The sequence below is a fragment of the Micromonospora nigra genome (assembly GCF_900091585.1).
Classification (GTDB): domain Bacteria; phylum Actinomycetota; class Actinomycetes; order Mycobacteriales; family Micromonosporaceae; genus Micromonospora; species Micromonospora nigra.
Window position 1 is genome coordinate 5,477,092 of sequence record NZ_FMHT01000003.1, and the last position, 230,686, is coordinate 5,707,777.

Here is a 230,686-nt window from a genome sequence, read left to right on the forward strand (position 1 = left end):
CGGGCGGCCTCCTCGGCACCGCGGGCGACGTCCGGCCAGTAGTAGTCCAGCGAGGGCACCAGCATGCCGAGGGTGCGCCCGTCGAGCGGGTCGGGGCCCGCGCCGGGTGCCTCGTCGGCGGTCGGGGGGTCGTCCGGCGTGATCAGGGCGACCCCACCGTGGACCCGGCTCACCAGGCCTTCGGCGGCGAGCTGGGCGATATCGCGGCGGATGGTGACCGGCGCGGCGCCGAGCGCGTGGGAGAGGTCGGAGACGCGCATCGCCCCGTCGCGTTGCAGCGCCTCCAGCAGTTGCTGGCGGCGGGCGACCTGGAGCGGCCCGCGGGCCTCCGCCGTGCCGGCGGCGGGAATGTCCTTGGTCATGGGGCACCTCCGAGGAACGCTTCGTGTGGCGGAAGCTCCTCCACGGTGAGGACGAGCTCGCCGGCTGGCCCGAACGCGGTGACGTCGATCTCAAGCCGGTGCAGCCGTGCTCCCCACACGTCGAAGAGCATAGGGTCCTCGATCGGGCGTACCGTCGCGGCGCAGGGGGCGGACGCCGGGCGCCAGCTGAGCCCGACCCGGCCGGCACCGTCGAGCGCGGTGACCTCGGCGCGGCCGGCGCCGAGCCGCACCTGGCCGGCGACGAGCAGGTGGACGTGGGTCGGCGGTGGTTCGACGGCCGGTTCGAGCTCCCAGACGTCGACGACCACGACGCGTCCGCTGTGGCGCTCCAGCCGGGCGGTGCGCCACCAGTGCCGCAGGTCCGGGCGCGGGTACGCGGCGGCGATGTCCATCGTGACCTCGGCCCTGGTGTCGTCGGTGGCGTGGGTGACGTGGCGGGCGGCGAAGCCCCGGCCGGGTGACTGACCGGTGGCGCGTACGCGCGGGACGTTGTGCCAGGTGCTCCGCATCGTCCAGATGCCGTACCGGTCCGGGCCGAACGTCTGCGCCGTGTAGGTGGGGCGACCGGCGTCGACGAGCACCGGCACCGCGTTGAGGGCGACCACGACGCTGCCGACGTCGTTGTGGTTGTGGTTCTCGCCGTTGTGGCCGCCCTTCGCCGCGAGCGTCAGACCCTCGACGCTGCCGGCGGTGCGGCGGGCGAGCATGACCTGTGTGGACGGCAGCCACACGTCACGCGGCAGCGGCGACCCGCCGGCTGCGGCGTGGACCCAGCCGGGGTCGGTCAGCGCCCGCAACAGCCGTCCGAGGTCCTGCTCGGCGCCGGCGACCGGTGCGTCGGGCCGGCGGTGGGCGGCGGCGTGGGCCTGCGCGTCCCGGTCGCCGACCCGGCGGGCGGCGCGGTGCAGGGCGTGCCAGGGCGGGGTGGTGGTCGGCCGGGCGGCGCCGTCCGCGTGGTTGAGGTACCAGGCACCGCCCAGGTGCGTGCGGTGCGGGAAGGCGACGGTGTGGCGCAGCGCGTCGCCGGGTACGCCGTCCAGCGCCCCGCCCGTGGCGTGGGCCAGGATGTCGAGCGCCTCCAGCGCCCGGCAGGCACCGTTCCACCAGTACTCGTAGCCCTCGTCGACGGCACCGTCGGCGGGCAGCACCGCCACGTACCGGTCGAGCCCTTCGACGACCAGGTCGACCAGTTCGGCCCGCCGGGTCTGGTCATCGACCAGGCGCAGCGCGGCGACGAGGACGTTGCCGTGGATCCACGGGTTCCAGTTGTGCACGTCGCCGTCGAGGCCGAGCCAGTGCCAGTCGCGACGGGCGGTGAACGGGGTCAGCACGCGCCGGTCGACCTCGTGGCGGACGCGGGCGCGCAGGCCGGGCGCGTACGCGTCGAGCGGCTCGCCGAGCAGGTGGTCGATCCAGGCCAACTGCGCGGCGACCGCACCGGCACCCAGGTCGAGGTAAGGGTCCGTCACGGTGGGCAGGACCGCGCCGTGCACGGCGCGGGTGTCGTCGTGGGCGGGCCAGCACCAGCTGCTCTGCTCGCACAGCAGGGTCACGCCGTCGACGATCTCGTCGAGCCAGCCTTCGTCGAGGGTGACGGCGGCGACGACGGCGGCCCGGGTGAGTCGTCGCTGCCGGGCGAAGACCTGCCGCTCGTACGTGTCGCGGTCGCCGTCCCGGTGGTACCGGACGTACTGGCTGGCCAGCGGGGTCGGCCACGGGGTGGCCCGGGCACGCTCGGCGGGCGCCCGCAGGTGGGCCAGGGTGGGGCCGTGCAGGTGTGGCTCGGCCCAGACGTCGCGCTGCTGCGCCGGGGGCACCGGAAGGGCCAGCTCGGGGGGCAGGAGCAGCCCTTCGAGCCGGGCGGCACCGACCTCCCGCCAGGCCGAGGCGAGCGGGCCGACGAAGCGGTCAGCGGCCATGACTCCTCGGAGGTAGCGCGAGTGTGATCGACTCTGATCGTATCAGAGCGTTTTGTAGCGACCGGAGACGTCGATGCGGAGAGGGGCGGGGAGCGGGGGTACGTTCGAGTCGCTTCCGTGGTGATGTGTGGCGGTCGAGCGGGAACCTGCCACCGCGGTCGAGGTGCGTGTCTGTGCCTTTCTGATCGTGCGTGGTCGTCCCGGTTCGATACAGGCATTGACTTGTTTCGTTGTGAGCGTTTTACTTCGGAAACCTGGCTGTTGCCTGCGCGTCACGTACGCGGGCAACGCGCCGCTCCGACACGCTCCTGGAGGCGGATCGATGCGACGGGACTGCGGCTGATGGGTGGCGCAGCCGATGAGTCGGCATCCGCACCGGGCGGGGGTGCCGACACCGCCGACACCGCCGGGACCTGGAGCCGGGGTGACTGGTTGGCGCTGGCTGACCGGATGCTCGCTGCCGTCCGGCCCTTCGCGTCGCCCGGCCACGCACTGGTCGTCGTACCTGGCCGGGAAGGCGGCTACGGACGGGCCGTCGACGGCCTGGAGGGGTTCGCCCGGACGTTCCTGCTGGCCGGCTTCCGGATCGCCGGTGCGCGGGGAGCGGGTGTCGAGGAGCTGGCCGACTGGTACGCGGCGGGAGTCGCGGCCGGTACCGACCCGAGGTGTGCCGACCGCTGGGTGCGGCTGGACGAGCACCCCCAGGCGAAGGTCGAGGCCGCCTCCCTCGCGCTCGTCCTCGACCTGACCCGCCCGTGGATCTGGGACCGGCTGCCGTCCGAGGTGCGGGAGCGGGTGGTGGACTACCTGACCCCGGCGGTCGGCGACGCCAGCTACCCGCGGATCAACTGGGTCTGGTTCCGGCTGGTCGTGCAGACGTTCCTGCGCTCGGTGGGCGGGCCGCACTCGATGGACGAGATGGCGGAGGACCTGGCCACCCACGACGGATTCGCCCGCGCGGACGGCTGGATGTCCGATGGGCCGGAGCGCGCCTACGACCACTACGTGGGCTGGGCACTGCACGTCTATCCGACGTTGTGGGCGCGGATGGCCGGCGCGGCGGAGTTGGCCGCCGGGCGCCGGGAGCGGGATCTGGCCGGTCTCGACCGGTACCTGCGTGACGCGGTCGCGCTCGTGGGCGCGGACGGATCGCCGCTGGTGCAGGGGCGCAGCCTGATCTACCGGTTCGCGGCGGCGGCGCCGTTCTGGGTCGGCGCGATCGCGCAGGTGCCGTCGGTCAGCCTCGGCCAGCTGCGCCGCGCCGCCACCGGCGTCGTGCGCCACTTCGTCGACCGTGGCGCCTTCGACGACCGTGGTCTGCTCACCATGGGCTGGCACGGGCCGTGGCCACGCCTGGCCCAGGCCTACTCGGGGCCCGGCTCGCCGTACTGGGCCAGCAAGGGCCTGCTCGGCATCGCCCTGCCCGCCGACCATCCGGTCTGGACGGCGGCGGAGGAGCCGCTGCCGGTCGAGGAGCGGGACACCGTCCGGGCCGTACGCGCGCCGGGCTGGCTGGTCTCGGCCACCCGCGCCGACGGCATCGTCCGGGTGGTCAACCACGGCACCGACCACGCCGTCGAGGACGCCACCGTCGGTGACTCGCCGCTCTACGCCCGGCTCGGCTACTCCACCGCGACCAGCCCCGTCCTCGACGAGAGCGGCTGGGCCACCCCGCTCGACCAGTCCGTCACCCTCGTCGACGAGCGGGGTCGGGCCACCCATCGGGCCGGGATGCGCCTGCTGACGACGCACGTCGGCGGCGATGGTGTGGGGGTGGCCGGGTCACGCACCCTCGCCCACTGGGTGGATCCGGACCCGGGCCACCGTGACCACGGCGGTGGCCGTGCCGGCACCTGCCGACCGGCCGGGCACCTCACCGTGTACTCGCTGGTCCTCGGGCCATGGGAGCTGCGTCTGGTGCGGGTCGACGATCTCGCCGACGGCCTCGACGCCGCCGGGTTGCGGCTGCGGGTCGGTGGCTGGGCCGTTGCCGGTGACGCGGTGGCCACCTTCGGCGGCGGCGCGGTCAGCGTGACCGGAGCGGGCCTGACGAGTTCGCTCGACGGCGTGCACGGCGGTGGCACGGCCGGTGCCACGACCCTTCCCGACGGCGGGCCGCTCGCCGGTGGCCTCGTCGTGCCCTGGGTCGACCACCCGGTCCGGCCCGGTGCGTGGGTCGTCGTCCTCACCGGGCTGTCCGGAGCCCGTGCGGTCACGGCCAGACAGGCGTGCCGGGTCGTGCTGGACGAGGACGCCGGCGGCCTGCGTGTCGCGGCCGTCTGGCCGGGCGGGGCGAGCACGGTGACCCGACTGGACCCCGAGCGGGCCAGAACCGCGGTCCAGCGACCTGGTAGCAGTCCGGGCCGATCCGAGGCCCCTGACCTGAGGAGTAACGGATGAAACGTGCAATATCGGTTGCCGTCAGTGCCGCGACGGCACTGACCCTCGTCCTCGCCGGCTGCGGCGGCGAGGACGAGCCGGTCGACCCGAACGCCCCGGTGACGATCACCCTGGCGGGTTGGAGCCTGGCGTCGACACCGGAGTTCAAGACCCTCGCCGACGGCTTCAAGGCGAGCCACCCCAACGTGACGGTGGAACTCAAGGAGTACGACGCCGCCAACTACGACACCCAGATGACCGCCGACCTGGCCGCCGGCACCGCCCCGGACGTGTACGTACTGAAGAACCTGAAGAACTTCTACACCTACCAGAGCGGCGGCCAACTGCTCGACGTCAGCGATGCCTCCTCGGCTCTTGCCGGAGTGAGTTCGGCCGCCGCCTACCAGGTCGACGGCAAGACGTACGCGGTGCCGTACCGGCAGGACTCCTGGGTGCTGTTCTACAACAGGGACCTGTTCGCCAAGGCGAGGGTGAACCCGCCGGACGGCAGCTGGACCTGGGACGACTACGTCACCGCGGCCAAGGCGCTGACCACCGGCCTGCAGGGTGCCGGCTCCACCGCGACCGGCACCTACCAGCACGTCTTCCAGTCCACGGTGCAGGGGTTCGCCCTCGCCCAGACGCCGGGCGCGGACCTGCTCTCCGGTGACTTCGCCTATCTCAAGCCGTACTACCAGCGCTCCCTGGACCTCCAGGCGGCCGGCGCGCAGCCGACCTACGGCACCGCGAACACCAACAAGCTCACCTACCAGGCGCAGTTCGGCAAGCAACAGTCGGCGATGCTGCTGATGGGCACCTGGTACATCGCGACCCTGCTCAAGCAGCGCTCCACCGGAGACGCCGACACGTTCGAGTGGGGCATCGCCCCGGCACCCCAGTTCGACAGGTCCACCACCGGCACCTCCGCCACGCCGGTCACCTTCGGCGACCCGACCGGGCTCGGCATCAACCCGAGGATCGACAGGTCGAAGGTCGCGGCGGCCAGGGCGTTCCTGCAGTACGTGGCCAGCGAGGAGGCCGGCAAGGCTCTCGCCGCAATCGGCATCACGCCGGCCCGGGTCACCGACGCGGTCAGCCGGACCCTGTTCGGGCTCGACGGCGTGCCGCAGGACGAGCTGTCGACCTTCGCGTACGCCACCCACACGATCAAGCCGGAGAACCCGGTGTCCAAGCACACCGCCGGCCTGCAGAACATTCTCAACGAGACACACTCGGCGATCCTGTCCGACAGCAAGGGCGTCGACGCGGCGTTGAACGAGGCGCAGAGCCGCGCCAAGAACGAGGTCCTCAACCAGTGAGCTCGCCGGCGGGTCCGGCGCGTCGCCCACGCCGCACGCCGGACCAGCTGCCAAGCCGGACGCCCCGGAGAGTGCCCATGGCAACGATGCCGCGAACGCGGCCTGGACGCAGCCTGGTGTGGCGCAACACCTTGGCCGGTTGGTCGTTCATCCTGCCCAACTTCGTCGGCTTCGCCGCGCTCACGCTCGTGCCGGTCGCCGTGCTGTTCTACGTCTCCTTCACCAACTGGAACGTCTTCGGCGTGGCCGAGTGGACCGGCACCGCGAACTTCCGCCGGATGTGGGCCGACGCGAGTTTCTGGACCGCGCTGCGCAACACCGTCTACTACACCGTCTTCCACATCCCACTGACCCTGGTGGCCGCGCTGGGCCTCGCGCTGCTGCTCAACCGCAAGCTCCGTGGCGTGCGGTTCTTCCGCACCGTCGCGTTCTTCCCGTACATCACGTCGATCGTCGCGATCGCGGTCGTCTGGAACCAGTTGTTCAGCCCCGAGTACGGGCCGGTCAACGCCCTCCTCCGCACGGCCGGGGTGGGCGACCCGCCGGGCTGGACGACGTCGGGGGACTGGTCGATGCCGGCGGTCATCATCGTCGGCACCTGGCGGTACATGGGCTACTACATGCTGCTCTTCCTGGCCGGCCTGCAGACCATCCCGGCCCAGCTCCACGAGGCGGCCCAGATCGACGGCGCCAACCCGTGGCAACGGTTCGTGAACGTGACACTTCCGGGGCTGCGGCACACCACGTTCTTCGTCACCGTGATGCTGACCATCGAGAGCTTCAAGGTCTTCGACCTCATCCTGGTGATGACGCAGGGCGGCCCTGGTCAGTCGACCTTGGTGCTGTCGCACTACATCTACCAGAAGGGCTTCGTGGAGAACCAGTTCGGTTACGCCTCGGCGGTCTCCATCGTGCTGTTCGCCATCTGCTTCGGCGTCACGGTCATCCAGTTCCTGATCAACAAGCGGGGGAGCAGCTGATGACGGCGACCGACCTCTCCGCGCCGGCCCCGACCAGCACCCTGCCGGGCGGCAGCACCCCGGCCGGCCGACCCGTGCCGCCCCGGGCCTGGCGGCTGGCCGGCTACGCCGCCCTCGTGCTCGCGGCGGCGCTGCTGCTGCTGCCGTTCTACTGGATGGTGATGTCGTCGTTGAAGACCAACAACGACGTCTTCACCATCCCGATCAAGTGGCTGCCCGACGAGGTGGTGTGGCGCAACTACGTCGACATCTGGCAGCGCTCCGACATGACGACGTGGCTGAGGAACACTCTCCTGCTGTCGGTCATGGTCACCTTCCTGCAGGTGTTCACCGGCAGCTTCGCCGCGTACGGTTTCGCCCGGATCCGCTTTCCCGGCCGCAACCTGCTGTTCCTGGCGTACGTGGGGACGATCGCGGTGCCGTGGCAGTCGTACATGATCCCGCAGTTCATCCTGATGTCGAAGCTGCAGCTGTCGAACACCCTCTGGTCGATCGTCGCGCTACAGGCGTTCGGTGCGTTCGGTGTGTTCCTGATCAAGCAGTTCTACGAGACCATCCCGGAGGAACTGAGCGAGGCGGCCCGGGTCGACGGGCTCAGCGAGTTCGGCATCTACCGGCGGATCATGCTGCCGCTGTCCCGTCCCGCCCTGGCCAGTCTGACGCTCCTCACGTTCGTCACCACCTGGAACGACTACCTCGGCCCGCTGATCTACCTGCGCAGCCCCGACCTGCGCACCATCCAACTGGGGCTGAACACGTTCATCTCGCAGTACAACGCCGAGTACGCGCTCATCATGACCGGCTCGGTGCTGTCCGTGCTCCCGGTGGCCGTCATCTTCCTGCTCGGGCAGCGGTACTTCATCGAAGGTATCGCCACCACCGGACTGAAGGGCTGACCGATGAACCCGCCTTCGCGCCACGACACCATCACCGCCGTCGTCGACGGCGTCTACACGGCACTGGTCAGCAACATGCTGCTGGTGGTCGGCTGCCTGCCGCTGGTGGCCCTCGCGTTCACCACCGACGCCGCGCGGGCCTGGCCGCTGTACGCACTGGCCGCCCCGCTGTGCGCGCCGGGCCTGTGCGGCGTCTTCGCGGTCATGTCCGACTACTCGTCCGGCAGGGCCGGCGGGGTGCTACGCACGTTCGGCCGTGCCTGGCGGGCCACCGCCCGCCCGGCCGTGCTCTGGGCCGCCGCAGCCAGCGCCGTCCTGGTCGTCCTCGGTGTCGACGCGTACGCGCTGTGGGGCCACCGGGCCGGTGCGCTCACGCTGCCGATCCTCGCCGTGCTGGCCGTGCTGACCGCCGCCACCGCACTGCTCGGTCTGGTGACCATCGCCGAGCGGCCCGCCGCGCGGCTGCGGGACGTGGCCCGTGCCTGCGCGTACCTGGCGGTGCGCCGCTGGTACCTCACCGCCGCGTCACTGCTGGTCCTGGCGTTGCTGGCGCAGCTCTTCGTGGCCCGTCCCGCGATCGCACTCGGCGTCGCCGCCGCGCCGCTGTGGTACGTCGTGTGGTCCAACAGCCGGTACAGCCTGCGGGCCGCGCTCGATCCACCGACGATCGCGGCCCCGAGCACCTGAACCGCGCCCCTTCCGGCGATCGAGCCGGGACGCCGACGACACACCTGCCCGGCACGGCCCGTACGAGCGAGGGAGAACAGCATCCATGACGGAGACCGACGTCCGTCCCAGCCCAGACGCCGAAGCGACGGCGGCCGCGGTGACCGCCGCGATTCGCACCATCGAGGCGAACATCGACACGTTCGGCGCGCGGTACCCCGCGGACACCACCGTCGCCAACCGCTACCCGCTGCGACCACCGACCGCCGGCCAACCCGAGGGCGCCAACGTCGGCTGGACGACCAGCTTCTGGCCCGGGATGTTGTGGCTCGCCCACGACCTGACCGGCGACGAACACCTTCGGCGAGCAGCCCTGTCACACGTGGACAGCTTCGTCGACCGGGTGCACGGCGGCATCGACCTGGACACCCACGACCTCGGCTTCCTCTACACCCTCGCCTGCGTCACGGCGGCGCGGCGCACCGGCGACCGGCGGGCCCGGGAGGCAGCCCTGGCCGCCGCCGACCACCTGATGACCCGCTTTCTCGAACCGGCCGGCATCATCCAGGCCTGGGGTGACCTGGCCGACCCCCGCCAACGTGGCCGTACCATCATCGACAGCCTCATGAACACCCCGCTGCTGCACTGGGCCAGCCAGACCACCGGCGACGACCGCTACGCCGCCGCCGCCCGCCGGCACGCCGCCCAGCTGCGCGAGCACATCCTGCGCCCGGACGGCACCACCTTCCACACCTTCTACTGGGACCCGGACACCGGCGTACCGCTGCGCGGCGAGACCGAACAGGGCCACGCCGACCACACCTGTTGGGCCCGCGGGCAGGCCTGGGGCATCTACGGCTTCACCCTGAACCACCGGTACACCGGTGACCCCTCGCTGCTGGTCGCCGCGACGACCTGCGCGGACCACTTCCTCGCCCGGCTGCCGGCCGACCACGTCGCCTACTGGGACCTGGAGTTCGGCGACGGCAGCGGTGAGGAACGCGACAGCTCCGCCGCCGCCATCGCCGCCTGCGGCCTGGCCGAACTCGCCGGCAGCGTCACCGACCCGACGCGTGCGGAGGGCTACCGGGTGCGGGCCGGGCGGATCCTGCGCTCCCTCGTGGACAACTACGCCAGCGCCGGCCCTCAGGTCTCGAACGCGCTCCTCCTGCACGGCGTCTACGACAAGCCCAAGGGCATCGGCGTCGACGAGGGCACCCTCTGGGGTGACTACTTCTATCTGGAGGCCCTCACCCGCGCCACCATCCCCGGCTGGACCAGTCCCTGGTGACCCGCCACCACGACCCGGAACCCGGAAAGGTGACCATGAACCACCGATACCACTGCACCATCCCCGCCGCCGACGGCCGCAACACGCTGCCCTTCAACCCCTGCCGTCTGCTGGACTTCACCCTGCTGAAGCTGTCGGCCGGCCAGTCGTGGACCGGCGAGTCCGGCGATCGGGAGATCCTCGCGGTCATCCTCGGCGGCACCGCGGACCTCACCGTCGCCGACCACCACTTCCCGCAGGTCGGCCGGCGTGCCGACGTCTTCTCCGGCAAGCCGCACTCGGTGTACGTCCCAACCGGGGCCACCGTCACCGTGGAGGCGGTCACCGACGTGGAGATCGCCCTGCCCAGCGCTCCCAGCGACCTGGCCACCGACCCGTACGTCATCACACCGGAACAGGTCGTGGGCGGGCGCTGGGGAGCGGCCAACTTCGGTCGGACCTACCACCAGATCCTCACCGAGATCTCCCAACCCGACCTGCCCGCACGCCGGCTCATCGTCGGCGAGACCTACACGCCGTCCGGGAACTGGAGCACCTACCCACCGCACCGGCACCGGGTCGACGACCTGCCCGCCGAGGCCGCGCACGAGGAGATGTACTACTACCGGGTCAACCCGCCGAACGGGTTCGGCATCAGCCGGGTCTACACCGACGACGGGTACGAGGAGAACGTCACCATCCGCGAGCACGTGATGCAGATGATGCCGGAGGGTTACCACACCGTCGTCAGCGCACCCGGCTACACCACCTACTTCCTGTGGTTCCTGGCCGGCACGCAGCGGACCCAGGGCGCCCGTGAGGACGCCGACCTCGCCTGGGTCGGCCAGACTGTTCCGACACTGCGCAGCCTGGGCCTGTGACCATGGTCCTGGACGCCTTCCGCCTCGACGGGCGGGTCGCCCTCGTCACCGGCGCGAACCGCGGCATCGGTCGCGCCGTCGCGACCGCGCTGGCCCAGGCCGGCGCCGACCTCGCCCTGCTGGGCCGCACCGACCCCGCCGAAACGGTCGCCGTCGTGGAGGCGCTCGGCCGGCGGGCCCTGGTCGTACCCGGCGACCTGGCCACCGCCGGGCCGGACCAGTTCGCCGACGCCGTCGAGTCGGCCGTGGCGGAACTCGGCCGCCTCGACATCCTGGTGAACAACGCGGGCATCATCCGCCGAGCCGCCGCCGTCACCCACCCACCGCAGGACTGGGCGGCCGTGCTGCGCGTCGACCTCGACGCGGTGTTCCACCTGTGCCAGGCGGCCGGTCGGATCATGCTCGACCAGGGGCACGGGAAGATCATCAACATCGCGTCGATGCTGTCGTACCAGGGTGGTGTCCGGGTGCCGTCCTACACCGCCGCCAAACACGCCGTCGTCGGGCTCACCCGGGCGCTGGCCAACGAGTGGGCCGCCCACGGCGTGAACGTCAACGCGATCGCGCCCGGCTACATGGCGACCGACAACACCGCGGCTCTGCGCGCCGACCCGGACCGGGAACGTGCCATCCGCGACCGTATCCCGGCCGGCCGCTGGGGCGATCCCGAGGATCTCATGGGTGCCGCGGTCTTCCTCGCCTCCGACGCCGCCCGTTACGTGCACGGGGCCGTCCTCGCGGTGGACGGAGGCTGGCTCGCCCGATAGGAGTGTGCGCAGCGTGGAAGGCGATCGGCTGTTCAGCGCCCAGCGGCAGGAGCGCCTGCTCGCCGAACTGCGCGGGCAGGGCGCGGTACGGGTCCGCGACCTCGCCCGGGAGTTCGGCGTCAGCGAACTCACCATCCGGCGTGACATCGCCGCACTCGCCGAACGGGGCCTCGTGTCGAAGGTCCACGGCGGTGCCACGCTGCCACCCCACAGCAACACCCTCAGCCAGCCCCGACAGGCGCCGCTCCGCTTCACCATCGGCATGGTCGTGCCCTCGCTCGACTTCTACTGGCCACCCGTCGTGGCCGGCGCGCGCGCCGCCGCGGCGGCGCTCGGCGTCACCATCCAACTGCGCGGCTCGAGCTACGACCCCGACGAGGACCGCCGCCAGATGAGCCGTCTCGTCGAGGCGCAACAGGTCCAGGGTCTGTTGCTGGCGCCGAGCCTCAACGGCGACGACGCCGACGAGATCCTCGAATGGATCGGCCACCTGCCGGTCCCGACCATCCTCGTCGAACGCCAGCCACGTCGGTGGACGCCGACCACCCGGCACATCGAGTGGGTGCGCAGCGATCACTGCCTCGGCCTCGAGATCGCGATCTACCACCTCCGGCAGCAGGGGCACCGACGGATCGGGCTCGTCGTCGCGCAGGGCAGCCCCACCTCGGTCCACCTGCGGCAGGCCTGGCAGACCGCCGCCGCCGATCCCCGAACGTCCGGCGTCCTGGCCATGCAGGAGACCGTCACGGCGCCCGGGCAGCGGGACGTCATCGTCCGCATCCTCCGTGACTGCCGACTATCCAAGATCACCGCATTGATCGTCCACAGCGATCCCCATGCCATCGCGGTCGCCCAGTTCTGCGCCGAGTTGGGCATCACCATCCCCGGTGATTTGGCGATCGTGTCCTACGACGACGAGATCGCCCACCTGGCCGATCCCGCGATCACCGCCGTCCGGCCGCCGAAGAGCCACGTCGGCCGCCTTGCCGTCGAACTCATGGTCTCCCGCCTCCTCGACGGTGACCGTCGGCCACCGCACCGGGTGCTGCTCGCCCCCGACCTCGTCGTCCGCGGTTCCTCGCTGTCTCCCACGCAACGGCACTAGCCGGCAGGAAGCGGTCGCCGACGACGTTCAGAAATGTACGTTCATGGATGAGTTGGTTCGGATTGTGGCGCTGCGGTTCGCGGTCGATTACCAAGGTGTCAACCCGGTGTGAACCGTCATCGGTCGGCCGTGGGTGGCACCAGGTCCGAGTGTGTCGCTCCGCCGCCGTCCGCCCACGGAAGGACGAACGTAGTGAGACGCAACAGACGGCTCCTGTCGCTGGTCGCAGCGCTCGCCCTGGCCGGATCGGCGGTCGTGGCAGTGACCGCCGCTCCGGCACAGGCGGCGCCGGTCACGATCCCGAACGGCACGCAGTTCACCGACACCTACGGCAACGCCCTGCACGCGCATGGCGGTGGTGTGCTCAAGGTCGGCGGCTACTACTACTGGTTCGGTGAGAACCGCAACGCCGACAACACGTTCCGGGCGGTGTCCGTCTACCGCTCCACCAACCTGCGCGACTGGGAGTTCCGTAACAACGTGCTGACCCAGTCGTCGGCGGCGGAGCTGCGGGTGGCCAACATCGAGCGGCCGAAGGTCATCTACAACGCCGGCACGGGCCGGTACGTGATGTGGATGCACAAGGAGAACGGCACCGACTACGGCGAGGCCAGGGCTGCCGTCGCCTCGTCGGCCACGGTGGACGGGGACTACACCTACCATGGCAGCTTCCGGCCGCTGGGCCACATGTCGCGGGACATCACGCTCTACAACGACGGCGGCACCGCCTACATGCTCTCGGCCGCCGACGAGAACCGCGACCTGCACCTCTACCGTCTCACCGCCGACTACCTCCAGGTGGCCACGCTGGTCGGCAACTTCTGGAACGACGCCAGCCGCGAGGCCCCGGCCCTGTTCAAGCGCGGCAGCACCTACTTCCTGCTCACCTCGGGCCTGACGGGCTGGAACCCGAACCAGGCGAGGTATGCCACGGCGCCCAGCATCTCGGGTCCGTGGACCACCATGACCAACGTCGGTGACTCGACCACCTTCCGCTCCCAGTCGACCTTCGTGCTCCCCATCCAGGGCACTTCGACGACGAGCTACCTCTACATGGGCGACCGCTGGGCCGGCGCCTGGGGCGGACCGGTCAACGACTCCCAGTACGTCTGGCTGCCAATCACCTTTCCATCCGCCACGACGATGAGCCTCACCTGGTATCCCACCATCACCGTCGACACGGCCACGGGCACCATCACCGGACAGGCGCCGGCCTACCACCGCATCACCAACCGCAACAGCGGCAAGGTGGTCGACGTGCTGGACATGGCCGTCACCGACAACGCCGAGGTCAAGCAGTGGTCCTGGAACGGCGGTGCGAACCAGAAGTGGGAGTTCCGCGACGCCGGCAGCGGCTACTTCCGGATCGTCAACCAGCACAGCGGGAAGTGTCTCGACGTCGCCGACGCCTCCACCGCCAACCACGCCAACGTCATCCAGTACGGCTGCGGGAGCGGCACCAACCAACAGTGGCAGTGGGTCGCCACCGGCAGTTACCACCAGCTACGCGCCCGGCACAGCGGCAAGTGTCTGGACGTGGTGAGCAGCGGCACCGCCGACGGCACCGACATCACGCAGTACACCTGCGGAAGCGGTACCAACCAGCAATGGACACGCACCCAGTCCTGACACCGCCGTCACCCGTGCCGAGCAGGACCCGGCGAGGACGCCCATCGACGCTCGCGCCCCAGCCCGTACGGGTGGCGGTACCGACGAGCACGTCTGCCTTCCTGGCGGGCAACGGTCGGCTACTCGCGGTCAGCGCACGGGTTGCCATCCGGGCACGATGCGTCTCGGCGCCGGTATCGGCACACTGCGATACCAGCCCAGGTCAGCATCCTCGACTACCGTACCCAGACCGGGAATCTGCACGGCCTCACCGTAGTCGGTGGAGCCGCCGCCCGGCGGTACGCGCGTCGGCCGAACGTGGGATCGCGGCGCGGCGAGGGTCACGACCTGTTGCGCCCGGGTGCGTATGCGGCCAGCACCCGGGCCACGACCCGTTCGGCGAAGGCTCGGTCGACGGTGGCGCCGCCGACGGCACGGCGGTGGAACAGCGGCCCGGCGAGCAGGTCGAGCACATCGAGCGGGTCCGTCCCTTCCGCCAGTTCCCCTCGGGCGATGCCGCGTTCGACGACGCGCAGGATCACCTCGTGCCGGGCCTCGGCCTCCCGTCGGTGCAGTGCCGCGAAATCCCGGTCGCGTTCGGCGGCGTCGATCAGCGCGAACCACAACCCGGCCGCCGGGCCGTCTGACAACGCCGAGGCCAGCCCACCGACCAGTTCGACGAGGTCGCCGTGGAGGCTGCCGGAGTCGGGATCGGTGGGCGGTCGGCGGACGCTGGCGAAGGCGTCGAGCACCAGATCCGCCTGACCGTTCCAGTGCCGGTAGATTGTCGTCTTCGCCACGCCGGATCGCTCCGCGACGGCCTCGACCGTGGTGCCGGCGACGCCCCGTTCGACGAGCAGTCGCAGCGCGGTGGCGATCACGACGGTCCGGGTACGCCGTACCCGAGGGTCCGTCACCCCGCTCACCCGGTCACCGCCTCGCGTTCGCTCACCCTGTCGACGTCCGCCACAGGTCCCGATTGTCGTGCACATACTCTCGCAGGGTGCGAGGCGGGCGACCGAGCAGGCGCGGCAGCGTGGGATCGACCGCTGCTGCCTGCCCCCGTCGCAGCCCGGTGTGCAGGACGGTCTGCACCAGGGCCTGCACCAGGGGAGCCCCGCGCCGACGCAGGTGGCGCAGGTAGCCGGCGACTGTGGCGGGCTGGTAGCGGACCCGTCGGCCGAGAGCCTCGGTGAGCAGCGCCGCGACCTGATCGAAGTCCAGCGCCTCCGGGCCGGTCAACGTGTATCCGGCCCCACGGTGCGCGTCCGGATCTGCGAATACGACGGCCGCGGCATCGCCGAGGTCACGGGTGTCGACGAACGCGGCCCGCCCGTGGCCGGCGGGCAGGTAGATCCGGTCGTCGTCACGGATGTCGCGGCGGTAGGCATCGGCGAGGTTCTGGGCGAAGAAGCCCGGACGCAGGACGGTGTACGGCAGGCCCGACGCGCGCAGGTGTGTCTCCACCCGGTGGTGGGGCAGCACCTTGTTGCGGTCAGCGCCGGTGACGGAGGAGAACACGACATGATCGACGCCGTGCCGGGCCGCCGCATCGACGAGCGCGTTGAGGGTCGGTCCGACCCGGGCGATCTGCGGCGGCCTCAGCAGGAACAGCCCGCCCGCGCCCGCGAGCGCCGCGTCAAAGGTGCTCGCGTCGTTCAGGTCCAGCCGTGCTACCGGTACGCGCGGGAAGGTTTCGCGCAGCCGGTCAGGGTCGATGCCGGCCACCCGCACCGGAATCCCTGCCACCTGCAGCGACCGGGCGACCGCGCCTCCCACGTTGCCTGTCGCGCCGGTCACCAGCACCGGGGCGTTCATCGCACACCACCAGAAACATCGAGGTAGACCAGGGCCAGTCCCTCGCGGCGCGCCGCCTCGGCCAACTCTTCGTGGGTGGGCGTCCTGGGCACGTTGATTCGAATGCCCATGCGCCTGCCGGCGCGCCGGTGCCCGACCGCCTCGATCAGGTGGCGGTAGGCCGTCGCGACGCGATCCGGGTCCTCGACCAACTCGGCGCGAGCGGGGCGCCGCCTGCCCAGCAGCGTCACCGCCACATCTGGACGCCCGCGTAGGTTGACCCGCCATGGCGAGTTCGTCAACACCAGCAGCCGGCCGTCGCCGGCTGGCCGGTAGGCCACCGGAAACACCAGGTCGCGGCCCGTACGTCGCCCCGTGACGTGGAGCAGGAGCAGATGCCGTCCGACGCGCCCCGCTCGGGACGGCTCGGACAACAGCCAGCGGATGACCCGGTTGACGACGCGGTACGGAGCCTTTGGTGGACGAACCCGCTGCACTGCCGGTCGTGAGGTGGTTGCCATACCCCCACCATAACGCTACGGATGCGTAGCGGAAAGCGCGTGAACGGCGGCGACAAGGCTGGTGGCAGCGCATCGGCGGCAAGTACGCCACCTACGTCGCGTACGAGTCAGACGCCGTCGAACTCAGGAACTTCGAGCCGATGCCGGATCCGGTCCGAGGCATCGCTGCGGACGGAGGTCGGCGGCCCGGACATCCTGCGCGAGCAGCTCGACCACCTGGTCACGATCGGCCGGCTGCCCAACGCCGGCACGTTCGCCGGCCACGGCGATGAGCACGAACTGCGCCGCGCCTCGCAGACGACGGGCGCTCGGGCAGCCCGTGACATGATGACGCCCATGGGGAATCAGCAGGACGTCGGCGGACCCGACCGTCACAGTGGGTCAGGTGCCGTCGCGGACGGTGCGACGGGTGGCAGCGTCGATGCGCGGCTCGCCCTCGCGCAGGACCCCACGACACCACAGATGACTCTCATCGATCTGGCGTCCGACCCGTCGGCCGTGGTGCGCAAGGCGGTCGCGACCCGCACCGACGCGCCTGCGCAGGCACTGCGCCCGCTGACCCGGGATCATGATCGCAACGTCCGGGAGGCCGTGGCGAGAAACCCCTCGACCTCGGTCGGTAATCTCCTGCGGCTGGTCAAGGACGCCGACCGGTGGGTCCGCTGGGCGGTCGCCGGCAACCCGGCCTGCGACGAGTCGGTTCGCCGGGTGATGGCGGAGGCGTCCGACAAGGAACTCCGCGGTCTCCTCGCGGAGACGCGCGAGCTGGAGCCCGAGCTGGCCGCGCTGCTGGTCGACGACGCGTCACCGGAGGTACGGGAACGACTCGCCACCCACACCCACGACCCCGACGTGATCACCGCCCTGATGGCCGACCGCACCGCGCGCGTACGCAAGGGGCTGGCCCGTAATCCGCGGACCACCACCGCCCAGCGCAGCGCACTCGCCCAGGATCCCGTGGTGGACGTCCGCGCCGCGCTGGTGCTCGCGGTCGAGTTGGACGAGGCGGATCTGCGACGCCTGGTCGACGACCGGTCGGTGCAGGTGCGGATGGCGATGGCGACGTCGGAACTGGTCCCGCCGCACATCCGGCAGGCGCTCGAACGCGATCCCGACGAGATGGTGGCCGGCGCGGCGCGGGACTTCCGCCCCGGGGGCGGTAGCTCCCCGGTGGTACGGACTCCGCGCATCGGTCACCGCGCCTCCGGGGGCGGCCGGGGTCGACCGGGCGGCGCCCGGCGCTGAGGCCGGCGAAGCGGCCGTCATCCGTTCGCAGTCCCTGCCGTAACACCAGCTCGACGGGGGTGGCGCTGTTCGCGCTGCTGTTGTCGTGCCCGCCGGATCGGCACGCTCGATCCGGCCCCGGCGTTACCCGTGACCGCTTCGTCCCGGGGGCGAACGTGAGCCGGATGGAGATCGGATCCAGCAGGCGCACCCGCTCGCCCTGATAGCTCTCGCGCGCGACGCCGACTACCGTCAGATGTATCGGTTCGATACATCTGACGGTTGGGCGTGATCGGCGAGGTGGCGACGATGAGGCGGGTCGACTACGACAGGGAGCAGTACCAGAACTACCCGCGCGGCCGGGCGCTGACCGAACAGCAGTCGAGGGCGTGGCTGAACGCCTTCGCAGCCGCGCTGCCCGAGCGGCGTCCGCTGGTGGGGTTGGACGTCGGCTCGGGGACCGGCAGGTTCACCCCTGCGTTGGCGCGTGCGTTCGGGCCGGTGACCGGGGTCGAGCCGTCGGTCCGCATGCGCGAGGTGGCGCAGGCGCAGTCCCCACACCCCGGTGTGCGGTACCTGGCGGGCTCCGCCGAGGACATGCCAGTGTCGTCCGGGAGCGCCGACTACGCGCTCATGTTCCTGGCCTGGCACCACGTCCAGGACAAGCCCCGAGCGGTTCGGGAACTGGCCAGGGTGGTCAGGCCGGGCGGGCGGCTGCTGCTGCGCGGAAACTTCAGCGACCATCACCCCGAGCCGTGGTGGCTGGACCACTTCCCGCGTGGCCTCGAGGTGGACACCGCGCTGTTCCCGCCGCTGCACGAGGTCATTGCGATGTTCACGGCGGACGGTTGGCGCGTCGCCAAGTTCGACATGGTGACCCACCCGACCGACGAGACCCGCACCGACATGCTCGAGCGGCTGCGCTTGCGCACTCTCTCGTTCTTCGCCCAGCTCAGCAACGACGAGGTGGAGGCCGGCCTGCGCAGCATCGAGAAGACGGTGGCCGCCGACCCCGACGCCCCGTCGCCCGCGCTGTCCGAGCCGATGCTCACGTTCGAACGACGGCGGTGATGTTATCGATAACACGGAGGCTCTCGAGGGGGCGTTAGTTGCCTTGACTTGGCGGGCCGGCAGCCGGTCCGGTCTCACCGGCTGCGGGTTGTCACTGTTCAGTGGCGGTAAGCGTCTCTGCCCGCTCGCGCTCCTCTGCTGTCGAACCTGACGCCGGGGCGTCCCGCGCCGGGTGCCTTGACACGTATCGATGTTATCGATGACACTCGGGCGGACGATCTGAGTAACACGGCGGAAACGCTGCGGCAACCAGAGGAGCCTCCATGACGCGAACAGCTTTCCGTCGCGTGGCCGCGTACCTGGTCGCGGCATGTGTCGCGGTGACCGCGGCGCTGGTCGCCACCCCCGCCCAGGCGGCCAACCCGATCGTGAACCGCTTCGCCGCCGACCCGTCGATGCTGGTCGCCAACGACCGGATGTACATCTACGCCACCGACGACCAGGGCAACAGCGGCACCTACTGGGACTCCGACGCGTGGCGGGTGTACTCGTCGAGCAACCTGGTCGACTGGACCGACCACGGCGCGCCGTTCGCGGTCGGCGGGTTCTCCTGGGCGAGGCAGTACGCGTGGGCACCGTCCGCGGTGCGCCGCAACGGGTACTACTACCTCTACCTGCCGGTTGACCGGACGAAGATCGGGGTAGCGCGGAGCACCTCACCCACCGGCGGCTTCAGCGATCCCCGCGGCACCCCGTTGATCGAACGCGGACGCGACGCCAACACCGGCGAGGAACCGATCGACCCGGCCGCCTTCGTCGACGACAACGGACAGGCCTACCTGTACTTCGGCGGTGCCCGCGCCCCGAAGGTCGTCCGGCTGAACGCCGACTTGACCTCGACCTCCGGCGCCATCCAGAACATCACCATCAGCGGCACCGGCAGCGGCACCGCCTTCGGCGAAGCCGGCTTCGTACACAAGCGCAACGGCCTGTACTACTACTCCTACTCCACCGGCTGGCCCGGCCGGATCGCCTATGCCACGGCCACCAACCCGCTCGGGCCGTTCACCTACCGCGGCATCGTGCTGGATTACACCAACAACAACACGAACCACCACTCGATCGCGGAGTTCAACGGTCGCTGGTACATCGCCTACCACCGCAACGACCTGCCAGGCAGCAACAACTTCCGCCGCTCGCTGGCCATGGAGTACCTGACCTACAACAGCGACGGCACCATCCGCCCGGTCACCCAGACCAGCGTCGGCGTCGGAACACCCACGTCGCCGGCCAACCGGCTGCAGTCGTACAACTTCACCGACCGGTACGTGCGGCACGTGGACTACGACGCCCGCATCGACGCGAACGTGAGCCCGCTCGCGGACTCGCAGTGGCGGATCGTGCCCGGCCTGGCCAGCTCCGCCGACGGCAACGTGTCGCTGGAGTCGGTGAACTTCCCCGGCTACTACCTGCGTCACGCCAACTACGACTTCGTCCTGGCGCAGAACGACAACAGCGCCACCTTCCGCGCCGACGCGACCTTCAAGCGGGTGCCCGGACTGGCCGACGCCGCCGCGGTGTCGTTCCGGTCCTACAACTTCCCCGACCGCTATTTGCGCCACTCCAACTACCTGCTGCGGCTGGACCCGATCACCGACGCCACCGGCCGCGCCGACGCCACCTTCCGGATCACCAGCTAGGGGAGGGCATCCAACCCATGTCGAAATCACTGCACCGGCTGAGCGCGGTCCTCGCGGCCGTCTGCCTGTTGTTCACCACCTGGGCGGCGGTGACGCCGAAGAAGGCCGCCGCCCAGGACCCGTTCACCGGCTACCTGATGGCGCACTTCACCGGGGAGTCGTCGACAGGCCAACAGATCTACCTCGCCCACAGCACCGACGGCCTGCGATGGACCGACCTGAACAACGGCAGGCTCGTGCTGAACTCCACGGTGGGCACGCGAGGCGTACGCGACCCGGCCCTGGTCCGCTCACCCGCCGGTGACCGCTACTGGATCATCGCCACCGACCTGTGCATCGGCTGCGGCCAGGACTGGTCGTCGGCCATCAACAACGGCAGCCGCAACCTCGTCGTGTGGGAATCCACCGACCTCGTCACCTGGTCGGCGCCGTGGCTGCTCAACGTCGCGGGCCGCATCCCGGACGGACGCAACGCGTGGGCCCCGGAGGCCGTCTGGGATCCCGCGACCAACGACTACGTCCTCTACTGGGCCACCAACGTGCCGCACAACGGCGCCACGAAACACCGCATCTACGCGGCACGGACCACCGACTTCCGCACCATCACCACACCGCAGTCCTACATCAGCCGGCCCGGGACCCAGGAGATCATCGACACGCAGATCATCGAGCTGCCGGCCGGCACCGGCTCCCACCGTTACCTGCGCGCCTCCCGTGACGGTCAGATCACCATCGAGGGCAGCAACACCATCCTCGGCACCTGGACCCACCTGGGCAACCTGTCGGGCATCGGGCTGACCGGCAGCCAGGTCGAGGGCCCGATGTGGACGAAGTTCAACAACCGCAACGAGTGGGCGCTCTACCTCGACCAGTACGCGTCCGGACGCGGATACCTGCCGGTGCTGACGACCAATCCCACGAGCGCGGGTTCCTACCGGCTGCCGGCTTCCGGGTCGTACGGCATGGGCGGCACCCGGAAGCGCCATGGCTCGGTGCTCAACCTGACCGCCGCCGAACAGAGCCGCGTGCTGGGCCGGTGGGGCAGCAACACGCCGGTGAACCGCATCCAGTCCTACAACTACCAGGACCGGTACGTGCGACACGTCGACTTCGACGTGCGTATCGACGCCAACGTCAGCCCCGCGCAGGACGCGCAGTTCCGGCTCGTGCCCGGCCTGGCCGCCAACTCCGGCCACGTGTCGTTCGAGTCGGTCAACTACCCCGGCTACTACCTGCGCCACTACGGCTTCGACTTCCGGCTCGAGGCCAACGACGGCAGCGCGGTGTTCGCCGCGGACGCCACCTTCCGCCAGGTGGCCGGTCTCGCCAACTCCAGTTGGACGTCGTTCCAGTCCTACAGCCACCCCGACCGGTATCTCCGGCACAGCGACTACCTGCTCCGGCTGGACCCGATCACCGACGCGCAGGGCCGTAGCGACGCCACCTTCCGGGTAACTTCGTAGCACTCGCCGCGACTTCTCCGGACGGCCGGTTCCCCGGCTGCTCGGCCGACACGCGGGGGCAGGGCGAGCTCCCACGCCGACGGGCCGGCCGCGCGACCTTCGCGCGGCCGGTCAGCCGGCCCGGCTCGCCGCACCTCGCCCCACGGTGCTCTCGCGTACGACGAGCCGGTGCGGCGCGCGCAGTTCCCTGCCGGGCAGCGGCGTGCGACTGGCGATGCGCAGCAGCACGCGCTCGACAGCGGTCGTCGCGATCATCTCCTTGTCGGGGGAGATCGTGCTCACCGGCGGGTTGGAGTAGGCGCCGTCCTCGATGTCGTCGTAGCCGATCACGGCGACGTCCTCGGGCACCCGCAGGCCGCGTGCGGCGAGGACGTGCATCGCGCCCAGCGCGACGAGGTCGCTGTAGCAGAACACGGCGTCCGGCGGATCCGGCAGGTCGAGCAGGTGCCGCATCGCGCCTGCGCCGTCGACCCGGTTGAAGCGCGGGGTGGCGATGACGAGTTCCTCGTGCACGGTCACACCGCGGCGCTCGTGCGCCTCACAGAACCCGCGCGTGCGCAGTTGCGCCGCCTCTCCGGTGGGGTAGGGCTGGTCGCCGATCGCGGCGAGGCGCCTGCGGCCGAGGTCCAACAGGTGTTCGGTGGCCTGCCGGGACGCCGCGACGTCGTCGATACCGATGTGGTCGAACGTCCCCTGGCTGACGCGCTCGCCGAGAATCACCAGCGGGAGACTGGGGTCGTGGTCGGCCAGGGCCTGCTGGTCGAGGCCGAGCGGACTGAAGATGACGCCGTCGAAGAGCAGCCGGCTGCGACCGTGGCTGATGAGCATCCGCTCGTGGTCGGGGTCGCCGTCGGTCTGGTCGATGAGCACGTTGTACCCCTGCATCCGGGCGGCGCGGATGATGCCCTGGAGCAACTCCGAGAAGTACGGCGTGTCGAGATACGGCACGACGACGGCGATCTGCCCCGAGCGGCCCTGGGCGAGGTTGCGGGCCAGCACGTTGGGCCGGTAGCCGAGCTGCTCGACAGCCCGCATGACCCGGGCACGGGTGGGCTCGGTGACGTTCGCGTAGCCGTTGACCACGTTGGACACCGTCCGGCTGGAGACTCCGGCGAGCTGGGCGACCTCACGTAGGGTGACATCTCGCCGCATATCGGCCTCCTTCTCCGACGCCGAAGGCTGCCGCGAGTTTCCGGCGCGTTTCCTATTGCTGTCCATCGATGGGCCGGGCATGCTGTCTTTGCAGCGCTGCAAAGACGATACCAGGACGTGCCACGGGTGCCCCGGGTGCGGCGCGTGTCGGAGCCGACACGCCGTGCTCCGGCCGGTCGCGGTGTCCGGCACCGCGCCCCGGTCCTCGTGGCCCACCCATCGGCTGCGGAAGTGGCCGATCTCAGATGGAGGATTCACGTGAGGGTCAGAAGTTCCGGTCCAGGACGCAGGCCGCTGGCGGCGGCTCCGGGACGCAGGCCGCTGGCGGCGGCGGTGGCGGTCGTTGTCGCCCTGCTGCTGGCGGCGTGCAGTTCGGACGGCGGTGGCAGGCAGGACGGCCCGGTCACGATCAAAGTGTGGGCGTGGTACCCGGCCTTCCAGGGCGTGGTCGACCTGTTCAACCGCACCCACACCGACATCAGGATCGAGTGGACCAACGCGGGGACCGGCCAGGACCAGTACACCAAACTGCAGACCGCGCTGAAGGCCGGCAAGGGTGCGCCCGACGTGGTGATGCTCGAGTTCCAGGAGCTGCCGACCTTTCAACTCACCAAGCACCTCGTCGACCTGGGTGAGTACGGGGCCAACGACCTCAGAGGCAACTACGTCGACTGGGCCTGGAAGCAGGTCAGCAACGGCGATTCCGTCTATGCGATCCCGGTCGACGCCGGGCCGATGGCGATGCTGTACCGGCAGGACATCTTCGATCGGTTCGGGCTGAGCGTGCCGAAGACCTGGGCGGAGTTCAAGGAGCAGGCGCAGAAGCTGAAGGCCGCCGCCCCCGAGGTGTTCATGACCGACTTCGGGGCGAACGACGGTGGCTTCATGACCGGGCTGATGTGGCAGGCCGGCGCACGGCCGTTCGACTATGACGTGGCGAATCCACAGCTCATTGATGTGAACGTTAACAGTGATCCTGCGAAGAAAGTCATGGCGTATTGGGAAGACCTCGTCGACAGCGGTCTGGCCGACACCACCGCATATGGGACCACCGATTTCTACAACGGGTTGGGCAGCGGGAAGTACGCGACCTACCTGGCCGCGGGGTGGGGCCCCGGCTACCTGGCGAGCGTGGCGAAGACGACGGCCGGCAAGTGGCGCGCGGCACCGCTTCCCCAGTGGACGGCCGGTGAGAACGCCCAGGGTGACTGGGGCGGCTCGTCGTTCGCGGTGACCGACCAGACGAAGCACCCCGAGCAGGCCACCAGGGTCGCCATGGAACTCTTCGGAGCGAACAAGGACGCCTGGAAGATCGGCATCGACGAGGCGTTCCTGTTCCCGACCGCCACGCCGATCCTGGAGTGGGACTACTTCCGCACCAAGGAGTACGAGTTCTTCGGTGGGCAGAAGGTCAACGAGGTGTTCGTGCCGGCCTACAACGGCATCGAGGAGTTCGACTGGAGTCCGTTCAACAGCTACAGCTTCAACCAACTGACCACCGCCGTGGGGCAGGCGGTGGAGAAGCAGGCGTCCTGGCCGGACGCGCTCGACACCGTCCAGCGGAACATCACGGCGTACGCGTCGAACCAGGGCTTCAAGGTCTCCCAGTGACCAGGCCCGGACCTGTGCCCGCGGCTGCCACTGTGGTGGCCGCGGGACCCGTCCCGCCCGCCGGCGACCGGCGGTCCCGACGGCGTCGGTTCGACCAGCAGGCACGCGTCGGCTGGCTGTTCGTCGCGCCGTTCACGGTTCTGCTCGTCGTGTTCCTGCTGCTGCCGATGGCGTACGCGTTCAAGCTCAGCCTGTACCGCTCCACCCTGGTGGAGGGCGAGGTGTTCGCAGCGGCCGACAACTACCGCCAGGCACTCGGCGACCCCGAGTTCCGGTCGGGTGTGCTGCGGGTGCTCCTCTTCGGGCTCGTGCAGACGCCGGTGATGATCGGTGTCGCCCTCGTGCTGGCCCTGCTGGTCGACGGCGTCGGCTCACGCTTCGCGCGAACGCTGCGACTGGCGGCGTTCGTCCCGTACGCCGTGCCGGTCGTCATCGGCACGCTGATGTGGGGCTTCCTCTACAGCCGGAACACCGGGCCGTTCCGATTCGCCGGAATCGACTTCCTGGCCGGAGACACCGTCCTGGTCTCGCTGGGCAACCTCGTCACCTGGCAGTGGGCCGGCTACAACATGATCGTGCTGTACGCCGCGCTCCAGGGCGTGCCGAAGGAGGTGTACGAGTCCGCGAGGATCGACGGTGCGGGGGCGGTGCAGATCGCGCTGCGCATCAAGACACCGATGATCTCGGCGGCGCTGGTGCTGTGCACCGTCTTCACGATCGTCGGCACCCTCCAGTTCTTCACCGAGCCGCTCATCCTGCAACCCCTGAACCCCGGTGCGATCACCAACAGCTACACACCCAACGTCTACGCCTACAACCAGGCGTTCTCGTACCAGCAGTACAACTACTCGGCGGCGATCTCCTTCCTGCTCGGCGCGGTGGTCTTCGTCGGTGCGTACGCCTTCCTGTTCGCCACCCGCAAGAGGAGCGCACTGCGATGAGCAACCGGGCTGTCAGGGCCACCCGGCCGGCGCGGCGCAGCGGCGCCGTCGCCGCACACGCGGTCATGGCGCTGTTCGTCGCCTACTTCCTGCTGCCCTTCTGGTGGCTGCTCGTCGCGGCGACCAAGGACAACGACGGGCTGTTCAACTCGCACCCGCTGTGGTTCGCCGACCCGCACCTGGTCGGCAACCTCCGGCTGCTGTTCACCCAGGACGACGGCCTCTACCTGCGGTGGCTGGGCAACTCGGCCCTGTACGCCGTCGCCAGCGGCATCGGGGCGACCGCGATCGCCGCGCTGGCCGGGTACGCCTTCGCCAAACTGCGCTTTCCCGGCCGCAACGCGCTGTTCGCACTGCTGCTCGGCCTCATCATGGTGCCGGCGACGGCCCTCGTGCTGCCGACGTACCTGCTGATGGCCGAGGCCGGTCTCGTCGACTCGGTTTGGGCGGTGATCCTGCCCTCGTTGCTCAACCCGTTCGGCGTCTACCTGTTGCGGGTCTACGCCCACGACTCGGTGCCCGACGAGATGCTCGAGGCCGCCCGCATCGACGGCGCGGGCGAGTTCCGGGTGTTCCGCAGCGTCGCGCTGCCCGCCATGCGGCCGGCGTTGGTCACCGTCCTGCTGTTCACGATGGTGGCGACCTGGAACAACTTCTTCCTGCCCCTGGTGATGCTCAGCGACCAGAACCTCTACCCGCTCACCGTCGGCCTGCGGTCGTGGTACCTGTCGGCGACCATCGGCAACGGCGGTCCCGCCCTGTTCAACGTCATCGTCGTCGGCTCGCTGGTGGCGATCGTCCCACTGATCGCCGCGTTCCTGCTGCTACAGCGGTACTGGCGCGGCGGGCTGACTATCGGCGCCCTCAAGTGACCCGTCCATCGTGCCTGCGGGACCGCAGCACTCCACCACCGCGATAGGGACAGCAATGCACATCGCTCACGTGACGCTCGACCCCGCGGCCGTCGTGGCTCCGGTCAACCGTCGCACCTTCGGCACCTTCGTCGAGCACATGGGACGGTGCGTCTACACCGGCCTGTACGAGCCCGGCCACCCGTCCGCCGACGAGGACGGATTCCGCACCGACGTGCTGGCCCTGACCCGTGAACTCGGCGTCACGACGGTCCGTTACCCCGGTGGCAACTTCGTCTCCGGATACCGGTGGGAGGACGGCGTCGGCCCGAGGGAACGGCGTCCACGCCGCCGGGACCTCGCCTGGCGCAGCATCGAGACCAACGAGATCGGCATCGACGAGTTCGCGCGGTGGGCCGCCAAGGCCGACGTCGAGATCATGTACGCGGTGAACCTGGGCACCAGGGGCGTGCAGGAGGCCCTCGACGTCCACGAGTACGTCAACCACCCCGCCGGCACCCACCTGGCGGACCTGCGCCGGGCCAACGGCACCGACAAGCCACACGGCATCCGGATGTGGTGCCTGGGCAACGAACTCGACGGCCCGTGGCAGCTCGGGCACAAGAACGCCGACGCGTACGGGCAGCTCGCCGCCGCGACCGCCCGGGCGCTGCGCGCGGCCGAACCGGGCCTGGAACTGGTCGTCTGCGGCAGTTCCAGCTCCGCCATGCCGACGTTCGGCGCCTGGGAGGCCACCGTCCTGGAACACACCTACGACCTGGTGGACCACGTGTCGTGTCACGCCTACTACGAGGAACACGACGGTGACCTCGGCTCCTTCCTCGCCTGCGCCACCGACATGGACCACTTCGTCGACAGCGTGGTCGCCACCGCCGACAGCATCGGCGCCCGGCTGCGGAGCAAGAAGAAGATCCAGTTGTCCTTCGACGAGTGGAATGTCTGGTACCTCTCCCGGTTCCAGAACCAACCGCCCCACGACGAGTGGCGGGTCGCCCCACGGGTCATCGAGGACGAGTACAACGTCGCCGACGCCGTCGTCGTCGGCAACCTGCTCATCTCCCTGCTGCGCCACAGCGACCGGGTCACCGCGGCGTGTCAGGCCCAGTTGGTCAACGTGATCGCCCCGATCCGCACCGAACCGGGTGGGCCCGCCTGGCGGCAGACCATCTTCCATCCGTTCGCCCGTACGGCCGCGCTGGCCCGCGGGGACGTCCTGCGCACGGTGGTCGACGGCCCGGCGTACCGGACGGACCGCTACGGCGAGGCGTCGGTGGTCGACGCGGTCGCCACCCACGATGCGGCGACGGGCGACGTGGCGGTCTTCGTCGTCAACCGCGACCACCACCGACCGGTGGAGCTCACCATCGACCTGAGTCGCTTCGGTGCCGGTGCCGGTGCCCGGAGCGTGGAGGCCTCGACGCTGTACGACGACGACGTCCGCGCCACCAACACCGCGGCGCACCAGGATCGGGTGGTGTTACGACCTCACCGGCAGGTCACGGTGCACGCCGACGGCGCACAGGTGGTGCTGCCGCCGGTGTCGTGGACGGCCGTCCGGCTGTCCGTGGCTTCGGGCGGTCGACCCGAGGCCGGGAGCTGACCGACCGACCGCCGCCCGGCCCCGCCCGGGAACCTCGTCGGCGGCCCCGCCGGTAACAGCGGGGGCGCCGATCACCGCGGCTCCGCCGATCACCGCGGGGGCGACGTCCGGCACGCACCGACGGTGCCGGACTCGCCTTCGCGTCCGTCGACTGGCGCTCGCGGCCCTCGGGGACCTGCGTTGAGTGACTGCGCCGTGCCTCACCGCGCAATTCCGTCTTCACCCGTTCGCGCCCGTGTAGATCGATGTGGGCCTCTTCTTGACAAGCTCCGATGTTAACGCGAACACTTGCTGTTAACGCAGGTGTAACGCCGCTGCCGTGCTTGCCGGCAGGCGTTCGCCCCCGCGTGACGGCGCGACTGTGGCCGGTTCGGGCCACCGGCATGGGCGGCCGCTCGCGGCCCCGTGCATCGCTCGCCGGGGATCACGACTCGGCGCCCCGGCGGGCCGACCAATCAGAGGAGGGTTTCGATGGAGATGGATCGGGTGTCGCGGGTGGGTTCGCGATGGCGTGGGTGGCGGGCGTTGGTGGCGGGTGCGGTGGTGGTGGTGTTGGGGGTGTGGGGGTGGTGTTCGGGTTGCCGTCGGCGTCGGCGGCGACGGTGGACACGTCGGCGTCGTATGTGTTCGTGAATCGGCACAGTGGTAAGGCGATGGATTTGTATGACTGGTCGACGGCGGAGGGTGCGCCGGTGAACCAGTGGTCGCGTAATGATCTTGCGGTGCAGCAGTGGCAGTTTGTGGATGCTGGTGGTGGGTTCTACAAGGTGCGGTCGCGGCACAGTGGGAAGGTGTTGGAGTTGCCGAGTGCGGCCGACGGTACCCAGTTGGTGCAGTCGAGTGATCGGGGGTCGGGGACGCAGCAGTTCCGGTTGGAGGATTCTGCTGGTGGGTTCGTGCGGTTCGTGAACCGGGAGTCGGGCAAGGTCATCGATCTGTGGGAGTGGTCGACGGCTGACGGTGGTCGGTTGGCGGCGTACTCGAATGTCGACGGCGCGAACCAGCAGTGGCAGCTCGTCCGGCTCGGCGGCGGCACCCGCACGTTCACGAACCCGATCAAGCGCAACGGCCCCGACCCGTGGTTGCGGGTCCACAACGGCGTGTACTACCTGGCGACGACGACGTGGAACTCGACGATCACCATGCGTCGGTCCACCACCCTGGCCGGCTTGGCGACCGCCCAGGAGCAGGTGATCTTCAACCTGGCCGGGCGGCCGAACGGCTGCTGCAACATGTGGGCGCCGGAGTTCCACCTGATCGACGGCCCGAACGGACCGCGGTGGTACTTCTACTACACCGCGGGGCAGAACGTGTCCGACTTCAACCCCACCCAGCGACTGCACGTGCTGGAGAGCGCCGGCACCGACCCGATGGGCCCGTACACGTTCAAGGCGGACCTCGGCAACGACTGGCAACTCGACGCGAGCATCCTGACGGTCAACAACCGGCTCTACCTGATGGGTACGTACAACCCGGGTGGCAGCTACGGGCAGAGCCTGTTCATCACGCCGATGAGCAACCCGTGGACGCTCAGCGGCAACCGGGTTCGGTTGAGTTCCCCGACCCTGCCCTGGGAGCGGCAGACCCACCCGGTCAACGAGGGGCCGGAGCCGCTCTACCACAACGGGCGCACGATGATCGTCTACTCGGCGAGCGCCTGCTGGGGCCCGGACTACAAGCTCGGCCTGCTCACCTTCACCGGCAGCAACCCCCTCAACCCGGCGCACTGGACCAAGGCGCCGAACCCGGTCTTCCAGCGCAGTGACGCCAACAGCGTCTACGCACCGGGCCACAACGGGTTCTTCACCTCACCCGACGGCACCGAGGACTGGATCGTCTACCACGCCAACGACTCCGCCGGCGGCGGCTGCGACATGAACCGGTCCACCCGGGCGCAGAAGTTCACCTGGAACGCCGACGGTACCCCCAACTTCGGCACGCCCGCCCGACTCGGGGTGACCCTCACCGCCCCCTCGGGCGAATGAACCAGCCGTACCGCGTGGCCTCCACGCCCCCTCGAACCCACCGCAGACCCGCTGCATCGGGTCGGAAGTGAGTACATCGATGCTCTCTCGACGCACTCTGCTGGCCGGCGGAGCCTCCGCGGCGCTGGCCGCCGGCACCGGCATCCTGTTCCGCGGCACCGCGGCCCGGGCCGCCCCGACGTACGGCGGCTACGTCATGGGCTACTTCACCGAATCACCGTCCTCGGTGGCCGACAACTACGGTCTGCACCTGGCGATCAGCACCGACGGGCTGCACTGGACCCCGCTCAACCAGAACGGGCCGGTCGTCACCCCCACCGGCGGCACCGGCGGCCTGCGCGACCCGTTCATCATGCGCAAGCAGGACAACACCTTCGTCGTGCTCGCCACCGACCTCAAGGGCACCGACTTCACCCGGCAGAACCAGTACATCCACATCTGGGACTCGCCTGACCTGCGTAGCTTCACCGGCTACCGACGGGTGCGGATGCACACGATGCCGACCCACACCTGGGCACCGGAGGCGTTCTGGGACGCCTCGCGGGGCCAGTACGGGATCCTGTACTCCGCCAGGAACAACAACCGGGACGCCTTCTACGTCAACTACACCACCGACTTCCGTACGGTCAGCGCCCCCCAGCTCTACTTCGACCCGGGCTTCGACGTGCTGGACGCCACCATGCACGTCGGGAACGGGACGAACTACCTGTACTACAAGAGCTTCGCCGACGGCCGGCTCTACGGGGCCCGGTCCGGCAGTCTCGCCCCGCGGAGCTTCGACCGCGGCACGTACACCAGTGGCGTGGTCAACGGCGGCATCGAGGCCCCCATCGTGGTCAAGGCCAACGACCGCAACGAATGGTTCCTCTGGGGCGACTCGTTCGCCCCGAACAACGGCGAGCTCTACGTGTGGCGCAGCGGCGACATCAACAGCAACGGCTGGGCGCCACTCGGCAAGGAGCGGTTCACCCAGCCGCTCAACGCCAAGCACCCCACCATCGCACCGATCACCGCCGCCGAGCACGCCGCGATGCTGTCCCGGTGGGGGCACCGGCCTGGAACCGGATCAAGTCCTACAACTTCCCCGACCACCTGATCCGCCACGCCGACAACGCGGCGCGGATCGACCCCTACCCGTTCGATCCGTACGCCGACGCGCAGTGGCGGCTGCGGCCCGGCCTGGCGAGTTCCTCGGGTGTGTCGTTCGAGTCGGTCAACTACCCCGGCCACTACCTGCGCCACAGCAACTACGTGGTCGGCCTGGCCGCCAACGACGGCTCCTCCGGGTTCGCCGCCGACGCCACCTTCCATCGCACCGCCGGCCTCGCCGACGGCGGATGGACCTCGTTCCGCTCGCACAACTTTCCCGACCACTACCTCCGCCACGCCAACTACGTCCTGCGCATCGACCCGCTGAGCGCGTCGTCGAGCGCGGTGGACCGCGCGGACGCCACGTTCCACATCGGTTACTGAGCAGCACGCCGCGGGGCCGGTGATCGCAGCGGCCGACGACGTCGGGCACCGGCCCCGCGGTTCTCCGCTCGCTGCGAAACGACACGGGCCTCACCGCGACAGGTGGGTGAGGTTCGCCGGTGCAACACCGAACTGACGAAGGAGGGTTTCGATGGAGATGGATCGGGTGTCGCGGGTGGGTTCGCGATGGCGTGGGTGGCGGGCGTTGGTGGCGGGTGCGGTGGTGGTGGTGTTGGGGGTGTGGGGGTGGTGTTCGGGTTGCCGTCGGCGTCGGCGGCGACGGTGGACACGTCGGCGTCGTATGTGTTCGTGAATCGGCACAGTGGTAAGGCGATGGATTTGTATGACTGGTCGACGGCGGAGGGTGCGCCGGTGAACCAGTGGTCGCGTAATGATCTTGCGGTGCAGCAGTGGCAGTTTGTGGATGCTGGTGGTGGGTTCTACAAGGTGCGGTCGCGGCACAGTGGGAAGGTGTTGGAGTTGCCGAGTGCGGCCGACGGTACCCAGTTGGTGCAGTCGAGTGATCGGGGGTCGGGGACGCAGCAGTTCCGGTTGGAGGATTCTGCTGGTGGGTTCGTGCGGTTCGTGAACCGGGAGTCGGGCAAGGTCATCGATCTGTGGGAGTGGTCGACGGCTGACGGTGGTCGGTTGGCGGCGTACTCGAATGTCGACGGCGCGAACCAGCAGTGGCAGCTCGTCCGGCTCGGCGGCGGAACACCGACCACCGCCCCGCCGACCACCACCCCACCGACCGGCACCCCGCCGCCGGCCTACCCGCAGCCCGGCAGGGTCTCCGGGGACGTCCGCCTGCACGACCCGACCGTGGTCAAGCGACCCGACGGCACCTACCTCGTCGCGCACACCGGCGACAACGTCGCGTTGAAGACCTCCACCGACCGGATCACCTACCGCAACGCCGGCGCGGTCTTCCCCAACGGGGCGCCGTGGACCACCACGTACACCGACGGCGCGCGCAACCTGTGGGCACCGGACCTGTCCTACCACAACGGTCGCTACTACCTGTACTACTCGGCGTCGACCTTCGGCTCCAACCGCTCGGCGATCTTCCTGGCCACCAGCACCACCGGTGCCTCCGGAAGCTGGACCAACGAGGGTCTCGTCATCGAGTCCCGGACGTCGGACAACTACAACGCGATCGACCCGAACCTCGTCGTTGACGACCAGGGCCGATGGTGGCTGAGCTTCGGCTCCTTCTGGTCGGGGCTCAAGATGATCCAGATCGATCCGGCCACCGGTCGCCGGCTCGGCACGTCGATGCACAGTCTCGCCAACTACGGCCCTGGCATCGAGGCACCCGTCATCGTCAAGCGTGGCGCCTGGTACTACCTGTACGTCTCGTTCGACCGCTGCTGCCAGGGCGCCAGCAGCACGTACCGCATCATGGTGGGCCGGTCGACGAGCCCGACCGGGCCGTTCGTCGACCGCGCCGGCCGGGACATGCTCTCCGGTGGGGGCACGCAGGTCCTCGCCTCGCACGGCAGCATCCACGGCCCCGGTCACCAGGCGTTCCTCGCCGACAGTGACGGTGACCACCTGTTCTACCACTACTACGCCGACAACGGTGTGTCGCTGCTCGGCATCAACCGCATCGGCTACGACGCCGACGCCTGGCCCTACGTGTACTGATGCGGCCCTACGTGTACTGATGCAGATGGTCCCGGTGGGCACCGCAGGTGCCCGCCGGGACCATCGCCGCATGCGGCGGTTCTGGTGCTGGCGGGTCGCGACGCGGCCCTCCGGCCGGTGCCCGGTTCGCCGCGGGCCCCTTCGATCGGGCTGCGTTCGCGGCGAGCACATGCAGAGATGACGTGCCGCAACGCCGACCAGCATGATCGATTTGTCCGGACATGAGCGCGGCGGTGGGTGCCGGAACCGGTGCCCACGGCAGGTTTCGACACGCGCCCCGGACGATCCGATCATGAGGAGAGGGGTAGCGGCGTGTTGAACCCGAACGTGTACACCGACCTGGTCGCGGCCGGCGATGAGGTGGACGCCCTGGTGGCCGGCCTGGACCCGGAGGGCTGGCGCACGCCCACTCCCGCTCCGGGATGGACGGTGGCCCACCAGATCGCCCACCTCGCGGCGACCTTCCGGCTCGCGGCCCTCTCGGCGGCCAACCCGGAGCAGTTCGCGGCGGTGATGTCCCGGCTCGGTCCTGACTTCAACAACAACGTGGACGCCGCGCTGGCGGAGTTCCTGGCCGAGGAGCCGGACGTCCTGTTCAAGCGGTGGCAGGAGGAACGGTCGCGGGCCGAGCGGGCCCTGGCGGCCCACCCGGTCGGCGAGCCGGTGCCGTGGCTGGTGCGACCGCTGCCGGCCGGCATCCTCGCGGCAGCCGGCATGATGGAGTTGTTCGCGCACGGCCAGGACGTGGCCGACGCGCTCGGCGTCCGGAGGGTCCACACCGACCGGGTGGGCCACCTGGTGGCCTTCGCCGTGCGTACCTGGGACTTCGGCTACCTTGCCCGGGGCCTGGACGTGCCGGCGGCGGAGTTCCGGTTCGAGCTGACCGCGCCGTCCGGGCAGCGGTGGGAGTTCGGCCCGGCCGACGGCGAGCAGCGGGTCACCGGCCCGGCGGTGGACCTCTGCCTGCTCGTCACCCGCCGCCGGCACCGGGACGACCTGGCGCTGCGGGCGGAGGGTGACCTCGCGGACCGTTGGCTCGACATCGCCCAGGCGTACCGGGGCCCCGCCGGGCCGGGCCGGAGGCCGGGGCAGTTCGCGGAACGCGACGCCGCCGCCGCGTAGGACGTGCCGAAGTCCGGTGGCCCTGACCCGTGCGGGTCAGGGCCACCGGACTTTCGGTCGGTCATTCGGTCGGGTCCTTGTCGCCCGGCACCGCACCGAGGCGCTGGGTCACGACGTGTTCCTGGGCCATCCGCCGGAGAGCGGCGAACGCCGCGTCGAGCAGGACCGTACGCGCGACGGCCGCTGCGCGGTCGTCAGCGGCCGTCTCGGTGGGGAGCTGGTCCATCTCGTGTGCTGTCAGGCTCTCCGCGGCCTGCGCCAGGGGGAGGAAGAAGTCCACCCCTGAGTCACACCCGAGCCGCTTCATCGCGGCGAGAACCTCGGCGAGCCGGTTCCTGCCCGGTGTGCTCTCCCTGATCTGCCAGTTGAGATCTTCGAAGAACCGGTCGATCTCCGCGTGTGCCCGGGTCATCTCGCCGGTGGTGCGGTCCGCCGCCTCTTCGGGGAACAGCGCCCGGTTGACAACATCGTACAATTCGGGCCACGGCAGGTCGTCCTCGATGGCCTTGAGGAGTTCGCCGACCGCGGAGAGTTCGAGCTGGCCGATGTTGGTGAAGGCTCGGATGAGCCAGAGTTGTCGTCGGTGCGCCTCGCCGTACTGGGCCTGGTTGCGGCCGGTGGGTTCGCCTGGTGGCAGCAGACCCTCGCGCAGGTAGAACTTGATTGTGGCGACGGGTACGCCTGTCTGTCTACATAGGTCTGAGATGCGCATGTTCCCCCCAGGTGAACCGACCTAACCGCTCAAGACTTTCACGCCGGTGCATGACCGACGATCCGGCGACCGGGTGCTGTGGCGGGGCACCGCGGTCGTCCGGCCCTCACGGGGCTGCGTGGTGTGGGGCTGGCGGCGCTGCAGGCGAGGGCTCAGGCCGCCTTCGCGGGCCGGGGCATCCGGTTGACGATCGGCCCGGGCGTGGCGAGGGAATTCGTCGGTACGGGGTGCGACGAATCGGCGGCGACCCGGGCGAGTGCCTGCTGACGGCTGTCGAGCAATGCCAGCAGCACCGGCGGGTCGATCTGTCGGGTCGGCTGGAAGGTGAGGTCGACCCTGAGGTCGGTGTCGTAGCCGAACTCCAGTGGCCCCTCGCTGGCGACCAGGATCTGCCGGTCGGTCTCGCCGAGTTCCGTGGCGGGCCCGTCCGGCTCCGCGGCGGACTGCGACAGCAGGTGCCAGGTGCCCGGCGGCACCGCCTCGAAGCTGTACGGGCCGGGCCCGGTCAGGACGGTGCAGCGCACCGGACGGCCCTCGGGGATCCGGTTGGCGAACAGGCCCAGGAAGACGGCACCAGGGGTGGGGCCCACGGGCATCCGCATCTCCCCGTGCACGCGGGACGTGGACGGCTGTCCCTGCTGAAGCCCGGAGTCGATGGGAATCTGCGCCGCGAAACCCGCGCGGCGGCGGTAGGTCGTCGGCGACATGCCGATGCTCCTGGTGAAGCGGGTGCTGAAGGTGCCGACGCTGTTGTAGCCCACCTGGAGGCTGATGTCGGCGACGTTGAGGGACGTGGAGACCAGCAGGTGCTTGGCCCGTTGCAGGCGGAGGGCCGACAGGAACCGGCCAGGGGAGACCCCGGTGGCACGCTGGAAGATGCGGGTGAAGTGGAACTTGCTGAACATGGCGGCTCGTGCCATGTCGTCCACTGTGAGTTGTTCGTCCAGTTTTTCGCGCATGGTGGCGATCGCTCGGTTGACGGCATGTTCGATCGACTGCTCCATGTTACCTCCCATCGACCCGGATGTCGGACGGGTTGAATTGCGGCGGGGTGGCGACGGGCGTCCTACTGTAAAGGTTATACAAAGGTGTCGTCCGCGGTTATCGGCCCAGCAATCGCAGACATGTGGGCGACAATTCCACTGAGGCTCCCGCTAACTTTCGTCCGAAGGATTGTCTCTGCCTCGGAGTCGAGGTTAGTCGAACGTAGACCCGTTGACAATACTGTGTGAACGGGCTTCCCACGCTTCGCAACTTTGAAGAGGGGAGGACCCCTTGATCAGCGTCTTAACCTTCACTTAAGCGGTATTGCTTACCGACCGTATGCGGATAGCCGTACGATCTACTTTCCACTTCCGAGGTTGAAGCATAGGGGTCAGTCCGCCATGCGGAAGCGTGGTCGAAAGTAGCGATAAGGTGGGCTATTTCCGGCTTAACGCTGTCGGCCTGGCTGTACCGACGTCTTGATCGATCGGGTGGCCCGTCGGGCGTGGGAATGCGGTCGCTTGCGGGTCGCCCGCCGAGGTAGGTTATCGCCTTTAATGGCAGAACTGAAGAGTGCATAGACTATTGACGGCAATAAGATCTTTCGCAGTTATGTCGGAACCTGTTGCCTGTCTGCTGGTATATCGGGGGTCGCGGGACGTGACCGATGCGAGTCATGGCCCCTGCGACGTCGTACGCCGCGGAACGGGCCGCCGCTACGCCCGGTCAACTGCCGGGGCGGGCGAGGTCGGTAGCTTGATTGACCGCGATCGCTGGCAGCAGGAATCCTGCCGTCCGGCCTCTGCCCACCCGTGGAGGCCGCCGGCTGTGCTACCGGCTCGCCTGGTCGCCGGACGGGGTGGTCGGGCCCGGCCCGCTGGTCGCGTCCGCCGACCCCGTGCCGGGACGCGGTGCCGGGCCGGCGGTGGCCCCGGTGCCCACCCGCCGCGCGGCGGTGAGGCTGGCCCAGGCGGTCGCCTCGACCAGCTCGCGGTCGCCGAAGCCGTCGGTGCGGGCCGCGGCCACGACAGCGTCGGTCACGCGGTACGAGGCCACGGCCGTCAGCAGGGCGAGCCGTCCCACCGCGTGGTCGGCGGCGGGCAGGCGGGCCAGGGCCACGTCGACCCACCGGCCGTCCAGCGTGGACTCCGGCGGGCCGGCCACCAGCTCGGTGACCAGAGCCCGGACCGGGGCCGGCACCACCCGACGCCCGGCCGTCTCGATCGAGGCGGTGGCTCGCGCCATCGCCCCGGCGACGTGGGGCGAGCCGGCCGCCCACGCCAGGTCGGCCGGGACCGCCGCGTCCGGCAGCAGCCGCGCCGACCGGCCCGGCAGCAGGGCCCGCCGGGCCAATCGACCCATAGCCCACGCGGCGGCCCCCGTGGCCGTGCTGCGGGCCCGTCCGGTCAACGGCGGCAGCGGCGAGTCCCTTAGGAAGACATTGACCATCCGGTTGATGTAGTGGAAGGTCACGGCCACGCCGGTCAGTTCGGCGGTGTGTGCCGGCGGGAACGGGGGCGCGTGGCCGGGCCCGCCGTCGGGGTGCCCGGCCGGGGCGGTCGCCCATCCGGCGAGCGCCCGCAGCCGTGGTTCGGCGATGTCGGCCAGACGCCCCTCGGCGAGCGCGGTGGCGTCCGTGCCGGGACGCAGGCCACGTAGCGCCGCCCCGTGCACGTCCACGCAGTACGGGCAGGTGTTGATCCGCGACACCGCGGTCGCCACCGCCTCCTTGTCGGCGCGGGGAGCGACCCCGTCGGCGAGGGTCGTCTCCCGCAGCATGCACCACACCGCCGCCAGCACCTCGGGAGCCGGGGCGTGCAGGGCCACCGGCGGGGCGAGCATGCCGAAATCCGCCTCGACCTGTGTGTACACGGCGGCCACCAGGCCGGTCGCCGTTCGTGCGGCGACCGGCGCCAGGTGCCGGACGTGGGTCTGCGAGGGGCGGCGCAGCGCCCGCCTGATCAGGTCCACCGGTGCTCCCGTCCGGGTTCGCAGGGCCGGGCGGCGGTCAGGCCCGGGGCATGACGGCCCGCCGACCCGCCGTCTCCCCGTCGGGCGACGGCGCCCCGTACCGTACATCGACGCCGCGGTCCCGGGCGGCCTGCACGATCCCGGGTATCGCGCGCTCAGCCAGCGCCGCGATGGTCGACGCGGGGTTGACCGTCAGCGCGCCGGGCACGGCGGATCCGTCGGTGACGAAGATGCCCGGGTGCCCACGCAGCTCGTGCCGGTCGTCGAGCGCCGACGTGGCCGGGTCGTCGCCGATGCGGCACGACGCCAGCGGGTGCACCGTGTACGCGCCGACGAGGTCGTTGGTCCAGGGCCGGACCGTCGCGAGGCCGTCGCGTTCCAGGATGTCCTTGATGTCGGCGTCGGCGAGGTCCCAACCGCGCCGGGTGTTCGCGGTGGGCCGGTAGCGCAACGGGCCGTGGCCCAGCATCTGCTGGGAGAACCGGGCGGCGTTGCCGGTCTCCGGCGGAGGACCGAACACGCCCTCGTTGTCGTCCTCGGACATGATGAAGATGGTGAGCCACGACTGCCAGCGGCGCAGCATCTCCTTCTTGCCGACCCCGAACCAGGCGGGGTCGTCGGCGCCGGGCACCTGCGCGAGGATCGTGCCGAGGCCCGGGGGGAAGTACAGCTGCTCCAGCGAGTACCGCTCGTACTCGGGCAGGGTGCCGTCGAGGCGGTCCCAGCTGGCCACGGTCGGTCCCCGCCCGATCTGGTACGCGCCGTAGGCCGACCCGTCGGGCCGGCTGAGGCCGAGCACGTCGCGGACCCGGTCCTCATCGAACACCGCCGTGTTGAGCCGTTCCCCGTTGCCGGAGAAGTAGCGGCCCACGGCGTGCGGCATCGCGCCCAGCGTGGCGGCGGAACGTTGCAGGATCACCGGGGTGGCGCCGGCACCGGCCGCGACGATGACGATCCGGGCGTCGATGGTTCCGCTGTCGTGCAGGATGCGGTAGTCCTCGGCGTCGACGACCCGGTAGTGCACCCGGTAGCCGCCGTCGGCGGTGCGGGAGATGCTCTGCACCTCGTGCAGCGGGCGGATCTCCGCGCCGTGGGCCAGCGCCGCCGGGAGGTAGTTCAACAGCAACGAGCGCTTGGCGTCGAACCGGCAGCCGGCCATCATCCAGTTGCAGTTGGTGCACTGGGCCACGTCGATCGCCGAGGGCGCCGCGTTGGCGGTGCGGCCGGCGTGCCGGCAGGCCGCCGCGAACAGACCCCCGGCGTACGGGACGGTGTCCCAATCGGTGCGGGTGATGGGCAGCGCCTCGGCAACCCGGTCGTACCAGGGTTCCAGGGTGTCCCGGCTGATGGCGGCGGGCCACATCCGCCGACCGATGCTGCCGTGGCGCTCGAAGACGAAGCGTGGGGCGCGGGGCATGGTGGCGAAGTAGACGACGCTGCCGCCGCCGACGCAGTTGCCGCCGAGCACGCTCATGCCGTCACCCACGGTGAAGTCGAAGACCCGGGTGTACGACGAGCCGAGCAGGAAGTTGTGCTCGAACTCGTCGCTGCGCAGCCAGGGCCCCCGTTCCAGGACGGTGACCTTCGCGCCGCCGGCGGCCAGGTGGTAGGCGGGAATGGCACCGCCGAAGCCGCTGCCGATGATCAGGACGTCGGTGGTCTCGGTGGCGCTCATGCCGGGCTCCCGGTGCTCGTGGTGTCGGGGTGCGGCTCGGCCAACTGCCGCCCGTAGGAGTACGGGGCGAAGCGCCAGAGCTGGTCGCTGTCGGGCTGGGCGTAGCCGATGGCCAGCAGTCCGGGGTGCCCGGCGGCCAGGGCGTCGATGGTGTCGAGGTGCGCGGCGCTGTCGTAGGCCATGTTGCTGAACAGCGCGAGCCCCACCCACATGTCCTTCTCCGGGTGCCCGGGGCGGGTCAGCAGGTCGACCAGCGCGGCCCGGTGCGCGAACGGCAGGGCCACGAAGGGCGGCACGTCGTCGGCGAGGCGTACGCCGTGCTCGGCGGCGTATCCCGCGGCATGCTCGTTGAGGGCGACCACCATCGACTCCAGTGCCGGAGCGAGCCCTCCGGCGGGGTGTTCGATGAGCTCGACCGCCCCGGCGGCGACGGCGCCGCCACCGGGGGCGGCCCCGGCGACCGAGCGGTCGCCGGGGAAACGCTTCTCGCCGGGAATGATGGTGTCGGCGAATGCTTCGAGTACGAGCGTGCGCTCAGTTTCCGCCGCATTTCTTTCGGGGTGCACCGCATCGCCTCCTGATAGTGCGGAAAACGGTACGCCGGGCACGGGCTGCACCGCGTCCGGGATCGGGGACCAATGGATGGGGTAAAGCGTTGTCCATCGTGGTCGGGGGGTGTGTTCGGTCGCATCTCCGTCAGTGCCGTCGTCGTCCGGCACCGCCGCCGGGGCCGCTCCGGGCGATATCGAGCACCTTCAGAGGCGTGTCGGACGGATCCGGCTTGGCAGGGTGACCGTGGAGTTACCTCGGACCTCCACCGGACGTCCCGAGGCAGGGCAGAGGAGGACAGATGGATGTCAACGTCTCGCGGCAGGAGCCCGTGGGCCTCGTCGGGCGGCTCAACGGTCGCCACCACCGCACCGGGCTCAACCTGTTCCTGGTGATCGTCGTGGCCCACTGGGCCGAACACCTGACCCAGGCCTACCAGATCTGGGTGTTGGGCTGGCCGGTCAAGCAGTCCCGCGGCGTGCTCGGCCAGTTCTACCCGTGGCTGGTCAGCTCCGAGTGGCTGCACTACGGCTACGCGCTGGTCATGCTGGTCGGCCTGTGGCTGCTGCGATCGGGTTTCACCGGTCGCTCGCGAGCCTGGTGGCTGGTCGCCTTCGGCATCCAGTTCTTCCACCACGTGGAGCACCTGCTGCTGTTCGTGCAGGCCCAGGCGGGGGTCGTGTTCTTCGGCCAGGCGGTGCCGACGAGCCTGGTGCAACTGGTGGCGCCCCGGGTCGAGCTGCACCTGTTCTACAACACGGCGGTCTTCCTGCCGATGATCGTGGCGATGGTGCTGCACCTGCGTCCGAACAGCACCGAGGCGGAGCAGGCGACCTGCACCTGCGCGCCCCGGCCGGTGCTCGCCGTCGCCGGCCGGTCGTGACGGTCGACGCCGGCCCCATCCGGCGTCGGACGGCTTCGAGAGTGATGTCGGCCCTGGTGCTGGCGGTGGGCGTCTCGGTCGTGGTGCTGGCGGCGGTCGTCGACCCGACGCCGGTGCGGCTGACCGCGACGAGCCCGGCCGACGGGGCGGTGCTGTCCGCACCGCCGACCGAGTACGCGCTGCGCTTCAGCGGGGCCGTCGCGCCCCGTGAGGTGCACGTCAGCGTGGGCCCCGCCGACGGTGGACCGGCGACGATGGCCGGCGAACCCCGCCGGGACGGCGACCGGATCGTGGTGCCGCTGACCGTCAGCGCACCCGGTGGCTACCTCGTGGCTTACCACCTGCTGCTGCTCGACGGCACCGAGATCAGCGGCATCGACCGGTTCACCGTCGCGCCACCGGGCGGGGCGACCACCTCCGGGGTCGACGCGCCCGCGCCGCCGTCGGACGACGCCCCGCCGTCGGACGCCGCCGGCGGGCACGCCCACGCGGCCACCGACCCGTTCAGTCTCGTGCTGCTCGGGCTGAACCTGGTCCTGATCGTCGTCGCCATCGCGATCCTGCTCCGGCGTCCCGGCCGGGCCGGCGGGCACCCCCGCCGACCGGGCTGAGTCCCACCGCGTCACCCGGCGATCGCGGCCGGCGGGCCGGTTCCGTCATGGACCGGGCCGCCGGCCGTCGCCGTTGCGGGCCCCGACGATCCCGCACCTCACAGGGCACGGTCAAAGGCGCGACCTGCCGACCCGTCGTACGACGATGGGATTCGACCGGGCCGCGCGGTTCGCGGCACCGCTAGGAGGTACGACCATGCCGACCACCCTCGGATCCCTGCGCCGGCTGCTGCTGACCCCGTCGCTGGTGGAGACGACATTCGCCCGGCGCGGCTTCCCGGTCGTCCCCGACGACCGCACCCGCCGCCTGGAGGCGATCCCGCAGGCGGTGGTCTGCGGGTTCGAGTGGGGCATCGACATGCGCGACCAGTGGGAGCTGGAGCGGCGGCTCGACCTCGTCGAGGAGGAGATGCGCGGCTTCGCGTACGAGGGCGCCGCCATGGCGCTGACCGTGCTCGACGCGATGGCCCCGGGCCGGGGCGGGCGGGCCCGGGCGCTGCTGGCCGGGCCGGGCGTGCCACACACGTTCCTGACCTACATCGGCATCGGCTTCGCCATGGCCAGGTTGCCCCGTCCGCTGTGGCGCAAGGTGCTGCCGGATCTGACCGGCACGCCCTACTACCCGCAGATGAGCTGGCTGGCCGTCGACGGGTACGGCTTCGACCGCGCCTACTTCGACACCCGCAGGGTGGTCCAGCGGCAGGAGCGGCCCGCGGCGTACCCGTGGCGGGGTCGCGCCGACTACTTCCCCCGCGCCGTCGACCAGGGCGTCGGGCGGGCGCTGTGGTTCGTACACGGCGCCCAGGCCGACGACGTCGCCGCAGCCGTCGAGCGGTTCGCCACGGAGCGTCGGGCCGACCTGTGGAGCGGGGTGGGCCTGGCCGCGACGTTCGCCGGTGGCGGGGACGCCGCGAGCCTGGGGAGCCTGGTCCGCCGGGCCGGCGACGACTGGCCGCACCTGGCCCAGGGCGCGGTCTTCGCGGCGCGGGCCCGGGTCCACGCCGGGTTCGCCCCGCCGCACACCGGCACCGCCGTCGAGGCCCTGACCGGGCTGTCGACCGACCAGGCGGCGGCGCTCGCCGACGACGTGGTCGCCGACGGGCTGCCGACCGGGCCGGAGCCGGACTACGAGGTCTGGCGTGCGCTGGTGCGGCGGCACTTCTCGACCGTGGGCCCGCTCGCCGCCCACTGAGAACGTCGCACCGTCCCGCCGCCGGACACCCGGTGGCGTGGTCCGTCGCGGCGTGCCCGGACGTGGTGACCGGAACTGCCTGCTATCCATTATTGGAAACGCTATTCGGTGTGCTCGCAGTTTGGCGCATTGATGCCGCAACGGTGAAGAAGAAATGTTGCTTCCGGGCGCGGAAGAATGGCGGAAACAACAGTCAGTCTGGAGCCTTCGATGAAAGCCTGGCGGACGCTGCGGCGTCGAGTCCTGACCCCCGACATTTCGCAGACCAAGATGTCCGTGCGCGGCTTCCACGTGAAGGACCCGGATGCTCGGGACCGGCTGGAGACCGTCGGCGCGTCGTTCATCGGCGGGTACGCCGCCGCCGCCGAGGCCCGCTCCGCCGCCGAGGCCGAAGCGGCCCTGAGCGCCATGCCGGCCGCCTTCCGGGGCTTCGGCTACGAGGGCGCGGCCATGGGCTTCGCCATGCGCGACGCCCTGCCCGGCGGCGGGCGGCACGTCGCCGAGCTGCTGCGCGGCGGCGGCGATCGGCACGTGTACATGGCGTACGTGGGCGTGGGCTGGGCGATGGCCCGACTGCCCCGGTGGCGGTGGTCCAGGCTGCACGCCCCGGACCCGCTGCTGCGCTGGCTCGTCCTCGACGGCTACGGCTTCCACCAGGCCTACTTCCACACCACGCGCTACGTGTACCTGCAACATCGCGAGGACGCGTTCCCGTGGCCGGCCGACGGCCCCCGCGCCTACCGGGCGCGGGTCATCGACCAGGGCATCGGCCGGGCCACCTGGTTCGTCGCCGGCACCGACCCGCGCCGGGTCGTGGAGATCTTCGGGCGGTTCGCCGCGGACCGCTGGCCGGACCTGTACGCCGGGGCGGGGCTGGCCGCCACGTACGCCGGTGGCGCCTCCCGGGCCGAGCTGGAGTGGTTCCGGGACGCGGCCGGGCCGTACGCGGCGGACCTCGCCCAGGGTTCCGCCTTCGGAGCCGGCGCCCGGGTGCGGGCCGGTCTCGTCGTGCCGCACAACGAGGTGGCGACCGACATCTTCTGCGGGCGGTCCACGGCCGCCGCCGCCGCGGTCACCGACGCCGCGCTCGTCGGGCTGGCCGCCGACGGCGACCGTCCCGCCTACGAGGTGTGGCGGCAGCGGATCAGGAGCACGTTCGTGTCGGCCCGGAGCAACCAGTCACCGCTGGAGTCGTGAGTGCGGCCGGCAGGCCGGCGTCAGACGGCACCGGGTCGCCAGAGGAGGGGCGAACAGACATGACCAGAATCGCTGTGGTCGGCATGGCGTGCCGTTATCCGGACGCCACGTCGCCCAGGGAGTTGTGGGAGAACGCGCTCGCCGGCCGGCGAGCGTTCCGACGGTTGCCGGACGTCCGGATGAACCTCGGGGACTACTGGGACGCCGACCCGGCCACGCCGGACCGGTTCTACGCACGAACCGCGGCGGTCATCGATGGTTACGAGTTCGACCGGGTCGGCTACAAGGTCGCCGGCAGCACCTTCCGCTCGACGGACCTGACGCACTGGCTGGCCCTGGACGTGGCCGCCACGGCACTGGCCGACGCGGGCTTCCCGATGGCGGAGGGGCTGCCGCGCGACCGCACCGGCGTGGTCGTGGGCAACAGCCTCACCGGTGAGTTCTCCCGCGCCAACCAGATGCGCCTGCGCTGGCCGTACGTGCGGCGCACCGTCGCGGCGGCGCTGAAGGAACGCGACTGGGACGACGACCAACTCGCGGAGTTCCTCGAGGGGCTGGAGTCCAGCTACAAGAGCCCCTTCCCCGAGATCGACGAGGACACCCTGGCGGGCGCGCTGTCCAACACCATCGCCGGACGGATCTGCAACCACTTCGACCTCAAGGGCGGCGGCTACACCGTCGACGGGGCCTGCTCCTCGTCGCTGCTGTCGGTGGCCACCGCCTGCAAGGGCCTGCTCGACCGGGACATCGACGTGGCGGTCGCCGGCGGCGTCGACCTGTCCATCGACCCGTTCGAGATCATCGGTTTCGCGAAGACGGGGGCCCTGGCCACCGGTGAGATGCGCGTCTACGACCGCTCCTCGAACGGCTTCTGGCCCGGCGAGGGCTGCGGCATGGTCGTGCTGATGCGGGAGTCCGACGCCGTGCGCGACGGCCGTCGCATCTACGCGTCGGTGGCCGGCTGGGGCATCTCCTCCGACGGCAAGGGCGGCATCACCCGGCCGGAGGTCACCGGCTACCGGCTGGCCCTGAGCCGGGCCTACGAGCGGTGCGGGTTCGGCATCGAGACCGTCGGCCTGTTCGAGGGCCACGGCACCGGCACGAAGGTCGGCGACGCCACCGAGCTGCGGGCGTTGTCCGGTGCCCGGGCCGAGGCCGCCGCGGATGCGCCGCCCGCGGCCATCGGCTCCGTGAAGGGGATGATCGGGCACACCAAGGCGGCCGCCGGCGTGGCCGGTCTGATCAAGGCCGCGATGGCGGTCCACCACGAGGTGCTGCCGCCCACCGTTGGCTGCGTCGACCCGCACGAGGCGCTCACCGACGAGGCGGCCACCCTGCGGACGCTGCGCAAGGCCGAGGCGTGGCCGGCCGACCGGCCGGTCCGGGCGGGCGTGACCGCGATGGGCTTCGGCGGCATCAACACCCACATCGTGCTGGAGAACACCCGCCCGCGCCGCCGTGTCCCGCTGGACACCCGCACCCGGTCGCTGGCCGCGTCGGTGCAGGACGTCGAGTTGCTGGTCGTCGACGCCGCGTCGCAGCAGGACCTGACCGACCGGCTGACCCGGCTGATCGACTTCGTGCCCGCCGTGTCGTACGCGCAGCTGGCCGACCTGGCCGCCGCCCTGCACGGCGAGCTGCGGGAGCTGCCCTTCCGGGCGGCCGTGGTGGTGTCCTCCCCGGAGGACGCCGAACGGCGGCTGCGGCAGGTCCGCGACGCGGTCGAGGCGGGGGAGACGCAGATGTTCTCCGCCGACGGCCGGTGCATGTTGGGCCACGCCAGCGGGCCGGGGCGGATCGGGTTCCTGTTCCCCGGCCAGGGCTCCGGACGCGGCATCAGCGGCGGTGCGCTGCGCCGCCGCTTCACCGAGGTGGAGCAGACGTACCTGCGGGCCGACCTGCCCAGCGGCGGGGACGCGGTGGCCACCGAGGTGGCCCAGCCGCGCATCGTGACCGGGTCGCTGGCCGGGCTGCACGCCCTGCGCACCCTCGGCATCGACGCGGCCGTGGCGGTCGGGCACAGCCTCGGCGAGCTGTCCGCGCTGCACTGGGCGGGCGCGATCGACGAGGAGCAGCTGCTGCGTACGGCCGGGGTGCGCGGTGCCACCATGGCCCGGCACAGCGCCTCGGGCACCATGGCGAGCGTGGGCGCGGCCCCGGACGCCCTGCGGCCGGTGCTGGACGGGCTCCCGGTGGTGATCGCCGCGTACAACGGCCCGGAACACACCGTGGTCGCCGGGCCGGTCGACGCCGTCGCCGAGGCCTGCCGGCGGGCCGGCGACCTGGGTCTCACCGCGACGTCGCTGTCGGTGTCGCACGCCTTCCACTCGCCCCTGGTCGCGCCGGCTGCCGACGCGTTCGGCGCCGAACTGGCGCAGGTGCCGTTCCGTGCGCTCGCCGGGCGGGTGGTGTCCACCGTGACCGGTGACGTCCTGGCACCCGAGACCGACCTGCCGGCGCTGCTGCGCCGCCAGATCACCGACCCGGTGCTGTTCACCCAGGCCGTCGTCCTGGCTGCCAAGAACATCGACCTGTTCGTCGAGGTGGGTCCGGGCCGCGTGCTGAGCACACTGGCGACCCGCGCCACCGACGTGCCGGCGGTGGCCCTGAACACCGACGACGAGTCGCTGGCGAGTCTGCTCACGGTGGTCGGCTCGGCGTACGTGGTGGGCGCCGCGCCGGTGGACGCCGCGTTGTTCCACGGCCGGCTGACCCGCCCGCTGTCGATCGGCGCGCAGTTCGACTTCCTCGCCAGCCCCTGCGAGCAGGCGCCGACGGTGGCGCTGCCGCAGCGTACGGCCGTCGCATCGGCCGCGGACGCCACCGCGGCGGCCTCGGCGGGCGGGATCCCCGCCGACAGTTCGGCGCTGGAGGTGCTGCGTCGGATGGCCGCCGAGCGTGCCGAGCTGCCACTGGAGGCGGTCCGGCCGGACTGCCGCCTCCTGGACGACCTGCACCTGAGTTCGATCACGGTCGGTCAGGTGGTCAACCAGCTCGCCCAGCAGATGAACGTGCCCGCCACGCAGGTGCCGACGAACTTCGCCGTCGCCACCGTGCGGGAGCTGGCCGAAGCGCTGGACACCCTCGCCGAGACGGCGGGGCAGGGCGACACCGCCGTGCCCGAGGTGGCCGGAGCCGCGCCCTGGGCCCGGGCGTGGCGCGTCGACCTGGTCGCGCGTCCCCTGCCGGCGCGGATCGCGCCCGAACGGGACGGCCGCTGGCAGGTCCACGCCGACGACGGGCACCCCATGGCGGGGCGCCTGGCCCAGGCGTTGCAGCGGGCCCACCTCGGTGAAGGGGTGCTGGTGTGGCTGCCGCCGAACTGCCCCGAGGCCGCCCTGGAACTGGCGCTGCGCGGGGCCCGGCAGGCCCTCACGGCCGCCCCGGACTCCCGGTTCGTGCTCGTCGAACACGACCGGGGTGCGGCGGGTCTGGCCAAGACGCTGCGCCTGGAGGCGCCCCACCTGAATGTGACGATCGTGCACGCGCCGGTCGACGGCGACCCCGTCGACCGGGTGGTCGCCGAGGTCGCCGCGACGTCCGGCTTCGCCGAGGTGTTCCTCGACGACCCCGGAGGACGGCGGGTGCCGACGTTGCGGGCGCTGCCCGTGCGGCCGGCCGCCGAGCGGCCCGCCCTGGACACGACGGACGTCCTGCTGGTCACCGGTGGTGGCAAGGGCATCACCGCCGAGTGCGCGCTCGCCATGGCCGTCGACAGCGGTGCCGCGCTGGCCCTGCTCGGCCGTTCCGACCCGGCCGACGACCCGGAACTGGCCGCGAACCTCGCCAGGATGACGGCCGCCGGTGTCATCGTCCGCTACGCGCGGGCCGACGTCACCGACGTCGCGCAGGTCCGCCGGGCCGTCGCCGAACTCACGGCCGACCTCGGTCCCGTCACGGCCGTGCTGCACGGTGCGGGACGCAACGAGCCGGCGGGGCTGACCGCCCTCGACCAGGCCGCGTTCCGGCGGACCTTCGCTCCGAAGCTGGACGGGTTGGCCGCGACGCTGGCGGCGGTGGACCCGCAGCGGTTGCGCCTGCTGGTCACCCTCGGCAGCATCATCGGCCGTACCGGCCTGCGCGGCGAGGCGCACTACGCGACCGCCAACGACTGGCTCGCGGTGGCGACCGCCGAGTTCGGCCGCCAGCATCCGGAATGCCGCGCCCTGTGCCTGGAGTGGTCCGTCTGGTCCGGCGTCGGCATGGGTGAACGGCTGTCGGTGGTGGAGTCGCTGCGCCGCGAGGGCGTCGCGCCACTCACCCCCGACCAGGGGGTGGCGATCCTGCGCCGGCTGCTCGCCGACCCGCAGGCCCCGGACACCGTGGTCATCAGCGGACGCACCCAGGGCATCGACACGCTCCGCCACGACCTGCCGGACCTGCCGCTGGGCCGGTTCCTGGAACGGCCGCTGGTGCGCTACCCACGGGTGGAGCTGGTCACCGAGGTCGAGCTGAACCCGGGCACGGACCTCTACCTGGCCGACCACCTCCTCGACGGCAACCTGTTGTTCCCCGCCGTGTTCGGGATGGAGGCGATGGCCCAGGTGGCCCGGGCCCTCACCGGCCGCGACGAGGTGCCGGCCATCGAGCAGGCCGAGTTCCTGCGGCCGATCATCGTTCCGCCGAACGGGCGCAACCGGATCCGGGTGGCGGCCGTGGCGACCGACGACGACACGGTGGAGCTGGCCATCCGTAGCGAGGACACCGCCTTCGCCGCCGACCACTTCACCGCCCGGCTGCGCTACGGCACGGTCGACGTGCCGCAGGGCCCGCCGGACCAGGTGCCCGACGAGCTGGCACCGGTGCCGCTGTCACCCGCCGACGACCTCTACGGCAGCCTGTTCTTCCAGGGCGACCGGTTCCAGCGGCTGCGCGGCTACCGTCAGGCCGCCGCGCGGCACGTCGACGCGCAGGTGGAGGCGATCGACGGCGTCGACTGGTTCTCGTCCTACGTGCCGGGCGACCTGCTGCTGGGTGACCCCGGCGTGCGGGACGCGCTGATGCACGGCAACCAGGTCTGCGTCCCCGACGCCACGCTGCTGCCCGCGGGTGTGGAGCGGATCAGGCCCGGCGGCGCCGCCGTCACGGGTCGCCGCGACCTGCGGTTCTGCGCCACGGAACGCAGCCGTGACGGCGACACCTACGTGTACGACATCGCCCTGCGCACCGCCGACGGCGAGGTCGTCGAGCGGTGGGACGGGCTGCGGCTGCGGGCCGTACGGAAGCAGGACGGCCGGGGCCCGTGGGTGCCCGCCCTGCTGGGCCCGTACCTGGAACGGTCCCTGGGTGACCTGGTCGGCGCGCAGGTGGCGGTGGCCGTCCGGCCCGACACCGGCGGCGACGCCGGCACCGGCGACCACGTGGCGCGGCGGCGGTCCCGGACCGCGGCGGCCGCCGCCCAGGTGCTCGGTCGGCCCGTCGAGGTCAGCTACCGCCCGGACGGCCGGCCCGAGATGCCGGGCGACGGGACGCTGTCGGCGGCCCACGGCGGCGACCTGACGCTGTGCGTCGCCGGGACGGGTCTGCTCGGCTGCGACGTCGAGCCGGTCGCGGCGCGTCCCGCGGCGGACTGGGCGGCCCTGCTGGGTGGGCACGCCGGCCTGGCCGGTCTGGTCGCCACGGAGACGGGCGAGGGCCCCGACACCGCCGCCACCCGGGTCTGGACGGCCCTGGAGTGCCTGCAGAAGGCGGGCCGGCAGAGCACCGACCCGCTGTCGTTGCAGCCGTCGCCGCGGCCCGGGTGGAGCGTCTTCGCCTCCGGCGACGCGACGGTGGCGACCTTCGTGACGGCGGTACGGGATCGGCCCGCGCCGCTGGTGTTCGCAGTGCTGACGGGACGGTGATAGTGGTGGAGAACTACTTCGAGTACCGGCACACGGTCGGGTTCGAGGAAACGAACATCGTCGGCAACGTGTACTACGTCAACTACCTGCGCTGGCAGGGACGGTGCCGCGAGATGTTCCTCAAGGACCGGGCACCGGAGGTGCTGGCGGACCTGCAGGCCGACCTGAAGCTGTTCACCCTGCGGGTCGACTGCGAGTTCTTCGCCGAGATCACCGCCTTCGACGAGCTGGCGATCCGCATGCGCCTGCTGGAGTTGGCCCAGACCCAGGTCGAGTTCGGCTTCGACTACGTGCGGTTGGCCCCGGACGGCGGGGAACTCCTCGTCGCCCGGGGAATGCAGCGGGTCGCCTGCATGCGGGGCCCGAACACGCGCACCGTCCCGACGCGGGTGCCCGAGGCCCTGACCCGGGCCCTGGCACCGTACGCGGTCGGCGTGGCGGCGTGAGGAACTGACGGCAGGAGGCCATCGTGACCGTCCCACCCGAGCCCGCCGGGCTGTCCGACCACCGGACGCTGCGGCGTGCCCTCGCCACCTTCGCCACCGGGGTCACCGTCGTCACCGTCGGTGGACAGACCCCGCACGGCATGACCGCCAACTCGTTCACCGCCGTGTCCCTGGACCCACCCCTGGTGCTGGTCTGCGTCGACCGGGACGCGCTCATGCACCGGGCGCTGCGCGAGGCCGGCCAGTTCGGGGTGTCCGTGCTCGCCGGCCACCAGGAAGCCGTGGCCCGGCACTTCGCCGACCGGCGTCGCCCGCTCGGCCACGACCAGTTCGACGTGGCCGACTGGCTCGCCGGTGGGCACACCGGCGCCCCGCTGCTGGTGGGCGCTGCCGCGCACTTCGAGTGCGAGCTGTGGCGTGCCTACGACGGTGGGGACCACACCATCTTCCTCGGCCGGCTGATGGGTTTGCAGCGGCACACCGCCGACGGCGCGCTGCTGTTCGTGCACGGCGGCTTCCGGCAGCTCGACCGCGCGCCGAGTGAGGTGGCGACGTGACCGCCACCCGACTGCCCGGCCGGACACCGCCCGGCCCGCCCCGCAGCGCCGCGCTGCGCATGCTGGCGGTGATGAACCGGGATCGGCTCGGCATGATGACCTCGGCGGCGGCCCGCTACGGCGACGCGGTGCGGATTCCGGTCGGCCCGAAGGAGCTGTACTTCTTCAACCACCCCGACCACGCCAAGCACGTGCTCGCCGACAACGCCGGCAACTACCACAAGGGAATCGGCCTGGTGCACGCCCGGCGGGCCCTCGGCGACGGCCTGCTGACCAGCGAGGGTGAGCTGTGGCGCAAGCAGCGACGGGTGATCCAGCCGGCGTTCCAGAGCCGGCGCATCGCCGACCAGGCCGACGCCGTGGCGCAGGAGGCGGCGGCCCTGGTCGAGCGGCTGCGTCGCCGCACCGGGTCCGTGGTCGACGTGCCGCAGGAGATGACGGCGCTGACGCTGGGCGTGCTGGGTCGTACCCTGCTCGACACCGACCTGGGCCGGTTCGCCACCCTCGGCGAGGACTTCGCCGCGGTGCAGGACCAGGCGATGTTCGAGCTGGCGACGCTCAGCGCCGTGCCGACCTGGATTCCGCTGCCCCGGCAGGTGCGGTTCCGGCGGGCCCGGCGCAGCCTGGAACGCGTCGTCGACCGGCTGGTCGCCGAGCGCGGGGTCGTCGGGGACGCCCGGGAGGACGTGCTGTCGCGGCTGATCACCTCGGCCGGTGCCGAGGCCGACCCCCGGGTGGGGCGGATGCGCCTGCGCGACGAGCTGGTGACCCTGCTGCTGGCCGGGCACGAGACCACGGCCAGCACCCTGAGCTGGACGCTGCACCTGCTCGACCGGCATCCCGAGGTGCTGCGTCGGCTGCGTGCGGAGGCGCAGGCGGTGCTCGGCGACCGGCTGCCCACCGTGGCCGACCTCGAACGGCTGCGGTACACCACGATGGTCCTGCAGGAGGCGATGCGGCTGTTCCCGCCGGTGTGGATGCTGCCCCGGCGGGCCCTCGCCGAGGACGAGGTGGGCGGGTACCGGGTGCCCAGGGGCGCCGACGTGGTGGTCTGCACGTACACGTTGCACCGGCACCCGGAGTACTGGCCGGAGCCGGACCGGTTCGATCCGGAACGGTTCGCTCCCGACTCGGCCGAATCGCGGCCCCGTTACGCGTACATTCCGTTCGGGGCGGGGCCGCGTTTCTGCGTCGGCAACCATCTGGGCATGATGGAAGCGGCGTTCGTCATCGCACTGATCGCCCGGGATCTGAAGTTGACCGGGCTGCCCGGTCGGGTGGTGACTCCCGAACCGATGCTCTCCCTGCGGGTGCGCGGCGGCCTGCCGATGCTGGTCAGCCCGGCGGAGTGAATCCGGCCAACAGTTAAAGCATTGATTTTCGACTATTTGTGGAACCGGTAATCGCCGCTATCTACCGGCAATTTTCTCCTCCCGTGCGGCATAGCTGCCGCAGAGCAATTCCCGAGAAGACACCGGCCGCCACGGACGAAAGCATAACGGTGGTCGTACCGTCCGGCGCCGCGCCACCCCCGGTGACACCGGCCCCGGCGCGGACGGCATACCGGCCGTCGCCCCGCGACACCCCGCGCGCCGCAGGAGGCGACGGCCGGTCCGTCGAACGCCGTCAACCTCCGAGGGGGACCGTTGCCATCGCAACCCGTAGGAAGAATCCGCCGGCTCGCCGCTCCGGCACTGGTGCTGGTGCTGGTCGCCGGGCTGTTCCTGATCGCCCGGCTACCATCCGCCTCCGCGGACGACCGGGCCGCGATCGCCAGCCGCTTCGCGTTCACGGAGCTGCCCATCGCGCTGCCGCCGGGCCTGCCTGAACGCACCGTCCGCACCGTCAACCCGGCGTACGAACACATCCGGTCCTGGATCTCGTCGGTCGGCGCGGCCGTGGCCCTCAACGACCTGGACGGCCGGGGTGGGGCCAACGACCTCTGCCTGGTCGACCCCCGCAGCGACGCCGTGATCGTCACGCCCGCGCCGGACAGCGGTGCCACCTACGCACCGTTCGTGCTCGACCCCGAACCGCTGCCGATGGGCCCCGCCATCGCCCCGATGGGCTGCACGCCCGGTGACTTCAACCTCGACGGCCGGATGGACCTGCTGGTCATCTACTGGGGCCGCACCCCGGTGCTGTTCATGCAGCGCGGGAACGCCGGCACCGAACTGAGCCTCGCCAGCTACCACCCGGTGGAGCTGATCCCGCAGCGCGACGGTGGCCGGGCCTACACCGGTCCGCTGTGGAACACCAACGCCGTCGCGGTCGCCGACTTCGACGGCGACGCCCGGCCCGACATCGGGGTGTTCAACTACTTCCCCGACACGCAGGTCCTGGACTCCAACGGACTGCCGAACGTGCAGATGAACGACTCCATGTCGCACGCGCAGAACGCCGGTGGGGCACACATCATGCGCTGGACGGGGGCGACCACCGGCCCGGAGCCGACCGTCACCTACGAGGAGCAGCCGGCCATCGCCCCCCGGTACGCCACCGGCTGGACGCTGGCCGCCGCGTCCGCCGACCTCGACGGGGACCTGCTGCCCGAGCTGTACGTCGCCAACGACTTCGGCCACGACCGGTTCTTCCACAACACCTCGACGCCGGGGCGGATCCGCTTCACCCTCGCCGAGGGCGAACGCGGGCCGTTCGACCCCAAGTCCCTGGTGCTGGGGCACGACTCGTTCAAGGGCATGTCGGTCGACTTCGCTGACCTCTCTGGTCGCGGCAGGTTCGACATGTTCGTCAGCAACATCACCGAGTCGTGGGGTCTGGAGGAGAGCAACTTCGTCTGGCACAACACCGCGACCTCCCCCGAGGACGCCCGGGCGCAGCTCTCCCGGGGCGTGGCCCCCTACGAGAACCGGGCCGCGCGGCGCAACCTCGCCTGGGTGGGCTGGGGCTGGGACGCCAAGATGGCGGACTTCGACAACAGTGGCCAGCTCGCCATCGTGCAGGCCACCGGCTTCGTCAAGGGTGACATCAACCGGTTCAACTGGCTCCAGGAACTGGCCATGGCCAACGATCTGATGCTGCGCGAGCCGAAGATGTGGCCCAACGCCGAGCCCGGCGACGACATCGCCGGCTCCAACCCGCTGGCCTTCTGGGTCCGCGAGGACAACGGCCGCTACGTCAACCTCAACGCGGAGCTGGGGCTCGACGAGGAGATCCCGACCCGGGGCGTGGCGGTGGCCGACACCAACGGCGACGGCGCGCAGGACTTCGCGGTCGCCCGCCAGTGGGGCCCACCGGCCTACTACCGCAACGGCAAGCCCGGCGACGGCAACTTCCTGGGGCTGCGGCTGCACCGGCCCGTCCTCGGCGCCGCCGACGGGACCACCGGCGTGTCGCCGGCCTACGGGGCCCAGGTGCGCGTCACGACCGCCGACGGCAAGGTGCAGGTCGCCCAGCTCGACGGCGGCGGCGGGCACTCCGGCAAGCGCAGCTTCGACGTCTTCTTCGGGCTCGGCGCCGCCGGTGACCGGCCCGTGTCCACCGAGATCTCCTGGCGGGACCTGCAGGGCGGGACCCATCGCCAGACGATCGACCTGACTGCTGGTTGGCACGACTTCCTGCTGACCACCCAAGCCCAGGAGACCACCCGATGACGGACGTCAAGAGGATCGAGGACGCGGTCGGCGTTCCGCCGGTCCCGGCCGATCCGACCCCGAACGGCAGCAACGGGCGTACGGGCACCCGCACCGACCAGCCGGCCGTGCCCCGGGTCGACAAGCGCGACCCCCGCTACCTGGCGCTGCGCAACTTCGCCATCTCCATGACCGTGTTCAACATCCTCGGCTACGCCGTCCTGGGCTTCGAGCAACCCTGGACCTGGCCGATCTTCGCGGCCCTGCTCGGCTACACCGTCGAGATCGTCGTCGAGTGGGTGGCCGCGCGGTCGACGGGTCGCCCGGCGGCCTACAGCGGCAACGGCCTGTGGGGGCTCTACACGTTCCTGCTGCCCGCGCACATCACCGCGCTGGCCGCGAACATGCTGCTGTACGCCAACGACAACTTCTGGCCCATCGCCTTCGCCGTGACGATCGCGGTCGGGCAGAAGGCGATCCTGCAGGCACCCATCAAGGGCCGCATGCGGCACTTCATGAACCCGTCGAACTTCGGCATCACCGCCGCGCTACTGGCCTTCTCCTGGGTCAACGTGGCGCCGCCGTACCACTTCACCGAGAACGTGCCGGACGTGCTCAGCATCCTGATCCCGGTGATCATCGTGACCTCCGGCACCGTGCTCAACGCGATGCTGACGAGGAAGGTCCCGCTGATCCTCGGCTGGCTCGGCGCGTTCGTGATCCAGGCGCTGATCCGGCACTGGGTGTGGGACGTCTCCCTGTGGGGGGCTCTGGTGCCGATGACCGGTGTGGCGTTCGTGCTGTTCACCAACTACATGGTCACCGACCCGGGCACCACGCCCACCGAGGGCCGCTGGCAGTTCATGTTCGGCGCCAGCGTCGGCATGGTGTACGGCGTACTGATGGTGTTCAACATCGTCTACACCATCTTCTTCGCGGTCACGATCGTCTGCGCGATCCGTGGCCTGTACTGGTGGGGCAAGTGGCTGATCGGCCGCAACCGGCCGGCCGGGCCGCTGGAGCCGGCGCCGCCGCCGGCCGCCGTCGCCCTGCCCGTGGCCCGCTGAGGCCACCTCGACCGGGCCACGCCGGCCGGCTCCACGGGGGCCGGCCGGCGGGGCCCCGCCCCCGTACCACCCCGACCGGAAGGTGTGCCATGACCCTGCTCGCCGTCGGCGCGTCGTACCGCAGCGCGCCGGTGTCCGTCCTGGAACGCCTCGCCGTCGACCCGGCCGACCAGCCCCGCATCCTCACGTCCCTGCTCGCCCGCCCCCACGTCGACGAGTCGGTGGTGCTGTCGACCTGCAACCGGGTCGAGGTGTACGCCGTCGTGACCGGGTTCCACGCCGGCCTCGCCGACGTCTGCGAAGTCCTGCGCGACCACTCGGGTGTGGGTCACGAACGGCTGGCCGAGCACCTGTACGTCCATCACGACCACGCCGCGGTGACCCACGCGTTCTCGGTGGCCGCCGGGCTGGACTCCATGGTCGTCGGCGAGGCGCAGATCCTCGGGCAGCTGCGCGCCGCGTACCGCGTCGCCACCGAGACCGACACGGCGGGCCGGCTGCTGCACGAGCTGATGCAGCAGGCCCTACGGGTCGGGAAACGGGCCCGCTCGGAGACCGCCATCGACCGTGCCGGCCGCAGCACCGTCACCGCGGCGCTGGAGGTGGCCGCCGGCCTACTGCCCGGCGGGCTCGCCGGGCGGCCCGCGCTGGTGGTCGGCGCCGGCGCGATGGGGTCTCTGGCGCTGGCCGCCCTGGACCGGGCCGGTGCCGGGCCACTGCGCGTCGCCAACCGGGACGGGGCGCGGGCCGCCCGGCTGGCCGAGGCGTACGCGGCGACCCCGGCGACGCTCGACGCGTTGCCCGAACTGGTGGCGGACGCGGACCTGGTGGTGGCCGCGACAGCCGCCGACACCCCCGTCCTCGACACCGGTCTCGTGGCGTCGGCCCTGGCACGGCGGACCGGACGGGACGGGCCGCTGGTGCTGCTGGACGTCGCGGTGCCCCGCGACGTCGCCCCCGACGTGGGCCGGCTGCCCGGCGTCGTGGTCGTCGACATCGACGGGGTCGGTCGGGCCGCGGCCGGCACCGCCACCGCGGCCGACGAGGCGGCGGTGCGCCGGATCATGGCCGAGGAGGTCGAGAGCTTCCTGACCTGGCAGCGGGGTGCCGAGGTGGGGCCGACCGTGGCGGCGCTGCGGGTCCGCGCCGACCAGGTGGTCACCGCCGAGCTGCGCCGCCTACGCCAGCGCAGCCCCGACCTCAGCGAGCGGCAGCGGGCGGACGTGGTCCAGGCCATGCACCGGGTCGTCCAGCAGCTGCTGCACCCGCCCACCGTCCGAATGCGACAGCTCGCCGCAGCGCCCGGCGGCGACCGGTACGCCACTGTGCTGTCCCACCTGTTCGGCCTCGACGACACCGCCTCGGCGCGGGTCGGCGAGGTGCCCCTGCCCGTGGAATGAGGAGCCCATGACCGCCACCCCGCCCACTCCCGTGCTCGACAACGCGCGGACCGACCGGCCGCCGCGCCGTGCCGCGCTGGTCGCCGGCAGCGTCCTGACCGGCGTGCTGCTGGCCGTCCTCTGGTCGTACGAACTCGTCGACCACGTGATCGGCGACAACGTCGCCAACACGCTGCTCGGCAGGGACGCGAAGGCGACCGCGATCGCCGGCACCGGCGCGGGGCTGCTGTTCGCCTTCGTGTCCGGGCTGGCGGGCACCTTCACCGCCTGCAACATCGCGGTGGCCGCCTCCGTCGGGCCGTTGAGCCACGCCAGTACCGGCACGTCGCCCGGTCCGGCCCGGCGGTACGGCCTGCGCCTGCTGCTGCGCCCGCTGGGCTGGCTGGCCCTGGGCATGGTGGCGGTGTCGGCGACGTACGGCGCGATCGGGGTACTCGTCGGCGACGCGCTGCCGCAGCTGTCGACCGACCGGGTCGGCGACATGCCGGTGCGGATCCTCCAGTCCGTCGTGGTCTTCGGCATCATCGGGCTGGCCTTCGTCTACCTCGGCCTGGCCACCCTCGGCGTGGTCCGGGACCCGTTCGCGAACCGGCCCGCCGCCCGGGTGGTGGTGCTCGGCGCGCTCGTCGGCGGGTTCCTCATCGGCCGCCCGTATCCGCTGTTCAACAAGCTGTTCCACTGGGCCGTCGACACCGGCAACCCGGTGTACGGCGCTGGTGCCTTCGTGCTCCAGTCGCTGGGCAACGTCGTCCTCGTCGCCGCGCTGTTCGTGCTGCTGGCGGTGCTCAGCCGGGGTCGGCTGCTGCGCTGGCTGGCCGCCGACCCGGCGCGCACGGCGGCGGTCAGCGGCGCGCTGCTGCTCGCCCTGGGCGTGTTCACGGTCGTCTACTGGGACCTCCGGGTGCCCAGTCTCTTCGGCGTCGGCTGGTTCCCGTCGATGCCCTACAACTAGCCGTCCCACGACTTGCGAGGAGCGCAGATGGCGGACAAGACAGCACGGCCGGTCGGGCTGCGGGCACTGGCCGACCTGGCGACCCCGATGGCGGTACGCGTGGCCGCCACGTTGCGGGTGGCCGACCACCTCGCGGCGGGACGGTGCACCGCCGTGGAGATGGCGCAGGCGGCCGACGCGCATCCTGACGCCCTGGACCGGCTGTTGCGTCACCTGGTCACGATCGGCCTGCTCACCCGTGACGGCGACGGCCGGTACGCGACCACCGAGGTGGGCGAGCAGTTGCGCGACGACCATCCGGGCGGACGCCGCAAGTGGCTGGACATCTCCGGCGGGGTCGGTCGGGGCGACCTGAGCTTCGTCGACCTGATCCACGCGGTGCGCACCGGTGCGCCGGCCTACCCGCTGCGCTACGGCACCTCGTTCTGGGAGGACCTGGGCGCCGACGGGCAGCTGTCGGCGTCGTTCGACGCCCTGATGGGTCACCACATCGAGATCGACGACGACGGCATCGCCGACGCCTACGACTGGGCGGCGCTCGGGCACGTCGCCGACGTCGGCGGCGGCAGCGGGGCGCTGCTCGGGGTGCTGCTCAGCGCTCATCCCGGGCTGCGTGGCACCCTGGTCGACCTGCCGGGACCCTCGTCCGGGGCACGGCGACACCTGCGCGAGCGGGGGTTGGCCGACCGGGCCGAGGTGGTGACCGGCAGTTTCTTCGATCCGCTGCCGCCCGGGGCGGGGGGCTACATCCTGTCCGCGATCATCCACGACTGGGACGACGAGCCCGCGGTGGCGATCCTGCGGCGCTGCGCCGAGGCCGCCGGCGACACCGGCAGGGTGCTGGTCGTCGAGGCCATCGGTGCCGACGGCGACTCACCCAACACGGCGATGGACCTGCGGATGCTGGTCTACACCGGTGGCCGTGAGCGAGGGCTGCCCGAGCTGCGGGCACTGGCCGCCAAGGCGGGGCTCGTCGTGCGGGGCGTGCACCCGGTCGGTGCCCGGCCGGTCGTGTCCATCGTGGAGCTCGTCACGCGCTGACCCGCCACCCCCGGACGACCCTTCACCACAGGGGTGTCCGGGGCCGGCGACCCTGTGGGGTGTGAAGGTCGGGCACCGCGCGGAAGCGTCCGGCCGGACGACCGCGCGGGGCGACGACCACGCCGGTCCGCGCGGGGCGACGACCATGCCGGTCCGCGCGGCAGGGAGCCGCCCCGACCGTCGTGGCGCGACGGTCGGAGCGGCCCCTGGAGGCGGGCGGTGGTCAGCCCGCGGCGCGCAGGGTACGGAGGAAGGCCCGCAGGTCCGACACGAACAGCTTCGGCTGCTCCATGGCCGCGAAGTGGCCACCCCGCTCCAGCTCCGCCCAGTGCACGATGTTCGGCAAGCCGCGCTCGGCGAACCGGCGGATCGGCTGCGCGGGATCACCCGGGTACACCGCGACGCCGACCGGCGTCGGCAGCGGCGGCGGGGGCGTCGGCGGGGTGGGCGCCGTCGGCATGACGTCAGCGTTGTCGAAGTAGAAGTTGGCGGCCGACCCGGCGGTCGCGGTCAGCCAGTAGACCATCACGTTGGTCAGCATGTGGTCCCGGTCGACGGCGTCCTCGGGGACCTTGTCCGAGTCCGTCCACTCCTTGAACTTCTCCACGATCCAGGCGAGCTGCCCCACCGGGGAGTCCGTCAGGCCGTACGCCAGCGTCTGCGGCCGCGTCGACTGGATCTTCATGTAGCCGGAGCCGTCGACCGCGAAGGCGTTGAGCAGGCCCAGCTTGCGCAGGTCCGCCTCCTCCAGACCGGCCATGTCGGAGGGGTCCGACGGCGGCGTGATCAGGAAGTTCACATGTGCCGCGATGACGTGCTCGTGGTCGATCGCGGCGAGCGCCTGGCTGATCCAGGCCCCCATGTCGCCGCCCTGCACCACGTACCGGTCGTAGCCGAGCCGGCGCATCAGCTCCGCCCAGGCCTGCGCCACCCGGGGGATGGTCCACCCCGGCTCGGAGGTGGGACCGGAGAAGCCGAACCCGGGGATGCTGGGGACGACCAGGTGGAAGGCGTCGGCGGGGTCACCGCCGTGAGCCCGCGGGTTGGTCAGCGGCTCGACGACGTCGAGGAACTCCACGAACGACCCTGGCCAGCCGTGGGTGATCACCAGCGGGGTGGCGTCGGGCTCGGGGGAGCGGACGTGCAGGAAGTGCACGGTGGTTCCGTCGATGACGTCGGTGAACTGGGGGAACGAGTTCAGCCTCGCCTCGGCGGCCCGCCAGTCGTAGCTGGTGCGCCAGTACTCGGTAAGGTCCTTGAGGTACTGCAGGGAGACGCCACGCTCCCAGCCGGCGCCAGGCAGTTCGCCGGGCCAACGGACCGTGTCGAGGCGCCTGCGCAGATCGTCGAGGTCGGACTGCGGAATGTCGATGCGGAAGGGTTCCATAAATCACTCCTTCGCCAAGGGCTCGCGCGGTGCGCAATTCGTCAACGGCGCGCGTGCGGGAATTGCCCGAAGAGGGCGTCCGGGTCATGCTAACGAGGCTGGGAACAGCGCGGAAAGGGTGGCGAAGGCAGTGAGCATGATGGAAGAACGCCTCCTCGCAGCGCACTCGATAGGTTGTACGGCGTACCGACAACTCTGCATCGACCCCGGAGGTTCGCGCGGTGGTTAACTACATAGGCGATCATGCGGTTGTCCTCGGTGGAAGCATCGCCGGCTCCCTCACGGCGCGGATGCTGGCCGACCACTACCGCGAGGTGACGGTCATCGAGCGCGACGAGTTGGCCGGGGTGACCGGCCCTCGTCGCGCCGTTCCCCAGGGGCATCACATTCACGCCCTGTTGGCCAGGGGAAAGCAGATTCTCGACGAGGTCTTTCCGGGATTCACCGAGGAACTCGTTTCCATCGGCGTGCCGGTCGGTGACTTCGGCACCAGCCTCAGTTGGTATTTCAACGGCAAGATGATGAAGAAGGCCGAGACCGGGTTGGTGTGCGTTGCCGCCGGTCGGCCGCTGGTGGAGGACCGGATCCGGCGGCGCGTCCGAGCCCTGGACAACGTGACCATCCGCGAGCGTACGGACGTCGTCGGGCTGGTGGCCACGCCCGACCACCGCCGCATCACCGGGGTGCGGGTGCAGCCGAACACGGGGGAGGGCGCGCCCGTCGAGGTGCTCGACGCGGACCTGGTCGTCGACACCACCGGCCGGGGCTCGCGTACCCCCCGCTGGCTGGCCGAGTTCGGCTACCCCCAGGTGCAGGAGGAGCAGGTCCGGATGGACCTGACCTACACCACCTGCGACTTCCACGGCCCGCTGGAGTTCGACCCCATCGGCGACGACATCGCCCTCATCCCGGTGGCCACGCCGGCCATGCCCCGAGGCGCGATCTTCGCCCGGCTGCCGGACCGCTATGCGATCTCCCTCACCGGGATCCTCGGTGACCGGCCGCCCACCGACCACAAGGGATTCCTCGCTTACGTGGAGTCGCTGCCGGTGCCGGAGATCTACAAGGCGGTCCGTGACGCCGAGCCGATGGGCCCGGCGATGACCTTCCAGTTCCCGGCCAGCATCCGCCGCCACTACGAGCGGCAGTCCCGGCACCCCGACGGACTGCTGGTCACCGGCGACGCCGCCTGCATCTTCAACCCCGTGTACGGCCAGGGCATGACGGTCGCCGCGATGGAGTCCCTCGTCCTGCGTGAGCACCTGGAGCAGGGGCCGCCGCGGCCCGAGCAGTTCTTCCGCGCCCAGTCCAAGGTGATCGACGCGCCGTGGGACATGTCCGCCGGCGCGGATCTCGGCTTTCCCGGGGTGCGTGGTCGCCGGACGGTCAAGACGTTCATGGGCAACGCCTACATCCCGCGGCTGCAGGCCGCTGCGGCCAACGACGGGCGGCTCACCGCCTCGTTCCTGCGCGCGGCCGGGCTGGTCGACCCGCCGCAGGCCCTGATGAAGCCCGCCGTCGCTGCACGGGTGCTGCGGGCCTCCGCCCGCTGACCACCCGCCGGCGCCCCGCACCACCGCGGTGCGGGGCGCCGACGCCTGTCCGTACCCCCGCGTGGCGGTCGGCCCCGTGCCGTCCCGTCGGTCGACCGTAGCTGCGGGCGCGGTCAGCGCCGACCGGCGGCCTCCGACCGGCCGGCGCTGAACGTCCACCGCGACCTGCTGTTGCCGAGGTTCGGTCGCAGGCGCCGGCCGGTGAGCCCGGCCCGGGCCGCCCGCGCCCTCATCTCCGGCTCGTCCAGGCGGAGCAGGCCGTGCCGGCGCCGGGTACGCGCATACGGGGACACGGCAACCCGCGCCAGGTGCCCGAGGGTGTCCCGCAGGAAGCCCTCGCGGGCCGCGAAGCGCAACAGGTCCACCGTGTCGGCCACCACCCCCGCCCCCGGCGGGATGATGTCGCTGACCACGAGCCGCCCGTCGTCGGCGAGCAGCCGGTGGGCCGTCGTGAGCAGCGAGTGCAGCTCGTCCGGGTTGAGGTACTGCACCACCGAGTGCACCACCATGAGGTCGACCGATCCGGGCGGCAGCGCGGCCAGCTCCGCCGGCCCGATCACGGTGATGCGCGGGTGGTCGGCGAAGCGGTCGGCAAGGCGCGTCCGGATGCTGCCTGCCGCCTCGCACAGGACCACCTCGTCGCAGGCGCCCGCGACGCGGTCGGCGAACAGCGCCTCACCGGGGCCGTAGTCGAGCACCCGTCCCCGGCGGCCGTCCAGCAGCCCGACCATGGTGTCGGCCATGGCCCGGTAGTGCCGGTCGCGGTGCCGGTCGCAGACGTAGACGTCCTGGCCACGGTTCCACTCGTCAAGCCACGTCGACACGTGACCACCCCTCCCCGGACACCAGCGGACCGGCCCCCGGCGGCGTCGGCCGCCGCGACGGGGACCGGACGGTCGTCGCCCAGTGTCGCGGGCCCGTCGACGGGCGTCCTCTCCGTGGTTGCGGACAACACCGCCCCGTCGGCACTGGCGCAAGGAGGAGGATGCCGCCGCCCACCTCCTGCGCCGACCCTGGTCGTACACGTTCGGTCGGCCGCTCCCGGTCGAACGAGACCCGAGCGAGAGGCAGGGCCCATGACCGCGACCGCGGAAGAGTCCGTCCAGCTGACCCGGACACTGCTGACCGAGGTCGTGATCCCGGTCTACAACGAGGAGCGGGTCCTCGCCGACAGCGTCCACCGGCTGCACGACTACCTCAGTCGCCACTTTCCGTACCCCTTCCTCATCACCATCGCCGAGAGCGGCAGCGTCGACGCGACCCCGGAGATCGGTGCGGCGCTTGCCCGGGAGCTGCCCAACGTCCGGCTTGTGCGCATCGCCGAGCGCGGCCGGGGCCTGGCCCTTCGGCAGGCGTGGGAGACCAGCGACGCCGACGTGGTCAGCTACATGGACGCCGACCTGTCGATCGACCTCGACGGCTTCCTGCCGCTGATCGCCCCGTTGGCCTCCGGCCACAGCGACCTGTCCATCGGCACCCGGCACCGGCAGGGTTCGAGTGTGCAGCGGTCACTGCTGCGGGCGGTGCTGTCGCGCACGTACAACCTGCTGTTGCGGGTCGTACTCGGGGTGCGGTTCTCCGACGCGCAGTGCGGGTTCAAGGCCGGCCGCCGGGAGGTCGTGCAGGCGCTGCTGCCCGTGGTGCAGGACAACCGGTGGTTCTTCGACACCGAGCTGCTCTGCGTGGCGCAGCGGTACGGCCTGCGTATCCACGAGGTGCCCGTCGACTGTCTCGACGACCCCGACAGCAAGGTACGCATCGCCTCGACGGTGCTGGAGATGCTGCGCGGCATGGTGAAGGTGACCCGGCGTCGGATCACGGGGACGTTCACCGTGCCGCTGCCGGCGCACCTGCAGCGGGCCAAGCTGCCGCCGGGGTTGGCCCAGCAGTTCGTCAGGTTCGCCACCGTCGGCGCCCTCAGCGGGCTCCTGCACGTCGGGTTCTACCTCGCCTTCCGTACGGTGATGTCGCCGTTGGCGGCCAACGCCCTCGGCCTGTTCCTCACCACCGTGCTCAACACCGCGGCCAACCGCCGGGTGACCTTCGGCATCCGGGGCCACCGCGGCGCACTACGCCACCAGTTGGAGGCCGGGGTGGCGTTCCTGCTCAGCCTGGTCTTCTCCAGCGCCGGTCTGCTGGCCGTCGGGTCGGGACTGTCCCGCGCCGCCGAACTCGCCGTGCTGTTCGCCGGTGACGCGCTGGCCACCCTGGTCCGGTTCACCCTGCTCCGCAACTGGGTGTTCGCGCCGCACCGCCAGCGCGGCGACGACGGCGGACCTGCGCAGTGAGCCGGCTGCTCATCGTCACCGCAGACGACTACGGCCTGACCGAGTCGATCTCGCGGGGCATTCTGCGCGCCCACGACGCCGGCGTGGTGACCAGCACCTCGGTGCTGGCCGTCGGCCCGGCCGTGGCCCGCTCGGCGGCCTGGCTGCGGGAGCGGCCCCGGTTGGGGGTGGGCGCACACCTGGCGGCGGTGGGGGAGGATCCGCCGCTGCTGACCGCGCGGGAGATCCCGACCCTGGTCGACCGGCGCGGGGCGTTCCGCCCCGGCTGGCGGTCCTTCATGCGCGCCGCCCTCCTCGGGCGCGTCGATCCGGCGGACCTGCGCCGCGAGTTCGACGCGCAGGCCGAGCGGCTGGTCCGCGATCTCGGCCTGAGCCTGACCCATGTGGACACCCACCAGCACCTGCATCTCTACCCGCCCGTCGCGGAGGTGGTCACGCAGGTCGCGCGGCGGTGGGGGGCCGGCGCGGTGCGGACCCCGACGAGCACGGCGCGGGGGCCGATCGGTTTCGGGGTACGCCGGTGGAGCCGGGCCCTGTCCGGCCGGCTCGCCGCCGCGCACCTGGCCTCGACGGGGGCGTACGGCGGCCTGGACGAGGCGGGCGCATTGACGCTGGAGCGCGCCGAGGAACTGCTGGGCCGGCTGGCCGCCGGTCCGGCCGCCACCATCGAGATCAACTGTCATCCCGGTGAACCCGCCGCCGACGACCGGGGCCGGTACGCCTGGGGCTACCGGTGGGGCGAGGAACTGGCCGGGCTCACCGATCCCCGGTTGCGCGAGACGGTACGCCGGCTCGACCTGCGACTCGGCGGGTTCGCCGAGCTGACCGCCGTCGCCACCGCCGTCGCCACCGCCGCCGCCACCGCCACCGCCACCGCCGACGTCCCCGCAGGCCGGCGAGCATCTTCGAAGAAAAGAGAATGATCGATGAGCTGATAGGTTGTCGACGGGCGCGGCGGGTGCCGCGCCGCAGGTGGCAGGGGCCGCGCCGAACGTCGGCGTGACACCGACGCCACTCCTCACCGGCATGGCGCGCTCTCCTCCCGCCGCCGCCGGAAACCTCTCCCGCATGCCGTCACCGAACCGTGCCCCCGCACGCTCGCGGCGGCTCCCGCACACCCGCCGAAGGAGCGCAGATGGACCTCAGACAGGGCACTGTCCCACAGCTCGACCCGCGTCGTTGGAAGGCGCTGGTGCTGCTGTGCATCGCCAACTTCCTCGTCATTCTCGACGCCCAGGCGGTGATCCTGGCGCTTCCGTCGATCAGCAGGGAACTCGGGATGTCCGCCGCGAGCGCCCAGTGGGTGCTCAGCGCGAACCTGCTGACCTTCGGCGGCCTGCTGCTGCTCGGCGGCCGGGTCGCCGACCTGCTCGGCCGCCGTCGTACCTTCATGATCGGCACTGCCCTGTACCTGGTGGTGTCGCTGCTGTCCGGCCTCGCCTGGAACACCGAGGTGCTGTTGGCCGCCCGTGCCCTGCACGGCGTGGCGGCGGCGCTGGTGGCGCCCACCGCGCTGTCGATCCTGACCACCACCTTCCCGGAGGGCCGGGAGCGCAACAAGGCGCTCGCCGGCTGGGCGGGCATCGCGGGCATCGGCGCCACCATCGGCCTGCTCATCGGAGGCACCCTGACCGAGAGCCTCGGCTGGCAGTGGGTCTTCTACATCAACGTGCCGCTGACGCTGCTGATGCTGGCGCTGAGCCCGGTCCTGCTCGCCGAGAGCCGGGCCGACGGGATGCGCCGCGTCTACGACGTGGCGGGCGCCGTGACCAGCACGGCCGCGCTGGTCCTGCTGGTCTACGCGGTGGTGGAGGCCCCCGCGGTGGGCTGGACGAGTGTGCGCACCGTCGGCCTGTTCCTGGCGGCGGTGGTGCTGACGGTCATCTTCGTGGTCATCGAGAGCAGGTCGGCGGCGCCGCTGGTGCCGTTGCGGATCTTCCGTAACAACGCGTTGGTCGGCGGCAACCTCGTGACGGTGGCCATCGGCATGGTGGCCTTCGGCATGTCGGTCAGCATCTCGCTGTACGCCCAGCAGGTGCTCGGCTACTCGCCCCTGGAGTTCGGGCTGCGCCAGGCCATCATGCCGATCATGGCGTTCGTCGGGGCGTACGTGGCCCAGGCGCTGGTGACCCGGCGGGGCTTCCGGCCGGTGACGATCGTGAGCGTGCTGTTCCTGGCGGTGGGCAGTCTCCTGCTGACCCGGGTGTCACCCGACGGCCAGTACGTTCGGGACGTCGCCGGCGCGCTGTTCGTCTTCGGCCTCGGCCTCGGGGCCGGCACGGTCGCCACCTCGGCGGCGGCGCTGTCGCGCGTCGAGCCGGCCGACGCCGGCCTGGCCTCCGGGTTCAACACCGCGGCCTTCCAGATCGGCGGCGCGGTGGGCGTCGCCATCGTGTCGACGGTGATCGCCGCGCGGACCACCGGACCGGACCCGGCGGCCATGACCGACGCCCTGCGGGCTGGCTTCCTCACCTGTGCGGTGCTCGCGCTGCTGGGGCTGGTGCTGGCGGTCGCGCTGCTGCGCCGCTCCGGGGGGACGTCGGCGGCAGCGCCGTCCCCGCAGCGGGAGATGATCGGCTGAGGCGACCCCGTGCCCGCGCCGGCCGGCGCGGGCACGGGACCGGTCGGGGGGCGGGGCGTCGCCGCGCCGGCCCCGGCCGTCCCACCGGGGCGGTAGGGTTCAGTCGGCGCCGGCGCGGATCCCGGCGATGATGGTGTCGACCACGTGGGCGGCGAGCTTGTCGATCACGTCCCGGTCCTGTCCGTGCAGCGGCCCCCGGGTGACCAGGTCGGCGAAGCCGTGCACCGCCGACCAGCACGCCCACTCGGCGTGCGCGCGTCGCTCGGGGGACAGCACGCCGGCCTCGACGAGCCCGTTGAGCACGTCGAGCAGGAGTTGGTACGGCGGGGGCACCGCGTCGGCGATCCGTACCGAGGCGGCCTCCTCGCCGGGCTCGTCCTTGGTCAGGATCGCCAGCTCGAACCAGCCCGGCTCGGACAGCGCGAAGTGGATGTAGCCCAGCCCCACGGCGCGCAGCCGTTCCAGCGCCTGCTCCCCGGGCTCGGCGTCGGGCTCGATGACGCCGATGCGGTCGAGCATGGCGCGGGCGAGCAGACCCTGTGCCTCGACGGCGACCGCCAGCACCAGGGCCTGCCGGTCGGCGAAGTGACGGTAGGCGGCGTTCGGCGTGACGCCGACGGACCTGGTGACGCCACGCAGGCCCAGAGCGTCCGCGCCGCCGGAGCGGGCCAGCCTGAGCCCGGCCTCGACCAGGGCGGTGCGAAGGTCGCCGTGGTGGTACCGGCGTGTTTCACCGAGCACGGTTGCGGAGCCCCCTCAGCGCGTATACGGTGTGAACATGGCAGATGTGAACAGTGTAGACACCACGCCGACGGCAAACTACCTCGCGCCGGGCTGGTTTGATATCTCCACCCCGGATGCCGAGCGAACGCGAGCTTTCTACAAGGAATTGTTCGGCTGGACGGTACACGTGCTGGACGAGACGTACTCGCTGGTGGGTGGCGCGAACGGGGAGCCCATGGGCGGTATCGGCCAGGCCGGTCCCGATGCTCCGTACACCGGCATCGTGACCTATTTCCCGGTTCCCGACGTCGAGGCCGCGCTCGTGCAGGCGGAGAAGCTCGGCGGCACCCGTCGAATGGATCCGCAGGCCATTCCCGGCCGCGGTCGAATCGCCGCCTTCGCCGACCCCGACGGCAATGTCGTCGGCCTGATGAGTCCGTGACGTGGCCGGCCACCCGACGGTGACCACGCGGCCCGGCGTGACCCACGCCGGGCCGCCGTTCCCGTCGGTCGTTCCGGTGGCGTCTCCGTCCGTGCGGCTGGCCGGTCCGCCGTGCCGCCGCGTGTCACCAACCCTGCTCCGCGCGGCCCCACACGGTGCCGGGCACCGCGCTGCTCGCGTGCCCCGGCCCTGTCCGAGGGTGCTGTCCCTCCCGTCGACCGGCGACGTGTCGTGTCGATCATGTGTAACTGACGATCAAGGAGTTTGAGCGTGTCCACGGTGAACTCGAGTAGGGCCTCGGAGGGTGCCGGGGGCCCTCGGGCGGACGCCCCACGGCCCGAGCCGGATCCCCGGCGTTGGTGGGCCCTCACCCTGCTGTGCGGTCTGCAGTTCATGATCCTGCTGGACATGACCATCGTCAACGTGGCGTTGCCCCGCATCCAGGACTCGCTGGGCTTCTCCGAGTCCGGGCTGGCCTGGGTGGTCAACGGTTACGTGCTGATGGCGGGGGGCCTGCTGCTGCTCGGCGGGCGGCTGGCCGACTTCTTCGGCCGGCGCCGGCTCCTGCTGGCCGGCGTGGTCATCTTCGCGATCTCCTCCGCCGTCTGCGGTGCGGCTGTCAACCAGTCGATGATGGTCGCCGGCCGGTTCGGCCAGGGCATCGCCGAGGCGCTCGCCGCGCCGGCGTCCCTCGGCATGATCGCCCTGCTGTTCACCGACCCGAAGGAGCGCACGAAGGCCCTCGGCATCTGGGGCGGCCTGGTGGCGCTGGGCGGCACCCTCGGCTACGTCATCTCCGGCCTGCTGACCGACCTCGCCTCCTGGCGCTGGATCTTCTACATCAACCTGCCGGTCGCCCTCGTGGTGTTCCTGCTCCTGCCGCGCCTGGTGGCGGAGAGCAAGATGGTCCGGCAGAAGGGCGAGACGCTCGACGTGGCCGGCGCGGTCACCTCCACCTCGGGTCTCGTCGCCATCGTGTACGGCCTCCTGCAGGCCGCCGAGAACCCCTGGGGATCGGCGAGCGTGGTCGTGCCGCTGCTCGTCGGCGTCGCCCTGCTGCTGGCGATGCTCATCATCGAGCGTCGGGCGAAGAACCCGCTCATCCCGCTCAACTTCTTCGCCAACCGCACCCGCTCGGTGATCAACGTCGCCTCGCTGTTCTACATGGCGGCGTTCATCTCGTACACCTTCATGCTGACCCTGTACGAACAGCACGTGCTCGGCTACTCGCCGCTCAAGAGCGGTCTGGCATGGCTTCCCCTCGGGTTCGCCATCGGGGCGGGCATCGGCCTGGGCACCGCGCTGACGCCCAAGCTGGGGGTCAAGCTGGTCGCGGCGCTCGGCTTCATCGGCGCCGGGGTGGGCCTCTTCCTGACCAGCATGATCGACACCGACTCCGCGTACCTGACCGGGCTCCTGCCGGGGATGATCGTGTTCGGCCTGTTCGCCGGCGCCACCATGCCGGCCGCCACCAACGCCGCCCTGCACGGCGTCACCGTCCAGGACTCCGGCCTGGCCTCCGGCGTGCAGACCACGATGCAGCAGGTCGGCAGCGCGCTCGGCCTTGCCGTGCTGGTGACTCTCGCGCTGCGTCATGCCGGCGACGAGATGATGAACGGCGTCGCCCCCGAGGTCGCCGTCACCGCCGGGTACGCCCTGGCCTTCCGGGTCGGCGCCGGCCTGATGCTCTTCGGCGGTGTCCTCATCCTGGCCCTGTTCGAGCGGGTCAGCACGGAGCTGCGGGACCCGACCGCCGAGATGCTCGAGAAGGCGGCGCACTGACCCCTGTCGCCCTCCGAGCGGGCGCCTGCGCAACCATCGATACCCACCCAGACAGAACCAGGAGGGCAATGACATGCCTGCTACCGACAAGCCGGTCCAGGAGATGGACACCACCTTCACGTCACAGATCGAGACGGATGGCGCTTTCGCCACCTTCCTGACGGTGCCGGGCTCCGCGGAGCTCTTCGGCACCCGCCGGCCCGTGAAGGTCGGCGGCACCATCGACGGTCACCCCTTCACCGCCACCCTGATGCCCTCCGGCGAGGGCCCGCACTGGCTGCCGATCAAGGCCGCGCTGAAGAAGGCCGTGGGCAAGGACAAGGGCGACGAGGTGACGGTGCACCTGCAGCAGCGGCTCAGCTGAGGCTGTACGGCAGACGGCGGTCCCACCCCTCGGGGGGCGGGACCGCCGTTTCGTCGTACCGGGGATCACCAGGTCACGGGAAGGCTTCGCAGAGCGTAGACGGTGGTGCCCTGGGTGAACTCCAACTCGGACTCCGGGACCGCGAGGCGCAGCCCCGGGAACCGGCGCAGCAGGGCCGGGAACGCCTCGCGCAGCTCCATCCGGGCCAGGGGCGCCCCGATGCAGAAGTGCACGCCGTGCCCGAAGGCCACGTGGCTCGTCGGGGGGCGGGTGATGTCGAGCCGGTCACCGTCGGGCAGCAGCTGCGGGTCACGGTTCGCGGCGGCCAGCGCGGGCACGACGAGGTCCCCGGCGCGGATCTCGTGTTCGCCGAGGGTCGTGTCCCGGGTGGCGACCCGGATGAACCCTCCGTGCAGCACCCCGACGTAGCGCAGCAGCTCCTCGACGGCCCCCGCCACGACGGTGGGGTCGTCGCGCATCAGGGCCAGCTGGTCGGGATGGCGTAGCAGGGCGAGGGTGCCCAGCGACAGCATCTGGGTGGTGGTCTCGTGCCCCGCGATGAGCAGCGCGTTGGCCAGGCCGACCAGCTCGTCGTCGGTGATGCCGTTGGCATGGCCGTCCGCACCGTGCTCGCGCAGCAGCATGCCGATGATGTCGTCGCTCGGGTTCGCCCGGTGGTGCGCGACAAGCTCGTGCGACACCCAGCCCGCCTCGCCGAGGCGGCGCAGTTCCTCCAGCGGCGTGGAGACCGCCGACGAGGTGGCCGCCCGGGTGGCCCGGCTCCGGAACCGCTCGCGCAGTTCCTCCGGCACCCCGATCAGCTCGCAGATCACCGTGACCGGCACGGTCTTGGCGAACATGGACACGAGGTCGACCGGCGGGCCGTTGCGCTCCATCTCGTCGAGCGCCGCGGTGATGATCTCCACCACGCGAGGGCGCAGACGCTCGACGCGCCGGGTGGTGAACCACGCGGCGACCATCCGGCGCAGCCGCGTGTGGTCGGGCGGATCCAGCATGATCAGATTGCCGACGGTCCGTCGCCTGCGCACGCTCTCGGTGTCGAACCCGCCGTCCACCAGCACCTGCGGCGGCGGGACGCTACCCACGTGGAAGACGTGGGTGTCGGCCAGTTGGGCGCGCACCTCGTCGTACCGGGTGATCAGCATGGCCTCCTGGCCGAACGCGGTCGTCACCCGGCCGAGCCGACCGTCGTCGCGAAGTTGGCTGACCTCGGTGGTGACGTCGAGACCGACCCGGCCCCGGGACAGCGCCATCGGGCAGCCGCCCGCCGGTGCCGTCGGTGCGGCGTCGACGTCGGTGTCGTTCGGGGAATTCATCAGCTACGCACCTGTCCTCCGGATCGTCCCTGCGGGAAGGCATGTCCTGGCGGATGCCGGGCAGAGCCGGCACGGCGGTGACGGCGTCGTCGTCGACGCCGTCACCGCCGTACGTCCGCGCCGCGGCTCAGTTGGCGAAGAACTCCGCCATCAGCGGCGCCCCCACCTTCTGGTTGAACAGGTGCCCCTCGCCCTCCAGGCGGATCAGGCGGGCGTTCGGGATCTCCTGCGAAAGGGTCACGCACGCGGCCTGGATGGCGGCGGAGCTGTCGCAGCCGCTCAGGATGAGGGTGGGTACCTCGACCTTCGGCAGCAGCCCGTGCGGGATCGCGTTGTGGTCCACGCTGATCACCGCGTCGTAGAGGGCCGAGGGCGCCATCGACTTGAACGCCTGCCAGGCCGGGTGCTGCTTGAAGTTCTCCAGGGTCTCCTCCGTGATGAAGCGGACCATGTCCCTGGCGAACAGCGTCACCGCCTCCTCGCGCCGGTCCTCCTCGATGAACTGCTTCAGCTGCGCGATCTGCGCCGGGGTGGCCTTCGGCGAGTTGTAGGGCGGCTCGTAGAGGCCGAGCTTCGACATCGGCACGCCGTGCGCGGCGGCGTAGATGGCGATCATGCCGCCGGTGCAGTTGGCGAACACGGCGGTCGGCTCACCCGTGACCGCGATGACGGCGGCCAGGTCCTCGACCTCGCGGTCCATGGTGAACCGCTCCGGGTCGCCGTACTCGCTGTCGCCGCGCCCCCGCCGGTCGTAGTTGTAGACGGTGAAGTGCTCGGACATGAGCTGCGCGAATGGCGTGAACATGGCGCGGTCGTTCAGGCCGCCGCCGATGACCACGACGGGCGGCCCGCTGCCCGACTTCTCGTACGCGATGACGGTCCCGTCCGCCGAGACCACGGTCTCGACGGGCAGGTCGCGCGGGCCGGCGTAGTCGTCGGTGAGCGGCAGGCCGTCGGGTGCGACTCCGTGGTCCTCCGCCGCTGCGGTGTCTACCATGACGTGTCTCCTTCGCTTCGGTGGTGGCCCGGTGCCTGCCGTGCGGCGGGGCCCCGCCGGCGCGACCCCCGCAGGGGCCGGTCACCGACGGGAGCCGCGCCGACTGCCCGGGCCTGCCGTCAGGCGGCGGCCGGGACCTTGTTGTAGAGGCGGACGGGCAGCTGGGCGTGCCCGTTGACCACGAAGCTGCCCTGGCCCACCAGCTCGTCGCGGCGCACCGCGAGCTGCATCTCCGGGTAGCGGGCGAACAGCGCGGGGATACCGATCATCCACGCGTGCTTGGCCAGCCGGGCACCCAGGCAGTAGTGGACGCCGTGCCCGAACGACAGGTGGGTCTTGTCCTCGCGCAGCGGGTCGAAGTCGTCGGCGGTGTCTCCGTGGATCGCCGGGTCCCGACCGATGCCGGCGAAGTCGACCAGGATCGCGTCGCCCTTGGCGATGTGCACCCCACCGATGTCGAAGTCCTCGGTGGCGTACCGGAAGGGCAGGTGCGCCACGGGCGACTCGACCCGCAGCGTCTCCTCCCAGATGTTCTCCCAGGGGATCTCACCGCTGATCACCTTCGCCCGCAGCTCCGGGTCGTTGAGCAGGAACAGCGAGGAGTGGGCGAGGGCGTTGACCAGCGTCTCCGAGCCCGCGCCCAGCAGCAGGTGCAGGGTGCCGATCATCTCGGAGTCGCTCAGCCGGGAGCCGTCCTCGTCCTTGGCGGCGATCATGCCGGTGGTGAGGTCGTCGCCCGGGTTGTTGCGCTTGTACTCCACCAGCCCGGAGATGGCCCCCTGCCACTGGTGCAGGTTGGCCTCGGCCACCTCGGCGGAGATCCGGGTGTCGATGTTCTTGTGCCCGCCCTCCAGCACGTCGCCGCGCATGGAGTCCGGCACGCCGAACAGGTCGCACATCAGCCGGGTCGGCAGCTCCGCGTGGAACCAGCCCTTGAGGTCGATGACCCCGTCGGGAGCGGCGGCCGCCGCCTCCGCCATCCGGTCGAGCAGTTCGGTGACGGTCTTCTCGATGTGCGGCTTCATGGCCTCGACCCGGCGCTCGGTGAACGCCTTGAGCAGCAGCTTGCGCAGCCGGGCGTGGTCGACACCGTCCTGGGTGGCCATCGTGTCCATGGCGACCCAGGTGATCAGCGGCCAGCCGTTCGAGATCTCGCCGTTGATGTAGGCCGGCCAGTTGCGGCGCGGGTTCTTCGAGAAACGCTCGTCGCCCATCATCTGCTTGGCGACCGCGTAGTCGTGCACCGACCAGGCGAGGACACCGTCCTGCAGTTCGACGCGGGCGATGGGGCCCTGCTCACGCAGGCGCTTCGTTTCCCCGTGGGTGTCGGCGCCCTCGGGATCGAGACGGTACGGGCAGACTCCGTTTGTCATGGGACATGACCTCCAACAGGGGTCCGTTAGGATTGGCCTGAAAATCGAGCAGAAAACGTCGGCGTCCGCCAATTCAGCGTCGTTCGGAATATGTCGGCACCGCGCCGGACGGCTCGATCGTTCCCCACGCTAAGCGCCTAGTACGCGCTTCGACATCTTCTTGATTGCGGCTCAGGGACATCCCTGCCGGACGACTGCCCGGCCCGCGACAGCCGCGAATCCCGCACGCCGCAAGAAGCCCCACGACGTCCTCGCGTGGCACCGTATGGGCACCGCGACCCGCGGCGTGGCCCCTGGGCGCGCCGCGCGACACCACGGAGGGGCGATGGCGGAGCTCGTAGCGGTCACCGGGGCCGAAGGCTTCATCGGCTCCCACCTCGTCGAGGAGCTGGTCCGACGGGGACACCCGGTCCGGGCGATGGTGCAGTACAACTCGTTCGGCGCGGCCGGCTGGCTCGACCACCTCGACGCCGAGGTGACCGCCCGGGTCCAGGTCCACCCGGGCGACATCCGGGACCAGCAGTCGGTGCAGGCCCTGGTGGACGGGGCGGAGGTCGTCTACCACCTGGCGGCGCTCATCGCGATCCCGTACTCCTACCAGGCACCCCGGTCCTACCTGGACACCAACGTGATCGGCACGGCGAACGTCCTCGACGCCGTCCGCGCGGCCGGCAGCGCCAGACTGGTGCACACCTCGACGAGCGAGACCTACGGCACGGCCCGCAGCGTGCCCATCGCCGAGTCGCACCCGTTGCAGGCGCAGTCGCCGTACGCGGCCACCAAGGTGGCCGCCGACAAGCTCGTCGAGGCGTACCACCTCAGTTTCGCGCTGCCCGCGGTGACGCTGCGGCCCTTCAACACGTACGGCCCGCGGCAGTCGGCCCGGGCCGTCATCCCGACCATCGTCACCCAGCTCGCCGCAGGCGCCCGCGAGATCAGCCTCGGCGCGCTCGACCCGACGCGGGACTTCACCTTCGTCACCGACACGGTCGAGGCGTTCCTGTCCGTGGGGACCGCGCCTGCGTCGGCCGTCGTGGGGGAGGTCTTCAACGCCGGCACGGGCGACGAGGTGTCGATCGGACAGCTCGCCACCGACCTGGTACGCCTGACCGGCGTCGACGCGACGGTGGTGGGCGACCCGCGCCGCATCCGGCCGAAGGACTCCGAGGTGATGCGCCTGGTGTGCGACGCCACGAAGCTGCGCGACCGCACCGGCTGGCGGCCCCGGGTGGACCGGGAGGCCGGGCTGCGGCGCACCGTCGACTGGTTCCGTGACCCCGCGAACCTGGCCGGATACCGGCCCGGACGCTACGACCGGTAGGGGGTGAGGGTCATGCACGCGGTGATCCTGGCCGGCGGCAAGGGCATCCGGCTGCGGCCATACACCAGTCGGCTGCCCAAGCCGCTGGTGCCGATCGGCGACGAGTTCTCCATCCTGGAGATCGTGCTGAGCCAGCTCGCCCAGCAGGGCTTCTCCGGCGTGACGCTGGCCATCGGCTACCTGGGGCATCTCATCCGCGCCTTCGTCGGCGACGGCAGCCGCTGGAACCTGACGATCGAGTACGTGACCGAGGAGGAACCGCTGGGCACCATGGGCCCGGTGCGTGGCACGCTCGACCGGCTGCCCGAGCACTTCCTGGTGATGAACGGCGACGTCCTCACCGACATCGACTACGCCGACGTGCTGCGCCGCCACAGCGGCAACGGTGCCCCGCTGACCGTGGCCACCTACCGCCGCGAGGTCCGCATCGACTTCGGTGTGCTGTCCACCGCCGAGAGCAGGATCGTGCACTTCGTCGAGAAGCCCACCATCGACTACCAGGTCAGCATGGGCATCTACGGCCTGAGCCGGTCCACGTTGCAGCCGTACACCGTGGGTGTGCCCTTCGGCTTCGACGACCTGGTGCTGGACCTGCTGGCCCGCGGCACGCCGCCCGTCGAGTACGCCTTCGACGGCTACTGGCTCGACATCGGCCGCCCCGACGACTACGACCGCGCCAACGCCGAGTTCGACTCGATCAAGGGCCACCTGCTGAAGGGGGCATGATGCGCGTCGTCCTCACCGGCGCGGGCGGTTTCATCGGCCGGCACGTGTGGCGGGCGCTGACCGACGCGGGGGCCCGGGTCACCACGGTCGGACGGCGTGCCCTGCCCGACTCCGACCGGCACGCGTGCCTCGACGTGAAGCCGTCCACCGGTGCCGACCTGACCGCGTTGCTCGCCGCCGAACGCACCCCGGTGGTGCTCGTCAACTGCGCCGGCACCACCGGGGCCGACGTTGCGGCCCTGGCGGCCGGTAACGTCGCACTGCCGGCGACCCTGGTCGCGGCGGCGGCCCGTGCCGGCGTACCCGCTCGGCTGGTGCACCTCGGCTCCGCCGCCGAGTACGGGCCGGTGGAGCCGGGCAGCTCGGCCCGGGAGGGCGACCCGGTGCGCCCTGTGGGCTGCTACGCGCGCAGCAAGCTCGCCGGTACCCGCATCGTCGGCGCGGCGGCCCGCTTCGGGCTCGACGCGGTGGTGCTGCGGGTGACCAACCCGGTCGGCCCCGGAGCCCCCACGGACAGCCTGTCGGGGACGCTGGTCGCCCAGATCAGGCGTGCCCGCGACCACGGTGGACCCGTACGCATCGGTGGGGTCACCGCCGTGCGGGACTTCGTCGACGTGCGCGACGTGGCGGCGGCGGTGGTCGCGGCCACACGGGCGCCCGCACTGGTCGAGCCCGTGCTCAATGTGGGCAGCGGCCGGGCCACGACCGTCCGGGAGTTGGTCGACACCATGCTCGACGTGAGCGGCTACCGCGGCGAGGTGCGCCACGACGGCGGCGGATCGGCCCGGTCGGCGGCGGTGCCGTGGCTGCGGGCCGACATCGGCGCGGCGGTCCGGGTGCTGGGCTGGCGGCCCGCCACCGACCTGCGGACCACCCTCACCGACCTGTGGCGGCACGCGACGTGACGGCCGCCCCCGACCCGCCGCCTGAGCACCGACGACCCCGCGGCGGGGCGTACCCCGACACCGATGGAGAGGACCACCCATGACTTCCGTGACGCACGACCCGCCACTGGCCGCCGCGCCAGCCGGGGAACCGACACCGGCACCCCCGCAGCGGGGCGGGTGGCCGGCCCGGCTCGCGCTCGCCGGCGTCTGCCTGCTGGCCGGTCTGCTGTACGTGTGGGACATCGGGGTCAGCGACTACGGCAACTCGTACTACTCCGCCGCGGTCAAGTCCATGACCACCAGCCCGACCAACTTCCTGTTTGGCGCGTTCGACCCGTACGGCGTGGTGTCCACCGACAAACCGCCGATGAGCCTGTGGCCCCAGGCCCTGTCCGTGCTGGTGTTCGGCTTCCACAGTTGGGCCCTGCTGCTGCCGCAGGTGATCGAGGGGGTGCTCGCGGTCTTCCTGCTGCACCGCGCGGTGCGGATCTGGGCGGGGGAGCGGGTGGCGCTGCTCGCGGCGTTGATCCTGGCCGTCACCCCGATCACCGTCGCCATCAACCGGGACAACAACACCGACGCGCTGCTGGTGCTGCTGCTGGTCGCGGCCGCGTACACGTTCACCCGCGCGGTGCACGTCGACGTGGACCGCAGCCGCACGTGGTGGCTGATGTCGACGGCGTTCCTGATCGGCTGCGGCTTCCTGACCAAGTGGATGGAGGCGTGGCTCGTGGTGCCGGGCTTCGCGTTGGCGTACCTGCTGGGCAGCACCACCCCGGTGCGGCGGCGGATCACCGACCTGCTGGCCGCGGGCGGGGTGCTGACGGTCTCCTCGTTCTGGTGGCCGGCGCTGCACGACCTGTGGCCGGGCGAACGCCCCTACATGGGCGCGAGCACCAACGGCCTGGCCATGCAGGTGATCTTCGGCTACAACGGCTTCGGCAAGATCTTCGACTTCGGTCAGGAGTACAACGGCTCGGGCATCAACGTGGCCCTCAGCATGGTCGGCATGGGCGGCGGCATCCCCCACCTCAACCGGATGTTCATCCCCGAGGTGGGCGGCCAGATCTCCTGGCTGCTGCCGTTCAGCCTGCTCGTGCTGGCCGCCGTGGGCGCGGCCGGGTACCGCCGGCTGTGGCACCGACTGCCCGGCGACCGGCTGGAGCGCAACGGCTGGCTGGTGTGGGGCTCCTGGATGCTCGTCACGATCCTCGTCTTCAGCTTCGTGCAGGGCATCTGGCACCCGTACTACACGACGCTGCTGGGCCCGGCGGTCGCCGCGGTGTCGGCGGCCGGCCTCGCCGTGCTGTGGCGGTGGTACCGGCAGGCCCCCGACCTGCGGTGGACGCTGCTGCCGCTGGCGATCGTCCTCACCGCCGCCTGGGCCGTCGAGCTGTCCTCCCGGGACGCCTCGTGGCACGGCTGGACCCGCTGGGTGGTGCTGCCCGCGGCGGCCGTGGCGGTGGTGGGTCTCGCGCTGGCCCGCCGGGGCGGGCAGGGAGGTGCCCTGGCCCGTCCGGCGCTGGCACTCGGGGTGGCGGCGATGCTGTTGACCCCGACGGTGTGGTCGGTGGGCACCGCCGTCGAGCACGGCACCAACGGTGGTTTCCCCTCGGCCGGCCCGCCGAACGACGCCTTCAACGCGCTGCTGCGCGGTGAACTCGCGCCGGACGCGTCGTTCCCCGCCATGCCGCCGGGCATGGCGATGCCGCCCGGCGCGCCCCTGCCCCCCGGGATGGAGGCACCGCCGGAGATGCCGTTCCCGCCGGGCATGGAGCTGCCCGACCTGGACGACCTGCCGAAGGGCCCGCCGCGGGTGGGCGGCCTCGGCGGCCCCGACCTCACCGACGAGAAGCGGGCCATCCTCGACTACGCGGTACGCAACTCCGGCGACGCGGACATCGCCCTGGCCGTCGAGGGCGGCGGGCTGGCTGCCGCGGCGTTCATCATCAACAGCGAGGCCACGGTGATCGGCATGGGTGGCTACCTGGGCGCCGACGACGCGCCGTCGGTCGACCAGCTCCAGCGCTGGGTGGCGCAGGGCAAGCTCAGGTACGTGCTGTCGGCCGCGCCGGGCGATCGCCGGCTGGGTGGGATCGCCGGGATGGGAGGCGAGGTGCAGCAGCAGCGGGTGCCGTGGGTGCAACGCAACTGCCAGGTCGTCGACCCGGCGGAGTACGGCGGCACCTCCTACGAACCGGGCACGCCGTTGCTGATCCCCAGCTTCGCCGACGCCGCCCTCTACCGGTGCGGGCAGTGACATGCGGTCCACGGAGATCCGCCGGCTGACCGACGTCGAGGACCGCCACTGGTGGTTCCGGGAGAAGCGCAGCATCCTCGCCCGGGAGCTGCGTCGCCTCGGCGCGCCGGGGCGGGCCCTCGACATCGGGGCTGCCGGCGGTGGCAACAGCCGCGTCCTGCGCGACCATGGCTGGCGGGCGGTGGCCGCGGACCTCAACGAGACCGCCGTGACGATCGCCCGTGAGCGGGGCCTGGATGCCGTCCACGCCGACGCCCGGGACCTGCCCTGGGAGGACGGCACCTTCGACCTGGTGACCGCCTTCGAGGTGCTGGAGCACATCAAGGAGGACGACGTCGCAGCGGCGGAGATCCACCGGGTGCTCCGCCCCGGCGGCGTCGCCCTGGTCACCGTCCCCGCCGACATGCGGCTGTGGTCCGCCCACGACGAGGCGGTGCACCACGTCCGCCGCTACGACCGGGCCGGCCTGACCCGGGTCGTCGCCGGGTCGGGCCTGGTCGTCGACCGGGTGTGGAGCTGGAACGTGCTGCTGCGGCCGCTGATCGCCGCGTACCGGCGGCGGTCCACCGGCAGCGACATCGACGACCCGCCGCCCGCCCTGGTCAACGCGGCGCTGCGGGGGATCCTGGTCGCCGAGCGGCACCTGCCGTTGGGTTCGCTGCCCGGCGTCTCCCTGATCCTGCGGGCCCACCGGCCCGCCACCGGGCCCCCTGCGTCGCCGGGGCCAGGGCTCTGACGCGACGGTGCCCGGCCCCCGCTCGGGGGGCCGGGCACCGTCGTCGCCCGGACCGGACGTCAGGCAGCCGCCGCCGTCGCGGCGACGTACGCGCGCAGCGCCTTCTTGTCGACCTTGCCCAGCGGCGTGACCGGCAGCTCGTCGACCTCCACCAGCCGCTCGGGCAGCTTGAACCGGGCCATCCCGGCAGCCAGCATCGCCGACCGCACGTCGGCGAGCGCCACGGCGCCACCCGGCCGGAGCACCACGACCAGGCACACCCGCTCGCCGAGCTCAGGGTCGGGCATCGCCACGGCCGCGGCCTGCTCGACGTCGTCGAGCCCTCGCGCGACGTTCTCGATCTCCTCGGCGTGGATCTTCTCGCCGCCCCGGTTCACCACGTCCTTCTCCCGGCCGACCACCACGAGGTTGCCCTCCGGCGTACGGCGGACCACGTCCCCGGTGCGGTACCAGCCGTCGACGAACACGTGCCGGTCGTGTTCCGGGGTGTCGTAGTAGCCGCGCAGGGTGTAGGGGCCCTGGGTGAGCAGCACGCCCGGCTGCCCCACCGGAACCGGCACGCCGCGCTCGTCGACGATGCGGATCTCGTCGTCCGGGCAGACGGGCCGCCCCTGGGTGTGGTGCACCACCTCGGGCGGATCGTCGAGTCGGGTCATGCAGAGCAGCCCCTCGGCCATCCCGAAGACCTGCTGCAGGGTGCAGCCGAAGGCCGGCCCGATCAGACCTGCCACGGCCGGGTCGAGCCGGGCCGCGCCCACCTGGAGCAGCCGCAGCGAACCGACGTCCGTGCCCGGGTACTCCTCCAGGTGCCGCAGCCAGCGTTGCACGATCGCGGGAACCACCGATGTGGCGGTGACCTCCTCCCGCTCGATCAGGCCCAGGGCCACCTCCGGCGTGGTCGACGGGGCGACCACCACCCGGCCGCCGGCGAGCAGGGTGCCCAGCACCCCGGGGCCGGTGTTGGGGAAGCCGTGACCCAGGGGAAGGACCGCCAGGTACCTGCTGTCGGGCCCGAACCGGCACAGCTGCACGGCCCGCTTGACCATGTACGTCAGGTCGTTGTGGGTGCGGGGGATGAGCTTCGGCACCCCCGTCGTCCCGCCGGAGAGGATCAGCATGGCGACGGCGTCACCGCTGGGCGCGGCGGCGTCCAGCTCGGCCGCCGAGGTGCCCGGATCAGCCGCGGGCGCGCACAGCTCCGCCAGGCTCAGGCTGCCCGGCCGTACGTCGTCCCCGGCCACCACGACGTGCGCGGCGTACGGGCTCTCGGCGACGATCCGGTGGGCCATCGCCTGGTGGTCGAAGTCCCGGTACACGTCGGGCACCACGACGGCGCGGGCCTGCGTGTGCGCGACCAGGCCGCTGAGTTCGCGCTCCCGGTGCTGGGGCAGCGCCCAGACGGGCAGGACGCCGAGGCGCAGGCACGCCACCGTCGTCACCACGTGCTCCCACCGGTTCGGCAGCTGCACCACGACCCGGTCGTCGGGGCGCAGCCCCAGCGCGGCCAGCCGGGTGGCCGCGCCGTCGGCGCGGGCCAGCAACTCCCGGTACGTCATGCGGGTCGACCCGTCGACGAGGCACACCGCGTCGGGGGTCCGGCGGGCGGCGTCGGCGAGGTGCTGGCCCAGTGAGCGCCCCTCCCAGTAGCCGCGAGCCACGTACCGGGCGGCGAGTTCGCCCGGCCACGCGACGGTCCCGCGTCGACTCGGCTTCACCGCTGTCTCTGCCATCGGTCGCTCCTTGCGGCGCTGGTTCTGGCGACCCCCGCGAGGGTCGTTCTTCCCGGCAGCCTATGGACACTTCCCACGCCGGTCGTCTCGCCGATTGCGCACTGCTCAGCGCCATCCGGGCACGCCGCACGCCAAGAGTTGAGGCGACCTCCCACGCGGACAGAAACTGTCGCTTAATGGTCGACCCGCTTCGGGTGAGCTTCTCGCCGAATCCGCCGAAAGGCGCGAGCGACACCGTGGCCAGAGACCGTATTCGTGTCCGTTCCGTGAATCGAAGAGGGTGCGGGGACTTGAGTGAGAACGCAGCATCCGAAGACGCCGTAGCCATCATTGGGATGAGTTGCAGATTCGCCCCAGACCTCGACTCTCCACAGAAGTTCTGGGAATTTCTGCTCGCCGGTCGAACGGCCGTCGGGGAGATGCCGGAGAAGCGCTGGAAGCCGTACGCCGCGAGTAGCCCGCAGGCCACGGCCATCATGCGGGAGACGACCCTTCGCGGCGCGTTCCTCGATGACATCGAGGGATTCGACGCGGACTTCTTCGGCATATCGCCCCGTGAGGCGGACTTCCTGGATCCGCAGCAGCGGTTCATGCTGGAGCTGGCCTGGGAGGCACTGACCGACGCGGGGATCCCGCCGATGTCGCTGGGCGGCACCGACGCCGGTGTCTACGTGGCGGCCAACTCCAACGACTATGGTCGCCGCCTCCTGGAGGACATCCCGCGTACTGGGGCGTACGCGGTCAACGGCACCACCTACTACGGCATCGCCAACCGGGTGTCGTACTTCCTGGACCTGCGTGGGCCCAGCATGGCGGTGGACACCGCCTGCGCCGGCTCGCTGACCGCGCTGCACCTGGCCAGCCAGGCACTGCGTACCGGGGAGACACCGCTGGCCATCGTCGGTGGCCTCAACATCATGGCCACGCCCGCCCTCAACGTCGCCCTCGACGCCGCGGGCGCGATGTCCCCCGACGGCCGCAGCAAGGCCTTCGACAAGGACGCCGACGGCTACGGCCGGGGCGAGGGCGCGGGCGTGGTGGTGCTGAAGCTCCTCGCCGACGCCCGCCGCGACGGCGACCCGGTGCTCGCCGTGATCCTCGGCAGCGTCGTCTCCCAGGACGGCCGATCCGACGGCATGATGGCGCCCAACGCCGAGGCCCAGGAGCACATGCTGCGCCAGGCGTACGGCCGCATCGGCGTGGCGCCGGGCACGGTCGACTACGTGGAGGCCCACGGTACGGGCACCCCGACGGGTGACGGCAAGGAACTCGAAGCCCTGATCAAGGTCTTCGGCCCCGGCCGGCCCGCCGAGCAACCCTGCCTGGTCGGGTCCGTCAAGCCGAACGTCGGCCACGTCGAGGGCGGCTCGGGCATCACCGGCCTGATCAAGACGGTGCTGGCCCTGCGGCACGAGCAGATCCCGCCGAGCCTGCACAGCGAACCGAACCCGGACTTCGACTGGGACGGCTCCGGCCTGCGACTGGTCGACCGGCCGACGCCCTGGCCGGTCAACGGCCGGGCCCGGCGTGCCGGCATCTCCAGCTACGGCGTCGGTGGGACCATCGCCCACCTCGTCATCGAGGAGAGCCCCGAGCGGGCGGCGGAGAAGCCGGCCGCCGCGACGGCGGCGGGCACCCGCGCGGTGTTCCCCGTCTCGGCGATGTCGGAGGCGGGGCTGCGCGGGATGGCCGGCGCGGTGGCCGACTGGCTGGACGCCCACCCCGACGCCGACCTCGGCTCGGTCGGGCACACCCTGGCCCGACGTCGTTCGCACCTGACCCAGCGGGCCGCCGTGGTCGCGGACTCGACCGCCCAGCTCGCCGAGCGGCTGCGCACCCTGGCCGACGGCCGGACCGGGCCGGGGATCGCCTCGGCGCGGGTCGTGGCCGGGCACCAGGGTGGGGTGGTGTGGGTGTTCTCCGGGCACGGCGCCCAGTGGCCCGGCATGGGGCGCGGCCTGCTGGCCGAGGATGCCGCGTTCGCCGCGACGATCGACGAGCTGGCCGACGTGTTCCGCGAGGAACTCGGCTGGACCCCCCGGGAGGCGATCCTGGCGGGCGGCCCGTGGACCGCGGCGCACGTGCAGGCGCTGACCTTCGCGGTGCAGGTGGCCCTGGCCGCGTCGTGGCGCAGCCGGGGCGTCGAACCGGCCGCGGTCGTCGGACACTCGGTGGGTGAGATCGCCGCCGCGGTGGCGGCGGGCTCCCTGGACCTGCTGGCGGCGGCGCGGTTCGCCTGCCGGCGGGCCGCCGCCCTGCAGCGGCTGGAGGGACGCGGCGGCATGGCCATGGCGTCCGTGCCGTTCGAGGAGGCACACCGGCGGCTGGCCGGGCGGACGGGCGTCGAGGCGGCGATCTCCGCCAGCCCGCACTCCACGGTGATCTCCGGCGACCGGGAGGCGCTCGACGAGGTCGTCGCCGCGTGGCGTGCCGACGGCCTGGACCTGCGGCCCGTCGACACCGAGATCGCGTTCCACAGCTGGCACGTCGACGAGGTCGTCGACGAGGTGGCCGAGGCCGCCCGCGCGCTGGCACCGCGACCGCCGTCGGTGCCGCTGTACAGCACGGCCCTGGACGACCCGCGGTCGTCGGCACCGCGCGACAGCGACTACTGGGCGGCGAACCTGCGTCGACCGGTGCGCTTCGCCGAGGCGGTGCAGGCTGCCGTCGAGGACGGTCACCGGCTGTTCATCGAGGTGTCCTCCCACCCCGTGGTGACGCACTCCGTCGGCGAGACCCTGGACCACCTCGACATCGAGGACGCCAAGGCCGTCGGCACGCTGCGGCGCGGGACCGACGAGGTCGACACCCTGCTGGGCAACCTGGCGGTCGGGTACTGCCACGGCGCGACCGTCGACTGGTCGCGCGGCAACCCCGACGGTGCGCTGGTGGCCCTGCCGGGTGCGGCCTGGCAGCACCGGCCGTACTGGATCTTCCCCGAGGACGCGCCCGAGGCGGGCCTCGGTGGGGGTCACGACCCCAGCCGGCACAGCCTGCTGGGCGGCCGGCGCACCGTCAGCGGCACTCCCGCCCGCGAGGTGTGGCAGACCCGCCTCGACATGGACACCCGCCCCTACCCGCAGAGCCACGGCCTGGTCGGGGTGGAGGTCACCCCGGCGGCGTCCATCATCAACACCTTCGTCGAGGCGGCCGGTGGGCAGGAACAGCGTCCGGCGCTGACCGACATCGTGCTGCGCACGCCGCTGGCCGTGCAGCCGCCCCGGGTGGTGCAGATCGTCCGCGAGGACCGGCTGCTCTCCCTGGCGACCCGGGTCACCGACACCTCCACCTCCGACGACGCCGACGAGTGGATCACCCACACCACCGCCGGGATCGAGCTGGGCGTGCCGCAGCCGACCGGGCGGGTCGACGTCGAGGCCCTGCGGGCCCGCCTGGGCGAGGGTTCCTGGAGCTGGGTGGACGAGCTGTTCCGGGGCATGGGCGTGGAGGGCTACGCCTTCCCGTGGGACCTCGACGAGTTCCGCCGTGACGACGACGAGCAACTCGCCGTCCTGACCATCGAGCCCGCCCCCGCGACCCGGGCGAGCAGCTGGGCGCACGTCATCGACGGTGCCCTGACCATCAGCGCCGTGGTGGTGGCCCCGCCCGACGCCTCCGTGCTGTGGATGTCGAAGTCCATCGACCGGGTGGCCTTCCACGGGGAGCCGCCGGCCCGCATCTACGTGCACAGCCGGCGTTCGCCGCGATCCCCGTCGGACTCGGTGGACGTGCAGGTGGCCGGTGAGGACGGCCGGATCGTCTGCGAGGTCACCGGTTTGCGCTTCGCGGCCGTCGACCACCTGGGCACCGCCGTGCTGCCGCGCGACCTGGTGCACGAGGTCGCCTGGCGTCCGCTCGCGCCGACCACCGCCGGTGCCGAACTCGGCCAGGTCGTTCTCGTCGGTGACCCGGAGGCCACGGGCCTGCTGGCGGCGCAGTTCGACGAGGCCGGGGTGCGCTGCCTGCGGGTCGCCTCGGAGCCGTCCGGGGACGACTGGAGCCCGGCGCTGCCGCCGGAGGCGCTCGGCCGGGCCGGCACCGTCCTCGTGGTGCCGTCCGCCCCGCGTGACGGCGAGCCGCTGGAGCGGGCCACGGAACGGGCGGCGTGGATGTTGGTGCGTACCGTGCAGCGGCTCATCGAGGAGGCGGCACAGGCTCCCGGTGGGGGCGCCGCGCAGCGGGTGTGGTGCCTGACCCGCGGGGTACGCGCCGCCGGCCGCGAGGAGTCGCTGGCGTTCGCGCCGCTGTGGGGCATCGCCCGCATCGTGGCCGGTGAGCATCCGGAGCTGTGGGGTGGCCTGGTCGACACCGACGTCGTCGAGGCCGACCTCGCCGCCCGGCTGCTGCCCGTGCTGACCGGCCCGGCCGGGGCCGAGGACGTCGTGTCGCTGACCGCGCACGGCGCTGAGGTGGCCCGGCTGACCCCGATCGAGCGCAGCGCCGACGGGACCCCGTTGCAGTGCTCGCCGTCCGGCACCGTGCTCGTCACCGGTGGTCTCGGCGCGCTCGGCCTCGAGGTCGCCCGGTGGCTGGTCGACCGGGGTGCGCGGCGGCTGCTGCTCACCGGCCGGCGAGGGCTGCCGCCCCGCGCGGAGTGGGACTCCGTGGGCGATCCGAAGGTGCGCCGCCAGATCGACAGCGTGCTCGCCATCGAGGCGCTCGGGGTGACCGTCAGCGTCGTCGCGCTGGACATCACCGACCCCGAGGCGGTCGCCGCGACGCTGGCGCCGGGCGCGGTCGGGCTGCCGCCGATCCGGGGCATCGTGCACGCCGCCGGTGTGGTCAACGACGACCTGGTGGACAAGGTGGACCTGGCGGGGCTGCGCGAGGTGCTGGCTCCGAAGGTCACCGGGGCGCTGGTGCTGCACCGCCTGTTCCCGCCCGGCAGCCTGGACTTCTTCGTGCTGTTCTCCTCGTGTGGCCAGTTCGCCCGGCTGTCCGGGCAGACCAGCTACGCGGCGGCCAACTCGTTCCTCGACGCCCTGGCGGCGCACCGCAACGTCGGTGGCCACACCGACACCGTCAGCCTCGGCTGGACGTCCTGGCGGGGCCTGGGTCTGTCGGAGAACATCTCGACGACGATGGTGGAGGCCAACTCCCGCGGCCTGGAGGCGGTCTCCGTGGCGGAGGCGTTCCGGGCCTGGGCGTTCGGCGACCGTTTCAAGGCGAGCTACCAGGCCATCCTGCGGGTGCTGCCGACGCCGCCGCAGATCCCGCGGCTGCCGATGTTCCGCGAGCTCACCGCACCCGACGAGGCCACCACGGCCGGTGTCGGGCAGGGCTTCACGCTCGACGTCGACGGGCTCGACGAGGAGGCCGCGCGGGAGGCGGTCACCGCCGACGTCCGCGAACAGGTGGCCACCGAGCTGAACCTCGACCCGACGGACGTGGAACTGAAGCGTCCGCTGGTGGAACTCGGCGTGGACTCGGTCATGACGGTCGCGCTGCGGGTGCGCCTGCAGCGACGCTACGGCCTGGACCTGCCCCCGACGATCCTCTGGGCCCGACCGACCGTGGCCGCGCTCTCCGAGCACGTCCACGACAGCCTGCGGCCGCGCGTCGAGGCCGCATGACACACCGCGAGACCGCACCCCGACCGCCGGGGGCGGACAGGACGGAAGGACCGAACCGATGACCATGACCGAGCAGACCGAGCCGGCGGTGACCGACGCGGACAAGGCCGCGGTCGCCGGGCTGACGCAGCGCATCGTCACGGCGTGGGCCGGACAAGACGCCGATGCCTTCGCCCGCGTCTTCACCGAGGACGGCACGATGATCCTGCCGGGTGTGTACTGCCGGGGCCGCCAGGAGATCCAGGCCTTCATGACCGGTGCCTTCGCCGGCCCCTACCAGGGCACCCGGGTCACCGGGCAGCCGTTCGACGTCCGCTTTCTCGGCGCGGACATCGCGTTGCTGCTCACCCAGGGCGGCGTCATGGCACCGGGGGAGACCGAGGTGGCGCCGGAGCGCGGCGTGCGGGCGTCCTGGCTGGCCGTCAAGCGGCAGGGCGAGTGGCAGCTGGCTGCGTACCAGAACAGTCCGCTGAACTGACGACGGCGGGGGTCGCCGCCCTGCGGCGGCGACCCCCACGGACGTCGGTGTGCCATCCTCGCGGTGACCCCTCGATCCCGGGGCGTAGTCAACCGTCCTTTCAGGAGGCAGAGATGAGCAAGGCTTTCGTGGTCCGCTACGAGATGCGGCCGGACACCGCCGACACCAACCAGGCGCTGGTGGAGAACGTCTTCCGCGAGCTGGCGGAGAAGGCACCCGAGGGCATCCGGTACGCCTCGTTCCGGCTCGCCGACGGCGTGACCTTCGTCCACGTCGGAGTGATGGACGACGACGCGGCCGCATTGACCGACTTCGCCGCCTTCGCCGAGTTCGGGAAGGGCTTCGGTGATCGGGCCGCCGGTCAGCCCGTGGCCAGCGGCGCGACATTGGTGGGCTCGTACGGGTTCATTCCATGACAGGCCCCGGCCCGACGACCTGGCCGGCCACGGCGCGCGACGGCGCCGTGGCCGTCCCGGCCCTCGACGATGCCGGGGCCGGCCCGCCCATCGAGGGTGACCTCAGCGTGGCCGAGGCCGACCTGGCCCGCGCGGCGCGGGACTTCGGCAACCAGGAGGTCCGCCGCCCCCGGGCCGTGCTGCGGCCGGCCGGCGCGGCCGACGTGGCGGCCGTCGTCCGCCACGGCCGGCGGCGCGGCGTGCCGGTGGTGCCACGCGGCGGCGGGCACTCCGTCGACGGGCAGACCCTGGTACGGGACGGCATCGTCGTCGACACGAGCAGCCTCGTCACCGTCGGCGTCGCCCGTGGCGACCGGATCGACGTGGCCGCCGGGGCGCGCTGGCGTGACGTGCTCGCCGCGACCCTGCCGGTGGGGCTGGTGCCGCCGGTGCTGCCCGACCATCTCGACCTGACCGTCGGCGGAACCCTGTCCGTCGGCGGGATCGGCGGCACCAGCCACCGGTACGGCTGCGTGGCCGACCACGTCCACGACCTCGACGTCGTCACCGCCGACGGCGACCTGGTCGACTGCTCGCCCCGGCGGCACGCCGCGCTCTTCGACGCCGTGCGGGGAGCCCAGGGACGGCACGGGGTGATCACCCGGGCGACCCTCGCCCTGGTGCCCGCCCCCGGCACCGTGCGCGGATACGAGCTCAGCTACGACGACCTCGGGCCGTTCCTCGCCGACCAGCGTCGGCTCGTCGACGGCGGAGAAGTCGACCACGTCCTCGGTCACGCCCGACACGTCGACGGCGTGGGCTGGCGGTACCAGCTGGAGGTGGCCGTCTTCGATCCCGGCGGGCCGGACGACACGGTCCTGCCCGACGGGCTGCGCGACGACCGGTCCCGGCGGCACGCGCGGACGGTGGCGCCCGGCGACTTCCTCGACCGGTTCGCTCCCGTCGCCGCGCGACTGCGCGAGGACGGGTCCTGGTGGCATCCCCACCCAAGGTGCACGCTCCTGCTTCCGGGGCGGCACGCGGAGGAGTTCGTCGCCGGTACGCTGCGCGACCTCGGCCCGCGCGACGTCGGCCCTGACGGTGGGGTGCTGCTCTATCCGATCCCGACGGTCCGGCTGCGGGCCCCGAACGTGCCCACCGCACGCGACGAGGTCACCGTGGTGTTCGGACTGCTGCGTACCGCCCCGTCCGGCGACGCCGAGGCACTGGCGCGGATGCGCCGGCACAACGAGGAGCTGCTCGGCGAGGTCCGGCGTCTCGGTGGGGCCGCCTACGCGTACCGCCGGCCCGCGTCGCCCCCGCGAGGGGCCTGACCACCAACACGATCCGAGAGGGCAGACGCGTGACAGACCAGCAGGAAAGCACCGCCGAGCCGTCCGTGCCGACCGACCGGCCGGGGGAGGTGACGACCGGATCTCCCCGGCTGGACGAACTGGCGGCCGTGGCCCTGGACCCGGACCCGCTGCCGTTCGCCCGGCTGGTGAAGCGGACTCCCGCGGGCGAACTGCGGGAGCTGATGCACAGCGTGCAACGCCGCCGGGTGCTCGACGACCTCCTCGGCCGGATGCCCGACGTGTTCCGGGCGGACCGGGCGGGCAGCCTGGCGGCGGTGATCCACTGGCGCATCGGCGACCGGCCGGACGGCGCGGTCGACACGTACCAGATGGTCATCTCCGGCGGTGCCTGCGTGCTGTCGCCGGCCGTCGACCGTGACCCGACGCTGACCCTGACCCTCGGCGCGGTCGACTTTCTCAGCATGGTCACCGGCAACGCCCACGCGGTCATGTTGGTGATGCGCGGCAGGTTGAAGACCCGCGGCGATCTTGCCCTGACCGCCAAGTTCCCGACCCTGTTCGATCCGCCGAAGGCCTGAGCGCCTGCCCGGACCCCGCGGTCCGTCCCACCGCAGCGGGAGCGGAGGGGCGGACCGCGGTCCGCTCAGCCCTTGGACACGCCCGGGCCGTCGGCGGGCGACGGCCCGCTGGCGGGGCGACGCATCATCAGGTGCACCAGCAGGGCGAGGAGAATCGCACACCAGGCCATCGACAGGCCGGAGTAGCCGAAGGCGGCGACCATCAGCCCCGCCGACAGCGCGCCGAGCGCGGCGGCGAGCTGAACGAGGAAGTCGGAGGCACCCTGCGCCATCGTCCGTAGCTGTCCCTCGGCGGCCGAGGTGATCAGGACGGAGCCGGCGAGGTAGCCGGCCGACCAGCCGATCCCGAGCAGCACCAGCCCGATCCCGACCATCACGATGTCGCCCTCCGGCGACAGGGCCAGCACGACGGCGGAGGAGACCAGGATGCCGAGGCTCGTCACCAGCAGTGGGAAGGTGCCGAGCCGGTCGGCCAGGTAGCCGACCAGGGGACCCGGGATGTACATGGCGGCGGTGTGCGCGCCGATCACCAGCCCGATCGCGGTGAGGGTGGTGGTGCCGTGGCTCATGTGGATCGGGGCCATGTTCATCAGCGAGATCATCGTGGCGTGTACGGTGACCACCACCGCGATGCCCTGGCGGATGCGCGGGCCCCGCAGGCTCTCGACCAGCGCGCGGCGGGTGTCGAGCTTCTCCCGGACCTTCTCCCGGCCCAGCGAACGCGCCAGCAGCAGCGGATCGGGGCGCAGGGTCACCAGCACGAGGGTGCCGGCCACGGCCAACCCGACGCCCACGGCGGCGAACGGCGCGGTGAACTCGGCGAGCCGGTCGCCGCCGAGCTGCTCCACCCCGCCCGAGAGCGGGGGCCCGATCACCGAACCGGCGATGGCACTCCAGGACAGCAGCCCCATGGTGCGCCCGATGCGGTCGGCGTCGGCCAGGTCGGTCACGCCGAAGCGGGCCTGGAACCCCGCCGCCAGCGCCGCGCCGACGGCGACCGCCCCGACGAGCAGCAGCGGGTAACTGGACAGTGAGGCGCTGATGACCACCAGGGCCGAGCCGGCTGCCCCGGTCAGGTAGCCGGTGGCGATGCCCGCACGGCGGCCCCGGGTGGCGGACAGCGCGGCCAGCGGGATGCTGAACAGCACCCCGCCGCAGAACAGCAGCGCCTGCGCGAAGCCGGCCTGCCCGGCCGACCCGGTCATCCGCTCGGCGATCAGGGAGATGAGCGGGCCGGTCATGGCGAAGACCAGCGCGAACACCGTCTGCACGACGAGCAGGGACGCGACGACCCGGCGCTGCACGCGCCGCAGGTCGACGCCGGCGTCAGGCGCCTCGACGCCCCGGACGAGATCAGAAGTCATGAGCGCTCCTGGTGGTGCGTCGCCGCACCACCGTGGCCGGTGGCGGTCAGGCTGGCTCCTGCAGGGTACGGCTCAGCAGGGCGTCCGGGGCGTCGGCGACGGGGTGCCCGTCGACGCGTCGGGCGGGCACGCCCGCGGCGAGGGCGTAGACGGCGGTCTCGGCGATGCCGTCGACCCCGAGGGTCTCCTCCAGCTCGGAGTCGCGGAAGGCGTCGGTCTGGCAGGGGCCGAGGCCGACGGCCGTGGCGCACAGGGCGAACGTCTGCGCGAGGTGGCCGGTGTTCAGCAGCACCGTGCGCAACATCCGGGCACTGCGGTACTTGAACATCGCGCGCCGCAGGTCGAGGGTGAGGAAGCAGACGAAACCCGCCTCGGTGACCATGCGCTGGCCGAAGGTGAGCCGTTCGAGGTGGGCCTGGTCCAGGTCCCGCGAGATGACTTCGAGGCTGTGGTCGGCGGGCGAGTAGCGGTAGATGCCGGGCGGCACCGACTCGACGTTGCGGACGACGACGTAGCACTCGCTCTCGTGGCGGGCTCCGCCGCAGGGGCTGGTACGGAGCATGAGCCGGCCGAGCAGGCCCGCGTCGAAGAAGTGCATGGGCCCGAAGGCGTAGTGCAGGACGGTGGAGAAGCTGCGCAGCGGCACGGCCTCGCCGGTGTAGTGCCGGTGGGTGCGGCGGGACAGCAGCACGTCGCCGAAGTCGCGGTCCAGGGGCAGGAAGGCGCGGGTGAGCATGATCCGCTCGGCGTCGGGGTTGACCCGGAACGTCGCGGGTGCCGCCCCGCTGGCCCGGATCTGCTCGACGACCGCCGCCCGGTCGGCGGCGACGCCCGGGTCCGACTGGGACTCCTCGAAGCTGATGTACGCCGTGTCCTTCGTGTCGAAGTGGAAGTACGTGGCGGACTGTCCCCACGCCTCCCACTGTCCGAGGACCCGGTCCTCGGTGCCGGTGGCCGCGTCCTCGCGGGTGCGCAGCAGACCCGCCGCCGCGAGTGCGTCGACGGCCTCCTGCACGGATTCCGGGTCGTACCCGTCGAAGCGGGTGGCGACGGTCTGCGGGTCGGTCCAGTCGTCGAACTGGTTCAGGATGTCGAGGGCGGCGCCGTCGACGGCGATGCCGCTCTTCTCGCCGTCGTCCGTACGGTTCAGATAGTCATCGAGCACAAGTTCGCCGTTGACCCAGTACGCCACGAGCGAGCGGGCGCGCCGCAGTTCCATCGCCAATTCCCTTTCGACAGACCGAAGAATGGACAGAGAGAAAGGGGGACGGATGCCCGCCCCCCTTTCTCCCGGAGGACGTCGAGGCGGCGCCTGTTCCGCTCAGGTGGAGCAGTGCTCGGAAAGGCTGGCCAAGACGGTCCGATGCTTGTGCCGGCCCGTGGACCGGCACGCCCTGACTAGGATCAGGTGGCCTTGCAGCCCAGCATCTTCTTGTCGCTGAGGACGGTCTTCTTCACCTTGACCGAAACCTTCTTCATGTTCGCCACCTCCCTCCTCGGAATGACTTGGTGAATATCCTTCACAGGGCGATAAAGCCGAATCAACTTCCAGAATGCTCTGGGTGTGTTCCGGCACACGGCGGCGGGTGTGGCGGGCGTGGTAAGGGCAGGTGTCGCGGCCTGGCGGGGCGGGTCGCCGGCGCGGGGATCAGCCCCGGCTGTGCAGCCGGGCGTCGAGCGCGTCGAGGTCGGGCACGAACCAGACATGACCGCCCTGGTTGGACTCCCGCACCAGGTCACGCAGCGCGGAACTGGCCGCCAGCGGGCCGGAGATGTCCCCGACGACGACCAGCAGGAGCCGGTAGTTGACGAACTTCTGCATGACCTCGCCCGCGAAGCGGGTGCCGAGGGTGAAGAACCGGGCGTCGAGCCGGTGCGCCGGCACGGCCACGGCCTCGGCGCCGAGGAAGGCCGCCCCGATCAGGTCGATCGCGTCCTGTTCGGAGGTGATCGACGGCCCGGCGGGGTCGCACACGAGCACCGGTACGCCGCCCCGCTGCTGGATCTCGTCAGGCATCGCGCGCCTCTCCGTGGCGCAGCCCGTTGCCGGGTTCGAGCACGGCGTCGATCAGGCGTAGCAGTTCGGCGGTGGTGCCGGCGTCACCCAGGACGACGATCTTCATTCGGCCTCGTTCCTCGTCGTGCGCGGTCTGTACGCGCAGGGGGCGGGCAGGGTCGCTGCCCGTGTTCGCTGCGGCGAGCACCACCGTGGCGAGCCGGTCGGCGCCGGCCCGGTCGATGCCGTCGACCTGCACGATGCTGGTCACCTCGGCCGACGTGGTCCGTCGGGCCGGGGGGCGTCCGGTCAGCGCGGCGAGGTCGGCGCGGGCGATGCGGTACTGCTTGCCGATCCGCACGGCGCGCAGCCGGCCGGAGCGGATGTAGCCGCGCACCGTGCGCACGTGCAGCCCTAGCCGCTCGGCCACCTGCTCGACCGAGAACATTTCTTCACTCATCACTCCCTAAACTACTCCACCGATCCAGATATAGGGAAGTATGCGGAGTGCAGCAGATGTCGACGTCGGCCCCGGTCAGGCCGTCGGGCGCACCGCCAGGGCGACCGTCAGGTCGAGCACCGTGCGCGGGTCGGTGAGGCGGTCGCCGTACAGGTCGCGGAGCTGACCCATCCGGTACCGCACGGTCTGCGGGTGGACGAACAGGTCCGCGGCGACGTCGTCGCGCCGGCCCTGGTGCAGCAGCCAGGAACGCAGGGTCTCGGCGAGCCGGTCGGCGGTGGCCGGCGGCAGCGCGGCCAGCGGCGCGAGCACCCGGGCGCGCAGGTCCGCGAGAGCCTCCGGGTCGGCCCCCAGCAGCAGCTCGGCGAGGTGGTGGTCGGTGTCGAGGGGCTCCCCGTCGGGAGGGTGCGCGATGCCCAGCGTGACCGCCCGCAGCACCCGTTGCCAGGAGGCTGCCGCCCGCACCCAGGGCCGGACGGGGCCGAGCACCGCACGCCGGCCGTGCAGCAGGCGGGCCAGCTGCCGCCGCCGGTCACCGTGCATGTCGGGGACGAGCAGCACGGCCGGCTCCCCGCCCGGCTCGGTCACGGGCAGGTCCTCGCCGCTCTCCAGGGTGTGCGGGTCGAGCAGGGCCAGGGCGGCGCGCAGGTTGGCCCGGGGCAGCAGCACCACGGTCAGCGTCTGCGGCACCGGCCAGTCCGCCCGCTCCGCGCTGGTCAGCAGGGACTCCTCGGGGTCACCCGCGAGCAGCCGCTGGGTGAGGCGCTCCAGGTTGCGCCGCCGGGCCCGGCCCACGCTGGCCAGCTCGTCGGCGTGCCCGGCGACACTCGCGGCGGACAGTTCGTCGATGTAGGCGAACATCAGCTCGGCGAACTCGGCGACGGTGGCGGCCGGCAGCCCGCTCGCCACCGTGGTCGCGGCCATCTCCCGCCAGGACACCCGGGCCCCGACCCGGTACGCGGCCAGCAGCGCGTCCATGCTGCGGCCCGAGCGGGCCTCGCCGCTGCCGAGGGCGTACGCGGCCTCCAGGGCGGGCACCAGCGGCGTGCTGGGATCGGTGGCCTGGGAACGTTCGAGCAGTTGCAGGAAGGTGCCGAGCGCGATCTGCACCGCGGTTTCGATCTTGTCGCGCATCTGGCCGGTGAGGGTGCCGGAGTAGCTGGGCACCTCGGCGGTGATCGCGGTGACCGTCCGCCCGGCCAGCAGCGGGAGCCGGTCGCGCAACTCGCCGGCCACCCGGTCGTCGAGTTCGAGGCGGGCCGCCCGATGGGTGGTCCCGGAGGGTTCCGCCACGTTTGTACTCCCCGAACAAGAAGCAGCCTCGTCTTCACCTTCACCGGTCAAGATTTTATGCCAGTGTGCCGCGAGGATTGTCGTATGACCACAACTGTCCCGCGCACCTCCGCGAAGACGTCCCTCCGGGACAGGCTGCTGCGGCTCGCCGAGACGGTGACCACCCCGGTCCTTCCCGACGACTACCTCGACCTCGTCGCGCCGCTGCGCGCCGGTGCCGACCTGCGCGGTCGGGTTCTCGCCGTGCGCCCGGAGACCCCCGACGCGGCGACGCTGGTGATCCGTCCCGGCCGCGACTGGCGGGGCCACCGGCCGGGCCAGTACGTGCGGCTCGGCGTGGACGTCGACGGAGTGCGCCAGTGGCGCGCCTACTCGGTCACCTCCCCGCCGGGCCGCCGGTCGGACCCGATCACCGTGACCGTGAAGGCCATCCCCGACGGAGTGGTGAGCAACCATCTGGTACGCCGGCTCCGGCCGGGCACGATCGTGCAGCTCGACCAGGCACAGGGCGACTTCGTGCTGCCCGACCCGGCGCCGGGGCGGGTGCTGTTCCTCACCGCCGGCAGCGGCATCACCCCGGTGGCCGGCATGCTGCGCTCGGGGGCGCTGACCGGCGCCGACGTGGTGCTGGTGCACTCCGCGCCGACCGCCGCCGACGTGGTCTTCGGCGACGAGCTGCGGCAGCGCGCGGCCCGGGGCGAACTGCGCCTGGTGGAGCGGCACACCGACGTCGACGGGCTGCTCGACGTGGCCGAGCTCGACGAGCTGGTGCCCGACCACCTCGACCGGGTGACCTGGGCCTGCGGCCCGCTGGGCCTGCTCGACGCCGCCGAGGCGCACTGGGCGGCCCGGGGCCGCGCCGACCTGCTGCACACCGAGCGGTTCCGGCCCGTCGTGATCGCCGCCGGGGAGGGCGGCACGGTCACCTTCACCCGCGCCGGCAGGACGGTCGAGGCCGACGGCGCGACCCCGATCCTGCAGGCTGGCGAGCAGGCCGGGGTGCTGATGCCCTCGGGCTGCCGGATGGGGATCTGCTTCGGCTGCGTGCTGCCGCTGCGCCAGGGCGCCGTGCGGGACCTGCGCGACGGCCGGCTCACCACCGCCGTTCCCGGCGACGGCGTCCATGTCCAGACCTGCGTGTCGGCCGCGGCCGGCCCCTGCGACCTTGAGATCTGATCGGAGACCGGACGTGACAGTCATCCAGAAGAAGCCCGACAACCCGATCGCCCACCTCACCGCCGAGGACATCGAGACCATCGGCAGGGAACTCGACGCGATCCGCGACCGGGTCCTCGCCGACCGCGGCGAGCGCGACGCCGCGTACATCCGCAAGGTGATCTCCACCCAGCGCAAACTGGAGCTGAGCAGCCGGGCCGTGCTGCTGTTCTCCCTCTTCCCGCCCGCCTGGGTCGTCGGCACCGTCGGCCTGTCGGTGGCGAAGATCCTGGAGAACATGGAGATCGGGCACAACGTCATGCACGGCCAGTGGGACTGGATGCAGGATCCGAAGATCCACTCCACGAAGTGGGAGTGGGACAACGTCTCCCCGTCCGAGCAGTGGAAGCACTCGCACAACGAACTGCACCACACCTACACCAACGTGATCGGCAAGGACAACGACCTCGGCTACGGCATCATGCGTGTCGACGAGGACCAGCGCTGGCACCCGATCTACCTGGGCCAGCCGCTGTGGAACTTCGTCAACGCCTGCTTCTTCGAGTACGGCATCGCCGCGTACGACCTGGAACTGGGCCGCAACCTGCGCAAGGGCCGGCACCGCAACCCCGCGTTCCGGGCCCGCGCCAAGCAGGTGCTGCGCAAGATCCGCCGGCAGGTGCTCAAGGACTACGTCGTGCACCCGCTGCTGTCCGGGCCGTCGTTCCTGAGCACCCTCGCCGCCACCTTCACCGCCAACCTGGTCCGCAACCTGTGGACCCACTCGGTGATCATGTGTGGTCACTTCCCGGAGGGCGTGGAGACCTTCGAGCGGCGCTCCATCGTCGGCGAGACCCGCGGCGAGTGGTACGTGCGGCAGATGCTCGGCTCCGCCAACATCAGCGGCAGCAAGGCCCTGCACGTCATGACCGGCAACCTGTCGTACCAGATCGAGCACCACCTGTTCCCCGACCTGCCGAGCAACCGCTACCAGGAGATCGCGCCCGACGTGCGGGCCATCTTCGACCGGTACGGGCTGAAGTACACCACCGGCTCCCTGCCCCGGCAGGTGGCCTCGGCCTGGTGGAAGGTCATCCGGCTCTCCCTGCCGAACCGGGAGACGGCCCGCCCGGCCAGCGACCGGCCGGCCCGCAGCCTCGCCTCCGCCGGCGTCTGACCCGCGCCGATCGGTCAGGCATCGCCCGGTGCCCGGGGGGAGGCGGGACGGGACGAGCGACGTGGGGCGGGCCGGTCAGCCGCCCGCCCGGTCGCGTAGCCACTCCAGGGCCTCCTGCGCCCCGCCCAGCACCGAGATGTGCCCGTCGTCGGGGGTCAGCCGCAGGGTGGTGGCCGGGCAGCGGGTCGCCAGCCACCGGCTGTGCGCGGCGGGCACCACCCGGTCCCGGTCGCCGTGCAGCAGCAGCACCGGGGCCGTCACCGACACCGGATCGAAGCCCCACGGCGACACGTACGCGATGTCGTCGTCGACCAGGCCGCCCGGCCCGCCCGCCACGGCCGGCCCCACCACGCTGCCCAACCAGACCCAGGGCCCGGCCAGGGCGGCCTCGTCAGCGGCCGTGAACTCCGGGTCGTACGCCGCGCCGAACTCCGCCTCGTGGCGTTCCTTGGCCGCCCGGCCCCGTTCGGCGGCGCGCAGTGACGCCACGCCGCTCGGCGTCATGCCCGCGAACCAGTCCAGCCCGTCAGCGTCGGGCGGCGCCAGCCCGGCCACGCTCACCACCGCCGTGACCCGCCCCGGCAGCAGCGCGCCACAGGCCAGGGCGTGCGGGCCGCCGCCGGAGTGGCCCAGCACCGCGAACCGGCGCAGGCCCAGCGCGTCGGCGACCAGGGCGGTGTGCCGGGCCGCCGAGGCGACGTCCCGCCCGGGACTGCGGGTCGAACCGCCGTAGCCGGGGCGGTCGTAGGAGATCCACCGTAGGCCGAGCCGGTCGGCGGCGGCGAACAGTGGCACCGGCGGCGCGCCGACGTTCGGGGTGCCGTGATGCCAGAACACGGGCAGCCGGTCGTCGCCGCCGGTGTCGTACGCGTGCAGCACCCGACCGTCGCTCAGGTCGAGATCGAGTTCCACCAGCATCGGGCGAGGGTAGCCGTCGGGTACGACAGCCCTGGGCCTGGTCGTCGGGGTGACCCGCGCCCCCGCGCCGACGGTGCCGGGCCGGCGGGCGGGAGAGCCCGGTCTGCCCGGCGCCACGGTGGTCTCGGTCAGTGGCGGCCCGAGGAGGCGTTCATCGCCCGCCGGCCCTTCACGAAGGCCAGGACGATCACCGCGAGCAGCGCCACCGCGCCGATGATGATCAGCCAGCGGACCGCCTCCAGCAGCAGTCCGAGCAGCACCAGCACCCCGGCGACCACAGCGACGACCCACACCATGTTCCGCATCCCGCACCTCCGTCGACAGGGCCGTCCACGCGGCGTCCCCGGTGTCCTCCTTCCCGCAACCACGCCCGGTATGCGCCTGCGTCGGGCCGGTCAGGTCGTCGCGACGTAGACCGTGTTGGCGGAGTCGCCGCCGGTCAGTGGGTTGGCGAACGGCACGACATGGGCCCGGGCGGTGGCGAACACCCCGGCCAGCGTCTGCGTGAAGTCCGCGTCCGGCGGGTCGTCCGACCACAGCGCGAACACCCCGCCCGGGTGCAGCAGCCGGGCGAGTCGCCGCAACCCGTCGGCGGTGTAGAAGGGGGCGTGACCCGGGTGCAGCACGTGCCGGGGGGAGTGGTCCACGTCCAGCAGAACGGCGTGGAAGCGTCGGCCGGGGGTGTCGGGGTCGAGGCCGGCGTCGCCGGCGACCGACGCGAAGAAGTCGGCGTGCACGAACCGGGTCCGCGGGTCCTCGGCCAGCCCCGCCGCGAACGGCAGCAGCCCGCGCCGGTGCCAGTCGATGACGTCCTCGACCGTCTCCACCACCAGCAGCTCCGACACCCGGTCGTCGTCCAGCGCGGTGCGGGCCGTGTACCCGAGGCCCAGACCGCCGACCACCACCTCCAGGCGCGGGTCGGGCAGCGCGGCGAGCCCCAGCCGCGCCAGCTCGATCTCCGCGACGGGGAACAGGCTGGACATCAGGTACTCGTCGTCGAGCTTGACCTCGTACACCTCGACGCCGAGCGACGGGTCGCGGCGCCGCCGCAGGCTGATCTCCCCCAGCGGGGTCGCCCGCCAGGCCAGTTCCTCGAAACGCGGGCTCATCGGCGGAATGTTACCGGCCCCGCCGCACGGCCGTGGCCGCGCGACGCGGGGACCTCGGAGCATCGACGCACCGCTTATCCTGTGCCCGACCGAATCGTGGGAAGGGATCCCATGCCGTCGCGGCAGGACCAACTGCACTCCTACCAGTTCACCATCCAGCGGGCGGTCGCCGCCCTGGTCATGCGCGAGACCGATCCGGCGCAGTCGCCGTTTCGTCGGCTGGCCGGCGCCGCCCTGGCCAGCGTCCTGGTCGCCGCCATCAGCCTGGGTGGGTTCGCCCTCTACGGGCTGTTCACCGGCGTCGGCACGAAGTGGCGGGACACCGGCGCGGTGATCGTGGAGAAGGAGTCGGGGGCCCGGTTCGTCTACCGGGAGGAGAAGCTGCACCCCGTGCTGAACTACGCCTCGGCGCTGCTCATCATCGGTGCCGAGCGACCCAAGACCGTGCTGGTGTCCCGGCGGTCCATCGACGGGGTGCCCCGGGGGCTGCCCCTGGGCATCGCCGACGCCCCCGACTCCCTGCCCGCGCCGGGCCGGCTGTCCACCGCCGGGTGGACGGTCTGTTCGACCACCGGCGCGGGCCGCACGCCACGCTCGGTGCTGCTGGTCGGCGTGGCCGCCGACGGCGGCCGGGCGCTGGGCGACGACGGGCTGCTGGTGCGCGACCCCCACGGCGCCCTGCATCTGCTCTGGCAGCAGCGCCGCCATCTCGTCCGGGACGTCAACCGGGTGCTGGCCGTGCTGGCGGCCACCCGCGCCCGCGCGGTCCCGGTGGCCCCCGCGCTGCTCAACACCGTGGCGGCCGGAGCGGACCTGGTGCCGCCGGCGCTGCCGGGCCTGGGCGGTCGGTCGGCCGCCGTGCCGGGGGCGCGCGTCGGTGACGTGTACGTCGTCAGCAACTCCGGCGGCGGCCGGCAGTACGCGGCGGTGCTGCGCCACGGCCTGGCCGGCATCACCGAGTTGCAGGCCGGCCTGCTGCTGGCCCGCACCGGCCAGCGGGAGGCCGAGCGGGTCACGCTGGGTCGGTTCGCCGCGCTGCCGAAGGTGCCCGACCTCGTCCCCACCGGGCCGAGCGCGCCCCCGCCCGCGCCTCCCCGGCTGGCCGCCAGCGACACCGCCGGCCTGTGCACCCGCACCGCCGACGACGGTGGCGCGGCCGAGGTACGCCTCGGCGTGCCCCTGCCGGACCTCGCGACCGTGCCCCGGACGGCGATGGCCACAGCCGGTGGGGTGCTGGCCGACCACATCGTCGTCGAGCCGGGTCGCGGGGTGGTCGTCGAGGCCGTCGCCGCTCCCGGAGCCACCGGCGGCGCGGTCTCCGTCGTCACCGACCTGGGCCGGCGCTACGTGCTCGCCGACGGTGCCGTGCTGGGCATGCTCGGCTACCGGGAGGTTCGGCCGGTACGCCTGCCGGCGGGGCTGGTCAGCCTGATCCCGGCGGGGGCGACGCTGGATCCCGCGGCGGCCCGGGTGGTCGCCGCCCCCGCCTGAACGACCGGGGTGCGCGGCGATCCGGTCCGGCCCGGGGCGTGGCCGACCCGCCGGCCCGGTGCGCTCGGCCGGGTCGGTGTCGGTGCCGGTGTCGAGTGCCGGTGTCGGCCGGGCGGGACGGTGCCGGTGACGCTCAGGCGGGGCGGCGCAGGAGGCTGACGGCGAAGTCGCTGTCGTCGCGCCACGGGCGCAGGTCCCAGGTGGCGAAGCGCTGCTCGGGGCGCAGACCGGCGGTGACCACGTCGGCGTCGAAGTCGGCGAGGCGGTAGCCCCGGTCGGTGCCGAAACCCACCGCCACCACCCCGTCGGGGCGCAGGTGCGCGGCGACCCGGCGAAGCACCTGCGCCTCGGTGCCGGCGGCGACGAAGGCCATCACGTTGCCGGCCAGCACCGCCGCGTCGAACGGCTCCGGCTCGCCGGCCGCCGCGAGGTCCAGCTCCGCGAGATCGGCGACGAGCCAGCGCGGGCCGGGATGGTCGGCTCGTGCGGCCTCGACCAGCGCCGGATCGGCGTCCACGCCGACCACGTGGTGGCCCCGCGCGGCCAGTGCCGCGCCCACCCGGCCGGTGCCGCAACCGGCGTCGAGGATCCGCGATCCGGGTGACACCAGCGCGTCGACCAGCCGGGCCTCACCGGCCAGGTCGACCCCCTCGGCCGCGAGTTGGCGGAACCGGTCGATGTACCACTGCGAGTGTTCGGGGCCGGTGTCGGTCACCCAGCGGGTCGGATTGGCCATGCCTCCCACCGTAGCCAGGCCGGCGGAACTCAGGGGACCCGGGCGACGGTGATGAACTCGTTGTAGGTGAACAACCGGCCGAACGCGCGGGGGAACGGGAACGAGTACTGCCGTACGACCGTCAGGCCCAGTTCCCGGCATGACTCGGCGGCCTCGGCGAAGCCGACGAAGCGCACGTGGGAGGCGTCGCTGCGGTATCCGCGCTCCTGCGGGGTGATGAACACGACCCGGCCAGCGGAGCGGACGAACGGCAGGTAGGACGAGATCACCTCGTGGGCCTGCCCGGCCGGCATGTGCTCCAGCAGGTGCGCGGCCAGCAGCGCGTCGAAGGCGTCCGGCGTGGCGTGCGGCGAGGTGAAGAACTCCTCGGTCGTGTAAGCCTCCAGGCCCATCGCCCGGGTGTGCTCCACCGACGTCGGGTTGTGGTCGACCCCGACGGCCCCCGCCCCCAGATTGACCAGGTTGCGGCCGAGGCCGGAGCCGACATCCAGGGTGCGGCCGAGCCGCAGGCGGCGCAGGTTCCACCGGTAGGGCGCCTGCACGTCGAGGACCTGCTTCCAGCGGGCACCGCTGAGCTGCTGCAACCGCCGCGTGTAGTCCTCACCCGCAGTGCCCGTGGGGCCGCTCTGCCCTGCCTGCCTCATCGGGATCCTCTGTCTTCCTGTGCGGGGCGACGATGACGAGTCTGACGCACGCCCGGCCGGCACGGCGGGGTACGCCGGGCCCGCCAGTGGCGGGCCGGCACCGATGCTACGACCTGACCGGCCCGCCGTCAGTCCCCGGCGCGTCCGTTCCGGTGGGTGGTCGCCACACCACCGGTGTGTCACCGTTTGCCGGCCATCCCCACCACCCGGGCGCGCAGGGCCACGCGGGCGAGCCCCGACGGGCTGTCGTCGGTGACCCAGCCGAGGTTGTCCACGACCTCCACCACCCCGCTGACCTGCGTCGTGAGGCGTCGGGCAAGGCGGGCCCGGGAGCGGCGGTCCACCTGACCGGTCAGCGTCACCACGCCGTCGTGGACGGTCACGTCCACCACGCCGTCACGTAGGCCGAGGGTGCGGTGCAGCACCTCGGTCACCACGTCGCGCCGGATGTCGTCGTCCGGCCGCAGGTGCACGGCGAGCAGGTCACCCCGACTGACGACACCGACCAACCGGCCCAGGTGGTCGACCACGGGCAGCCGCTTGACGTTCCGTTCGGCCATCAGCCGGGCCGCCTCCACCACGGTCACGTCGGCCAGCACCGTCACGGCGGGAGCGGTCATCAGGTCGGCGGCCAGCGCGGCGCCGGCCTTGAGCCGGTCGGCCCGGTGCCGGCGGTCGGCGAAGACCCGCCGCTCGTGCGGCTGCCCCGCCAGCTCGACCTTGTGCAGCAGGTCGGCCTCGCTGACCACGCCCAGCACCCGCCGGCCGCCGTCCACCACCGGCACCGCGGTCACGTGCCGGCCGGTCAGCACGTCCACGACCTCCCGGTACGCCGTGCCCTCCCGCACCGTCACCACGTCGGTGGTCATCACGTCCCGCACCTGCCATGTCCGCATGGCGACCTCCCTCGGTTCCCGCTCGACGGTAGGCCGGGGAGCAGCCGGTGTGGCAGGGCCGCAGGGCCGTGCGGGCGGGACCTACGGCCCGGTGCGGGCCCGTTTGCCGACCACGGTCGGGGGTAACCGGCGCCGTGCGGTTTCCCCTGTTCGTCGAGGCGGTGTCCCGACGCTCCGGCATCCCGCCCGAGCAAGCCGCCGTGGTCACCCGGGCCGTGCTGCAGACGATGGTCGAGCGGATGACCGGCGGCGACGCCACCGACCTCGCCGGCCACCTTCCCGACGACCTGGGCGGCTACCTGGCCCCGCCCGCGCCGCCGCCCGGCATCCGGTCGCCCGCGTCGCCGCCGGTTACTCCAGCGCCCGCGCCGCCGCCCGGCATCCGGTCGCCCGCGCCGCGGCCCGTGACCCCACCGGCCGGGCCGGCGGACTTCCTGCGTCGGGTCGGGCAACGTGCCGGCGTGGACGACCGGACCGCACGGGCCGGTGCCGGCGCGGTCTTCGCGACGCTGCGCGACGCGGTCACCGTCGCGGAGTTCCGGGACATGGTGGCGCGGCTGCCCCGCGACTTCGACGGGATGGTGGACCCGGTCCCGCGGCCCGACGAGCCCTGACCGGCCCGAACGAGCGCTGACCGGTTCGCCGGGCAGCTGTCCCGCGGAGGAGCGCCGTCCCGGCCCGCCGGTCAGGTGCTCGGCCGGAAGGAGCGCCGTCCCGGCCCGCCGGTCAGGTGCTCGGGCACCGTGGCGCTGGCCCGTCGACACCGACCACCTCGGCGACATCGGCCGGCAGCGGGTAGGGGTGTTCGACGGGGGTGAGCGCGTCCGCCGCCGCGTGGTCGCCGGCCCGGCGCAGCGTGTGCAGGTGGCGGACGAGGGGGGTGAGATCGGTGAGCGTGACGGTCCACTCGTCGACGTACCGGCGTACCGCCTCACCCGACAGGCCCACCTGCAACGACCGGTACGGCAACGGGGCCAGTCGGGGCGAGCGCTCCGGATCCCACTGCACGCGTACGGGGCTGGCGCGCAGGCGCCGCGCCCAGCTCGCCCGGTCGGCGTACCGGTCAGGGTCGTGGCTGCTGAGGCAGGCGCGGGCGAGTGCCCACTCGAACCCGCAGCGGGTGATCTCGACGGCCAGAACCCGCTCCTGCCCCGGCTTGGTGGCCCAGCCGCTGCGGTACATCATCCAGTGGAACGAAGGCTTGATCCAGGTCATCCGCTCCCGCTTGAACGGGGCCACGAACCGGCCGGCGACCAGCGCGGCGTCGGCGATCGCGGACGGGTACGCCTGGTAGACGGTGATCGTGTCGCCGCCGAAGGTGGCCCGGATCTGGTGGGTGGGAACCGACATGGCGACGATGATCTCCGACCGCGCGGATCTCCTCCACCCGATTGCGGCGGTCCCACCGGCGGCGGGCCCGGTTAGGCTGCCGGCGTGGCAGGTCTGTTGAAGAGTGTGGCCGCGCGGGTCGGTGCCGTCCTTCCCGGTCCCCGGCGTTCGGGCCCGACTCCCGCTCAGGTGGCCCGGCGTCGCCAGCTCGCCGCGTTGCGACGCCGGGAGCTGTCGTACGCCCCGGAGCCGGACGGGCACGCCGACCCGGGGGAGATCGTGTGGACCTGGGTGGCCTACGAGGACGACCCGGGCCAGGGCAAGGACCGGCCGGTGCTGGTGGTGGGCCGGCGCAGCCGGACGCTGTTCGGCCTCATGCTGTCCAGTCAGGGTGAGCGCGACGGCCAGCGACACTGGCTCGCCCTGGGACCCGGCTCGTGGGACCGCGACAGCCGACCGAGTTGGGTGCGACTCGACCGGGTGCTGACCATGCGGGAGGACAGCATCCGGCGCGAGGGCGCGGTGCTGGACCGGGGTCGCTTCGACCGGGTCGCGCGGGCGTTGCGCGCCGGCTACGGCTGGCACTGAGCCACGCGCACCGGCACCGGGTCCCGCGCACCGGCCCGGCACCGGCCACGGGCACGCGCACCGGGCCGGCACCGGGCCTCGCGCACCGGCGGGCCCGGTCAGGCGCCTTGCGCTGCCCCCGTGGTGTCCGGCGGCGGGTACGGCTGGTCGGCCAGCAGGCGGGCGAGGTGGGCGCTGTTGAGCGCGAGAGCCTTCGTGCTGCGTCCGGTGGTGTCCGGCTTCGGGCGGGCGTCGACGTAGTCGGTCGTGTGCAGGGCCTCGCCGACCCAGTACGTCGCGCCGGCCGCCGGGCAGGTGAACCCGACCTCGTTGAGGGCCTGCTGCACCTGGCCGATGGTGTGGTGGGCACCGTCCTCGTTGCCGACGACCGCCACCCCGGCGACCTTGCCGTAGGTGAGCATCCGCCCTTCGTCGTCGGTCTCGGACAGCTCGGCGTCGAGGCGTTCGAGGACCATCTTGCACACCGACGAGGGCTGCCCCAGCCAGATCGGGGTGGCGATGACGAGGATCTGCGCGGCGAGCAGCTTCTCCCGGATGGCCGGCCAGCCGTCCCCGTCACCCTCGTCGGTGGAGACCCCGAACCGGACGTCGTGGTCGACGACCCGCAGCATCTCGCCGTCGACTCCCTGCCGGTCGAGCGCGTCGAGAACCTCCTGACCGAGGACCTCCGAGCTGGACGTGGCGGGGGATCGCTTGAGGGTGCAGTTGAGCACCAGGGCCCGGATGGTTGGCACGGTCGGTTCCTCTCAGCGGCTCTGCGGTGTCGACACCGCCCTACGACACTGGGGTGTCGACACCGCCCTACGGCACTGCGGTGACCCCGTCGCCTTACCCCGCGTCGGCCGGGAAACACGTCCGGCCGGCCTGCGGAACGACTGGTTCGCCGGGAGCGGGACCGCCGGCTGTGTGGTGCCGGAACCTCTCCGCCGGGCTCAGCACTCGGCCAGACGGGGGGCGTCGGCGATCTCTCGCGTCGGCCGTCGGGCCGTGAGGCCCTTCGCCTGGTACATCGCCGCGTCGGCCCGGTCGAGCGCTTCGGTGAGCTGGGCCGGGCCGTGCACGGGGGCGAGCCCGACGGAGGCGGTCACCCGGAGGGTGAGGGTGCCCAGCGGGATGGGGGCCGCCAGCGTCTCGCACAGCCGCCGGGTGGCGTGGTCGATCCACCGCCGGTCGACGGTGGGGGTGGCCAGCAGCCCGGCGAACTCGTCACCGCCGAGGCGGGCCACGAGGTTGTCACCCGCGAAGGCGGCCAGCCGCTCGGCGACGCTGATCAGCACCTGGTCGCCGGCGGCGTGCCCGTAGCGGTCGTTGATCTGTTTGAAGTCGTCGAGGTCGGCGACCACGGCGACCAGTGGCCGGCCGGCGGCATCGGTGAGCAGCGTGGCGGCCAGCCGGTAGAAGGCGCGGCGGTTGGGTAGGCCGGTGAGCGGGTCGTGGCTGGCGGCGTGCCGTTCGGCGGCGAGCGCGGCCTGCAGATGGGCGATCTCCGCCTCGGCGCGGACGGCGCGACGCCCCATCTGCCAGGAGGAGAACAGGGCCCCGACGGCGCAGATGCCGGACGCGACGGTCAACGGATCCGGCACGAACCCTCCTTTCACCACAGTGGCCACGGGTGGTGGCCCCGTGGTCGCCCACGCGCTGCCGGACCCCTCGTTTCCCCTGGTAGCGACCCACATTATGTGACTGAGCGTGAACGGATGAGTACCGCGCACGTGCGTTATCATGCTCGCTGTCCAATGCAGATGCAATAGCAGATGCACGTGCAGAATGCTCCCCAGTGGACATCGACCCTCCCGCCAGCACCGTTCCTCCCACGGGCACCGGCGCCTACCGGAGAGATGAAAGACGCTCATGCAGCTACCCCCCAACGGCGTACCCGGCGCCCAACTGCCACCGCTCACCTGGCAGAAGAGCCGCCGGAGCAATCCCAGCGGCAACTGTGTCGAGTTGGCCGAGTTGCCGGACGGCGCCGGGATCGCGGTGCGCAACTCCCGGCATCCCGAGGGGCCCGCGCTGATCTATACCGCGGACGAGATTGCGGCCTTCGTGCTCGGCGCCCGAGACGGCGACTTCGACCACCTCATCCGCTGATACCGCGTCCCGTGCACAGGACTTCCACAACGTCACGGAGGGAGTTCACCTGACCGACGGTCCGTGGCATGCTTACACGTCGGTCGGGGTCCGAACCCGACCCGATCGAGCCATGCGGAGGGCGGCACGTGACCATGGTTTCCGCCGAGGAGGGGTCGGCCACCGGCCCCACCGTGCTGCGCATGATGCTGGGCGCCCAACTGCGCCGGCTCCGCGAGTCCAGCGGCGTGAGCCGCGAGGGCGCCGGCTGGGAGATCCGCGCCTCCGAGTCGAAGATCAGTCGGATGGAACTGGGGCGGGTCGGGTTCAAGGAGCGGGACGTCGCCGACCTGCTGACCCTCTACGGCGTCACCGCCGCCCACGAGCGGGCGGCGTTGCTCAAGCTCGCCCGCGATGCGAACAGCCCCGGCTGGTGGCACCGGTACGGCGACATCCTGCCGTCGTGGTTCCAGTCCTACCTGGGCCTGGAGGCCGCCGCCGCGCTCATCCGCACCTACGAGGTGCAGTTCGTCCCCGGCCTGCTCCAGACACCCGAGTACGCCCGCGCGGTCGTCCTGCTCGGGCACGGCCGGGCCAGCCAGGAGCAGGTCGACCGCCGCGTCGACCTGCGGATGCGCCGCCAGGACCTGTTGCGTCGCCCGCAACCGCCGCAGCTGTGGGCGGTGGTCGACGAGGCGGCGCTGCGCCGGCCGATGGGCGGCCCCGAGGTGATGCGGGGGCAGTTGGAGGCCCTGATCGAGGCGACCCGCGCGCCGACCGTGCGACTCCAGATCATCCCGTTCGCCGCGGGCGGACACGCCGCCGCCGGCGGTGCCTTCACCATTCTGCGCTTCGGCGACCGGGACCTGCCCGACATCGTCTACATCGAGCAGTTGACCAGCGCCATCTATCTCGACAAGCGCGACGACCTCGACTTCTACGCGGTGGCGATGGAGCGGCTGTGCGTCGAGGCCGAGCCGCCCGAGCGTACCCCGGAGATCCTCGAACGGATCATCGCCGACCTCTACCCACGGTGACGGCGGTCCCCGGGCCCGCCCGAGGTGCCGCTACGATGATCGTCGACCGACGACAGTGGACGGACACCCGATCGCGGGTGCGGAAGTCGTGGAGGCAGTTGTGACCACCGATGCGCACGGGGCGATGACCGGTTCCGCGCACCCCAGCGACCGGATCGACACCTCGGTGGCGCACCCCGCCCGCCGCTACAACTACTGGCTGGGGGGCAAGGACAACTTCCAGGCCGACCGGGATTCGGGTGACGCGATGGCCGAGGCCTTCCCGACCATCCGCACCGCCGCCCTGGAGAACCGGCGGTTCCTCCAGCGCGCGGTCCGCTACCTCGCCCGCGAGGCCGGCATCCGCCAGTTCCTCGACATCGGCACGGGCATCCCCACGGCCGACAACACCCACGAGGTGGCCCAGAGGATCGCGCCGGAGTCCCGGGTCGTCTACGTCGACAACGACCCGATCGTGCTCGCGCACGCCCGCGCCCTGCTGACCAGTTCCCCGCAGGGGGCGACGGCCTACATCGACGCCGACCTGCGCGAGCCGGAGAAGATCCTCACCCATCCGGAGCTCCTGCGCACCATCGACCTGTCCCGGCCGGTGGCGCTGATGCTGGTGGCGATCCTGCACTTCCTGCCGGACGACGACGACCCGAAGGCCCTGCTGACCCGGCTGGTCGACGCCCTGCCGCCGGGCAGCTACCTGGCCGCGTCCCACGCCACCCACGACTACCTGCCCCCGCACATCGCCGAGCAGGCGAAGGCGGCGGCCAAGGGGGGTGGGCCGCACGGGCTGGTCAACCTGCGCAGCCTCGCCGAGTTCACCGCGTACTTCGAGGGTCTGGAGGTGGTCGAACCCGGCATCACCTCGGTAGCCGAGTGGCACGCCGACGACGCGCCGCAGCCCCGGCCGTCGGTGGCCGAGGTCAGCATGTACGGCGCGGTGGCCTGCAAGGCCTGACTCCGGGGCGACCGTCGGATCCGGCCGGTCGACCAGGCCGTAGTGGGACCCGACGAGCAGCGAGTCGCTGAGCTGGAGCGCGTGGCCGACGTGAACGACGACGGGCGGGGATCGACTCCGGCGAACCGGCGAGGCCGACTCCGGTGACTCTCAGCGCGCCGCCTCGACCTCCGACCGCCCGTCGGTGTCGCGTTCGCGGCTGAGGAAGAACGCCCCGAGCGCACCGGCGAGCGTGCCGAACACCGCCACGGAGTACGCGGCCAGGACCAGCTCGAGAACCTGCGAGAACCCGTCCGTGGCGGAGAGGGGTTCGCCGGTGATCGTGGTGAGCGTGACGTCGTGCAACGCCTGCCCGTACGTGGGGTAGGAGTCGGTGACCAGCAGCAGCTGACCGGCGGCGAGGATGATCGTCGCGGTGGTGACGGCGAGCCAGGCCAGCCGGTCGGTGAGCAGCCGGCCGGCGGAGCGTGACCCGCGCACCGCGGCGGCCACCACGCCGGTGCCGCGCGCGGCCCGCAGGGCGGTCGCGGCCCGGGCGAAGCGCAGGAACGGTACGGCGAGGAAGATCACCTGCCACCAGTTGCGCTTCCAGAACTCGCGGGCGCAGTGGCGGGCGAGCCACGCCCGCAGGGTGAACTCGGCGACGAACACCGCCCACAGCACCCAGCTGGCCACGGTGAGCGCCGTGCCGACCGACGCGTCGCGGCTCACCGCCTGACCGAGTACCAGCAGCAGGAACAGCACGCCGAGCACGCCCATCGGCTTGTCCAGCCGGCGGGCGAGCCCGTTGAGCCGGGCGTCCTCCTCAGGGGGCGTCCGGGTGGCCGGGGCGGGGGTGCGATCGGTCACGAGACCGGACGGGGGCGGGGTGCGCGGTTGACCATTCGTGCGCGGTACCCGCTGCGGCCTGAGTCATGCCGACGCGGTCCGGCACGGATGACCCGGATATCGACGGGACCTCCCGGGTATCTCCGTCGGTATGGTGTTGGACAACCCTATCGATCTGCTGCGTCTCCTCGTCGTCGCCATGGTGGTCTATCCGGCCCTGGTGCTGGTCCTGCGGCTGTCCGGCAAGCGGACCCTGTCGAAGCTCAACGCGTTCGACTTCGTGGTCACGGTGGCACTGGGTTCCACCCTGGCGACGATCCTGCTCTCCCGGGACGTCTCGCTGGTGGAGGGGATCCTCGCGCTGGTCCTGCTGGTGTCTCTGCAGTACCTCGCCGCCCTGATCGCCGTCCGGTGGCCACGGTCGCAGGGGCTGCTCAAGTCCCAACCGACGCTGCTGCTGCGCGACGGTCAGCTGCGGCACGACTCCCTACGCCGAGCCCGGGTCACCGAGAGCGAGATCCGGCAGGCCGCCCGCAGCGACGGGAGCGGTGACCTCGGCGGCCTCGCGGCGGTGGTGCTGGAGACCGACGGCAGCCTCAGCGTCATCACCAGCGACAAGCTGGGGAACGGCAGCACCCTCGCCGACGTGGTGGACCACGGCCGGTAGGGCCGCCCGAGCGCCGTCCGTCCCTGACGTTCACACGGCCTGCTGCCGGGTATCGACACGGCATGGCGCGTTACACGAAGCCGGAACTCAGAGAGCAGATCAAGGCGGAGATCAAGGCTGCCGACCGGGGCGGCCGGCCGGGGCAGTGGTCGGCGCGCAAGTCGCAGCTGCTCACCCGGGAGTACGAGAAGCGCGGCGGGGGCTACGAGGGGCCGAAGGACGAGCGGCAGCGCTCCCTGCAACGGTGGGGTGCCGAGGACTGGCAGACCAAGGAGGGTGCCACCCGGGCGCGCGGCGACGGTGAGACTCGCCGGTACCTGCCCAGGCGGGCCTGGAAAGAGCTCTCCGAGCAGGAGCGGCGCGCGACCGACACCCGCAAGCGCCGGGCGTCCCGGACCGGTCGACAGTACGTCGCCAACACGGGCCCGGCGAAGCGGGCCCGCCGGGACGCGTCGGCGCAGCAGCTGTCCGACCTGCCGGTCGCCGAGGCGGCCAAGCTCGTCCGTGGCCTCGACACCCGCCAGCTCAGGGCGGCGTTGCGGCGCGAGCACGCCGGCAAGGCCCGCAAGACCCTCATCCGGCGAATGGAGTCGGAACTCGCCCGGCGCTGACCCGCCAGGTCGCTGCCGGCCCGGCGCGGCCCGGCTGAGCCCGACGGGGCCCGGCGCGGGCGCCCGACGGGGCGCGGCCCGGCAGGGGCACGGCAGCGGTTCGTCGCGGACCGCGTATAGCGTGGGACCGTGATCCGACTTTCGCACGCCCTTCCCGGCTCGGCCACCGTGACCGCCGCGGCGGAGCCGCCCCAGGACGGTCTGGTCGGCTACGTCACCGATCTGGTCGAACGCCTCGGTGGGCCGGGTGCGGGGTTGGCCGTGGCGCTGGAGAACCTGTTCCCGCCGATTCCCAGCGAGGTGATCCTGCCGCTCGCCGGGTTCGTCGCGGCGCAGGGGCGGATGAGCGTCGTCGGTGCCATCTTCTGGACGACACTCGGGTCGCTGCTCGGCGCCCTTGCCCTCTACTGGGTCGGCGCCGCGTTGGGCCGGGAGCGGACGCGGGCCATCGCGGCGAGGCTGCCGCTGGTGAAGCTCAGCGACATCGACCGAACGGAGGAGTGGTTCCTGCGGCACGGCGTCAAGGCCGTCTTCTTCGGACGGATGATCCCGATCTTCCGGAGCATGATCTCGATCCCGGCCGGAGTGGAACGCATGCCGGTGCTCACCTTCGCGGTCTACACCACGCTGGGCAGCCTGATCTGGAACACCACCTTCGTGATGGCCGGCTACCTGCTGGGTGACAACTGGCATCTGGTCGAGGGGTACGCCGGCATCCTCCAGAACCTCGTCATCGCCGCCTGCGCGCTGGGGCTCGTCTGGTTCGTCGTCACCCGGTGGCGCCGTTCCCGCCGAGCCGGTGGCCTGCGCCCCAATGACAGCGGCGCGGGCCTGGCCGAGTCGACGCCGGCCGGGGTGCCCGATCCGGACGGGCGCGGCACCATCTACCGCAGCGCCTGGGCCGACGACTGGCAACACCCCGACCAGAACCCGCCCCGGTGACGGCCGGGCCGCAATGGGCGGACGACGTCGGTGTGGTCGAACTACCTGGCGGGATACGGGTGCGGGGGCGGCGGATCGCCGACCTGGCCGCACCGGCGGACTTCAGCCTGCTGCTGGCGCCGGGACCAGCACCCGACTGGGCGTACCGGCGAGTCCGGTGGCCGGACTTCTGGATCCCGACGGACCGGGCGGACACCCTGGACGCGTTGCGTGAGGCACTGGGCCGGGGGTACGCGGGCCAGCGGGTGGAGGTGGCCTGCCGGGGCGGTACGGGCCGGACCGGCACCGCGTTGGCGGCGCTGGCGATTCTCGACGGACTGCCGGTCGAGCAGGCGGTCGACTGGGTGCGCGCCGCCTACCGGCCGGGTGCGGTGGAAACCCCCTGGCAGCGTCGCTGGCTGCGTCGGTTGCCCTGATCGCGCCGCCGGGGCCGGCGGCGGTGTGCGCGTACCGGCCCGGCGGCGGTGTCGCCCTGCCCTCGAAGCGGGACGGGTTGGTGGTCAGGGCGTGACGTAGTCGCGCAGGTGGCGGGCGGTGAGGGTGGTGCCGTGCGCCACCAGGTCGGCCGGGGTGCCGGTGAACACGATCCGACCGCCGTCGTGACCGGCACCCGGGCCGAGGTCGATCAGCCAGTCCGCGTGGGCCATCACCGCCTGGTGGTGTTCGATCACGATGACCGTGTTGCCGGCGTCCACGAGCCGGTCGAGCAGCGCGAGCAACTGGTCGACGTCGGCCAGGTGCAACCCGGTGGTCGGCTCGTCCAGCACGTAGGTGCCGGCCTTCTCGGCCATGTGGATGGCCAGCTTGAGTCGTTGCCGCTCGCCACCGGAGAGCGTGGTGAGCGGCTGGCCGAGGGTGAGGTAGCCCAGCCCGACGTCGGCCATCCGGTTCAGGATGACCCGGGCCTGGCCACCGGGGAAGAAGTCCCTGGCCTCGGCCACCGACATGGCGAGCACCTCGCTGATGTTCTTTCCGCGCAGCCGGTAGGTGAGCACCTCGTCGGTGAACCGGCGGCCCTCGCACCGTTCGCAGACCGAGGCGACGCCGGCCATCATGGCCAGGTCGGTGTAGACCAGGCCGATGCCCTTGCAGGTGGGGCAGGCACCCTCGGAGTTGGCGCTGAACAGGGCGGCCTTCACGCCGTTGGCCTTGGCGAACGCCGTGCGGATCGGGTCCAGCAGGCCGGTGTAGGTGGCCGGGTTGCTGCGCCGGGAGCCACGGATGGGGGACTGGTCGACGACGACCACCCCGTCGCGGCGGCGCAACGAGCCGTGGATCAGGGAACTCTTGCCGGAGCCGGCCACCCCGGTCACCACCGTCAGCACGCCGAGCGGCACGTCGACGCTGACGTCGCGCAGGTTGTGCAGGTCGGCGTTGCGGATGGCAAGCTGCCCCGTGGGGGTGCGGGTCCGCCCGCGCAGGCGTACCCGGTGGTCGAGGTGGCGGCCGGTGAGGGTGTCGGAGCGGCGCAGGCCCGGCACGTCCCCGGTGAAGCAGATCCGCCCGCCGGCCGCGCCCGCGCCGGGGCCCAGGTCGACCACGTGGTCGGCCACGGCGATGGTCTCCGGCTTGTGTTCGACCACCAGCACCGTGTTGCCCTTGTCCCGCAGGCGCACCAGCAGGTCGTTCATCCGGGCGATGTCGTGCGGGTGCAGGCCGGTGGTCGGCTCGTCGAAGACGTACGTGACGTCGGTGAGCGGGGAGCCGAGGTGGCGGACCATCTTCACCCGCTGTGCCTCCCCGCCGGAGAGCGTGGCGGACTCGCGGTCGAGGCTGAGGTAGCCCAGGCCGATCTCCACCAGCGACTCCAGCAGGTCACGCAGGTTGCCGGTCAGCGGCGCGACGGACGGGTCGTCGATGCCCCGGACGAACTCGGCGAGGTCGCTGATCTGCATCGCGGCACAGTCGGCGATGTTGCGCCCGGCGATGCGTGACGACAGGGCCGCGGCGTTGAGCCGGGTGCCGCCGCAGTCGGCGCAGGTGGTGAAGGTGACCGCGCGGTCGACGAAGGCGCGGATGTGCGGTTGCATCGACTCGCGGTCCTTCGCGAGGTAGAGCCGCCGCACCTTGACGGCCAGCCCCTCGTAGGTGAGGTTGGTGCCGCCCACCTTGATCTTCGTGGCCGGCCTGTGCAGGAAGTCGTGCCACTGCTCGGGCGTGAAATCCTGGAGTTTGGTGTCGGGGTCGAACAGGCCGCAGCCGGCGAATGCCTGCCAGTACCACGAGTCGACCGCGAAGTTCGGCACGGTGATCGCCCCGTCGTTGATCGACCTCTCCACGTCGACCAGTTCGTGGACGTCCAGGTCGGACACCCGGCCCAGACCCTCACAGGTCGGGCACATGCCCTCGGCCAGGTTGAAGCTGTACGCTCCCGCGCCGCCGACCTGCGGAACGCCGAGCCGGCTGAACACGATCCGCAGCATCGCGTACGCGTCGGTGGCGGTGCCCACCGTCGAGCGGGAGTTCGCGCCCATGCGCTCCTGGTCGACGACGATGGCCGGGGTGAGGTTGCGCAGCGAGTCGACGTCGGGCCGGGACAGGTTCGGCATGAACGACTGGAGGAACGCGCTGTAGGTCTCGTTGATCAGCCGCTGGGACTCGGCGGCGATCGTCCCGAACACCAGGGACGACTTGCCCGAGCCGGACACGCCGGTGAAGACGGTCAGCCGGCGTTTCGGGATGTCGACCGAGATGCCGGCGAGGTTGTTCTCCCGTGCCCCGCGTACCTCGATGACGTCGTGGCTGTCGGCGGCGGACCGTGCTGGCTGCTGCATGGCATTCCTTCGCGAGGTCGGGTGCGGAGACGGCGGGGAAGACCACTGGCGCCCCGGCCACCTTCAATTGTCCCATTCGGTCGGTAGTGGAGACTTTTCTCCATCGGTCCACGCCAGCATGGCCGACCCCTGCGACAAAGTCTCCAACGGGCGGTGAGCGTTAGGGTGGTCGGTGTGATGGCGCGACGGCAGCGGTCGGGGCGGCTGCGCACGGTCGACGTGGCGGCCTCCGCCGGCATCTCGGTGCAGCAGGTCCGCAACTACCTCGACCTCGGGGTGCTACCGCGCGTGGCGCGCACCGAGCACGGGTACCGGATCTTCACCGAGAAGCACGTCCGCGCGCTCGCGGTGGTCCGCCTCATGGCCGAGGGGCACGGTTGGGCGCGTACCCGGAAGGTGATGGCGGCCGTGCACGACGGGGACCTGCCGGCGGCGCTGGCGGCGCTCGACGGCGGCCACGCGGAGCTGGACCGGGAACGCGCCGAGATCCGGGGGGTCCTCGGGGCGTTCGAGACGGTGGTGACCGCCCCCCGCGCGGCGGTGCCCGTGCCCCGGCGGGGCATGCGGGTCGGCGCGGTCGCCGCCGTGGTCGGGGAGCGCGCCTGGCAGTTGCGCGGCTGGGAGGCGCGCGGGCTGCTGCGCCCGGTGCGCGAGCCGGACACCGGCTACCGGGTGTACGACGAGGCTGAGGTGCGGGCCGCCCGGGTGGTGGCGCTGCTGCGCCGGGCCGGCTACCCCTTCGACATCGTCGCGGCGGTGCTGACGGAGATGCGCACCACCGGCAGCCCGGAACGGGTCCACGCCGAACTGGCCCGCCGGGAACAGGATCTGCACCGGCGCAGCGTCCGGCGGTTGCGCGCCTCCGCGGCGTTGCACGCCTACCTGCAGGAGGTGGGCCTGCTGTAGGCGGGTCGGCTCAGCGCAGGACCAGCAGGTCCAGGTGGTCGACCACCGGGCCGGAGGGTCGCCGGGCCGCGACCCGCAGCCGGGCCAGGCCCGTCTCGTACTCCTCGTCGGTGATGAGGTGCAGTGGGGTGTGTGCCCGCCGGGAGAGCTTCGCGGCGTACTCGGCGAGGGAGGCGGCGGTGGTCTGCGCGACGGGCTCGACGGTGCTGACCGGGAACCCGGCCGCGGTGAAGGCCGCGCGGACCCGGGCCACCCCGGGGTACGTGTCGAGGACGCGGACCGCCTCCGGGAACCAGTCGAACAGGGCGATGCGCTGGTGCCGGCCGGGGAAGGGGGAGCGGATCAGCACGGGCGCCCCCGGGCGCAGCACCCGCCGCAGTTCCCGGGCGAGCACGTCCAGGTCTGGCACGTGGTGGATCATCGTCGACAGCCAGGCGGCGTCCAGGCTGGTGTCGCGCAGCGGCAGGGCGGTGCCGTCCCCGCCGACCAGCGGGCGGTGCGGGCAGCGGGTGCGCATCGCCGCGGCCGGTTCCAGCGCCAGTATCCGGACGCCGAACCAGTCCGTGAAGGCGTTCGCCCAGGCTCCGGTGCCGGCGCCCAGATCCAGCACGGTGTGACCGGAGCGCGGGCGCAGGTGCTGCTGGACGGCGTAGCGCCAGCGCTCCAGCCCGGCGCGGGGCAGTTCCCGGGTGGCGGCGAACGCCGCCGCGTCGGTGTCGTCGAAGGGGATCAGAGCCACGGCCATCACCTCGCCACCGTCGCCGGGAGGTCCGGGCGATCGTTCCTGCGGTTCTAGCCGCGGGGTGACGCCCGAGGCAACGGCTTGTGATCAAGTACGCAACCCGGGCCGGCGCAGCCCGTCACGTCGTCCGCCCACCCGGGGTGGGTCAGCGCACCGCGCAGGGAGCGAGGTTGACCAGCTCGGCCGGGCGGTTGCCGTCGACCCGACCGATCGCGGTGGCGATGCGGTTGAGGGCGGCGATGCGCTTGTCCTCGAGCGGACCGACGATCGCGTTCTGCACGAAGTTCGGACCGCCCTCGGGGCGGACGGCGAGCCGGGCGAGCCGGGCGTCCGCCTCGGCGATCTGCCGGTCCAGGTTGGCCAGCTCGCGCGTCACCTCGGCCTGGGCCCGGACGGGAACGGCGGGCAGCCGGCCGGCGACGTCCGGGCAGTTCACCTTCCGGGCGACGCCGACACCGTCGTCGCCCACATCGCCGTCGTCGCCGGCTCCGCCGATGTCGTCCGCGCCGATGGTGCCGTTGCCGGTCCCACCGTTGCCAGCCCTGCCGTTGACCGCGCTGGCGATGCCGGGGGCGTTGAGGCCGCAGGTGGCGAGGCTGGCGAGGTCGGGCCGCTGACCGCCGGCACGGTTGATGTTGATCTCGATACGGTCGAGGACGGCGACGCGCTTGCTGCGCAGTGGGCCGAGAATGGCGTTCTGGACGACGTTCGGGCCGCCCTGGGGGTTGGCGGCCTGCCTGGCCAGCCGGGCGTTGGCGTTGGCGATCTCGTTGTCCAGGTTGGCCAGTTCCTGCTCGACGCCGGCCACGGCGGCGGCCGGCACCGCGGAGAGCCTGTCGCGGACGGTCGGGCAGTTCACCGTCCGTGCGTCGCTGGCGGCGGCGCCCGCGTCGGTGCCGGCGTTGGCCAGGGTCAGGCCGCCAGCGAGGAGCAGTACCGCGAGGGCGCCGACTCCACCGAGCTTGAGGGCGGCGTGCTTCTTCGTGCGCGTGGCCATGTACCTCTCCTTGACTGGACCGCCGTCGAGCCCGACGAACCGTGGTTCGCCGGTCGGCGGTGCATCGTGAACGCCGGGAGGGTGACGCGCCGTCGGGCGACGGCGAGCCCCGGCAGGGGCCTGCCCGGAAGCGCCGGGCCAGCTCCGGGAGCGCTCCCGAGGATGGTCCGGTCGTGTTCGTTCTCGGTCTGGGGTACGGAGGGCGGCGGTCAAAGGTTCAGCACTGGACAAACGAAGGTGTCTTCGTGAATACTGGATCGTAGTTCGAGGGGGAGTACCCGCCACCGGACGCGCCGTACGTCATTACGGGCCTCAGGGCCCCGGCGGCGCGGGCCGCCACGACGACGGCGGCTCGGGGAGACCTTCGACCCGTACGCCGGCGACCCGCGCCGGCCGGTCGAGGGGAGAACCGCAATGTCGTTCGCCGTGCCGTGGTGGGCCTGGGTGGCGCTCACCGTCGCGATCGCCGTGATGCTCGCGATCGACCTGTTCATGCACCGCGACAACCACGTGATCGGTTTCCGCGAGGCCGCCGTCTGGTCGGCGGTCTGGATCGTCGCCGGCCTGGCCTTCGGCGGCGTGCTGTGGGTCTGGCAGGGCGACGAGGCCGCCGGCGCCTACTACGCCGGCTACCTCATCGAGAAGGCGCTGTCGGTCGACAACGTCTTCGTCTTCGCGCTGATCTTCACCTACTTCGCGGTGCCCGCCGCATATCAGCACAAGGTCCTCTTCTGGGGCGTCGTCGGCGCGCTCGCCTTCCGCCTGGTGTTCATCTTCGTCGGCGTGGAGCTGCTGGAGACCTTCTTCTGGACCGCCTACCTGTTCGGCGCCTTCCTGATCTGGACCGGCTGGAAGATGGCCTTCCAGCACAACGAGGAGGTCCACCCCGACCGCAACCCCGTGGTTCGCCTGGTCCGCCGGATCATCCCCACCGACGCGCGGTACCACGGCGACCGCTTCTTCGTCCGGCTCGACGGCCGGCGGGTCGCCACCCTGCTCTTCGTGGTGCTCATCGCCGTCGAGGCCACCGACCTGATCTTCGCCGTCGACTCCGTCGCCGCGGTCCTCGCGATCACCACCAGCACCTTCATCGTCTGGACCGCCAACGCGTTCGCCGTCCTCGGCCTGCGCAGCCTCTACTTCTGCCTGGCCGGGCTGCTGCGTCGGTTCACCAAGCTGCACTACGGGCTCGCCGTGCTGCTGGCCTTCGCCGGCGTCAAGCTGATCCTGTCCGAGACCCCCGTGGGCAAGCTGCCCATCCCGCTCACCCTCGGCGTCATCGTGGTCGTGCTCACCGCCTCGATCGTCTGGAGCCTGCGCGCCACCCGGGGCGCGCAGCCGGCCGGGGAGGAGCCCCGTACGCCGGTCGGCGGCTGAGAGTCGGCCCCGGCCCGCCGCAACGTTGCGGCGGGCCGGGGCCGCGTCGGTCGCACCGACCGTGGCGGCGCCGCACCCGCGCACGATGGCATCTCGGACGATCTGCGGGAAAGGTGCGGATGATCCGATAGTGTTCGGTGGAGTGGAAGGTTCGATCGCGGTCACGGACCAGGCGGCGGCGAGCCGTCGGCCGGGCCGGTGGGCGCTGACGGCCCTGGCGGTCTGCGCGGTCGCCGCCGGATGCCAGCGCCCGCCGTCGCCGTACCCACCGTCGCCGTCGGCATCTCCACCGTCCGTGTCGCCTCCGCCGTCGGGTGCCACCGTCCGGCCCGGCCTCGTCGACCTGGCCGACGTCGACCCGCGAATCCTGACCGACTTCCGTTACGCCACGGCCCACAACTTCGTCGGTCGGCCGATCGCCGGCTACGAGGAGCCGCTGTGCCTGTTGACCCGGCCGGCCGCCGAGGCGCTGCGCCGCGTGCAGGACGTTGCCCTCGAACAGGGGCGCAGCCTCAAGGTCTACGACTGCTACCGGCCACAGCGGGCGGTCGACGAGTTCGTCGCCTGGGGCGCACAGCCCGGCGCGCAGGAGATGAAGGCCGAGTTCTACCCCCGCGTCGCCAAGTCGGATCTGTTCGCCGAGGGGTACCTCGGCGCACCCTCCGCCCACAGCCGGGGCAGCACCGTCGACCTGACCCTGGTCGACGTCCCGGCCGCCCCGCAGCCGACGTACTCGCCCGGTCAGTCGTTGCGGCCGTGCACCGCCCCCGCGCAGCAGCGGTTTCCCGACAACAGCGTCGACATGGGTACCGGCTTCGACTGCTTCGACCCGCTCTCCGCCACCGACAACCCGCGCGTCGACGCCACCGCCCGCGCCAACCGGCGGCTGCTGGAAGGGCTGATGACCGACGCCGGATTCGTCAACTACGACCGGGAATGGTGGCACTACCGCTACCGGGACGAGCCGTGGCCCGACACGTACTTCGACCTGCCGGTGGCCCGGTCGTCGACCGGCCATCGCGGTGGATCATGACCTTGGTCCCGGCTCACCCCGAATGTCGGCAACAACGCCATGATCGACGGGGCTGGACGACCACGCCCACGGTGGGGGGATATTCGTTGCGGGGGATCACCGGGGCCCTTAGCGTCATGGGCGTAGATCGAGCCCTCTGAGGAGCTTGCCGTGTCGCAGCGCAACCGCACCGAGGCCCCGCGGCCCACGCCGCGCGGCGGTGCCCGGCTGCACAGCGGCGAACGCGCCGGGGGGCGGCGCCGGTCGCAACGGGGCCGGTGGCGGGGGTGGTGGCGCGACTAGCGCCGGCGCGTGACGCGCAGCCGCCCACCCCGCCGGGGCCGGGGCGGCTTCTTCGTGCCCGGCCGCGGGCGCGCCGTCGGAGCGACAGCTCGCCCGGCCCTCATCCGATGGCCGCCGCTTCGAACGGCTGCGGCCTCGAACTCGCTCGGCCCACGATCACTGTCGGCCACCGCCGCGCGGCACCACACCACGACACGAGGAGACGACGATGGCACACAGCACCCTGGCCGGCACCCGCGCGCCGGTACGGGTCTGGACCGACCCGTACGGCATCGAGCCGCAGGCCGCACGGCAACTGCGCAACATCGGCGCGCTCCCGTGGGTGGCGGGCGTCGCGGTCATGCCGGACGTGCACTTCGGCAAGGGCGCCACCGTCGGGTCGGTGATCGCGATGCGTCACGCCGTCTCCCCGGCCGCCGTCGGTGTGGACATCGGCTGCGGCATGTCGGCGGTACGCACCTCGCTGACGGCCGCCGACCTGCCCGACGACCTCGCCGCCCTGCGCCGGGCCATCGAGGACGCGGTGCCGGTCGGCTTCGCCCAGCGCGACGACGCGATCGACCCGCGCCGGGTGCGGGGCCTGGAGCAGCGTGGTTGGGACGACTTCTGGCGGCGCTTCGGTGACCTCGACCGGCGGGTGGCGCAGCTGGAGACCCGGGCCCGGCGGCAGCTGGGCACGCTCGGCGGCGGCAACCACTTCATCGAGGTCTGCCTGGAGCAGGGCGGCGCGGACGCCGGGCGGGTGTGGTTGATGCTGCACTCCGGCTCCCGCAACATCGGCAAGGAGCTGGCCGAACGGCACATCGCGGTGGCCCGCGGGCTGCCGCACAACGCCGACCTGCCCGACCGGGACCTGGCGGTGTTCCTCACCGGCACGCCGGAGATGGACGCCTACCGCCGGGACCTGTGGTGGGCGCAGGAGTACGCGCGACGCAACCGGGCCGTGATGCTGGCGGTGCTGACCAACGTGGTGCGGGAGCAGTTCCCGCACGTGGGCTACGACGAGCCGATCTCCTGTCACCACAACTACGTGGCGGAGGAGCGGTACGACGGGGTCGACGTCCTGGTCACCCGCAAGGGGGCGATCCGGGCCGGTCGGGGGACCTGGGCATCATCCCCGGGTCGATGGGCACCGGGTCGTACATCGTGCGGGGCAGGGGCAACGAGGCGGCGTACTGCTCGGCGTCGCACGGGGCCGGGCGGCGGATGTCACGGGCGCAGGCGAAGCGGACCTTCAGCACGGCCGACCTGGCGGCCCAGACGTCGGGGGTGGAGTGCCGCAAGGACGCCGGGGTCGTCGACGAGATCCCCGGCGCGTACAAGGACATCACCGAGGTGATGGCCCAGCAGGAGGACCTCGTCGAGGTGGTCGCCCACCTCAAGCAGGTGGTCTGCGTCAAGGGGTGAGCAGGTGACGGCCGGTGCTGGTGCGCCGGCCGTCGCCGGCTCAGCCGGTCGGGGTGGGTGTCGCCGGCACTGCGACCGGTGTGGTGCGGGCGGTCGGTGTGCCACCGGAGCCCCGCCGTCGGGCAACCCTCACGTAACAGGCGACGGGGTCGTATGACGCGTTCGTGATGACCCGCGCAGAGCGATGCTGATTAATATCTACGGACATCGATAAGCGGCGCGCGGTGCGCCGCCGAACCGCAGGGAGTGCGTGATGATCCGACGACAACTGCTGCGTACGGCCGGTGCCGTACTGGCGGCGGTGCTCGCCGCGACCGGGGTGCAGGTTGCCACCGGCAGCCCCGCCTCGGCAGCCCGGACCGTCTACTACGACGCCAGCCGGGCCGGCGAGTTCCGGAGCACCTTCGACCAGGCCGCGCAGATCTGGAACGGCCGGGTCAGCAACGTGCGACTGGTGCCCCGGTCCCCGGGCAACATCACCATCTACGTCGACAGTGGCTGGCCCCGGGCGCAGGTCTACTCCCTCGGTTCCGGCCGCATCTGGATGGGCATGACCGCCGTCAACCAGGGCTACAACCGCACCCGCATCGCCACCCACGAGTTCGGCCACATCCTCGGCCTGCCCGACCGGCGCACCGGCCTGTGCTCCGACCTGATGTCCGGCAGCAGCGCCCCGGTCTCCTGCACCAACGCCAACCCCAGCGACGCCGAGGCCAGCCGGGTGAACCAGCTCTTCGCCGGCAGCGCCGCCGCCGCCGACGTGGCCGGGACGTACGAGGAGGTCACCCCGTTCGTGGTCGGTGGCCGGCCGGCCACCGAGAACTACCCGTGGATGGTCTACACCTCCGGCTGCACCGGCACCCTGATCAAGGCGAACTGGGTGGTCACCGCCAAGCACTGCCCGACCCCGAGCTCGGTGCGGGTCGGCAGCGTCAACCGCACCAGCGGCGGCACGGTCGTCCGGGTGATCCGCGCGGTCAACAACCCCACCATCGACGTCAAGCTGATGCAGCTGGCCAGCTCGGTCAGCTACGCCCCGGCCTCCATCCCCACCACCTCCGGTGCGGTCGGCACCGCCACCCGCATCATCGGCTGGGGTCAGACCTGTGCTCCCCGGGGCTGCGGCTCCGCCCCGACCGTGGCGCACGAACTGGACACCTCGATCGTGTCGGACACCCGGTGCCTCGGCATCAACGGCCGGTACGAGATCTGCACCAACAACACCAACGGCAACTCGGGCGCCTGCTACGGCGACTCGGGCGGCCCGCAGGTGCGCCGGATCAACGGCGTGTGGCACCTGATCGGCGCGACCAGCCGCGCCGGCAACAACAACTCCACCTGCGCCACCGGCCCGTCCATCTACGGTGACCTGCCGTCGATCCGTACCTGGATCAACAGCCAGGTCGGCGGTCTGCCGGCAGCGGCAGTCTGACCCCGGTCCACGGATGCCCCCGGCCCCGGGCCGGGGGCATCCCCGCGTCCGGACCACTCCGGCCAACCGTGGCGACGGTCCGGCCGGGCCGGGCGGGAACCACGTGGAATACTGGCCCGATCATGAGCCGATTCGGACTGCTGGTCCTGCCCGCCACCAACCGGGTGTACGCCCACTCCGCCGTCGACCTCACCCGCGCCGAGCTGGAGATCTTCAGCGGCGCGGTGCTCGGCGGCCGGATCGGGGAACTGGACACCGCCACCGTCGGGGGTGCCCGCTACGTCACCTTCACCGCCGACGGCGGGCTGGACGAGCGGGACGCCGCGCTGCTCGGCAACGTCTCCGCCGCGTACGCCCTGTTCGAGTTCGTCGGTGACCTGCTGCGGCCGGTGCCGCTGACCCGGCTCGACCGCTACGACGACGACCTGGTGACCATCCAGAAGTACGTCGGCAAGACCAACGAGCAGTTCACCAAGCTGCTGCTCAACGTGACCCTGCTGGCCACCGAGTGGGCCGGTGACCTGCTGACCCGCCGGTTCCGGGTGCTCGACCCGCTGTGCGGGCGCGGCACCACCCTCAACCAGGCCGTGATGTACGGCTTCGACGCGGCCGGGGTGGACCGCGACCAGAAGGACTTCGAGGCGTACCAGGCGTTCCTCACCACCTGGCTCAAGCGCAAGCGGGTCAAGCACCGGGTGCTGGAGTCCGGCCCCGTCCGCCGGGAACGCAAGGTCGTCGGGAAGCGGCTGCGGGTCGAGCTGGCCGCCTCCAAGGAGGCGCACAAAGCCGGTGACGTGCAGACCGTCGACGTGGTCAGCGCCGACACCACCCGGGTCGGGGAGTTCTTCCGCCCCGAGTCCGTCGACCTGGTCGTGGCCGACGCGCCGTACGGCGTGCAGCACGGCAGCCGGACGGCCGAGACCGGCCTGGCCCGCGACCCGCTGGCGCTGCTCACGGCGGCCGTGCCCAAGTGGGTGCGGCTGCTGCGGCCCGGTGGCGCGCTCGGCATCTCGTGGAACACGAACGTGGCCCGCCGCGACGACGCCGCCGCCGTGCTGACCGACGCGGGACTCGACGTCTGCGACGACGGCCCGTGGCGGGGCCTGGCCCACCGGGTGGACCAGGCGATCGTGCGCGACGTCCTGGTCGCCCGCCGGCCCGGCTGAGCCGGGCCGACCCGCAACGGACCGTTCAGCGGCGAGCCCGCACGGCCGCGACGGTGGGGCTGAACGCGGTCAGAACCGGTCCCGGAAGGCGATCACCAGCCCGATCAGCGGTCCGGTTCGAACTGTGCCGACCGTTCCTCCGTGCTTATGATCGACGACCCCTGACAGCAACGACGGAAAGTACGACGGATCGGTTCGGTCCGGACGCAGGTGAGGAGCTTCGGTTGCCGCGAACCGCCCACGCCTTCTGGCTGCGCGCCCCCGGCGAGGGCGAGATCCGGCCGGTGACCCTGCCCGCTCCCGGCCCCGACGAGGTCCTCGTCCGGGCCCGCTTCTCCGGCGTCAGCCGGGGCACCGAGACGCTCGTGTTCACCGGCGGCGTTCCCGAGAGCCAGTACGCCGCCATGCGCGCCCCGTACCAGGAAGGCGACTTCCCCGCCCCGGTCAAGTACGGCTACCTCAGTGTCGGCGACGTCGAGGCCGGGCCCGACCACCTGCGCGGTCGGACGGTGTTCTGCCTGCACCCGCACCAGAGCGCGTACGTGGTGCCGGTCGACGCCGTCGTCGTCGTACCGGACGGGGTGCCGGCGGCCCGCGCGGTGCTCGCCGGCACGGTGGAGACGGCCGTGAACGCACTGTGGGACGCCGCTCCACTGGTCGGTGACCGGGTCAGCGTGGTCGGCGGCGGGATGGTCGGCTGCGCGGTGGCGGCCCTGCTGGCCCGTTTTCCCGGGGTGCGGGTCGAACTGGTCGACCCGGACGAGACCCGCGCCGGGGTGGCCGCGGCGCTCGGCGTCGACTTCGCCGCGCCCGCGGCGGCCACCGGCGGGCGGGACCTGGTGGTGCACGCCAGCGCCACCGCCGCCGGCCTGCAACGGTCACTGGAGCTGCTGCGGCCGGAGGGCACCGTGGTCGAGCTGAGCTGGTACGGCGACCGGCCGGTGCAGCTGAGCCTCGGCGGGGTGTTCCACTCTGGACGCCTCACCGTGCGTAGCAGCCAGGTCGGCGCGGTCGCGCCGGCGCGGCGGGGCAGCCGCAGCTACGCCGACCGGCTCGCCCTCGCCCTCGACCTGCTCGCCGACCCGGCCTTCGACGTCCTGCTCAGCGGGGAGTCCCGCTTCGCGGAGCTGCCCGACGTGCTTGCCCGACTCAGCGCGGGTGACCTGCCCGCGCTGTGCCACCTGATCCGCTACGACGGGGAGTGAACCGTGTTCAGCGTGACCGTCCGTGACCACATCATGGTCGCCCACAGTTTCTCCGGTGCCGTGTTCGGGCCCGCCCAGCGGCTGCACGGCGCGACGTTCGTCGTCGACGCCACCTTCCGCCGTCCCGATCTCGACGACGACGGAGTCGTCGTCGACATCGGGCTCGCCACCGAGCAGCTCAAGGCCGTCCTCGGCGAACTCAACTACCGCAACCTCGACGACGAGCCGGCGTTCGCCGGCACCAACACCACCACCGAGGTGCTGGCCCGCACCGTCGCCGACCGGCTCGCCGCCCGGGTGGCCGCCGGCGACCTGGGCGTCGGCGCGCACGGCCTCACCGGCCTCACCGTCACCCTGCACGAGTCGCACGTGGCCTGGGCCGCCTACGAACGGTCCCTCCCGTGACCGCCCACCCCACCGACCTGGACGGCAGCGGGCGCTGACCGTGCCGACCCTGCACGTCGTGCTGCCCGGCGACATCGACGATCCGGCGGAACCCAGCGGCGGTAACGGCTACGACCGGCGGATCTGCGCCGGCCTGGCCGCCGTCGGCTGGGCGGTGCGCGAGCACGCCGTGCCCGGCTCCTGGCCCCGGCCCGGCGACGCGGACCGTGCCGCCCTGGCCGCCGTGCTCGCCGGGCTGCCCGACGACGCCCCCGTCCTGCTCGACGGGCTGGTCGCCTCGACGGTGCCGGAGCTGCTCACCGCGCAGTCCGCCCGGCTGCGCCTGGTGGTGCTGGTGCACCTGCCGCTGGAGGACGAGGCGGAGGAACGGGCCCTCGCGGCGGCCCGGGCGGTGGTGGCCACCAGCGACTGGACCGGCCGCCGGCTGTGCCAGCGGTACGCGTTGCCCGCCGGGCGGGTGCACGTCGCCGCTCCCGGTGTGGAGCCCGCGCCGCCCGCGACCGGCTCGCCGGCCGGCACGGCGCTGCTCTGCGTCGCCACGGTCGCCCCCCACAAGGGACACGACGTGCTGGTCGAGGCGCTGGCCACGCTCACCGACCGGCGGTGGACGCTGACCTGCGTGGGACCGCTGACCCGTGACCCGGGCTTCGTCGACCGGCTGCGCGGGCGCGTCGACGCGTACGGCCTCGGCGGCCGGGTCCGGCTGGTCGGCCCGCTGACCGGCGACGGGCTCGCCGCCGCGTACGATGCCGCCGACCTGCTGGTGCTGGCCACCCGCGGCGAGACGTACGGGATGGTCGTCACCGAAGCCCTCGCGCGCGGCATCCCCGTGCTGGCCAGCGAGGTGGGGGGCATGCCCGACGCCCTCGGGTGGGCCCCCGACGGCACCCGGCCCGGTGTGCTGGTGCCCCCGGACGACCCGGCGGCCCTGGGCGGAGCGCTGCGCCGCTGGCTCGATGAGCCGGCCCTGCGCGAAGGGCTGCGCCGCGCCGCCCACGACCGGCGGGGGACCCTGCCCGGGTGGCCGGTCACCACGATCCGGATCGACCAGGTGCTCAAGGAGGCGATGGCGGCATGAGCGAGTGGAGCGTTGACCTGCCCCCCGATTTCGCGCACTGGCTGGCCCTGCGGGAGCCCGCCGACGTGGCCGCCCGCTCGGTCGACCTGGTCGACGCGGTACGGCGGCGACTGGCCGGGCCGGTCGTCGTGCACGACCTGGGCTCCGGCACCGGCTCGCTGGGCCGCTGGCTGGCCCCGCTGCTGCCCGGCCCGCAGCGCTGGGTCATGTACGACCAGGATGACGACCTGCTCGCCCGCGCCCGCGCCGACATGGTCGACACCGCCGCCGACGGCAACCCGGTGACGGTGCGGACCCGGCGCGGCGATCTCACCCGGCTGACCGCCGCCGACCTGGCCGGCGCGTCCCTGGTGACCGCCTCGGCGCTGCTGGACATGCTCACCGCCGAGGAGATCGACCGGCTGGTCGACGCCTGCGTGGGGGCCGACTGCCCCGCCCTGTTCCTGATCTCGGTGACCGGTGCCGTGCGGCTGGACCCGGTGGACCCCCTCGATGTCGAGGTGGCCGAGGCGTTCAACGACCACCAGCGGCGTACCGTGGGCGGGCGAACCCTGCTCGGCCCGGACGCGGCGCACGCCTGCGCGGCGGCCTTCGCCCGGCACGGGGTGCCCGTGACGACCCGCCCCAGCCCCTGGCGGCTCGGACCCTCGGACGCCGCGCTGACGGCGCAGTGGTTCACCGGCTGGTTCGACGCCGCCTGCGAGCAGCGTCCCGACCTGGCCGGCCGGGCCCGCGGGTACGCCCGTCGTCGGCTGGCCGAAGCCGCAGCCGGCCGGCTCGACGTCACGGTGGAGCACGTGGACCTGCTCGCCGGGGTCGGTTGAACCGGCGGCCCGCCGGTTCCGTGGTTACAGTCGGAAAAGATCGTTACTGCCGGGGAGGGCGGGCGTGGTGGCAGCTGGCGCGCGTGGACGACGGTCGCTCTGGGGCTGGGTACGCCTGCTCGGCGGTGTCGCCGTGCTCGCCGGCCTGCTCGGCTGGTTCGGCACCGGCCCGTTCCTGGCCGGTCTGCGCCTGATCGACGCGCCGGCCCTCGCCGCCGCTCTCGGCATCGGGGTGCTCACCACGGTCTGCTGCGCCTGGCGGTGGAGCCTGGTCGCCGCCGGGTTGGGCGTACGCCTGCCGCTGGGGGAGGCGGTGGCGCACTGCTACCGGGCCGTGTTCCTCAACGCCACCCTGCCCGGCGGGGTGCTCGGCGACGTGCACCGGGCGGTGCGCCACGGCCGTGACGTCGGCGACGTCGGGCGGGGCATCCGCGCGGTGGTGTGGGAGCGCACCGCCGGCCAGGTCGTGCTGGTGGCCGTGGCGGTGGTCGTGCTGGCCGCCTTCCCGTCGCCGGTCCGCCCCCACCTGCCGGCGGCGATCGCCGGGCTCGCCGCGGTGGTGCTCGTCGCCGGGTTGGCAGCCCGGCTGCTGCCCCGCAGCGGGGCGTCCCGGTGGGCGCGTGGTCTGCGCACCGCCGTGGCCGACGTGCGTTCGGGTCTGTTGGGTCGGCGCACCTGGCTGGGTGTGCTGGTGGCCTCCACGCTGGCGGTCGTCGGCCACCTCGCGACGTTCGTCGTCGCGGCCCGCACCGCCGGGTCCACCGCCCCGCTGTCCCTGCTGGTTCCGTTGACCCTGCTCGCCCTGCTGGCGATGGGGGTGCCGGCGAACGTCGCCGGCTTCGGCCCCCGCGAGGGCGTGGCCGCGTGGGGCTTCGCCGCCGCCGGTCTCACCGCCGCCGAGGGCGTGGCCACCGCCACCGTGTACGGAGCCCTGGTGCTCGTCGCGAGCCTGCCCGGAGCCGCCGTCCTGGTGGCGGCCCGGCGTGTCCGAGTGCCTGCCCCCGCCTGACGAGGAGTCCCATGTCCGAAACACTGCCTGTCGCCACGGTCCGGACGCGGGTGACGGTCCCGCTGCGGTTCCCCGACGGCTACGTGACCACCGCCCGGGTGCACACCTTCGACGGCCTGGTCGACGGCCGGGAACACCTCGCCTTCGCCCTCGGTGACCGGGTCGGCGGGCCGGACGACGGGGCCGGCGGCGGCGTGCCGCTGGTCCGCCCGCACAGCGAGTGCCTGACCGGCGACGTGTTCGGCAGCCAGCGCTGTGACTGCGGCCCGCAACTGCGCGAGGCGGTCGAACGCATCGCCGAGACCGGCGGTTACCTGCTCTACCTGCGGCAGGAGGGCCGGGGCATCGGCCTGTACGCCAAGCTCGACGCGTACGCCCTGCAGGACGCCGGGCTGGACACCTTCGAGGCCAACCTGGCCCTGGGGCACGCCGAGGACGAGCGGGACTACACCGTCGCCGCGCAGATGCTCGCCGCGCTGGGGGTCGAGAAGATCGCGGTGCTGAGCAACAACCCGGAGAAGACCGTCCAACTCGGCCGGCTCGGGCTGACCGTCACCGAACAGGTGCCCACCGGGATCTTCCTGTCCCCGGCCAACGCCGACTACCTGGCGGCGAAGGCCAGCCGGGCCGCCCGCGCGGTCGACCTGCCCGGCGTCCGGTGACCGGCCCGACCCGGCGGCCGTACGTGCTGCTGAGCTGCGCCACCTCGATCGACGGGTACCTCGACGACACCTCCGACGAGCGGCTGCTGCTGTCCAACGAGGCCGACCTGGACCGGATCGACGCGGTGCGGGCCGGGTGCGACGCGATCCTGGTCGGGGCGGGCACGGTGCGCTGCGACGACCCGAGGCTGCTGGTGCGCTCGGCGCGGCTGCGGGCGCAGCGGGTCGCCCGGGGCCTGCCCGAGTCGCCGATGAAGGTGACCCTGACCGGCTGCGGCGACCTGGACCCGACGGGCCGGTTCTTCACCCTCGGCGACAGCGAACGGATCGTCTACTGTGCCAGCCCGGCGGTGGAGAAGACCCGGCACCGGCTCGGTGGGTTGGCCACGGTGGTGGACGCGGGCGACCCGGTCGACCCGGCCTGGACGCTGGCGGACCTCGCCGGGCGCGGGGTGGGCCGGCTCATGGTGGAGGGCGGGGCGGAGGTGCACCGGCAGTTCCTCACCGCCGGGCTCGCCGACGAGCTGCACCTGGTGGTGGCCCCGTTCTTCGTCGGCGACCGGCGGGCGCCCCGCTTCGGCGGCGACGGCTTCTTCCCGTGGCACCCCGGCCGGCGGGCCCGGGTGGTGGAGGCCCGCCAGATCGGCGACGTGGTGCTGACCCGGTACGCCCTGTCGGAGCGCTGCCCGCAGGGGTGACCCTCGCCCACCGGGTGCCGGGCCGCCCCCGTCGCGGCCGGGCCGGTGTGCGGGCCGTCCCAGCGTGGCCGGGCCGGTGTGCGGGCCGCCCCGGCGTGGCCGGTCAGCCCTCGAACGTGGCCCGGTCGAGGAACAGCAACCGGGCCCACTTGTCCGGCAGGTCGACCAGGGGACCGTCGACGAATCCGGTGCGCCGCAGCCGGGCGAGCACCCGGTCGTTGCGCGCGTCCGGCTCCATCACGATCCGCCGCCGGCCCGGGTCGCGGAACACGAAGGCGAGGAACTCGCGCAGCAGGGTGCCGGTGAACCCGGGCTCGGGCCGGTCGGTGGGGCCGATCAGCAGGTGGACGCCGTGATCGCCGGGCCGCACGGGGTAGACCTGGCCGACCGGGTCGTGTTCCGGCTCGTACGACTGGAACAGGGCGACCGGCGACCCGTCCCGCAACGCCAGGTAGGCGTGGTGTGTGGGCAGCGAGTCGACGTACCGGTAGATCTCGGCCACCCGGTCCCGGTCGGCGTCGGTCATGCCCCAGAACCGGGCGCGGTCCTGGCTCACCCAGGAGTGGATCACGTCGGCGTCGGTGTCCGGGGCGACCGGCCGGAAGACCACCCGCCCGAAGCCCGGCACGTCCCGCTCGTGGTGGTGTTCACTCATCGCGTTCCTCGATCAGCTTCGCCCAGTCGCAGGTGACGGGGGTCAGGTCGCCGCGCAGCCAGAGCGGCTGCTGGTCGTCGCGGTGCGCACCGCCACCGGTCGCGCCGTGCGGCACCACCCACCGGCTGTGCTCCCGGTCGGCCAGGTCCCACACGTAGCGGGCGGCCGGACCGCGCAGGCACAGGTCGGTGACCCCCGGGACGCTGGAGGTGGCCAGGACGCAGTCGTGGTCACCGGACAGCTCCGGCCCGGGGCCGGCCGCCGGGTCGGGCAGCGCCCGCCACGCGGCCAGCCGGTGCCGTTCCCCCCACCGCCCCGCCGCGCCGGTTGCGGCGACCTCCTCCACCGCCGCGCGTACCAGCGCCGCGCCGTCGACGTCGAGCAGGTCGCTGCGCAGCAGTGAGTTCAGCGCGTGACCGACCCGGGGGAGCAGGGCCAGCCAGGGGGCGAACACCTGCGGGTACGCCGGCGGTTCGGCCAGGTCGGCCAGGGCCGGGTGGGCGGCGAGCCGGCGTACCACGGCCGCCCGCAGGTCGGCGTACGCGGCGGCGTCGGCGCTGTCGGCGGCCATCCGCCGGTCCCAGCGCAGCAGCCGGTCGCGCAGGGCGGCGGCGGCCGGGGTGAGCCCGTCCAACCCGGCGAGCAGGCCCAGCAGCGGCCCGGACGCGGCGTGGTGGGTGTCCATGTGGACGGTCGACATCTGCTCGGGCCGCCACCCCGTGGACGTGTCGAGCAGTTCCCGGATCCGGTCGGCCCGGTACGGCGGCGCGAACTCGACCCCCAGGGGCGCGGACAGTCCCCGCTCGTTGGCCATCACCGCGACCCCGTCCACCCGGGCACGCGGAGTGGGCTGCCAACCCCGCCAGGCGTACGCGGCGTCCCAGGCGGGCACCACCCGCAGCCGGTTGTCGTCGTGCCGCTGCGGCACCCGGCCGGCGACCCGGTGCAGCAGCCCGCCCGTGGTGTCGGCGGCCAGCACGACGTTGACCGGCTCGACCCAGCCGTCGAGGGCCGCGTCGACGTCGTCGACGGTGCGGGCGCGCAGCAGGGCCGGCAGCACGGCGAAGCCGAGGTCGCCGGTGACCCGGGGCGGGTGGCGCAGGGCGACCGCTCCCGTCGGATCGTCGGGGCCGCCCGCGACGACCGGGCCCCGCTCGGTCTCGATCACCTCCACCTCGACGGGTGCGCCGCCGGCCACCTCGACCGTCTCCACGTGCCGGTGCGCGGGCCGCCAGCCGTCCGGCCCGTACGCCTCGACCGCGTCGCCGCGGCGACGCAGCCGCTCCGCGTACAGGTCCTGGTAGTCGGCCATCGCGTTGGTGATCGCCCAGGCCACCGGCCCGGCGTGCCCGAAGTGGGCGATGCCGGGGACGCCGGGCACCGCCAGCCCGGCCACGTCGTACTCCGGGCAGGCCAGGCGGATCTGCTGGTAGATGCCCGGGGCCTCGATGAACCGGTGCGGGTCGCCGGCGATCAGTGGCGCACCGGTGGCGGTGCGGTCGCCGGCCAGCAGCCAGCCGTTGCTGCCGGAGGTGGCCGGTCCGTCGGCGGCGAACAGGGTGGCGGCGGCGTCGCCGAGCCGGCGGGCGACGTGCTCGCGCCACAGCTTCGTGGGGAAACCGGCGAACAGCACGTGGTGACCGAGCCACAGCGCCAGCGGCGTCCACGGCTGCCACACCCCGGGGGTGAGCCCGCAGGTGGCGAACTCGGGCGCCCGCGCCGCACCCGTGGCGAGCCCGGCGTTGACGCCGTCGACGAAGCGGCCCACCCAGGCGGCCGTGGCCGGGTCGAGGGCGGCGTGACAGCGCCGGGCGGTGTCGGCGAGGCGGACCCGGCGGGCGAAGACGTCCCAGGCGAGGGCGTCGGGGCCGAGGAACGCGGCGCTGGTGCCCTGGGCGCGGTGCCGCTCCACCTCCAGCTGCCAGGCCCGGTCGACGGCGGTGACCCGGCCCTGCGCGTAGGCCAGCCCGCCCGGCTCGGGGGCGCGCAGGTGCGGGACGCCCCACGGGTCGCGGAACAGGCGGTGACCGTCGGCGTCGTCCGGTGCGGGGGGCGGCGGCGTCACCGGGTCACCGTACCGGCTCGGCGGCGGGCGGCAGGAACCACGAGCGGGGTGCCGGTCTCCGGGTCGTCGATGACCCGGCAGGGCAGCCCGAAGACCTCCTCGACCAGGGCGGCGGTGACGATGCGGCCCGGCTCGCCCTCCGCGACGACCCGGCCGTCGCGCATCGCGATCAGATGGGTCGCGTAGCGGGCGGCGTGGTTGAGGTCGTGCAGCACCGCCACCAGGGTGCGGCCCTGCTCCTCGTGCAACCGGGCGCACAGGTCGAGCACCTCGATCTGGTGGGCGATGTCGAGGTAGGTGGTCGGTTCGTCGAGCAGCAGCAGCGGGGTCTGCTGGGCCAGCGCCATGGCCAACCAGACGCGTTGGCGTTGGCCGCCGGACAGCTCGTCGACGTGTCGGTCGGCGAGGTCGGCGACGCCGGTGGCGGCCATCGACCCGGTGACGATCCGCTCGTCCTCGCGGGACCACTGGCGCAGCAACCCCTGGTGCGGGTACCGGCCGCGGGCCACCAGTTCGGCGACGCCGATGCCGTCGGGCGCGGTCGACGACTGCGGCAGCAGGCCGAGGGTGCGCGCGACGGCGCGGGCGGGTCGGCGCTGGATGTCCTCGCCGTCGAGCAGCACCGCGCCGGTGGCCGGCTTCAGCAGCCGGGACAGCGCCCGCAGCAGCGTCGACTTGCCGCAGGCGTTGGGACCGATGATGACGGTGAAGGACCGGTCCGGCACGTCGACGGTGAGGTCGGTGGCGACGGTGCGTCGGTCGTAGGCGAGCGTCAACCCGCGTCCGCCCAGCCGGGAGGTGGGCACGATGGTGGCTCCGTTCTCGTCGGTGGTCACAGTCGGCCGGCCCGCCGCTGCGCGGTGAGCAGCCAGAGCAGGTATCCACCGCCCAGCACCCCGGTCACCACGCCGACGGGCAGCGCGGCGGGGAAGGCCCGCTGGGCGAGCTGGTCGGCGGCGACCAGCAGCACCGCGCCGACCGCCGCCGAGGGCAGCAGGTTCGGTCCCGGCGCGCGGGTCAGCCGCCGGGCCAGGTGGGGGGCGGTGAGCGCGACGAACGACACCGGGCCGGCGGCAGCCGCCGCGAGGGAGACCAGCACCACCGCCGCGGCGAGCAGCGTCGTACGCAGCCGGTGCACGGGTACGCCGAGGGCGCTGGCCGCGTCGTCGCCGAGTTCGGTGGTGCGCAGCGCCGGCCCGCAGGCCAGCAGCAGCGGCACGGCCCCGGCGAGGGCGGCCAGCACCGGCAGTGCGTCTGACCAGCCCCGACCGTCGAGGCTGCCGGTGAGCCACAGCACGGCTCGGGCCGCGTCCATCAGTTGGGCGCGGGTCAGCAGGTAGCCGTTGACGCCGGTGAGGATCGCCGCCACGCCGATGCCGACGAGCACCAGGCGGTGCCCGTGCACCCCCCGCCGCCAGGCGACGAGGTGGATGAGCAGGCCGGTGGCCAGTCCGCCGGTGGTCGCGGCGGCGGCCAGGGCGGCACTGCCACCGCCGGCGACCACCACCAGCAGCGCGCCGGTCGAGGCCCCCTGGGTGAAGCCCAGCACGTCCGGGCTGCCCAGCGGATTGCGGACCAGGGACTGGAACACCGCGCCGGCCAGCCCCAGCGCCGTGCCGACGCCGAGCGCGGTGGCGAGCCGGGGCAGGCGCAGTTCGATGACGATGAACTCCTCGGCCGGTGTGCCGCCGCCGGTCAGGGTGCGCAGCACGTCGGCGGGGCCCATCGGGTGGTCGCCGTGGCCGATGGCGAGCACGCCCAGGGCGAGGGCCAGCAGGACGCAGCCGACGCCCACGCCGACGGTACGGGGATGCAGGCGGGCGGAGAGGCCGCCCGGGGCGCGTACGACGATCACGGGCGGGCCACCCGGGTGCGGGTCACCAGGAACAGGAACAGCGGCCCGCCCAGCACCGCGGTCACGATGCCGACCTGGAGTTCGCCCGGCCGGCCGAGGACCCGCCCGACGACGTCGGAGCCGAGCAGCAGCACCGGCCCGAGCAACGCGCAGTAGGGCAGCAGCCAGCGCAGGTCGGGTCCGGTGACGGCGCGGACCAGGTGCGGCACGAGCAGCCCGACGAAGACGATCGGCCCACAGGCGGCGGTGGCGGCCCCGCAGAGCAGGGTGATCGCGGTGATCACCGCGACCCGGACGAGCGCGGGGCGGGCGCCCAGCGCCCGGGCGGCGTCGTCGCCGAGGGCGAGCGCGTTGAGGGCGCGCGCGGCGGCCAGGGCGATCAGCAGTCCGGCCCCGATGAACGGCAGCACCCGCCGGACGGTGTCCAGGTCGGCGGAGGCGAGGGAGCCGACGGTCCAGAACCGCAGCCGTTCCAGGGAGGCGGCGTCGAGCAGCATCACCGCGCTGACGTAGGAGTAGAGGGCGGCGTTGAGGGCCGCGCCGGCCAGGGCCAGGCGGGCGGGAGTGGCGGCGCGTCCACCGCCGACGGCGTAGACGGCGGCGGTGACGACGGCCGCGCCGAGCAGCGCGAACCAGACCTGCGCCGGGCCGCCGCCGAGGCCGAAGAGGACGGCGGCGGTGGCGATGGCGGCGGAGGCGCCCGCGTTGATGCCGAGCAGGCCGGGGTCGGCGAGCGGGTTGCGGGTCAGCGCCTGCATGGCCGCGCCGGCCACCCCGAGGGCGAGGCCGGCGAGCAGGCCGAGCAGCGTACGGGGCAGCCGCATCTGGCGTACCACGGCGTACTCGGCGGAGTCGGGGTTGGTCAGCCCCTGCCACACCTCGGTGAGCGGGAGCGGTTTCGCGCCGACGGTGACGCTGGCCACCACCACGGTGGCGAGCGCCACCGTGGCGACGGCCAGCCCGCCGGCACGCAGGGCGACGCGGCGTGGCGGGGCCGGGGTGGTCGGCGCGGCACCGGGTGGTGCCTCGATGACGGACAGTGTGACTCCCGTGTGGTGCGAAACGCCGGACAGGGCTTGACAGTCACTTAGGTTAGGTTAACCTAACCGCGACTGTCCATCGTCCTCCCGACCCTGATCGAAAGACGACACCATGCCTGAACCCGTCTCCGCCCGCCGCCTCTCCCGCCGCGGGTTGCTCGCCGCCGGCGGCGCCGCCACCCTGGCCGCACTGCTGGCCGGCTGCGGCCGGGACGAGCCCGCGCAGACCGGCACCGGCAACGGCTCCGGCACCTGGTCGTTCACCGACGACCGCGGCGACACGGTGACCGCCCCCGCCCGCCCGACCCGGGTGGTCGCCTTCACCGGCTCCGCCGCCGCGCTGGTCGACTTCGGCCTCAGCAGCCAGATCGTGGGTGTCTTCGGCGAGACCAGACGCGCCGACGGCAGCACCGATCCGCAGGCCGGCGACCTCGACGTCGAGTCCGTGGAGATCCTCGGCAACGTCTGGGGCGAGTTCAGCGTCGAGAAGTACGCCACCCTGAACCCCGAACTGCTCGTCACCCACATGTACGACCCCGGTGCCCACTGGTACGTCCCCGACGAGAGCAAGGACAAGATCCTGCCGCTCGCCCCGGTCGTGACGGTCACCACCGCCCGGGTGCCGATGACCACGCCGATCGAGGGCTACGCCACCCTCGCCGAAGCCCTCGGCGCCGACCTGTCGGCGGCGAAGGTCACCGAGGCGAAGGCCCGCTTCGAGGCCGCCGCGGAGGCGGTGCGCCAGGCGGTCAAGGCCAACCCCGGCATCAAGGTGATGGCGGCGTCCGGCAGCGCCGACCTGTTCTACGTGTCCAACCCGAAGGTCAGCACCGACCTGATGTACTTCGCCGAACTCGGCGTCGACATCGTGGTGCCCACCAAGCTGGAGGCCGGCGACTACTTCGAGGCGCTGAGCTGGGAGAACGCGGGCAAGTTCCCGGCCGACCTGATCCTGCTCGACAACCGCAGCACCGCCCTGCAACCCGCCGACCTCGCCGCCAAGCCCACCTGGGCGCAACTGCCCGCCGTCCGGGCCGGCCAGGTCACCGGCTGGGACGCGGTGCCCCGCTTCTCGTACGCCGGTGCCGCCCCGCTGCTGGAGAACCTGGCCAGGGCCATCCAGGGCGCGAAGAAGCTCACCTGACGCCTACGGGTCCGCCCCCGGCACCCGCCTTTCCCGCCCCGCAGCACGGACCCGCGGCGCACCGCGCCGACGGGCGGTACCCGGCTGCCCGCACACCGATCCGCCAAGCGTGGAGGAGCCGTCCATGACCCTGCCGGTGCACGCCGCCGAACCGACGCCGACCCGGGTGGGCGCCGACGCCACACCCGCCCGGGCGCACCTGCTGCACGACGGCACCGTCGAGGACTACCGCCGCGCCGTCGCCGCCGGCGTCGACCGGGTGGCCCGCCGGGTGGCCGAGGTGGACGGGCCGTTCACCGGCGTACGCCCCGCCGACCTGGCCCCCGTGGTCGACGCCATCGACCTGGACCGGCCGCTGGGGGACACCACCGCCGCCCTCGACGAACTGGAGGACGTCTACCTGCGCGACGCGGTCTGGTTCCACCACCCCCGCTACCTGGCCCACCTGAACTGTCCGGTGGTCATCCCGGCGCTGCTCGGCGAGGCGGTGCTCAGCGCCGTCAACTCCTCCCTGGACACCTGGGACCAGAGCGCCGGCGGCACGCTCATCGAACGGCGGCTCGTCGACTGGACGGCCGCGCGCATCGGTCTCGGCCCGGCCGCCGACGGCGTCTTCACCAGCGGTGGCACCCAGTCCAACCTGCACGCCCTGCTGCTCGCCCGGGAGGAGGCCCTCGCCGGCGCGGACCCCGCCGACCGTCGGATGCTGCTGCCCCAGCTGCGGATCATCGCCTCGGCGGCCGGCCACTTCAGCGTGCAGAAGGCCGCCAAACTGCTCGGTCTCGCCCCCGACGCGGTCGTCACCGTGGAGACCGGCCCCGACCGGCGGATGCGCCCCGGCGCGGTCCGCCACGAGATCACCCGCTGCCGGCGCGCCGGGCTGCGGGTGATGGCGGTGGTCGCCACCGCCGGCACCACCGACTTCGGCACCATCGACCCGCTCGACGGCATCGGCGAGGTGTGCGCCGACACCGGCGTCTGGCTGCACGTCGACGCCGCGTACGGCTGCGGACTGCTGGTGTCGCCGACCCGCCGGCACCTGCTCGACGGCATCGAGCGGGCCGACTCGGTCACCGTCGACTTCCACAAGTCCTTCTTCCAGCCCGTCAGCTCCAGCGCGCTGGTCGTGCGCGACCGCCGGGTGCTGCGGCACGCCACCTGGCACGCCGACTACCTCAACCCGGCCCGCGCCGTCGCCGAGCGCATCCCCAACCAGGTCGACAAGAGCCTCCAGACCACCCGGCGCTTCGACGCCCTCAAGCTGTGGCTCACGCTGCGGATCATGGGCCCCGACGCGGTCGGCGCGCTGTTCGACGAGGTCTGTGACCGGGCCGACGAGGCATGGGACCTGGTCGCCGCCGATCCCCGCTTCGAGGTGGCGACCCGCTCGCCGCTGAGCACGGTGGTGTTCCGCTGGGTGCCCGCCGGAGCCGGCCGGGAACTGGCCGACCAGGCGAACCTGCACGCCCGCGCGGCGCTGGCCGCCTCCGGGCTCGCGGTGGTCGCCGGCACCCGGGTCGACGGTCGGCAGCACCTCAAGTTCACCCTGCTCAACCCCGCCACCACCCGGGACGACGTCGCCGCGGTGCTGGACCTGATCGCCGAGCACGCCGGCCGGTACGTGCACGACCACGCCGCCGCGCTGCCGGTGCCGGCCTCAGCCGCCGGCCTGACCTGCCCGGTCGGCTGACCGTGTCACCCGTCAACGCCAGCCTGGAGGGCCGGATGTCCACGTACGACTACATCGGGATCGGCCTCGGGCCGTACAACCTCGGCCTGGCCTGCCTGACCGCGCCGATCGCCGACCTCGACGGGCTGTTCCTGGAGGCCCGCGCCGACGTCAGCTGGCATCCCGGCATGCTGCTGGAATCCGCCCGCCTCCAGACGCCGTTCCTCGCCGACCTGGTCACCCTCGCCGATCCGACCTCGCCGTTCTCCTTCCTCAGCTACCTCAAGGAGACCGGCCGCCTCTACCCGTTCTACATCCGGGAGAACTTCTTCCCGCTGCGCCTGGAGTACGACGCATACTGCCGCTGGGCCGCGGCGAAGCTACCCCACCTGCGCTTCGGCCACACGGTGACCTCCGTCGGGTACGACGAGACCGACGCGCTTTACACGGTCACCGCGACCACCGACGGCGGCACCGTCACCCACCGGGCCCGACACCTGGTGCTCGGCACCGGCACCCCGCCGCACGTCCCCGCCTCCTGCGCGGGCCTGGCCGGCGACGTGGTGCACAACTCCCGCTACCTCGAGCGGCGGGCGGCGTTGACGGCCAAGCGCAGCATCACCGTGATCGGCAGTGGACAGAGCGCCGCCGAGATCTACCACGACCTGCTCGGCGCGATCGACAGCCACGACTACCAGCTGAACTGGGTGACCCGGTCGCCGCGCTTCTTCCCGCTGGAATACACCAAGCTGACGCTGGAGATGACCTCGCCGGACTACGTGGACTACTTCCACGCCCTGCCGGAGGACACCCGCTACCGCCTGGAGGCCGAGCAGAAGGCCCTGTTCAAGGGCATCAGCGCCGAGCTGGTCAACGACATCTTCGACCTGCTCTACGCCCGCAGCGTGCCCGGCCCGGTGCGGACCCGCCTGATGACCAACACCGAGCTGACCTCCGCCCGGTACGACGCGGCCACCGGCAGCTACACCCTCGGCCTGCGGCACGTCGAGCAGGGTCGCGACTTCACCCTCGACACCGAGGGGCTGGTGCTGGCCACCGGCTACCAGCAGCGGACCCCGGCGTTCCTGGAACCGGTGCGCGACCGGCTGCGCTTCGACGGTCACGGCCGCCTCGACGTGGCCCGCAACTACAGCGTCGACCGCACCGGCCGGGAGGTCTTCCTCCAGAACGGCGGCACCCACACCCACAGCGTCACCTCGCCCGACCTGGGCATGGGCCCGTACCGCAACTCCTGGATCATCCGGGAGATCACCGGCCGGGAGCACTACCCGATCGAGAAGTCCATCGCCTTCCAGGAGTTCGGCGCCCCCGCCGGGGTCGCCTCGTGACCGAGGTCGTCTACACCCGCGTCGACGACCGGCTCGGCGGGTTCGCCCTGCGCACCCTCGACCCGGACGCCGACGCCGTGTTGCTGCACCGCTGGGTCACCCACCCGCGGGCGAGGTTCTGGCTGATGCAGGACGCCGACGTGGCGGGCGTGGCCGCCGAGTACCGCCGCATCGCCGGGCACCCGCACCACGATGCTTTCGTCGGCCTGTGGCGCGGCGAACCCGCGTTCCTCGCCGAACGGTACGACCCGGCACGTGTCGAACTGACCGGCCTGTACGACGCGCGGCCCGGCGACGTCGGCATGCACTTCCTCTGCGCACCCGCCGACATTCCCGTGCACGGCTTCAGCCGCGCGGTGATCACCACCGTGCTGGCGTGGCTGTTCGCCGACGGGGCCACCCGCCGGGTGGTCGTCGAACCGGACGTGCGCAACACCGCCGTGCACGCCCTCAACGCCGCCGTCGGCTTCGAGGTGGTCGGGCCCGTCGCCAAGCCCGAGAAGACCGCCCTGCTCAGCATCTGCACCCGCGAGCGGTTCCACACCGCCACCGGCAGCACCGAAGGAGTACCGGCATGAACCCCCGCGACGTGGTCGGCCACCTGCGCCCGCAGACCTGGGAGCGGGCCAACCGGATGCTGGTCCGCAAGGCCCTGGCCGAGTTCGCCCACGAGCGCCTCGTCGTGCCCGAACCGGCCGGTGCCGGCGAGGGGCGCCTCTGGTACGCCGTCCGCAGCGACGACGGCACGGTCGAGTACCGCTTCGCCGCCCGCCTGTACGCCCTGGAGCACTGGCAGATCGACCCGGACAGCATCACCCGTCACCGCGACGGTGCGGACCTGCCGCTCGACGCCGTGGACCTGGTGCTGGAGCTGCGCGCCTCGCTCGGGCTCGGCGACCGCGTCCTGCCCGTCTACCTCGAGGAGATCAGCTCCACCCTGGCCGGTGCGGCGTTCAAGCTGGACCGTCCGCAGCCGACGTCGGCGCAGCTGGCGACGGCGGACTTCCAGACGGTCGAGACCTCCATGACCGAGGGGCATCCCTGCTTCGTGGCCAACAACGGCCGGCTCGGCTTCGGGGTCGACGAGTACCGGGCGTACGCCCCGGAGGCCGGCCGGCCGGTACGGCTGATCTGGCTCGCCGCGCACCGCGACCACGCCGCGTTCACCAGCTCCGCCGGCCTCGACGAGGACGCCCTGCTGCGGGCCGAGCTGGGGGAGCGGACCCTGGCCGGGTTCGCCGCCGTGCTCGCCGAGCTGGGTCTCGACCTGGCCGACCACCACCTCATCCCCGTGCACCCGTGGCAGTGGTGGAACAAGCTGTCCGTCACGTTCGCCGGCGAGGTGGCCCGCCGGCACCTGGTCTGCCTGGGCGAGGGGCCCGACGAGTACCTGGCCCAGCAGTCCATCCGCACCTTCTTCAACACCAGCCACCCCGAGCGCGACTACGTCAAGACCGCCCTGTCCGTGCTGAACATGGGCTTCATGCGGGGGCTGTCGGCGGCGTACATGGCGGCCACCCCCGCCATCAACGACTGGCTGGCCGCGCTGATCGACGGCGACGAGGTGTTCGCGGGCACCGGGCTGACCATCCTGCGGGAGCGGGCCGCCGTCGGTTACCGGCACCGGCAGTACGAGCGGGCCACCGACCGGTACTCCCCGTACCGCAAGATGCTGGCCGCCCTGTGGCGGGAGAGTCCGGTGCCGCGCCTGGCGCCCGGCGAGCGGCTGGCCACCATGGCCTCGCTGCTGCACACCGACGGGGAGGGGCGGTCGCTGGCCGCCGCGCTGGTCGCCGACTCGGGGCTGCCCGCTGCCGAGTGGCTGCGCCGCTACCTGCACGCCTACCTCACCCCGCTGCTGCACGCCTTCTACGCCTACGACCTCGCCTTCATGCCGCACGGGGAGAACGTCATCCTGGTGCTGCGCGACGGGGCGGTGCAGCGGGCGATCTTCAAGGACATCGCCGAGGAGATCGTGGTGATGAGCGCCGACGCGCCGCTGCCGGCGGCCGTCGAGCGGATCCGCGCCGACGTGCCGGAGGACATCAAGCTGTTGAGCATCTTCACCGACGTGTTCGACTGCTTCTTCCGCTTCCTCGGCCCGCTGCTGGCCGCCGACGGCGTGTGCGACGAGGAGACGTTCTGGCGGGCCGTCGCCGACTGTGCCACCGACTACGCCGACCGGGTGCCGCACCTGGCCGACCGGCTGGCCCGCTACGACCTGTTCGCCCCCCGGTTCGCGCTGTCCTGCCTCAACCGCCTCCAGTTGCGCGACAACCAGCAGATGGTCGACCTGGCCGACCCGTCGGCGGCCCTGCAACTCGTCGGCGACCTGCCCAACCCGATCGCCGCGTACGCCCCCGACCGGCCGTCGCCGGCCGTCAGGGCCTGATGCGACGGCCGGCCGTCGGACAGCGGTCGTATCAGGCGACGTGCGCGGCGGCGCTGCGGCCGGCGGTGCGACCGGAGAACAGGCAGCCGCCGAGGAAGGTTCCCTCCAGGGCGTTGTAGCCGTGCATGCCGCCGCCGCCGAACCCGGCGACCTCGCCGGCGGCGTACAGGCCGGGCACGGGCCCGCCGTCGGCGGACAGCACCCGGCCGTCGAGGTCGGTGTGCAGGCCGCCGAGGGTCTTGCGGGTGAGCACGTTCAGCCGCACGGCGATCAGCGGGCCGGCCGCCGGGTCGAGCAGCCGGTGCGGGCCGGCGACCCGGATCAACCTGTCGCCCCGGTACGCGCGGGCCCCCCGTAGCGCGGTGACCTGGGCGTCCTTGCCGAACGGGTTCGTCATCTCCCGGTCCCGCCGTTCGATCAGCTCGCGCAGCGCGACCTCGTCGACGGCGGGCACCCCGGGGTCGCCGATCGCGTTCATGCCGCGTACCAGTTCGCCGAGGTCGTCGGCGACGACGAAGTCCTCGCCGTTTCGCTTGAACGCCTCGACCGGGCCGGGCGCGCCCCTGCCGATCCGCTTCAGCAGCAGCCGCAGGTCCTTGCCCGTCAGGTCGGGGTTCTGCTCCGAGCCCGACAGGGCGAACTCCTTCTCGATGATCCGCTGGGTCAGCACGAACCACGAGTAGTCGTAGCCGGTGCTGCGCAGGTGTCCCAGCGTGCCGAGGGTGTCGAAGCCGGGGAAGTAGGGGGCGGGCAGCCGTCGGCCGGTGGCGTCGAGCCACAGCGAGGACGGGCCCGGCAGGATGCGGATGCCGTGGTTGTCCCAGATCGGAGCCCAGTTGCGCAGGCCCTCGGTGTAGTGCCACATCCGGTCCGGGTTGATGATCGCGCCGCCGGCCGCAGCGGTGATCTCCAGCATCCGCCCGTCCACGTGGGCGGGTACGCCCGACACCATCCGCTTCGGCGGCTCGCCCAGCCGCGCCGGCCACGCCCGGCGGACGAGGTCGTGGTTGCCGCCGATGCCGCCGGAGGTGACCAGCACGGCCTGCGCGGCGTACGCGAACTCGCCCACCTCGACCCGCGACGACGGCCGGCCCCGCTCGACCGGCGACGGCTCCAGCACGGCGCCGCGTACCCCGGTCACCGCGCCCTCGTGGGTCAGCAGCGAGTCGACGCGGTGTCGGAAGCGGAACACGATGCGGCCGGCCGCCGCGTGGGCGCGGACCCGGCGCTCGAACGGCGCGAGCACCCCGGGACCGGTGCCCCAGGTGAGGTGGAACCGGGGTACGGAGTTGCCGTGGCCGTCGGCCCGGCCGTCGCCGCGCTCGGCCCAGCCGACGACGGGGAAGATGCGGTGGCCCATCTCGCGCAGCCAGGCCCGCTTCTCCCCGGCGGCGAAGTGCACGTACGCCTCGGCCCAGCGGCGCGGCCAGTGGTCCTCGGGCCGGTCGAACTGCGCCGAGCCGAACCAGTCCTGCAGGGCCAGGTCGACGGAGTCCCGGACGCCCATCCGGCGCTGCTCCGGGCTGTCGACCATGAACAGCCCGCCCAGCGACCAGAACGCCTGCCCGCCCAGGGACTGTTCGCCCTCCTGGTCGAGCAGCAGCACCCGCCTCCCGGCGTCGGCCAGCTCGGCGGCGGCGACCAGCCCGGCCAGCCCGGCTCCCACGACGAGGGCGTCGGCGTCCATCAGGCGCTCCCTTCCCGCGCGGCGTGCGCGGCGACACGGATGATCCGCCCCAGGCTCCCTGCTGCTGACAACCATGGCAACGCCGCTGCGCAGGCGGCGCGCACTAGGCTTGTCAGCAGGTGACAACGGGAGGTGGCGGGCGTGGCCACGGTGGCGGGCGGGTCGACGCGACGCGTGGTGCGTCGGGCGGTCGTCGCCGACATGCCGGCCACCGTCGACCGGGTCCTCGCTGCGGTGACCGGGCAGATCCCGGCGTACCGGGCGCTCGACCCCACGCAGCTCGCGGAGGTCGCCGCCATCGCCCGCTGGGCCGTCGCCCGGATCCTCGACCTGTGGGTGCACGACGAGGCCCTCGACGCCGCCGACCTCGAACGGTTCTCCGGAATCGGTGCCGCCCGGGCCGTGGACGGTCGGCCCCTGCCGGTGGTCCTGCGCGCCTACCGGGTGGCCGCCGCCGACGTCATCGACCTGGTGGTGGAACACGGGCGCGGCCGGCTCACCGTGACCGACGTGCTGGCGCTGACCAGGCTCTGGCTGGCCAGCGTCGACGCGTTGTCCGAGGCCCTCCACACCGGCTACACGGCCGCCACCCGGCGCCTGACCGGCGATCACCGGCGAGCCCTGGCCGACCTGCTCGACGACCTGCTCGACGGGCGGCAGACGTCGCCGGCCGCGCTCGCCGAACGGTGCCGGGCCCTGGTGGTGACGCTGCCGGCCCGCCCGGCCCTGCTGGTGATCGAGGCGACCTCGCCCCTGACCGCCCTCACTCCGGCCGGTCTGGCGCAGGTGGCCGTGGCCGTCGTCGGCCCCGAACCGCCGGAGACGGTACTGACCGGGCTGCGGGGTGCCCGCGGGGTGGTCGTGGCTGCGGCGGTCTGCGCTGATCGGGCCGCGGCGGCCCTGGCCGAACGCCGGTGGCGGGGCTGCCTGGTCCTGCCGCGTACGCCCGCCGACACCGCACGGGCGTACCGGCTGGCGAGCGGCGCCCTGGCGTCGGCACCCGAGCGGGCCTTCGCCGACCGGGTGCTGCTGCGGGAGGGCGACGCCCAGGTGCTCGCGCTGCTGACCGGCCGGCCCGGTGCCGACCCGGAGCTGACCGGACGCGCCGTGCTGGGCCCGGTCGCCGGGTCGGACCACCCGCACCTGGTCGACGGCCTCGACGCCTACCTGCGCACCGGCTCGGCCGCCGAGGCCGCGCAGGAACTGGGCGTACACCCGCAGACCATGCGCTACCGGCTGCGCCGGCTGGCCGAGCTGACCGGTCGGGACCCGCGTCGCCCGTGGGACCGCTTCGTGCTGGAGGTCGCGCAGACCGCCACCCGTGGTTCGCGATCCTGACGGCCGGGCGGGTGCGACCCTGACGCCGGGTGAGCGCGATCCTGACCGCCGCGCGGGCGCGATGCCGACCCCGGGTGAGCGCGATCCTGCCCGGGCGGCCGGCGCTGTCGGCCTCGGTGCCGGCCGGTGCGGGGTCCGCCGTCGCCGGCCGCGCACCTCCTCCACGCCGGACGTTGCCGCTGCGGCGGCGGCTGCCTACACTGGCGCGGGCAAGCGCTTTCCCGGCGATGGGTCACCCGCCGGGTCCGTCGACAGCAGGGTGGTGGGATGCGGGTCGTGATCGCGCCGGATTCCTTCAAGGGCAGCCTGTCCGCCGAGCGGGTCGCCGAGGCCCTGGCGGTGGGCTGGGGAAGGGAGCGACCGACCGACGACGTCCGCACCGTCCCCCTCGCCGACGGGGGAGAGGGCACCTGTGCGGTCCTCGCCGCCGCGCACCCGGACGCACTGTCGTGCCCGGTCACCGTCACCGGCCCCGACGGTCGTCCCGTGCGCGCCGCCTGGCTGCTGCTCCCCGACGGCACCGCCGTGGTGGAACTCGCCGCCGCCAGTGGGCTGCCGCTCATGGCCCGGCCCGACGCGCTCGCCGCCACCACCCGTGGCACCGGCGAGTTGATCGCCGCCGCACTCGCCCACCCCGACACCCGGAGACTCCTGGTCGCCCTCGGCGGGTCGGCCAGCACCGACGGCGGCGCGGGCGCGTTGCAGGCGCTCGGCGTGCGCCTGCGCGACGCCGACGGGCGTGATCTGCCGCCCGGTGGCGGTCACCTGCGCCGGCTGGCCGAGGTGGACCTCGCCGGCCTGCCGCCGCTCCCACCCGACGGCGCGGCCTGCCTGGTCGACGTGACCGCGCCGTTGCTCGGCCCGAGCGGGGCCGCCAGCCAGTTCGGGCCGCAGAAGGGCGCCACCCCCGACCAGGTCGGGCAGTTGGACACCGGGCTGCGGCGCCTCGCCGAGGTGCTGGGCGCGTCGCCCGACCGGCCGGGCGCGGGTGCGGCCGGCGGTACCGGCTACGGCCTCGCCGCCGCCTGGGGCGCCACCCTCGTCCCCGGTGCACCCACCGTCGCCGACGCCGCCGGGCTCCCGGCGGCCCTGTCGGCGGCCGACCTGGTGGTCACCGGCGAGGGACGGTTCGACGCCCAGTCCGGTCAGGGGAAGATCGTCGGGTACGTGCTCCGCGCGGCGGCCGACCACGGCGTCGACGCCCACCTGGTGGCCGGGCAGGTCGCGGCGCGGCTGCCGGTGCCGGTGGTCGAGTCGGTCGACCTGTCGGTGCTGGCCGGCAGCACCGAGGCGGCCATCGGGCGGGCCGGGCACTGGCTGACCGAGGCCGGCCGGCGCCTGGCCGGGCAGGTGCGGTGGCCGCTCGACGCGACCCCGGCACGCTAGGTCTCCGCTACGCCGGTGGTGGGCCGGTGCTGTCGCGGCGCACGAGGCTGGCGGCGAGGGCCTCGACCCGGGGGGCGGCGGCGCCCGCGTCCAGTGCGAGGGCCATCGCCCGGGCCCCCATCTCCACCAGCGACAACCGCACGGTGGTGAGCGGGGGCGTCACGTCCCGTGCGATCGGCATGTCGTCGAAGCCGACCACCGAGATCCGGCCCGGCACGTCGATGCCCCGGCCGCGCAGCATGCCCAGCGCCCCGATGGCCATGGAGTCGTTGAGGGCCACGAGGGCGGTCAGCCCCGGCTCGGCGTCCACCAGCGCGGCGGCGGCCTCGGCTCCGGAGTCGCGGTCGAAGCCGGCGTAGCGGATGCGGTCGTCGGGCAACAGCCGCCCGGTGGCACGGAGTCCCTCGCGGAGCCCGGCCAGCCGGTCGGTGGTCGTGGTCAGCACTTTCGGACCCGCGACCACCCCGATCTCCCGGTGACCGAGCGCACCCAGTTCCGCCCCGACGAGCCGGCCGCCGCCCCGGTTGTCGGGCATGACCGCGTCGCCGGAGTGCTCGTGTCGGCCGATCACCGCGACACGCCCGCCGGTGGCCTCGTAGGCGGCGAGCTTGTCGTTGAGCAGCGCGGTGAAGGTGGGGTCGTGGTAACCGGAGCCGGCCATGATGATCGCGGCGACCTGGTGACCGCGCAGCAGCTCGACGTACTCCAGCTCGCGGTCCGGGTCGCGGTAGCTGTTGCAGATCATCAGCAGCCGGCCCTGGTCGCTGGCGACCCGTTGCAGCCCCCGGGTGACCTCCGAGAAGTACGGGTCGGAGACGTCGTGGACGATGACGCCGACGGCGGTGCGGTGCGAACGGGCGAGCAGTTGCGCGTGGGCGTTGGGCACGTACTTCAACTCGGCGACGGCGCGCAGCACGCGTTCGCGGAGCTGGTCGGTGACCGGCTTGCTGCTGCCGTTGATCACGCGTGACGCCGTCGCGGGGGAGACCCCCGCCCGTCGCGCCACATCGGACAGGGTTGCCACAGCCTGCCGTCCCCTCGCACGTTCCGCCGGCCCGCCGCCGTGCCTGCCGGCGACGGTACGACCCGCCGTCGTACCGGCCAGCGACACCGTACCGCAGCGGAACGTGATTCCCGGGCCCGTGCCGGGGTGCTGCCGCAGGGTGGTGAATCACGCTCGGGCAAGCCCTTGCCCGACGTGGGGCCGGACGCCTACGCTGCCAGGAAAGCGCTTACCTAGCGGTGGCGGACAACGGAAGGATCCCCATGACCCGCAGGTCGATCGGCATCATCGTCAACGGCGTCACCGGCCGGATGGGCTACTGGCAGCACCTGGTGCGTTCGCTGCTGGCCATCCGTGAAGCCGGTGGCGTACCGCTGGCCGACGGCACCACCATCTGGCCGCACCTCGTCCTCGTCGGCCGGAGCGAGCCGAAGCTCCGTCAGATCGCCGAACGCCACGGCCTCGACGACTGGACCACCGACCTGACCGCGGCCCTGGCCCGCGACGACGTGCAGGTCTACTTCGACGCCCAGGTCACCCAGCAGCGGGAGAAGGCGATCCGCCAGGCCATCGACGCCGGCAAGCACATCTACACGGAGAAGCCGCTCGCCGAGGACACCGAGGCCGCCCTCGACCTCGCGCGGGCCGCCCGCGCCGCCGGCGTCCGCACCGGCGTGGTGCAGGACAAGCTGTTCCTGCCGGGGCTGCGCAAGCTCAAGCGGCTGCTCGACGGTGGCTTCTTCGGCCGGGTGCTGTCCGTGCGCGGCGAGTTCGGCTACTGGGTCTTCGAGGGTGACTGGCAGCCCGCCCAGCGTCCCTCATGGAACTACCGGGCCGAGGACGGCGGCGGCATCGTGGTCGACATGTTCCCGCACTGGCACTACGTGCTGGAGGAGCTGTTCGGCGCGGTGCGCTCCGTGTCCTGCGTGACCGCCACCCACGTGCCCCGGCGGGTCGACGAGTCCGGCCGGCCCTACCCCGCCACCGCCGACGACGCCGCCTACGGCGTGTTCGAGCTGGAGGGCGGGGTGATCGCCCAGCTCAACTCCTCCTGGTGCGTACGCGTGCACCGCGACGAACTGGTCGAGTTCCAGGTCGACGGCACCGAGGGCAGCGCCGTCGCCGGCCTGCGCCGCTGCCGCGTGCAGCACCGCGCGGTCACGCCCAAGCCGGTGTGGAACCCCGACCTGCCGGCCACGGAGGACTTCCGCGCCCAGTGGACCGACGTGCCCGACAACGAGGAGTTCGACAACGGGTTCAAGGTGCAGTGGGAGGCGTTCCTGCGGCACGTCGTGGCCGGCGAGCCCTTCCCGTGGGACTTCCTGGCCGGCGCCCGGGGCGTGCAGCTCGCCGAGCTGGGGCTCGTGTCGGCCCGGGAGGGTCGCCGGGTCGAGGTGCCGGAGCTGTCGCTGTGAGCGCCGAGGTCACCCTGCCCGGCGGGCGGCGGCTGCGGCTGGCCGGGGGCGTCGGCCACCCACGCCCCGCCGCGCCGGCCACCGGCCGCATCGCGTACGCCGCTGCGCACGTCGTCGCCGACCCGACCGCCGAGAACGTGCCGGGGGCCCCGGCCGTGCTCGACTGGGACCGTACCCTCGCCTTCCGGCACCACCTGTGGTCGTACGGCCTCGGAGTGGCCGAGGCGATGGACACCGCGCAGCGCGGCATGGGCCTGGACCACCGCGCCACCCGCGAGCTGATCCGCCGCAGCGCGGCCGAGGCCCGCGCGGTGGGCGGGCGGATCGTCGCCGGAGTGGCCACCGACCAGCTGCCCGCCGGCCCGGCGACGCTGGCGCAGGTCACCGCCGCCTACCGCGAGCAGTTCGACGACACCGTCGCGGCGGGGGCCCGGCCGGTGCTGATGTGCAGCCGCCACCTGGCCGCCGCCGCCCGCGGCCCGGAGGACTACCTGCGGGTGTACGACGAGCTGCTGTCCGCCTCGGACACGCCCGTGGTGCTGCACTGGCTCGGGCCGATGTTCGACCCGGCGCTGTCGGGCTACTGGGGTTCGACCGACCTCGACCTGGCCGCCGACACCGTGGTCGAGCTGCTCAAGCTCCACGCCGGCAAGGTCGACGGGATCAAGGTGTCCCTGCTCGACGCCGGCCGGGAGATCGCGCTGCGCCGCCGACTGCCCGCCGGGGTGCGCCTCTACACCGGCGACGACTTCCACTATCCGGAGCTGATCCGGGGCGACGAGCAGGGCCACTCCGATGCGCTGCTCGGCGTGTTCGCGGCGATCGCCCCGGCCGCCGCCGCCGCGCTGGCCGCCCTCGACGGGGGCGACCTGGCCGCCTACGACGCGATCTTCGCGCCCACCGTCCCGCTGGCCCGGCACCTGTTCGCCGCGCCCACCTGGAACTACAAGACCGGCATCGTGTTCCTGGCCTGGCTGACCGGCCACCAGGACCACTTCACCATGGTCGGCGGCCTGCAGTCCGGGCGGTCGCCCGCCCACCTGGCCACGCTGCTGACCCTCGCCGAGGCGGCCGGTCTGCTGCCCGACGCCGAGCTGGCCGCCGCCCGCGCCCGGGCGTTGTTCACCGTAGCCGGGGTGCCGCAGTGACCGCCCCGGCCGCCGCCGGTGGGCTGGCGGCGGTCAACGTTCCGGCGGCCCGCCCGCCGGCGGAGGCCCGGACCGCGCTGCGGCGGTTCTCGTTCAACCAGGCCACCGCGAAGCACTGGCCGCTGGCCGAGGTGGTCGCCGGCTGCGTCGCCGCCGGCGTCCCGGGCATCGGGCTGTGGCGGGAGCCGGTCGCCGAGTACGGTCTGGCCCGGTCCGCGGCGCTGGTCCGCGACGCCGGTCTCACGGTCACCTCGCTGTGCCGGGGCGGGTTCTTCACCGCCGACGACTGGCGCGACGAGAACCTGCGGGCGATCGACGAGGCCGCCGCCCTCGGCACCACCGAACTGGTGCTGGTCTCCGGCGGCCTGCCCGCGGGCAGCCGCGACATCGACGGGGCCCGCGCCCGGGTCGCCGACGCGATCGCCGAGCTTGCCCCGCACGCCCGGGCGGCCGGGGTGCGGCTGGCCATCGAGCCGCTGCACCCGATGTTCAGCGCCGACCGCTGCGTGATCGCCACCCTCGGGCAGGCCCTCGACATCGCCGAGCGGTTCGATCCGGGCGTGGTCGGGGTGGTGGTCGACGCGTACCACGTGTGGTGGGACGACACGGTGTACGCGCAGATCGCCCGCGCGGGCGACCGGATCGCCGCGTTCCAGGTCTGCGACTGGGTGACCCCGTTGCCGGAGGGCGTGCTGCTCGGCCGGGCGCTGCCCGGCGAGGGCTGCATCGAGTTGCGTCGGCTGCGGGAGGCCGTCGACGCGGCCGGCTACTCCGGGCCGGTGGAGGTGGAGGTGTTCAACGCCGAGGCGTGGGCGAGACCGGGCCACGAGGTGCTGGCCGCCTCGGTCGACGGCTACCTGCGGCACGTCGTCTGACGGCCGGGCCCCGCACCGGCCCCCCCGCCGGTGCGGGGCCCGGCCAGGCTCCCTGGGGCCGGACCTGCCGGCCCCGCCGTGCGGCCGGACCTGCCGGCCAGGCCCTGGGATCGGCCCCGCCGGGCGCAGGGCGTGGCCGATCGGCCGGTGCCCGCCCGCGCGCGGTGTCGACGGTCGTTGCCGGCCGATCTGGCCGTCCCGGCCCGGCGGAGCCGTCCGCCAGGGACAATCGGAGAACATCGGTCATCACGGGGGGTCGGGTGGAGTCCTATCCGCCGGTTGAGGCGCACGGTTTCATCGGGGACCTGCAGACCGCGGCGCTCATCAGCAAGGACGGCGTCCTCGACTGGTTCTGCGCCCCCCGCTTCGACTCACCCAGCATCTTCGCCGCGCTGCTCGACCGGCGGGGCGGCGGCCACTTCCGGATCGCCCCCGACGGCACCGAGTACGTGAGCAAGCAGCTCTACCTTCCCGGCACGCCGATCCTCATCACCCGCTTCCTCAGCGTCGACGGCGTGGGTGAGCTGATCGACTTCATGCCCCTGGCCGGCACGGAGCCGACCGGCCGGCACCGGGTGATCAGGATGCTCAAGGTGGTCCGGGGCACGATGCGGTTCCGGGTGGAGTGCCGGCCCCGGTTCAACTACGGGCGTGACGAGCACGTCCTGGAGCGACGGCCCGAGGGTCATCTCTTCCGGGCCCCCGGCATGACGATGTCCCTGAGCCCCGTGCAGCCCGGTGACCGGCAGGTCCGGGAGGAGAAGCTGGATCTCGACGGCAACGCCGTCCACGCGCTGATCACCCTGTCCGTTGGCGACACCGGCGGGCTGGTGCTGGAGACCGAGCCCGAAGGGGAGCCGCGGGTGTTCCGGCCGGCGGAGATCGAGCTGGAGTTCGACCGGACGCGCGAGTTCTGGCGGCAGTGGCTCGACAGGTCCCGGTACACCGGTCGGTGGCGGGAGATGGTGGAACGCTCCGCCATCACCCTGAAGTTGATGACCTACGCGCCCACCGGTGCCCTGATCGCCGCGCCCACCGCGGGGCTGCCCGAACTCATCGGCGGGGAACGGAACTGGGACTACCGCTACACCTGGCTGCGGGACGCGTCGTTCTCGGTCCACGCGCTGCTCTACCTGGGCTACACGGAGGAGGCCGCCCACTACCTCGAATGGGTCGGCGACCGGATCCGGGAGGCGACCGAGGGGCACGTCCCCCTGCAACTGCTCTACCGGGTCGACGGCTCGCCGCACGTGGGCGAGGAGATCCTGCCCCACTTCGAGGGCTACCGGGGGTCCTACCCCGTGCGGATCGGCAACCACGCCGCCTCCCAGTTGCAACTGGACGTGTACGGCGAGGCCCTCGAGGCCCTCTTCCTGGCCGATGCCGCCGGCCTCGGCGTGTCGCGGGACGTGTGGCGGGACATCGCGCGCCTGATGAACTGGCTCTGCCGCAACTGGGACACCCCCGACGACGGGATCTGGGAGACCCGTGGCGGGCGCCGGCGGTTCACGTACAGCCGCCTCATGTCGTGGGTGGCGCTCGACCGGGCGTTGCGCGTCGCCGCCCACGAGGGCAAGCCCGCCGACCTGCTGCGCTGGACCACCGCGCGGGACGCGATCTACGAGCAGGTGATGGACAGGGGGTACAACCGCCACCGGCACGCGTTCGTCCAGCACTACGACACCGAGGTGCTGGACGCGTCGCTGCTGAGCATGCCGTCGTTCGGCTTCATCGCGGCGTCCGACCCGATGTGGCAGTCGACGATGCGGGCGATCCAGGACGAGCTGGTGTCCGACAGCCTCGTCTACCGGTACGACCCGGCGGCCTCCCCCGACGGCCTCCCCGGTGCCGAGGGCACCTTCACCATGTGTTCCTTCTGGTATGTCGAGGCGCTCGCCCAGGTCGGCCGGGTCGACGAGGCCAGGTTGGTCTTCGAGAAGCTGTTCACCTACAGCACGAGCCTCGGTCTGTTCTCGGAGGAGATCGCGCCCACCGGGGAGCAGATCGGTAACTTTCCCCAGGCGTTCAGCCACCTGTCGTTGATCAGCACGGCCATCCGCCTGGACGGGCTGCTGAACAACCCGCGCTCGGCCGCGCCACCTCCCGGCCGGCGGTGACGGGTCGCGACACGCGAGAAAGTGTCGTACCCCGTGGCGAGCATGTATTCATGGCCGTTCCCGCCCTCACCCCGCAGAACGTTCAGCCGCGCTCGCTGCCCCTGCGCGAGGCGCGCACCCGCCTGACCCAGCTCGTCGCCATGGCCGAGCTGACCGACACGGTCACCCTGCTCACCCGCGACGGTGACCCCCGGCCGGTCGCGGCCATCGTGCCGGCGCCGGCCGCCCGCAGCACGGCCCAGGCCAGGGCGGACGCCGACCGGCTGGCCGCCGTGACCGCCGGCTGGGCCCGCCGCCTCGACACGCTCCACGAGCAGAGCACCCGCCAGCACGCGGCCGAGGTGCGTGCCCTCACCGACGCCCTGGCGCAGGTGTGGGCTGAGCTGGACCACCGGGTGACCCCCGGCAGCGATCCCGCACTGGCGCGGTTGCGCGCCGCCCACGCCCACCTCCTGGCCGACCGACCGACCGTCGGCCGGGGTGCGAACCCGACCCATCCCGACTGACCGACCGCTGTTCGGGGCGAACCCGACCCACCCCGGTGCCGACCGCCCGCGCCCGGCGGTGGTGTGCAATCAGTCGCCCACCGGGTAGGCGCGCGTCTCCGCCGCCTTCACCGCCGCCCAGACCCGCTGCCCCGGCACGAGCCGCAGTTGGGCGACGGCGGCCGGTGTCACGTCGGCGGCGACGCCGATCGGCCCGTCGAGCTGCACCCGCAGGTTGTCGCCGTGCCGCTGCACGCCGGCCACGACGGCCGGCCAGGTGTTGCGCGGGCTGCCCTCGGGGCGGTGCGGATGCAGGGCCACCGCCGCCGGTGGGAAGGCCACGAACGCGGCACCGTGCAGCCGGTCGGCCACGGTGAGCGCGAGCCCGTCGCCCACCAGGACGGTGTGGCCGTCGGCCCGGCCCCGGTGCAGGTTCAGCCCGACGAGCCGGGCGACGTAGTCGGTGCGGGGGGTGGCGGTGATCGCGGCGGCGTCGCCCTCCTGCACCACCCGTCCGGCCTCGACGATGACCAGCCGGTCGGCGAGCACCAACGCGTCGAGGGGGTCGTGGGTCACCAGTAGCGTCGCGCCGGGATGGGCGCTCAGGTGCCGGTGCAGTTCGGCGCGGGTGTCCAGCCGGGTCCGGGCGTCCAGCGCGGCGAGCGGTTCGTCGAGCAGCAGCAGCGCCGGCTCCACGGCGAGGGCGCGGGCGAGCGCGACCCGTTGGGCCTGACCGCCGGAGAGCTGCCGGGGCCGGTGGTCGGCGTACGCCGCCAACCCGACCCGGTCCAGCCACTCCTGGGCGGCGCGGCGGGCGGCGTGCCGCCCGGCGCCGTGCCGGCGGGGCCCGAACGCCACGTTGTCGCGCGCGTTCAGGTGGGGGAACAACAGGTAGTCCTGGAAGACCACCCCGACCGGGCGCCGCTCCGTGGGCAGGAACACCCCGGCGGCGGGCCGGTCGAGGTCCGCGCCGGCGAGGGTGACGTGGCCGGCGGTGAGCGGGTGCAGGCCGGCGAGGGTCCGCAGCGCGGTGGTCTTGCCGGCGCCGTTCGGGCCGAGCAGCGCCACCACCTCCCCGGCGTCGACCCGCAGCGGCACGTCGAGGCGGAAGTCGCCCCGACCGGTGACCAGGTGGGCGTCGAGCCCCGCCGCGGTCACGGTGCCGCCAGCCATCGGTCGCGCAGCGCCACCAGGATGCCCACCGAGACGACGAGCAGGACGAGGCTGAGCACGATCGCCGCCTCCAGATCGGTCTCCAGCGCCAGGTAGACGGCCAGCGGCATGGTCTGGGTGCGGCCCGGGAAGTTGCCGGCGAAGGTGATGGTCGCGCCGAACTCGCCCAGCGCCCGCGCCCAACACAGCACCGCCCCGGCGGCCAGGCCGGGCGCGACCAGGGGAAGCGTGACCCGGGTGAAGGTCACCCACCGGCCCGCCCCGAGGGTGGCGGCGGCCTCCTCGTACCGCTGGTCGGCGCCGCGCAGCGCCCCCTCGACGGCGATGACGAGGAACGGCATCGCCACGAACGCCTCGGCGAGGACCACGCCCGTGGTGGTGAACGGCAGCGTCACGCCGAACGTGGCGTCCAGCCACTCCCCGACGAGGCCGCGCCGCCCGAAGACCAGCAGCAGCGCCACCCCGCCCACCACCGGCGGCAGCACCAGCGGCACGGTGACCAGGGCGCGGACGAGTCGCCGGCCGGGGAACGACACCCGGGCCAGCAGCCAGGCCAGCGGCACCCCGAGCAGCAGGCACAGCACCGTGGCCAGGGTGGCGGTGCGTAGCGACAGCCACAGCGCGGCGAGCAGGCCCGGCTCGGCCAGCCGCTGCGGCAGGGTGGACCACGGGGCGCGGCCGAGCAGCCCGGCCAGCGGCAGCACCAGCAGGGCCAGCCCGAGCAGCGCCGGCACCAGCAGCACCAGTGGCACCCGCTGGCGCGGCCGGACGGGGCGGAATGGCCGGACAGGGCGGGACGGCCGGGTGGTGGGGCCGCCCTCGACGGGTCGGCCGGTCGGCGCCGTCACGGCTGCCCGAAACCGGCCTCGGCGAGCACCGCGGCCGCCGACGGGGAACGGACGTGGTCCACGAACGCCCGCGCGCCGGCGGGGTTCGGCGCGTCGGCGAGGACGACCAGCGAACAGTCGTTGACCGCAGCGGTGGCCTCGGCGAACTCCACCGCGTCGACCGTCGCGTCGGCGGCGTTCACGTCGGTGCGGTAGACGAGCGCGGCGTCGACCTCCCCGAGCGTCAGCTTCGACAACGCACCCTTGACGTCCTGTTCGAGGCTGACGGGGGTGAGGGCGACGCCGGCGGTGTCGAGCGCGGTGCGCGCGGCGGCTCCACAGGGCACCTGCGCGGCGCAGACGGCGACCTTCGTGCCCGGCCGGGTCAGGTCGGCCAGGCTCCCCACCCGATGCGGGTTCCCCGGTGGCACGGCGATCACGAGCCGGTTGCGGGCGAACGTGACGGGGGCACCGGCGGCGTTGCCGGCGTCGGTGACGGCGGCCATGTTCGCCGGCGCGGCCGAGGCGAACACGTCGGCGGGGGCACCCTGGTTGATCTGGGCGGCCAGGGTCGCGCTGCCGGCGAAGGTGAACACCACCGCCGTGCCGGGGTGGGCGGCCTCGAAGTCCCGGCCGATCCGGGTGAACGACTCGGTCAGCGAGGCGGCGGCGAACACGACGACCGGGTCGCCGGACCCCGAGCCGGATCGGTCGTCCGGGCCACCGCAGGCCGCCAGGGCGACCGTGAGCGCCACCGCCACCGCCACCGCCACCGGCCCGCGTACGCCGCGTCGCACCCGGGCAGCCATCAGGCGTGCCGTCCCCGGGTCGTCGCCTGCTCGACGACCACGGTGGTGGACTTGATGACCGCGACCGCCACCGAGCCGACCCGCAGCCCCAACTCGTCGACCGCCTCGCGGCTCATCAGGGACACCACCCGGAACGGGCCGGCCTGGATGTCGACCTGCGCCATCACGGTGTCCTTCACGACGCCGACGACGATGCCGCGCAGCCGGTTGCGGGCCGAGGACAACTCGGCACGGTCGTCGGGCTCGGCGGCCCGCCGGCGCGCGTACGCCGCCAGGTCAGCGCCCTCGACCAGGCGGTGACCGTGGTCGTCGCGGCTCGCGGCGAGGCGGCCGGTGTCGATCCACCGGCGGACGGTGTCGGCGCTGACCCCGAGCAGTTCGGCGGCCTCCCCGATACGGAACGACGTCACCCGGCCACCCTAGCCGACGCATCCGCGAGGGCCCGGCCGGGTTGAGCCTAGCGAACTCGGCCGGAAGGGACGTCAAGCCTCGCAGCTGCGGGATGAGCTTGCCGCCGTCTGTCACGCTCTGGTCACGAGACGTCGCGACCGCGCCGTCGTCGGCCACAATGGAGCACCCGCGTACGGGACCGGGAGGTCGGCATGACCCAGCACAGCCCACACGAACCCGGCCCGATGCCGCCGGCCACCACGTCCGTGCGGGCGGGCCGGCTGCGGCGGCTGCGGTTGGCGGCGCTGCTGGTCCTGCTCGTCGTGGTGGTCGCCGCCGCCGTGCGGGTGGTCGTCGCCGCCGGGCCGCCCACCCGCGAGCACCTGCTGGAACAGGCCCGGCTCACCGGAAAGCAGACCCTGCTCATCGGCGTCAAGGACGACCAGCCGGGGGTGTCCCAGCAACTGGAGAACGGCGCCTTCGAGGGCTTCGACATCGACATCGCGTACATGATCGCCGAGGACCTGGGGTTCGACGCGCCGCGCGTGAGGTTCCTGCCCATCGAGAGCGAGGACCGGGCCCGCCGTCAGGCACGCGGCCCGGACGGGCGGTTCGTCACCGTCGACCTCGTCGTCGCCTCCTACAGCATCACCGACCCGCGCCGTGAACAGGGCGTCATCTTCTCCGCGCCCTACCTGGAGACCGAACAGTCGGTGGTGACGCTGGCCTCCGACAAGCGCCAGGTCACCAGCCTGCGTGACCTCGCCGGGCGCACCGTGTGCACGATCGCCACGTCCACCTCCGAACGGACGCTGGACGGGCTCGGCGCCGACGCGCGCAGCCGCAACCGGGTCAGCGACTGCATCCAGGAGCTGTACGACGGGGTCGTCGACGCGGTCACCACCGACGCCGCGATCCTGGCCGGGTTCGTCGGGCCGCGCCCGCCCGGCGAACTGCCGCCGAAGACGAAACTGACCAACCCCCAGCCGCTGCGCCACTGGGACATCGGCGTGGAGGACTCGGAGCTGTGGGGCGTCAACCCGGGCCCCAACTCCGCGATGCGGGACCTGGTCAACCTCTCCCTCCAGGAATCGGCGTTCGGCCCCGACGGCGACCGGTGGCGCGCGGCCTTCGACCGCCACCTGGGCGAGGAGCAGCGCTACAGCTATCCGCAGCAGGTGGCGGTCGACCGGCAACCGGAACCCGGGCCGGGGGACAGGGTGGAGGTGCGGCGGTGGCCGTGGGAGAGGTTCGCGATGGCGTACCCGCACCGGCCGCGACCGGCCGCGCGGACCGCCGCCGGGCGGGGCCCCGGCAGGCGCAGCAGTGGCTGCTGACGGTCGCGCCGGCGTTCCCCGTCCTGCTGCTGGTGCTGCGGTTGTGGCGGCTCAGCCGGCAGGACATGCCGACCATGCTGCTGCTCGTGCAGTACGTCAGCCCGCTGGGGCTGCTCAGCGCGCTGCTCATCGCCCTGGTCTGGGCCGTTCCGCTGGTGGTGCTGGTGCCCGCCGTGCTCGGGAGACTGTTGCAGGTCAGCGCCCCGCACCGGTTCGACCCGGAGCGGTCGCTGCTCGCCTACGGCACCGTGCGCATCCCGGACTGGGTGCTGGTCTCGGCGGCCGCGCTGGCGGCGGTCACCTGGCAGCTACGGTTCCTTCCGGCCCTGCTGATGCTCCTGCTGTGGTGGGTCGCCCTGCGCACCCGGCAGCGCCATCCCGGGCGGCCGGGGTTGGTGTTCGCCGCCACCGTCGGCCTGCCGGTGCTCGCGGCGACGGCCTGCTATGCCTGGTTCGGTCCGGCCGTCGTGGCCGCCCTGCGCCAGGGTGAGGTCGCCACCGCCGTCCTGCTGGCCCTGCCACCGGCCGGGGCCGTGGTGCTCACCGGGCCGGTGCCTCATCGGGTCGCTCCGGCGCTCGCCCGAACCCTGACCTACGCCGTCGCCGGCCTGGTGCCGTTGGCGATGGGAGTGTTGTTCCTGCGGGTGCCGCTGCTGCCCGCCGTCGCCGTCGAGGTGGGCGACGAGCACACCCGGGAGGTGGTCCGGGGTGAGGCGGTCACGGTGACCGACCGGATGACCATCGTGCTGGACGGGGGCGGCGAGGTGCGTTTCCTGCCCAACAACCGGGTCCTTGCGCAGACCCTCTGCCCGGATCCGGGCCGCGTGCCGATCAGTCGGGTCCAGGTGTACGGGTGGCCGGTGGAGGACACCGCACTCGACTGGATGATGCCCCGCCGGCCGGTCGTCGACCCGGATCCCCGGTGCGTCGGGCGGATCCCCGCCGGTGCGCCCCCGGCGGCTCCCGGGCAGAGTCCGGCCGCCCCGCCGTCGAGCCCGGCCGGGCCCGCGTCGAGTCCGGCCGGGCCCGCGTCGAGTCCGGCCGGGCCCGCGTCGAGTCCGGCCGGGCGGGCGTCCCCGCCGGCGTGAGACGGGCCACGCCGACGGGTCGCGGCTGGGCGAGTCGCGGTTGAGGGGGCTAGCGTCGCCTCCGCGTCGGTGACCCCGACGGCACAGCCGCCCACCGGCCGACGCCAACCCGCGTCGGCCGGAGGGATGGCGTCCGTCAGCCGCGCCGGGTGCGGCCCTTGAGGTGGCGGCCCAGTTCGCGGGCGATCTCCCGGTTGGCGTCCCGCTCGGCGAGGGCCTGCCGCTTGTCGTACGACTTCTTGCCCCTGGCCAGGGCCAACTCCACCTTGGCCCACCCACCCGAGAAGTACATCGACAGCGGCACCAGCGCGTACCCGCCCGCGCGGACCTTCTCCAGGATCCGGGCGATCTCGACCCGGTGCAGCAGCAGCTTGCGGGTTCGCCGGGGGGCGTGGTTGGTCCACGTGCCGTAGCCGTACTCGGCGATGTGCAGCCCGTACAGCAGGAGTTCGCCGTCGCGCTCCTGGGCGAAGGCGTCGACCAGCGACGCCCGCCCCTCGCGCAGCGACTTGACCTCGGTACCGGCCAGCACGAGGCCCGCCTCGTAGGTCTTGAGGATCGTGTAGTCGTGTCGCGCCTTCTTGTTCGACGCGATCAGGGTGCGCTCGCTTCGCCCGGCGGTGCTCACCCCGTGCAGGGTAACGCCGTCGTCGGGGTGGACGGGAACCGGCCGCACCGAATCGCCCGGGCGGGCCACCGGCGGCGACGTCCAGGACCGCGCATCTCGGGACGATCCACTGGCCGACCGCTCGGACGGACGACACCACCGATGTGGATCACCGGTCACTGGTCAGGCTGAGCAGACGGATGTCGCCGGCCCTGCGACACGAACCCGCCCGGCTCGGCCCACCCCCGACCGGGCCGGCCGGGTTCCGTTGACGCGCTGCTGACCGCCATGAGGAACCGACCGGGGTGGGCCGGGCGTTCCGGCGCGACCCACCCCGCTCGGCCGCCGTCACGGCGCCGGGTACCGCGTCACGTAGACGGGGGCGCCGACCCGGTCCATGTCGGCCGGTTCGCCCACCCCGTTCACGACGTGGTCGATCGTGCCGGCGCTCAGGTTCACCGTCATGATGTGGTGCAGCCTCACGCCCGGCGTCACGGGCACCTCGAAGCCGTTCTCCGTACGGATCGACGGGTTGTTCTGGTTGAACACGTACACGCCGCCGCCGTGCAGCGTGTGGTGCCGTACCCGGTCGCCGACCTTGTAGCCGGCCCAACCCGCGACGTCGCCGTTCATCCAGTCGGCCTGCGTCGGCGGGTCGTACGGCAGTTCGTTCTGGTAGAGCACGGTCGTGCCGTGTTCACCGTTCCAGACGGTGTTGTGCCGCTGGAAGTGCTCGACGAACAGGCCGGTGGCCGTCACGTGGTCGCCGTTGATGACGGCCCCGTAGCGACCGGTGTTGGTCCGCCAGCGGTCGGTGTCGCCGTTGACGCCCTCGGTGAATCCCTCGACGCCGTGGTCGCCGCGCCACACCCAGGTGTGGTCGATGAGGACGTGGTCGCTGTTGACCTCCAGGGCGGTGTCGGTCCGGCCGATGTGGGGGCCGCCGACCCGGAAGTACACGTCGGACAGGGTGATGGGGTTGCGTGAGGTGCTCGCGTTGATCCCGTGCCGGCGGCCGACCCGCAGCAGCGCCGGTGATTCGGTGCGGCCGGCGTCGATGGTGACGCCGGCGACGACGACACCGGGGACGCCCGCGACGTCCAGCGGCACGGAGCCACCCACGGCGGTCAGGGTGGCGTGCCCGATGCCGAGGACCACCGTGTTCGGGCGCTTGACCCGGATGCTGCGGGCGATGTCGTACACCCCCGGGGTGAGCAGCAGGTGCTGGCCCCGGGCGAGGGCGCGGTTGATGACGTGCACCGGGTCGGAGGGCTTGGCCACGAAGAAGTCCCGGATCGGGATGGTGCGGCCCGGGGTCGTTCCCCCGGCCCAGGTGACGCCTCGGCTGTTGCGCTGCGCGGCGGGCACCCGGACCTGGTACCGGCCCTTGCCGTCGACGAACAGGTAGGGCTTCTCCCGGCTCAGCGGGGTCGTGTCCAGCGTCGTGTAGGGCGGGTCGGGGAACCCGGCGTCGTCGGGGGCGCCGACGACGCCCGCGAAGACCTGGTTCCACACCCCGTTGGACCAGCTTTCGACCTCGCTGTTGCGGGTCAGCCACTGCTGCTGGGAGCCGTTGGTGGTGGCGGGCAGCCGGGAGTCGGCGATGAAGCCGCCGCTGGCGTACTGCGGGCCGGCGGTGCAGTAGTCCATCAGGGACAGCCCGCCGCCGCTGATGTCCAGGCGTCGCATCGACACGGCCTGGGACACGGCCCAGAAGTTCGCGGAGGCCCGGCAGTCGTCCTGCCCGGCCGCGTTGATCCTGATCGACAGGTTGGACAGGGTGCGCCAGAAGTTGACCAGGGCGATGCAGTTGCCCGTGCCGCCTTCGGTGAGGCACCGGTTGTACGCCTCGACCTTGCCGTTGATCACGACATCGGTGGGTGAGGCGCCCAGACCGGAGATCTCGGTGTAGTAGCCGACCTTCACCTGGAGGGGTCGTTCGTCCGTGCCGTAGGTGCCGGGCTTGAACAGGTAGGCGTACCGTCCGGTGCCCATCTCGTCGTCGACCTGGGCGGCGTGCCTCGCGTCGAGCGTCGCCTGGATCTCGCTGATCGGCATGCTCGGGTCGAAGATCGTGACGTGCGGTCCGAAGTCCGGAGTGGAGGTCCGTGGCGGGCCGGCACTGGCGGCGGTGGTCGTCGTGGTGACGACAGTCGCCAGCGCCAGGCCGAGGGTGAGGGTCCGGCCGAGTCGTCGGCGGTGACCGGGGGTGTGGGTGATCATGCGAGTTCGTCCTTCCCGCGCGCGTGCCGCAGCGAGGCTCCGACACCCGGTGGTGGTGGCTGTGAGAGCGCTCTCTCAGCTTGCCGGACGCCGGCCGCGCTGGGAAGACGGATCGTCAGGAATCTTGACCGGCGGCCCGCCCCGGCTGTCGGGACGGCCTGTCCTGCTCCCGGCTGGTCGGGCGGGCTGCTCAGGGCCGCCGGCGCGCGAGAAAGTCCGCCAGCACCTGCGTGTGCGTGGAGAAGGCCAGCTCGACCGGCTCGGTGAGCACGAGCCACTCCGTCGCCTCCTCGGTGGCGACCGACGGCGGCAGCTCGTCCGCCCGCCGGACGGGCAGTACGCCGAAGATCATGAGCGTCCCGCCGGCGGGCGCGCTGTGCACCGCGAACAGGTCCGCGTCGGCCGCGTCGGCCGCCAGGGTGGTCTCTTCGCGAAGCTCCCGCACCAGCGCGTCACGCCAGTCCTCACCGTGCTCGATGAAGCCGCCGGGCAACGCGAGCTGGCCGCGCGCCGGCTCGATGTCCCGCCGCACCGCGACCACCCCCACCCCCGTGGCCGTGCGGACCGGCAGCACGGCCACGGCCACGGGCAGCGGATTGCGCCAGACCAGCCGACCGCAGGCGGCGCAGTCGCGCGGCCAGCCGGCGTCCGCCGGGTAGGCCACGCCGCAGAACGAGCAGTGCGAGTACGCGACGCCGGTCATGCCGCAGCACGTTACCCGCGCCGTGCGCAGCGTGCGGCGCGCCGCCAGGGCCCGCGCCGCGTCCGCCGGGCCGAGCGGATCGCCACGACCCGGCGGACGGTGACGATCACTGCCCCGGAGCGCCGGTGTACGCGGCCGTGGTGCGGTCGGCGGCGGCCCGTGCCCGGGCGGGATCCTCGCCGGCGGCGACGGCCACCTCGTACCACCGTTCGCTGCTGTCTGCCATGAACTGCCGGCCCGGCGCGGAGGCGGCCCACGCGGCGCCCTCCTCGGCGGTGATCCCGCTGCCGTCGGCGGCGAGGTGCGACGACAGGCCGAGCAGTGCCGAGTCCCAGCCGACACCCGCCGCGCCCGGGCCGAACTGCGCCCAGAGCTCGTCGCCGACGTGTGCCACGTGCTCCAGCTGGAACCGGGTGTGGCCGTCGTCGGTGGGGTCGAGGGTGACCTCGATCCAGCTCACCTCGTCGCCGTACTCCCAGGTCGCGGCGAAGCTCCTGGGCGGGGCGCAGCGCTCGACCACCCCGCCGGCGTTGCCCTCGAGCTGGTAGCGACCGTGCAGCCGCAGGTCACCCGAGACGGGCAGGAACCAGCGGGCGATGCGGTCGGCGTTGGTGCAGGCGTCCCACACGTCCTCCAGGGACGCGTCGTACGTCTGGCTGATCGTCATCACCCGGGCCTCGCCGGCGGCCAGGGTGCGCCGGCCGAGCTGACGCCGCACGGCGCTGATCTGGGCGGTGGCGTCGATCATGGTTTCCTCCTGTCGTCGGGGTCGTCGCCCCGGGTACGTCGTTCGCGGCGGCCCCGGGCCAGTTCGGTGGCCAGGGCGTGCAGCGGCGGGGTCCAGAACCGGCGGAACGTGTCGAGCCACCGGTCCACCTCCCGCAGCGGCCCGGGATCCACGGCGTAGAGCCGCCTGGTGCCCTGCGGGCGCACGGTCGCGAAGCCGCTGTCCCGCAGCACCCTGAGGTGTTGGGAGACGGCCGGTTGGGAGATGCCGAACTCGTCGCGGATCGCGTCGCTCAGTGCGCCGGCGGTCATCTCACCTGTCGCGAGCAGTTCGAGGATCCGGCGTCGCACCGGGTCACCGAGCACATCGAAGGCGTGCACGGCGCCTTTATATCAGGTCCCACTTATATAAGCAACGGGCGGCATTCGGGCGTGAGTTCGGTGTGCGGTGCGACCGTTGTCGTACCCGTGGTTCATGATCCTTGTCGTCACCGCGACGCCGGACCGTACGGATGCGGTTGATTCGTCATGCTTCTACGCCCTTTCCGGGGAGGAACGAGTGGTGGACGTGGACCTGACCGCGGGGCAGCGGCGCAGCGTGGTGCGGGTGGTGCCGCCCGCCCGGCCGCGCAAGCTGGCCAAGGTGCCCTTCGTGGAGCTGGCCGACGGGCGGTTGCAGGGGGTGGTGTCCAGCGGGTCCGACATCGAGCGGGTCTACGTCTCCTCGATCACCTCCGGGAGCCACGCCTACCACTGCAGCACCAACAACAACCGTCCCTGCGGCGGCCTGCGCGGCGCCCCGTGCAAACACCTGCACGCCCTGGTCGACGAGGCGGTGCTCCAGTACGGCGTGCCCCGGGTGGCCCGCTACCTGCGGGTGGACGCCGACGACGTGCAGATCGGCGTGGAGCTGATCTGGCGGCTGAACGGTCGGCCTGAACCGACGCCGGCCGCCGTGGTGTTCAGTCGCTTCCTGCGCCACCTGGCCTACCTGGAACTGCCCGGCAGCGCGACGGCCCTGCCCGAGCTGCACTGGTTCCCGGCCACGGGGGCGGGGCACTGATGCGGGGCGCACACCTGACCACCCTGGGCGGCGAGCCCCCGACGGGGATTCCCGACGCGCTGCGGGTGGTGACCGGCGTCGACGAGGTGTTGACCGGCGGCCTGGCCCGTCCGGGGGAGGCCGACGCCGCCGCCCTGGGCGCGCTCGCCAGCGCCCTGGCGGGCACCCCGCTGGGCGGGCCGACGGCGGAGGCGGTGGCGAATGTGGTCGCCGGGGCGGTCTCCGAGGAACACGTGGCGGTCCTGGCCGGGGCCCGGTCGGCGCTGCTCGGAGCGGTGCACGACGCCCTGCTCGGGCAGCTCGACGCCGCCCTCAACCGGAACCGGCCCGCGTCGCCCGGCGGGCAACGGGCGGCGGAGTCCGGGGCGCAGCCGGTGACGGCGGCGCGGGCCTGGTTGCACGAGGTGGCCGTCACCGGCTGGCGGGGCGTCGACCACGAACTGGTCGCCGCCGCCGGTGCGCCCGTCGAGGCTGCCTGGGCGACGCCCGGGCTGCGGCGGCTGGCGGTGCTGCTCGACGGGTTCGCCGCCGAACTGCGTGCCGCGGTGCCGGTCGCCACCATGCCGCAGGCGCCGGTGCGGCGCTGGGCCGACCTGTGGGCGCGGGGGATGCTGCTGACCCACGGCGTCGCCGACGCCGACGCCGCTCCGGTCACCGGGCGGCTGCTGCTGCTCGGCGTCGACGTGCACGAACACGACACGGCGGTGCAGGTGCAGGCCCACGCGGTGCTGGAGCCCGCCGACGGCGGCCCGCCGAGGCTGGTCCGCACGGCGGTGGGCGCGGCGAAGGTCGACACCATCGGCGGGCCGGCGCTGTGGCGGCTGCTGGACGCGTACCCGGTGCTGCTGGCCGCCCTCGCCCAGCGGCGCACCCTGGAGGTGACCGACGTGCCGTTGCGCGGCGGCGACCTGACCTGGCACGACGACCGGGCGCAGCTCGGTGGGCCGGCCGACCCGTTCGCCACCGCGCGGGTGCTGCTGCCCTCGGCGGTGGCGACGGCCGCCGCACCGCTGGACCGGCACCCGGTCGGCATCGCCGAGCCGGTGCTCGTCGAGGGCTACGCGGTGCGCGACGACGACGGCACGCTGACGCTGGAGGTGGACGGCGCGCCGCTGGTGGTGGACGCTGAGCGGCTGCCGTCCTGCGGGCCGCTGACCCGTGACCTGGTGGCGGCCTCGTCGGCGTGCCTCGGGCTGATGCGCTGGGATGCCGGCAGGTGGTCGGTGCAACCCCTTGCCGTGCAGGCGACGGTGAAGCGGAAGCCGGTGACCGTCCACACGGGGGACTGGGCGGGCGGGGTGACCGACCCCAAGGTGGCGAAGGCCGAGGCCCGTGCCGGTGACGCGGTCGCGGTGCTGCGCGAGCGGGCGGGACGGTTGCTGCGCTCATGACCGAGCAGACTCCTGACCTCGTCCACGCCAACCGCCGCCAGGTGCTCTACTGGCGACTGCTGGCCCGGCTGTTCGACCCCGAGGAGCAGCCCGCCCTGGAGTCGGCGAGCATGGCCGTCGTCGGCGACCTCGACCTGCCCGCCGCCCTGCTGGACCCGTCGGTGTCGGTGGACACCGTCGTGCAGCGGTTCCCCGAGCTGGCCGACGAACTGCGCGGCCTGCTCGCGCCTCCGACGACCACCCCGTCGACCGGCGAGGCGGCCCCGTCCGCCGACGACGCGCGACCGCCCGCTGCGGCCGGTGCCGACGAGGTGCGCCGCGCGGCCCTGGTGTCGAAGCTGCTGCTCAACGTGTTCGGCACCGGCAGCGGCTCGGTCACCGCCACCCAGCTCGCCTCCTGGCAGGCCGACGCCGGCTGGTTCGAGCAGGCGCTCGGTGCGCAGCCGGGCGAACTGCGCCGCCAGGGGACCGGGCTGGGGGCCACCCTCGCCGGCCTCGAGGGCGACCTGGTGCGCCGGATGCGCCTGCGCGAGGTGCTGGCCGACCCGGCCCTGGCCCGGCAACTCACCCCGAGCATGTCGCTGGTCGAGCAACTGCTGCGCGACAAGCACAACCTGTCCGGGTTGGCGCTGGCCAACGCCAAGGCGTTGATCCGCCGCTTCGTCGACGAGGTCGCCGAGGTGTTGCGCACGCAGGTGGAGAAGGCCAGCGTCGGTGCGGTCGACCGGTCCGTGCCGCCGAAGCGCGTCTACCGCAACCTCGACCTCGACCGCACCATCTGGCAGAACCTGACCAACTGGAGCCCCGACGACGAACGCCTCTACGTCGACCGGCTCTACTACCGGCAGACCGCGCGACGCACCACGCCGGCCCGGCTGATCGTGGTGGTCGACCAGTCCGGATCGATGGTCGACTCGATGGTCAACTGCACCATCCTGGCGTCGATCTTCGCCGGGCTGCCCAAGGTGGACGTGCATCTGGTCGCGTACGACACCCGGGCGCTGGACCTGACCCCGTGGGTGCACGACCCGTTCGAGGTGCTGCTGCGCACCCAGCTCGGTGGCGGCACCGACGGCACGGCCGCGCTCGCCCTGGCCCGGCCGAAGATCGCCGAGCCGCGCAACACGGTGCTCGTCTGGATCTCCGACTTCTACGAGTGGAACTCGCCGGCCGTGTTCCAGGGCCTGGAGGCGGTGCACCGGTCGGGTGTGCGGCTGATTCCCGTCGGCTCGGTCACCAGTTCCGGTGGGCAGAGCGTCAACCCCTGGTTCCGGCAGCGCCTGAAGGATCTGGGCGCCCCCGTCATCTCCGGCCACATCCGCAAGCTCGTCGTCGAACTCAAGAACTTTCTCACCTAGGAGACGGAAACCCCTCATGTCCGACATGCTGCGTGCCCCCGCCGAGGTCAAGTACGCCGACGAACTCGACTACCTGGAGTCGGTCGACACCGATCCGAAGCCGTTCACCTGGCGGCTGAGCCCTCGCATGATCCGGCTGTTCGTGCTCGGCTCCGAGCGTGCCGACGGCCTCGACCGGGACATCCCGCAGAAGTGGTTCGGCGACCGCAGCTTCGTCGAGCGGAGCATCGTCACCCTCGCCTCCGACCGGGGACTGCTGCTCATCGGTGACCCCGGCACCGGCAAGAGCTGGCTGGCCGAGCTGCTCTCGGCCGCCATCTGCCGCAACTCCACCCTGGTCGTGCAGGGCACCGCCGGCACCACGGAGGACCACATCAAGTACTCGTGGAACGTCTCCATGGTCATCGCCAAGGGGCAGTCCCGCGAGTCCATGATCCCCTCGCCGATCATGACCGCGATGGAACAGGGGGTGATCGGCCGGTTCGAGGAGCTGACCCGCTCCACCAGCGACGTGCAGGACGCCCTGATCTCCATCCTGTCGGAGAAGTACGTCTCCATCCCCGAACTCAACGACGACAACATCGTCTTCGCCCGACCCGGCTTCTCCATCATCGCCACGGCGAACAGCCGCGACCGTGGCGTCAACGACCTGTCCTCAGCTCTCAAGCGCCGGTTCAACTTCGTCCGGATCCCCGTGGTGACGAACAAGCGCAGCGAGGCGGAGATCGTCCGGTTCCGTACGGAGGAGCTGCTGCGCCGCCACCGCATCGAGCTGGACGTGCCACCGACCCTGCTGGACATCCTCCTGCAGAGCTTCGCCGACCTGCGGGCCGCCGCCTCGTCGGCCACCAGCGACGACGAGAAGCTGGAGTCCGCGCTGTCCACCGCCGAGCAGATCGGGGTGCTGGAGGACGCCATCCTGCACAGCCAGTTCTTCGGCGACCGGACCCTGCGCGTCGAGACCCTGGCCGGGTCACTGATGGGATCGCTGGCCCGGCGCAGCCCGGAGGACCTGGCGATCCTCAACAAGTACCTGCACGGGGTGGTGGAGCCCCGCGCCAAGGCCGACGGCGGCGGGTGGGAGGCCTTCCTCGACGGTGGCCGCCAGGCGATCGCGTCCCTGTCGTGACCGCGACCCCCGTCACCTCCACCGCCCCGGCTGACCCCGGCACCTCCAGTGGCCCGTTCGCGGCGCTGCGTCAGCAGCTCACCGACGCCGCCGCCACCTTCGCCGGCTCCGCCGACGCGCTCGGCGGCATCCTCGCCGGCATCGTCGACGACGTCGACCGGGCGCTCGGCGAGCCGTTGGAGATCTTCCCCGTTTGCCACCACTCACCGGCGTCCGCGCTGGCCATGGTCCGGCGGCTGCGCGTCAAGCAACCCAGGGTCATCTACCTGGAGCTGTGTGAGGATCTGCAACCCCTGCTGACGGAGCTGCGCAACTGTCGGCTGCCCGTGGCGGTGCAGGCGTTCGCGTCCGAACTGGACGGCTTCCCCGCGCAGTGGGCACCGCTGAGCGTCGTCGCGCCCATCACCGAAGCGTCGGCGGAATACCAGGCCATCGCGTACGCGCTGGGCACGCTGGGCGTGGAACTGGTGCTGGTGGACCGCTCGACCGACCACGTCTTCCAGTGGCAGCCGCGCGACGACGGGGACGCCGCTCCCGACGGGACCCCCGACGGGGCCACCGACGACGCGCTGCACGGCGACGCCGTCGGCGTCGAGATCGGCGACCTGCGGCCCCGGTTCGCCGAACTGGAGGCGTACCTGCTGCACCACGGGAAGGTGCGACACTGGTCGGAGTGGTGGGACCAGTACGTCGAGCAGCCGCTCGTCGACGCCGACCACGACACGTACCGGCAGGTGATGGTCCTCATCGGCAGCCTGTTCCGGCGGCTGCGCCCGGCCGACGCCAACCGGCTCGACCGCGACGAGGACCGGGAACGGTACATGTGGACCAGGATCCGGCAGCACCTCGCCACGTCCGGCGCCGATCCGGCGGACTGCCTGTACGTCTGCGGTGCCTTCCACGCCGCCAGCCGGGTCGAACAGTTCGGCCTGGCCGCCGACGCCCCCGACTTCGAGATCACCGCGCGGACGGCCACCCGGTGGCGGTACGGGCTGATCCCGTCCAGCCACTCGGCCATCGAGGCGCAGTTCGGGCTGGCCCCCGGCTCGGTGTCCGTGGCCGCGGCCACCTGGACGAAGGCGGTGGCCGGCCGCCGGGTCACCCCGTACCGGCTCGACGGCCGGGCCGGTAAGGCGTCGGGGCGTGGTGCGGGTCGTCGGGGAGCCACCGCCGGTCCGGCCCCGGGCGAGGTGGTCACCGACCGGCTCAGCGGGTTCCTCGCCGCGCCGCCGGCACCGGGTGCCCTCGACGAGGCGGAACTGCGCGGCTGGTGCGTCGACATCGTCCGGCTCGCCCGGCGCAACGGCTACCTCGCCAGCACCGCCGACGCGATCGCCGTGTTCGAGACGTCCGTCCTGCTGGCCGGGCTGCGGGGGCGGGCCCGCCCCACCCCGTACGACTTCGCCGACGCCGCCGTCACCTGCATCGAGAAGGACGTCGTGCCGGGCCGCCGCGACGTTCGCCGGCTGTGCGAGATCCTGCTCGGCGGGGACCGGGTCGGCCAGGTCGGCTACGACGCGCTGCCGCCGCTGGCCCGCGACGTGCTGGACCGGCTCGCCCCGCTGGGTCTGGACCTGGAGAAGCGCACGGTGCAGCGGGCCCTGCTGGATCTGCACGCCCAACCCCACCTCGCGCCCTGCTCCGACCTGCTGTGGATGCTGCGGCACCTGCTGCCCGGCGACGCGGCCCGACCGATCATGGGGGAGCGGGGGCTGGGTCACCGGTCGGTGCAGGAGAGCTGGGACCTGGCCCTCGGTCGCCACCAGCGCGCCCTGATCGAGCTGGGCTACGAGGGCGTCACCGTCGAGCAGGTGCTCGAACAGCGGCTGCGTCGGGCCGTCCGCGCGCCCGACGCCACGGCCTCGGTGGCGCTGGCGGCCGTGGAGGACGCGCTGCGCCTGCTGGGCAGTCCCCGGCTGGTCGACGAGTTGGGGGCGCGGGCGGTGGAGCTGCTCACCGCCGAACGCACCGCCGACGACGCCCCCGAGGTGCTGCGCCGCATCCGCCGCCTGCTGGCCCACCACCGCACGACCGGCCCGCTGCCGCACTGGTGCGCCGCCTTCGTACGGGCCGGGTACGCCCACTACTGCACGCTGCTGCCGACGGCCGTCGCCGACGAGCAGACGGGGGTGCGTCAGGTGGGCGCCATGCTGGGATTCCTGTTCGGCATGGAGGGTCTGGCCCTGTCCCTGGGCTGCGATCGCTCCCAGCTCGAACTCGCGGTGGCACAGGCCCATCCGGAGGCGCCGGCCAAGGTGGCGCTGCTCTGGGCGGCCCGCCACCAGCTGGGCCTGCTGCCGTTGGCCCGGCTGCGGGAACACTGCGTCGAACTGCTGGCCAACCCGCTGGTGGTGCCCGCCTTCCCGCAGTACCTGTCGGGGTTCGTGCAGGCGCTGGAGCCGGTGCCGGGGCTCGCGCCGTTCGTGGTCGAGTTGATGTCCACCGCCTTCGCCCGGCTGCCCGATCCGCTCCTGCTGCCGTGGCTGCCCACGCTGATCACGGCCCTGCGGGAGCACGGGTCGGAGCTGGTGCCGCTGCTGGTGCGCGAGGCGGGGCGCACCTTCCCCGGCAGTCTGCCGGCGCTGGACCGTTTCGTGCCGCCCTGGCAGAGCCCCGCCCGGCCCGGTACGCCCGCACCCGGTGCCACGCCCGGTGGTGCCGCCCCCGCCGCCGGCCCGCTCGTCGCGTTGCTCGCCGCCCACCCGGACCCGGTCGACGCGGTGGCGACCCTGCTCGGCTGCGCGGACGCCTGGGCGGCACCCGGCCAGGGCGAAGCGGGCCGGGGCGGCGAGGCGTCCGCCGCCCTCGTCGCGCTGCTCGCGGCGTACCCCGAACCGGCGGTCGCGACCGCCGCGCTGCTGGAGGGTGCGCCGGCCCCCGCACCGCGTCCCGGCCGGTGAGGACGCGCCAGGACCGGGGACACCGCGCCATGACCGGTGAGTACGTGCCAGGACCGGTGCGGGACGGCGGTGTCCCCGCCGGGCGGCGATGACGGCGGCCACCGCACGCCTAACCGGTCGCGGCTGCTGACCCCCGTCGGGCGGGCGGCACGGTTTGCCCGGTCCACTTGCCGGGAACCCGGAGCGCGACGGCCAGTGCGGCGCCCGGGGGCGTCGCCCGAGGAACGGACGCCGACCGCGTATGACGGACCGACCGGCAGTCGCCACCACCGTGCCCGACCTGACGACCCTCACCCTCGGCGTCGAGGAGGAGTACCTGCTGCTGGACGCCACCACGGGGGAGAGCCTGCCCGTCGCCGACCGGGTGCTGGGCGGGCTGTCCGGAACCGCCCGGAACCAGAGTCGGCAGGAGTTCCGGCACAGCATGGTGGAAATGGTCACCCCGGTCTGCGCCGACCTGGCCGAGGTGCGCGAGCAGTTGGTGGCGCTGCGTCGCGCCGCCGCCGGGGCGGCCGAGGCGGCCGGCGCGCGGCTGGTGGCGGTGGGTGCCACCCCCGTTGTCGAGCCGCACCGGACGGTGCCGGACGAGCCTCGCTACCAGGCGATGTCGCGCCGGTTCGGCCCGGTCGCACACGACCCCGCCGTGTGCGGCTGCCACGTGCACATCGGGATTCCGGACCGCGAACTGGCCGTGCAGGTCTGCAACCACCTGCGGCCGTGGCTGCCGGTGGTGCAGGCCGTCACCGCGAACTCGCCACTGTACGACGGTCGCGACACCGGGCACGCCAGCTGGCGGTCGATGCAGCTGGAGCGTTGGCCCAGCATCGGGCCGACGCCGTACTTCGAGTCCGTCGCCGACTACGACCGCACCGTGGAGGAGCTGATCACCGCCGGCGTCATGCTCGACGCGGCGATGGTCTACTGGTACGCCCGCCCGTCGGCGGCGTACCCGACGGTGGAGATCCGCGTCGGTGACGTCTGCCCCACCGTGGACGACGCGGTGGCGGTCGCGGGGCTGGTGCGGGCGTTGGTCGCCACCATGGTCGACGACGTGCGCGCCGGGGTGCTGGCTCCCCGGTTCCGGGACTGCCTGCTCTCCGCCGCGCACTGGCGGGCCGCCCACGACGGCCTGGACGGCACTCTGATCGATCTGCGGTCCGGCAGGGCGCGCCCGGCGTGGGACGTGGTCGACGAGCTGTTCGCCACGGTGGCTCCCGCCCTGGTCCGCCACGGCGACCTGGACTACGTGCTGGGCCAGCTGACCCGGCTGCGCCACGAAGGCAACGGGGCGGCCCGGCAGCGCCGGGTGATGGCCCGCACCGACGGCGACGTCCGGGCGGTCCTGGACCACCTGGCCGCGCAGACCGTCGCGACCTGACCCTCTTCACGCGTCGGCCGGGTCCACCTCGGCCGCGCGGGCCACGGCGGCGGCGATGTCGTCCACCGTGTCCAACCCGACCGCGCCGTACAGGTCGATCTCGACGCCGTACGTCTGCTCGATCGCGTCGACCAGGCGCAGCAGGCCCAGCGAGTCGACGCCGAGCACCACGAGGGACTCCCCGGCGAGGGCGTCCTCGACCCCGACGACGCCCTCGGTCGCCTGGCTGACCAGTTCGGCGATGTGCCGCCGGTGCGTCGGCATGTCAGGACTCCTTCCCGGCCCGGCGGACGAGCTCGGCGATCTCGGCGATGGTGGGGGTGTCGAAGAACGCGTCCAGCGGCACCTCGACGCCGAGCCGCTGCTGGATCCGGCCGCTGATCCGGGTGACGGTCAGGGAGTGGCCGCCGAGGTCGAACAGGTCCTCGTGCACGCCGATGTCGGGAACCTTCAGCACCTCCTGCCAGATGAGGCGCAACTGTTCGACGAGGGGATCGGGCTCGGTGGCGGCGGGCTCCAGCGGCTGGTCCGCGTGGGGCGGCGGCTGGTCCGCGTGGAGCGGCGGCTGGTCCGCGCGGGGCGGCGGCTGGTCGGCGCGGGGTGCGGGCGGTGGCAGCGCCGACCGGTCCACCTTGCCGTTCGGGCCGATCGGCAGCCGGTCGAGGAACACCCAGTCGGCTGGGACCATGACCGGTGGCAGGGTCAGCGACAGGTGCTGGCGCAGCTCCGCCGGCGTGGCGGCCGCCCGGGCGGCCACCCAGGCCACCAGGCGCGTCCCGTCGGCGTCGCCGTCGTCGACGCCCGCGACGAGGGCGTCCGCGACCGCCGGGTGTTCCAGCAGCCGCGCGGCCACCTCTCCCGGCTCGATGCGGTGACCGCGGATCTTGACCTGGTCGTCGCTGCGGCCGAGGAACTCGATCCGGCCGTCCGGCAGCCACCGGGCCCGGTCGCCGGTGCGGTAGATCCGTCCGGCCGCCCGGCCGGACGGGTCGGGCAGGAACCGCTCGTCGGTCAGCTCGGGCGTGTTCAGGTATCCGGTCGCCAGACCGGCCCCGGCCAGGCACAGCTCCCCGGGTACGCCCACCGGCACCGGCCGCAGCCGGTTGTCGAGCACGTTGGCCCGCACGTTGGCCAGTGGCCGTCCGATGCTCACCTCGTCCGGATCGGGCGGGATCTCCGCCATGGTGGCGTAGATCGTCGCCTCGGTCGGGCCGTACCCGTTGAGCAGCCGGCCGACGCGGGCCCGCAGCTCGCGGGCCAGGGCGACGGGCAGCGCCTCTCCGCCGGTCACCGCGACCAGCGGCGCGGGGCCCGACGGCCCGGCGCCGAGCCCGGCCTCCAGCAGCACCCGCCACCCCGACGGGGTGGCCTGCGCGTGGGTCACGCCGGTGTCGCGGACCAGCCGCAGGATCCCGGCGCCGTCCAGCGCGCTCACCCCCGAGGCGACGACCACCCGGCCACCGGTGACCAGCGGCAGCCACAGCTCCACGCCGGAGATGTCGAACGCCAGGGAGGTCAGGTGCAGCCACCGGTGCCCGGGGTGGGAGTCCAGCAGGTCGCGCAGCGCGCACAGCAGGTTCACCAGCGAGTCGTGGCGTACCGCGACGCCCTTGGGTCGCCCGGTCGACCCGGAGGTGTAGAGCACGTAGGCGACGTCGCCCGGCGCGGCGGGCGGTGTGTCGGCGGACGAGCCGGCCGCGTCGACGGGCGACCCCGGACCGGTGCGGTCGGACAGGTCGGTGGGGCCGGGTACGTCCGTGCGGCCGGGCACGTCGGTGCGGTCGGCCAGATCGGTCGGGTCGAGCACGGGCCAGGTCCCGCCGAGCCGGGCGGCGACGGCCGGGGTGGCCACGACCAGCGCCGGATCGGCGTCGGCCAGCACCAGATCCTGCCGGGCCGCCGGGTGCTGCGGGTCGACCGGCACGTAAGCGGCCCGGCACCGCAGCACCGCCAGCAGCGTCACCACCGCCTGCCAGGACCGGTCGAGGGCGACCGCGACCCGGGCGCCCGGGGCGACACCGCGCTCACGCAGCAGGTCGGCCAGCCGCGCCCCGGCCGCGTCGAGGTCGGCGTAGGTCAGCGTCCGGTCGCCGTCGACCACGGCCACGGCCGCCGGATCGGCGCGCACGCGGGCGGTGATCAGCCCCGGCACGCCGCCGTCGAACGGGTACGTCCGCTCGGGACCGTGCCCCGCCCGCCGCACCCGGTCCTGCTCGTCGGCCGGCAGCACCGGCAGATCCACCACGTCCGCGTCCGGGTCGGCGACCGCGGCGGCCAGCAGGGTGCACAGGTGGCTGCCGATCCGGGCCACCGAGTCGGCGTCGAGGGCACGGGGGCTGTGCTGGAGGCTCACGGTGAGCCCGGTGGGGGCATCGACCACCTGGACGTGCAGCGCGTTGCGGGCCGCGCCGCAGAACACCGTCCAGTCGACCTCGCTGGACACTCCGGCGAAGGTGGGTTCCGCGCCGCGCCGGCGGTAGCCGACGGAGACGGGGGCGATCGCGGGTGCCGGGCGCAGCCCCGACACGGCGTGGCTCAGCGGCACCGACCGGAACCGGTTGAGCGCCCGCAGTTCCCGCCGGGCCGCGTGGGCGTACTCGCGGAGCGTGCCGGTGGGCGGCGCGACCCGGACGGGCAGTTCGTTGACGAACAGCCCGACGAGGTCGCCCTGGTCGGGGGTGCGGGTGGACAGCGTCACCCCCACCGCCGCGTCCCGGTTGCCGTACCGGTGCAGCAGCGCGTGCACCGCGCACAGCAGCAGTTCGAACCGGGTCACCCCGAGCTCCCGTGCCGCCCGGTCGACGCCGGCCACGAGGTCGGCGGGCAGGTCCAGGTCGACGCTCAGCCCCGGCTCGGCCCGCGTGGGCGTCTCGTGCAGCCCCGGCAGCACCACGTCGGCGGGGGCCGGTGGCCGGGCCCGCCAGTGGGCCCGGGCGGCCGGCAGTTCCCCGGCGACCCGGTCCCGTTCGGCGGCGGCGTGCCCCGGTTCGGGCAGCGGTGGCAGGTCCGCCGGCAGCCCGGCGACCGCCTGCCCGTAGGCCGCGGCGAGGTCGCGCACGAGCACGTCCTTGGACATGCCGTCGAAGACGAGGTGGTGGGCGGTGGCCAGCAGCAGGTGCCGGTCGTCGGCGGCGCTGAGCAGGACGAACCGTGCCAGCGGGCCGTCGTGCAGGTCGTGGGGGCGGGCCATCTCGGCGGCGACCCGCTCGTCGGTCAGCGCGCCGGAGGTCAGGGCCGGCCGTTGCGCCGCCGGGGCCAGCCGGGGCGTGCCGTCGTCGTCGGTGACCACCCGGGCACCGAGGAGGCGGTGCCGGGCGACCACCGCCGTGCAGGCCGCGGCCAGGGCGCGCCGGTCCAGTCCGGCGCCGAACCGGATGCCGACCGCCATGTGGTACGCGGTGCCGGCGGCCCCGGCCTGCTCGGTGAACCAGACGGCGTGCTGCGCGTAGGTGGCCTCGGCGGTGCCCACATGGTCTCCCTGGTGGTGTGTGGCGGTGGGGGCTGGTGGTGTGCGGTGGTGGGTCAGGTGTCGAACAGGCCGGTGAGCTGCCGCTTGAGGACCTTGCCGCCCGGATTGCGGGGTAGCCGGTCCAGCACCAGCAGCCGGGCCGGCAGTTGGTGGTCGGCGAGCCGGTCGACGAGGAAGCTGCGTAACGCCGGCAGGGTCAGCGCGTCCGCCGGCGCGGCGGATCTGGGTACCACCGCGGCGGCGACCGCCGAGCCGAGCACCGGGTGCGGCACACCGACCACCGCGGCCTGGGCGACGTACGGGTGCTCGTGCAGCGCAGCCTCGACCTCGAGGCTGGAGATCTTGAACGCCCCGGACTTGATGACGTCCTGGTGCCGGTCGGACAGGTAGAGGTAGCCGTCGGCGTCGAGCCGACCGATGTCGCCCATCCGCACCCAGCCGGCGCGGAAGGTGGCCCGGTTCGCGGTGTCGTCGCGGTAGTAGGCGCGGGCGTGCGGCGCGCGCAACCACACCTCGCCGGTCGTTCCGGCGGGCAGCGCCCGGCCCTCGGGATCGGCGACCATGAGCTGGCCGGCGACCGGCCTGCCGAGAGCGTCGGGCCGCTCCGGGTCGAAGATCATCGTGGTCTGGGCGGGGGCGGCCTCGGTCGAGGTGTAGTAGTTGACCACCGCCGCGGCCGGGAACGCCGCCGCCAGGCGGGACGCGACCGCCGGGGGCAGCGGCGCGGCGGTCGACCCGACCAGGTGCACCCCGGAGGTGTCCAGGCCCGCCAGTGCCCCCGAGTCGAGCAGTTCGATCGCGATCGCCGGGACGAGGAACACCGTGCCGGTGCCCGGTGCGCAGACCAGCCGGGCGAACCGGGCCGGTGTGAAGCGCGGCAGGGTCAGCGCCGTCGGCGCGGAGGTCAGGGCGTTGACCAGCATCGTCTGCCCGGCGTTGGTGCCGATCGGGAAGGCGTGCAGGAACCGCCGCGAGTGGGCCAGCGGTAGCCGGCGCGGGTGCCGGGGCGCGCCGGCGGTGAGGTTGGCGTGGCTGGCGGCCACCCCCTTCGGACGGCCGGTGGTGCCCGAGGTGTAGAGGATCTGGGCGAGGTCGCCGGGACGCCCCGGATGGTCGGCCGGCTCGGCGTTGCCGGCGCGCAGCTCGGGCAGGCCCCACGCGGCCGTGCCGGCCGGCAGCACCGGGACGTCACCCGCGTGCACGACGGCGGTCGCCTCGCAGTGCGCCAACGCGTACGCGAGCTGGCCCGGGGCCGCCCGGTCCGACAGCGGTACGGCGACCCCGCCGGCGCGCAGCACCCCGCAGTACGCCACGGCGTAGCCCGCCCAGTCCCGGCTGGCGAACACCAGTCCCACCCGGTCACCCGGTCGCACCCCCCGCTGTCGCAGGGCTCCCGCCACGGTGCCGGCGTCGGCCTGCCAGGCGGCGAAGGTGAGCGCGTCGACGCCGTGCACTTCGACCGCCACCCGGTCCGGGTGCAGGGCGGCCCGCCAGGCCAGCAGCTGCGGGACCGTACCGCCGACGGGCGGGCGGTGCGCCTCGGGTGGGCTCACGGCCGGTCACCGCCGGCGGTCGCGCGGGCCCGTCGGGTCTCGATGCCGACCAGGTCGTCCGGTGGCGCGTCGGGCACCTCGTCGTCGAAGCGGGCCAGCACCCGCGTCCGCAACGACACCAGGGCGGTCAGCCCGATGCACACGCCGAACACCACGTACAGCAGGCCGGTGCCCCGGCCCGGGCCGACGCCGATCACCGCGCCGACGGTGGGAGCCAGCGCGCCGCCGGGCTGCAGCAGCGGCTCCGCGTACCGGGCGGCCAGCGGCGCGATGACGCCCCAGCCCACCGGGAGGGTCGACCAGGCGACCATCTGGTTGAGCGCGAACACCCGGCCGTGGAACCGGGCCGGCACCTTGGTCTGGACGATGGTGTTGTAGACCCCGTTGACCACGCCCAACGCGAGGTACATCCCGAAGGCGCCCGCGCCGACCACCAGCAGGCTCGGGCGTAGCCCGGTGACCACGCAGGCGAGGGCGATGCCGAGGGTGCCGAGCAGCACCGCGCGCATCCGGTAGCGCCGGGGCCCACCCCAGACGAGCATGACCAGCCCGCCCACGGCGGCGCCCACGCCCCCGGTCAGCGCGATCCGGGCCACCTCGGCCAGGCCGGCGAAGCCGAGCACCAGCGGGGAGAGCAGGAACAGCGCCGGAAACAGGAACAGGTTCAGCGCCGCGAAGAAGCCCAGCATGGCCCGGAACTCCCGCCGTCGCAGCGCGTACCGCAGCCCGTTGACGATCTCCGCGCCGATGCCCTCGCGGCGACGCAGCGCCAGGGTCGCCGGGAACCGTACGGCCAGCAGCACGCCGATCGCGAACAGGTAGCTGACCACGTCGATGACCAGGATGCCGGCCAGTCCGACGGCGTCCAGCAGCGCCACCGCGATCAGCGGCACCATGAACTGGGTGAGTCCCGTCGCCGTCTGGGCCAGCCCGTTGGCGTGGCCGAGGAAGCGTTTGGGCACCAGCTGTGGCACCGCCGAGACGAACGCGATGCGCTGGAACGCCAGGGCGATCGACAGCCAGCCCACCAGCACGTAGAGGTGCCAGACCTGGGCCCGGTCGGTGAGCACCAGCCCCGCCGCGACCGCGATGGCGCTGCCGGCCGCCGTGCCGGCCAGCAGCAGCACCCGACGCCGGCTGGTGCGGTCGATCAACGCCCCCGCCAGCGGGGCCACCAGCAGCCCCGGCAGGAGTCCGACCACGGCGAACAGCGCGAAGCGCACCAGCGACCCGGTCTGCAGGTAGATCCACAGGGGGATCGCGAAGTTGGTCAGCGCCGTCCCCGTACCGGAGGTGATCTGGCCGGCCGCGACCAGGCCGAAGCGGCGCATGCTCGGCTGCGGGGCGCGGCGCGCGGGCCCGGCGACCCCGGGGTCCGCAGCCGCGAGGGATCCGCCGCTGCGGTCGGAGACGGCGGTGAGCTGCCACGCCGGGTCGGCGGACCCGGCGACGTCCGTGTCGGCGGGGGCATCGAGTCGCAGGTGTACGCGGGTGACGATCTCCGCCAGCTCGGCGGCCCGGTACTTGAGGAAGTAGTGCCCGCCCTCGTCGACCACGGCCAGCGCGGTCCGCGTGGAAAGGAAGTGCCACTCCCGGAACCGTTCCTCGTGGTATTCAGTGCTGCGGTCGGCCTCGCCGACGACCGAGATCACCGGTGCGCGCAGTGGGGTCACCCGCCGGCGCATCAGCTCGGTGAAGTACTCCTCGGAGACCTGCGCGTCGTGGCGCATCGCGCGGATCAGGAACGACATCTCCGACGTGGACAGGCTGCCCACGTTCGTGCCCTGCGCCTGCAACCAGGTCCGGTAGATCCGGTCGCTGCGGATGCGTTCGGCCAGCCGAAGCCGCAGCAGCGGGCCGAGCAGACCGCCGGCCGGGCGGCCGAACGGGAAGACGGCGCCCAGGTAGATCGCGTCGATGTCGCGGCCGGCCGCCTCCAGCCGGCGGGCCACCTCGACCGCCAGCGCGCCGCCGGGCCCGCAGTGGCCGTAGAGGATCAGCGGGCCGTCGACCCCGTCGAGGATCTCGGCGGCGACGCCGGTCGCCACCTCCTCGATCGGGGCCGGCTCGTCGGCCAGGCCGATGTCATGGCCCGGCATCGCCACCGACAGCAGCCGGTATCCGGCCGGCAGGGCGTCGGCGAGGGGCTGGTAGACTACCGCGCTGCCGCCGCCGTAGGGCACGCAGACCAGCGTGGCGGTCCGGGCACCCGGCGGTACGGGCGGCGTCAGCTCGTGCAGCAGCCCGCCCGGCCGGTCACCGGGCGCGGCCACCAGGGCGGCCAGGGCGCGGACGGTGCGGTGCCGGAACACGTCCATCACGCTGACCGTGGCGTCGGCACCGACGACGGCGGGGAGTTCCCGGCGCAGCCGGGCCACCACCTGCGTCGCCAGCAGCGAGTGCCCGCCGATGTCGAAGAAGTCGTCGGTGGCGCCCACCCGGGCCAGCCCGAGGACCTCCCGCCACACCCCGGCGACGAGTGTCTCCACCGGCCCGGTCGGCTCGACGTACCCGCCGGTGACCGGTTCGTCGGTGGGCTCGGGCAGTGCCCGCCTGTCGACCTTGCCGTGTTCCTGCAGCGGCAGCGCGTCCAGCCAGACGAACCGTTGCGGGACCATGTGCTCGGGCAGCCGCTCGGCGAGCACCCGGCGCAGCTCGGCGGGCGGTGGCGGGTCCGCGTCGGGGTGCCGTTCCAGCCAGGCGACGAGGCGGTCCGCGCGCAGGGCCGCCACGGCCTGCCGCACCGGGGGGCAGGCGCGCAGGGCGGCCTCCACCTCGCCCAGTTCCACCCGGTAACCCCGGATCTTCACCTGGTGGTCGCGGCGGCCGAGGAACATCAGCTGGCCGTCGGCATTCCATCGGCCCAGGTCGCCGGTGCGGTAGAGGCGGGCCCCGGGTGGCCCGTACGGGTCGGGCACGAACCGTTCGGCGGTGGCGCCGGGCCGGTGCAGGTAGCCCCGGGCGAGCCGGTCCCCGCCGATCATGATCTCGCCGGGCACCCCGACCGGCACGGGGCGCATCCGCTCGTCGAGCACGAGCACGCGGGCGTGCGGCAGGGGACGCCCGAGCGGCACCGGCCCCCGCGTCGGCCCGTCCGGTCGCACCCCGTACGTGGTGACGCCGACGGTCGCCTCGGTGGGTCCGTAGTGGTTGACCACCCGGCCCCGCCCCGCCGCCGCGAGGGCGGCCACGGAGTCCAGGTCGGACGCCTCCCCGCCGAGCAGCAGGGTGCGTCGGGGCACCAGCTCGCCGGGGGGCACCTCGGCGGCCAGGGCCGCCAGGTGCGACGGGGTGATCTTCAGGTAGTCGATGTGCTGGCGGCGCAGCTGGTCCGCCAGTTCCGCCCCGGTGCCCCGCCGGGGCAGCAGGTGCACCGTGCCGCCGGTCGCCAACGCCAGGTAGAAGATCGTGACGCTGAAGTCGAAGGCCATCGACTGGAGCAGCGCGTACCGGGCGGCGGGCACCACGCCGAGACGCTCGGCGACCCCGTCGAGGTAGCGCAGCACCGGCCGGTGCGGCACCGCCACCCCCTTGGGCGCGCCGGTGGAGCCGGAGGTGTAGATGACGTAGGCCAGGTGTTCGCCGGTGACATCGGTGTCCGGCGGGCTCGCCGGCAGCCCGGCGATGGCCCCGGCGTCGACGTCGAGCAGCGTCGGGGCCGGCCCGTCGGCGGGCAGCAGACCCCGCAGCGCCGCGGTGGTGACCACGTGCGCGGGCCGGGCGTCGGCGAGCACGAGGGCGAGTCGCCGGGTCGGCTGCTCCGGGTCCAGCGGCAGGTACGCCGCCCCGGACCGCAGCACGCCCAGCAGCGTCACCGCCAGCTCGGCCGACTGTTCCAGCAGCACCGCGACCACCCGGTCCGGGCCGGCACCCCGGGCGCGCAGGTGGTGGGCGAGGCGGTTGGCCCGCTCGTCGAGGTCCCGGTAGCTGACCGTGTCCGCGCCGCAGACCACCGCCGGCACGTCCGGCGTGGCGGCGACGTGCGGCACGATCAGGTCCGCGAGACTGCCCGCCCCCCGCGTCACGGGCTCGTCGGTGACCGGCGGGTCGGCGTCGGGGGTGCCGAGGGCCAGCATCCGGGCCCGCCCGGCGGTGTCGAGCAGCGCCAGGTCCACCACCGGTGTCCGCGGCCGGGCCACCGCGTCGCGCAGCAGGACACGGAGGCTGTCGGTCAGCCGCGCTACGGTGTCCGCGTCGAACAGGTCGGTGTTGTGCACGACCATGCCGCGCAGCCCGTCGTCGGTCTCACTGAGGTAGAACGCCAGGTCGAACCGGGCCACGGTGGTGTCGGCCCGCACTCCCTCGGCGGTCAGCCCCGCCGGCCACCGGCCTGCCGTGCGTTCGTAGTTCTGGAGGGTGAACAGCACCCCGAACACGGGCGTGCGGCTCACGTCGCGCGGCACGTTGAGGTCCTTCACCAGCCGCTCGAACGGGATCTCCTGGTGTGCCAGGGCCCGCACGACCGTGCCCCGGGTGCGCCGCAGCAGCGTGGCGAAGTCGGGCTCCCCGTCAGCCGCGGACAGGTCGGCCCGCAATGCCAGGGTGTTGAGGAACAGGCCGACCAGCCGCTCGGTGTCGGGCTCCACGCGACCGGCCACCGGAGACCCGATGGCGAAGTCGCGCTGCCCGCTGTGACGGAACAGCACCGCCTGCAGGCCGGCCAGCAGGGTCATGTAGAGCGTGGCACGGTGGGTGCGGCCGAGCCGGCGCAGGCCGTCGGTCAGTTCGGCGTCGAGGGCGAACCGGTGGGTGCCACCGGCGTACGACTGCACGGCCGGCCGGGGCCGGTCGGTGGGCAGGTCCAGCGCCGGCACTCCGGCCAACTCCCGCGTCCAGTACGCGAGTCCGGTGTCAGCGGCCGGGGCGGCCAGGCGCGCACGTTGACGCGCCGCGTACGCGAGGTAGCTGCCCACGGGCGACGCCGGTGCCTGGCCGCCGTCACGCAACGCGCCGTAGCCGGCGGCGAGTTCCGTCAGCAGGAGGTCCATCGACCAGCCGTCGCTGACGATGTGGTGCATGCCGAGGTGCAGCACGTGGTCGTCGTCGGCCAGCCGCACCACGAGGGCCCGCAGCAGCGGTGCCGTCCCCAGGTCGAAGGGGGTGCCGACGGCCTCGGCGACCAGCGCGTGCGCCCCGGTCATGTCCGCCGCGGCGGTGACCGTGAACGGCACCCGCACCGATTCGCGCACCCGTACGACGGGTTCGCCGCGCTCGTCCTCGGTGAACGCCATGCGCAGGCTGTCGTGCCGGGCGGCGACGGCGTCGAGGGCGGCGCGCAGCAGCACCGGATCGAGCGCGCCGCGCAGCCGCGAGGTGGCGTGTACGACGTATCCGGCAGTTCCGGGATTCAGTTGCTCGGTGAACCAGATCCGTTCCTGCCCGAACGACAATTCGGGCGTTGGTACGCTACGGGCAATACCGTCCTTCGGTGTAGTTTTGGGGGCGTCCCGGGTCGGTACGTCAACATTGGTCACACCGTTGGCCTTTTCCCCTCGTGGGCGGGCGGGCCCCGTATTCTGTCGGGTGTGGACGACGCAACGGAATGGCCTGAACGGCGCACCGGCAAGAGGCCAAACGATCGATTCACGTCGTAAACCGGCGTCGTACGGTCAGGAATGCGATTCGCCGACGCCGTCGTGCCCACCGAGTGGGCCACCGAAAAGCTCATCAATGCCGAGTTCCGGGGCGGGCGGACGCGGACCGCACCGCTGACCTGGGCCCAGCAGGTCATGTGGCGGGCCAGGGCGCGCAACCCGAACAACCACGTGTTCATGAACCTGCGGCGCACGGTGCCCGTCTCGCCCCGGGTGGCCGCCGGTCCGGACGCCGTCGCCCGGGCCGTCGGTGCCCTGGTCGGCCGCCACTCGTCCCTGCGGACCCGGGTCCGTGCCAGCGCCGACGGCCCGGTCCAGGAGGCCGCCGCCGCCGGGGTCCTGCCCCTGCTGGTGCTGCCGGGTGTCGACGACGGTGCGGCGGCGGCGCGGGCCGCGGCCACCCGGCTCGGCGACGTGGCCTTCGACCACGCCGACGAATGGCCGCTGCGGGTGGCACTGGTGCTGGTCGACGGGCGCGTCCGGCAGATCGTCGTGGTGTTCAGCCACTCCACCGTGGATGCCCACGCGGCGGAGGTCGTGCTGCGTGACCTGCGCCTGATCCTGCTGCGCGGCACCGTGCCCCACCCTGCGGGCCCACAGTCGGTGGACGTCGCCCTCGACCAGCAGGGCCCCGGGCGGCAGCGCTCCGACCGGGCCGTGGCGTACTGGCTGCGGCAGTTCGCCCGGCTGCCGTCCACACCGCTGACCCCCGTCGGACCGGGCCTCACCCCGCTCCTGCGCCGCGGCGTGCTGGTCTCCCCGGCCGCCGAGCGGGCCGCCCGCATCGTGGCCGCCCGGCACCGGGTCAGCTCGTCGGCGGTGCTGTTGGCGGCGATGACCGCCCTGGCCCGACGGGACCACCCGCCGGCGCTGTGCGGCATGTTCCCGATGGCACACAATCGCTTCCGGGTCGAGTACGCCCAGGCGGTGGCCAACCTGGGTCAGATCGGATTCTGTGTGGTCGATCTGGCTGACCGTCCGACATTCGCCGACATGTTGCCCCGGGTGTGGCGCGGTGCGCTCGACGGCTATCGGCACGCCGGCTATGAACCAGCCGCCCTGCGCGGGCGATTCGAGGCGGTGGGCCACGACTTCGACACTCTTTTCCTGCCCTACCACTACTTCAACGACGTACGCCTTTCCGGTGAGGTTGTCGAGAAAAAGACCGACGCGACGGAAAAGGAGTTGAGGGCTGAGTTGGACAAGAGCGAATTCTCCTGGACGAGGGGGCTGGAACGGGCGTCCTGGCACCTGCTGGCCCATGTGGTCGACGAGCCGGGCGCACTCGGGATCACCCTCACCGTGGACACCCGGTTCGTCGAGCCGGAAGCTGTGGAACCTTTCCTGCGGGACCTGGAGCGGCTGCTGGTCGAGGCGGCCCTGCGGGACGTGCCGTGGCCGTGGTCGCCGTCCCGCCCGGCCGGAACGGCGACCGCACCGCCGCGGCGCGTCGTCGACGAGGTGACCCCCGCCCACTTCGACGGCGGACGGGACCGCACCGGCCCGCTCACCTGGGGACAGCAGGCCATGTGGCGGGCCGTGGTGGAGTTCGAGTCCGCCCACAACAGCTTCCTCAACCTCCGTCGTACGTTGCCGCTGTCCCGCCGCGCCGACGTCGACGTGCCGCGTGCCGTACGGGCGTTGGGCACGCTCGTGGCCCGGCACGAGTCGCTGCGCACCCGGGTGCGCGTCGTCGACGGCCAACTGACCCAGGTCGCCTTCGGGCGGGGGGACCTGCCGGTGGCGGTGCACCACGTCGACGGCGACGGCGACCCGGACGGCCGTTCCGCCTCGGCGGCGCTCGCGGAGCGCCTGGGCGGCCCCCGGTTCGACCACGCCGCGCACTGGCCCCTGCGCGCCGGGCTGGTGGTGGTCGACGGCCGGGTCCGGCAGGTGGTGGTCGTGTTCAGCCACTCGACGGTGGACTTCCACGCCACCGAGACCCTCCTGCGGGAGCTGCGGCTGATCCTGCTGCGCGGTGCCGCGCCCGGTGAACCGGGACTCCAGTCGCTCGACGTCGCCCTGCGCGAGCAGGGGGTCGAGCAGCGTCGCTCCGACCGCTCGGTCGCCTCCTGGACTGAACGTTTCGCCCTCCTGCCGGCCGGTACGTTCACCACCCCGGGCACTCCCGCCGACCCGCGCTACCAGCGGGGTTCCCTGGTCTCACCGGCCCTCGACGCCGCCCTGCGGATCCTCGCGGCCCGACACCGGGTCAGCACCGCCACGGCCCTGCTGGCCGGTGCCGTCGCCGTGCTCGGTGACGGGCAGGACAGCTGCGGCGTGTTCACCATGGCCCACAACCGGTTCCCCCCGGGGTACGCCGACGCGATCAGCAAGCTCAACCAGATCGGGCTGTGCCGGGTCGACCTGACCGGGCGTCCGGACCTGGCCGACCTGCTCACCCGGACGCACCGCGCCGGCCTGGAGGCGTACCGGCACGCCTACTACGACCCGGCGGCCATGACCCGGGCGTTCGCCGAGGCCGGTCACGACTACGCCACCGCGCTGGCCCCGTACTGCTTCTTCAACGACATCCGGCTGCCCGACGGTCGGGGGGCCCCGGCGCCGGTGCCGCCCGTCGCCGGTCCGCTCGCCGCCCCGGTCGGGTCGCGGGTGACCGGAGCCGGGCCCGGCTCCGCCGGGGTGGTCGCTGTCCGGGCGCTCGCTGACGGGTCGCGGGCCGCCGCGACCGGCAGCACGTTCACCTGGTTGCCGCCGCTGGAACGGTTCGCCTGGCGCTGCCGGATCCAGGTGGTCGACGCGCCGGGGGCGGTGGAGTTGGTGGTCACCGCCGACACCGCGTACCTGCCCGCCGCGCGGGCCGAGCGGTTGCTGCACGCGATCGAGGCAATGGTGGTCGGAGCCGCCGGCAGCGGGCGGGCTGACCCGGTCCGGGTCTGGTAGCGGGCGGGCTGACCCGAACCGGGTCCGGCGGCGGGTCCGGTGGGCCACAATCGGGGCGCGTCGGTCGTCGCGCGAGCGGCGACTGTTCCGAGTGCGGAAGGTGGTCCCCGACCCGTGGCCCCAGGCGTCGAGCGGTCGTCCCGGTCGGCGTCCCTGCGGGTGGCGCGGATCGTGACGGAGGTGTTCGCCCCGGCGGTGCTGGCGGCCGTCATGTCCCTGGTGGTGGCGTTGCACAGCACCGCGCCGGCCGTCGGGGCCGGCCTCGGCTGGGGGCTGCTGGCGGTGCTGTTCTGCTCGGCGGTGCCGTACGTGGTGATCTGGTGGGGCGTACGACGGGGCCGGCTGACCGACCACCACATCGGCGTGCGGGAGCAGCGCCGCGGCCCCCTGGCCTGGGGGATGGTGTCGGTGCTCGCCGGGCTGGCCACCCTGGTCGCGCTGGGTGCGCCCCGGCCACTGGTGGCGATGGTGGTCGTGATGTCCGCCGTGCTGCTGGTCGTCAGCGCGGTCAACCAGACGTGGAAGCTCAGCGCCCACGCGGCGGTGGCGGCCGGCTCGGCGGCGGTGCTGGTCGTGGTGTTCGGGCCGGCGCTGCTGGCCCTGGTGGGGCTGGTCGGGCTGGTGGGCTGGTCGCGGGTGCGGCTGGCCGACCACACCCCGGCGCAGGTGTTGGCCGGCGCGGTGGCGGGAGCGGCGGTCGCGACGCCGGCGTTCGTCCTGCTGGCCTGACCGGCGACCCGTCAGCGCGGGTGACGGCGGCGGCTCAGCCACTCCCGCGACGGGCGGGTGTTGAGGGCCCACAGCACCCAGGCCAGCAGCGCGAGACCGACGACGGTGATCGCGCCGAACAGGCCGAGCGACGCCGCGGCCAGCAGACCCGCCAGGGCGTACGCGGGGAAGGGTGCCCAGGCGCGACGGGCGGCCAGCGCTCCCGCGACCACCGCGCACGCCACGGCGAGGACGGCGAAGAACGCGGTCGCGCCGAGCGACCCGTCGGCGAGCAGCCGGTGCGCGAACGCCAGGGCGAACAGCAGGGCCAGCACGGCGAAGGTGAGCACGGTGATCCGGAGGGTGCCGGGCATCGGGCGTCCGTACCCGCCCCGGGACCAGCGCACGGCCATGGCGACAACGATGGTCCTCGATCGGCTGGGCGGGGCGCCCTGTGTCGGGAACCCGACAGTGACGGTCGGGGGTCACCGGATGCCGTGGGTCTGGAGCCACAGTTCCAGCAGGCCGAGCTGCCACAGCTTGTTGCTCCCGGCCGCCGCCTGCGCCTGCTCCGGTTCGGCGAGCAGACGCGCGACGTACTCCGGCCGGAACAGCCCGCGCTGCCGCGCGGCCGACGCGCGCAGGGCCTCGGTGACGAGGTGCCGCACCGGGCCGTCGACGTTACGCAGGGCCGGCACCGGGAAGTAGCCCTTCGGGCGGTCGACGACCTCCGGGGGCAGCACCTCCCGGGCGACCCGCTTGAGGATCCCCTTGCCGCCCGCGTCGACCTTGTGCGCGGGCGGGCAGGCCGCGGCGAGGGCGACCAGGTCCTGGTCGAGGAACGGCGTGCGCACCTCCAACCCCCAGGCCATGCTCATGCTGTCGACCCGCTTGACCGGGTCGTCGGGCAGCATGAGGTGGGTGTCCAGACGCAGCACGGCGTCCAGCGCGGTGTCCGCGCCGGGTGCGGCCAGGTGTGCGGCCACCAGCTCGGTGCTGACGTCGGTGTCGGCGGCGTACGCGGGGTGGACCACCCGCAGCAGCTCGGCGTGGTCCCGGTCGAAGAACGCCCCGGCGAAGGTGTCCCCGGTCCGCTCGCGCGGCACCGTGGCCAGCGGCTGGTGGTAGCCGTACCCGGCGAAGACCTCGTCGGCGCCCTGCCCGGACTGCGCGACCTTGACGTGCCGCGACACCTGCTCGGAGAGCAGGTGGAAGGCGACCACGTCGTGGCTGCCCATCGGCTCGGTCATCGCGGCCACGGTGGCCCGTACCGCCGGGACCAGGTCGTCGTCGGCGAGCCGGATCCGGTGGTGGTCGGTGGCGAACGCGCGGGCCACCCGGTCGGAGTAGTGGAACTCGTCGCCGGTCTCGCCGGTGCGACTGTCGAAGCCGATGCTGAAGGTCTGCAGGTGATGCTGGCCCGCCTCGGCGAGCAGCGCCACGATCAGGCTGGAGTCGAGACCGCCGGAGAGCAGGACGCCCACCGGCACGTCGGCCACGAGCCGCCGGCGTACCGCGGTGCGCAGCGCGTCGCCGATCAGCGCCTGCCAGTCCCGGACGCCCAGCTGTTCCCGGCCCCGATCGCGGACGTAGTCGGGCCGCCAGTAGACGCGTTCGCGGCTGCGCCCGTCGGCCTCCACCACCCGTACGGTCGCCGGTGGCAGTTTGCGCACTCCGCGCAGGATGGTGCGGGGGGCCGGCACGATCGAGTGCCAGGACAGGTAGTGGTGCAGCGCCACCGGGTCGATGGTGGTGTCCACGTCCCCGCCGCGCAGCAGGGCGGGCAGGGTGGAGGCGAAGCGCAGCCGGCCCGGTGTCTCGGCGAGGTAGAGCGGTTTGACGCCGAGCCGGTCGCGTGCCAGCACCAGCCGCCGCCGGGCCCGGTCGACGATCGCCACGGCGAACATGCCGACCAGTCGGTCGACGAAGTCCTCACCCCACTGCGCGTAGGCCATCAGGATGACCTCGGTGTCGCTGGTGGAGCGGAAGGTGTGCCCGGCGGCCCGCAACTGATCGCGCAGCTGCGGATAGTTGTAGACGCAGCCGTTGAAGACCAGCGCCAGCCCGAGGTCCTCGCGGACCATCGGCTGGGCCCCCGCGTCGGACAGGTCGATGACGGTCAGCCGGCGGTGGCCGAGGGTCACCCACTCGTCGCTCCACAGGCCGCCGCCGTCGGGGCCACGGGAGCGCATGGCCTCGGCGATGCGGGCGACCGCGTCGGTGTCGGGTGGCACGCCGTCGAAGCGCGCCTCCCCGCCGATGCCGCACACGCTCAGCGCCCACCGGGCTCGCGGGACACCGGACCCACCGACACCACTCCTGTCGTCGACCGTCGCGGACCGCCCGGCTCGGCGGTCGGAGTCCCGTCGCAGGACGGGCCGCTGGGCTACCCGCCCACCCCAGCGACAAACCCCCACCCGGGCCCCGTCCGGGACGCGGGCCGCGCCGACCGACCCGGTCGTCTCGAAACCGTCTCGTAATCGTCTCAGAATCAGCGGATCAGGACAGGGTGGTCTGGTTCAGGTGGCGGTAGACGGTCGCGCGGGACACGCCCAGGGCCGAGGCGATCTCGTCAGCCGAGTGGGTGCCCGCCGCGTGCATCCGCCGGGCGGCCTCGACCTGCTCCGGTTCCAGCGTCCTGGGGCGCCCCGGCCGTCGCCGCCCGGTGCCCCCGGGCACGGGAGCCCGCGACGGCGGGTCGGCGAGGAGGCGGCGGGCGCCGTCGAGCATGTCGGCGCGCAGTGCCTCCGGCGGAATGTCGAGGAAGAACACCACCGGATCGCTGCACATGGCGATCGCCTGCACCGCGCGGACGCGTTCCCGGCGCCCGGCGTCCGGCCCGGCGGCGATCTCGTTGGCCCGCAGCGCCACCCGCATCAACCGCTGGTACGTGGCGCCCCGGCCGATCAGCGTGATGTCGTGGAAGAGGGTGCCCAGTGGTCGACGGTGCGCCAGGAGCGTGTCGACCCAGCCCTCCAGCAGCGCCCACCGGGCCCGCTGCGGCGGCAGTGTCCCGACCTCGTCCAGCAGCCTTTCCAGGTCACCGAGCAGCGGTTCCACCAGGGCGGCGACGAGCTGTTCCTTGCTGGGGAAGTGGTAGAGGATCGCCGCCTTCGTCAGCCGTAGCCGCTCGGCGATCTGGCGCAGCGAGGTGCGCTGGTAGCCCTGTGCGGCGAACAGGTCCAGGGCGGCCCGCAGGATCCTGCTGCGGGTGTCGTCGGGGGCCTCGCCGGTCATGCGTGCAGCGTATCCCGTCCTGACCGACGGTATTGAACTGACTGACCGATGGTCAGTACGATGCGGGGGTCCGCACCGGCCGCGGCAGGAGGACCCATGCCCGTCATCGCCATCGAGAACCTCGTGAAGACCTTCGGCGCGTTCCGCGCGCTGGACGGCCTCGCGCTCCGGGTCGAGCCGGGGGAGGTGCACGGGTTCCTCGGGCCGAACGGCTCCGGCAAGTCCACCACCATCCGGATCCTGCTCGGACTGCTGCGTCGCGACTCCGGTCGGGTGAGTCTGTTCGACGCCGACCCCTGGCGGGACGCGGTCGCGCTGCACCGCCGCCTGGCGTACGTGCCCGGCGACGTGAACCTGTGGCCCAACCTCTCCGGGGGCGAGGCCATCGACCTGCTCGGCGCGCTGCGCGGCGGGCTCGACCCGCGCCGCCGGGACGAGCTGCTGGACCGCTTCGACCTCGATCCGACGAAGAAGTGTCGCGCCTACTCCAAGGGCAACCGCCAGAAGGTCGCCATCGTCGCCGCCTTCGCCTCCGACGTCGAGCTGTACGTGCTCGACGAGCCGACGTCGGGCCTGGACCCGCTGATGGAGGCCGTCTTCCAGGAGGAGGTCCGCCGGTCGACCCGCGACGGCGCCACGGTGCTGCTGTCCAGCCACGTGCTCGCCGAGGTGGAGGCGCTGTGCGACCGGGTCAGCATCATCCGGGAGGGCCGCACCGTCGAGTCGGGCAGCCTGACCGAGCTGCGTCACCTCGCCCGCACGACGGTGACCGTGGCCACGGCCAGGCCACTGACGGGCCTGGACGCCCTGCCCGGGGTGCACGAGGTCCGCGAGGTCGACGGACGCATCCGGCTGGAGGTCGAACCCGCCCACCTCGACGCGCTGCTCGGCCACCTCGTCGGCTTCGGCGTGCGGGCCCTCACCAGCGCCCCACCCACCCTCGAGGAGCTGTTCCTGCGCCACTACGGCCCGAACGGCACCGACGACACCACGGCCGACGGGGGCGCCGCGCGGTCCGGAGGAACCACCGCACGCGACGGTGGCCCGGCGGCCCGGAAGCAGGGGCGATGAACACGTTCGCCGGCACCGGCCGGCTCGCCCGACTCGCGCTGCGTCGCGACCGCGTCCGGCTGGCGGTGTGGGTGCTCGGCACGCCGCTGCTCGGCTACGCCCTGGCCGAGAGCGTCGCGGGCGTCTACCCCGACGAGCGGACCCGCGTCGGGTACGCCGAGACGGCGGCCAGCAGTCTCGTCGCCCGCGCGTTCAACGGGCCGGTCGCCGGCACGGATCCCGGTGCGGTGGTGGTGGCCGAGACCTACGTCACCCTGGCCCTGCTCGCCGCCCTGCTGAGCACGTTCGCCGTGGTGCGGCACACCCGGCAGAACGAGGAGACCGGTCGTGCCGAACTGCTCGGCGCGGCGGTCGTCGGCCGGTACGCCCTGCTGACGGCCGCGTTGACGGTCGTGGTCGGCGCGAACGTGCTCACCGCCGCACTGCTCGCGGTCGCCCTGGCCGGCACCGGCCTGCCGCTGGCCGGCGCGGTGGCCGCGGCGGCGGCGGTCGGCGGTGTCGGCGTCGCCTTCACCGGCCTCGCCGCGGTGACCGCCCAGCTGTCGGTCACCGCGCGGGGGGCCAACGCCCTCGCCGCCGCCACGGTCGGGCTCGCCTTCGTGCTGCGGGCGGCCGGCGACGTGCTCGGCGAGCGCAGTGCCGACGGTCTGCGGGTAACCAGCGCCTGGCCGTCCTGGTTGTCACCGCTGGGCTGGGGCAACCAGGTCCGCCCGTTCGGCGGCGAACGCTGGTGGGTGCTCGCCCTGCCGGTGGCGCTGCTGGCGGCCGGTGTCGCCGTGGCCTACCTGCTCGCCCGGCGGCGCGATCTCGGGGCGGGGCTGCTGGCCGCCCGCCAGGGTCCGGCCCGCGCCGAACCCGGGCTGCTCGGCCCGGCCGGGCTGACGTGGCGGCTGCACCGGGGTGCGCTGGCCGGATGGGCGGTCGCGGTGGCGCTGCTCGGGTTCTCCATGGGGCTGGCCGGCGACGAGGTGGACGACATGATCGCCGAGAATCCCGCGGCGGCTGAGGCGATCGCCCAGCTCGGCGGGGGCGCGGACCTCGTCGACGCCTACCTGGCGGCCATCCTGGGGCTGTTCGCGCTGGCCATCGGGGCGTACGTCGTGCAGGCGCTGCTGCGCACGCGCGGCGACGAGGCCGACGGGATCCTGGAGGTGGCGCTGGCCACGGCGGTGAGCCGCACCCGTTGGCTCACCACCCAGGTGTCGGGTGCGGTGCTGGGCGCGTTCGCGCTGGTGCTGCTGGCCGGCCTGACCACCGGGCTCGGGTACGGGCTGCTCGCCGGTGACCCGCTCGGCCGGGCCGTCGCGCTCGGCGCGGCGGCGCTGGTGCGGCTGCCCGCGCTGCTGGTGGTCGCCGGTGTGGTGACGGCGTTGTTCGGGCTGGCGCCACGCTGGTCGGCGGTGGCGAGTTGGGCGGCGCTGATCGGGTTTCTGCTGCTGGGGCAGCTCGGCGCGGTGCTCGAACTGCCCCAGGTGGCGCTGAACCTGTCGCCCTACACCCACGTGCCGTCCGTGCCCTCGGTCGACCCGGCGGCGCTGCCGATGGTGGTGCTCACCACGGTGGCTGTCCTGCTGCTCGCCGTGGGGGTGGTGGGCTTCCGTCGTCGCGACGTGTCGGCCTGAACCGGACCGCCTCCGCGCTCACCCGTGCCGGCCGGCCCACCCGGCCGGGCCGAACGGATCAGGAGCGGCGGCGTCGGGGGCTGGCGACATGCAACGCGTTGCAGACGTCGACCACCCCCGGCACGTCCCACGCCAGCTCGCCGGCCGCCCGGCGGGACTCCGGCCCGCCGACCTGTCCGCTGAGGATGACGACCTGGTTCTGCACCAGGACCGTGATCTGTTGACGCCGGGTCGACCAGTCGGCCGCCAGCCGTTGCGCGACCAGGGCGGCGAGCCGGACGTCCTCGTCGTGGTGCTCGGGCTGGTCCCACACCGCGCGGAACGAGTTGTCGTCGGGGTAGGGCCAGGGCCAGGGCAGCACCACGGTGGGGGTCTCCTTCTGGTCGGGGTCGACCTCGCCGACGCCCAACGTCCGCGGCCATCCGCCGGCGCCGGTCGCCTGGCCCCCCACCCTGGGCAACGACCGTGGAGTCGACCGCACGGTTGCGTGACAGTTGAGTGACAGATGCCGGCGCGCGGACTCAGCGTGGGCCGGTGTCGCCCCCGCCCGCACCGGTCGGTAGGCGGGCGGTCACGGTGGCGGTGACGCCGCCGGGGCGGCTGGTGAGGCTCAGCGCGCCGGTCAGCCGGTGCGCCAGCCAGAGCCCGCGCCCGCCGGGAACGTTGGTGGCGGGCAGGTCGACGGTGAGGTCGTCGTCGCCGGGGCCGTCGTCGCTGACCTCGCACACCAGCAGGTCACCCCGCCGGACGAGCAGGAGGCGGCCCGCGCCGCCGCCGTGCCGTACGGCGTTGGTGACCAGTTCGTGCACGGCCAGGACGAAGTCGTCACCCGGGTCGTCGGTCAGCCCGGCGGCCGCGACGTGGCTGGCGAGCTGATGCCGCAGTTCGGTCACCGTCGCGGCGGTGAACGCGCGGGACAGCAGCGGCGCCGACGTGACCATGGGGACGCCGTGCCCCGTCGGCCCCTCGTCGCTCATGCTCGCAGGCTACGCGGTGACGAATTATTCGCGACCTTTGCGTTACGGCAACGATCGCCTTCGGCCGGCGGCGTGGCTGGTCGAGGCCGGTGGTGGCACGCAATAACCTCCGGTTCGTCATGCAACCGTCATATGACCGCGTGTTTCCCGCCGATTTCCGACGGCAGGCTTGCGCTGATCTGACGTCGACCGGGAGAAGGCGAAAATGACGGTCGTAGCGTACGAGCAGCTGGTGACTCTGGTCTGTGACACCTGCGCAGACACCGCGGACGTGGCCTGCGCGCTGCCCGACGCCCAGGTCGTGTGGCCGTTGGTGTCGGAGCAGGGGTGGAGCGGGTCGCCGTTCGCGGCGGGGCCGCACCGGTGCCCGCACTGCAGCGCCCTCGGCCCGTCCACCGGGGGTGCGGCGGTCTGCGAGGGGCACGGGCCCAGCGGGATCCTGGGTATCGACCACGTGGACGGCGTCACGGTCGTGGTCGCCGCCGGCGACGTCGACCTCGACACCGGGGACACCCTGCGGTCGGCGCTGGCGCACGCGAAGGAGATGGGCGGCCACGTGCTGGTCGACCTCACCCGGGTGCACCTGATCGACTCCACCGGCCTGGGCCTGCTGGTGCGCGCTCACCGGGACGCCGTCGAGCGGGGGTCCGTACTCTGTCTCGCCGCTCCGGCGGAGTTTGTCCGTACGGTCCTCTACACCATGCGGCTGGACCAGGTCTTCCCGATCTTCGACAGCCACGCCGAGGCGCTGGCGCACCTGTCGTCCCTCGCGCCGACCCGGCCCCGCTGAGCGCGGCCGTGGACGCCGCCGGGTGCCGCGCGAGGCGCCGGCGGTTCGCCGACGGTCACCAATCCGCCCGGCCCGGGCGGCCCGGAACACTACCGTCGAAGAGGGGCGGCAGACGGTGGGGTGGCCATGCGAGGCGGACGGGGCGGGGCGCGGCGGCCGGAGCCGGTGCCGCCGCGCCCGCCGGCGGCGCAGGAGCGCCCCTGGCGGCGGTTCGCCGTCACCTGCGCGGTGGCGGTGGTCGCGGCGTTCGGCGCGACGGCGGTCACCCTGGTCGTCGACGACGAGCGGATCCGCCGGGAGCGGGTCACCGGCGGCAACGCCCGCCAGGTCGGCGAGGTCGTGTCCGCGCCGGACGCGCGGGTCCGCACCCGGACCATGCAGGGTGGCGCGGCGGCGACGGTGGTGGTGTCGCCTGCCCGTGACCGGGCGGTGGTGCTGCTGCGCGACCTGCGGGCGCCGGGGGAGGGGCGGGCGTACCAGTTGTGGCTGATCGGCGTCGTGGGGCCGGCCCGTCCGGTGCGGCTGCTGCCGGTGGGCGCGACGGCGGCGACCACCGTGGTGGGCCCGGTGGGCGACGCCGCGACGCTGGGGCTGTCCACCGAGCCGGCCGGTGGCTCCTCGACTCCGACCCGGCTCGTGGTCCTGATGTCGTTGGCCTGAAGCGCGGCACCCGTTCCGTGTCGGTCGGTAATCCGATCCGGTGACCGGCGACGGGCGAGTCGCCGGACCAGCCCGGTGATCATCGCCACCGGGAACCATATTGCCAATGACTGGCAACTACATCAGGATGGCAGCAGCGGCGGAACGACCGTCGTCGGGTGCCGTGGTGGTGGCTCCCGCACGCCGTTGCCCGAGGAGCATCCGATGCCCCGAACCGGCCCCGTCCGGCTGGCCGCCGCGACCCTGGCCCTCGCCGCGCTGGCCGCCTGCTCGACCCCCGCCGGTCCACCGGGGGCGGCGACGGCCGACACCATCGTCGTGGCCACCGCCGGGGAGCCGGACACGCTCAACCCGGTGCTCAACTACGGTGTCGACGGCGCCTCGCTGATCTTCGACGGGCTCGTCGCCCGGGACCAGCGCAACCAGCTCGTCCCGGCCCTGGCGCGCGAGTTGCCCACCGTCGCCCCCGACGGCCGGACGGTCACCGCCCGGCTCCGCGAGGGCGTGCTGTTCCACGACGGCACCCCGCTCACCGCCCGCGACGTCGTCTTCACCTACCAGGCCGTCCTGGACCCGAAGGTCGACTCGACGCTGCGCTCCGACCTCGACATGCTCGCCTCCGTCACCGCCCCGGACGACGCCACCGTCGTGTTCACGCTGAGCCACCCGTACGCGCCGTTCCTCCAGCGGCTCACCCTCGGCGTCGTGCCGGCGGCGGAGTTCGCCGGGCAGGACGTCAACCGGGCCCGGTTCAACCGCGCCCCGGTGGGCACCGGTCCGTACCGGGTCACCTCCTGGACCCCCGGCGACCGGCTGGTGCTCGCGGCCAACGACCGGTACTGGGGCGGCCGACCCGCCAACGACGGGGTGGTGGTGGCCTTCGTTGCCGACGACAACGTCCGTGCCCAGCGGGCCCGGGCCGGCGAGTTCGACGCCGTGGAGCTCGCCCCCAAGCTCGCCGCCGGATTCGAGGGCCAGCCCGGCTACCGGCTGGAGACGGTGCCCACGGCCGACTACCGGGGCGTCATGCTGCCCATGGGGAACCCGGTGACCGGTGACCTCGCCGTCCGCCGGGCACTCAGTGCCGCCGTGGACCGGGCCGCGATGGTCACCGGCGTGCTCGGCGGGGCGGGCGAGCCGGCGTTCGGACCGGTGCCACCCACCTCGGAGTACGCCGACCCCTCGGTCGCCGGATCACCCTCCGCCGACCCGGCGGCCGCCACCGCCGCCCTCGACGCGGCCGGGTGGCGACCCGGCCCGGACGGCATCCGGGTCAAGGACGGCAGGCAGGCCGCCTTCGCGCTGATGTACCCGGCCGCCGACAGCCTGCGCAAGGAGCTTGCCCTCGCCGTCACCGCCGACGCCCGGAAGGTCGGCATCCGGATCACCCCCGAGGGGCTGACCTGGGACGCGATCACCCCACGCATGGGCGACGACGCCCTGCTCATGGGCTTCGGCACCCCGTACGACCCGGACTTCGTGTCCTACAAGCTGTTCCACTCGCGGTTCGCCGCCCAGGGCTTCTTCAACCCCGGCTCGTACTCCTCGCCCGTCACCGACAAGGCGCTCGACCAGGGGCGGGCCCAGACCGACCCGGGTGCCCGCAGGGCGGCCTACGTGACCTTCCAACAGCAGCTCGCGACCGACGTGCCGTGGGTGTTCCTCACCTACCTCCAGCACACCTACGTCGTGTCGGAGGCCGTCTCCGGCGTCGCCCCGCGGGTCGAGCCGCACGAGCACGACGTGGCCAACAGCCTCTGGTGGAACGTGCACACCTGGACCAAGCGGTCGTGACGCCGCCGACCCGCCCGCGACGGCTCGCCGGAGCCCGAGCCGTCGTCGGGCGCCGACTGCTGGTCGCCGTCCCGGTGCTCGCCGCCACCAGCGCGGGCATGTTCCTGCTCGGTGCGGCCTCGCCGGTCGACCCGGCCCAGCAGTACGCGGGCGCGGCGGCGTTCACCACCAGCGAGGAGAACCTCGCCCAGATCCGCGCGAACTGGGGTGTCGACGACCCGCTGTACGTGCAGTACCTCCGCTGGGTCGGCAACCTGCTCCGGGGCGACCTGGGCTGGTCGACCAGCCGGCACGAACCGGTCGTCGACGTGCTCGCCGCCCGGGCGGGCTGGACCCTGCTGCTGGTCGGTGCGGCACTCGCCCTCGTGCTGGTCGCCAGCCTGCTGCTGGGCACCCTGGCCGCGTACCGCCGCGGCGGCTGGTTCGACCGGGCGCTGCGCGCCGTGGCGTACGCGGTCCAGTCGGTCCCGGTGTTCTGGGTCGGCCTGGCCGCGATCGCCGTGTTCGCGCTCGGCCTCGGCTGGCTGCCCGCCGGCGGGCTCACCGACGTGACCGCCACCGGCACCGGCGTCGCCGACGTGGCCCGTCACCTGGTGCTGCCCGTCGGCGTCCTCGCCCTGTCCCAGGCGCCCTGGTTCGTGCTGTTCGTCCGCGACGCCGTCGCCGAGAGCCTGCGCGACGACCACGTGCTGGCGGCGCGGGCCCGTGGCCTGCCCGGCCGCACCGTCCTGTTCGGACACGCCCTGCGCACCGCGCTGCTGCCGTTCCTCACCCTGGTGGGCACCCACCTGCCCGAGATCGTCGGCGGGGCGGTGCTGGTCGAGACCGTGTTCTCCCTGCCCGGGCTCGGCGCGGTCACCGTGCAGGCCGCACTCGGCAGCGACTTCCCCCTGCTCGCCGCCACCACCCTGGCCACCGCCGTCGTGGTGCTGGCCGCGAACCTCGCCGCCGACCTCGGCTACGCCGCCGCCGATCCCCGGGTACGCCTCGAATGACCGCCCTCGCTCCCGCCCGTAGTCTCCGCCTGCCCCGGCTGCGCCCCGGCCGCGTCGGTGGCCTCGTCGCCGCCGCCGTGCTGGCCGTGGTGGTGACCGCCTGCCTGCTCGCGCCGGTGCTCTGGCCGCTGGACCAGAGCGCGGTCGACCTGGCCCGCACCCGGCAGGCCCCCTCGTTCGCGCATCCGGCCGGCACCGACGACCTCGGTCGCGACGTCGCCCTGCGCAGCCTCTACGGCCTACGGGTCTCGTTGCTCGTCGGGGTCGTCGCCGCGCTGGTGGCCGCCGTGATCGGCGGCCTGGTCGGGGCGGTGGCCGGCACCGTGGGCGGCATCGTCGACCGGATCCTCATGCGGGTCGTCGACACCGTCGCCGCCCTGCCGCACCTGCTGCTCGGCATCTTCGTGGTGGCCATGCTGCGCCCTGGCCTGGGCGCGGTCGTGCTGTCCATCGGGCTGACCCACTGGCTGGCCACCGCCCGGATCGTCCGCTCCGAGCTGCTCAGCCTGCGGACCCGGCCGTTCATCGACGCGGCCGTGTCCGGCGGGGCGAGCCGAGCCCGGGTGCTCACCCGACACCTGCTGCCGCACGTGCTGCCCCGCCTCGCGCTGGCGGTGACGCTGATGGTCCCGCACGCGGTCTGGCACGAGACGGCCCTGTCGTTCCTCGGTCTCGGCCTGCCGCCGCACCTCGCCTCTCTGGGCAACATGATCAACGACGGGCAGCGGTCCCTGCTGACCGGCGCCTGGTGGGCCAGCCTCACCCCCGGGCTGGCGCTCATCGTGGTCACCCTCGCCCTCGCGGTGCTCACCGGCCGGTGGCGGGACCGGCTCGACCCCCGGGTCCGATCGGAGTTGCAGCTGTGAGCACCGCCGACACCCTGCCGACCGTCGCCGGTGCCGTGCCCGTCGCCCCGGGCCCGTTGCTGGCGGTCGAGGGGCTGACCGTCCGCTTCCGGCTGCCCGACGCCGTCGTGCACGCCGTTTCCGACCTGTGTCTGGAGATCCGCCCCGGTGAGCTGCTGGCCGTGGTCGGTGAGTCCGGCTGCGGCAAGTCGGTGCTCGCCCACGCGCTCCTCGGCCTCCTTCCCGGTAATGCCACCGTCACCGGAAGCGCACTGCTGCGCCCCACGATGCCGGCTGCCGGACGCGCGCCGGCCCCTGCCTCCGTCGGCCCGCCCACCCGAACGGGCCCGACCACCGCCGGCCCCGTCGATCTGTTCACCTGCGGTGAGCGGCGGCTGGCCCGGCAGGTTCGGGGACGGGCCGTCGGGCTGGTCCCGCAGAGCCCCGCCACCGCGCTGACCCCGGTGCGTACCGGCCGGCGGCTGCTCGTGGAGACGCTGCGCGCCCACGGTCACCCCCGCGACCGTGCCCCGGCCGCAGCCGACCGGCTCGCCACCGAGGTCGGGCTGGACCCGGCCGACCTCGACCACCATCCGCACGAACTGTCCGGTGGGATGGCGCAACGGCTGGCGCTGGCGCTGGCACTGGCCCCGGACCCACCGTTGCTGCTCGCCGACGAGCCCACCACGGGGCTCGACCGGCCACTGGTCGACCACACCCTCGACCTGCTGCGTCGTCGCTGCGACGACGGGGCGGCCGTCCTGCTGATCACCCATGACCTGGCCGCCGCCCGCCGCGTCGCCGACACGGTGGCGGTCATGTACGCCAGCCGGATCGTCGAGCACCGCCCCGCGGGGGAGCTGTTCGACGGGCCCGCCCACCCGTACTCGGCGGCGCTGCTCGACGCGCTGCCCGAGCGGGCCTTCCGCCCCGTACCCGGGCATCCGCCGATGCTGACCGACCTGCCCACCGGCTGCGTGTTCGCGGCGCGCTGCCCGGCGGTCACCGACGCCTGCCGGCTCCGGCCGGAGCCGGTCCCGGTCGGCGGGCAGGGCGGTGTGGCCGCCTGCCACCACCCGATCGGAGTGCCGGCATGAGCGAGGCCGGGCTGCGCGCCCACGCCGTGAGCGTCCGCTACGGCCGGCACCTCGTCCTCGACCGGGTGGACCTGCACGTGGCACCCGGCGAGACGGTCGGCCTGCGCGGCCCGTCCGGCAGCGGAAAGTCCACCCTGGCCCGGGTGCTCGCCCTGCTGCACACCCCCGACGTCGGCCGGGTGAGCGTGGACGGTGTGCCGGTCACCGGCAGTCGGCACCGGGTGCCCGTCGCGGTGCGGACCCGGGTGGCGATCCTGTTCCAGAGCCCCCGTGCGGCCACCGATCCCCGGCTCAGTCTTGCCGACATCGTCGCCGAGCCGCTGCGGGCCACCGGTGTGCCGGAGTCGAGTGCCCGGACCCGGGCGCGGGAGTTGGCCGACCTGGTCGGACTCACCCCGGACCTGCTGACCCGCCGCCCGCACGCCGTCAGCGACGGACAGCTGCAACGGGCCTGCCTGGCCCGGGCGCTGGCACACGAGCCCCGGTACCTGCTGTGCGACGAGGCGACCGCCATGCTGGACGCCTCCACCCAGGCACACGTCGCGCAGGTCGTCGGCGAGCACCAGCGACGTACCGGGGCCGGGGTGCTGGTGGTCAGCCACGACGACGCGCTGCTGGCCCGCCTGGCCAGCCGGGTCGTAGACCTGGCCGCCACCGTCCCGGCGTGACCGGTCGCCCGGCTCCGCGGTCGGGACGGCGCGGGCCACACGTCGGGCCGTACGTGGGGCTGTACGTCGGGCCGGAGACGGGCCGGGGGCCCCGCCGATCGGCGGGGCCCCCGGTCACGGTGGTGGTCAGCTGGTCGGGAAGTTGTCCGGGGTGCGGATGCGCTCGCGCATGAACGCGCCGGACTGGGTCAGCACGCCGGTGCCGGCGTACGTGCCGCCGTAGCAGGTGCCGGGCCGGAACGCGGCGCTACCCTCGGCCTTGTCGGAGTACGTCCAGTTCGCGTAGCCGATCTTCAGGCGGTCCAGCAGGTCGAGCCAGGTGGTGCTGCTGGCCAGGTCGGCCGCCCCGTCCCCGGTGTAGTCCACGGTGCCGAACTCGGTGACGAACAGCGGCAGCCGGGCGGCGGCCCGCTCGACCTCGGCGCGGTAGTTGTCCTTGTGCGACGCGGCGTAGAAGTGGAACGCGTACATGATGTTGCTCGCGTTCACCGGGTTGTTGATGATCTCGGTGGAGTTGGCGCCCTCCGAGACGCCCAGCGAGGACCAGGCGCGGGTGCCCACGATGACCACCGCGTCGGGGTCGTTGGCGCGGATCACCGGGATGACCTGCTCGGCGTAGTTCTTGATGGTCGACCAGCTGACCCCGTTGGGCTCGTTGGCGATCTCGTAGATCACGTTGTTCTTGTCGGCGTGCCGCGCGGAGACGGCCCGGAAGAAGGTCTTGGCCCGCTCCAGGTTGAACATCGGGTCGCCGGGCGTCAGGGTGTGGAAGTCGATCATCGCGTACATGCCGCGCTCGGTGGCCTCTTCGACCAGGTTGTTGACCCGGTTGGTGAACCCGGCCGGGTCGGTCTCGTAGCCGTCCTCCTGCACGTACATGGCGACCCGGAACAGGTCGGCGCGCCAGTCCGTGGCCAGGGCGTCGAGCGAGGCGTCGTTGTAGCAGTGGCCGAACCACTGGATGCCGTGCGTGCTCATGCCGCGCAGCTGGATCGGCTTGCCGTACTGGTTGCACAGGTTGACGCCGCAGACCCGCAGCTGTCCGTTGATCGCCACCGGCGTGGTACCGGTCGGCGGCGGGGTGGTCGGCGGGGGCGTGGTGGGCGGCGGGGTGGTGGGCGGTGGGGTGGTCGGCGGGGGCGTGGTGGGCGTCGTTGAACCCGTGCAGGTCGTGCCGTTGAGGGTGAACGAGGTCGGGGACGGGTTGCTGCCGCTCCACGAGCCGTTGAAGCCGATGCTGGTGCTCGCGCCGGTGGCCAGCGAACCGTTCCAGCCCAGGCTGCGGGCCGTGACGTCGCTGCCGCTCTGGCTCCACGTCGCCGACCAGCCCTGGGTGACGCGCTGGGCGGCGTCGGGGAAGGTGAAACCGAGGGTCCAACCGTTGACCGGGTCACCGAGGTTCTTGATGGTGACGGTGCCGGTGAACCCGCCTTGCCAGCTGTTTGCCGAGTAGGTGACGGCGCAGCCGGTTGCTGCCGAGGCGTTGGCGGCGGGCAGGGCCACCGACGCGCCCAGGGTCAGCGCGCCGACGGCGCCGGCCACGACCAACTGGCGCCGGGACGGGCGCGGAGGATGCTTCATGGGGGACCGTCGCAATCTGGTGGGTGGTGGGTGGAGGTGCGGCCACGGGCCCCGGCGGGGGGTCCGGGAGCGCTCCCACAGCACCTTACGACCGTTCGTAACCGACATGCAATATTTCGATCCGTCGAAGTCGCTCCGGCCCTGCCCGCCCCCGCCCGGCCCGGCTGACCCGGCTCCCGGCCTCGATCCCGTCCCTGCGACGCGCCGCCCCGACGGGTGGGCCCCCGGGGCGGCGCGGTGCAGGTGCGCCGGGGCGGTGGGCACCCGCGCCGGAGCGGATCAGCGCGCCGTCAGGCCCGCGACCACTTCTGGTTGGCGCCGCCCGTGCAGTCCCACAGGTGGAGCCTGCCGCCGTTGTTCGGGTTCCACTCGCGGACGTCGACGCACCGGTTGGCGCTGAGGTTCACCAGGTCACCGGCGCCGGTGAGGGTGAACCGCTGGGCCGGGTTGCCGTTGCAGGTGACGAGGTTGACCTCGGTGCCGTTGGCGGTGCCGGCCCAGGCCGGGTCCATGCACTTGCCCATCGCCCGGACCGTGCCGTCGGCGGCGAACGTCCAGGACTGCGCGGCGGTGTCGTTGCAGTCCCAGATCTGCAGCCCGGCCCCGTCGACCGGGTTGGCGTTGGGGATGTCGATGCAGCGGCCGCTGTGCGCTCCCCGCAGGCGGGTGCCACCACCGTCCGACACGTGGGCGGAGACCCGGACGTAGTCGACCAGCATCTGCTGGGGGAACTGCGTCGTGGCGTCCGGGTAGCCGGGCCAGTTGCCCCCGACGGCGACGTTGAGGATCATGAAGAACGGGTGGTCGAAGACCCAACGGTTGCCGCCCAGGCGACTGGGGTCGACGCGGTGGTACTCGACGCCGTCGAGGTACCAGACGATGGAGTTGGGTTCCCAGTCCACCCGGTAGGTGTGGAAGTCGTCGGCGAGCGGGCGGGCGAGGGTGCGGCTGCCGGTGATGCCCGCGCCGCCGGAGTAGCCCGGCCCGTGGATGGTGCCGTAGACGGTGTTCGGCTCCTTTCCGACGTTCTCCATGATGTCGATCTCGCCGGCGGCGGGCCAGCCGACGCTGCCCATGTCGTTGCCGAGCATCCAGAACGCCGGCCAGATGCCCTGCCCTCGCGGGATCTTGATGCGGGCCTCGAACCGGCCGTACGCCTGGGTGAAGGTCGCGGCCGTGAGGAGCCGGGCCGAGGTGTACTCGCACCGGCCGTAGTGGCACTGGTAGTTCGCCGGGTTCTCCCGCCGGGCGGTGATGACCAGGTTGCCCTGGCCGTCGTGCACGGCGTTGGCGGTGCTGGATGTGTAGTACTGCCGCTCGTTGTTGCCCCAGCCGCCGCCACCGATGTCGAACCGCCACCGGCCCTGATCGACGGGCGTGCCCGCGGGCGCGTTGAACTCGTCCTGCCAGGTGATCCCGCCGATCGCCGCGGCGGCAGGCTCCGGCACGCCCTGGGGGAGCAGCGTGGCGCCGAGCGCCACCACCACGGCGGCGGCGAGGGTACGGATTCTGGCCATGGCAGCCTCCTGGGCGTCTGGGCGTCTGGGCGTCTGATGCAGTGGATGCGTCGGATGCGGTGGACGGGGAGAGCGCGGGCTGAGGCGACTGCGCTCCGCCCGGTCCAGAGAGCGCTCTCGCTTGCAAGTCTGTCGATGGGTCGGATTTCTGTCAACAATCCTTACTGTCGAGAGCGACGTCCACTACCCTGCGGTGCAGAAGCCCTCGGGCGGCGCCGTGTCCGACCTCGTGCCGGTTCCCGGTGCCCTCACGGCCGGCGAGGCGCCGTGGCCATCCGGTCCAGGGCCTGCGTGAGAAGCTCCGGTGACGTGGCGAAGTTCAGCCGGGCGTGCCCCGCGCCGCCCGTGCCGAACGCGGGCCCGGGCACCAGCGCCACCCGGGCCCGGTCGAGGAACACCGCGGCGGGATCGTCCCCGAGGCCCAGCGCCCGACAGTCCAGCCAGGCGAGGTACGTGCCCTGCGGCATCCGGTACGTCACCCCCGGCAGTCGCTCGGCCAGCAGGTCGGCCAGCAGCCGCCGGTTCTCGTCGAGCCCCGACAGGAGGTCGTCGAGCCACCCGACACCGTCGGTCAGGGCGGCGGCGTGCGCGATGATCCCCAGGTGGCTCGGCCCGTGGGAGACCTCCTCGGGCAACCGGGCCAGGTCGGCCGCCGCAGCGGGACCGGCCACCGCCAGGGCGGCCTTCAACCCGGCCAGGTTCCACGCCTTCGACGCCGACAGCACCGCCAGGCCGTCCTCCCCGCCCGGCACCGTCAGGTACGGCACGAACCGCGCGCCGGGACACACCAGCGGCGCGTGGATCTCGTCGACGACCACCCGTACGCCGTAGTGGGCCGCCAGCGCCGCCACCTCCGTCAACTCGGCGCGGGTGTGCACGACCCCGGTCGGATTGTGCGGGCTGCACAGCAGGTACGCCGCCCGGCGACCGCCAGCCGTCGCCGAGGCGAACGCGCGGCGCAGGGTGGCCGGGTCGAGTCGCCCGTCCGCGCCCAACGGCGCCTCCACGATCCGCCGGTCCAGGCTGGACACGAACATGAAGAACGGCGGGTAGACCGGCGGGTTGACCACGACGGCGTCCCCGGTGCCGGTCACGAGCCGGAGCATCTCGACGATCCCCAGCATGACGTCCGGCACGATCGCCGTGTGCGCCACGTCCAGCCGCCAGCCCCACCGCTGGTCGGCGAACCCGGCCAGCGCCTCGGCGTAGACCGGCCCGGACAGGTAGCCGGTGTCGCCGAGCGCGACGGCGTCGGTCAACGCCCGAGCCACCGGCCCGGCGAGCGGCACGTCCATCTCGGCGACGAACAGGGGCAGCACGTCCGGCGGGTACCGCCGCCACTTCTCGCTGGTGCGACGGCGCAACTGCGGTAGCGACAGCTCGGTCAGCGGGTTACCCACACCCGCACGCTACGCGCCGGTCGGTGGCAGGCCGGGGTGGGCCCCGGTGGGGCGCGGTGTCCGGGCGGACGGGCATGCTGACCGGTGCCGCGGCTTGCGGTGCGGGCCGCACCGGCCCGCTCGCGGGTTGCTGGCGTCACCGTCGAGCAGAGGAGGAGACCATGGGCAGTGCTGCGGACGGGGTGCGGGGACGCGGGCGTGACCAGGAGATGGTCGACACCGTCCGCGCCTTCGCCGACCGGATGACGACGCGTCGGTCGATCCGGCACTTCTCGGCGGAGCCGGTGCCGAGGGAGGTCGTCGAAGAGGCGGTCCGTGCCGCTTCCACCGCTCCGAGCGGCGCCAACCTGCAACCGTGGCGCTTCGTCGTGATCAGTGACCCGGAGCGCAAGCGCCGGCTGCGCGAGGCGGCCGAGGCGGAGGAGCGCGAGTTCTACAGCCGCCGGGCATCGGACGAGTGGCTGCGGGCGCTCGCGCCGCTGGGCACCGACTGGCAGAAGCCGTTCCTCGAGGTGGCCCCGGTGGTGATCGTCGTGTTCGAGGTGCACCAGGGGCCGAACACGCCGAAGCCGTACTACGTCAAGGAGTCCGTCGGGATCGCCGTCGGGCTGCTGATCACCGCCCTGCACCACGCCGGTCTGGCGACGCTCACCCACACCCCCAGCCCGATGCGCTTTCTCAACTCGGTCTGTGGCCGACCGGCGGAGGAACGCCCGTACGTGGTGATCCCGGTCGGCTTCCCGGCTCCCGACGCCACCGTGCCCGACCTGACCCGCAAGCCACTGGAGGAGGTGCTCGTGTGGCAGTGAGGGCGCTGCCGTCAGGTGCGCGTGGCCGGACCGGGGGAGGTGGGCGGGACGGGTCGTCGACGGTAGCGACGTCAGCGGACCGGGTCGTGGGTGCCGCGCGGGACACCCGGGCGGCAGCGGCGTAGCCGCTGCGCGGCCATCCGCCCACCGGTGGCGAGCCCGTGCCGCTCCACCGCCGCCAGCCCGTACACGCCGCAGGTCGGGGTGAACCGGCACTGCCCGGGCCAGTGCGGGGACAGCCACCGACGGTAACCGCGGATGGCGGCCAGGCCCGCCCGGTCAAGCGCCAGGGCCCGGGTCGCGGCGGCGGCGACCGACCCCACGGTCAGCAGGGTCGAGAACAACCCGAAGTTGCAGCCGTCGCAGCCGTCGCAGCCGTCGCAGCAGCCGTCGGGGTGGTAGGCGGACCGTCCCCGCCGCTTGCGTGTACGGTCGCGCTGCCGACGGTTGTCCCGCGCCCGGCTCCGGTTGTGCCCGATCATGGGCCCATCCTCGGGTACGGCGTCAACGGCGGTACGGGTGGCTGGCCGGGACGGCGGTGCCTGCCGGGCGCATGAGTACCCGTACTCAGAGTCACCACCCTCCGGGGGAGATCCAGTCCTCGGGACCACGCATCGTAGTCTCAACCCCGGATTTGCACTGCTTACTACCCTGACTTCTGATCGCGTGCCTACGCACCCCTCGACAGCGACAAGGGCCTGAGATGAGTGAGAGTCACCCTCCGTACGGAGGGCAGCAGCCGGATCCGAATGTTGCCCCGTGGGGCACCCCGCCCGGCTCCCCGGTGGGGCAGCCGGCCTACGGTCAGCCGCAGCAGGGCTTCCCGGGCCAGCCCGGTTATCCGCCGCAGTTCGGCGCGCCCCTCCCCCCGCCCCCGCCCCCGAAGTCGAACAAGGGGCTGATGATCGGCCTGGGCATCGGCGCCGCCGTCATGGCCGTGCTCGTCGTCTGCGGAGGCACCATCGGCTACTTCGCTCTCAGCGGCGACGACGACGACCCGGCCCCGATCGCGTCGTCCTCCAGCGGCGTGCCGGCCCCCACCGGCGATGCCCAGAACTCCTCCGCGCCCCAGCCGGTCGATCCCCAGCCGAACAACAACAACGCGGTCACCGCCCGGAACTCCAGCGACATGTCTGCCGTCTGCGAGGGCAGCCCGATCCTGAACGCCGCGCCGTACACCAGCGCGAAGGGCGCCAAGATCTACACCTTCTCGAACTCCCCGGACCGGCCGTCGTCGTGGGTGACCAAGTCGGTCGGCTACAACAAGCCGTACTACGCCCGCAGCACGGACTGGGACGAGGTCTCCGTCGTCGGCTGCCTGCAGTACGTCGAGGGCAGCGAGGGTGCGGGCAAGAAGTGCGACTACAAGGGCAGCGACGACAAGAAGGTCACCATCGACTACGTCTCGTCGCGCTACACCCTGACCTTCCACAACGCCAGGACCGGTGAGAAGATCGCCGACGGCGGCACCATCAACGCCCCGGCAGTGCGGTGCCCGAGCTTCGTGTCCTACAACAAGCTCACCTTGAAGTCGTACGCCAGGCCCGACGACGGCGCGCTGGAGTTGGCCTTGGAGAAGTTCACCGGCTGACCGTGCCGCCCGCGCGGACACCGGGGGGAGCGGCGCCCAGCGCTGCTCCCCCCGGTCGTGTCGTAGGTGGCCTGACGTCCGTCCGCGGGTCGGCACGGGTGGCGCTCAGGCGGGCGCGACGTAGTAGAACCGCCGGTAGCCGAGCAGCATTCCCTCGTCGGTGAGCGTGAACATGTCGACGAAGTCGACCTCCGTGCCGCTCTGCCCGCGCCGGCCCGCGTGGGTGTACCGGCCGGTCACCGCCACCGCGTCGCCGTCGGCCACGACCTTGTAGATCCGGTGCCGGGTGGGTGGCCCGGCGATCTGGGCGTGGGTACGCAGCACCTCCGCGCGGCCACGGCCCTGTGCCAGGTCCGGGCGGCGTACCTGGGCGTCCTCGTCGAGCAGGGAACCGTACCCGTCGATGTCGCCGGTGTCGAGATAGTGGTACGACAGTCGAACGTGGTCGACGCCCGCCGCCGTCGCTGCCGTGCTGCGTGTCCGCAGGCTCCCGTCGCCGATCATCGGGATCTCCTCTGCCTGTTCCCCGTTGGTCCACCCGCTGGTGGTTCGTGGAGACACTGTCGGCGAGGCAGCCATCTCCGGCCTATCACGGCGCTTTCCCGCGCGGCGCGCGCCCTTCGGCGGACACGACCGCATGCCACGGCGGACGCTGCCGGACCGGTCCACACGATCATCGATGGTCCGGATCGCGCAACCATACCAACGGGTAGAACTCATGGTCAGCGGCGCTGATTTACAGAAGTCGCTGCGATGGGGTGAGCTGTGTCGGCGAACGCTGCTCCTGCAACAGCTGGCTCTGGAGATCCATGCCCGACTCGACCGTCGCCAGTCCAGTACTCCCCACCGGAGTCGTCTTCCGGATCCTGGGCCCCCTACAGGTCGACGGGCCGGACGGGCCGGTACGCGTGCCTCCCGGGCGCCAGGAGATCATCCTGGCCTGCCTGCTCACCGAGGCCGGCCGGGTCGTGGGCACGGATCGGCTGCTCGACCTCATCTGGCCGGACGAACCCCCGGACACCGCCCGCACCCAGATCCAGATCTGCATCTCCCGGCTGCGCAAGAGCTTCACCGAGGCCGGCGTCGCCGCCACGGTGGTGTCCCGCGCGCCCGGGTACCTGCTGCAAACCGGTGAGGACGCGGTCGACCTGCACCTGTTCCACCGTCAGGTGGCCGCGTCCCGGGTGCTGGTGAAGGAGGGCCGCGCCGCCGAGGCCGCCGAGACCCTGCGCGGTGCCGTCGCCCTGTGGCGGGGCCCGTGCCTGGACGGCATCCCCAGCGACGTGCTGCGGATCCGGGGGCAACGCCTCGACGAGGACCGGTTGACCGCGGTCGAGACGTACCTGGAACTGGAGCTGAGCCTGGGACGCAGCCACGACCTGGTCGGGGAGGTCCGCCGGCTGGTCGACGAGTATCCACTGCGGGAGCGGCTGCGCGGCCAGCTCATGCTCGCCCTGCACCGTTCGGGGCGGCAGGCCGAGGCGCTGGAGGTGTACCGCGCCGGCCGCCGGCTGCTCGCCGACGAGCTGGGCCTGACGCCGGGGGAGGAACTGCGGCAACTGGAGAACGCCATCCTCGCCGGGGACCCGGCCCTGCTGAGCGTCGCACCGGCCGCCCACCCCGCCCACCCCGCCGAACGTGCCGCCCCACCGTCGGCGGCGCCCCTGCCGGCGTACGGGGACGAGAAGCCCCACCAGCTGCCGGCCGACACCGCCGACTTCGTCGCCGACGAGCAGGTGCTGCGTACGGCGCGGGCCGCGCTGCTGGGCGGCGACGACCAGCGGGCGCTCGGCCTGGTGGTCATCGTCGGCAAGCCCGGGATCGGCAAGAGCGCGATGGCCACCCACATCGCCCACCGCCTCGGCGAGCGGTTCCCCGACGGGCAGCTCTACGGGGACCTGCGGGGAGCCGGGCCCGAACCGGTCAGCGCCAGGGACATGCTCGGCCGGTTCCTGCGGGCCCTGGGCATCCCCGGTCCGGTGATCCCCGACGACACCGACGAACGCGCCGAGATGTACCGGACGCTGCTGGCCGCCCGGCGGATGCTGGTGGTCCTCGACGACGCGGCCAGCGAACGGCAGATCGCCCCGCTGCTGCCCGGCAGCAGCAGCTGCGCCGTGGTGGTGACCAGCCGGTCCCGGTTGGCCGCCCTGCCCGGAGCGCAGCGCGTCGAGCTGGACGTGTTCGACGAGGCCCAGTCGCTGGACCTGCTGGCCCGGGTGGCCGGCGTCGAACGGGTGGCCCGGGAGCCGGAGGCCGCCGCCGCCCTGGTCCGGACGGTCGGCGGGTTGCCGCTGGCGCTGCGGATCGTGGCCGCCCGGCTGGCCGCCCGTCCGCACTGGACGCTGGCGTCCATGGTGCACCGGCTGGCCAACGAACGGCACCGGCTCGACGAGTTGGCGCACGGCGAGATGACCATCCGGGCCAGCCTGTCGCTGACCCACGACGGCCTCAACCGCGCCGACCGTCGCCTGCTGCGCCTGTTCAGCCTCGCCGAGGGGCCGGCGGTGCCCGGCTGGGTCGCGGGCGCGCTGCTCGACGACCACCGGCCCTTCCCGTCCGACCTGGTGGAGCCGCTGGTCGACGTGCAGATGCTCGACGCGGTCGCGGTGGAGCGCACCGGCGAGTTCCGGTACCGCTTCCACGAGGTGATCCGGCTGTTCGCCCGGGAACAGCTGACCCTGCACGACAGTCCCGCCGTGCAGCTCGCCGCGACCGAACGGATGCTCGGCGGCTGGCTGGCGGTCGCCGAGCAGGCCCACGCGCGGATCTACGGGGGTGACTACACGGTGCTGCGCGGCTCGGGCCGCCGCTGGCAGCCGCCCGCCGGGTACGTCGACGCTCTGCTGACCGATCCGGTCGAGTGGTTGGACATGGAGCACGCCAACCTGTGCCTGGCCGTCGAGCAGGCCGCCCAGGCGGGGCTCGACGAGCTGTGCTGGGACCTGACCACCACCCTGGTGACGCTGTTCGAGGCGCGCGGCTACTTCGACCTGTGGGAACGCACCCACCAGCGGGCACTGGAGGCCACCCGCGCAGCCGGCAACCGGCGCGGTGTCGCCGCCGTGCTCGCGTCCCTGGGCACCATGCATCTGAGCCGGCAGCACCCGGAGGAGGCGCGCCGGGCGCTGGCCGAGTCGCTGGAGATCTTCGACGAGCTGGGGGAGGTGCACGGGCTCGCCCTGTGCCGCCGCGACCTGGCCCTGCTCGACCGGCAGGCCGGCGAGGACGACCGGGCGCTGCTGCGCTACGAGCAGGCCGCCCGCGACTTCGACCGGGTCGGCGACGTGGTGGGCCGGGCGACGGTGCTCACCCAGAGCGCGCACATCTGGATGCGGCGGGGGCACAGCGCCGTCGCCCGGGCCCAGCTGGAGGAGGCGCTGGACGTCTTCCGCTCCGTCGGCTACGCCCACGGCGAGGCCCATGCCCTGCGGCGGGCCGGCCAGGTGCAGTTACAGATGGGCGAACACGCCGAGGCGGAACGGACCCTGACCGGGGTGCTGGAGATGGTGCGGCACGGCCGGGACATCATCGGCGAGGGGCATCTGCTGCGTAACCTCGGCGAGGTGCACGCCGCCATGGGGCGCTACGCGCAGGCCCGGGACGCCTTCGAGCGCGCCCTGACCGTACGCGAGCAGATCATGGACCACGGCGGAGCGGCGCTGGTGCGGCTGGACCTGGCCCGGCTGCTGGCCCGGGCCGGCGACCCGGTGCCGGCCCGGCAGTTGCTCGACCAGGCCACGCAGACCTTCCGGGCGCGGGGGATGCGGCACGAGACGCGGGAGGCGGAGGGCCTGGCCGAGGAACTCGCCGTCCTGGGCTCCGCCGCCTCCTGAGCCTGCCGTCAGTCCCAGGGGTTGTTGCCGTCGGTCGACGTGGTCGGCGTGGGGGTGGCCACGGTGCCGGTCGGCGCGGGAGCGGAACCGTCGGAGGCCTGCGCGGCCGTCGCGCCGAGGGCGATGAGGCCGGCGGTGGCGGCGGCGAGAGCGAAGACCTTCACGGCGGAGATGCGGCCCATGTCGACTCCTTGTCAGCGTTTCCCTGGGGTGTTGACGGAACGCTAACCACGGGCGGAATCCCGGCCTTATCTCAGCGTTTATCCCGGCGCTATCACCATTGTGGAGAGCACCTATTCCGGTGATAGCGATTCACGTCGCGGCACCCCTGAAGATGGGCCTGAACTGCTGATACGCCGACGATAGGGCGCGCGATGCCTCGCCGATAGCGGCGCCCGGACCATTGGCGGGGACGAGCGGTGATCCCGGTGACGGGATTGGTGCGCCACACCAACGGGACAGCGTGGCACCGGCTCGTCCACTGCCGCCGGAGAAGTGGAGACCGCAACATGAGCATCGACGTGGGCACTGGCGAGGACGTTCCGCAGTTCGGGCTGCTGGTCCGTCAGCACCGTTTGCGCATCGGGCTGACCCAGCGGGAACTGGCGGACTTCTCCACGGTCAGCGTCCGGGCCATCCGCGACCTGGAACAGGGTCGGGCACGGCGGCCCCGGCAGGACACCGTACGGCTGATCGCCGACGGACTGCGGCTGGGCCTGCGGGCCCGCGCGGACCTGGAGACCGCCGCCAACCAGGGCCGCACCAGTTGGGCGGTCAAGGCCGCCTACGAGGCCGATCCTCCCGCCCCACCGTTCGCCCTGGACGTGCTGGTAGGCCGGGAGACCGAAACCTCGACCCTGACCGGCGAGCTGGCCTCCGGTGCCGAACGGTTGGTCACCGTGACCGGGGTGGACGGGGTCGGGCGCACCCGCCTCGCCCTGGAGGTGGCGACCCGGTTGCACACCGCCGAACGCACCCCGGTGCTCTGGTGCGCGGCCGACGCCGCCCCCGCCGGCGGAGACCGCCTCGCCGCCCTGGTGCGGGCCTGCGTCCACCAGCTGCTCAATGCCGGCGACGCCACCGACGACATCGCCGCGTTCGTCGACACCGTCGCAGACCGGCCACCCCTGCTGGTCGTCGACGGCGTGACCGGTCCCGTCGTCCGCGCCGACCGGGTCGCCGCGCTGCTGCGCGACTGCCCCGGTCTGCGCATCCTCGTCACCGCGGCCCAACCCCTGCACCTGCCCGGGGAACGGACGTTCCTGCTCACCCCGCTGGCCGTGCCCGAGGACGACGACCCGCTCACCATCGGGCAGAGCCCCGCCGTGCGGGTGTTCGTGGAACGGGCCCGCCGGGTCCGCCCCGACTTCACCCCCGCCCCCGCCGACAGCGGGCTCGTCGCCGACATCTGCCGCCGCGTCGACGGGCTGCCGCTGGCGTTGCAGGCCGCCGCGTCCTGGCTGGTCGTCTACGACGTGCCGACCCTGCACCAGTGCCTGCACGCGGACCCGGCGAACCTGCTGCACCACCTCGCGGGAGCCGACGGCGACATCCGGCTGCGGGACGCCCTCGACCACCGGCTGGCCGCCCTGCCCACCGCCGACCGGGACCTGCTCGCCGACCTGTGCCGCCGCGGCGACCGCTTCGGCCTGGCGGACGTCACCGCGCTGACCGGGAGCAGCCTGCCCGACAGCGGCCGGGCCGTCCGTGACCTGGTGCTGCGCGGCCTGGTGCAGCCCAGCTACGAGGCCGGGCAGTCCCGGTTCCGGATCCTGCACCTGGTCCGGGCCACCCAGCTCGAATCCGCGGCCCGCCCCGCAGCCGGCGTCCCGGCCCACGTCGGGGCCTGACCAGCGGCGCAACTGCTGCGCGGGTGCCGGAACAACTGCCGCCCGGCACCGCGCGGCGCCGGTTCAATGACTGCACCACCGAGCAGAAGCGGCCGGCGCGGCGCCGGGCCGCCCGACCACGACACGAGGGAGGACGAACTGTGTCGGCGAACGTCGAATACAGGAAGCACACCCGCACGGCCGTCATCGCCGGCCTCGGCGCCTACGTCCCCGAGCGGGCGGTGAAGAACGACGAGATCGCCGAGCAGCTCGGCGTCACCACCGACTGGATCCGCGACCGGACGGGCATCGAGCAACGGTTCTTCCTCGAACCCGAGGGCGCCACCTCCGACCTGGCCGTGGAGGCGGGTCGGCGGGCGCTGCAGTCCTGCGGCAACCCGGACATCGATTTCCTGGTCCTGGCCACGTGCTCCCCCGACCACCCGTTCCCCGCCACCGCCCCGGCCGTCGCCGCCCGCCTCGGCCTCCGGGGCATCGCGGCCTTCGACCTCAACGCCGCCTGCTCCGGCTTCGTCTACGCGCTCTCGGTCAGCGCCGGACTGCTGGCCACCGGCGCGTACCGCACCGGGCTGGTGATCGGCGCCGACGCCATCTCGACGATCCTCGACAGGTCGGACCAGATCACCGCCCCGATCTTCGGCGACGGCGCTGGCGCGGTGGTCGTACGGGCCGGCGGCCACGACGAGCAGGGCAGCATCACCGCCCAGATGATGGGCAGTGACGGCGACCTGCTGGACATCATGAAGACTCCCGCCGGCGGGTCCCGGCAACGCTCGTTCGGCGTGCCCACCGACATCGACCACAGCTACTTCACCATGGCCGGCCGGTCCGTCTACAAACACGCCATCGCCCGGATGACCGGCGCCGCCACGACCGTGCTGAACGAGATGGGCTGGAGCGTCGATGACGTCGACTGGCTCGTCGCCCACCAGGCCAACCGCCGCATCCTCACCGCCACCGCCGAGGCCATCGGCATCCCCGCCGAGAAGGCCGTCATCAACGTCGACAGGGTGGCCAACACCTCCGCCGCGTCCATTCCGCTGGCCTTCGTCGACGCGGTCACCGCCGGCACCTTCACCCCCGGCGACAAGGTGCTGCTGGCTGCCTTCGGTGGTGGCGCCACCTGGGCTGCCGCCGCACTCACCTGGCCCGAGCTGAGCCTCACCGGCCCGGCCGCCTGACCTCCGCGACGTCCCGGTGGCACACGCCGGGAGACCCGAACCGACCGTACCGAGGCACGTCGAGTGCCACCGCCACGATGGGAGACAACCGTGCTCAACACCCTGGAGAGAGTCAACGAGATCGTCCTGGAGCAGGTGCCGGACCTGGAGATGGAGCTGATCGGCCCCACCCACCTGCTCAACGAGGACCTGGGCATCGACTCCCTGACCTTCGTCGACATCCTCGTCAAGGTCGAGAAGATCTTCGACATCGAGTTCACCGACGACGAGCTGACCACCGTGCAGAGCGTCCAGGACATCCTGGACCTCATCCAGCGGAAGCAGTGACCCTCCGCCCGGTCCGTTTCGTCGCCCGTAGTCCCGCCGCCGGCCCACCGCGCGCCTCTTCACACACCTGAAGACGTCGCGGTGGGCCGTCGCCGCCTGTCCGACCGCACCGCAACCGCGCCCAGATGGGGGTTTCACCATGTCCGACCCGACGACCGGCACCCGGCCGCTGAACGCCGCGCAGCTCGGCGTCTGGTACGCCCAGCGGATCGATCCCACCAACCCCGTGCACAACATGGGCGGCTACCTGGAGATCCGGGGACCGTTGGACCCGGACGCCCTGTTGGCGACCGTGCGGACGCTGGTCGCCGAGGACGAGACCCTGCGGCTGCGCTTCACCGAGGTCGACGGGGTGCCCGCCCAGTACCTCGGACCGGCACCGGACTTCACCCCCCGGCTGCGGGACCTCAGCGCCGAACCGGATCCCCACGCGGCGGCGCTGCGGCTGATGCGCGAGGACATGGACGCCGCCCCCGACCTCGAACGTGACCGGCTGTTCCACCACGAGATCATCCGACTTGGTCCGGACCATCACCTCTGGTACAACCGGGCCCACCACCTGATCCACGACGGCTACACCTCCACCGTGCTGCGCCGACGCGGCGCGGAACTGTACACCGCCCTGGTCGGTGGCCACCCCGCCGGTGCACCGCTGGGTTCCTTCACCGCCCTGCTCGACGAGCAGGCCCGTTACACCGGCTCCCGGGCGCAGCAGCGCGACGCCGCGTACTGGCGGCAGATGATGGCCGACGCCCCCCAGCCGCCGGGGCCGCCGTCGCCGGCGCGGCCCACCAACCGGGTCACCCGCCAGGTCTGCCGCGTCGACGTCGAGGGCGTCGCGCGGCTGCGCGGCTTCGCCGAACGAGCGGGCGTGACGTGGCAGCAGGCGCTGCTCACCGCGGCCGCCGTGCACCGGCACCTGTGGACCGGGGAGGACGACGTGCTGCTCAGCCTCCCGGTGCCCGGCCGGCTCGGTCCGGCCGCCATCGGCGTGCCCGGCATGATGGCGAACGTCCTGCCGCTGCGCTGCCGCGTCGACCCGGCCGAGACCGCCGAGGCGTTGGCCGCCAAGGTCGCCCGACAGGCGTTGCGGGCGCAGTGGCACCAGCGGTACGACTCCGCCGACCTGCTGCGCGACCTCGGCTGGTCCACCGACGGGCGGCGTGAGTTCGGTCCGGTCGTCAACTTCGTGGCCGGGGACGAGCAGAACACCTTCGCCGGGCTGCCCGCCGTGCACCACCTGTTCTCCACCGGTGGCACCGTCGAGGACCTGGCCCTCACCGTCACCCACCATCCCGAGGGCGGCCTGCGCATCGACGTCAGTGTCGACAGTGCCCACCGCGACGCCGTGGACCTGGACGCCTACCAGCGCACCTTCCGCCGGGTGCTGGCCGCCATGACCGCCCGCCCCGACACGCCGGTCGGCGACATCGACCTGCTCGACGCCGTGGAGCGTGACGCGGTGTTGCGTGGGTGGAATGAGACGGGTGTGTCGGTGGTGGATGGTTCGTTGGGTGGTTTGTTTGCGGGGCGGGTGGGTGTGGATGCGGGTGCGTTGGCGGTGGTGTGTGGGGGGTGGGTTTGTCGTATGGGGAGTTGGATGTTCGGTCGTCTCGTTTGGCGTGGCATTTGTTGTCGGTGGGGGTTGGTCGGGGTGATGTGGTGGGGGTGTTGTTGGAGCGGGGGGTGGAGTTTGCGGTTGCGGTGTTGGGGGTGGTGAAGGCGGGGGCTGGTTATGTGTTGTTGGATCCGGAGTTTCCTGATGAGCGGTTGGGGTGGTTGTTGGGGGAGTCGGGTGCGGTGGTGTTGGTGACTCGGGATGGTTTGGTGTCTCGGGTGGGGGGTGTTGGTGGTTGTTCGGTGGTTCGGGTTGATTCGGATGCGGGGGTTATTGGTTCGTGTGGTTCGGTGGCGCCTTTGGTGGGGGTGGGTGGTTCGGATGTGGCGTGTGTGATGTTCACGTCGGGGTCGACGGGGGTGCCGAAGGGTGTGGTGGCGTCGCATCGGGCTTTGGTGGGGAGTCTGGTGGGGCAGGGTTATGCGGTGTTTGGGCCGGGTGAGGTGTTCTTGCAGTGTTCTCCGGTGTCGTGGGATGCGTTTTCGTTGGAGTTCTGGGGGGCGTTGCTGTTTGGTGGGGTGTGTGTTCTGCAGGAGGGGCAGCGGCCTGAGCCGTCGGTGATTGCGTCGTTGGTGGCGGAGCATCGGGTGTCGATGTTGCAGTTGTCGTCGGGGTTGTTCAATTTGTTGGTGGAGGAGTATCCGGAGGCGTTTGACGGGGTGCGGGTGGCGTTTACGGGGGGTGAGGCGGCTTCGGGTGCGCATGTGGCGCGGATTGTGGCGCGGTGTCCGGGGTTGCGGGTGGCTAATGGTTATGGGCCGGCGGAGTCGATGGGCTTTTCGACGACGTTTGAGGTGCCGGTTGGTTTTGTTGGTTCGTCGGTGCCGGTGGGTCGGGCGGTGGCGAACAAGCGGGCGTTTGTGTTGGATGGTTGTTTGCGGCCGGTGCCGGTGGGGGTTGTTGGTGAGGTGTATTTGGCGGGTGTGGGTGTGGCGGTTGGTTATTTGAATCGGTCGGGTTTGACGGCGCAGCGGTTTGTGGCTGATCCGTTTGGTGGGCCGGGTGAGCGGTTGTATCGGACGGGTGATCTGGCGAGGTGGACTGCGGCTGGGGTGTTGGAGTTCGTGGGGCGGGCTGATGGGCAGGTGAAGATTCGGGGGTTCCGGGTCGAGCCTGGTGAGGTCGAGGCGGTGTTGTCGGGTCATGAGCGGGTGGGTCAGGCCGCGGTGGTCGCTGTCCCGGACCCGACCGGCACCCTCCGCCTCGTCGCCTACCTCGTTCCGGACACGCGACCGGGCACCGCCGACTCCGCTTCCGCGCCCCCCGCCTCGACCTCCGCCGACTCCGCTTCCGCGTCCCCCGCCAGCCTGGCCGAGGACGTGCGGCAGTGGGTGCGGGGTCGGTTGCCGGAGCACATGGTGCCGTCGGTGGTGGTGGTGCTGGACCGGATGCCGTTGACCGCGAACGGCAAGCTCGACCGCAGGGCCCTGCCCGCACCGGACCTGAGCGCCGGTCGGGCAGCCGGTCGTGGCCCCCGTGACCCGCGGGAGGAGATCCTGTGCGGCCTGTACGCCGAGGTCCTCGGCGTGCCGTCGGTCAGTATCGACGACGACTTCTTCGACCTGGGCGGCCACTCCCTGCTCGCCGCGAGACTCGCCGCCCGCGCCCGCACCGTCCTCGGCGTCGACCTGACCATCCGCGACATCTTCACCGCACCCACCATCGCCACCCTCACCGACCACCTCGCCACCACCGGCCGCGCCCGCTCGCGGCCCGCCGTCACCGCCGGGCCGCGCCCCGACCGGGTCCCGCTGTCGTACGCGCAGCGCCGGCTCTGGCTCATCGACTCCCTGGAGGGAAGCGGCGCCACCTACAACGTGCCACTCGCCGTGCGGCTCACCGGTGACCTCGACGTCGACGCCCTGCGGGCCGCCCTGACCGATCTGGCCGACCGCCACGAGGTGCTGCGCACCGTCGTCGAGACCGTCGACGGCGAGCCGTACCAGCGCGTCGTCGACACCGCGTCGGTTCCCGTGGTGCTACGCCGGGCCGCCCCCGACGACGTGGACGCGCTGCTGGCCGAGGAGGCCCGGCACGCCTTCGACCTCACCGCCGCCCCGCCGATCCGGGTCACCCTGGTCGACTGCGGCGAGCAGGAGTGGGTGCTGCTCGTGCTGCTGCACCACATCGCCACGGACGGGCAGTCGCTGCGTCCCCTCCTCGCCGACCTGACCACCGCGTACGCGGCCCGGCGCGTGGGCCGCGCCCCCGACTGGCCGCCGCTGCCCGTCCAGTACGCCGACTACGCCCTCTGGCACCGGGTCATGCTCGGCGACCGTGACGACCCCACCAGCGTGCACGCCACCGACCTCGCCCACTGGCGGACCGCCCTGGACGGATTGCCCGAGGAGATCGCGCTGCCCCTGGACCGGCCCCGCCCGGCGGTCGCCGACCACCGCGGCGGTGCCGTGCCCGTCCGGCTGGACCCCGACCTCACCGAGCGCATCCGTCAGCTCGCCCGCGACCAGCGGTGCACCCCGTTCATGGTGCTCCAGGCGGCACTCGCGCTCACCCTGACCCGGTTCGGTGCCGGCACCGACGTGCCCATCGGCACCCCGGTCGCCGGCCGCTGCGACGACACGCTGGACGCGCTGGTCGGCTTCTTCGTCAACACCGTGGTGCTGCGCACCGACACCTCCGGCGACCCGTCCTTCACCGACCTGCTGGCCCGGGTACGCGCCACCGATCTCGACGCCCTCGCCCACGCCGAACTGCCCTTCGACCTGCTCCTGGAGGCACTCAACCCGGTCCGCTCCCTTGCCCGCCACCCCCTGTTCCAGGTCTGCCTGGCCCTCGACGACGCGACCGACGGCGACCTGCGGCTGCCCGGCCTGCGCTGCGGCCGGGGCGGCGTGGTCGACACCGCCGCCGCGAAGTTCGACCTGGAGTTCCTGCTGCGCGACGAGGGCGACGCCGGCATCGGCGGCGCGCTGATCTACAGCGCGGCCCTGTTCGACCCGTCGACCGTCGAACGGCTCGTCGCCGCCCTGCGCCGCGTGCTGACCCAGGTGCTCGCCGACCCGACCCTGCCGGTGGACGCCGTCGACGTCCTCGATCCCGACGAGCGCCATGCCGTTCTGCGTGGGTGGAATGAGACGGGTGTGTCGGTGGTGGATGGTTCGTTGGGTGGTTTGTTTGCGGGGCGGGTGGGTGTGGATGCGGGTGCGTTGGCGGTGGTGTGTGGGGGGGTGGGTTTGTCGTATGGGGAGTTGGATGTTCGGTCGTCTCGTTTGGCGTGGCATTTGTTGTCGGTGGGGGTTGGTCGGGGTGATGTGGTGGGGGTGTTGTTGGAGCGGGGGGTGGAGTTTGCGGTTGCGGTGTTGGGGGTGGTGAAGGCGGGGGCTGGTTATGTGTTGTTGGATCCGGAGTTTCCTGATGAGCGGTTGGGGTGGTTGTTGGGGGAGTCGGGTGCGGTGGTGTTGGTGACTCGGGATGGTTTGGTGTCTCGGGTGGGGGGTGTTGGTGGTTGTTCGGTGGTTCGGGTTGATTCGGATGCGGGGGTTATTGGTTCGTGTGGTTCGGTGGCGCCTTTGGTGGGGGTGGGTGGTTCGGATGTGGCGTGTGTGATGTTCACGTCGGGGTCGACGGGGGTGCCGAAGGGTGTGGTGGCGTCGCATCGGGCTTTGGTGGGGAGTCTGGTGGGGCAGGGTTATGCGGTGTTTGGGCCGGGTGAGGTGTTCTTGCAGTGTTCTCCGGTGTCGTGGGATGCGTTTTCGTTGGAGTTCTGGGGGGCGTTGCTGTTTGGTGGGGTGTGTGTTCTGCAGGAGGGGCAGCGGCCTGAGCCGTCGGTGATTGCGTCGTTGGTGGCGGAGCATCGGGTGTCGATGTTGCAGTTGTCGTCGGGGTTGTTCAATTTGTTGGTGGAGGAGTATCCGGAGGCGTTTGACGGGGTGCGGGTGGCGTTTACGGGGGGTGAGGCGGCTTCGGGTGCGCATGTGGCGCGGATTGTGGCGCGGTGTCCGGGGTTGCGGGTGGCTAATGGTTATGGGCCGGCGGAGTCGATGGGCTTTTCGACGACGTTTGAGGTGCCGGTTGGTTTTGTTGGTTCGTCGGTGCCGGTGGGTCGGGCGGTGGCGAACAAGCGGGCGTTTGTGTTGGATGGTTGTTTGCGGCCGGTGCCGGTGGGGGTTGTTGGTGAGGTGTATTTGGCGGGTGTGGGTGTGGCGGTTGGTTATTTGAATCGGTCGGGTTTGACGGCGCAGCGGTTTGTGGCTGATCCGTTTGGTGGGCCGGGTGAGCGGTTGTATCGGACGGGTGATCTGGCGAGGTGGACTGCGGCTGGGGTGTTGGAGTTCGTGGGGCGGGCTGATGGGCAGGTGAAGATTCGGGGGTTCCGGGTCGAGCCTGGTGAGGTCGAGGCGGTGTTGTCGGGTCATGAGCGGGTGGGTCAGGCCGCGGTGGTCGCTGTCCCGGACCCGACCGGCACCCTCCGCCTCGTCGCCTACCTCGTTCCGGACACGCGACCGGGCACCGCCGACTCCGCTTCCGCGCCCCCCGCCTCGACCTCCGCCGACTCCGCTTCCGCGTCCCCCGCCAGCCTGGCCGAGGACGTGCGGCAGTGGGTGCGGGGTCGGTTGCCGGAGCACATGGTGCCGTCGGTGGTGGTGGTGCTGGACCGGATGCCGTTGACCGCGAACGGCAAGCTCGACCGCAGGGCCCTTCCCGCACCGGACCTGAGCGCCGGACGGGCAGCCGGTCGCGGCCCCCGTGACCCGCGGGAGGAGATCCTGTGCGGCCTGTACGCCGAGGTCCTCGGCGTGCCGTCGGTCAGTATCGACGACGACTTCTTCGACCTGGGCGGCCACTCCCTGCTCGCCGCGAGACTCGCCGCCCGCGCCCGCACCGTCCTCGGCGTCGACCTGACCATCCGCGACATCTTCACCGCACCCACCATCGCCACCCTCACCGAGCAACTGCCCGCCGCGCCGGCCCGTGCCCGGCCGGCGCTGCGCCGGCGGACCCAGGCCGGCACCGCCCTGCCCGGCGGGCCGGTGGGCGGCTAGCCGCACCCAACCTGCCCCGCGGACTGCCGCTGGTCGGCCCACCGCCCCGATAGGCTCAGCCCGAATGGGATCACACGTGCGAATGCCTCTATCAATCGCACACCACTCATTCCTGATTATTCATCCGATGTCATCTCACGCGCGTCGACGAATGGAGCGCATCGTGAACCCTGCCCGACACCCGACCGGCGGCACGCCGGCCAGCCACCCGTCGCCCGAGGACGTCGTCTGGGTGCTCCCCGGCGACGACGGCGAGGCCCACCGCACCTCACTGCTCGTGCTTCCGCACGCCGGAGGCAACGCCCACGCGTACGCGCCGTGGCGGGAGCGCCTGCCCGCCGGCGTACGGCTGCTCGTCGGTCAGTACCCCGGGCGCGGTGCCCGGTTCACCGAGCCGCTGCCCGAGCGGATGGCCGACCTCGTCGAGGACATCGTGGCCTGTCTGCCGCCCGACACCGACGACCTGGTCGTGCTCGGGCACAGCATGGGCTCCCTGGTGGCGTACGAGGTCACCCGCGCACTGACCGCGGCCGGTCGCCCCCCGCGCGCCCTGATCGCCTCCGCCTGCCGGGCCCCGTTCCTGCCCAACCCCAGCCCCGTGCACCCGGACACGCTCGACGACGACCAGCTCGTCGCCGCCATCAAGGAACGCGGTGGCACCGACGACGGCATCCTCGACGAGCCCGAGCTGCGGGAACTGGTGCTGCCGTCGATCCGGGCCGACTTCGCCATCGACGACGCCTACCGGTGCGCCGACACGACGCCGCTGGACTGCCCCGTCGCCGTGATCGGGGGCGACGTCGATCCCGTCGTGCCGGCCGACGCCCTCGGCCGCTGGGCCGACGTCACCCGCGCGGCCGTCACCACGCACGTGCTGCCCGGCGGCCACTTCTACTTCCAGGACCAGGTGGACGACTTCCTGTCCCTGGTCACCACGGTCGTCGACGGCGTCACCGTCCGGCCCGAGTACGCCTGACCACCCACCCATCCCCAGGAGGATCCCCGATGTCACCCACAGCGCAGGTGGTGCCCGCCGCCCACCTCGACGTGCGCCGCGAGCCGGGCAAGCCGGCCGTCATCGTCACCCCGCCGATCGACGGGATCGACGCCGCCGTGGCGTGGGTCACCGCCCACCGGCAGGCCGTCCGTGCCGAGCTGCTGCGCTCCGGTGCCGTCATGGTCCGCGGCCTGCCGGTGGCCGACACCACCGACTTCGCCCGGGTCCGCGACGTGCTGATGCCGCAGCGCACCGGGTACCGGGAGAAGGCCACCCCGCGTACCGACTTCGGCGAGGGCGTCTTCTCCTCCACCGACCTGCCCGCCGTGCAGCCCATCCGGCTGCACAACGAGAACAGCTACACCCTCGACTTCCCGGGCACCCTGCTGTTCGCCTGCCTCACCGCCCCCGAGACCGGCGGCGCCACCACCGTCGGCGACATGCGCGAGGCGCTGCGGCTGATGCCGGCGCACCTGCGCGACCGGTTCGCCGCCGCCGGCTGGCTGCTGGTGCGCAACTTCTCCGAGCTGGCCGGTCTGCCGTGGCACAAGAGCTTCGCCACCGACGACCCGGCCGGCGTCGAGGAGTACTGCCGGGAGAACGTCATCGGCCACGAGTGGCTGCCCGACGGCGAACTGCGTACCCGCCAGCGCCGCGCCGCGATCATCACCCACCCGGTCACCGGCGAACAGTCCTGGTTCAACCACTACGCCTTCTGGAACCGGTGGACCCTCGACCCGGACGTGCGCGAGGTCCTGCTGGAGACCTACGGCGAGGACGGCCTGCCCTTCGACACGTACGTCGGCGACGGCTCGGCGCTCACCGCGCAGGAGGTCTCCGCCATCAACGACGTCTACGACCGGGTCACCGTGCGCGAGACCTGGCAGCGAGGCGACCTGCTGATGGTCGACAACATCCTGTGCGCCCACGGCCGGGAGGCGTTCACCGGCGCCCGCAAGATCGTCGTGGCGATGGGTGACGAGGTGTCGTTGGCCGACTGCCAGCCCAGCCCCGCCCCGGCGACCACCCCGTTCGGGAAGTGAGCCGGCCATGACCAGTGCAGTGATCGACTTCGCCGCCACCGTACCGCCGGCCGCCAGCCGGGACCTGCTCGACCGCCTCGCCGACGCGCCGCCCGACCGGCCCGCCGTCGTGGCCGGTGACGTCACCGTCACCTTCGCCGAACTGCGCGACCGGGCGGCCCGCATCGCCCACCGGCTCACCGCGCGGGGCGTCGGACCGGAGACCGTCGTCGCGTTGTGCCTGCCCCGGGGCGTGGACCTGGTGGCCGCCCTGCTGGGCACGCTCACCGCCGGCGCGGCCTACCTGCCGGTGGACCCGCGCCTGCCCGCCGACCGGCGTCGCTACCTCGTCGAGGACTCCGGCGCCGACCTGCTGGTCGTCGACGACACGGACGCCGGGACCCCCGTCGGGGACGTGCCCCGGGTGCCGGTGGCCGACCTGGCCGCACCCGGCGGGACGCCGACCGGCTACCGGCCCGTGCCGGTGTTCCCGGACACGCTGGCCTACGTCATCTACACCTCCGGTTCCACCGGCCGCCCCAAGGGCGTCGAGGTCAGTCGGGGCGCGGTCAGCGCCCTGCTCGCCGAACTGGAGGCCACCGGCGTCGTGGTCGGGGAGGCGGGCCGGGTCGCCTGGAACGCCTCGCCGTCGTTCGACGCCTCCGTGCAGCAGTGGGTACGCCTGTGCCGGGGCGACACCGTCGTCATGCTCGACGAGCAGACCCGCACCGACCCGGCGCTGCTCGGCGCGCTGGTCGAGGACGCCGCGCTGACCGACCTGGACATCACCCCGTCGCACGCCGACCCGCTGCTGGAACACCTCACCGGCTCGGCGCGTGCCGCGCAGGGCCGCCCGCTGACCCTGCTCGTCGGCGGCGAGGCGATCAGCGCCGGCCTGTGGGATCGGCTGGCCCACCTGGTCGACGCGGGGGTGCTGCGCGCGGTCAACCTGTACGGGCCGACCGAGTGCACCGTGGACGCCACCGCCGGGTGGATCACCGGCGAGGTGCCGCCGCACATCGGCAGCGTGCTGCCGGGGCTGCGCCTGCGGCTGCTCGACGACACCCTCGCCCCCGTCCCCGCCGGGCAGATCGGCGAGTTGTACCTGGCCGGCTCCCGGGTGGCGCGCGGCTACCGGCGGCGGCCCGGTCTGACCGCCGAGCGGTTCGTCGCCGACCCGGCCGGCGACGGTGGACGCATGTACCGCACCGGCGACCGGTGCCGCCAGCTGCCCGACGGGCGGCTGGAGTTCCACGGCCGCGTCGACGGCCAGGTCAAGGTGCGCGGCCACCGTATCGAGCTGGGCGAGATCGAGGCGGTGCTCGCCGGGCACCCGGCTGTCGCCGAGGTGGCCGTGGTGGTCCGCGCCGACGACGGGCAGGAGCCGGCGCTGGTCGCCTACCACCGGTCCACCGGGCCGGTCGACCCGGCCACGCTGCGCGAGCGGGCCGCGGAGAGCCTGCCCGGGTACATGGTGCCGGACTCGTTCGTCGCCCTGGACCGTTTCCCCCTGACCAACAGCGGCAAGCTCGACCGGGCCGCACTGCCCGCACCGACGCCGCAGTCGGTGCCCGACACCCCCGTCGGGCAGCGGCCGGCCGGTCGGGTCGAGGAGCTGATCGCCGCCGTCTGGTCGCACGTGCTGGGCGCGCCGTCGATCAGCGCCGACGACAACTTCTTCAAACTGGGCGGCCACTCGCTGCTGGCGATCAAGCTGGTCTCCCGGGTCCGCGCCGAGCTGGGGCTGAGCCTGCCGGTGCGCACCGTCTACGAGAACCCGAAGCTGCGCGACCTGGCCGGGGCCATCGAGGCCCGGCTGGAGGCGGCGTCGGCCTGACCCCCCGGCGTGCGGGCCGTCCCTGCGGGCGGCCCGCACGCCGTACGAACCCCCACGGCGCGACGGACGGTCCGGTCGTGGTCGAGCAGGAGGAGTGCCCGTGATCCCCTTGTCGTACGCGCAGCGCCGGCTGTGGTTCCTGCACAGTCTGGAGGGCCCGTCGGCGACGTACCACGTGCCGGTGGTGCTGGCCCTGTCGGGCGTGCCCGAGCGGGCGGCGCTCGGCGCGGCCGTGGCCGACGTGGTGGCCCGGCACGAGGTGCTGCGCACGGTGTTCCCGTCCGTGGACGGCGAACCGGTGCAGCGGGTCCTCGACGGCCGCGACGTCGTCCTGTCCGTGGTGGAGTGCCCGGCCGCCGAGGTGGCCGCCCGGGTCGCCGAGTTCACCGCCGGCACCTTCGACATCACCGCCGAGCCACCCCTGCGGGTGCGGCTGTTCGTCACCGGCGCGGAGTCGACGCTGGTGCTGCTGCTGCACCACGTCGCCACCGACGGCGCGTCCACCGGCCCGCTGCTGCGGGACCTGTCGACCGCGTACGCGGCCCGCGTCGCCGGGCACGCCCCGGACTGGGAACCGCTGCCGGTGCAGTACGCCGACTACACCCTGTGGCAGCGGGAGCTGCTGGGGGAGGAGTCCGACCCGGACAGCGTGCTGGCCACCCAGCTCGCCTGGTGGAAGCAGACCCTGGCCGGCGCGCCCGCCGTGCTGGACCTGCCCACCGACCGGCCCCGCCCCGCCGAACCCACCCGGCGCGGCGGCGTCGTCACCGGCTGGCTCGACGCCGGCAGCCACCGCCTCCTCGCCGACCTCGCCCGCACCCGACGGGCCAGCATGTTCATGGCCATGCAGGCCGGTCTGGCCGCCACCCTGACCCAGCTCGGCGTCGGGGAGGACGTGCCGATCGGCGCGCCGGTCGCCGGCCGGCCCGACGAGGCGCTGCACGACCTGGTGGGCTTCTTCGTCAACACCGTGGTGCTGCGCACCGACACCTCCGGCGACCCGGGCTTCGCCGACCTGCTGACCCGGGTGCGTGCGGCGGACCTCGCCGCGTACGCGCACGAGGAGGTGCCGTTCGACCTGGTGGTGGAACGTCTCAACCCGGCCCGCTCCCTGGCGTACCACCCGTTCTTCCAGGTCATGCTCACCGTCGACACCACCCCGCCGGCCGGGCTGCGCGTCGGCGACCTGCCCGCCGCCGTCCGCCCGGCCACCCTGGACGCCGCGAAGTTCGACCTGACGGTCTTCTGCACCGAGGTGCGCGACGACGCCGGCGCGCCCGCCGGTGTCGAGGTGCAGGTCCAGTACGCCACCGACCTGTTCGACGCCGACACGGCGCAGCTGCTGCTGGCGGCGTACCTGCGGCTGCTGCGCGCCGTCGCCGCCGACCCGGCCGCCGCCCTGGGCACCCTCGACGTGCTCACCGACGCCGACCGCGCCGGCCTCGACGCCCGCCGCGCCGCCCTGCGCACCGCCACCGACACCCCGGCCACCGGCGGACCCGGCGGCACCGCCACCCCCGACGGGCCGTTGACGGCGCGGGAGGAGATCCTCTGCGACATGTTCGCCGCCGCCCTCGGCGTCGACCGGGTCGGGCCGCACGACAACTTCTTCCGCCACGGCGGACACTCCCTGCTCGCCACCAAGCTCGTCAACCGGATCCGGGGCGTGCTCGGCGTCGAGGTCGGACTGCGCGACTTCTTCCGCACCCCCACCGTCGCCGGCCTCGACCGGCGCATCGGGGAGCTGACCGGCGTAGGCACCCGCCCGCCGCTGACCCCGACGACCCGCCCCGACCAGGTGCCCCTGTCGTACGCGCAGCGCCGGTTGTGGTTCCTCACCGAGATGGGTGGGGCGAACCGGATGTACAACGTCCCGGTGGTGTTGCGCCTGGACCGTCCGCTCGACCCGACCGTCCTGACCGCCGCAGTCGGCGACGTCGTCGCCCGGCACGAGGTGCTGCGCACCGTGTACGCCGCCGTCGACGGCGAGCCGTTCCAGGTGGTCCTCGACCGGGTGGAGCCGGAGGTGACCGTCCTGGACGTCACCGCCGCCGAGGTGCCCGGCGTGGTCGAGGCCACCACCGGCCACGTGTTCGACCTCGGCGCGCAGATTCCGCTGAAGGTGTGGCTCGTCCGGGTCGACGACGACAGCCAACTGCTGGTGGTGCTGGTGCACCACATCGCCTCCGACGGCTGGTCCACCGGCCCGCTGCTGCGCGACCTCGCCGAGGCGTACGCGGCCCGTGCCGCCGGGCGGACCCCCGAGCGGGCGCCCCTGCCCGTCCAGTACGCCGACTACACCCTGTGGCAGCGGGACCTGTTCGGCGTCGCCGACGATCCGGACAGCCTGCTCGGGCGGCAGCTGGCCTGGTGGCGGCGCACGCTCGACGGCGTACCGCAGGTGTTGGAGCTGCCCACCGACCGGCCCCGCCCGGCCGTGTCCAGCCACCGCGGCGACGTGGTGCCCTTCGCCCTCGACGCGCGCACCCACGCCGCGGTGCTGCGGCTGGCCCGCGACACCGGGGCGACGGTGTTCATGGTGCTCCAGGCCGGCCTCGCGACCCTGCTGTCGCGGCTCGGCGCGGGCACCGACATCCCCGTCGGCACCGCCGTCGCCGGTCGCGGCGACGAGGCCCTGGACGACCTGGTGGGCTTCTTCGTCAACACGCTGGTGCTGCGCACCGACGTCTCCGGTGACCCCACGTTCGCCGACCTGGTGGCCCGGGTCCGCGACGCCGACCTGGCCGCCTACGACCACCAGGACGTACCCTTCGAACGTCTCGTCGAGGAGATCAACCCGACCCGCTCCACCGCCCACCACCCCCTCGTCCAGGTCACGCTGGTGCTCCAGGACAGCACCGGGCCCCGGCCGGGCGGCGAGGTACTCGCCGGGTCGCCGCTGCCGTTCGACACCGGCACCGCGAAGTTCGACCTCACCCTCGCCGTGCGCGAGGACCGCGACGGGGCCACGCCGAACGGCATCACCGGCGTGCTGGAGTACGCCACCGACCTGTTCGACCGGTCCACCGCCGACCGGCTCGCCGAGCGGCTGGCCCGGCTGCTGCGCGAGGCCGTCGCCGCCCCGGACACCACCGTCGGTGCGCTGGAGGTGCTCACCGCCGACGAGCGTCGCCGACTCACCGCCACCCACCCGAACTCTCCGGCCGGCCCCGGCATCGGTGACCTGGTCGCCGCCCGCGCCGCCGCCTCGCCCGACGCGGTCGCCCTGGTCACCACGCGCGGCCCCGTGTCGTACGCCGGCCTGGTCGCCGACGCCGACCGGCTCGCCCGGCACCTGGCCACCCTCGGTGTCGGCCGGGGCGACGTCGTCGGTGTGCTGCTGGCCCCTGGCGCGGACCTGCCGCTGGCCGCCCTCGCCGCCCTGCGGGCCGGAGCGGCCTACCTGCCCCTGGACCCGGACCAGCCGGCCGCCCACGCCGCCACCGTCACCCTCGCCGCCCTGGTCACCACCGGCGCGCTGGCCGCCCGGCTGCTGCCGGGGTTGCCACCCGGGCGCACCGTGCGGCTCGACGCCGACGACTGGCGGCAGCACCCCGACGTGCCCGCCGGGCCGACCGTCGCCCCCGGTGACACCGCCGTCGTCCTCGTCACCGGCACCCCGCCCCGCCCGGTGGCACTGCCGCACCGGGCGCTGGTCGGGCGGCTACCCGACACCGGCCCCGGGCAGGTGTGGCTGCCCTGGCAGGCGCCCGTGACGGCGGAGTTCACCGCCGCGCTGTGGGCCGGGCTCAGCTCCGGCGCGACCTGCGTCCTGCCGGCTCCCGTCCCATCCGCCCCGGAACGGGTGGCCGAGCTGGTCACCACGCACGGCGTGACCTCGCTGGCGCTGCCGGCCGACCTGCTCGCGCTGCTCGCCGACGAACACCCCACGGCCCTCGGCCGGCTGCGGCAGGTCGTCACCACCGGCAACCCACCGGGTGCGCACCTGGACGCCGTGCGCCGCCGGCATCCGGGCCTGCGCCTGCTGACCGCCCTCGGATCCACCGAGGCCGGCCCCTGGGCTCTGCTCCACCCGGTCGCCCCGTCGCCCGCCCCGGACGGTTCGTCGCCTGTCGCGGCCGGGACCGGCCCGTCGTCCACCCCGGCCGGGACCGGCCCGTCGTCCACCCCGGCCGGAACCCGGCCGGCGGTGGCCCGGATCGGGGACCACTGTCACGTCCTCGACGAACGACTGCGCCCCGTGCCCGTCGGGGTTCGCGGCGAGCTGTACCTGTGCGGCCCCGCCGTCGCCAGCGGGTATCCGCACCGGCCCGGCGCCACCGCCGCCCGGTTCGTGGCCGCCCCGTGCGATCCGGTGGGCGGGCGGATGGTGCGCACCGGCACCGTGGCGAGCTGGGCCGCCGACGGCAGCCTTCGGGTCCACCGCCGGCTCACCGTGGGCACGACCCCCGTCGACCCGGACCGGGTCGTCGCCGCCCTGGCCGGGCACCCCGCGGTACGGCGGGCCGCCGTCGCTGTCCACACCGACCCCGCCGACGGGCCGCGCCTGGTGGCGTACGTGGTCGCGGCCGGCCCTGGCGTCGTCGCCGCGGACCTGCGCCGGCACGCCGCCCGGACCCTGCCCGAGGCGCTGGTGCCGGTGGACGTCGTGGTCGTGCCGACGCTGCAGCTGACCCCCGACGGGTGCCTCGACGTCGCCGCCCTGCCCGCCCCCGGTGCCACGGCCGACACCGCCACGCCCCCCGACCCACGGCGGGAGACGCTGCGGACGCTGTTCTCCGAGGCGCTCGACGGGCGACCGGTCGGCGACACCGACAACTTCTTCCGGGTCGGCGGGCACTCGTTGCTCGCCGTGCGGCTGGTCAACCGGATCCGCACCGCGCTGTCGGTGGAGGTCAGCATCCGGGACGTGTTCCAGGCACCCACGGTGGCCGCGCTGGCCGAACGGCTCGCCGCGGGCGCGGCCTCGTCCGCCCCCGCGCGACCCGCGCTGCGCCGACGGACGGGGGCGGGCGCCCGGTAGAACCCGCCGCCGGGCGGACCCCATCCTGCCTCGCCGACTGCCGCTGCCCCGGCGGTGCGCTGACTAGCCTCAGGTCAACGCGCCGCCGGGGCCTTTTCCGTTCCTCCGGCCACCCGCGACCGGGGCCCGCCGCCGGGCCCGCCCGGCCCTTCCGCGCCACCCACCCGACCCCAGGAGGAAGTTCGATGCCCTCGATCGACCACGCCGGGCCCGCGCCCACCTCCGCCGCCGGCCCCCGACCGACGGTGATCCTCGACGGGGGGCCACTGGCCGGGCCGGCCGTCGAGGTCGACGAGGCGTTCACGGCCCGGGTCCACGCCGACCCGGACCACCCGGCCGTCGTCGCCGGTGTGACCCGCCTCAGCTACGCCGAGC

At 72.9% G+C, this 230,686-nt stretch carries 187 protein-coding genes and 2 pseudogenes (2 of these 189 running past the window's edge); 122 read left to right on the plus strand and 67 right to left on the minus strand.

Going from position 1 to position 230,686, the window contains the following annotated elements; genetic code table 11:
* Both GA0070616_RS24125 and GA0070616_RS24130 read right to left on the minus strand, forming a co-directional pair.
* On the minus strand, positions 1–362 hold the start of the coding sequence (locus tag GA0070616_RS24125) for a substrate-binding domain-containing protein (protein ID WP_091087729.1). The gene continues 814 nt to the left of window position 1, outside the view; the window shows 362 of its 1,176 coding nt (coding positions 1–362); it begins with the start codon at positions 360–362; its stop codon lies beyond the left edge, outside the window.
* Positions 359–2,302, minus strand: coding sequence for a heparinase II/III family protein (locus GA0070616_RS24130; RefSeq protein ID WP_091087733.1), 1,944 nt, complete (start codon positions 2,300–2,302; stop codon positions 359–361). Before GA0070616_RS24130 ends, GA0070616_RS24125 begins: the two co-directional genes overlap by 4 nt.
* Positions 2,303–2,644: 342 nt before the next feature.
* Here GA0070616_RS24130 and GA0070616_RS24135 point away from each other — a divergent pair, with 342 nt between their 5' ends.
* From GA0070616_RS24135 to GA0070616_RS24180, 10 genes are all read left to right on the plus strand, one after another.
* Positions 2,645–4,702, plus strand: coding sequence for a DUF2264 domain-containing protein (locus tag GA0070616_RS24135; RefSeq protein ID WP_091087736.1), 2,058 nt, complete (start codon positions 2,645–2,647; stop codon positions 4,700–4,702).
* Complete coding sequence (locus GA0070616_RS24140; protein ID WP_091087740.1) at positions 4,699–6,000, plus strand: ABC transporter substrate-binding protein; 1,302 nt, start codon at positions 4,699–4,701, stop codon at positions 5,998–6,000. Before GA0070616_RS24135 ends, GA0070616_RS24140 begins: the two co-directional genes overlap by 4 nt.
* Before the next feature lie 86 nt (positions 6,001–6,086).
* Positions 6,087–6,980, plus strand: a complete 894-nt coding sequence (locus GA0070616_RS24145) for a carbohydrate ABC transporter permease (protein ID WP_245712874.1) — start codon at positions 6,087–6,089, stop codon at positions 6,978–6,980.
* Entirely contained in the window at positions 6,980–7,876 is an 897-nt protein-coding gene (locus tag GA0070616_RS24150; protein ID WP_091087746.1) for a carbohydrate ABC transporter permease, read from the plus strand. The genes GA0070616_RS24145 and GA0070616_RS24150 overlap by 1 nt, the downstream gene beginning before the upstream one ends.
* A 3-nt stretch (positions 7,877–7,879) precedes the next feature.
* On the plus strand, positions 7,880–8,563 hold the full coding sequence (locus GA0070616_RS24155; protein ID WP_091087747.1) for a hypothetical protein: 684 nt from the start codon (positions 7,880–7,882) through the stop codon (positions 8,561–8,563).
* Positions 8,564–8,648: 85 nt separating this feature from the next.
* On the plus strand, positions 8,649–9,833 hold the full coding sequence (locus GA0070616_RS24160; RefSeq protein WP_091087752.1) for a glycoside hydrolase family 88 protein: 1,185 nt from the start codon (positions 8,649–8,651) through the stop codon (positions 9,831–9,833).
* Between the two features lie 35 nt (positions 9,834–9,868).
* A complete protein-coding gene (iolB, locus tag GA0070616_RS24165) occupies positions 9,869–10,693 on the plus strand; it encodes a 5-deoxy-glucuronate isomerase (RefSeq protein WP_175440191.1) in 825 nt (274 codons plus the stop codon).
* 2 nt (positions 10,694–10,695) lie between these two features.
* Entirely contained in the window at positions 10,696–11,460 is a 765-nt protein-coding gene (gene kduD / locus GA0070616_RS24170) for a 2-dehydro-3-deoxy-D-gluconate 5-dehydrogenase KduD (protein ID WP_175440299.1), read from the plus strand.
* Positions 11,461–11,473: 13 nt separating this feature from the next.
* Positions 11,474–12,565: a substrate-binding domain-containing protein gene (locus tag GA0070616_RS24175; RefSeq protein ID WP_091091512.1), complete on the plus strand. Its 1,092-nt coding sequence runs from the start codon at positions 11,474–11,476 to the stop codon at positions 12,563–12,565.
* Between the two features lie 192 nt (positions 12,566–12,757).
* Positions 12,758–14,194, plus strand: coding sequence for an RICIN domain-containing protein (locus GA0070616_RS24180; protein ID WP_091087756.1), 1,437 nt, complete (start codon positions 12,758–12,760; stop codon positions 14,192–14,194).
* Positions 14,195–14,514: 320 nt separating this feature from the next.
* Here the strand turns inward: GA0070616_RS24180 and GA0070616_RS24185 are convergent, their stop codons facing one another.
* Genes GA0070616_RS24185 through GA0070616_RS24195 form a run of 3 tightly spaced genes read right to left on the minus strand, consistent with a single transcriptional unit; the run spans position 14,515 to position 16,491 of the window.
* Positions 14,515–15,099 (minus strand): TetR/AcrR family transcriptional regulator, encoded by a 585-nt coding sequence (locus tag GA0070616_RS24185; protein WP_245712875.1) that lies wholly within the window; start codon positions 15,097–15,099, stop codon positions 14,515–14,517.
* A 22-nt stretch (positions 15,100–15,121) separates the two neighbouring features.
* The gene (locus GA0070616_RS24190) at positions 15,122–15,991 is read right to left on the minus strand and encodes an SDR family oxidoreductase (protein WP_091087763.1); all 870 of its coding nucleotides are present in this window, start codon (positions 15,989–15,991) and stop codon (positions 15,122–15,124) included.
* The gene (locus GA0070616_RS24195; protein WP_091087766.1) at positions 15,988–16,491 is read right to left on the minus strand and encodes a nitroreductase/quinone reductase family protein; all 504 of its coding nucleotides are present in this window, start codon (positions 16,489–16,491) and stop codon (positions 15,988–15,990) included. Before GA0070616_RS24195 ends, GA0070616_RS24190 begins: the two co-directional genes overlap by 4 nt.
* Positions 16,492–16,953: 462 nt before the next feature.
* Between GA0070616_RS24195 and GA0070616_RS24200 the strand changes: the two genes are divergently transcribed.
* The 4 genes from GA0070616_RS24200 to GA0070616_RS24215 all read left to right on the plus strand — a co-directional run bounded on the left by GA0070616_RS24200 (position 16,954) and on the right by GA0070616_RS24215 (position 21,889).
* On the plus strand, positions 16,954–17,736 hold the full coding sequence (locus tag GA0070616_RS24200; RefSeq protein WP_091087770.1) for a hypothetical protein: 783 nt from the start codon (positions 16,954–16,956) through the stop codon (positions 17,734–17,736).
* Between the two features lie 288 nt (positions 17,737–18,024).
* A complete protein-coding gene (locus GA0070616_RS24205) occupies positions 18,025–18,786 on the plus strand; it encodes a class I SAM-dependent methyltransferase (protein ID WP_091091514.1) in 762 nt (253 codons plus the stop codon).
* Positions 18,787–19,049: 263 nt separating this feature from the next.
* A complete protein-coding gene (locus GA0070616_RS24210) occupies positions 19,050–20,426 on the plus strand; it encodes an AbfB domain-containing protein (RefSeq protein ID WP_217628230.1) in 1,377 nt (458 codons plus the stop codon).
* Between the two features lie 17 nt (positions 20,427–20,443).
* Positions 20,444–21,889 carry a glycoside hydrolase family 43 protein gene (locus tag GA0070616_RS24215; protein ID WP_091087774.1) on the plus strand — a complete coding sequence of 482 codons (1,446 nt, stop codon included), beginning with the start codon at positions 20,444–20,446 and terminating at the stop codon, positions 21,887–21,889.
* Positions 21,890–22,000: 111 nt separating this feature from the next.
* Here the strand turns inward: GA0070616_RS24215 and GA0070616_RS24220 are convergent, their stop codons facing one another.
* The gene (locus tag GA0070616_RS24220) at positions 22,001–23,041 is read right to left on the minus strand and encodes a LacI family DNA-binding transcriptional regulator (protein WP_091087778.1); all 1,041 of its coding nucleotides are present in this window, start codon (positions 23,039–23,041) and stop codon (positions 22,001–22,003) included.
* Positions 23,042–23,299: 258 nt separating this feature from the next.
* Between GA0070616_RS24220 and GA0070616_RS24225 the strand changes: the two genes are divergently transcribed.
* The 9 genes from GA0070616_RS24225 (at position 23,300) to GA0070616_RS24260 (ending at position 34,292) form a co-directional block, all read left to right on the plus strand.
* Positions 23,300–24,652, plus strand: coding sequence for an ABC transporter substrate-binding protein (locus GA0070616_RS24225; protein WP_175440192.1), 1,353 nt, complete (start codon positions 23,300–23,302; stop codon positions 24,650–24,652).
* A gap of 35 nt (positions 24,653–24,687) precedes the next feature.
* Positions 24,688–25,593, plus strand: coding sequence for a carbohydrate ABC transporter permease (locus GA0070616_RS24230; RefSeq protein WP_245712876.1), 906 nt, complete (start codon positions 24,688–24,690; stop codon positions 25,591–25,593).
* Positions 25,590–26,465: a carbohydrate ABC transporter permease gene (locus GA0070616_RS24235; RefSeq protein WP_091087786.1), complete on the plus strand. Its 876-nt coding sequence runs from the start codon at positions 25,590–25,592 to the stop codon at positions 26,463–26,465. Before GA0070616_RS24230 ends, GA0070616_RS24235 begins: the two co-directional genes overlap by 4 nt.
* A gap of 55 nt (positions 26,466–26,520) precedes the next feature.
* Positions 26,521–28,065: an arabinosylfuranosidase ArfA gene (arfA, locus tag GA0070616_RS24240; RefSeq protein ID WP_091087788.1), complete on the plus strand. Its 1,545-nt coding sequence runs from the start codon at positions 26,521–26,523 to the stop codon at positions 28,063–28,065.
* 653 nt (positions 28,066–28,718) lie between these two features.
* Positions 28,719–30,050 carry a family 43 glycosylhydrolase gene (locus tag GA0070616_RS24245; protein WP_425412970.1) on the plus strand — a complete coding sequence of 444 codons (1,332 nt, stop codon included), beginning with the start codon at positions 28,719–28,721 and terminating at the stop codon, positions 30,048–30,050.
* A gap of 79 nt (positions 30,051–30,129) precedes the next feature.
* Positions 30,130–31,146 carry a glycoside hydrolase family 43 protein gene (locus GA0070616_RS24250; RefSeq protein ID WP_245712877.1) on the plus strand — a complete coding sequence of 339 codons (1,017 nt, stop codon included), beginning with the start codon at positions 30,130–30,132 and terminating at the stop codon, positions 31,144–31,146.
* Positions 31,092–31,523, plus strand: a complete 432-nt coding sequence (locus tag GA0070616_RS29020; RefSeq protein ID WP_245712878.1) for an AbfB domain-containing protein — start codon at positions 31,092–31,094, stop codon at positions 31,521–31,523. The genes GA0070616_RS24250 and GA0070616_RS29020 overlap by 55 nt, the downstream gene beginning before the upstream one ends.
* A 333-nt stretch (positions 31,524–31,856) precedes the next feature.
* Entirely contained in the window at positions 31,857–33,170 is a 1,314-nt protein-coding gene (locus tag GA0070616_RS24255) for a family 43 glycosylhydrolase (protein WP_245712879.1), read from the plus strand.
* Positions 33,171–33,482: 312 nt separating this feature from the next.
* A complete protein-coding gene (locus GA0070616_RS24260) occupies positions 33,483–34,292 on the plus strand; it encodes a TIGR03084 family metal-binding protein (protein WP_091087796.1) in 810 nt (269 codons plus the stop codon).
* Between the two features lie 61 nt (positions 34,293–34,353).
* Here GA0070616_RS24260 and GA0070616_RS24265 read toward each other — a convergent pair whose 3' ends face one another.
* The 5 genes from GA0070616_RS24265 to GA0070616_RS24285 form a co-directional block, all read right to left on the minus strand.
* Positions 34,354–35,004 carry a MerR family transcriptional regulator gene (locus GA0070616_RS24265; protein ID WP_091087798.1) on the minus strand — a complete coding sequence of 217 codons (651 nt, stop codon included), beginning with the start codon at positions 35,002–35,004 and terminating at the stop codon, positions 34,354–34,356.
* 152 nt (positions 35,005–35,156) lie between these two features.
* Complete coding sequence (locus GA0070616_RS24270; protein ID WP_091087801.1) at positions 35,157–36,008, minus strand: helix-turn-helix domain-containing protein; 852 nt, start codon at positions 36,006–36,008, stop codon at positions 35,157–35,159.
* 811 nt (positions 36,009–36,819) lie between these two features.
* Positions 36,820–37,959 carry a carboxymuconolactone decarboxylase family protein gene (locus GA0070616_RS24275; protein ID WP_245712880.1) on the minus strand — a complete coding sequence of 380 codons (1,140 nt, stop codon included), beginning with the start codon at positions 37,957–37,959 and terminating at the stop codon, positions 36,820–36,822.
* A gap of 37 nt (positions 37,960–37,996) precedes the next feature.
* Positions 37,997–39,634 (minus strand): GMC family oxidoreductase N-terminal domain-containing protein, encoded by a 1,638-nt coding sequence (locus GA0070616_RS24280; protein WP_091087810.1) that lies wholly within the window; start codon positions 39,632–39,634, stop codon positions 37,997–37,999.
* On the minus strand, positions 39,631–40,200 hold the full coding sequence (locus tag GA0070616_RS24285) for a DUF5987 family protein (protein WP_091087814.1): 570 nt from the start codon (positions 40,198–40,200) through the stop codon (positions 39,631–39,633). The genes GA0070616_RS24280 and GA0070616_RS24285 overlap by 4 nt, the downstream gene beginning before the upstream one ends.
* Before the next feature lie 284 nt (positions 40,201–40,484).
* Here GA0070616_RS24285 and GA0070616_RS24290 point away from each other — a divergent pair, with 284 nt between their 5' ends.
* From GA0070616_RS24290 to GA0070616_RS24350, 13 genes are all read left to right on the plus strand, one after another.
* On the plus strand, positions 40,485–41,066 hold the full coding sequence (locus GA0070616_RS24290) for a hypothetical protein (protein WP_091087817.1): 582 nt from the start codon (positions 40,485–40,487) through the stop codon (positions 41,064–41,066).
* Between the two features lie 44 nt (positions 41,067–41,110).
* Positions 41,111–41,677, plus strand: coding sequence for a copper resistance CopC family protein (locus tag GA0070616_RS24295; protein ID WP_245713026.1), 567 nt, complete (start codon positions 41,111–41,113; stop codon positions 41,675–41,677).
* Positions 41,678–41,873: 196 nt separating this feature from the next.
* Entirely contained in the window at positions 41,874–42,869 is a 996-nt protein-coding gene (locus GA0070616_RS24300) for a DUF1702 family protein (protein ID WP_091087823.1), read from the plus strand.
* Between the two features lie 210 nt (positions 42,870–43,079).
* Entirely contained in the window at positions 43,080–44,066 is a 987-nt protein-coding gene (locus GA0070616_RS24305) for a DUF1702 family protein (RefSeq protein ID WP_091087827.1), read from the plus strand.
* 59 nt (positions 44,067–44,125) lie between these two features.
* A complete protein-coding gene (locus GA0070616_RS24310) occupies positions 44,126–49,909 on the plus strand; it encodes a type I polyketide synthase (RefSeq protein ID WP_091087830.1) in 5,784 nt (1,927 codons plus the stop codon).
* Between the two features lie 5 nt (positions 49,910–49,914).
* A complete protein-coding gene (locus tag GA0070616_RS24315; protein WP_091091521.1) occupies positions 49,915–50,355 on the plus strand; it encodes an acyl-CoA thioesterase in 441 nt (146 codons plus the stop codon).
* A gap of 23 nt (positions 50,356–50,378) precedes the next feature.
* A complete protein-coding gene (locus GA0070616_RS24320; RefSeq protein WP_091087834.1) occupies positions 50,379–50,912 on the plus strand; it encodes a flavin reductase family protein in 534 nt (177 codons plus the stop codon).
* A complete protein-coding gene (locus GA0070616_RS24325; RefSeq protein ID WP_091087839.1) occupies positions 50,909–52,264 on the plus strand; it encodes a cytochrome P450 in 1,356 nt (451 codons plus the stop codon). The genes GA0070616_RS24320 and GA0070616_RS24325 overlap by 4 nt, the downstream gene beginning before the upstream one ends.
* Before the next feature lie 294 nt (positions 52,265–52,558).
* The gene (locus GA0070616_RS24330) at positions 52,559–54,526 is read left to right on the plus strand and encodes a CRTAC1 family protein (protein ID WP_245712881.1); all 1,968 of its coding nucleotides are present in this window, start codon (positions 52,559–52,561) and stop codon (positions 54,524–54,526) included.
* The gene (locus GA0070616_RS24335; RefSeq protein WP_245712882.1) at positions 54,523–55,572 is read left to right on the plus strand and encodes an enediyne biosynthesis protein; all 1,050 of its coding nucleotides are present in this window, start codon (positions 54,523–54,525) and stop codon (positions 55,570–55,572) included. The genes GA0070616_RS24330 and GA0070616_RS24335 overlap by 4 nt, the downstream gene beginning before the upstream one ends.
* An 89-nt stretch (positions 55,573–55,661) precedes the next feature.
* A complete protein-coding gene (locus tag GA0070616_RS24340; RefSeq protein WP_091087847.1) occupies positions 55,662–56,972 on the plus strand; it encodes a glutamyl-tRNA reductase in 1,311 nt (436 codons plus the stop codon).
* A gap of 7 nt (positions 56,973–56,979) precedes the next feature.
* Positions 56,980–57,924 carry a hypothetical protein gene (locus GA0070616_RS24345; RefSeq protein WP_091087850.1) on the plus strand — a complete coding sequence of 315 codons (945 nt, stop codon included), beginning with the start codon at positions 56,980–56,982 and terminating at the stop codon, positions 57,922–57,924.
* A gap of 27 nt (positions 57,925–57,951) precedes the next feature.
* The gene (locus GA0070616_RS24350; protein ID WP_091087855.1) at positions 57,952–58,965 is read left to right on the plus strand and encodes a methyltransferase; all 1,014 of its coding nucleotides are present in this window, start codon (positions 57,952–57,954) and stop codon (positions 58,963–58,965) included.
* A gap of 223 nt (positions 58,966–59,188) precedes the next feature.
* On the opposite strand, the gene GA0070616_RS24355 is transcribed toward GA0070616_RS24350, so the two are convergent.
* On the minus strand, positions 59,189–60,352 hold the full coding sequence (locus tag GA0070616_RS24355; RefSeq protein ID WP_091087857.1) for an epoxide hydrolase family protein: 1,164 nt from the start codon (positions 60,350–60,352) through the stop codon (positions 59,189–59,191).
* A 221-nt stretch (positions 60,353–60,573) separates the two neighbouring features.
* Here GA0070616_RS24355 and GA0070616_RS24360 point away from each other — a divergent pair, with 221 nt between their 5' ends.
* A complete protein-coding gene (locus tag GA0070616_RS24360; RefSeq protein WP_091087861.1) occupies positions 60,574–61,905 on the plus strand; it encodes an FAD-dependent oxidoreductase in 1,332 nt (443 codons plus the stop codon).
* Positions 61,906–62,018: 113 nt separating this feature from the next.
* On the opposite strand, the gene GA0070616_RS24365 is transcribed toward GA0070616_RS24360, so the two are convergent.
* A complete protein-coding gene (locus tag GA0070616_RS24365; RefSeq protein ID WP_091087865.1) occupies positions 62,019–62,729 on the minus strand; it encodes a class I SAM-dependent methyltransferase in 711 nt (236 codons plus the stop codon).
* A 252-nt stretch (positions 62,730–62,981) separates the two neighbouring features.
* On the opposite strand from GA0070616_RS24365, the gene GA0070616_RS24370 reads away from it, so the two are divergent.
* The 3 genes from GA0070616_RS24370 to GA0070616_RS24380 all read left to right on the plus strand — a co-directional run bounded on the left by GA0070616_RS24370 (position 62,982) and on the right by GA0070616_RS24380 (position 66,774).
* Complete coding sequence (locus GA0070616_RS24370; protein WP_091087870.1) at positions 62,982–64,193, plus strand: bifunctional glycosyltransferase family 2/GtrA family protein; 1,212 nt, start codon at positions 62,982–62,984, stop codon at positions 64,191–64,193.
* On the plus strand, positions 64,190–65,116 hold the full coding sequence (locus GA0070616_RS24375) for a ChbG/HpnK family deacetylase (protein ID WP_175440193.1): 927 nt from the start codon (positions 64,190–64,192) through the stop codon (positions 65,114–65,116). Before GA0070616_RS24370 ends, GA0070616_RS24375 begins: the two co-directional genes overlap by 4 nt.
* A 212-nt stretch (positions 65,117–65,328) precedes the next feature.
* Positions 65,329–66,774, plus strand: a complete 1,446-nt coding sequence (locus GA0070616_RS24380) for an MFS transporter (RefSeq protein WP_091087877.1) — start codon at positions 65,329–65,331, stop codon at positions 66,772–66,774.
* Between the two features lie 99 nt (positions 66,775–66,873).
* Here the strand turns inward: GA0070616_RS24380 and GA0070616_RS24385 are convergent, their stop codons facing one another.
* Positions 66,874–67,515: a TetR/AcrR family transcriptional regulator gene (locus tag GA0070616_RS24385; RefSeq protein WP_091087881.1), complete on the minus strand. Its 642-nt coding sequence runs from the start codon at positions 67,513–67,515 to the stop codon at positions 66,874–66,876.
* Positions 67,516–67,552: 37 nt separating this feature from the next.
* Here GA0070616_RS24385 and GA0070616_RS24390 point away from each other — a divergent pair, with 37 nt between their 5' ends.
* The 3 genes from GA0070616_RS24390 (at position 67,553) to GA0070616_RS24400 (ending at position 70,085) form a co-directional block, all read left to right on the plus strand.
* Positions 67,553–67,939, plus strand: a complete 387-nt coding sequence (locus GA0070616_RS24390; protein ID WP_091091523.1) for a VOC family protein — start codon at positions 67,553–67,555, stop codon at positions 67,937–67,939.
* A gap of 270 nt (positions 67,940–68,209) precedes the next feature.
* Positions 68,210–69,721, plus strand: a complete 1,512-nt coding sequence (locus GA0070616_RS24395) for an MFS transporter (protein ID WP_217628231.1) — start codon at positions 68,210–68,212, stop codon at positions 69,719–69,721.
* Positions 69,722–69,794: 73 nt separating this feature from the next.
* The gene (locus GA0070616_RS24400; RefSeq protein WP_091087885.1) at positions 69,795–70,085 is read left to right on the plus strand and encodes a DUF1905 domain-containing protein; all 291 of its coding nucleotides are present in this window, start codon (positions 69,795–69,797) and stop codon (positions 70,083–70,085) included.
* A 65-nt stretch (positions 70,086–70,150) separates the two neighbouring features.
* On the opposite strand, the gene GA0070616_RS24405 is transcribed toward GA0070616_RS24400, so the two are convergent.
* From GA0070616_RS24405 to GA0070616_RS24415, 3 genes are all read right to left on the minus strand, one after another.
* Entirely contained in the window at positions 70,151–71,422 is a 1,272-nt protein-coding gene (locus tag GA0070616_RS24405) for a cytochrome P450 (RefSeq protein ID WP_091087887.1), read from the minus strand.
* 127 nt (positions 71,423–71,549) lie between these two features.
* Positions 71,550–72,419 (minus strand): alpha/beta fold hydrolase, encoded by an 870-nt coding sequence (locus GA0070616_RS24410; RefSeq protein ID WP_091087891.1) that lies wholly within the window; start codon positions 72,417–72,419, stop codon positions 71,550–71,552.
* Positions 72,420–72,538: 119 nt separating this feature from the next.
* Positions 72,539–73,792 carry a cytochrome P450 family protein gene (locus tag GA0070616_RS24415; protein WP_091087895.1) on the minus strand — a complete coding sequence of 418 codons (1,254 nt, stop codon included), beginning with the start codon at positions 73,790–73,792 and terminating at the stop codon, positions 72,539–72,541.
* Between the two features lie 325 nt (positions 73,793–74,117).
* Between GA0070616_RS24415 and GA0070616_RS24420 the strand changes: the two genes are divergently transcribed.
* The 5 genes from GA0070616_RS24420 to GA0070616_RS24440 all read left to right on the plus strand — a co-directional run bounded on the left by GA0070616_RS24420 (position 74,118) and on the right by GA0070616_RS24440 (position 79,722).
* Positions 74,118–75,113 carry an SDR family NAD(P)-dependent oxidoreductase gene (locus tag GA0070616_RS24420; protein WP_091087900.1) on the plus strand — a complete coding sequence of 332 codons (996 nt, stop codon included), beginning with the start codon at positions 74,118–74,120 and terminating at the stop codon, positions 75,111–75,113.
* Positions 75,114–75,125: 12 nt separating this feature from the next.
* Positions 75,126–75,839: a sugar phosphate nucleotidyltransferase gene (locus GA0070616_RS24425; RefSeq protein ID WP_091087903.1), complete on the plus strand. Its 714-nt coding sequence runs from the start codon at positions 75,126–75,128 to the stop codon at positions 75,837–75,839.
* The gene (locus GA0070616_RS24430; RefSeq protein ID WP_217628232.1) at positions 75,836–76,744 is read left to right on the plus strand and encodes an NAD-dependent epimerase/dehydratase family protein; all 909 of its coding nucleotides are present in this window, start codon (positions 75,836–75,838) and stop codon (positions 76,742–76,744) included. Before GA0070616_RS24425 ends, GA0070616_RS24430 begins: the two co-directional genes overlap by 4 nt.
* Positions 76,745–76,823: 79 nt before the next feature.
* Positions 76,824–78,986 carry a glycosyltransferase family 39 protein gene (locus tag GA0070616_RS24435; RefSeq protein ID WP_091087908.1) on the plus strand — a complete coding sequence of 721 codons (2,163 nt, stop codon included), beginning with the start codon at positions 76,824–76,826 and terminating at the stop codon, positions 78,984–78,986.
* A gap of 1 nt (position 78,987) precedes the next feature.
* Positions 78,988–79,722 (plus strand): class I SAM-dependent methyltransferase, encoded by a 735-nt coding sequence (locus GA0070616_RS24440; protein WP_091087911.1) that lies wholly within the window; start codon positions 78,988–78,990, stop codon positions 79,720–79,722.
* A 59-nt stretch (positions 79,723–79,781) separates the two neighbouring features.
* Here GA0070616_RS24440 and GA0070616_RS24445 read toward each other — a convergent pair whose 3' ends face one another.
* Positions 79,782–81,452, minus strand: a complete 1,671-nt coding sequence (locus GA0070616_RS24445) for a (2,3-dihydroxybenzoyl)adenylate synthase (RefSeq protein ID WP_091087914.1) — start codon at positions 81,450–81,452, stop codon at positions 79,782–79,784.
* A gap of 290 nt (positions 81,453–81,742) precedes the next feature.
* Between GA0070616_RS24445 and GA0070616_RS24450 the strand changes: the two genes are divergently transcribed.
* The 5 genes from GA0070616_RS24450 to GA0070616_RS24470 all read left to right on the plus strand — a co-directional run bounded on the left by GA0070616_RS24450 (position 81,743) and on the right by GA0070616_RS24470 (position 89,792).
* Entirely contained in the window at positions 81,743–87,025 is a 5,283-nt protein-coding gene (locus tag GA0070616_RS24450; protein ID WP_342672289.1) for a type I polyketide synthase, read from the plus strand.
* Between the two features lie 64 nt (positions 87,026–87,089).
* Complete coding sequence (locus tag GA0070616_RS24455) at positions 87,090–87,503, plus strand: SgcJ/EcaC family oxidoreductase (RefSeq protein ID WP_217628278.1); 414 nt, start codon at positions 87,090–87,092, stop codon at positions 87,501–87,503.
* Between the two features lie 113 nt (positions 87,504–87,616).
* On the plus strand, positions 87,617–87,919 hold the full coding sequence (locus GA0070616_RS24460; protein ID WP_245712884.1) for a hypothetical protein: 303 nt from the start codon (positions 87,617–87,619) through the stop codon (positions 87,917–87,919).
* Positions 87,916–89,232, plus strand: a complete 1,317-nt coding sequence (locus tag GA0070616_RS24465; RefSeq protein WP_091087923.1) for an FAD-binding protein — start codon at positions 87,916–87,918, stop codon at positions 89,230–89,232. The genes GA0070616_RS24460 and GA0070616_RS24465 overlap by 4 nt, the downstream gene beginning before the upstream one ends.
* Positions 89,233–89,342: 110 nt before the next feature.
* On the plus strand, positions 89,343–89,792 hold the full coding sequence (locus GA0070616_RS24470) for an SCP2 sterol-binding domain-containing protein (protein WP_425413011.1): 450 nt from the start codon (positions 89,343–89,345) through the stop codon (positions 89,790–89,792).
* 65 nt (positions 89,793–89,857) lie between these two features.
* Here the strand turns inward: GA0070616_RS24470 and GA0070616_RS24475 are convergent, their stop codons facing one another.
* From GA0070616_RS24475 to GA0070616_RS24495, 5 genes are all read right to left on the minus strand, one after another.
* Positions 89,858–91,156 carry an MFS transporter gene (locus GA0070616_RS24475; RefSeq protein WP_091087925.1) on the minus strand — a complete coding sequence of 433 codons (1,299 nt, stop codon included), beginning with the start codon at positions 91,154–91,156 and terminating at the stop codon, positions 89,858–89,860.
* 46 nt (positions 91,157–91,202) lie between these two features.
* Positions 91,203–92,375 (minus strand): SagB/ThcOx family dehydrogenase, encoded by a 1,173-nt coding sequence (locus GA0070616_RS24480; RefSeq protein WP_091087929.1) that lies wholly within the window; start codon positions 92,373–92,375, stop codon positions 91,203–91,205.
* 429 nt (positions 92,376–92,804) lie between these two features.
* On the minus strand, positions 92,805–93,173 hold the full coding sequence (locus GA0070616_RS24485) for a DUF4180 domain-containing protein (RefSeq protein ID WP_091087932.1): 369 nt from the start codon (positions 93,171–93,173) through the stop codon (positions 92,805–92,807).
* Positions 93,166–93,612 carry a helix-turn-helix domain-containing protein gene (locus GA0070616_RS24490; protein ID WP_245712885.1) on the minus strand — a complete coding sequence of 149 codons (447 nt, stop codon included), beginning with the start codon at positions 93,610–93,612 and terminating at the stop codon, positions 93,166–93,168. The genes GA0070616_RS24485 and GA0070616_RS24490 overlap by 8 nt, the downstream gene beginning before the upstream one ends.
* A 75-nt stretch (positions 93,613–93,687) precedes the next feature.
* On the minus strand, positions 93,688–94,905 hold the full coding sequence (locus tag GA0070616_RS24495; RefSeq protein WP_091087939.1) for a PucR family transcriptional regulator: 1,218 nt from the start codon (positions 94,903–94,905) through the stop codon (positions 93,688–93,690).
* A gap of 84 nt (positions 94,906–94,989) precedes the next feature.
* On the opposite strand from GA0070616_RS24495, the gene GA0070616_RS24500 reads away from it, so the two are divergent.
* Both GA0070616_RS24500 and GA0070616_RS24505 read left to right on the plus strand, forming a co-directional pair.
* Positions 94,990–96,081, plus strand: a complete 1,092-nt coding sequence (locus GA0070616_RS24500) for a ferredoxin reductase (protein WP_091087943.1) — start codon at positions 94,990–94,992, stop codon at positions 96,079–96,081.
* Positions 96,082–96,094: 13 nt separating this feature from the next.
* Positions 96,095–97,237 (plus strand): fatty acid desaturase family protein, encoded by a 1,143-nt coding sequence (locus tag GA0070616_RS24505; RefSeq protein WP_091087946.1) that lies wholly within the window; start codon positions 96,095–96,097, stop codon positions 97,235–97,237.
* A gap of 75 nt (positions 97,238–97,312) precedes the next feature.
* Here GA0070616_RS24505 and GA0070616_RS24510 read toward each other — a convergent pair whose 3' ends face one another.
* The 3 genes from GA0070616_RS24510 to GA0070616_RS24515 all read right to left on the minus strand — a co-directional run bounded on the left by GA0070616_RS24510 (position 97,313) and on the right by GA0070616_RS24515 (position 99,264).
* Positions 97,313–98,155 carry an alpha/beta fold hydrolase gene (locus GA0070616_RS24510; protein WP_091087951.1) on the minus strand — a complete coding sequence of 281 codons (843 nt, stop codon included), beginning with the start codon at positions 98,153–98,155 and terminating at the stop codon, positions 97,313–97,315.
* A gap of 128 nt (positions 98,156–98,283) precedes the next feature.
* Positions 98,284–98,460 carry a hypothetical protein gene (locus tag GA0070616_RS28355; RefSeq protein ID WP_175440194.1) on the minus strand — a complete coding sequence of 59 codons (177 nt, stop codon included), beginning with the start codon at positions 98,458–98,460 and terminating at the stop codon, positions 98,284–98,286.
* Positions 98,461–98,550: 90 nt separating this feature from the next.
* A complete protein-coding gene (locus GA0070616_RS24515; RefSeq protein ID WP_091087955.1) occupies positions 98,551–99,264 on the minus strand; it encodes a spermidine synthase in 714 nt (237 codons plus the stop codon).
* A gap of 111 nt (positions 99,265–99,375) precedes the next feature.
* On the opposite strand from GA0070616_RS24515, the gene eccB reads away from it, so the two are divergent.
* Positions 99,376–100,755, plus strand: a complete 1,380-nt coding sequence (eccB, locus tag GA0070616_RS24520) for a type VII secretion protein EccB (protein WP_091087959.1) — start codon at positions 99,376–99,378, stop codon at positions 100,753–100,755.
* Between the two features lie 133 nt (positions 100,756–100,888).
* Here the strand turns inward: eccB and GA0070616_RS24525 are convergent, their stop codons facing one another.
* From GA0070616_RS24525 to GA0070616_RS24535, 3 genes are all read right to left on the minus strand, one after another.
* Positions 100,889–101,491: a class I SAM-dependent methyltransferase gene (locus GA0070616_RS24525; RefSeq protein WP_091087962.1), complete on the minus strand. Its 603-nt coding sequence runs from the start codon at positions 101,489–101,491 to the stop codon at positions 100,889–100,891.
* Between the two features lie 29 nt (positions 101,492–101,520).
* A complete protein-coding gene (locus tag GA0070616_RS24530; RefSeq protein WP_091087966.1) occupies positions 101,521–102,135 on the minus strand; it encodes a class I SAM-dependent methyltransferase in 615 nt (204 codons plus the stop codon).
* A gap of 179 nt (positions 102,136–102,314) precedes the next feature.
* Positions 102,315–103,031: a CBS domain-containing protein gene (locus GA0070616_RS24535; protein WP_091087969.1), complete on the minus strand. Its 717-nt coding sequence runs from the start codon at positions 103,029–103,031 to the stop codon at positions 102,315–102,317.
* Between the two features lie 134 nt (positions 103,032–103,165).
* Between GA0070616_RS24535 and GA0070616_RS24540 the strand changes: the two genes are divergently transcribed.
* Entirely contained in the window at positions 103,166–103,645 is a 480-nt protein-coding gene (locus GA0070616_RS24540) for a DUF2267 domain-containing protein (RefSeq protein ID WP_091087973.1), read from the plus strand.
* A 112-nt stretch (positions 103,646–103,757) separates the two neighbouring features.
* On the opposite strand, the gene GA0070616_RS24545 is transcribed toward GA0070616_RS24540, so the two are convergent.
* Complete coding sequence (locus GA0070616_RS24545; RefSeq protein ID WP_091087975.1) at positions 103,758–104,381, minus strand: DUF4291 domain-containing protein; 624 nt, start codon at positions 104,379–104,381, stop codon at positions 103,758–103,760.
* Between the two features lie 84 nt (positions 104,382–104,465).
* Here GA0070616_RS24545 and GA0070616_RS24550 point away from each other — a divergent pair, with 84 nt between their 5' ends.
* On the plus strand, positions 104,466–104,948 hold the full coding sequence (locus GA0070616_RS24550) for a type II toxin-antitoxin system PemK/MazF family toxin (RefSeq protein ID WP_091087978.1): 483 nt from the start codon (positions 104,466–104,468) through the stop codon (positions 104,946–104,948).
* 98 nt (positions 104,949–105,046) lie between these two features.
* Here GA0070616_RS24550 and GA0070616_RS24555 read toward each other — a convergent pair whose 3' ends face one another.
* Positions 105,047–105,682: a flavodoxin family protein gene (locus tag GA0070616_RS24555; protein WP_091087983.1), complete on the minus strand. Its 636-nt coding sequence runs from the start codon at positions 105,680–105,682 to the stop codon at positions 105,047–105,049.
* A 198-nt stretch (positions 105,683–105,880) separates the two neighbouring features.
* Positions 105,881–106,531 carry a GGDEF domain-containing protein gene (locus GA0070616_RS24560; protein ID WP_091087989.1) on the minus strand — a complete coding sequence of 217 codons (651 nt, stop codon included), beginning with the start codon at positions 106,529–106,531 and terminating at the stop codon, positions 105,881–105,883.
* 268 nt (positions 106,532–106,799) lie between these two features.
* Here GA0070616_RS24560 and GA0070616_RS24565 point away from each other — a divergent pair, with 268 nt between their 5' ends.
* The 3 genes from GA0070616_RS24565 to GA0070616_RS24575 all read left to right on the plus strand — a co-directional run bounded on the left by GA0070616_RS24565 (position 106,800) and on the right by GA0070616_RS24575 (position 109,004).
* On the plus strand, positions 106,800–107,039 hold the full coding sequence (locus GA0070616_RS24565) for a DUF397 domain-containing protein (RefSeq protein ID WP_091087993.1): 240 nt from the start codon (positions 106,800–106,802) through the stop codon (positions 107,037–107,039).
* Between the two features lie 134 nt (positions 107,040–107,173).
* Entirely contained in the window at positions 107,174–108,055 is an 882-nt protein-coding gene (locus GA0070616_RS24570) for a helix-turn-helix domain-containing protein (protein ID WP_425413012.1), read from the plus strand.
* A 124-nt stretch (positions 108,056–108,179) separates the two neighbouring features.
* Positions 108,180–109,004: an SAM-dependent methyltransferase gene (locus GA0070616_RS24575; RefSeq protein WP_175440302.1), complete on the plus strand. Its 825-nt coding sequence runs from the start codon at positions 108,180–108,182 to the stop codon at positions 109,002–109,004.
* Between the two features lie 150 nt (positions 109,005–109,154).
* Here GA0070616_RS24575 and GA0070616_RS24580 read toward each other — a convergent pair whose 3' ends face one another.
* Positions 109,155–109,853, minus strand: coding sequence for a hypothetical protein (locus GA0070616_RS24580; RefSeq protein ID WP_217628233.1), 699 nt, complete (start codon positions 109,851–109,853; stop codon positions 109,155–109,157).
* Between the two features lie 130 nt (positions 109,854–109,983).
* Here GA0070616_RS24580 and GA0070616_RS24585 point away from each other — a divergent pair, with 130 nt between their 5' ends.
* From GA0070616_RS24585 to GA0070616_RS24600, 4 genes are all read left to right on the plus strand, one after another.
* Complete coding sequence (locus GA0070616_RS24585) at positions 109,984–110,499, plus strand: DUF421 domain-containing protein (RefSeq protein ID WP_091088003.1); 516 nt, start codon at positions 109,984–109,986, stop codon at positions 110,497–110,499.
* Between the two features lie 62 nt (positions 110,500–110,561).
* Complete coding sequence (locus GA0070616_RS24590) at positions 110,562–111,110, plus strand: DUF5872 domain-containing protein (RefSeq protein ID WP_091088006.1); 549 nt, start codon at positions 110,562–110,564, stop codon at positions 111,108–111,110.
* A 129-nt stretch (positions 111,111–111,239) separates the two neighbouring features.
* Positions 111,240–112,052, plus strand: a complete 813-nt coding sequence (locus GA0070616_RS24595) for a DedA family protein (protein ID WP_091088010.1) — start codon at positions 111,240–111,242, stop codon at positions 112,050–112,052.
* Positions 112,053–112,084: 32 nt separating this feature from the next.
* On the plus strand, positions 112,085–112,468 hold the full coding sequence (locus GA0070616_RS24600) for a protein-tyrosine phosphatase family protein (RefSeq protein ID WP_245712886.1): 384 nt from the start codon (positions 112,085–112,087) through the stop codon (positions 112,466–112,468).
* An 84-nt stretch (positions 112,469–112,552) separates the two neighbouring features.
* Here GA0070616_RS24600 and GA0070616_RS24605 read toward each other — a convergent pair whose 3' ends face one another.
* Entirely contained in the window at positions 112,553–114,826 is a 2,274-nt protein-coding gene (locus tag GA0070616_RS24605) for an ATP-binding cassette domain-containing protein (protein ID WP_091088017.1), read from the minus strand.
* A 177-nt stretch (positions 114,827–115,003) separates the two neighbouring features.
* On the opposite strand from GA0070616_RS24605, the gene GA0070616_RS24610 reads away from it, so the two are divergent.
* Positions 115,004–115,732, plus strand: coding sequence for a MerR family transcriptional regulator (locus tag GA0070616_RS24610; protein ID WP_091088020.1), 729 nt, complete (start codon positions 115,004–115,006; stop codon positions 115,730–115,732).
* 10 nt (positions 115,733–115,742) lie between these two features.
* Here the strand turns inward: GA0070616_RS24610 and GA0070616_RS24615 are convergent, their stop codons facing one another.
* Both GA0070616_RS24615 and GA0070616_RS24620 read right to left on the minus strand, forming a co-directional pair.
* Entirely contained in the window at positions 115,743–116,471 is a 729-nt protein-coding gene (locus GA0070616_RS24615; RefSeq protein WP_091091542.1) for a class I SAM-dependent methyltransferase, read from the minus strand.
* A gap of 148 nt (positions 116,472–116,619) precedes the next feature.
* A complete protein-coding gene (locus GA0070616_RS24620; protein WP_091088023.1) occupies positions 116,620–117,471 on the minus strand; it encodes a hypothetical protein in 852 nt (283 codons plus the stop codon).
* Between the two features lie 414 nt (positions 117,472–117,885).
* Between GA0070616_RS24620 and GA0070616_RS24625 the strand changes: the two genes are divergently transcribed.
* The 12 genes and pseudogenes from GA0070616_RS24625 (at position 117,886) to GA0070616_RS24680 (ending at position 130,049) form a co-directional block, all read left to right on the plus strand.
* Positions 117,886–118,848, plus strand: coding sequence for a TerC family protein (locus GA0070616_RS24625; RefSeq protein ID WP_091088027.1), 963 nt, complete (start codon positions 117,886–117,888; stop codon positions 118,846–118,848).
* Positions 118,849–118,990: 142 nt separating this feature from the next.
* Positions 118,991–119,881 carry a M15 family metallopeptidase gene (locus tag GA0070616_RS24630; RefSeq protein ID WP_342672290.1) on the plus strand — a complete coding sequence of 297 codons (891 nt, stop codon included), beginning with the start codon at positions 118,991–118,993 and terminating at the stop codon, positions 119,879–119,881.
* Positions 119,882–120,371: 490 nt separating this feature from the next.
* Positions 120,372–121,570, plus strand: a pseudogene (locus tag GA0070616_RS24635) (RtcB family protein).
* A gap of 253 nt (positions 121,571–121,823) precedes the next feature.
* On the plus strand, positions 121,824–123,002 hold the full coding sequence (locus GA0070616_RS24640) for a snapalysin family zinc-dependent metalloprotease (RefSeq protein ID WP_091088030.1): 1,179 nt from the start codon (positions 121,824–121,826) through the stop codon (positions 123,000–123,002).
* A gap of 122 nt (positions 123,003–123,124) precedes the next feature.
* Complete coding sequence (locus GA0070616_RS24645; protein WP_091088034.1) at positions 123,125–124,168, plus strand: TRM11 family SAM-dependent methyltransferase; 1,044 nt, start codon at positions 123,125–123,127, stop codon at positions 124,166–124,168.
* 224 nt (positions 124,169–124,392) lie between these two features.
* A complete protein-coding gene (locus GA0070616_RS24650) occupies positions 124,393–125,373 on the plus strand; it encodes a zinc-dependent alcohol dehydrogenase (RefSeq protein ID WP_091088038.1) in 981 nt (326 codons plus the stop codon).
* Between the two features lie 3 nt (positions 125,374–125,376).
* Positions 125,377–125,778 carry a 6-pyruvoyl trahydropterin synthase family protein gene (locus GA0070616_RS24655; RefSeq protein WP_091088041.1) on the plus strand — a complete coding sequence of 134 codons (402 nt, stop codon included), beginning with the start codon at positions 125,377–125,379 and terminating at the stop codon, positions 125,776–125,778.
* Positions 125,779–125,818: 40 nt separating this feature from the next.
* Positions 125,819–126,856, plus strand: coding sequence for a glycosyltransferase family 4 protein (locus GA0070616_RS24660; RefSeq protein WP_091088045.1), 1,038 nt, complete (start codon positions 125,819–125,821; stop codon positions 126,854–126,856).
* On the plus strand, positions 126,853–127,680 hold the full coding sequence (locus tag GA0070616_RS24665) for a class I SAM-dependent methyltransferase (protein WP_091088049.1): 828 nt from the start codon (positions 126,853–126,855) through the stop codon (positions 127,678–127,680). Before GA0070616_RS24660 ends, GA0070616_RS24665 begins: the two co-directional genes overlap by 4 nt.
* 64 nt (positions 127,681–127,744) lie before the next feature.
* Positions 127,745–128,689 carry a lysylphosphatidylglycerol synthase transmembrane domain-containing protein gene (locus GA0070616_RS24670; protein WP_091088052.1) on the plus strand — a complete coding sequence of 315 codons (945 nt, stop codon included), beginning with the start codon at positions 127,745–127,747 and terminating at the stop codon, positions 128,687–128,689.
* Between the two features lie 11 nt (positions 128,690–128,700).
* A complete protein-coding gene (locus GA0070616_RS24675; protein WP_091088055.1) occupies positions 128,701–129,351 on the plus strand; it encodes a GTP cyclohydrolase II in 651 nt (216 codons plus the stop codon).
* On the plus strand, positions 129,348–130,049 hold the full coding sequence (locus GA0070616_RS24680) for a RibD family protein (protein ID WP_091088059.1): 702 nt from the start codon (positions 129,348–129,350) through the stop codon (positions 130,047–130,049). The genes GA0070616_RS24675 and GA0070616_RS24680 overlap by 4 nt, the downstream gene beginning before the upstream one ends.
* 103 nt (positions 130,050–130,152) lie before the next feature.
* Here the strand turns inward: GA0070616_RS24680 and GA0070616_RS24685 are convergent, their stop codons facing one another.
* The 5 genes and pseudogenes from GA0070616_RS24685 to GA0070616_RS24705 all read right to left on the minus strand — a co-directional run bounded on the left by GA0070616_RS24685 (position 130,153) and on the right by GA0070616_RS24705 (position 135,711).
* The gene (locus GA0070616_RS24685; protein ID WP_091088062.1) at positions 130,153–130,704 is read right to left on the minus strand and encodes a GNAT family N-acetyltransferase; all 552 of its coding nucleotides are present in this window, start codon (positions 130,702–130,704) and stop codon (positions 130,153–130,155) included.
* Positions 130,697–132,769 carry a penicillin acylase family protein gene (locus tag GA0070616_RS24690; protein ID WP_091088066.1) on the minus strand — a complete coding sequence of 691 codons (2,073 nt, stop codon included), beginning with the start codon at positions 132,767–132,769 and terminating at the stop codon, positions 130,697–130,699. The genes GA0070616_RS24685 and GA0070616_RS24690 overlap by 8 nt, the downstream gene beginning before the upstream one ends.
* Positions 132,766–133,545, minus strand: a complete 780-nt coding sequence (locus GA0070616_RS24695) for an ABC transporter ATP-binding protein (RefSeq protein WP_091091548.1) — start codon at positions 133,543–133,545, stop codon at positions 132,766–132,768. The genes GA0070616_RS24690 and GA0070616_RS24695 overlap by 4 nt, the downstream gene beginning before the upstream one ends.
* Positions 133,546–133,601: 56 nt before the next feature.
* Positions 133,602–134,624, minus strand: coding sequence for a FecCD family ABC transporter permease (locus GA0070616_RS24700; protein ID WP_091088069.1), 1,023 nt, complete (start codon positions 134,622–134,624; stop codon positions 133,602–133,604).
* Positions 134,621–135,711, minus strand: a pseudogene (locus GA0070616_RS24705) (FecCD family ABC transporter permease). The gene GA0070616_RS24700 and the pseudogene GA0070616_RS24705 overlap by 4 nt, the downstream one beginning before the upstream one ends.
* Before the next feature lie 65 nt (positions 135,712–135,776).
* Here GA0070616_RS24705 and GA0070616_RS24710 point away from each other — a divergent pair.
* The 5 genes from GA0070616_RS24710 (at position 135,777) to GA0070616_RS24730 (ending at position 142,218) form a co-directional block, all read left to right on the plus strand.
* Positions 135,777–136,808: an ABC transporter substrate-binding protein gene (locus tag GA0070616_RS24710; protein WP_091088076.1), complete on the plus strand. Its 1,032-nt coding sequence runs from the start codon at positions 135,777–135,779 to the stop codon at positions 136,806–136,808.
* A gap of 124 nt (positions 136,809–136,932) precedes the next feature.
* Positions 136,933–138,498, plus strand: a complete 1,566-nt coding sequence (locus GA0070616_RS24715) for a pyridoxal phosphate-dependent decarboxylase family protein (protein WP_091088079.1) — start codon at positions 136,933–136,935, stop codon at positions 138,496–138,498.
* Positions 138,499–138,533: 35 nt separating this feature from the next.
* Positions 138,534–139,826: a lysine N(6)-hydroxylase/L-ornithine N(5)-oxygenase family protein gene (locus tag GA0070616_RS24720; RefSeq protein ID WP_091091551.1), complete on the plus strand. Its 1,293-nt coding sequence runs from the start codon at positions 138,534–138,536 to the stop codon at positions 139,824–139,826.
* Positions 139,823–140,404, plus strand: a complete 582-nt coding sequence (locus tag GA0070616_RS24725) for a GNAT family N-acetyltransferase (RefSeq protein WP_091088083.1) — start codon at positions 139,823–139,825, stop codon at positions 140,402–140,404. The genes GA0070616_RS24720 and GA0070616_RS24725 overlap by 4 nt, the downstream gene beginning before the upstream one ends.
* Positions 140,401–142,218, plus strand: a complete 1,818-nt coding sequence (locus tag GA0070616_RS24730; protein WP_091088086.1) for an IucA/IucC family protein — start codon at positions 140,401–140,403, stop codon at positions 142,216–142,218. The genes GA0070616_RS24725 and GA0070616_RS24730 overlap by 4 nt, the downstream gene beginning before the upstream one ends.
* A 31-nt stretch (positions 142,219–142,249) precedes the next feature.
* Here GA0070616_RS24730 and GA0070616_RS24735 read toward each other — a convergent pair whose 3' ends face one another.
* Entirely contained in the window at positions 142,250–143,905 is a 1,656-nt protein-coding gene (locus tag GA0070616_RS24735) for an FAD-binding dehydrogenase (protein ID WP_091088089.1), read from the minus strand.
* Between the two features lie 141 nt (positions 143,906–144,046).
* On the opposite strand from GA0070616_RS24735, the gene GA0070616_RS24740 reads away from it, so the two are divergent.
* Positions 144,047–145,243 carry a PucR family transcriptional regulator gene (locus tag GA0070616_RS24740; RefSeq protein WP_091088093.1) on the plus strand — a complete coding sequence of 399 codons (1,197 nt, stop codon included), beginning with the start codon at positions 144,047–144,049 and terminating at the stop codon, positions 145,241–145,243.
* A gap of 267 nt (positions 145,244–145,510) precedes the next feature.
* Positions 145,511–146,629 carry a glycerate kinase gene (locus GA0070616_RS24745; RefSeq protein WP_091088096.1) on the plus strand — a complete coding sequence of 373 codons (1,119 nt, stop codon included), beginning with the start codon at positions 145,511–145,513 and terminating at the stop codon, positions 146,627–146,629.
* A 7-nt stretch (positions 146,630–146,636) separates the two neighbouring features.
* On the opposite strand, the gene GA0070616_RS24750 is transcribed toward GA0070616_RS24745, so the two are convergent.
* Positions 146,637–147,653, minus strand: a complete 1,017-nt coding sequence (locus GA0070616_RS24750; RefSeq protein WP_091088099.1) for a LacI family DNA-binding transcriptional regulator — start codon at positions 147,651–147,653, stop codon at positions 146,637–146,639.
* Positions 147,654–147,895: 242 nt separating this feature from the next.
* Here GA0070616_RS24750 and GA0070616_RS24755 point away from each other — a divergent pair, with 242 nt between their 5' ends.
* The 5 genes from GA0070616_RS24755 (at position 147,896) to GA0070616_RS24775 (ending at position 153,693) form a co-directional block, all read left to right on the plus strand.
* On the plus strand, positions 147,896–149,047 hold the full coding sequence (locus tag GA0070616_RS24755) for a Gfo/Idh/MocA family protein (protein WP_091088102.1): 1,152 nt from the start codon (positions 147,896–147,898) through the stop codon (positions 149,045–149,047).
* Positions 149,044–150,195 (plus strand): dihydrodipicolinate synthase family protein, encoded by a 1,152-nt coding sequence (locus tag GA0070616_RS24760; RefSeq protein ID WP_091088106.1) that lies wholly within the window; start codon positions 149,044–149,046, stop codon positions 150,193–150,195. Before GA0070616_RS24755 ends, GA0070616_RS24760 begins: the two co-directional genes overlap by 4 nt.
* 77 nt (positions 150,196–150,272) lie before the next feature.
* Complete coding sequence (locus tag GA0070616_RS24765; protein ID WP_091091554.1) at positions 150,273–151,070, plus strand: sugar phosphate isomerase/epimerase family protein; 798 nt, start codon at positions 150,273–150,275, stop codon at positions 151,068–151,070.
* Positions 151,071–151,330: 260 nt separating this feature from the next.
* The gene (locus GA0070616_RS24770; RefSeq protein ID WP_091088109.1) at positions 151,331–153,187 is read left to right on the plus strand and encodes a glycoside hydrolase family 15 protein; all 1,857 of its coding nucleotides are present in this window, start codon (positions 151,331–151,333) and stop codon (positions 153,185–153,187) included.
* A 50-nt stretch (positions 153,188–153,237) separates the two neighbouring features.
* A complete protein-coding gene (locus tag GA0070616_RS24775) occupies positions 153,238–153,693 on the plus strand; it encodes a hypothetical protein (RefSeq protein WP_091088114.1) in 456 nt (151 codons plus the stop codon).
* 69 nt (positions 153,694–153,762) lie between these two features.
* Here the strand turns inward: GA0070616_RS24775 and GA0070616_RS24780 are convergent, their stop codons facing one another.
* From GA0070616_RS24780 to GA0070616_RS24795, 4 genes are all read right to left on the minus strand, one after another.
* Positions 153,763–154,845 (minus strand): ABC transporter ATP-binding protein, encoded by a 1,083-nt coding sequence (locus GA0070616_RS24780; protein WP_091088118.1) that lies wholly within the window; start codon positions 154,843–154,845, stop codon positions 153,763–153,765.
* A complete protein-coding gene (locus GA0070616_RS24785; protein WP_091091557.1) occupies positions 154,827–155,597 on the minus strand; it encodes an ABC transporter permease in 771 nt (256 codons plus the stop codon). The genes GA0070616_RS24780 and GA0070616_RS24785 overlap by 19 nt, the downstream gene beginning before the upstream one ends.
* A 92-nt stretch (positions 155,598–155,689) precedes the next feature.
* A complete protein-coding gene (modA, locus tag GA0070616_RS24790; protein ID WP_091088121.1) occupies positions 155,690–156,481 on the minus strand; it encodes a molybdate ABC transporter substrate-binding protein in 792 nt (263 codons plus the stop codon).
* Positions 156,481–156,891, minus strand: coding sequence for a TOBE domain-containing protein (locus tag GA0070616_RS24795; RefSeq protein WP_091088125.1), 411 nt, complete (start codon positions 156,889–156,891; stop codon positions 156,481–156,483). Before GA0070616_RS24795 ends, modA begins: the two co-directional genes overlap by 1 nt.
* Before the next feature lie 192 nt (positions 156,892–157,083).
* On the opposite strand from GA0070616_RS24795, the gene GA0070616_RS24800 reads away from it, so the two are divergent.
* Positions 157,084–158,208 (plus strand): transporter substrate-binding domain-containing protein, encoded by a 1,125-nt coding sequence (locus tag GA0070616_RS24800; RefSeq protein WP_091088128.1) that lies wholly within the window; start codon positions 157,084–157,086, stop codon positions 158,206–158,208.
* Positions 158,106–159,296, plus strand: coding sequence for a hypothetical protein (locus GA0070616_RS24805; RefSeq protein WP_245712888.1), 1,191 nt, complete (start codon positions 158,106–158,108; stop codon positions 159,294–159,296). Before GA0070616_RS24800 ends, GA0070616_RS24805 begins: the two co-directional genes overlap by 103 nt.
* Positions 159,297–159,432: 136 nt before the next feature.
* Here the strand turns inward: GA0070616_RS24805 and smpB are convergent, their stop codons facing one another.
* The 5 genes from smpB to GA0070616_RS24830 form a co-directional block, all read right to left on the minus strand.
* On the minus strand, positions 159,433–159,924 hold the full coding sequence (gene smpB / locus GA0070616_RS24810) for an SsrA-binding protein SmpB (RefSeq protein WP_091091560.1): 492 nt from the start codon (positions 159,922–159,924) through the stop codon (positions 159,433–159,435).
* Positions 159,925–160,251: 327 nt separating this feature from the next.
* Positions 160,252–162,126 (minus strand): adenylyl cyclase, encoded by a 1,875-nt coding sequence (locus tag GA0070616_RS24815; RefSeq protein WP_091088131.1) that lies wholly within the window; start codon positions 162,124–162,126, stop codon positions 160,252–160,254.
* A 190-nt stretch (positions 162,127–162,316) separates the two neighbouring features.
* Positions 162,317–162,829 (minus strand): NUDIX domain-containing protein, encoded by a 513-nt coding sequence (locus tag GA0070616_RS24820; RefSeq protein ID WP_091088135.1) that lies wholly within the window; start codon positions 162,827–162,829, stop codon positions 162,317–162,319.
* A gap of 106 nt (positions 162,830–162,935) precedes the next feature.
* On the minus strand, positions 162,936–163,577 hold the full coding sequence (locus GA0070616_RS24825; RefSeq protein ID WP_091088138.1) for an SRPBCC family protein: 642 nt from the start codon (positions 163,575–163,577) through the stop codon (positions 162,936–162,938).
* Positions 163,574–163,936, minus strand: a complete 363-nt coding sequence (locus tag GA0070616_RS24830; RefSeq protein WP_091088141.1) for an ArsR/SmtB family transcription factor — start codon at positions 163,934–163,936, stop codon at positions 163,574–163,576. The genes GA0070616_RS24825 and GA0070616_RS24830 overlap by 4 nt, the downstream gene beginning before the upstream one ends.
* Before the next feature lie 217 nt (positions 163,937–164,153).
* On the opposite strand from GA0070616_RS24830, the gene GA0070616_RS24835 reads away from it, so the two are divergent.
* The 6 genes from GA0070616_RS24835 to GA0070616_RS24860 all read left to right on the plus strand — a co-directional run bounded on the left by GA0070616_RS24835 (position 164,154) and on the right by GA0070616_RS24860 (position 172,774).
* Positions 164,154–164,618, plus strand: a complete 465-nt coding sequence (locus tag GA0070616_RS24835) for a hypothetical protein (RefSeq protein ID WP_091091564.1) — start codon at positions 164,154–164,156, stop codon at positions 164,616–164,618.
* A complete protein-coding gene (locus GA0070616_RS24840) occupies positions 164,618–166,009 on the plus strand; it encodes a hypothetical protein (protein WP_091088145.1) in 1,392 nt (463 codons plus the stop codon). Before GA0070616_RS24835 ends, GA0070616_RS24840 begins: the two co-directional genes overlap by 1 nt.
* On the plus strand, positions 166,006–167,367 hold the full coding sequence (locus GA0070616_RS24845) for a vWA domain-containing protein (RefSeq protein WP_091088148.1): 1,362 nt from the start codon (positions 166,006–166,008) through the stop codon (positions 167,365–167,367). The genes GA0070616_RS24840 and GA0070616_RS24845 overlap by 4 nt, the downstream gene beginning before the upstream one ends.
* A gap of 16 nt (positions 167,368–167,383) precedes the next feature.
* Positions 167,384–168,496, plus strand: a complete 1,113-nt coding sequence (locus GA0070616_RS24850) for an ATP-binding protein (RefSeq protein ID WP_091088151.1) — start codon at positions 167,384–167,386, stop codon at positions 168,494–168,496.
* Entirely contained in the window at positions 168,493–171,396 is a 2,904-nt protein-coding gene (locus tag GA0070616_RS24855) for a DUF5682 family protein (RefSeq protein WP_091088155.1), read from the plus strand. Before GA0070616_RS24850 ends, GA0070616_RS24855 begins: the two co-directional genes overlap by 4 nt.
* Positions 171,397–171,637: 241 nt before the next feature.
* Positions 171,638–172,774 carry a carboxylate-amine ligase gene (locus tag GA0070616_RS24860; RefSeq protein ID WP_091088158.1) on the plus strand — a complete coding sequence of 379 codons (1,137 nt, stop codon included), beginning with the start codon at positions 171,638–171,640 and terminating at the stop codon, positions 172,772–172,774.
* 6 nt (positions 172,775–172,780) lie between these two features.
* On the opposite strand, the gene GA0070616_RS24865 is transcribed toward GA0070616_RS24860, so the two are convergent.
* The 4 genes from GA0070616_RS24865 to GA0070616_RS24880 are packed head-to-tail and all read right to left on the minus strand — an operon-like array spanning position 172,781 to position 183,186.
* Positions 172,781–173,038, minus strand: a complete 258-nt coding sequence (locus GA0070616_RS24865; RefSeq protein WP_091088161.1) for an acyl carrier protein — start codon at positions 173,036–173,038, stop codon at positions 172,781–172,783.
* 1 nt (position 173,039) lies between these two features.
* A complete protein-coding gene (locus tag GA0070616_RS24870; protein ID WP_217628235.1) occupies positions 173,040–176,243 on the minus strand; it encodes a non-ribosomal peptide synthetase in 3,204 nt (1,067 codons plus the stop codon).
* A gap of 53 nt (positions 176,244–176,296) precedes the next feature.
* On the minus strand, positions 176,297–177,796 hold the full coding sequence (locus GA0070616_RS24875) for a class I adenylate-forming enzyme family protein (protein WP_091088165.1): 1,500 nt from the start codon (positions 177,794–177,796) through the stop codon (positions 176,297–176,299).
* Positions 177,793–183,186, minus strand: coding sequence for a non-ribosomal peptide synthetase/MFS transporter (locus tag GA0070616_RS24880; RefSeq protein WP_091088169.1), 5,394 nt, complete (start codon positions 183,184–183,186; stop codon positions 177,793–177,795). The genes GA0070616_RS24875 and GA0070616_RS24880 overlap by 4 nt, the downstream gene beginning before the upstream one ends.
* Before the next feature lie 225 nt (positions 183,187–183,411).
* Here GA0070616_RS24880 and GA0070616_RS24885 point away from each other — a divergent pair, with 225 nt between their 5' ends.
* The gene (locus GA0070616_RS24885) at positions 183,412–186,294 is read left to right on the plus strand and encodes a condensation domain-containing protein (RefSeq protein WP_091088172.1); all 2,883 of its coding nucleotides are present in this window, start codon (positions 183,412–183,414) and stop codon (positions 186,292–186,294) included.
* A gap of 210 nt (positions 186,295–186,504) precedes the next feature.
* On the plus strand, positions 186,505–187,023 hold the full coding sequence (locus GA0070616_RS24890; RefSeq protein ID WP_245713031.1) for a hypothetical protein: 519 nt from the start codon (positions 186,505–186,507) through the stop codon (positions 187,021–187,023).
* Positions 187,024–187,034: 11 nt separating this feature from the next.
* Here GA0070616_RS24890 and GA0070616_RS24895 read toward each other — a convergent pair whose 3' ends face one another.
* The 3 genes from GA0070616_RS24895 to GA0070616_RS24905 form a co-directional block, all read right to left on the minus strand.
* Complete coding sequence (locus GA0070616_RS24895; protein ID WP_245712889.1) at positions 187,035–187,376, minus strand: hypothetical protein; 342 nt, start codon at positions 187,374–187,376, stop codon at positions 187,035–187,037.
* Between the two features lie 111 nt (positions 187,377–187,487).
* Complete coding sequence (locus tag GA0070616_RS24900; RefSeq protein WP_091088184.1) at positions 187,488–189,272, minus strand: N-acetylglutaminylglutamine amidotransferase; 1,785 nt, start codon at positions 189,270–189,272, stop codon at positions 187,488–187,490.
* Positions 189,273–189,501: 229 nt separating this feature from the next.
* Positions 189,502–190,239, minus strand: a complete 738-nt coding sequence (locus GA0070616_RS24905) for a TetR family transcriptional regulator (RefSeq protein ID WP_091088187.1) — start codon at positions 190,237–190,239, stop codon at positions 189,502–189,504.
* Between the two features lie 96 nt (positions 190,240–190,335).
* Between GA0070616_RS24905 and GA0070616_RS24910 the strand changes: the two genes are divergently transcribed.
* Both GA0070616_RS24910 and GA0070616_RS24915 read left to right on the plus strand, forming a co-directional pair.
* Positions 190,336–191,310 carry an ABC transporter ATP-binding protein gene (locus GA0070616_RS24910; RefSeq protein ID WP_091088190.1) on the plus strand — a complete coding sequence of 325 codons (975 nt, stop codon included), beginning with the start codon at positions 190,336–190,338 and terminating at the stop codon, positions 191,308–191,310.
* Positions 191,307–192,932: an ABC transporter permease gene (locus GA0070616_RS24915; protein ID WP_091088193.1), complete on the plus strand. Its 1,626-nt coding sequence runs from the start codon at positions 191,307–191,309 to the stop codon at positions 192,930–192,932. Before GA0070616_RS24910 ends, GA0070616_RS24915 begins: the two co-directional genes overlap by 4 nt.
* A 58-nt stretch (positions 192,933–192,990) precedes the next feature.
* Here the strand turns inward: GA0070616_RS24915 and GA0070616_RS24920 are convergent, their stop codons facing one another.
* Complete coding sequence (locus GA0070616_RS24920; protein WP_091091567.1) at positions 192,991–193,290, minus strand: BON domain-containing protein; 300 nt, start codon at positions 193,288–193,290, stop codon at positions 192,991–192,993.
* A gap of 163 nt (positions 193,291–193,453) precedes the next feature.
* Complete coding sequence (locus GA0070616_RS24925; RefSeq protein WP_175440195.1) at positions 193,454–193,909, minus strand: ATP-binding protein; 456 nt, start codon at positions 193,907–193,909, stop codon at positions 193,454–193,456.
* A gap of 205 nt (positions 193,910–194,114) precedes the next feature.
* Between GA0070616_RS24925 and GA0070616_RS24930 the strand changes: the two genes are divergently transcribed.
* From GA0070616_RS24930 to GA0070616_RS24960, 7 genes are all read left to right on the plus strand, one after another.
* A complete protein-coding gene (locus GA0070616_RS24930) occupies positions 194,115–194,699 on the plus strand; it encodes an STAS domain-containing protein (RefSeq protein WP_091088195.1) in 585 nt (194 codons plus the stop codon).
* 126 nt (positions 194,700–194,825) lie between these two features.
* Positions 194,826–195,359 carry an anti-sigma factor gene (locus tag GA0070616_RS24935; RefSeq protein ID WP_139128989.1) on the plus strand — a complete coding sequence of 178 codons (534 nt, stop codon included), beginning with the start codon at positions 194,826–194,828 and terminating at the stop codon, positions 195,357–195,359.
* A gap of 204 nt (positions 195,360–195,563) precedes the next feature.
* The gene (locus tag GA0070616_RS24940) at positions 195,564–197,153 is read left to right on the plus strand and encodes an ABC transporter substrate-binding protein (protein ID WP_091088203.1); all 1,590 of its coding nucleotides are present in this window, start codon (positions 195,564–195,566) and stop codon (positions 197,151–197,153) included.
* Positions 197,150–198,148 (plus strand): ABC transporter permease, encoded by a 999-nt coding sequence (locus GA0070616_RS24945; protein ID WP_091091574.1) that lies wholly within the window; start codon positions 197,150–197,152, stop codon positions 198,146–198,148. The genes GA0070616_RS24940 and GA0070616_RS24945 overlap by 4 nt, the downstream gene beginning before the upstream one ends.
* Positions 198,145–199,014 (plus strand): ABC transporter permease, encoded by an 870-nt coding sequence (locus GA0070616_RS24950; protein WP_091088207.1) that lies wholly within the window; start codon positions 198,145–198,147, stop codon positions 199,012–199,014. The genes GA0070616_RS24945 and GA0070616_RS24950 overlap by 4 nt, the downstream gene beginning before the upstream one ends.
* A complete protein-coding gene (locus GA0070616_RS24955) occupies positions 199,011–200,090 on the plus strand; it encodes an ABC transporter ATP-binding protein (protein ID WP_245712890.1) in 1,080 nt (359 codons plus the stop codon). Before GA0070616_RS24950 ends, GA0070616_RS24955 begins: the two co-directional genes overlap by 4 nt.
* Positions 200,087–200,758 carry an ABC transporter ATP-binding protein gene (locus tag GA0070616_RS24960; RefSeq protein WP_091088211.1) on the plus strand — a complete coding sequence of 224 codons (672 nt, stop codon included), beginning with the start codon at positions 200,087–200,089 and terminating at the stop codon, positions 200,756–200,758. Before GA0070616_RS24955 ends, GA0070616_RS24960 begins: the two co-directional genes overlap by 4 nt.
* Before the next feature lie 126 nt (positions 200,759–200,884).
* Here the strand turns inward: GA0070616_RS24960 and GA0070616_RS24965 are convergent, their stop codons facing one another.
* The 3 genes from GA0070616_RS24965 to GA0070616_RS24975 all read right to left on the minus strand — a co-directional run bounded on the left by GA0070616_RS24965 (position 200,885) and on the right by GA0070616_RS24975 (position 205,256).
* The gene (locus tag GA0070616_RS24965) at positions 200,885–202,339 is read right to left on the minus strand and encodes a cellulase family glycosylhydrolase (RefSeq protein WP_091088214.1); all 1,455 of its coding nucleotides are present in this window, start codon (positions 202,337–202,339) and stop codon (positions 200,885–200,887) included.
* Between the two features lie 290 nt (positions 202,340–202,629).
* On the minus strand, positions 202,630–203,856 hold the full coding sequence (locus tag GA0070616_RS24970) for a glycoside hydrolase family 16 protein (RefSeq protein ID WP_091088217.1): 1,227 nt from the start codon (positions 203,854–203,856) through the stop codon (positions 202,630–202,632).
* 248 nt (positions 203,857–204,104) lie between these two features.
* Positions 204,105–205,256: a MalY/PatB family protein gene (locus tag GA0070616_RS24975; protein WP_091088221.1), complete on the minus strand. Its 1,152-nt coding sequence runs from the start codon at positions 205,254–205,256 to the stop codon at positions 204,105–204,107.
* A gap of 161 nt (positions 205,257–205,417) precedes the next feature.
* On the opposite strand from GA0070616_RS24975, the gene GA0070616_RS24980 reads away from it, so the two are divergent.
* Positions 205,418–206,065 carry a nitroreductase family protein gene (locus GA0070616_RS24980; RefSeq protein ID WP_091088225.1) on the plus strand — a complete coding sequence of 216 codons (648 nt, stop codon included), beginning with the start codon at positions 205,418–205,420 and terminating at the stop codon, positions 206,063–206,065.
* A gap of 71 nt (positions 206,066–206,136) precedes the next feature.
* On the opposite strand, the gene yidD is transcribed toward GA0070616_RS24980, so the two are convergent.
* Positions 206,137–206,547 (minus strand): membrane protein insertion efficiency factor YidD, encoded by a 411-nt coding sequence (yidD, locus tag GA0070616_RS24985; RefSeq protein WP_091088229.1) that lies wholly within the window; start codon positions 206,545–206,547, stop codon positions 206,137–206,139.
* A gap of 221 nt (positions 206,548–206,768) precedes the next feature.
* Between yidD and GA0070616_RS24990 the strand changes: the two genes are divergently transcribed.
* Positions 206,769–207,656 carry a hypothetical protein gene (locus GA0070616_RS24990; protein WP_091088231.1) on the plus strand — a complete coding sequence of 296 codons (888 nt, stop codon included), beginning with the start codon at positions 206,769–206,771 and terminating at the stop codon, positions 207,654–207,656.
* Between the two features lie 105 nt (positions 207,657–207,761).
* Here the strand turns inward: GA0070616_RS24990 and GA0070616_RS28360 are convergent, their stop codons facing one another.
* Positions 207,762–208,160 (minus strand): nuclear transport factor 2 family protein, encoded by a 399-nt coding sequence (locus tag GA0070616_RS28360; protein ID WP_175440197.1) that lies wholly within the window; start codon positions 208,158–208,160, stop codon positions 207,762–207,764.
* Positions 208,161–208,465: 305 nt separating this feature from the next.
* On the opposite strand from GA0070616_RS28360, the gene GA0070616_RS25000 reads away from it, so the two are divergent.
* Entirely contained in the window at positions 208,466–211,492 is a 3,027-nt protein-coding gene (locus tag GA0070616_RS25000; RefSeq protein ID WP_091088240.1) for an AfsR/SARP family transcriptional regulator, read from the plus strand.
* 8 nt (positions 211,493–211,500) lie between these two features.
* On the opposite strand, the gene GA0070616_RS28365 is transcribed toward GA0070616_RS25000, so the two are convergent.
* Positions 211,501–211,674, minus strand: coding sequence for a hypothetical protein (locus GA0070616_RS28365; protein ID WP_175440198.1), 174 nt, complete (start codon positions 211,672–211,674; stop codon positions 211,501–211,503).
* 327 nt (positions 211,675–212,001) lie between these two features.
* Between GA0070616_RS28365 and GA0070616_RS25005 the strand changes: the two genes are divergently transcribed.
* The 10 genes from GA0070616_RS25005 to GA0070616_RS28510 form a co-directional block, all read left to right on the plus strand.
* Positions 212,002–213,342 (plus strand): ATP-binding protein, encoded by a 1,341-nt coding sequence (locus GA0070616_RS25005; RefSeq protein WP_091088244.1) that lies wholly within the window; start codon positions 212,002–212,004, stop codon positions 213,340–213,342.
* A 140-nt stretch (positions 213,343–213,482) separates the two neighbouring features.
* Complete coding sequence (locus tag GA0070616_RS25010; protein ID WP_091088247.1) at positions 213,483–214,523, plus strand: beta-ketoacyl-ACP synthase III; 1,041 nt, start codon at positions 213,483–213,485, stop codon at positions 214,521–214,523.
* A gap of 90 nt (positions 214,524–214,613) precedes the next feature.
* Positions 214,614–214,850 carry an acyl carrier protein gene (locus GA0070616_RS25015; protein WP_091088250.1) on the plus strand — a complete coding sequence of 79 codons (237 nt, stop codon included), beginning with the start codon at positions 214,614–214,616 and terminating at the stop codon, positions 214,848–214,850.
* Between the two features lie 139 nt (positions 214,851–214,989).
* Positions 214,990–216,570 (plus strand): condensation domain-containing protein, encoded by a 1,581-nt coding sequence (locus GA0070616_RS25020; RefSeq protein WP_091088255.1) that lies wholly within the window; start codon positions 214,990–214,992, stop codon positions 216,568–216,570.
* Entirely contained in the window at positions 216,489–221,471 is a 4,983-nt protein-coding gene (locus tag GA0070616_RS25025; RefSeq protein ID WP_245712891.1) for a non-ribosomal peptide synthetase, read from the plus strand. The genes GA0070616_RS25020 and GA0070616_RS25025 overlap by 82 nt, the downstream gene beginning before the upstream one ends.
* 163 nt (positions 221,472–221,634) lie before the next feature.
* Positions 221,635–222,447 (plus strand): thioesterase II family protein, encoded by an 813-nt coding sequence (locus GA0070616_RS25030; protein ID WP_245712892.1) that lies wholly within the window; start codon positions 221,635–221,637, stop codon positions 222,445–222,447.
* A 29-nt stretch (positions 222,448–222,476) separates the two neighbouring features.
* A complete protein-coding gene (locus tag GA0070616_RS25035) occupies positions 222,477–223,511 on the plus strand; it encodes a TauD/TfdA family dioxygenase (RefSeq protein WP_091088265.1) in 1,035 nt (344 codons plus the stop codon).
* A 7-nt stretch (positions 223,512–223,518) separates the two neighbouring features.
* Positions 223,519–225,327 carry a non-ribosomal peptide synthetase gene (locus GA0070616_RS25040; protein ID WP_091088268.1) on the plus strand — a complete coding sequence of 603 codons (1,809 nt, stop codon included), beginning with the start codon at positions 223,519–223,521 and terminating at the stop codon, positions 225,325–225,327.
* 100 nt (positions 225,328–225,427) lie between these two features.
* The gene (locus tag GA0070616_RS25045; protein WP_139128990.1) at positions 225,428–230,311 is read left to right on the plus strand and encodes a condensation domain-containing protein; all 4,884 of its coding nucleotides are present in this window, start codon (positions 225,428–225,430) and stop codon (positions 230,309–230,311) included.
* A 185-nt stretch (positions 230,312–230,496) separates the two neighbouring features.
* Positions 230,497–230,686, plus strand: partial view of a non-ribosomal peptide synthetase gene (locus GA0070616_RS28510; protein WP_091088276.1) — the 5' portion only. 10,232 nt of this gene lie beyond the right edge of the window; only the first 190 of its 10,422 coding nucleotides appear in the window; it begins with the start codon at positions 230,497–230,499; its stop codon lies off the right edge, out of view.

Coding starts and splice junctions, on each gene's coding strand:
- GA0070616_RS24445 (WP_091087914.1), bottom strand. CDS start 81,452: ATGGCAGAGACAGCGGTGAAGCCGAGTCGACGCGGGACCGTCGCGTGG.
- GA0070616_RS24355 (WP_091087857.1), bottom strand. CDS start 60,352: ATGGAACCCTTCCGCATCGACATTCCGCAGTCCGACCTCGACGATCTG.
- GA0070616_RS24950 (WP_091088207.1), top strand. CDS start 198,145: ATGACCGCCCTCGCTCCCGCCCGTAGTCTCCGCCTGCCCCGGCTGCGC.
- GA0070616_RS24465 (WP_091087923.1), top strand. CDS start 87,916: ATGACAGGCCCCGGCCCGACGACCTGGCCGGCCACGGCGCGCGACGGC.
- GA0070616_RS24685 (WP_091088062.1), bottom strand. CDS start 130,704: ATGAGTGAACACCACCACGAGCGGGACGTGCCGGGCTTCGGGCGGGTG.
- GA0070616_RS24190 (WP_091087763.1), bottom strand. CDS start 15,991: ATGAACGCCCCGGTGCTGGTGACCGGCGCGACAGGCAACGTGGGAGGC.
- GA0070616_RS24710 (WP_091088076.1), top strand. CDS start 135,777: ATGCCTGAACCCGTCTCCGCCCGCCGCCTCTCCCGCCGCGGGTTGCTC.
- GA0070616_RS24530 (WP_091087966.1), bottom strand. CDS start 102,135: ATGAGGCAGGCAGGGCAGAGCGGCCCCACGGGCACTGCGGGTGAGGAC.
- GA0070616_RS24415 (WP_091087895.1), bottom strand. CDS start 73,792: ATGACAAACGGAGTCTGCCCGTACCGTCTCGATCCCGAGGGCGCCGAC.
- GA0070616_RS24480 (WP_091087929.1), bottom strand. CDS start 92,375: ATGGAACTGCGGCGCGCCCGCTCGCTCGTGGCGTACTGGGTCAACGGC.
- GA0070616_RS24935 (WP_139128989.1), top strand. CDS start 194,826: ATGCGAGGCGGACGGGGCGGGGCGCGGCGGCCGGAGCCGGTGCCGCCG.
- GA0070616_RS24510 (WP_091087951.1), bottom strand. CDS start 98,155: ATGCTGGTGGAACTCGATCTCGACCTGAGCGACGGTCGGGTGCTGCAC.
- GA0070616_RS24345 (WP_091087850.1), top strand. CDS start 56,980: ATGACCGCCACCCCGCCCACTCCCGTGCTCGACAACGCGCGGACCGAC.
- GA0070616_RS24490 (WP_245712885.1), bottom strand. CDS start 93,612: ATGAGTGAAGAAATGTTCTCGGTCGAGCAGGTGGCCGAGCGGCTAGGG.
- GA0070616_RS24970 (WP_091088217.1), bottom strand. CDS start 203,856: ATGGCCAGAATCCGTACCCTCGCCGCCGCCGTGGTGGTGGCGCTCGGC.
- GA0070616_RS24860 (WP_091088158.1), top strand. CDS start 171,638: ATGACGGACCGACCGGCAGTCGCCACCACCGTGCCCGACCTGACGACC.
- GA0070616_RS24845 (WP_091088148.1), top strand. CDS start 166,006: ATGACCGAGCAGACTCCTGACCTCGTCCACGCCAACCGCCGCCAGGTG.
- GA0070616_RS24885 (WP_091088172.1), top strand. CDS start 183,412: ATGCGATTCGCCGACGCCGTCGTGCCCACCGAGTGGGCCACCGAAAAG.
- GA0070616_RS24745 (WP_091088096.1), top strand. CDS start 145,511: ATGCGGGTCGTGATCGCGCCGGATTCCTTCAAGGGCAGCCTGTCCGCC.
- GA0070616_RS24525 (WP_091087962.1), bottom strand. CDS start 101,491: ATGGCCAATCCGACCCGCTGGGTGACCGACACCGGCCCCGAACACTCG.
- GA0070616_RS24605 (WP_091088017.1), bottom strand. CDS start 114,826: ATGCAGCAGCCAGCACGGTCCGCCGCCGACAGCCACGACGTCATCGAG.
- GA0070616_RS24400 (WP_091087885.1), top strand. CDS start 69,795: ATGCCTGCTACCGACAAGCCGGTCCAGGAGATGGACACCACCTTCACG.
- GA0070616_RS24965 (WP_091088214.1), bottom strand. CDS start 202,339: ATGAAGCATCCTCCGCGCCCGTCCCGGCGCCAGTTGGTCGTGGCCGGC.
- yidD (WP_091088229.1), bottom strand. CDS start 206,547: ATGATCGGGCACAACCGGAGCCGGGCGCGGGACAACCGTCGGCAGCGC.
- GA0070616_RS24340 (WP_091087847.1), top strand. CDS start 55,662: ATGACCCTGCTCGCCGTCGGCGCGTCGTACCGCAGCGCGCCGGTGTCC.
- GA0070616_RS24585 (WP_091088003.1), top strand. CDS start 109,984: ATGGTGTTGGACAACCCTATCGATCTGCTGCGTCTCCTCGTCGTCGCC.
- GA0070616_RS24545 (WP_091087975.1), bottom strand. CDS start 104,381: ATGTCGGTTCCCACCCACCAGATCCGGGCCACCTTCGGCGGCGACACG.
- GA0070616_RS24930 (WP_091088195.1), top strand. CDS start 194,115: ATGACGGTCGTAGCGTACGAGCAGCTGGTGACTCTGGTCTGTGACACC.
- GA0070616_RS25020 (WP_091088255.1), top strand. CDS start 214,990: ATGTCCGACCCGACGACCGGCACCCGGCCGCTGAACGCCGCGCAGCTC.
- GA0070616_RS28360 (WP_175440197.1), bottom strand. CDS start 208,160: ATGATCGGCGACGGGAGCCTGCGGACACGCAGCACGGCAGCGACGGCG.
- GA0070616_RS24825 (WP_091088138.1), bottom strand. CDS start 163,577: ATGATCGACGCCACCGCCCAGATCAGCGCCGTGCGGCGTCAGCTCGGC.
- GA0070616_RS24150 (WP_091087746.1), top strand. CDS start 6,980: ATGACGGCGACCGACCTCTCCGCGCCGGCCCCGACCAGCACCCTGCCG.
- modA (WP_091088121.1), bottom strand. CDS start 156,481: ATGGCTGCCCGGGTGCGACGCGGCGTACGCGGGCCGGTGGCGGTGGCG.
- GA0070616_RS24370 (WP_091087870.1), top strand. CDS start 62,982: ATGACCGCGACCGCGGAAGAGTCCGTCCAGCTGACCCGGACACTGCTG.
- GA0070616_RS24410 (WP_091087891.1), bottom strand. CDS start 72,419: ATGGTAGACACCGCAGCGGCGGAGGACCACGGAGTCGCACCCGACGGC.
- GA0070616_RS24575 (WP_175440302.1), top strand. CDS start 108,180: ATGACCGGTTCCGCGCACCCCAGCGACCGGATCGACACCTCGGTGGCG.
- GA0070616_RS24640 (WP_091088030.1), top strand. CDS start 121,824: ATGATCCGACGACAACTGCTGCGTACGGCCGGTGCCGTACTGGCGGCG.
- GA0070616_RS24665 (WP_091088049.1), top strand. CDS start 126,853: ATGAGCGAGTGGAGCGTTGACCTGCCCCCCGATTTCGCGCACTGGCTG.
- GA0070616_RS25035 (WP_091088265.1), top strand. CDS start 222,477: ATGTCACCCACAGCGCAGGTGGTGCCCGCCGCCCACCTCGACGTGCGC.
- GA0070616_RS24290 (WP_091087817.1), top strand. CDS start 40,485: ATGGATGTCAACGTCTCGCGGCAGGAGCCCGTGGGCCTCGTCGGGCGG.
- GA0070616_RS24780 (WP_091088118.1), bottom strand. CDS start 154,845: ATGGCTGGCGGCACCGTGACCGCGGCGGGGCTCGACGCCCACCTGGTC.
- GA0070616_RS24735 (WP_091088089.1), bottom strand. CDS start 143,905: ATGGACGCCGACGCCCTCGTCGTGGGAGCCGGGCTGGCCGGGCTGGTC.
- arfA (WP_091087788.1), top strand. CDS start 26,521: ATGCACATCGCTCACGTGACGCTCGACCCCGCGGCCGTCGTGGCTCCG.
- GA0070616_RS28355 (WP_175440194.1), bottom strand. CDS start 98,460: ATGCGGAACATGGTGTGGGTCGTCGCTGTGGTCGCCGGGGTGCTGGTG.
- GA0070616_RS24205 (WP_091091514.1), top strand. CDS start 18,025: ATGAGGCGGGTCGACTACGACAGGGAGCAGTACCAGAACTACCCGCGC.
- GA0070616_RS25000 (WP_091088240.1), top strand. CDS start 208,466: ATGCCCGACTCGACCGTCGCCAGTCCAGTACTCCCCACCGGAGTCGTC.
- GA0070616_RS24280 (WP_091087810.1), bottom strand. CDS start 39,634: ATGAGCGCCACCGAGACCACCGACGTCCTGATCATCGGCAGCGGCTTC.
- GA0070616_RS24610 (WP_091088020.1), top strand. CDS start 115,004: ATGGCGCGACGGCAGCGGTCGGGGCGGCTGCGCACGGTCGACGTGGCG.
- GA0070616_RS24500 (WP_091087943.1), top strand. CDS start 94,990: ATGACCACAACTGTCCCGCGCACCTCCGCGAAGACGTCCCTCCGGGAC.
- GA0070616_RS24865 (WP_091088161.1), bottom strand. CDS start 173,038: ATGCCGACGCACCGGCGGCACATCGCCGAACTGGTCAGCCAGGCGACC.
- GA0070616_RS24475 (WP_091087925.1), bottom strand. CDS start 91,156: ATGACTTCTGATCTCGTCCGGGGCGTCGAGGCGCCTGACGCCGGCGTC.
- GA0070616_RS24155 (WP_091087747.1), top strand. CDS start 7,880: ATGAACCCGCCTTCGCGCCACGACACCATCACCGCCGTCGTCGACGGC.
- GA0070616_RS24570 (WP_425413012.1), top strand. CDS start 107,174: ATGGTTTCCGCCGAGGAGGGGTCGGCCACCGGCCCCACCGTGCTGCGC.
- GA0070616_RS24425 (WP_091087903.1), top strand. CDS start 75,126: ATGCACGCGGTGATCCTGGCCGGCGGCAAGGGCATCCGGCTGCGGCCA.
- GA0070616_RS24815 (WP_091088131.1), bottom strand. CDS start 162,126: ATGATCACCCACACCCCCGGTCACCGCCGACGACTCGGCCGGACCCTC.
- GA0070616_RS24130 (WP_091087733.1), bottom strand. CDS start 2,302: ATGGCCGCTGACCGCTTCGTCGGCCCGCTCGCCTCGGCCTGGCGGGAG.
- GA0070616_RS24210 (WP_217628230.1), top strand. CDS start 19,050: ATGACGCGAACAGCTTTCCGTCGCGTGGCCGCGTACCTGGTCGCGGCA.
- GA0070616_RS24645 (WP_091088034.1), top strand. CDS start 123,125: ATGAGCCGATTCGGACTGCTGGTCCTGCCCGCCACCAACCGGGTGTAC.
- GA0070616_RS24800 (WP_091088128.1), top strand. CDS start 157,084: ATGACCCAGCACAGCCCACACGAACCCGGCCCGATGCCGCCGGCCACC.
- GA0070616_RS24675 (WP_091088055.1), top strand. CDS start 128,701: ATGTCCGAAACACTGCCTGTCGCCACGGTCCGGACGCGGGTGACGGTC.
- GA0070616_RS24135 (WP_091087736.1), top strand. CDS start 2,645: ATGGGTGGCGCAGCCGATGAGTCGGCATCCGCACCGGGCGGGGGTGCC.
- GA0070616_RS24820 (WP_091088135.1), bottom strand. CDS start 162,829: ATGACCGGCGTCGCGTACTCGCACTGCTCGTTCTGCGGCGTGGCCTAC.
- kduD (WP_175440299.1), top strand. CDS start 10,696: ATGGTCCTGGACGCCTTCCGCCTCGACGGGCGGGTCGCCCTCGTCACC.
- GA0070616_RS24390 (WP_091091523.1), top strand. CDS start 67,553: ATGGCAGATGTGAACAGTGTAGACACCACGCCGACGGCAAACTACCTC.
- GA0070616_RS24440 (WP_091087911.1), top strand. CDS start 78,988: ATGCGGTCCACGGAGATCCGCCGGCTGACCGACGTCGAGGACCGCCAC.
- GA0070616_RS24565 (WP_091087993.1), top strand. CDS start 106,800: ATGCAGCTACCCCCCAACGGCGTACCCGGCGCCCAACTGCCACCGCTC.
- GA0070616_RS24270 (WP_091087801.1), bottom strand. CDS start 36,008: ATGGAGCAGTCGATCGAACATGCCGTCAACCGAGCGATCGCCACCATG.
- GA0070616_RS24300 (WP_091087823.1), top strand. CDS start 41,874: ATGCCGACCACCCTCGGATCCCTGCGCCGGCTGCTGCTGACCCCGTCG.
- GA0070616_RS24940 (WP_091088203.1), top strand. CDS start 195,564: ATGCCCCGAACCGGCCCCGTCCGGCTGGCCGCCGCGACCCTGGCCCTC.
- GA0070616_RS24485 (WP_091087932.1), bottom strand. CDS start 93,173: ATGCCTGACGAGATCCAGCAGCGGGGCGGCGTACCGGTGCTCGTGTGC.
- GA0070616_RS24350 (WP_091087855.1), top strand. CDS start 57,952: ATGGCGGACAAGACAGCACGGCCGGTCGGGCTGCGGGCACTGGCCGAC.
- eccB (WP_091087959.1), top strand. CDS start 99,376: ATGCCGTCGCGGCAGGACCAACTGCACTCCTACCAGTTCACCATCCAG.
- GA0070616_RS24250 (WP_245712877.1), top strand. CDS start 30,130: ATGCTCTCTCGACGCACTCTGCTGGCCGGCGGAGCCTCCGCGGCGCTG.
- GA0070616_RS24255 (WP_245712879.1), top strand. CDS start 31,857: ATGGATTTGTATGACTGGTCGACGGCGGAGGGTGCGCCGGTGAACCAG.
- GA0070616_RS24715 (WP_091088079.1), top strand. CDS start 136,933: ATGACCCTGCCGGTGCACGCCGCCGAACCGACGCCGACCCGGGTGGGC.
- GA0070616_RS24590 (WP_091088006.1), top strand. CDS start 110,562: ATGGCGCGTTACACGAAGCCGGAACTCAGAGAGCAGATCAAGGCGGAG.
- GA0070616_RS25005 (WP_091088244.1), top strand. CDS start 212,002: ATGAGCATCGACGTGGGCACTGGCGAGGACGTTCCGCAGTTCGGGCTG.
- GA0070616_RS24890 (WP_245713031.1), top strand. CDS start 186,505: ATGTCCCTGGTGGTGGCGTTGCACAGCACCGCGCCGGCCGTCGGGGCC.
- GA0070616_RS24990 (WP_091088231.1), top strand. CDS start 206,769: ATGAGTGAGAGTCACCCTCCGTACGGAGGGCAGCAGCCGGATCCGAAT.
- GA0070616_RS24380 (WP_091087877.1), top strand. CDS start 65,329: ATGGACCTCAGACAGGGCACTGTCCCACAGCTCGACCCGCGTCGTTGG.
- GA0070616_RS24305 (WP_091087827.1), top strand. CDS start 43,080: ATGAAAGCCTGGCGGACGCTGCGGCGTCGAGTCCTGACCCCCGACATT.
- GA0070616_RS24195 (WP_091087766.1), bottom strand. CDS start 16,491: ATGGCAACCACCTCACGACCGGCAGTGCAGCGGGTTCGTCCACCAAAG.
- GA0070616_RS24460 (WP_245712884.1), top strand. CDS start 87,617: ATGAGCAAGGCTTTCGTGGTCCGCTACGAGATGCGGCCGGACACCGCC.
- GA0070616_RS24775 (WP_091088114.1), top strand. CDS start 153,238: ATGGCCGTTCCCGCCCTCACCCCGCAGAACGTTCAGCCGCGCTCGCTG.
- GA0070616_RS24910 (WP_091088190.1), top strand. CDS start 190,336: ATGCCCGTCATCGCCATCGAGAACCTCGTGAAGACCTTCGGCGCGTTC.
- GA0070616_RS24335 (WP_245712882.1), top strand. CDS start 54,523: ATGACGGACGTCAAGAGGATCGAGGACGCGGTCGGCGTTCCGCCGGTC.
- GA0070616_RS24840 (WP_091088145.1), top strand. CDS start 164,618: ATGCGGGGCGCACACCTGACCACCCTGGGCGGCGAGCCCCCGACGGGG.
- GA0070616_RS24430 (WP_217628232.1), top strand. CDS start 75,836: ATGATGCGCGTCGTCCTCACCGGCGCGGGCGGTTTCATCGGCCGGCAC.
- GA0070616_RS24420 (WP_091087900.1), top strand. CDS start 74,118: ATGGCGGAGCTCGTAGCGGTCACCGGGGCCGAAGGCTTCATCGGCTCC.
- GA0070616_RS24215 (WP_091087774.1), top strand. CDS start 20,444: ATGTCGAAATCACTGCACCGGCTGAGCGCGGTCCTCGCGGCCGTCTGC.
- GA0070616_RS24625 (WP_091088027.1), top strand. CDS start 117,886: ATGTCGTTCGCCGTGCCGTGGTGGGCCTGGGTGGCGCTCACCGTCGCG.
- GA0070616_RS24145 (WP_245712874.1), top strand. CDS start 6,087: ATGCCGCGAACGCGGCCTGGACGCAGCCTGGTGTGGCGCAACACCTTG.
- GA0070616_RS24915 (WP_091088193.1), top strand. CDS start 191,307: ATGAACACGTTCGCCGGCACCGGCCGGCTCGCCCGACTCGCGCTGCGT.
- GA0070616_RS24620 (WP_091088023.1), bottom strand. CDS start 117,471: ATGGCCACGCGCACGAAGAAGCACGCCGCCCTCAAGCTCGGTGGAGTC.
- GA0070616_RS24850 (WP_091088151.1), top strand. CDS start 167,384: ATGTCCGACATGCTGCGTGCCCCCGCCGAGGTCAAGTACGCCGACGAA.
- GA0070616_RS24980 (WP_091088225.1), top strand. CDS start 205,418: ATGGGCAGTGCTGCGGACGGGGTGCGGGGACGCGGGCGTGACCAGGAG.
- GA0070616_RS24455 (WP_217628278.1), top strand. CDS start 87,090: ATGACCGAGCAGACCGAGCCGGCGGTGACCGACGCGGACAAGGCCGCG.
- GA0070616_RS24220 (WP_091087778.1), bottom strand. CDS start 23,041: ATGCGGCGAGATGTCACCCTACGTGAGGTCGCCCAGCTCGCCGGAGTC.
- iolB (WP_175440191.1), top strand. CDS start 9,869: ATGAACCACCGATACCACTGCACCATCCCCGCCGCCGACGGCCGCAAC.
- GA0070616_RS24310 (WP_091087830.1), top strand. CDS start 44,126: ATGACCAGAATCGCTGTGGTCGGCATGGCGTGCCGTTATCCGGACGCC.
- GA0070616_RS24160 (WP_091087752.1), top strand. CDS start 8,649: ATGACGGAGACCGACGTCCGTCCCAGCCCAGACGCCGAAGCGACGGCG.
- GA0070616_RS24905 (WP_091088187.1), bottom strand. CDS start 190,239: ATGACCGGCGAGGCCCCCGACGACACCCGCAGCAGGATCCTGCGGGCC.
- GA0070616_RS24295 (WP_245713026.1), top strand. CDS start 41,111: ATGTCGGCCCTGGTGCTGGCGGTGGGCGTCTCGGTCGTGGTGCTGGCG.
- GA0070616_RS24235 (WP_091087786.1), top strand. CDS start 25,590: ATGAGCAACCGGGCTGTCAGGGCCACCCGGCCGGCGCGGCGCAGCGGC.
- GA0070616_RS24515 (WP_091087955.1), bottom strand. CDS start 99,264: ATGAGCCCGCGTTTCGAGGAACTGGCCTGGCGGGCGACCCCGCTGGGG.
- GA0070616_RS24960 (WP_091088211.1), top strand. CDS start 200,087: ATGAGCGAGGCCGGGCTGCGCGCCCACGCCGTGAGCGTCCGCTACGGC.
- GA0070616_RS24140 (WP_091087740.1), top strand. CDS start 4,699: ATGAAACGTGCAATATCGGTTGCCGTCAGTGCCGCGACGGCACTGACC.
- GA0070616_RS24925 (WP_175440195.1), bottom strand. CDS start 193,909: ATGAGCGACGAGGGGCCGACGGGGCACGGCGTCCCCATGGTCACGTCG.
- GA0070616_RS24265 (WP_091087798.1), bottom strand. CDS start 35,004: ATGCGCATCTCAGACCTATGTAGACAGACAGGCGTACCCGTCGCCACA.
- GA0070616_RS24535 (WP_091087969.1), bottom strand. CDS start 103,031: ATGCGGACATGGCAGGTGCGGGACGTGATGACCACCGACGTGGTGACG.
- GA0070616_RS24435 (WP_091087908.1), top strand. CDS start 76,824: ATGACTTCCGTGACGCACGACCCGCCACTGGCCGCCGCGCCAGCCGGG.
- GA0070616_RS24200 (WP_091087770.1), top strand. CDS start 16,954: ATGACTCTCATCGATCTGGCGTCCGACCCGTCGGCCGTGGTGCGCAAG.
- GA0070616_RS24895 (WP_245712889.1), bottom strand. CDS start 187,376: ATGCCCGGCACCCTCCGGATCACCGTGCTCACCTTCGCCGTGCTGGCC.
- GA0070616_RS28365 (WP_175440198.1), bottom strand. CDS start 211,674: ATGGGCCGCATCTCCGCCGTGAAGGTCTTCGCTCTCGCCGCCGCCACC.
- GA0070616_RS24755 (WP_091088102.1), top strand. CDS start 147,896: ATGACCCGCAGGTCGATCGGCATCATCGTCAACGGCGTCACCGGCCGG.
- GA0070616_RS24730 (WP_091088086.1), top strand. CDS start 140,401: ATGAACCCCCGCGACGTGGTCGGCCACCTGCGCCCGCAGACCTGGGAG.
- GA0070616_RS25040 (WP_091088268.1), top strand. CDS start 223,519: ATGACCAGTGCAGTGATCGACTTCGCCGCCACCGTACCGCCGGCCGCC.
- GA0070616_RS24245 (WP_425412970.1), top strand. CDS start 28,719: ATGGATTTGTATGACTGGTCGACGGCGGAGGGTGCGCCGGTGAACCAG.
- GA0070616_RS24405 (WP_091087887.1), bottom strand. CDS start 71,422: ATGAATTCCCCGAACGACACCGACGTCGACGCCGCACCGACGGCACCG.
- GA0070616_RS24720 (WP_091091551.1), top strand. CDS start 138,534: ATGTCCACGTACGACTACATCGGGATCGGCCTCGGGCCGTACAACCTC.